Below are 230686 nucleotides of genomic sequence, written 5' to 3' on the forward strand. Positions count from 1 at the left end.
AAAACTGGAGGAGATCCTTCCCGACATCGTTGAGGTTCTCAGGGTGCTGTTCAGAAAGATTCTCGAGAAAGAAATGGACGAGTCCGTGGTGGTGAGAAAACTCAGGTCCGCTCTTTCTAAGGTAGCCGGTATCGAGAATGTGAAGATAAAAATACACCCGGAGGATCTGGATAAAGTCGATTTGAAAGAGCTGAAGGGCAAACAGGTGATACCGGATCCCAACGTCGAAAAGGGCGGAGTGATACTCGAAACGGAGTACGATGTTCTGGACAAGACTTTCTCCTACCAGTGGAAACTGGTCGAGGACATATTCGAAGAGGTGGTGGGTTTTGAAAGACCTTCTCAGAGAATTGAAGAAAAGGCTGACTGAAGAGGACTTCAATCGCTTCAACGGAAGAGTGACACGCGTTGTCGGTCTCACCGTCGAATCACACGGACCCGATGCGTTTCTGGGAGAGATGTGCAAGATCTCCCTGCAGAACGGAAAGAACGCCCTGGCAGAGGTTGTTGGTTTCAAAGAAGGAAATGTCGTTCTGATGCCCTATGAAGACGTTTCCGGACTGAAGATGGGCTGCGAGGTGATAAGAACAAACAGAGTCCTGGAAATCGGTGTGGGCAGAAACATGATAGGCCGAATCTTCGACGGACTGGGCCGACCACTCGATGGAAGATCTTTCGTCCCGGAAGCGCGATACCCCCTGACAAACTCACCACCTCATCCCCTCAAAAGAAAAAGAATAAAAGATCCTCTTTCAGTCGGTGTCAGAGCGATCGATGGCTTCATCACCATAGGGAAAGGGCAGAGAATCGGGATATTCGCAGGTAGTGGAGTTGGAAAGAGCACGCTCCTTGGTATGATCGCACGGAACACAACGGCAGACGTGTGTGTGCTTGCACTGATTGGAGAGAGGGGAAGAGAGGTCAGGGAATTCATAGAAAGAGACCTCGGTGAGGAGGGTTTGAAGCGCTCCATACTCGTGGTTTCCACTTCCGATCAACCGGCCCTCGCCAGGGTGAAATCCCTTCTCACGGCCACCAGCATAGCGGAGTACTACAGGGATCTTGGCTACGACGTACTCTTGATGGTGGATTCACTCACCCGATGGGCCATGGCACAGAGAGAGGTCGGCCTTGCCATAGGAGAGCCCCCGACCACCAGGGGCTATCCTCCCAGTGTGTTTGCTGGACTTCCAAAGATACTCGAAAGAGCGGGAAACTCAGACAGAGGGAGTATAACAGCCGTCTACACGGTCCTCGTTGAGGCAGACGACTTCAACGAACCCATATCCGATACGGTTCGATCCATCGTGGACGGCCACATCGTTCTTTCAAGGAGACTCGCAGAATCGAATCACTATCCGGCAATCGACGTGCTGGCGAGTGTGAGCAGGTTGATGAACGACGTGGTTTCGGAAGAACACAAAGAGGCGGCGAACCGCCTCAGATCTTTGCTTGCCTCTTACGAGTCGGCAAAAGACCTGATAGAGATAGGAGCCTATAAAAAAGGAACCAACCCTCTTGTCGACAAAGCGATTGAAATGCAAGAGGATATCAACGCGTTCTTGAGACAGGGGATCTTCGAGAAATCTTCTTTCGAAGAAACCGTCCAGAGGCTTTTTGAACTTTCTTCACGTTCTCTTGACTAGATGTGACATGTCTCCTATCATCATGAAAAGGTCGTCGATGTTCTTCAGGAATCCCAGTCTGTTCATCCTCAGATCATCCCGGTTTACCATCACGAAGACGTTGTCGAAGTACTCATCGATGTAAGGTTTCAACTCTATCAGGTACTGGAGTGCCTCCTCGTAGTTCAGCCTTTCCAGAGCCTTTAGAACCTTCTCCTTCACCTCGAAAAACTTGTTCATCAGTCTCTTTTCCTCTTCTTTCTCAAAAAGTGCACCATCGAATTCCCTGGAATCGTGTTTCTTCGTTATGTTGTGTACACGCTCGAATCCAACGAACAGATCCTGAAACTCCGGTCTCTCTGATATATTCTGAAGGGCCTCCGCCGCGAGCGTGCCTCTCAGGGGCTTTTTCCACAGATGATTCACTGCCCTTGCGACATCGTAGGATACCCCGATCTCGTTGATGAGGAACTGGTAGAACCTGCTTGAAAAGAATTCTTCCAGGTCATTGGAAAGGTGGAAACCAACCAGGGACGCTGCAAAGTTCAGAAGTTCTTCGAGTGAGACATCCCATTCGTTCTTCCTCACTATCCTGAAAACAGTGTCCGCCTTACCCTTCAATCCGTACGGATCCTTCGAACTTGTGGGGATGTTCCCTATCGCAAAATTGCCCACGATGGTGTCCAGCCTATCCGCCATCCCCAACACTGACCCTATCACGGTTTCTGGGTTCTCAGAGTAATGATCTTCGATGGCAAACGCAAGTTCTTCATCCATTCCCTCCTTCAAAGCATAGATTCTTCCCATGACTCCCTGAAGTTCTGGGAATTCGTACACCACTTTTGAAGCGATGTCTGCTTTGCACAGCGATGCTACCTTCAGCACCTTTTCAGTGAAATCTTCGGGAAATTTCAGCTCCCCACATATCTTTCTGGAGATCTTCACAATCCTCTCCACTTTATCGTACAGTGTGCCGAGTCTTTCCTGAAACACGATGCCCTTCAGCCTTTCATTCATCTCTCCAAGAGACATTTCCAGATCCTTGTGGAAGTAATAACGGGCGTCCTCCAGACGGGCGTTTATCACACGTTCATACCCTTTGACAACGTTCTCAGAAGACTGAGGACCATCCTGAAAGGCCACGAAGAAATTTGTCAATCCGTCTTTATGAGCAACAAAGGCCCTCTGATGATGCTTCACAGCCGTGACGATGATTTCCTCTGGAAGCTCGAGATATTTCTGGTCAAACTGTCCCACGAGAATCCTCGGATACTCTGTCATCGCAACGATTTCAGCGATAAGAGCTTCATCACGTTCGACCTTCATTCCATAGGTTCTTTCAAAATCTTCCAGCTGCTTTAGAACACTTTTCTTTCTTTCCTCGTGAGAAGCCATCACGTATCCCGACTTGAGAACTTCGTAGTACTCCTCCGGAGTGTTTATCTTCAGAGCACCAGAATGGTACCTTTTCCCATAGGAAACATGTGAAGCCCTGAGACCGAAGAGAGTGAGGTTTAAAACCCTGTCGTCAAGCATGGCAACGATCCAGTGAACAGGTCTTACATACTCGTACTCTCCTGTTCCCCATCTCATGGGCTTTTTAAAACTCATTCCCATCACGAGATCTTCAAAGACTTCAGGAAGTACCTCTTCAACAGCCTTTCCCTCTATTTTCCTCGATATGTAGACATAACCATCTTTTTCTATGATATCCTCAAAGGTGGCGTTGTTTTTTCTCAAAAATCCTTCCAGCGCCCTGGTGGGAGCACCCTTTGAGTCATAAGCCACATTCAGCGGAGGTCCTTTCTTCTCTTCCACAAAACCTTCCTGCTTTTCTGGGAGACCACGAAGGAGCACACCAAACCGTCTGCTGCCGACGAACACCTCTATCGAATCGCACTGGATCCTGTTCGCTTTCAACAACTCCCTTGTTCTCGTTTCGAGCTGTTCCAGGATGTTATAAAATTCACTCGCTGGAAGTTCTTCGAGTCCAACCTCAAGCAGGGCTGTTCTCATGTTCTTGCACCTCCAGGAAAACTCTTGCAACCTTTCGCGCCATCGCCTGAATCCTCTTCACGTACGTTTGTCTCTGGGATACACTTATCGCCCCTCGAGCGTCCAGAAGGTTGAAGGTGTGGGAACACTTCAAAACGTAGTCGTAAGCGGGAAGATATAGCTTTTTTTCTATGAGCCTGTAGAACTCACTCTCAAATTCATCGAAGTGTCTGAACAGAAGTTCCACGTTCGCCTCTTCGAAATTGAAGAAGGAAAACTCCCTTTCGTTTTCAAGGAAGACATCTCCATATTTTACGTGCTCGTTCCACTTCACTTCAAAAACGTTGTCGACTCCCTGAAGATACATGGCGATTCTCTCAAGTCCATAGGTGATCTCAAGGGGTATCTCCCTGAGCGAGATTCCACCTATCTGCTGGAAGTAGGTGAACTGCGTGATCTCCATACCATCCAGCCACACTTCCCAGCCAACACCCCAGGCACCAAGCGTAGGAGATTCCCAGTTGTCCTCCACGAACCTGATATCGTGCTCTCTGAGGTTCACTCCCAGGTATTCCAGTGATTCAAGATAGAGTTCCTGGGAGTTCTCGGGGGAAGGCTTTATGATCACCTGGTACTGGAAGTATCTCTGCAATCTGTTCGGGTTTTCCCCATACCTTCCATCGGTCGGTCTTCTGCTGGGCTGAACGTAGGCAACCTTCCATGGACCTTTCCTCAAACTACCGAAGAAGGTTGCAGGATGAAAGGTCCCCGCCCCCACCTCCAGATCGTACGGTTGCTCAAGAAGACACCCTCTGGAAGCCCAGAACTCGTTCAGTTTCATTATCACATCCTGAAGATACATCCCTCACTCCCCTTCCTTCACGGCTATGGCCTCTATTTCTATTTCCACGTTCTTTGGAAGCTGAGCAACCGCCACAAAGGATCTGGCGGGTTTGTGTGAAGAGAAGTAACGCGAGTACACCTCGTTGACCTTCGAGAAGAACTCGATACTGGTGGTGAATATCGTCACCTTCACCACGTCTTCCAGGGAAAATCCTCCGGCCTCAAGGATCGCCTTCAGGTTTTCCAGGACCCTCTCTGTTTTCTTTTCGATCGTACCCTCCACGATCTCGCCCGTTTCGGGATCCACGGGGATCTGTCCGGAGACGAACATCATGTTACCGACAACTATCGCCTGAGAATAGGGACCTATGGCCTTAGGTGCCCTGCTGGTTTCGATCACCCGCTTCATACTTTCCCCTCCATCTGAAAACAGGTTTTCTCGAGGCGAGCACTTCGTTCACCCTTCGAACGGGAGTCCTGTGAGGTGCGTTTTTCAGAACATCCGGATTTTCGAACGCTTCTTTGATCACTTTTTCGAGAATCTCTGCGTACCTATCCAGTGTTTCCTTGCTTTCCGTTTCGGTTGGCTCTATCATGAGGGCTTCTGGTACTATCAGCGGAAAGTACACCGTTGGTGGGTGGACTCCATAGTCCAGAATCCGCTTTGCGATGTCCAAGGTTCTGACTCCTGTTTTTTTGAACACCTCTTCGGCACTGGCTACAAATTCGTGCATGCAAAAGCCATCATAGGGTACCTTCAAGAATCTGGAGATCTTTTTCTTCAAATAGTTTGCGTTCAAAACGGCCATCTCACTGACTTTTTCAAGGCCATCTCTTCCCATCATCAGGATGTAGCTGTAAGCCTTGACGAGAACAGGAAAGTTTCCGAAGAAACTCCTCACACGCCCTATGGTCTTCTTCGGGACGGTGAGTCTGTAAAGATTTCCTTCTTTCTCTACATTTGGAAACGGAAGAAAGTCGACAAGATGGCGTTTCACGCCGACGGGTCCTGAGCCGGGTCCACCCATGCCATGTGGTGTGGAAAACGTCTTGTGAAGGTTCAGATGAACGATATCGAACCCCATGTCACCCGGTTTCACCTTACCCATGATGGCGTTGAGGTTTGCTCCATCGTAGTAAAGAAGTGCCCCACAGTTGTGAGTCAACTCTGCTATCTTCAAAATATCCCTTTCGAAGAGACCGAGCGTGTTGGGATTTGTGAGCATGACGGCTGCTACCTCATCGTCCAGATGCTTTCTCAAATCCTCCACGTCCACCATACCGTTCTTACTCTTTATCTCCACCACCTCAAAACCCACCATTGAGGCAGATGCGGGATTTGTCCCGTGTGCAGAGTCCGGAACCAGTACCTTTTTTCTTTTCGTGTCTTTTCTGTCATCGAAGAACTTTTTCACTATGAGCATTCCCGTGAGTTCACCGTGGGCTCCCGCAGCAGGCTGGAGCGTCATGTCGTCCATTCCGGTGATCTCACAGAGCATTGCTTTCAACTCGTACATCAGTTGCAAACAGCCCTGAAGCGTTTCTTCTGGCTGGAGCGGGTGAACGTTTCTGAAACCCGGTAAATTCGCTGTTCTTTCGTTCAACTTGGGATTGTACTTCATGGTGCACGAACCAAGCGGATATATTCCCACATCCACCGCGTAATTCTTGCGGGCAAGTTCTGTGTAGTGTCTCACAACGTCGGGTTCGCTCACTTCCGGTAACTTAAGAGGTGTTCGACGGGAAAATCGTTCCGAAAGAGGATACTCCGGAACATCCCTTTCCGGAATGGTGAAAGCCCTTCTTCCTCTTTTCGATTTATCGAAAATCGTCATTTCATCGCCTCCAGAAACCTTTCGATGTCATCCCTGGTGGTCATCTCCGTGGCGCACGCAAGGGCAACGTTGCCCAGCTCAGGATACATCCTTTCCAGAGGCAAAGGTCCAAGAATCTTCTTTCCCATCATCTTTTTCCATCTTTCGGGGTAATCTTCGGGAACTTCGAAAACGAACTCGTTGAAGAAATCACCCGAAAATTTCTTTCTGAACCCTCTTTCCTCCAGTTTCTCCTGAAGGTAGTGCGCCGCATCGTAGGAGCGTTTTGCCACTTCTTTCAAGCCTTCCGGTCCCATCACACTGAGATACACAGCCGCGATCAGAGCTGCGTGCGCATGGTTTGAACAGATGTTGGAGGTGGCCTTTGCACGTCTTATGTGTTGTTCTCTTGTTTGAAGAATCATCGTGTAAGAAGCGTTCCCTTCTGCATCAACGGTCTCTCCTATCAACCTTCCGGGCATCTGTCTGACGTATTTTTCCCTTGTGGCGAAGATTCCAAGAGAGTAACCCCCAAGCCACATCGGTATACCAAGAGATTGCCCTTCTCCCACGACAACATCTGCCCCGAAGTTCCCAGGAGGTTCCAGAATCGCCAACGAAACGGGTTCCACAACGACCACCATCATGGTATTCTGCGTTTTTTTCCTCACGTACTCAAGATCCTCTATCACCCCGAAGAAGTTTGGATACTGAACCACCACAGCCGCCGTTTCATCGTCGATGTCTTCGAGAACGACCCTTCCTGTGTCATCGTAACCCATTTCCTCTATCCTGAAACCGCGAGTTTTGAGATAAGTTCCGAGAACTTCTCTGTACTCTGGATGGACAGATCTTGCGACGAGAACTTTCTCTTTTCCCGTGAGGCGAAAACACATCAAAACAGCCTCGGCCAGAGCGGTCGCCCCATCGTACATGGAGGCGTTTGCTACTTCCATCCCTGTCAACTCGCAGACCATGGTCTGGTATTCGAAGAGTGACTGAAGTGTTCCCTGGGAAATCTCCGCCTGATAGGGTGTGTAGGCCGTCAGGAACTCTGGTTTCATGGCAAGATCGTAAACGACCGATGGAACGTATCTTCTGTAGATACCCGCTCCAAGAAGAACGGTGTATTCTTCAAGGTCTGCGTTCTTCCTGGAAATTCCCTTGAGATGAGCGAAAACGGTGAACTCGTCCTGAGATTTTGGAAGATTCAGAGAAGACCTCGTAGAAACTGGAACTTCAGAAAACAGATCGTCTACCGATGAAACCCCTATAAAGTCAAGCATCTCACGTATATCTTCTTCCGTATGAGGAATGTAGGGATGTTTCAACATTTGTGCACCCCCGGAAAACTCACTTCTGCTCACAGAACTCCCTGTACGCCTGTTCATCGAGAAGATCCGACAGCTCACTTTCATCGGCGATTTCCATCTTGAAGATCCATCCTTCTCCCTCAGCATCTTTGTTTATGAGTTCGGGCTCGGACTCAAGCCTTTCGTTTACCTCCGTGATCTTTCCACTGAGCGGTGCGTAAACGTCTGCAGCCGCTTTTACGGATTCTATACTTGCCACAACATCTCCCTTTTTCACTTCTTTTCCCACTTCCGGAAGATCCACATAAACCACGTCTCCCAGCTCTTCCTGTGCGTGGTTTGTGATTCCAACGGTTGCCATTTTCCCTTCAATCTCGACCCACTCGTGAGTTCTGGTGTACTTCTTCATCCTCACGCCTCCCTCCTCACACTTCCTCTGTAGAACGGTTTTTTCACAACATGGGCTTCCACGTTCTTTCCAGGAAACACAACTTCCAGCCGATCGCCGGTCTTCACGCACCTGGATACGAGAGCCAGGGCTATCGATTTTCCGAGGGTAGGTGAAAAGTTCCCACTTGTTATCTTTCCCACCTCTTTTCCTTCTTTCAAAACGGTGTAACCCTTTCTTGCGATTCTTCTTCCCGAAAGTTCCAGTGCTACGAGTTTCCTTTCGACTTTTTCTTTCAGTTTGAGCAGTGCCTCTTTCCCGACGAAGTCTTTGTTCATCTTCACTACCCATGAGAGTCCCACTTCGAACGGATTGGTGCTCTCATCCATATCCTGACCGTAGAGAAGGTAAGATGCTTCAAGACGACACACATCACGGGCTCCCAGACCGGCGGGTTTTCCATCCACGTTACCAGCGATCTCTACGAGAGTATCCCAAATCTTCGCAGCGCTTTCTGCGTTCATCATCAACTCGAAACCATCTTCTCCTGTGTAGCCTGTTCGGGATACAAGAACTCTCTCTCCATCCAACCTTCCCCATTGGAACGAATAGTAACCAATCCCTTCAAGATCGATATCCACAACTCTTTGAAGGGTCTCCTGAGACTTCGGTCCTTGGAAGGCCACAAGCGCCGTTTCATCGGAGACATTCCTCACTTCGACGTTGAAATTTTTCGCATGCACTTTTATCCATTCGTAATCTTTCTCGATGTTCGCCGCATTCACAACCATGATCGCTTTCTCGTGAGATATCCTATAAACCACAAGATCGTCAACGATCCCCCCCGTTTCGTTACACATCACAGTGTACATCGCCTTTCCTTCAGGGATGGCGGAGAAATCGTTCGTGACAAGAAAATTCACAAAGTCCACAGTTTCCTGACCTTCCACGACGATCTCACCCATGTGTGAAACGTCGAACACCCCTACTGACTTTCTGACGGCCATCACTTCCTCGAATATGGACGAGTAATAAAGAGGCATGATCCAGCCTGCAAAATCGACCATTTTTGCCCCCAGAGCAACGTGCCTTTCATAGAGAGGGGTCCTCTTCATCCTGTATTCCCTCCAGAATCTTTTTCGCCTTCTCCAGAAGATCTTTCGGCACTTTTACCTGGACAAGAGCGGATGAACCGAAGATGGCCCGGGGAGTGACGTCATCGCATGTTTCGATCACATACGGTATGTCGTTTTCTTTCAAAAGATCTTCCACCATCCGGATTTCCAGTTCACTTCCCTCGATTAAAACACTCCATTCCAAAGATTGAAACCTCCTTACACTACGATTCACGATGTGTTAACACCCCACAGAAGTGGTAAATTGACATAGGGATCCCAAACAGATTTTATCACCTTCTACCACATATGCTAAACTCTCAATTGAGGTTAATAAATAAACTTTCGAGGGAGGACGATAGTCTTGAAGAAAATAGCAGTGCTCACAAGTGGAGGAGACGCCCCTGGTATGAACGCTGCGGTGCGAGCGGTTGTGAGGTACGGAATCAAAAACGGCCTGGAAGTTATTGGCGTGAGAAGAGGTTACTCTGGTCTCATCGATGGAGATTTTGTGAAGCTCGAGTACAAAGATGTAGCGGGTATCACAGAGAAAGGTGGTACGATCCTGAGAACCTCAAGATGTGAAGAGTTCAAGACGGAAGAAGGCAGAGAAGCAGCGGCAAAGCAATTGAAAAAACACGGAATAGAAGGCCTCGTCGTCATCGGTGGTGAGGGAAGTCTCACAGGAGCACATCTTCTTCACGAAGAACACAACATTCCCGTTGTGGGGATTCCTGCGACCATAGACAACGACATCGGACTCACCGACATGTGTATCGGGGTTGACACGTGTTTGAACACGGTCATGGACGCCATTCAAAAGCTGAAGGATACGGCGAGTTCCCACGAAAGGGCGTTCATCGTTGAAGTCATGGGAAGGCACTCAGGTTACATAGCACTCATGGCGGGATTGGTGACGGGAGCGGAAGCCATCATAATTCCGGAAATCCCCGTGGATTACTCTCAACTCGCGGACAGGATCCTCCAGGAGAGAAGAAGAGGGAAGATAAACAGCATCATCGTTGTTGCAGAGGGTGCAGCGAGCGCGTACACCGTTGCAAGACACCTCGAATACAGGATAGGCTACGAGACGAGGATCACGATACTGGGCCACGTTCAAAGGGGTGGTTCTCCAACGGCGTTCGACAGAAGACTCGCCCTGAGCATGGGAGTAGAAGCCGTTGAAGCCCTTCTGGACGGTGAAGCGGATGTGATGATCGCTCTTCAGGGAAACAAATTCGTCAGGGTTCCCATCATGGAGGCGCTCTCAACCAAGAAGACCATCGACAAGAAACTCTACGAAATAGCACACTTACTCTCATGAAACGAGGTGAAAAAAGTGGTAAGGAGCACCAAGATCGTCTGCACAGTCGGTCCAAGAACGGACAGCTATGAAATGATAGAAAAAATGATCGATCTTGGGGTCAACGTTTTCAGAATCAACACCTCCCATGGAGACTGGAACGAGCAGGAACAGAAGATCTTGAAGATAAAAGACCTGAGGGAGAAGAAGAAAAAGCCTGTGGCGATCATGATCGATCTTGCAGGACCAAAGATCAGAACAGGTTATTTCGAAAAAGAGTTCGTGGAACTGAAGGAAGGTCAGATCTTCACGTTGACCACAAAGGAGATCCTGGGAAACGAGAAAATCGTCTCTGTCAACCTGAGCACTCTTCCAAAGGATGTGAAAAAAGGAGACACCATCCTTCTGAGCGACGGAGAGATCGTTCTTGAAGTACTCGAAACAACGGACACGGATGTGAAAACGGTCGTGAAGGTTGGAGGAAAGATCACACACAGAAGGGGTGTGAACGTTCCAACGGCGGACCTTTCAGTTGAATCCATCACAGACAGAGACAGAGAATTCATCAGACTCGGCACACTCCACGATGTGGAATTCTTCGCACTCTCCTTTGTGAGAAAACCAGAAGACGTTCTCAAAGCAAAGGAAGAGATCAGAAAGCATGGGAAAGATGTCCCCATAATATCGAAGATAGAAACGAGGAAGGCCCTGGAACGCCTGGAAGACATAATAAAGGTGAGCGATGCCGTCATGGTAGCCCGTGGAGACCTGGGTGTAGAGATCCCCATAGAAGAGGTGCCCATCGTCCAGAAAGAGATCGTGAAGATTTCCAAGTACTATTCCAAGCCCGTTGTGGTGGCAACACAGATCCTTGAATCGATGATAGAACACCCGTATCCAACCCGTGCAGAGGTCACTGATATAGCGAACGCCATCTTCGACGGTGCGGATGCCCTGCTTCTGACGGCCGAAACCGCCGTTGGAAAGTATCCCCTGGAAGCGATAAAGGTCCTGAGTAAGGTGGCAGAAGAAGTGGAGAAGAAATCGGAGTTCTTCAGAACGCTGGAATACGATACAAACGACATCTCCGAAGCCATATCTCACGCGTGCTGGCAGCTTTCCAGTTCTTTGAAGGCAAAGCTGATCATCACACCCACCATCTCCGGCAGCACGGCCATCAGAATCTCAAAGTACAACGTGTCACAACCCATCGTGGCTCTGACCCCTGAAGAGAAAACCTATTACAGACTCTCCATCGTCAGAAAGGTGATACCCGTTCTCGCTGAAAGATGCTCACAGGAACTAGAATTCATCGAAAAAGGCCTGAAAAAGGTTGAGGAGATGGGGTTGGTCGAGAAGGGAGACCTTGTGGTCCTAACTTCCGGAGTGCCCGGGAAGGTGGGAACGACGAACACCATAAGGGTGTTGAAGGTGGAGTGAGGGGGGATCGGCATGAAGATCACCTGGTTCGGTCACGCGTGTTTTTCCCTGGAGATCGAAGGGATAACCATCGTCACCGATCCGTTCGATGAAAGTGTGGGCTATCCCATTCCAAACGTGACAGCCAGCGTTGTCACAGAAAGCCATCAGCATTTCGATCACAACGCCCACCACCTCGTTAAAGGGAACTTTCGGTTGATCAACTCTCCTGGAAGTTACACCGTGGACGGTGTGAAGATAAAGGGTGTAGAGACCTTCCACGATTCTTCACACGGAAGAGAGAGAGGAAAGAACATCGCCTTCGTTTTCGAAGGTGAAGGGTTGAGAGTCTGTCATCTGGGCGATCTGGGACACGTGCTCACACCGTCTCAGGTGGAGGAGATTGGAAAGGTCGATGTGCTACTGGTTCCGGTTGGAGGAACGTACACCATAGGTCCGCGTGAAGCAAAGGAAGTTTCAGAGTTGCTGGAGGCAAAACTCATCATTCCTATGCATTACAAGACAAAATACCTGAAGTTCAACCTTTTGCCCGTCGATGAATTTCTGAAACTGTTTGAAAAATACGAGCGCGTCGGGAACATACTGGAGCTCTTCGAAAAACCCACCGAGCGAAAAATTGTCGTCATGGAGGTGCAGTGATGATAAAGGTGCTGATAGACGAAGAGACGCTGAAGAAGAGAGTGAAGGAACTCGCTCAGGAAATAGAGGAATACTACAAAGACAAAACGGACACCATCCACGCCGTGTGCATTCTGAAGGGTTCCATACACTTTTTCAGTGATCTCGTGCTGAACATGAGAAATCTGAACGTCAAATACTCCTTCATCCATGTATCGAGTTACCAGGGAACCTCTTCAACGGGGAGAATCAGGGTGAAATCCTGGATCGATGAATCCATACACGACGAGTACGTGCTCCTGGTGGAAGACATCGTCGACACGGGCCTTACACTCCAGCACATAGTCAGATACCTGAAAAAGTACAATCCCAGGGACTTCAAGATAGTGACTCTCATAGAAAAAACGGTTCATGACCACGGTGTTCCTCTGGACTTTGTTGGTTTCAGAGTGGGTGATAAATTCCTCGTTGGATACGGTCTGGACGTGGATGAAAAATTCAGAAACCTTCCGTACATCGGTTATGTGGAATAAGGGATTTATCCTCATCTTCGCTTTGGTTGTTCTTTCGATAGTTTCTTTCATAATACTTCAAATACTCTACATCCTCTCCTTTCTGGTGGGGTGAATCCTTCTGCCTGTACTTCTGGAGGAATTTCTCGACGAGATCGAACGTATGTTGAAAGATCAAATCGACGAAAAGAAAATCCTCCAGCTCCACAGGGAGCTGGATGATCCTTTACTGGAAAACGAAGATTTAAAAAACAAACTTCGTGCATTTGTAGATTACGTGAGAGAGATTCCCCACCTTCCAGAACCAAGGAAGAGATACAGAGTCGGGAAAACTTTTGAGATGATAGAAAAGCTCAGAAAGTGGTATCTCATAGAGTATCTGAACTGTTCTTCAGCAGAAAAAATAGACCTTTCAACGGACGTTCAGTACGCCAGGGGAGTTGGTCCTGGAAGAAAAAAGAAGCTCAAAAAGCTTGGGATAGAGACATTAAAGGACCTTCTCGAATTCTTTCCCAGAGACTACGAAGACAGAAGAAAGGTCCTGAAACTGAACGAGCTGATACCGGGAAGAAAGGTGACAACGCAGGGAAAAATTTCGAGTGTGGAGAAGAAAAAATTTCAGAACATGAACATACTGGTGGCCGTTCTGTCCGATGGGTTGATGCACGTGCTGCTCAAGTGGTTCAACCAGGACTTTCTCCTCACCCAGCTGAAACAGCTCGTCGGCAAGGAAGTTTTCGTGACAGGGACCGTGAAGTTGAATCCTTACACCGGTCAATACGAAATTCACAACGCCGAAGTCCTTCCAAAGGAAAGGGAGATCATAAGGCGGATATTTCCCATCTACCGCCTGACTTCCGGTATTTCCCAGAAACAGATGAGAAGAATCTTTGAGGAGAACATACCCTCTCTTTGCTGTTCTCTGGAAGAGACCCTCCCGGAAAGGATCATAAAGAAAAGAAATCTTCTCAGCATAAAAGACGCTTACTACGGTATGCACTTTCCGAAGACACTTCATCACCTTGAAAAGGCAAGAGAAAGACTGGCTTACGAAGAACTGTTCACATTGCAGCTTGCCTTTCAGAAAGTGAGGAGGGAAAGAGAAAAACACGGAGGAATCCCAAAGAAAATAGAAGGAAGACTGGCAGAAGAGTTCATAAAGTCTCTGCCCTTTCAACTCACAGGCGCCCAGAAAAGGGCTCACGAAGAAATACGAAAGGACATGATCTCAGAAAAGCCCATGAACCGTCTTCTTCAGGGAGATGTTGGCTCTGGAAAAACGGTGGTGGCCCAACTTGCCATTCTGGACAACTACGAAGCGGGATTTCAGGCTGCTTTCATGGTTCCAACCTCGATACTTGCGATACAGCATTACAGAAGAACCATGGAAAGTTTCTCCAGATTCGATATTCGGGTGGCACTTCTCATCGGGGCAACTTCTCCATCTGAAAAAGAAAAGATAAAATCTGGCCTCAAAAACGGTCAGATAGATCTTGTGATAGGGACACACGCCCTGATACAGGAAGACGTTCATTTTAAGAATCTCGGTCTTGTCATAATCGATGAACAACACCGTTTTGGGGTGAGACAGAGAGAAGCCCTCATGAACAAGGGACGAATGGTGGATACGCTGGTGATGAGTGCCACACCGATTCCTCGAAGTATGGCCCTTGCCTTTTACGGAGATCTGGACGTCACCGTGATAGACGAGATGCCACCAGGACGCAAAGAGGTACAGACCATCCTTGTTTCAATGGACAGAGTAAACGAGGTGTACGAGTTTGTGAGGCAGGAGGTGATGAAAGGAGGCCAGGCTTTCATCGTTTACCCGCTGATCGAAGAATCTGACAAACTGAGTGCAAAATCCGCTGTTGAGATGTACGAGTATCTCTCCAGGGAGGTGTTTCCGGAATTTCGTGTGGGTCTCATGCACGGCAAACTCTCTCAGGAAGAGAAAGACAGGGTGATGATGGAATTTGCAGAGGGAAGATACGACATCCTCGTATCCACAACCGTTATAGAGGTCGGTATAGACGTTCCGAGGGCAAACGTTATGGTGATAGAAAATCCCGAAAGGTTCGGTCTTGCCCAGCTTCACCAGCTTCGTGGAAGGGTCGGAAGGGGAGGCCAGGAGGCCTACTGCTTCCTTGTGGTGGGTGACGTGGGAGAAGAAGCCATGGAAAGGCTCAGATTCTTCACACTAAACACAGATGGATTCAAGATAGCAGAGTACGATCTGAAGACAAGGGGACCAGGAGAGTTCTTCGGACTCAAACAGCACGGCATGAGTGGTTTCAAGGTGGCAAATCTCTACAAAGATCTAAAGCTTCTTGAGTGGGCAAGAGAGGATGTCCGGGAGATCGATGTCGACAAAATCGATCTTCCAGAGGAAATAAAACTCATAGAGGTAGGTTGAGCAGTCTTTCGATCACTCTCTTTTCCATCTCGAACAGTCTTTCATCGGCAAGACTCAACGCCCGTTCGTTCAGCGTCACTTCATCGACGAGCCTGGAAGGCCTTCCAGAAAGAAAAAAGATTCTGTCTGCTATGAAAACGGCCTCTTTCACGTCGTGAGTCACAAAGATAATGGAAAAATTTCTCCCTTCCCACTGTTCCATCAGAAGATTCATCACCCGTATTTTCGTCTTCAAGTCCAGGGCGTCAAAAGGTTCATCGAGAAGGAGAAGATCCGGCTCCACAAGGAAAGCTCTCACGAAGTTCACCCTCTGCTTCATCCCCTCGCTGAGCTGCCAGGGATAGTGTCCTTCAACACCCTCCAAACCCACTTTTTCTAGGAAAAACCTTATCCTTTCTGGATCGTCCCTGATCAGTCTCAGGTTTTCCATGACCGTTTTCCATGGAATCAACCTGGGATCCTGAAACACGTATCCTATCCTTTCTGTGAAAATCTCCACCCTTCCATGGAAACTCTCAAGACCAGCGATTATCCTCAAAAACGTGGTCTTTCCACAGCCAGACGGTCCAAGGAGGGCCACTTTTTCCCCTTTCTTTACTTCAAGGTTCCAGTCTTCTATCACCGTCACACCATCGTAGTCTTTCTTCAGATTCTCAACCCTCAGGAGAGTCTCCACCTTCTCCACATCCTCCCCGTGAGCACTTTCACAAGTCTCTCGAAAGATATTCCAAGAGCCACTGTGAAGATGGTGAGAGCGTACACACGAGGCACATCCACGTACTGCCTTGCCCAGGAGATCAAAACACCGAGTCCCCTGTCACCACAGAGATACTCTGCCATGACGATCGCCTTCCAGACGTTCCCGGAGGAAACCTCAAGAATGGAAAGGACGAACGGCCAGAGCGAGCCAAGGTACACCTCTTTCAAAACCTTTGTCCGGGGTACTCTGTAAACCCTCATCACTTCTACAAGTTTTCTGTCGACACTTCTGACACCCGATACGGTTGTGAAGATGGCAACCGGAAGGAGGGAAAGGATGGATATGACAACGGGCCCCTGCCATCCTATACCCCACAAAAAGATCACAACGGCAAGCCAGGAGATGACCGGTACTGCCTGTATCACCGTGATCACAGGACGCAAAAATTCGTACACCCTATCGCTAGTTCCCATGAGAAATCCCACTGGAAGTCCCACTGCGATAACAACCACTGTGGAAAGTGCTCCTTTCCACAGTGTACTCAGAAAAGCCTCGAGTGTTTCTCTGTTCATCGTTTCAACGAGAACTTTAAAAGTCTCCAGGGGACCGGGCAGAATCAGAGAAGAAGGAAAGAGAAGATGAAGAAGATACCACACAAAGAGAACGAAAACGATTCCAGATAGTGTTTTCATTTCCTGTAGAATCCTTCGTCTGGCACCTTCTGAAGACCTTCCGGATAGAGTTCGTTCAGTTTTTGAAGAAAGAGCGAGACCTCGTCTTTGCATTCTTTCGACGGTACATACTGAAACCCTATCCTCTCGAGTGAGGCCCTGAGAATTTCATACGGAATGCCGAGCTTTTCAGAAGAGAGTTGAACGGTCTCTTCGAGATTCTTCTTCATCCATTCTATCGAAGCCGAAAGAACCTTTTCAACTTTCCTGACCGTTTCTTCATCCACTCCCTCTCTCACAAAAAGCCCCGCAATCGGAATTCTTTCGGGAACTCCCGCCTCTTTTCCCCACTCCTCCTGAAAATCAAGCACCACCCTTCCTCTATCAAGACACATGGAAACGAAAGGCTCAGGTAGGGCCGCATACTTCACTTTCCCAGCCTTGAAAAGGGCCACTATCTCCTGAGGGGGAGCGTAGAGAATCTTCACGTCTTCATCGGGTTTTAAACCCGACTTCGACAGGAAGTACCTCATCAGCACGTCAACGGTCTGCCCTCTTCCATGGGGGGTGTAGACTTCCTTTCCCCGAAGACTCTCCCAACCATCGAAACCAGCATCACTTGCAGCAACAAGGTAGAACACCTTCCACTCGTGCACACCCACAAGTTGAATCCTGACACCTTTTGCGTAGAGATTCGCTCCGACGGTTACAGGAAGCACAGCAAAGTCGACCTTTCCAGAAACGATCTTTGCCACAGCCTCTTCCGGATTCTTCCAGATTTCGATGTTCACATCATCCGACACCTTTCCACTCATTATCGGCACAACCGGTATCAGTGCAGGACCGAAGGGGTTGAGAACGGTGAGTCCAAAAAGGAAAGAAGCCGACAGAAGGACCAGAACAAGGGTTATCCTCTTCATGTGGATCACCCCCAAAAGAGAAAGGGAGGGAACAACCCTCCCGCATCACTTTATCGCAAGCTTTTTCTTCCTCGACCTGTCTTCGTAGTAAGTGTGCAAGAGTTCGTGTGCCCTGTGGCTGAGGGGATGTTCGAGGTATTCCTCGTAGAGCTTCTTGATGGCCGGATTTTCGTGAGATTTCCTAATGGTCATTCTTTCATCGATAGTGTAGATCGCCTCAGCCCTCTTTCTGAGCACCTCAGGATCTCTGCTGTAGGGCTGTCCTCCTCCACCGATACAGCCACCGGGACACGCCATGACCTCGACGAAGTGGTACTTCACTTCCCTCCGGAGAATCTTTTCAACGAGGTTCCTCACGTTGGCCGTGCCATGGACTACCGCTACCCTGATCTTCTGACCATCGAGTTCCACTTCTGCTTCTTTGACGCCCTTCAATCCTCGCACGTCCTCAAATACAAGCTTTGGAAGTGTCTTCCCAGTCTTGAGCTCGTACGCCGTTCTCAGGGCAGCCTCCATCACACCACCGGTAACACCAAACAGGGCAGCAGCACCCGTTGAGATGCCAAGGGGTGCGTCGTACTCCTCTTCGGGCAGGTTCGCAAACGGAATTTTCTTGATCCTGATCAGTTTTCCGAGTTCTCTTGTGGTGAGAACAACGTCCACCGCAGGTACACCGTTCACCATGAGCTGTTTTCTCATCGCCTCATCTTTCTTCGCCGTACACGGCATGATGGATACGTGGAAGATGTCCTCTGGCTTCACCCCGAGTTTTTCTGCAAAGTACGTCTTCACCAGAGCAGAGAGCATTCCCTGAGGAGATTTTGCACTGGAGAGCCTGGTTCTGAGCTCAGGATAGACCTTCTCCACAAGGTTCACCCATCCAGGGCAGCAGGAAGTGAACATGGGAAGGTCTTCGAGATCACCCTTTTCCAGCCTTTCGAGGAACTCGCTTCCTTCCTCCATTATGGTGAGGTCGGCTCCAAAGTTCGTGTCGAAAACGTAATCAAAGCCGAGTCTTCTGAGAGCAGCAACAAGTTGACCAGTGGAGACCGTTCCGGGAGCATAGCCGAACTCCTCACCGATTGCAACCCTCACGGAAGGTGCCGTTTGAACAACCAGGATCTTTTCTTTCTTTTCGAGTTCTTCAAGGACGACCTTCACCGCGGAGTTTTCAACGATGGCACCTGTTGGGCAGAACACAGCACACTGTCCACAACCGATACAGTCTGTCTCGTAAACGGGCATGTCGAAGGGTGTTCCGGGATAGGTCCTGTAACCTCTTTCCACCATAGAGTAGATGTGCATTCCCTGGACCTCAGAACATACTCTGACACACCTCTGGCACTTGATACACTTGGAGATTTCTCTCACGATAGCGGGACTACTTTTGTCGATCAGGCCCTCTTTCGTACCGTAGCCAAAAATGGGTTCCACATCGTACTTGTAGATCAAATCCTGAAACTCACATCTTCCGTTCGCCTCACAGCTCATACAGTCGTTGGGATGCTCGGAGAGGAGCAAAGCGAGATTGAACTTTCTTGCGGTCTTCACTCTGTCAGAGGAGGTCTTTATGACCATGCCATCTCTCACTTTCGTCACACACGCCGGCTGAAGATTCCTGGCTCCCTCCACCTCGACGATACACACTCTGCAGGCACCGATCGACTCACCAAGTCTTGGATGGTGACACAGCGCAGGGATTTCCACTCCTGCCCTTTCACAGGCTTCCAGAACGGTGAGATTGTCCGGCACATTCAAAGTCCTTCCATTTATGACAACCGTCACTTCAGCCAAAGCAAAGCACCTCCCCATAGAATTGGTTTCACGATTTTGTGATAAAATTCTCAAATTGTTTTTAAAAAAACTACTTCATAGAATATATTACCACAATCATTCGGAAGTTCTTCTGTGTTTTAATGAACTGATACTTTCCGATATGGCTTTTGCCCTTTTTTCACCGATTCCTTCCACTTTTTTGAGATCTTCCACGGAGGCTTTACTGATCTGGTCCAAAGTCTTGAACATCTTGACAACGTTGTAGCCAATACTGATGGGTATTCTCGCTGCGGTCTTGAGCAGCCTGTATCCTCTTGCGGAAACGAGTATATCGTCCAGTTGAGAGACCTGCTGAACATCGTACCCAAGCACTCTGGATATTGAGATAGGAGAAGGTTCTCTTCTTGTTACAAAGTCCTGTAAAATAGCCTGTGCCGTTTCTTCATCCACCTCGTCAGAAGAGTAGTCCATTATGAGAAGAACCATCAGGTCATCCACATCCTCTGTCAGTTCTCTGAGTTGCATCCTTGCGAGTCTTCCTTCTTCTCCGAGTTCTACAATGTAAGGACGTGTTTCTTCGGTTATCCTCAAAAGTTCTACACCCTTCATCAGCGTTCTCACCACGTCTGCGAGTGTAACTCTGTTCTCCAGTTCAAGTACTTCAAGATCAGAAAGCAATTTGTCAAAGTTGTCTTTGTACTTTTCAAGAGTGCTGATCGCCTGTGTCACCTTCGAGATCAAAAAGTCCACCTGATTCACAACGTACTTGTAATTCTTGTAGTAGAGAGAGATGATGTTCCTCCTTCTGGAAACCGCTATGACAACCTTTCCTGTCTGTTTTGCCAGCCTTTCGGCGGTTCTGTGCCTCGTTCCAGTCTCTCCTGTTGGTATGGTTGGATCGGGAACAAGGTGAACGTTTGCATAGTAGATTCGTGTGAGGTCCTCAGAGAGCACGATGGCACCATCCATCTTCGAAAGTTCATAAACCTTCTCCGCAGAAAAATCCGTATCTAGCCAGAATCCCCCCTGAATGATGTCATCGTATTTTTTTGGATCATCGACAAGGAAAATGAGGGCTCCGAAATTGGCACTTATGATATCATCAAGCGCTTTTCTCAACTCTGTCCCGGGTGAGATGAGCTTGATCTTTTCAATCAGTTCCTGCGGGACCAAAAGACTCACCCCCGATCAGAGAAACTGCCTCCTTCAGGTCATGAACGATGAAGACCCCCTCTTTCGATCCTTCGAAAGGAGGTGCGATGATTCTGCCAAAACCCTTCAACGAGTTCAATCTTCTATTAATATTGTAAACCTTTTTCACCCTTCCGTCCAAACCTATCTCTCCGATGGCCACCGTATCTCGAAGGGACACTTCCAGATACGAAGAGACGATAGCAAGGGCGATGGCAAGATCTGCGGCGGGATCGGTTATCCTGAGCCCTCCCACCACGTTCACATAAACATCGTGTGTTTCCACTGGAAGTTTCAGAAGTTTGCTGAGCACCGCTATCAAAAGCATAACCCTGTTCACGTCCACTCCCTTGCACACTCTCTTCGGTGAAAAGGTTTTGTTCTTGGAAACGAGCGCCTGTATCTGAACGACAAAGGGTTTTGTCCCTTCGAAGACACAGGTGAGAACGTTCCCTGGAAGGTCGGTATCACCCTCTGTGAAAGAGGGATTTTCAACCTGAACGAATCCTTTTTCATCGAGTTCAAAAACGGCAACCTCGTCTGATGGTCCAAATCTGTTCTTCGTGATCTTCAACAGTCTCAGACCCGTGCGTCTGTCGCCTTCGAAGTAGGCAACAGTGTCCACCATGTGTTCTACGAGTTTCGGACCGGCTATTTCCCCTTCCTTCGTCACGTGTCCTATCAGAAGGACCGGAACGTTCTTTTTCTTCGCAAAGTTGATCATCTTCATTGTCACGTTCTTCACCTGGGAGATACTGCCAGGACTGCTTCCCAGTTCCGAAGAGAAAACCGTCTGGAGTGAATCAACGATCACGAATTTGACCTTTTCCCTTTGAAGTACCGGTATCAACTCTTCCAGATCGTTTTCTACCGCAAGCAAAATGTTCTTCTTTCCCCTGATGGCCAGTCTGTCTGCCCTCATTTTCAACTGCTGTGGAGATTCTTCACCGGAGATGTAAACAACCAGCCCGCTTTGTGCGAATGTCTCTGCGAGTTGGAGGGCAAGGGTGCTTTTTCCTATGCCCGGTTCTCCAGAAAGAAGAATCACCTGCCCCGGTATGAATCCTCCCTTGAACACCCTGTCCATTTCTGAAAATCCAGTGGCAATTCTCTGCAAGGAAACCTCGCCAGCTACCTCCAGATTCAAAAACAGGGAGGGTTTCCCCTCCCTGCCTTTTTTTTCTAGGATCTCTTCAGCCGTATCGTACTCACCACACTGGGGACACTTTCCAAACCATTTCGGAGATACGTAACCACAGCTGGAGCACACGAACTTCTTCACTGGACCACCTTCTCTTTCTTTTCCTTCTTCTTCGTGAATCTCAGACCATCTTTGTGAGCCCTGCAGACGATCGTGTCTCCTTCTTCGAACTTGCTCTTCAGTATCTCCTCGGAGAGAGGATCTTCAACGTATCTCTGAATCGCCCTCTTCAAAGGTCTGGCACCGTACACTGGATCGAATCCTTTTTCAACCAGAAATTCCTTTGCACTCTTGGTCAAAACAAGTTTCATGTTCTTCTCTGCCAATCTCTTTCTGAGATCCCTCAGGAGTATATCGATGATCTGTTCTATGTGTTCCTTCCTGAGTGGATGGAAGATGATGGTCTCATCGATCCTGTTCAGGAACTCTGGTCTGAATGTCCTCTTCACCTCATCGAGCACGAGTTCCTTTATTTTATCGAATTCTTTCTCTTCGTCATCGTCACCGACGAATCCAAGGGTCCTCTTGGACTTGTTGATGTAGGAACTTCCGATGTTGCTTGTCATGATGATTATGGTGTTTCTGAAATCGACCTCGCGACCCTGGGAGTCGGTGAGCCTTCCATCATCCATGATCTGAAGAAGCAAGTTGAAAACATCTGGATGAGCCTTTTCTATTTCGTCGAACAGGATGACGGAGAACGGCCTTCTTCTCACTTTTTCTGTGAGCGTTCCTCCTTCTTCGTAACCCACGTACCCAGGAGGTGCTCCGATGAGCCTGGAGACAGAGAATCTCTCCATGTACTCGCTCATGTCGAATCTTATGAGCGCTCTTTCATCACCAAACAGATACTCTGCGAGAGCCTTTGCAAGTTCTGTTTTTCCAACTCCCGTCGGTCCAAGGAAGAGGAAGACACCAATCGGTCTTCTTGGATCTTTCAAGCCACTTCTTGCTCTCCTTATAGCCCTCGCAACAGCCTTTATTGCCTCGTCCTGGGCGACGATCCTCTGGTGGAGCGCTTCTTCGAGATTGAGGAGTTTCTCCACTTCCGTTTCTTCGATCTTCTTGAGAGGCACTCCTGTCCAGGAGGACACAACCTCTGCTATATCATCGACATCCACTTTCACAACGGCCGTTTCCGCCTTTCTTCTCCACTCGGCATATTTTCTTCTGTACTCTGTCTCAAGCTCCATTTCTTTCTCTTTCAACTTTGCTGCCTTTTCGTAATCCTGATTCAAAACGGCAAGTTCCTTGTCGGTTCTTATCTTTTCCAGTTCGTTTTTGATTGATTTCAACTCAGGAGGAATGATGAAGACCTTGAGCCTTGCCCGGGCTCCCGCTTCATCGATCACATCGATCGCCTTATCCGGGAGGAAATGATCGGTTATGTACCTTTTGGACAGGTAAACTGCTGCCTCCAATGCTTTGTCCGTGTATATCACCCTGTGGTGTGATTCGTATTTCTTCTTCAGACCTTTCAAGATCTCGAGTGTTTCCTCTTCGGTTGGTTCCTTCACATATATCTTCTGAAACCTTCTTTCCAGGGCCGCATCTTTCTCTATGTACTTTCTGTACTCATCCGGTGTGGTTGCACCTATACAGCTTATCTCTCCCCGAGCAAGAGCGGGTTTCAGAATGTTTGCAGCGTCGATGGCACCCTCCGCTGAACCTGCTCCAACGATCGTGTGTATTTCGTCTATGAAGAGTATGATGTTTTTGTCTTTCGTCACTATCTGAAGCAACTTCTTCATTCTCTTTTCAAACTCTCCTCTGTACTTTGTGCCGGCAACCAGAGCGGCGACGTCCAGCGAGAAGATAACCTTGTTTCTCAAAATCTCCGGAACGTCACCCGCCACTATCCTCTGAGCGAGCCCTTCGACGATGGCGGTTTTACCAACTCCTGGATCTCCTATCAAAACTGGATTGTTCTTCTTCCTTCTCACAAGAACCTGCATGACCCTCTCTATTTCCTCTTCTCTTCCTATGACCGGGTCTAACTCTTTCTTTGCGGCAAGTTCCGTGAGGTTGACACCGAATCCCTCGAGTTGTTTCACGGACCTGTAGGTGTAGTCTTCTTCCTCTTCGTATTCCAAACCTTTATTCGAAGAGTAGGAGTACAGGTCTATGATCTCCCTTCTCAAAGCGTTGAGATCCACTCCCAGTTTTCTCAGTATGTGGATCGCTATCCCTTCACCTTCTCTGAGGATGCCAAGGAGAATGTGCTCGGGATTTATCTTGTCACTTCCAAGGATCTTTGCCTCTTCATAGGCGAGCTCAGTTACCCTCTTGGCTCTGGGGGTCATCTGAGGTGAGGGGACAAAACCTCTCATCCCCATGCCAACCATGGAGATGATCTCCGATCTTACCTTCGAGTAAGATGCGCCCATCTCTTCAAGGACTTCTACAGCAGGACCTTTATCTACCTTCAGGATTGCGAGCAGAAGGTGTTCTGTTCCCACGTAAGAATGTCCGAGTTCTTTTGCCTCTTCCTGGGCGGTCACAAAGATCTGAGCCGTTTTTTCCGAGAACTTATCAAACATAGTCTCACCTCCGGGTCTTCCAATTTCATTATATCACCCTTATGGACATGGTACCTTTCAAAAATGTTCAAAATGTGTTTGAAAAGAAAGGAGAAAGTAAAAATTATTCTCACCAAATTCACACTCGATCTTCGCTGAAAAAACAGAAATTTGTACCCAGTGTGGTACAATTTAATCGAACCGAATTTAAACTCCTGCTTCTCAGAAAGGAGGGAAAAAATGAAGTGTACGAAGTGTAAAAGAGACGCCTCGGTGAAACTGAGACACTACAACATCAAGCTCTGCAAAGAACACTTCAACGAGTTCATAGAGGGAAGAGTAGAAAGGGCAATAAAGAAGTTTAAAATGTTCAGAAGAGACTCGAAGATACTGATAGCCGTCTCCGGTGGAAAAGACAGCGTTTCATTGTGGCACATGCTGAAAAAACTCGGATACGAGGTGGATGCCCTGTTCATACGGGCAGGACGAAGCGGAATGGTTCAGAAAGCCCAGGAGATCGTTGAAAAGAACGCAGAACTTCTTGGAACAAAGCTTCACATTGTTGACGCAACAGAGTACTTCGAAGGACTTTCCACTCAGGAAATCTCCATTATGTTGAGAAGACCTGTGTGCTCAATTTGTGGCGTCGTGAGAAGATACCTTATGAACAAATTCGCTTATGAAAACGGATACGACGTGGTGGTAACGGGTCACAACCTGAACGATGAAGCATCCGTCCTTCTGGGAAACATCTTGCACTGGCAAGAGGGATACCTCGAAAGGCAGTGGCCTCTTCTTCCAAAAACACACGAAAAACTCGTTCCAAAAGCCAAACCCCTCGTGCTCAATTACGAGGAGGACATAAAACTGTACGCAACGCTCAACGAGATACCTCACCTTGAAATGGCCTGTCCGTTCTCGGTAGGAGCGACGTCTCTTGTGTACAAAAAAGTTTTAAGAGAACTCGAAGAAGATCAGCCCGGCATCACATTGAACTTCTACCTCGGTTTCCTGAAAAGAAAGAAAGAACCGAAATACGAGGTGGAGAACCTGAGAGAATGTGAAGAGTGCGGATATCCAACAACAGCCCAGGTATGTTCTTTCTGTCGGTTGAGAAAACAGGTGGAAAAGAGAAAAAACAGAACCCCCGCGTGAGCGGGGGATCATTTTTTGTACTTTGTTACCTCCCTGAGGAACGCGTGTCGTTTCTTTTTGTCTTCCTCTCCTTCCACACCCTTCGGTGAGTAACCGTCGACGACTCCCAGAACCGCCCTTCCCTGAGAGGTTATTCCAACGATCACCTGAAGAGGATTGGCGGTTGCAGTGTAGATTCTGCACACTTCCTGAACGTTCTTGATCTGGTTCAGTACGTTGATGGGATATCCTCCCTTTATGTAGATCACAAAGGTGTGGCCGGCTCCTATCTTCTTTGCTGTCTCGATCGCCTGCTTCACCAGTTCCTCGTCGTTTCCTTCGTATCTGACTAGACAGGGTCCACTCGCTTCGTTGAAGGCTATACCGAACTTCAGATTGGGATTGGTCGTCACCATCACCTCGTAAAGATCCTCAACGGTCTTGATAAAATGAGAGTGTCCCAGAATGATGTTCGCTCCTTCGGGAATGATGACATCCACAACTTCGATCTGTACACTCATGTTTTCACCTCCCAGAAATATTCTAACATCAGGGGGGAGTGGCATGATAGCATTGCTCGACATGGGAAGTAACTCCTTCATTCTCCTCATCGTCTCCGAAGAGGGAGAGGTGATCCTCGAAGAAGTACACGAGGTGGGGATCGCATCCGGAAATCTTCAGAGAGCAAAAGAGGTGTTCAGAGAATGCGTGAGAAAGTCGGAAGAGTTGGGAGCAGATCTTCACATATTCGGTACAGCGTTCTTCAGAAAAAACCCCGATGTTTTTTATGAAATAACAGGTGGCAGGGGAAAGATACTGTCAGAGGAAGAGGAAGCACGTTATTCTTATATCTCCGTGGTGAGGGATTTTGGAAAAGAAGACATTCTGGTGGCAGACCTTGGAGGCGGAAGTCTTGAACTTGCATGGAAAGATGGATACACGAGTCTTGAACTCGGAACCCATATTTTGAATCGTATCTTTTCCTTAACACTTCCATTCAGGAAATCCGTGGACGATGTGGTTGAATACGTAATGGATAAATTACCAGACCTGGCCAAAAGCGATCTGTTCGGAGTTGGAGGAAGTTTCGTAGCGTTGGCTGCCCTGATGAAGGGAAAATGGGATCTGAAGTCCATACACGGAAGTACTCTGGAGATAGAGAGAGTACAGAAGATAGTTGATCAGATCAGAAAAATGAGCTTCGAAGATATCAGAAAACTGAAGATACTGCCGGAAGGAAGGGAAAAGACGATACTCGCAGGTGGAATCGTGACGATCGCTCTCTTGAAGAAATACTCGCCGAAGATGACAGTGAGTACGAAAGGATACAGGTATGGCATCGCCTGGGAGATCATGGTACAATAGGGGGGGGACCCGGGGGGATTCGAACCCCCAACCTCCAGATCCGCAGTCTGGCGCTCTATCCAACTGAGCTACGGGCACATATAAAAAACTGGCGGAGAGGGTGGGATTCGAACCCACGGTGGGGAAACCCCCACACTTGCTTAGCAGGCAAGCGCCTTAGGCCGCTCGGCCACCTCTCCACCTGTTCTCTATTATAGCAGCACACACGAATATGTTCAAGGGGAGAAAGAGTATGTTTCTTCTCAGGAACGTGAAGTACAAAAACATTCTTGAAATCGAAGAACTGTACATCCCTGAAAAGATGATCACCGTCATCACGGGTGAAAGTGGTTCCGGAAAAACGACCCTCCTGAAGATGCTGAACAAGATGATCACTCCGGACAGAGGAGAAATCCTCTTCAAAGGACAGCCCCTTGAAAAAATAGACTCTGTTGATCTCAGAAGAAAGGTAGTCATGTTACCGCAGTTTCCCGTGGTTTTTCCGGGTGATGTGAGGGAAAATCTCATTGCGGGCTTGAGGTTTTCAGAAAAGAAAATCCCTTCCGATGAGAGACTCAGAGAAATTCTGGAGTTTGTGATGCTGAAAAAGTCATTGAACGATGACCCGGAAAAATTCTCAGGAGGAGAAAAACAGCGCCTGGCACTCGCGAGGGTTTTGCTCATGGACCCGGACGTGTTTCTTCTGGACGAGCCCACCTCCTCTCTGGACAGGGAAACTGGAATTGAGATCATAAGAAGGGTGGTTGACCTTGTACGAAAGAGGAATAAAACGCTCATCGTGGTCACACACGACCCAGAACTGAGAAGATTCGCAGACCGACTGATAGAAATGAAAGATGGGAGGGTACTGAATGGGGCCAGTGGACATTAGCCTGGTGCAACTTCTGAGTGCCTACGTTTTTGTGGTGATTTTGATGTTGATCCTGAAGGCTCGGAAGATCCCCAGAGAAAAGGATGTTTTGATGGCGTCTCTTCGTATGACGATTCAGCTGGTACTGGCCGGTTTCATCCTGAGCTACATTCTGGAAAATCCCACACCGTTTTACACGATCCTGGCCGTGATCGTTATGGAGGCTTTTGCGATCTACAACGTGTACAGAAGAGCAAAACTCTCGCTCCCAAAGAATGTGAAGATGCGTCTTGAATTTTTCATAGCCATCTCCGTGAGTTCGGGCACTCTCCTGAGCCTTTTTTATTTTCTCTACGTGGTGGTGAGGATCAGTCCATGGTTCGATCCAAGATACGTCGTTCCCCTTGCGGGGATGATCATTGGAAACTCCATGACGGGAGTGTCTCTTGGTGTAAAAAGCCTTTCTGAATCGATTCTCTCTCAAAAACCTCTCGTTGAGGCAGCCCTGATGCTGGGAGCAAGACCAAAGGACGCAACGAAATACTTCAGCGATAAGGCCTTCGATTCTGCCATTCTTCCAACGATAAATTCCATGATCGGAATGGGAATCGTCTTTCTTCCTGGTATGATGACAGGGCAGATTCTCTCTGGAACTTCTCCTATAACCGCTATAAAATACCAGATAGCCATAATGCTCGGAATCCTCGGGGGAGTAACGATCAGTGTCAGTGTGTTTTTGATGCTGGGATATCGGGCCTTCTTCAACAAGGAGGATCAGTTGATCATATGAAAGAACACCACCTCTCTTGACGATCCCGTACGAATATGATAATATTTTTAGTGCCTGGAGGGTCTTTGACGGGCGGGTGTAGCTCAACTGGTAGAGCATCGGCCTTCCAAGCCGAGGGTTGCGGGTTCGAGTCCCGTCGCCCGCTCCAGGTTGGTGGTGCGCCCGTAGCTCAACAGGATAGAGCATCGGATTTCTAATCCGAGGGTTGCAGGTTCGAGTCCTGCCGGGCGCGCCATTTTTTTCGTGGTGACCATAGCTCAGTTGGTAGAGCGCCTGACTGTGGATCAGGTGGTCGCGGGTTCGAGTCCCGCTGGTCACCCCAGTTGCGCGCCCGTAGCTCAATTGGATAGAGCGTCGGACTTCGGATCCGATGGTTGCGGGTTCGAGTCCTGCCGGGCGCGCCATTTTTTTCGTGGTGACCATAGCTCAGTTGGTAGAGCGCCTGACTGTGGATCAGGTGGTCGCGGGTTCGAGTCCCGCTGGTCACCCCAGTTGCGCGCCCGTAGCTCAATTGGATAGAGCGTCGGACTTCGGATCCGATGGTTGCGGGTTCGAGTCCTGCCGGGCGCGCCAGCCGAAGCCAATAAACCAGTGTTCGAGGAAACCAAGAAAAAACACTCACCGTAGAGGAGGTAGAAACCCATGGAAGTACTCAAGGTTGCTTCCAATTCCAACCCCAACAAAGTAGCAGGAGCACTCGCAGGTGTTATCAGAGAGAAAGGAAAAGCGGAACTTCAGGCAATCGGAGCCGGTGCGGTGAACCAGGCTGTGAAGGCCATTGCCATTGCAAGGGGTTATCTCGCTCCGAGTGGAATCAACCTCGTGTGTGTACCCGCTTTCACAGAGGTGCAGATCAACGGCGAAACGAGAACGGCTATCAAGTTCATCGTTTTTCCGAAAGATTGAATCCCAGAGTTGCAAGAAAAAGAAACCCCCGCGAACGCGGGGGTTTTTTCTTTGGTGGAGCCGATGGGACTTGAACCCACGACCTCTACCGTGCGAAGGTAGCGCTCTCCCAGCTGAGCTACGGCCCCACATCCGTGATATATTATACTGAATCTTTTCTTCCTGTTCAAGACCTGCTTCTTTTCAAAACGAAAACGGGAAAACCAGAAACATTCTCGACAGAGCCATCCACGTGATAAACCACACCGAACGTCTCCGGTTTCAGGGTTTCTTTCCCGCCATCTTTCACGATCTTTCCGTCTTTCATGAAAATGAACCTTGTAGCGAATCTGAGTGCCAGGTTTATATCGTGAACCACCATGATGGCTGTTTTTCCCATTTTCACGAAGTCCTCTACGATTTGCATGACCTCCAGTTGGTTTTTCGGATCGAGGTTGCTGGTTGGTTCATCGAGAAGGAGTATTTCAGGATTCTGAGCGAGGGCCCTGGCGATGTTCACCCTTTGCAGTTCGCCGCCACTCAAATTACTGGCATTCTCCAGAGCCAGATGAGATAACCCAAGCCTTTCAAGCAAGGATTCAACCATTTTTATGTCTTCTCTCGAAGGTCCAAACTTCATATAAGGTCGCCTTCCAAGAAGGGCCACATCGAAAACTCTCATCATACCCGGATAAAACTTCTGCGGAACGTATCCAATGACTCTTGCTAGCTCTTCTCTGGTGTAAACACTGATGGGTTTTCCTAAAATCTCCACACCTTCACACTTCAGAATACCGGCCAGGCACTTCAGAAGCGTGCTTTTCCCAGCACCGTTTGGCCCCAGAATAGCAACCAATTCCTTCCTCTTCACTTCGAACGAAATTTCCCTCAGAACCTCTTTTCGTCTGTAACCGAAAGAAAGGTTCTTCACCCTCAGAACGTTCATTTCATGCGATCACTCCGAACCAGAAGATATATGAAAAGAGGTGCCCCAAGAAAGGAAGTCACCACTCCCACGGGTAGAACCATTGGTGAAAACAGGAGACGAGCAAAGGTATCGGCCAGAAGAAGAATCAACCCCCCCAGCAGAGCGGAGAAGGGAACGAGAAACCTGTAATCTTCTCCGATGAAAATCCTGATCATGTGTGGAGAGACCAAGCCCACAAACCCTATCACACCAACAAGTGCTACCCCGACAGCTGTCATCAACGATGAAAGAAGAACCATCACCAGTCTGATCTTCTCTACTCTCACCCCGGAAGATTTCGCAACCTCATCCCCGGCAACCATAGCGTTGATGTCCCAGGCTTTCAGGAAGAAATAAACGAAGATCGCGATCGAAACTGTAAGAAGAAGAACATTCCCTTTCCAGGTTGCCCTTCCAAGATCCCCAAAACTCCAGTAAACCATGGTTGCAAGCTGAAGTTCGTCTGCAAAGTACTGAACCAGCGTTGTGGCAGCGGTGAAAAGCGAACTCATGGCGATTCCCATCAGGATCACCGTCTCCGGTGCTGCCTTCTTCGTCTTTCCCAGGATGAAAATAACAATCGATGGTATCATCGCACCTGCGAAGGCGAAAAGGATAATAACATAAGGGTTGCTCAGAACGATTCTTCCTGTACTCTCCGAATAACCCGCTCCCAGAATTATCGCAAGGGAAGCTCCGAACATCGCTCCATGCGATACACCCATCGTGAAAGGACTGGCAAGAGGATTTCTCAAAGCCCCCTGAACAACTGCACCTGAAACGGCCAAAGAGGCACCGGTGAAAATACCGGCCAGCACTCTGGGAAATCTTATGTTCCAGATGAGAACATGGGTCTTTCTGCCACTTCTTCCAAACAGAGCGCTCAAGACCTCACCAAAAGAAAGATCGTACCCTCCATGAGAGAGTGCGTACACCATCGTGATGAAAAGAAGAACTAACAAAACCACACCGATCAGGATGTTTCTTGAGACGTACCTTCTGTAGTTCATCACTCACCTCGAAGGATTTTCCCCGAAGAAAGATCTATTCTTCCAAATCCTCCGAATTGTTTTGCCATCTCCTCGTATACCGCCTTTCCAAGGAGAAACTCGTATATTTCGTTTGCCTTTTTTTCTGGATCGATGTCTTCAAAACGTTTCGGATAGAGAATCTTCCCGATGAAATACGCGTCAGCAAGGGCCGTTCCGATGTTTGTAGTGTAGTAGTTGTACGGCAAAATACCAAATACCCTCTTTTCCTTCACGGCATCCAGCAGTTCATAGAATTCTCCACGCTTTCTGTAATCCTCAAGAACCATGCTCAAAGCATTTTCATCGATGAAGATGTACTCAGGGTTCCACTCCAGTAACTTTTCAAGATCGATGAATTTGTGACCTTCTCCCAGTTCATCGACCACGTTTCTGGCACGAAGAGCAACGAAAGGTGGATAATGTGCCATCGTGCTTTCGATCCCATGAACTCCCCTGTAGCCGATACCACCAACGTAGACGGTGGGACTTTCGATGTTTTCCGTTCTTCTCGAAAGATCCTCCTGGATCTGTTTTATGAACTCGATCACTTCACGCGCCCTTTCTTCTTTTCCAAGGATCTTACCCAAAAGTTCAATCGAATCAAAAAGTTCTTCATCGTCGAACGTTCCAAGATCTCCATAACTGAGTACAATCACGGGTATTCCAGTCTTTTCCTGAACGTCCTGAGCCGTTTTGACGTCGACATAGGTCATGAACAAAACATCCGGGTTCAACACTACCAGTGCTTCCATATCCGGAAGTTTTCCAGGGCCCCCAGGACCTATTCTGGGAAGTTCTTTGAGTTCTGGATGTGCCAGTATATAGGGCCTGCCAAGAGGCCTCAAACGTTCGAAATCCTCCACACCAACGACCATATCGGTGGCGTTCAAATAGACGATCAACCTGAGGGCACCGGGCCCTGCCGCCACGATCCTCTCAACTTTAGAAGGGATCTCCACCTCTCTTCCCAAAAGATCCATCACAACCTCGGAAAATCCTGAAAGAGAAACAAAGATAAGAAACACCAGCAAAAATCTTTTAAATCTCATCCATTTTCACCCCTTCAAACCATCCTATTCTGGCATTTTCCACACAATCGATCTTTGAGGAATAAGGCTTGATATCAACGACCGGTGTTCCATCCAGGGCATCGAGACCCCTCACAAACAATCTCCTCCCATCCACTTTCAAAAGTTCCACAACGGAAAATCCTATAGGGTTTGGTCTGTGAGGGGAGCGCGTGGCGAACACACCATGTTCTTTTCTATCAAATGGAGGAAGAGCGATCAGTCTTTCCCTGTCTGCTTTGTGGAGCCAGTAGAGAATTATCAGATGAGAGCATGTGTCGATATCCTTCAGCCCCTCTTCGTACTCCGGGTACAGTTCGATGATGAAATCCTCCCTGGAAAACCTTCCCTGAAAGGGACACTCCGCCACGTTTCTGTAGGGAGATCTTATCACACCTATCGGTTTCAGACAGAAATCCACGATGCCACCTCCCGTGATGTTTTCTATATCATGATATCATGAGACAATGGCATTTTATGAGAAATATTGTTAGATTGTTCTATAAAATGATCTTTGGTTTTATAGGGTATTATATCGTAATTTAAAAAACGAAATTTCATAAAATTATTGACGAGAAACCAACTCATATGTTAAATTAATCAGAGGAGGGGATAACATGGACCCTTTATAGTGATCTTACTTTTTGGCATGGTTCTTATGTACTTCACCTTTCCAGCAGCAACGAACGTGGTGATCGTCTCGGTTTTGAATTTTGTTGCCCTCTTTCTTTCCTTCTTCATTCACCACACGAGCCTGAAAAAAGACAGCTCGCAGGAATTCTTTGCCTTTTCCTGTCTTTTTTCTTCCTTTCTTTCCTTCTTCTTCCTTCGGGCCTTTCTCATGAACCCAGAAAAGTCGTGGGTGTTCCTGAGCAGCTCCAAGTTCCTGGTCGCCGAAGGTTTTCTCTTCTTTTTGGTTCAAAAGAGGAAAAATTTATGCAAAATAGCGGTCTTTTCCACATTCGCGTTCCTCTTTGTCCTCTCTGTTTTGAAATTCGATCTGTCGCTTTATCTTGAAACTTTGTCACTCGCTTTTTTCGCTGTGGTTCTGCTCATCAGAAGACTACCTTCCACCTTTCTCACGGTGAGTGTCTTTCTCTACTCTATCTCCTCGCTGTTCTTCTTTTTCTCCAGAGATATCTACCCCTACCACATCACTTCAGGAAGTCTCTTTCTGGCATGGCACTTTGTGAAGAAATACGTGGATATTCCAAAAAAGGAGGCAGAGAAACTTTCAGAGGAAATGAACGTTCCCCCTGAAGAGATCTCCTCCGCCTTCAAAAACGTTCAGGATTTTCTTGCCAAAATCCCCCGGATCATGTCGGATATCCTCCGGGAAACCGATCAAAAAAACGTGAAGGAACTCTTCAACAGGCATTTCCAAGAAGATTCACCTTCCTATCTTCTGGTCTGAAAGACATCTTCTCTGAATTCGTCGAAGAATACATCCTCTTTCTGGAAGAGAGGAGGAAATTCCAGGAGGTGCACCTTGTTCTCACAAAGAACCTCGCACACAACCTGAAAAATCCCGTGAACGCCATCTACGTGAGCGCTCAGCTTTTGAAACTTCGTTATCCTGAAACATCATCCATCGCCGGAAACATAGAGAAAATCTGTCAGGAGATGAACAGGGAGATAGAAAGGATACTGAGGATGTCGATTGGTGAAAAGAAAACGGTCAAAAGGATCGATCTTGAAGAAGCGCTGAATCCTATTCTGGAAATGGCCAGGTTGAAGGGACTCGAAGTGGAACTCATACTGGACTTTGAAGAACTCGAACTCGACAGAGATGCCTTCCTTGCACTGGTCACAAACCTCTTTTCGAACGCCGTGAAATACACTCCCTCCGGAAGGGTAACCCTCAGTGTGGAGAAAAGAAATGATAGAATCTTGTTGATTGTCTCTGACACGGGGCCGGGCCTGAAATCGCCGAACGGGTTTGGGCTCTTCACTGTCAAGAAACTGGTGAACTACCTGAACGGAAGTATGGAGATCTCAAAAGACGGGGGAACTACTTTCAAAATAGTCCTTCCCATCAGGAGGGATAGCGATGACGGTACTGGTCGTAGAGGATGATGAGATCACACGAGAGGCTGTAAGCCAGTACTTGAGGCTCTCTGGTTTCAACGTCCTCGAAGCGGAAAGCGGAGAGAAAGCCCTCGATCTTTCCAGAAAGGTCGATGTTGCACTGGTGGATGTGAAACTTCCTGGAATGAGCGGAATAGAACTGGTGAGTGAGATAAAGTCGAGAAATCTCTCCTGTGTGGTTTTCATTGTAACTGCATACGACGACACGGAAACCGTGAAAAAGAGTGTGGAAGCGGGTGCTGATGACTTCATCAAAAAACCTGTTAATCTGGAACTTTTGAAACTGAAGATAACCCACGCCCTCAGAAACAGGGTGTTTCATCTGTACAGAAACAGTTATCTGAAATCCCTGAAGAAAAAGCTTTCCCTTCTTGAAAAGACCGCAGAAGAGTTCTTCACAGAATACGAAGACTTTCTGTTTGAGGTCCTCGATATACTGAACATGCTCTCCGAGTACAGGGACGCAGAAACCCACAAACACACAGAACGGGTGGGGTGGCTCTCAGGCAGGATAGCAGAGGAGATGGGAATGGATGAGGCCTTCGTTACGGAGATACAGTTTGCGGCGCCTCTTCACGATATCGGAAAGATAGGAATTCCAGACAGAATCCTTTTGAAACCCGGTATTCTCACCCCGGAAGAGTTCGAGATCATGAAACAACACACCACCATTGGATTCAGGATCCTCAGTCGAAGTTCTTCTCCCATCCTTCAACTTGGAGCGGAGATTGCCCTCACGCACCACGAAAGATGGAACGGCTCCGGATATCCGAAAGGTCTCAAGGGAAAGGAAATACCACTTTCTGGTCTCATAGTGGCGGTGGCGGACAGCTTCGATGCGATGGTGTCCAGAAGACCGTACAAAAAACCAAAAACGCTGGAAGAGGCCTTTCAGGAAATAGAAGAACTATCCGGAAAGCTTTACTCTCCCGAAGTTGTGAAAGCCTTTTTGAAACTGGAAAGAGAAATTATGGATGTCTACAGGAGGGAAGAAGATGAAGATTCCTCCAACGACAGCAGGAGTTCACATAAGAGCTCCCCTGGAGAGGGTTTGGAAGGTATTCGTGAATGAAAGAGGCTGGGATGGATGGTTCACAGATGGGATGAAGATGGAACTGAAAGAGGGTGGAAGGATTTTCTTTCGATGGGTGAGAAAGACCTTCGGAGAAGAAGTGACGGACGAAGGGGTGATCCACAGACTCGAACCACCTCATCTTATAGAATTCTCCTGGAACTCCTACGAAGACGGCTACAGATCGAGGGTGAAAATGGAATTTTTCCCATCGAGTTACAACGGAACGTGGGTCCATGTGGAGGACCACACGATTGTGTTTACAGAAGAGGACATGAAGATAAAACTCGAGTGTGCAGTTGGCTGGGGTGAGATGCTCACCCTCGCCAAAGTGTGGATAGAGTACGGAATATCAACCCTCGAGAATCCTTGAAAGTTCTTCCGCAATCTCTTCCACTCTGTTTCTATCTTTTCCCTCGACGGTGATCCTTACGACGGGTTCTGTCCCGGACGGTCTCACCACGATCCTATAACCCTCGGCACTGTACCTTTCGATCAACTCTCTCAATCTTCCATTTTCTAGAGAGGTTTTCTCCGTCCTCCTCACGTTTCTGGTGATCTGTGGAAGATCCGGTATCTCTTTTGCAAGATCTGAGAGATTCTTCTTCAACCTTTCAACGACTCTCATCAGTTCCAGAGCGGTTATGAGACCATCTCCCGTTGTGCTTCTGTCGAGGATTATGATGTGCCCCGATCTTTCACCACCGAGATTTGCCCCTGACTTCAGCATTTCCTCCAGAACGTACTTGTCTCCCACCTTCGTTCGAACAAGTTCTATTCCCCGTTTCCTCAGATACTCCTCGAGCCCCCCGTTGGTCATGATGGTTCCTACAACGACGGATTCCCTCAGTCTTCCTTCCTCCATCATTCCCTCTGCCAGTATTCCTATGATCTTATCGCCGTTCACCACGTTTCTTTCCTCGTCTACAGCGATCACACGATCACCATCACCATCGAAGGAAAAACCTATTCTACCCCTCTTCATCTCCTCTGCGAGAAATTTCGGGTGAGTGGCACCGCAGCCCTGATTTATGAGAAGACCGTCCTGAGAGGAGTTGAAAACCTCAACCTCGGCACCGAGGAACTCGAACACGTCTTTCGCCGTGGTCGTTGTGGCGCCGTTGGCAAGATCAAGGGAAACGCTCTTTCCGGAAAGGTCAAGATCTTTGAACATCTCAAGAACGGCACCGATGTACATATCTTTTCCTTCCCTGAAAGACTTGATCTTTCCCACGACGTACCGTCTCTGAAACTCTCCTTCCATTCTCCTCTCTATCTCTTCCTCCAACTCGTCCGGTATCTTGTAACCGTTTTTCAGGACCTTTATACCGTTGTACTCTGGTGGATTGTGAGAGGCCGAGATAACCACACCGTAGGACCTTGTGATCCTTGTGAGAAGGGCCACAGCAGGTGTGGGAAGGATTCCACAGGAGAGAACATCGACACCCATCGAGGTGAGCCCTGCGGCGAGGGCCGCCTCCAGAGAATCCCCAGAAACCCTTGTGTCCTTTCCTATGAGAACTTTTCCTTCTCCGACGATCTCTCCCAGCGCCTTTCCTACCTTAAACGCCAGTTCATCGGTCAGGGTATCCCCGAAAACACCCCTTATCCCGTCGGTTCCGAAGTACCTCACCTTCACAACCTCCCCTTCTGCAAACTGTACATGTGAGCCCTGTAGTTTTTGAGGTATGCGTGGGAGTCGCCCTCTTCGTCGTACCTGTAATGATAAACGATGTCAGGATCGATGTCCTCGAAGATCACACCCTCACTGGTCTCCAGTTCTCTGAGGACCTTTCCGTTGGGAGCAACTATCCTTGTTCTCCCCACAAACTCCACAAATCCCTTGCCACACATGGACGAGGCCACAAGAAAGACTCCGTTCTCCACTGCCCGCGCCCTTGTTGCGATATCGTAGGTGTGCCCTCTTTCTTTTCCGAAGGCAAAGGAAGAAAGTATCACCTTGCTTCCTTTGAGAGTCAGTATCCGGGAGATCTCTGGAAAACCTATCTCGTAACAGATCAGCGTTCCAAAGATCACTCCTCTGTGAGAGAAAACGAGGAAATACTCTCCCGGTTCGAAGACATCCTTTTCTCCACGAAAAAGATGCGTCTTATCGTAAAAAAGAAGTTCTCTCTTCTTTTTGAAAATCACCAGGGAGTTTCGGAGTTTTCCCAGAACGATCCTGGGAGTGCCGGTGACGATGACGATCTGTCCCTCTCTTGAGAGCCTCAAAAGTTTTTTTCTGACAACTTCCTCAAAGAACCTGGCTCCCCTTTCAAGCGTCTTCTCATCCCATGTGTAACCACTGATCGTAAGCTCAGGGAACACGATCACGTCCACACCGCTTGAAATGGCTTCTTCTACAAAGTGTTCTATTCTACCCAGATTCTCCTCGAACCCCCCGATTGCCGGGAGCATCTGAACCGCCGCCACTCGCAATTTCGTACACCTTCCTTGATAGTGTTTCCTGTTTCAACCAGTATCCATCCAGTATACCCTTTGAGGCAAGCCTTCCAAGGAACCTGTAGTGATCTTTCGTGAGTCTTCCAGGCCCTGCCCTGAAAAGCTCCGTTCCAGGAAGTGGCATGAAGGTGTGGGCGTGTATCTTCGCACCGTATCTTTCTACAATTCTCATGATGAAGTTAAACGTCATCTCTATGTCTTCCTTTGTCTCGAACGGAAACCCGAATATGAAATCAACGTGCGGTGTGAAACCATGAAATGCGATCTTTTCTATTGCCTCCTCCACCTGTTCAACTGTGTGCCCGCGTTTTATGATCTTCAATACTCTGTCGCTTCCACTCTGAGCTCCTATCACTATCGATCGGTTTTTGACATATTTTTTCACCACTTTCAGCACTTCATCGGTTACGGATTCAGGTCTTACCTCGGAGGGGAAGGTACCGAAGTAGATCTCCTCAACACCCACTTTTTTGAGTCCATAAAGGAGTTCTTCGATCTTTTCGACATTCGGTGTTACTCCGTTTCTAGAACCGTATCCGAAGGAGTTCGGAGCTATGAAACGTGCCAGTTTTCTGTTTTTTTCCACACCGAGCTTTGCGTAATGAATGATCACATCCACATCCCGGTGCCTCACCTGTTTTCCTGCAAGACTTGGGGTCTGACAGTACGCACAGGAGAAGGGACATCCCCTTGTGATTTCGATGGGCATGTAGATTCCCTTCGAAGGAAGGAAAGGCGGGTAGTGGTTCAGATTGACTCTCTTTGAAATCCCATCGAAGATCCTTTCTCTTTCTCCCATCAGAAACCTCAGGATGTTCTCTTCACCGTCTCCGATGAAAACATGGTCGAATCCCATTCCCAGGCAGCCTTCAGGATCGGCACTTGCGTGCGGGCCTCCCGCTATGAGCGTGTAGCCCTGTTTTTTCAACTGGACAACTTCCTCTTTCACAACCTCAAGGTCAAAACTCATGAAAGAGTAAGCAACCACGGTTTCATCGGGAGGGAAGTTCTTTATTTCACCGAATTTTACAGGTCTTGCTTCCACGTCGAGATGTCTGCTGTATATCGTAGAAAGCAGAGCAGCGATACTGTACCAGTTATTCTTCGTTTCCCTGAACAGAATATACATCCAGTGCCACCTCTTCGATGAATTCGTGGAAGAAGGGTTTTGGATCTTCTTCGCTTTTAACGGATCTGTCCAGTTCGTAGAGTTTCCTGAGGATCGACTCGAGTTTGGTGGTATCGTAGTAGAGAAGGTGGTTTATCACCTTGAACTTCCAGGCCTTGAACGCAAATCCAAGGAAGCGTGCCACCCTGGGAACCGGCATACCGAGTTCTTTTGAGATCTTCGATATATCCGGCCAGGTGTAGTACCTCTTCCTGGTGACGAGCACGACCAGTTTGAAAAGGTCGAGGAAATGATTCACGAGCACAGCGGAGATCACCACAGGTTCTGTGTTCTTCCACATCTGTGACAAAAGGGCGTGGGCGAGCCTTCTTTTGCCCTCGGAGACGGCAAAGCAGAACTCGTCGTATCCTGGACTCTGGTAGGTGAAGACCACTTCCTCCACGTCCTCTGCAGAGATGTTGCCAGTTTCGGAGTAAGCCTTCAGTTTTTCGATCTCTCTTTCTATGAGAAGATCATTCGTTCCAACCTTGGAAAAGAAGAGTTGCAGCGCATCTTTTGTGATCTTCAATCCACTCTCTCTGAAACGTTTCTCTATCCACTCAAGCCACTTGTCCGTCTCCCAGGGTTTTGGTAGATCCAGGTTCACACCCTTTGCGGTCGACTTCTGGGATCGCACGAAGATGTGGACATCCTCTGGAACGTTTTTTACGAGTTCAAGGAAGCGCTTTTGTTCCTGAGAGCGCCACGAATCGAAATCGATGATGTCCACCACGGTTTTTCCGGAAAATATCGTTCTTGTGTTGATGATGGATCTCAGAAAGTTCAATTTATCGGGATCGTCCGGATGGATCCTTATGTACTCCGCTTTTTCGTCTTTCAAAAGTTTTTTTATCAGCTCTTCCTTTTTGGTCTCCGAGGCACCCGTGAGGAAAGTAACCGGCATTCGATCACCTCTCAAAGGAATTTTAACACGCTTTGGAAAAAAGTTTCAAAATGATACCATTAAAGAAAGGAGGTGAAAGAATGAAGAGAGTACTCTTCTGGTCTGCACTCATAACATCTGGTATTTTGCTGCTTGTTTCCGGCTGTATTCCAGTACCCATTCCTATCGATCTTGGAAACCTCGGTATCGAACCTCAAGTGTTCGGGATTCCACAAGGAAGCTCCACCACCCTGGATGCAACATGGACAAGCTTTATCATCAAAGCGGAAGATGTGAAAAACGCACAGCAAGAGGCTGGTATTCCAGGAACAGTGCACCTTCACAACATCGAGGTGAGTGGAAATGTCACCGTGGAAGGAGATCTTAATCTTGAAGGATTCATAGGTTTTTCTCTCACCGAGCCAACATCAACACCGACTATCGGTGATATTGATATCAAAATTAACGCTCCTCAGCAGACTGAATATTCTCCTTCCATCTCTGCCAGCAACTCACCCGCTCTGAAAGAAGCTCTGAACAGGATAAACAACGGAGAAGACGTTACACTCTGGGTGATCTTTGGGCAGAGAAACTACAGCTCCACAAATGGAGCCACCGTGACCGTTGAGATAGAGAATGTAAAACTCCGGGTCACCTGGACTGCCTGGTGAAAAAAGCCCCTCTTTTCGAGGGGCTTACTTTTCATCGAAGGACAGTTCCATGTAATCGGCCTTCACACCCGGTAGTTTGTTTAGTTTGTCACAGAGTTCTCTGTGCTGCTGCGGACTTCCCACAAGTTCAAGAACGATGAGTCCGGCGTCCGAGCAATTGTCCAGAACACCATCGTGAAGGCCCAGTCTTGTCTTGATCAAACATCCCCAGGCGGTGAGGATTTTCTGAACCTTCTCAGCCGTTTCCTTTCTGTTTTCCACAAGGATAGCCATCACCGTCTTTATGGGAAGTTTTTCCGCCACTGGATCACCCCCTTGATATCATTATAACAAAAAGGGGCTCTTGAAAGAGCCCCTTCATAAAAAACAAATCCCCGGGCGCTACCTACTCTCGCATGGGGCTGCCCCCATACTACCATCGGCCCAGGGCGGCTTAACGGCCGGGTTCGGAATGGAACCGGGTGTTTCCCGCCCCAGTATCGGCACCCGGGGATACTTCGAAGGATCATTGGAAACTGCATAGGGGATTTCGGAGGTCAAGGCCTCGGCCGATTAGTACCGGTGGGCTCAACGCCTTGCGGCGCTTACACCCCCGGCCTATCAAGGTCCTCTTCTCGGACCGGCCTTACTCCCTTAACGGGATGGGAGGCCTAATCTTGGGGCGCGCTTCCCGCTTAGATGCTTTCAGCGGTTATCGCTTAGGGGCATAGCTACCCGGCGTATGCCGCTGGCGCGACAGCCGGTACACCAGAGGCCCCCTCCTCCCGGTCCTCTCGTACAAGGGAGGACCCCCCTCAAGCCTCCTACGCCCGCGGCAGATAGGGACCGACCTGTCTCACGACGGTCTGAACCCAGCTCACGTACCCCTTTAATGGGCGAACAGCCCAACCCTTGGGACCTGCTTCAGCCCCAGGATGGGATGAGCCGACATCGAGGTGCCGAACCCCGCCGTCGATGTGAACTCTCGGGCGGGACCAGCCTGTTATCCCCGGGGTAACTTTTATCCGTTGATCGACGGCCCTTCCACACGGGGCCGCCGGGTCACTAGGGCCGGGTTTCCCCCCTGCTCGGCCTGTCGGCCTCGCAGTCAGGCCGGCTTATGCCCTTGCACTCTACGGTGGATTTCCAACCCACCTGAGCCGACCTTTGCGCACCTCCGTTACTCTTTAGGAGGTGACCGCCCCAGTCAAACTGCCCACCTGGCACTGTCCCCACCCTGCTCTTCACAGGGTCAGGTTAGGACTCCAGTGCACCGAGGGTGGTATTCCACTGGCGGCTCCACCGCCCCTGGCGAGGCGGCTTCACAGCCTCCCACCTATTCTATACACGATGCACCAGAGCCCAATACCAGGCTGCAGTAAAGCTCCACGGGGTCTTTCCGTCTAGCCGCGGGTACTGGGCATCTTCACCCAGACTGAAATTTCGCCGGGCCCCCCGCCGAGACAGTGCCCCAGTCGTTACGCCATTCATGCAGGTCGGAACTTACCCGACAAGGAATTTCGCTCACCCTTATCCCACCCTTTCGGAGTGGGGGTGGACTGTATCTTCATCCAGTCCCCGGATCTCTTCGAGGGTTCGTTTCAACCTTTCGTGGTTTCCTGTGTTCATTTCCATGGCGATTTCCAGTATCTTGATGAGACCTTCTTTTGTGAGATGTTCTCCCCGTTCCATCATTATGAGAATCCTTCTGAATTTTTTGAAGTCAACGTTTTTCTTCGTCTTTAGAGGATGTTTTTCGAAGAATTCTACAACTTTCTTCAAGCACGACCTTTTTCTGATCCTTAGTTCGTATCGATCGTCGTGGTTCTTCCGCACAACACCGCATCCGAAGAACTTCCTCAGTGCGTACAGAACCTGTATGTCACGCTTGTGCTGGACGATCCTGAATTCGGGGAGAACCTGATAACCCGTTTTCATGGTGCGATTTCTGCTGACACCAACGTAGAAACAACCTTCACCATCGACGAACCCAACGACCCAGTCAGGCTTGAGATCCAAGATTTCCACCCCTTCTCACGGGGACTGGATGCCCGGCGTACAGTCTCTGAGGATCCCCCCTCAACGGGGTTTCCTGCGGATTGCCCAATCCCTTCCATTTTTACCTGGGCTGGCCGCAGCCCCCAGGTAGGAAGGGCTCTAAGGGCTTCCCCGCATACAGCCGGGTATTGCCCCACAGGTTTCCCTGTGGGCAGGCAGCGAACGCTACCTTAGGACCGTTATAGTTACGGCCGCCGTTTACCGGGGCTTCGGGTCGGAGCTACGCTCCCACAAGGGGAGCCTCACCCCTCCCCTTAACCTTCCGGCACTGGGCAGGCGTCAGTCCCTATACTTCCTCTTTTCGAGTTAGCAGAGACCTGTGTTTTTGGTAAACAGTCGCCAGGGCCTTGTCACTGCGACCGCCTCGGGCTCCCCCGGTTTCCGGGTTGCCCCTTCCCCCGGGTTCACCCTAACGCGGCACCCCTTCTCCCGAAGTTACGGGGCCAATTTGCCGAGTTCCTTGGCGAGGGTTAACCCGCTCCCCTGAGCCTTCTCAGCCCGCCCACCTGTGTCGGTTTGCGGAACGGGCACCTACGGTCTCAAGCGGTACGCGAGGTTTTTCTCGGCAGTGTGGGGTCGGCGCCGTTGGTCCCCGAAGGGACCTCCCCATCACGGCTCAGGCTCGGGGCGCGGATTTACCTACGCCCGTCATCGCCCTAACCGCTTGGAGGGGCATGCCACTTGCCCCCGGCGCCTACCCTCCTGCGTCACCCCTCGTACCATCGACCGCAGGTGGCGCCGGAATATTAACCGGCTTCCCTTCGGCTACCCCTTTCGGGTTCACCTTAGGGTCCCGGCTAACCCTGGGCGGACGACCCTTCCCCAGGTACCCTTGGGCTTACGGGGGGAGGGATTCTCACCCTCCTCTCGCGTACTCATGCCCGCATTCTCACTTCCGCCTCGTCCAGCGGCCCTCGCGGGTCCGCCTTCACCCTACAGCGGAACGCTCCCCTACCGCCAGTACCTCCAGCGGAGGTACTGACCCGCGGCTTCGGGGGGTGGCTTGAGCCCCGTTACATTTTCGGTGCAGGGCGCCTCGGCTGGTGAGCTGTTACGCACTCTTTAAATGATGGCTGCTTCTAAGCCAACATCCCAGCTGTCTTAGGCGCCCCACATCCTTTACCACTTAGCCACCTCTTCGGGCCCTTAGCCGGCGGTCTGGGTTGTTCCCCTCTCGTCCGCGGAGCTTATCCCCCGCGGGCTCACTCCCGGGCTTTGTGTGCAGGGATTCGGAGTTTGACGGGGTTCGGAGGAAACCCCCCTAGCCCCATCAGTGCTCTACCCCCTGCACAGACCACCCGAGGCTGCACCTCAATGCATTTCGGGGAGAACCAGCTATCACCGGGTTCGGTTAGCTTTTCACTCCTACCCCCAGGTCATCCGAGGACTTTTCACTGTCCACCGGTTCGGGCCTCCAGTGGGTTTTAACCCACCTTCACCCTGCCCAGGGGTAGCTCACCCGGCTTCGGGTCTGCCGCCGGTGACTAGACGCCCTGTTCGGACTCGCTTTCGCTACGGCTACGCCTCAATCGGCTTAACCTCGCCACCGACGGCAACTCGCGGGCTCATTAATCAAAAGGCACGCCGTCACCCCCAAATGGGGGCTCCGACTTCTTGTAGGCACGCGGTTTCAGGTCCTCTTTCACTCCCCTTCCGGGGTGCTTTTCACCTTTCCCTCACGGTACTGGTGCACTATCGGGCGGCGGGTAGTATTTAGCCTTGGAGGGTGGTCCCCCCAGCTTCCCACGGGATTCCACGTGTCCCGTGGTACTCGGGAACACGACCCAGGGAGTCCCTCCCCTTTCGCCTACGGGGCTGTCACCCTCTCCGGCCCACCTTCCCAGGTGGTTCGGCTAGAGGAGGGATTTGTAACTCCCCGGCGAGTCCGTGGCCTCGCCCGGTCGTGTCCCGCAACCCCAGCGTGGCAACGCCCACGGGCTTTGGCACCACGCTGGTTTGGGCTCCTCCCCGTTCGCTCGCCGCTACTAGGGGAATCTCGGTTGATTTCTTTTCCTCGGGGTACTGAGATGTTTCACTTCCCCCGGTGTCGCACCGCCTTTCGGCGGCGAGTGGCCTCAACGGCCACCCAGGTTTCCCCATTCGGGAATCCCGGGATCAACGCCTGCTTGCGGCTCCCCCGGGCTTATCGCAGCTTGCCACGCCCTTCATCGCCTCCCGCCGCCAAGGCATCCACCGCGTGCCCTTAGTACCTTGACCTCCTACTCTCCCCTATGCAGTTTTCAATGACCCTTCACCTTGGTGGAGACGAGGGGATTCGAACCCCTGGCCTCCTGCTTGCAAAGCAGGCGCTCTCCCAGCTGAGCTACGTCCCCACCAATGGTGGGCTCGGGTGGACTCGAACCACCGACCTCACGCTTATCAGGCGTGCGCTCTGACCAGCTGAGCTACGAGCCCCCGAGCCATTGGAATATGGATAGCAGCCCCCGAAAATCTCCTAGAAAGGAGGTGATCCAGCCGCACCTTCCGGTACGGCTACCTTGTTACGACTTCGCCCCCCTCGCCAGGTTCTCCCTCGACACCCCCCCTCCCTTTCGGGTTGGGGCAGGTGTCTTCGGGAGCCCCCGACTCGGGTGGCGTGACGGGCGGTGTGTACAAGGCCCGGGAACGTATTCACCGCGGCATGGCTGATCCGCGATTACTAGCGATTCCGGCTTCACGCAGGCGGGTTGCAGCCTGCGATCCGAACTGAGGGCGGCTTTGGGGATTGGCTCCCCCTCGCGGGGTCGCAACCCATTGTACCGCCCATTGTAGCGCGTGTGTCGCCCAGGGCATAAGGGGCACGAGTACCTGACGTCATCCCCTCCTTCCTCCGGCTCGTCGCCGGCAGTCCCCCTAGAGTGCCCGGCCGAACCGCTGGCAACTAGGGGCAGGGGTTGCGCTCGTTGCGGGACTTAACCCAACACCTCACGGCACGAGCTGACGACGGCCGTGCACCACCTGTGCCGGCTCCCAGTCCCGAAGGACTGGGTCCCTACCCCTTTCGGGGAGGTACCACCGGCATGTCAAGCCCTGGTAAGGTTCTTGGCTTAGCATCCAATTAAACCACACGCTCCACCGCTTGTGCGGGCCCCCGTCAATTCCTTTGAGTTTCACCCTTGCGGGCGTACTCCCCAGGCGGCCCACTTAACGCGTTAGCTTCAGCACGGAGGGATTATCCCCCCACACCTAGTGGGCATCGTTTACAGCCAGGACTACCCGGGTATCTAATCCGGTTTGCTCCCCTGGCTTTCGGGCCTCAGCGTCGGGGTCGGCCCAGGAGACCGGCTTCCCCACCGGCGTTCCTGCCGATATCTACGGATTTCACCCCTACACCGGCAGTTCCGTCTCCCTCTACCGCCCCCAAGCCTGGTAGTTTCGGATGCAGCCCCACGGTTGAGCCGTGGGATTTCACATCCGACACACCAGGCCGCCTACGCCCCCTTTACGCCCAGTAAATCCGGGTAACGCTTGCCCCCTACGTATTACCGCGGCTGCTGGCACGTAGTTAGCCGGGGCTTTCTAGCGGGGTACCGTCATCGGCAGGGCATTTCCTCCCTGCCTTATTCTTCCCCCGCCACAGCGGTTTACACCCCGAAGGGCTTCGTCCCGCACGCGGCGTCGCTGGATCAGGGTTTCCCCCATTGTCCAAGATTCCCCACTGCTGCCTCCCGTAGGAGTGGGGCCCGTGTCTCAGTGCCCCTGTGGCCGACCACCCTCTCAGGCCGGCTACCCGTCGTCGGCTTGGTGGGCCGTTACCCCACCAACTACCTGATGGGCCGCGGGCCCCTCCTCCGGCGGGGCAAACGCCCCTTTCCTCCACCAACTTGCGTTGATGGAGCGTATGGGGTATTAGCCAGGGTTTCCCCTGGTTATCCCCCTCCGGAGGGCAGGTTACCCACGTGTTACTCACCCGTCCGCCGCTGGGTACTCCTCCCCAAAGGGGAGTTTCCCCCGCTCGACTTGCATGTGTTAGGCACGCCGCCAGCGTTCACCCTGAGCCAGGATCAAACCCTCCATATAAGATTCGATCCGGCTCAACAAAATCGGGGGGCTGCTATCCATATTTCAATGACCCGAGGACAAAAACCTTGAAGTTTGCTTCAGCTCCAGAGTGTGTAACTTCTCTTTTCGGGTTCTATTCTCTTTTTCCGCTTTCTGAAGACCCTTTCACTCAACGTCGCCGAGATTAATAATAGCACCCCTTCCACAGCAGTTCAATTAAGGAAAAGATAAGGTAAAGTTACATTAAGGTTAATCCGGTATCTCCAGAGAAGGCGGATCCACCAGTATCAGTGGATCCAAACCCAGCACCTTTGAGTACTTCTCCACCTTTGAAAGGGTTTCTTCCACCTTATCCGTTTTCACCACCAGGTGGTGTCGATAAAAACCTTTCAATTTGAACATCCAGTGCTCTGCAGGTCCAAGAACCTCTTCACCGTCAAGGGAATTTCTCAGTCTCGTCAGAAGCCTTTTTCCCTGGTTCGGATCTTTTGACTTCAGTGCGATGTGAATCAAGTGCTTGTAGGGAGGATAACCCAACGATTTTCTTCTTTCGAGTTCTCTTTCATAGAACCCTTCCACATCTTCTTTTATTGCCCTCATGATCACCTCTTCGTCGGGGTTGTACGTTTGAAGGATAGCCCTTCCCGTACCCTTTCTGGACGCTCTTCCGAACACCTGGACAATCAACTGAAACACCCTCAACGAAGCTGAAAAATCCGGTAGAAAGATGAGTGAGTCCACATCAAGTACACACACAAGACCGATTTCCGGAACATCGAAACTCTTCGTTACCATTCTTGTTCCAACAAGAATGTCTATTTCCCCGGAAATCAACCTGTTTATGTAATCCTCCACCTCCATTACATCCTCGACAACTTCCCGATCTATTCTCATTACTCTCCTTTCCGGAAAATATCTTTGCAGTTCCCTTTCAATCTTTTCCGTGCCAAATCCTTTCCCGGAGAGTTTTCCACCGCAAACAGGACATTCTTCTTCGAATCCGTACTCTCTGCCACACTGATGACATTTCAGTGATCTAGAATCCAGGTGGAAAACGAGAGACACGTCACAGTCTTCGCACTTCAAAACGTGGCCGCAGGTTTCACATTGCACCCTTCCCCAGTATCCTTTTCTTCTCACATAGACGAGCACTCTCCGACCCTCTTTCAGGGTTTCTTCCATCCGATCGAGGGTTTTCCTGGCAAAGCTGCCTACCCTTTCTTCCTTCCTCATATCGACGACCTCTATCGACACGTCTGCGTGTTTTCTTACAAAAGTGAACACCTTGATTTTTCCCTCTTTTGCTTCCACGTAAGTCTTCAAAGCTGGAGTAGCAGAAGACATCACCAGGGGAACTTCAAAGACCCTGGAAATTTCCCTTGCCACTTCAACCGCGTCATAGGAAGGAGGTGAATACTGATAGAAACTCTCATCGTGCTCTTCGTCAACTATGATCAGAGAAAAGTTTTTGACGGGAACAAACACGGCACTTCTTGTACCGAGCAGGATATCGATCTTCCCTTCCACAGCTCTGTACCACTCTAGGTTTTTTCTAGATTTCGATAGGTAACTGTGGTATATGCCCACTCTCATCTGTGGGAACAATCCTTTCAAGCGCGAAAGCAGATGCGTGAGTATGGAAACCTCAGGTACCAGAAAAAGTACTGTTCCCCTTCTAGAATATTCGCCCGCAAGTTGAAGGAGTGCTTCTGTTTTACCACTGCCCGCGGGCCCAAAGAAAAGGTTCACATCAGAGAGTTCCTCTTTGAAAGTGGTTCGATTGGATCTCTTTTTCGGTGGAACGTCCTGATGAAGAACTTCTATTATTCCTTTTTCCCGGAGAGACTCGATCACGCTTCTGGAGACCTCCAGATCCCTCAAAAGGTCCTCCAGGAGTACTCCGCCGTTGAACTGAAGGTACTCAACCACCATCTTCTGCTTCAGAGTCAGCGGTGTTCGTACCAGTTCTGGAATGGACGCTTTCAGAAAAACTCTCTTTTTTAAACGTGGCTTGGGTTCCTTTATATAGAAAGATTTTTCGATTTTCACGAGCCCTTTCTTCAACATCTCTTCCAGGACTTTTTCTCCTTTATCCTTCACAAAATCGGAAAGAAGCATCTCTTCAAAACCGAGGAAAGGACTTTGCGAGATCACCTTCTCCGTTACGTAATCGTCGATTCCCGGCGGGAAGAAAAGATCGAAGACCATACCTATCGGCGAACCGAACCTTCTTGAGATCCACTTTGCTATTTCAACGTGCTTTTCTGTTAGAAAACTCCTCCCATCTCGCTCCTTCACAGTGAAGGAGTCCTTCTGGAAAGAAGGACCTATCACGTAACATTTCGTCCTTTCTCCTTTCCAGCCGACCCATATTCTCTCACCTGGATTCAGCGGTTCCTCTGATCGAACACAGATCGTCCTTCCTGTTCCCGATATCGCTGCCTCGTAGTACATCACAACTCCTCCAGTTCTTTAAAACCCTCTCCCAGAGCCTGTCTTACTTCTTTGATTACGACAAAGGCTTTCGGGTCTACCTTCCTTATGAATCTGATCAGTTCGTTCAACTCTCTTCTTCTTACCACCACAAGGAGTATTTTTCTTTCCTTGCCCGTGTAAGCTCCCTTCGCAGGAACGTAGGTGGCACCCCTGTGAAGTTTGTAAAGAACAAAATCTTTTATCTCCTCAGACCGTTCAGAAATGATGGTTACTTCACTCGATTGCTCTATTCCTCTCAGCATGAAGTCCACCATTATACCGTTCAGTATCACACCGAGAAGAGCGTACATTCCCGTTCTCGCGTTGAATGTGACACCTGCCAGAGCCGCTATGGTGAAGTCCACCATCAGAAGTCCCATTCCCATGGAGATCCAGAAGTATTTGTTCAGGATCCTTGCTATGATGTCTGTTCCTCCGGTGGAAGAATTCTGAGAAAACGTTATGGCAAGTCCCAGGGCAGTGAGTAATGTGCCGAAGGAGACCGCAAGAAACAGATCGTCACCTGTGTACTTCGGTAAAGGAATCAGACGATCGAACAAATCCACAAAGAAGTTGAAAACGAAAGTGCAGTAAATCGTCTTGGCACTGAAATCGAATCCCACGGTGAGGAAGGCGACAAGAAAGAGCAGACCGTTCAGAATGTACATCCAGATTCCCACTGGAAGCGGAAGAAGATGATGAAGTATCATCGAAAGACCACTCACACCGCCGGCAGCTATGTTGTTCGGTATCAGAAAGACCACCACACCAACGGCGGTGACCAGAGTACCAAGAGTACTGAGAACGTACTCCCTGATCTTTTCTATCAACTTTACTCACCTCCTCGGGAAAAGATCAGAGGGAGGAAGAGGAAATGAACACCTTTCCTCCTACGGGAACTTTCAGAACTTCCGCCACAAAATCACACTTGGCGGTCAGGAGGAAGAACAGGTTCTCTCTTTCTTCCTCGTAAAGACCCTCGAAGTTTCCCTGTCCTTTGGAGACGACGAGGTCTGTTTCGAAAAACATCCTTCTGAACTCTGGTGTAGCTTTGTCCAGGACCACACCCGGCTCTTCCACACCGGAGTCGATCAGTGTGGCAACCTCTTCCAGCCTGATTTGCTTCGCATCATCGACTGTGACGTCGTTTATTATCGGCTTTCCACGAACGGCAACCATCACCTCGAGCGATGGATTCTGCATCTTCATGATCTCGATGAAGAACTTATCGAAAACGATCTCTCCGGCGTTATCTGCGATATAAAAGAGTGTGGAAGCACTTTCGAGGGCGTTTCTGAACTCTTCGAAATCCTCCCTGTCGAAAGGCCTTTCGTAGGCTTCGTGAAGTTTTTCAAAGACGTCTTCTGTTTTCCAGCCTGGGATACCAAGATCTATCAAATTTCCTGAAACTGCCAGTTTCGCAGCAGAGTACACAGGATCAGGGGAATTCAGGATCTCTGTTCTGAACATCTCAACGAGTTTCATTGCCATCTCGTTCGATCTTTCCTTTTCTTCTTTGAAGGGATCCTCCTCCTTCACGTACTCCATGATGAACCTGTGGACCTTCCCGTTGACCTCCAGAGGTTTCATTCCCCATTTCATCTCGCTCATAACTCTGAAGATCTCCCGGAATATCACCCATCTTTTTTCAGGGGAGTTGATGGTCTTCTTCAGGAGATTTTCAGCCTGCCTGAGACTGCATATCAGGCACCTTTCATCCGCCCTCAGATACCTCATCGTTGACCTCCTCCAGTTTTCTGCTCACGATATCTATCAGATCTTTTACCCTGCGAAGACTTTCGAGCTCTTCGTCCTCTATCCTTATTGCGAACTCGTCTTCGAAGAACATGACAAGATCTATCACATCTAGCGAATCAAAGCCGAGTTCTCCAAAAGAGACATCTTCATCGATCGTCTCCAGATTCTTTCCCATCTTCTCTGAAACTATTTCCACAAACTTTGCAAGAAGCTTTTCTCTTTCCAAGGTCATCCCCCCTAAGAATCCTACCACAATTTTAAAGGGGGCCGAAGCCCCCTTCTTATCAGAACAGGTGAACGTGTTTGAAGATGGAAACCGCTATCACCGAAACCACCGACATGATCTTTATGAGAATATCCAGAGAGGGACCCACCGTATCCTTGAGGGGATCTCCCACCGTATCTCCTATGACAAGGGCTTTGTGAGGTTCAGATCCCTTACCGTACCCTTCCAAGTTGCCCGCCTCGAGGAACTTCTTGGCGTTGTCCCAGGCTCCTCCGGAATTTGCCGTCAGAATGGCAAGCATGGCACCACTGATGACGGTCCCTATCAGCACACCTCCGACGAACTCCGGTCCAAGCAGAAATCCTGTCACAAGTGGCGTGAGAATCGCTATGAAGGCAGGATATCCCATCTGCTTCAGAGCGTTATCACTGGTGATTTCTATACACTTGTTGTAGTCCGGCTTTGCCTTTCCTTCCAGAAGCCCAGGAATTTCCCTTGCCTGTCTTCTGATCTCATCCACCATCTTCATAGCGGCCTTCGTGACCGCAGAAATTAGGTAACCACTGAAGTAGTAGGTGATCGCCGCTCCAAGGAGTGCGCCCGCTATCACCCTCGCGTCCACCATGTTCAGAAGGAGTATGAGAGAAGGTGGCTTTCCAACGTCCGATGGACTGATCTGCGAGAACATGTAAGAGGCAAAGAGAGAGAGGGCCGCCAGGATAGCCGAACCGATGGCGAATCCCTTTCCTATGGCCGCCGTCGTGTTACCCACAGCATCGAGATGATCCGTTATCTTCCTCACCTCAGGGTCCAGTTCACACATCTCACTGATTCCGCCCGCATTGTCCGCTATCGGTCCGTAACTGTCCACGGAAACGGATGTTGCAACAAAGGAAAGCATTCCAAGAGCAGAGATTGCAACTCCGTAGAGCCCTGCAAAGTAATCTGCGAAGAGAATACCGAGAACGAGCGTTAAAGTGGGAGGAAGCACGCTCTTCATTCCAAGGGAAAGACCGTTCGAGATGACCATTCCTGTGCCTTCGATGGAGGATCTGCTGAGGAACTGTGTTGGTCTGTAGTGATAACTCGTGTAGTACTCAGCCCAGAAACCGACCAAAATTCCCGCAAATATTCCTATGATCGCTGAAAACCACGGAGAGATGGGACCAAACCTGAAGCCAACAACATCCAGACCCTGGGCATCCTTAAGATAAAAGTATGTCAGGAAAGCGGTCAAAACGACCGTGAGAATGGCGGAAGTCCAGAGACTGATGTTGAGTTCCCTCTGAGGATTGTCAGATGGCCTTTTCACGATCACGTAGAGTATTCCAAGCATGGAACATCCAAGACCGACCAGTGCGAAGAGAATCGGATGGGTGATGAGGGACTGTATGGTTTCCTTCGGGATCTGATGAACAAGGTTTTCTCCCACTCTTTGAACGTATATCGGGAACATGTAAGAAGCCAGGATAATGGAAGACACTATGGCACCAACGAAACTTTCCAGAAGGTCAGCTCCCAGACCGGCAACGTCTCCCACGTTGTCTCCCACGTTGTCTGCTATCGTGGCAGGATTCCTTGGATCGTCTTCAGGAAGGTTCAGTTCTGTCTTTCCAACAAGGTCAGCCGCCATATCCGCTGCCTTCGTGTAAACTCCTCCTCCAACCCTGTCAAACATGGCTATGATAGAGCATCCGAGGGCGTAACCAGAGACCGTCATGGCGAAAGGAACAAAGTTTATCCCAAGCCAGTTGGTGTATATATTGAGATTGTCCAGCTGTCCCATCCATTTTCCAAAGATCAGGTAAACCAGAACAAGTCCAAGGAGGGCAAACCCACCGACGGAAAGCCCCATGACACTTCCACCCTGGTAGGCCACCTTCAACGCGGGTCCTATCTTCCTCGTAGTCCTGGCCGCTTCTGCCACTCTGACGTTTGCTCTGGTGGCCATCTTCATCCCCACGATACCGGCGGAGGCGCTCATCACGGCTCCAAGAAGAAACGCCACACCCGTCTGCCAGGTTGTGAAGATCATGAGGAGTATCGCTATGACGATGGCAACTTTGAAGATAGCCCTGGTCTCGTGCGCAAGGAACGAATCCGCCCCACTTCGAATGTAGGAAGATATCTCCTTCATTCGATCTGTACCCTCTGGTTTTTTAACAACAGCGGCGAAGTTTGCAGCGGCAAATCCCAGTGCAACCAGAGGAATGAGAAAGAGCAGCCACATACATTACCCCTCCTCCGTGAGAGATTTTATTTCCTCGTACAAAAGCCTGAGTGTGGATTGATAATCCTCTTCTCCCTTTTCCACCCTGTCCATGATCTCTTCCAGCCTGCGAGTAGTCTCTTCTGTTACGAACCTTTCGTATCTTTCTTTGAGGAACGAATAGACCATCACTCCCAGTTTCGTTGGTCTGATCCTCCTGTATTTATCCTCATACACGTATCCTCTTTTGAAGAGTACCTCTACTATTTTTGCATAAGTTGAGGGTCTGCCAATTCCCCTTTTCTTCATCTCTTCCACTATAGAAGCCTGAGTGAAGAGAGGTACCGTGTGTTTTTTGTAAATCTTTCTTTCAAGAATTCTGTAGCTTCTGTGTTCGAATCGTGGAGAAATTGTTAACGGCATGAAGAGATTCCAGCCGTCCTTCAGAATTTCCACCACGTACTCCTTCTTCAACTCCTTTCCTTCCACATCGAAAAAGACTGACTGCCTCTTCACCTTCACAGGTGAAGACTGACTGGCCAGAAAGCGGTTGAATATGAGCGAGTAAACCCTCAGGTGCTTCTTTGTCAGGTCCGTTATCAGTCCCTCTTCCATCATTTCCTCGATTTCTTTATCGTCGATGGGTTTCACCGGTCTGATGGCCTCGTGTGCCCCCTCGGTTGACCAGCTCCTTCCTGTGAAGAGTTCTTCTTTGCCGATCTTTCTCAGATAGCTGCGTGCTACGTTCTGGCCTTCCAGTGAGACCCTGATCGAGTCGGTCCTGTGGTAGGTGATGAATCCCTTCTCAAAGAGATCCTGGAGAATATCCATCGTCTCCTGAACACCCAGTCTGAGTTTTTGGGATATCTCCGAGAGCGCAGAAGAAGTCGTGTAAGGTGGAGGAGGGGCAATGTCTTCTTCTGTTTCTTCCACTTTCGACACGCTGATGGCATCGACGGACACTTTCCCTTCAACTTCGAGTTGTGCGCCGTTTTCCAGCGTGATGAGTGTGAAGTTTTTTTCGCTTTTTCTATACTCTTCTTCTCGATCTACTATCCATCCCAGAACCGTGGACTGGACCCTGCCCGCCGAGAGGTTTGGTTTGCCGAATTGCTTTTGAAGTTTTCCACTCAATTCAAATCCGATCCATCTGTCCTGGATTCTTCTCACTACCTGTGCCTTCACCAGATTGAAATCGACAAAACGAACACTCTCCCGTGCCTTTTTGAAACCGTATTTTGTGATTTCATGCATTTCAATTCTTTTCAGAGATCCGTTGGCGGGTATCAGATACTGTGTCACGTCCCAGGATATTTTCTCTCCCTCGACATCGGGGTCCGTTGCCACCAGGATCTCATCAACCTCAAGCGATATCTCCCTCAGTGCTCTGAGGGTCTCAGTTTTGTCATCGAGGTCTTTTGAAGAACAGATGGGACATTCTTCTCGATCTTCTGTGAACTGGTATCCACAACTTCTGCATCTTTTCAGAGAGTTGTAAACAGGAACAAAAATACCGTTTTTTTCCTCAACCCCGTGAATTCCTCCTCTGGTGACAAGATCGTAAACGTGTCCTCTCGTTGCCGTGAACAAAATGATTCCTTCATCCGTTACAGCTTCATGGACCAGGATATTTCTTTCTCTTCGGGAAGAGGACTTTCCCAGGAACTTTGAGATCGTATCCGCTTTGGTTGGCGACTCCACAACTATCAGGAGAGAACGGGAAGTGTCGGAAAACTCCTTCTTCAGGCTCTTTCTGCTTTCTTCCACCTCACGAATGAGTTTTTCCCAATCCACCTCTGATTCCTCAAGAATCTCTTCCTCTGCTACGAGGAGAAGACGGGTTCTCAAAGATTCGAAGATTTCCTCATCTTCTTCAAAGATCACGGCTAGACCCTTTACAAGTACACCGTTCAGTATCCTCGATGATCTTCCAGAAGCCTGAATGTAGGTGTAAATATCGGGAATGATGAGCTCTTCTCCTCTCACGGCAGAGCCCCTGAAGATCTCTTTCACTCTCTCTACAAATTCTTCCTGAGAAAAATGTGATTTTGCGAGTTTTCTGAGTTCTTCTTCGTTCACCTCTCTACCTTTTATCAGGCCTGATTCTCTGAGGAGCCTGGTGAGGACAAACTTCGGAGCTCTATCGAGTTCCAAAGGAAACTTCATGGAGGGAACTCCCCAAAAGATCACGTACTTTATCCTCTCTGGAAGATCAACTCCCCTTGTCAGCTTCCCATAATACGCCTGTACACCCACCAGAACATCGATATCGCCGTTTTTGAATGCATCGAAATTTTCCTCGAACCTTTCCCAGGTTCCCTCAACCCTTATTCCCTGACCTTTCAAATAATCGACCAGATTTCTTCCCTCTTCTTCCGTCTGCGTGAAGATCAGGACACCATCTCTGAACACCCTGAGCAGTTCCACCAAGCGTTCTCTGGACTTTCTGGAAATTCTCACGTGCGTGATGTTGCGGGAGACAGAAACCAGTCTTCCCACGGTGAAGTTGAGAAGATCTCTGAACAACAAGGGCCTGATACCGCGTGGTCTGGCCGTGGCGGAGGAAACCACCAGGATTCCTGTTTTCAAGTTGTCTGGTCTTTCATAGATCTTTCCCTGTTTGATGGCAGAGAGTGCCTTCTTTATGACATTTTCCGGGATCCCCACCATCATGAGAAGGGTGTCTATGTTACGGGAGGCCTTGAGGACTGCGTCCACATCGTCCACGAAAACGAAATCGAACTTCTTTCTGGAGAGTTCTTCTCTGTGTCTGGAGACGAACTGTGTGGAAACGACCAGTATGTGGTAGTCATCTTTTTCAAAACTTTCCTCGAATTTCTTTTTCTCTTCCTTTCCCATTGAGGAATAAAATCCTATGATTTTGGCATCTTCTGACATATTCCTCAATCTTTCGAGGGTCTGCTTGACCAGTGTCACTGTAGGGAAGATGAGCGCCGACTTTTTTCCTTTCCTGGCAAGCCACAGAGAGGCAACCATCCCGAACGTCGTTTTCCCCACGCCCGTTGGTGCTACCATCGTGAAACTTTTTCCCAGGATCGTTCTTTTTGCCCACAAACGCTGATACCCCGTCAGATTTTTTCCAAACATTTCCTTGAAAAAATTCCGAAAGTCCTCGTACTCACGCCAGAATCTGTGATAGAAGCGATAATCTTTCAACGTTCTTCTCTCGAGAAGAGCTTCATAAATGTCAGAAGGGGACTCCTCGGGAAGACACACTTCACACGGAAGTCCCCTCTCGTTTCTCTCATCGGTGTTCACTCCTCTGCAGTTTATACAGGAATGGTGGTACTTCAAATTCACTGCCAACTCTCCAGATACCTCCTTTGTTTTTCTGTCAGGCTGTCTATTCTCACGTTCATGGATTTCAGTTTCATCATGGCCACCTTCTCATCCACCTCGGGCGGAAGAGTGTAAACTCTCGGTTCCATGCTGGCGTGATTTTCCAGAAGATACAGTATGGCAAAAGTCTGAAGAGCGAACGAAAGATCCATGATTTCTATGGGATGCCCGTCTCCTGCTGCAAGATTGACCAGTCGACCTTCGGCAAGGAGAAAGACCGTTTTTCCATTCTTCAACACGTAACCCGTCACGTTCGGACGTGCTTCGAATTTCTCAACGGCAAGTCTTTCGAGTGTCTCTACAGGAATTTCAACGTTGAAATGACCCGCATTGGCCAGAACTGCCCCGTCTTTGAGCGACAGAATATCTTCCTCGGTGAGTACATCAGTGTTTCCCGTGGCCGTCACAACAAAATCGGCCAGTTTTACTGCCTCTTTCATCGGCATCACTTCGAAGCCATCCATGATCGCTTCCACCGCTCTGACGGGATCCACTTCCGTTACGATCACTTTTGCACCAAGTCCGGAGGCTCTCAGGGCGATTCCCCTTCCACACCAGCCGTAACCGGCCACCACCACCCTTTTTCCGGCGATCAGAAGATTCGTGTTTCTCATAATGGCATCCCACGTGGATTGTCCCGTTCCATACCTGTTGTCGAAAAGAAACTTCATCTTCGAATCGTTCACAGCCACAACCGGTACTTTCAATTTCCCGGATTTTTCAAGAGCCTTTAAGCGTTTCACGCCGGTCGTGGTTTCTTCAGAGACACCCTTCAGGTTCTCGAGGACATCGGTCCTTTCGGTGTGTGCTATGACCGTGAGATCTCCGCCATCGTCTATTATGAAATCGGGTCTTTCATCGAGCACCTTCATGAGATTCTGCCGGTAGACATCTTCATCGTGAGTTCTCTTTGCATAGACGGTGATCCCTTTTTTCCTGAGGGCCTCCGCCACATCGTCCTGTGTGGAAAGAGGATTGCTTCCTGTGACAACAACTTTCGCTCCAAGTTTTGCGAGTGTGAGCGCAAGATAGGCCGTTTTCGCTTCCAGATGTATGCTCATACCAACAGTCACACCTTCGAGTGGCCTTTTCCCGGAAAATTCCCGTGATATCTCGTTCAGAAGAGGCATGTACCTGGAAACCCAGTTTATCTTCATCTCACCTGTCTTCATCGCATCGTCCCTCCAGCATTTTTTCAAAGAGTCTCAATATCTTCGTCCCAAGGAACTCTTTCTGACTGATCGGTTCCACTTTTATCACATGGAATCCAAATATCTTCCCCATTAGGACATCGGTGAAAAGCTGGTCTCCTATCATCACACAGCGTCTGGGATCTATCTTTTCTTTCTTTAAAAATCTCCATACTTTGAAGCTCAGAGGTTTTCCCGCTCTCCAGATGAACGTCGCTGGAAGATCGACTTTCCTCGGCTTGCCGTTGGAGACGATCACCACCCGTGCTCTGCTCGACAGTTTTTCCAGGATTTTTCTTTTCTCCTCCGGAAGTTCTCTCTCTTTCCAAGGAGCAAGGGTGTTGTCGAAGTCAAACAGAAAATATCTGTACCCCCTTCGAACCAGTTCATCGAAGTTGATGTCTTCCACCTTCTTCACTCGCGTCAGTCTCTTCATGCTTCTCCAGGATTCTCCCTCACATCGATGATTTCAAGGTCGACCATCTCTTTACAGCCTTCCAGAAGTTCTATCGCTTCTTTTGGAAAGGGGGTGATGATCCTCAAAATGCCGTCTTCGTACTTTCTGATGTTGAACATGTGCTCTTCAACTTCCAGAAGGTAGTTCAGAAGATGAACATCCTCTTTGGATACCCTCACGTATATATCGTACTCCATTCATCTGCTCCTCCTTACAATCTCGAAGGTGAGTACCCTCAGAGCTGCCGTTATGTCTATGTTCTCAACGGGAACGGAGACTTTGATCTTGACAGGTGCAAAATTGAGAATACCCAGGATCCCGCATTTTTCCAGTCTTTCCGCCACACCCTGAGCGTGATCAGCAGGGACTGCGATGACGCCTATTTCTGCTCCTTCTTCTCTGACAAACCTTTCCAGATCGCTCACGTCTTTCACGATCAAACCAGGTGCCACTTCTTTTCCAATCTTCGAGGGGTCGTTATCGAATATCCCGACTATCCTGAAACCTTTTTCACGCATAACGGCGTAGTTGGCTATTGCCCGTCCTATGTTTCCGGCTCCCACAACAACGAGTTTCCATTCTTTCTTGACTCCGAGTATTTCTCCTATTGCGTTGTAGAGATGTTCCACGTTGTATCCAACGCCACGTTTTCCAAACTCTCCAAAATAAGAAAGGTCTTTCCTGATCTGGCTTGCCTTGAGGTCAAGTCTTTTTGCAAGTTCTTCCGAGGAGACCACTTCGACCCCCTCATCGATCAGCCTTTCAAGACACATGTAATAACTGACCAGTCTTTTCGAAACGGGCTTTGGAATCTTCTCTGCCATCCTATCACCTCATATCACGATATTTACTATTCTTCCCTTCACGTAGATGAACTTCTTCACGGTCTTTCCATCGATGTATTCTTTGACTCTTTCCCTCTCCATCACCATCTTCTTCAGTTCTTCCTCTGAGATGTCCACCGGAACAAGGATCTTGTCCCTCACTTTTCCGTTTATCTGAATGGCGATCTCCATTTCTTCGACCTCAAGGGCTTTTGGATCGTAGGATGGCCACGATTGCTGAACAACAAGACCCTCCTGTCCCAGCTCGTGCCAGAACTCTTCCGCCAGATGTGGTGCGAACGGTGATAGAACCAGTGTGAGGTTCTCTGCGATCTCCCTCAAAAGCTTTCTGTTCCACTGATCTTCTGGTACACCGCTCAGGTACTGATTCAGATGGTTGATCAGTTCCATGAGACCACTGATGGCCGTGTTGAACTTGAATCCGCCTTCGATATCTTCTGTTATCTTTTTGATGATGCTGTGCAGTTTTCTTCTGAGTTCCTTTTCAACGGGAGTTGTCAACGAAAGCCCTTCGACAGTTTCTTCCTTCACGTGCGGCAAAATTGTGTAGAATGTGTTCCAGAGCCTTCTGATGAATCTGTGCACTCCTTCGATACCTGCATCACTCCACTCGGCATCTTTTTCCGGAGGCGCCATGAAGAGTATGTACATTCTCAGGGTGTCTGCTCCGTACTTTTCTATCATGTCGTCGGGAGATACCACGTTCCCCTTCGACTTCGACATCTTGGCGCCATCTTTGTATATCATTCCCTGAGTGAAAAGATTGGTGAAAGGTTCGTCGAAATTCAAATATCCAAGGTCGTGAAGTACTTTGGTTATGAACCTCGAGTACAACAGATGCAAAATGGCGTGCTCCACACCACCTATGTACTGGTCCACGGGGAGCCAGTAGTTCACATCATCCGGTTCGAAGGGCTTGTCATCCAGATGTGGATTCACATACCTGAGGAAGTACCAGGAGGAATCAACGAACGTGTCCATGGTGTCGGTTTCTCTCTGGGCCTCTCCGCCGCAGATCGGACATTTTGTCTTCTTGAAGCCTTCATGGAAAGAGAGGGGAGACTGTCCGGTTGGGAGAAACTCCACGTCTTTTGGAAGTCTGACCGGAAGATCTTCTTCCGGAACCGGAACGGTTCCGCACTTTTCGCAGTAGATGATGGGAATGGGAGCCCCCCAGTATCTCTGACGGGATATGAGCCAGTCTCTGAGCTTGTACTGAACCGACCGCTTACCGATTCCCTTCTCCTCGAGCCAGTTTATAACCTTTTCAATACCTTCCTTACTTGGAGTTCCTGTGAACGGTCCGGAATTGACCATGATTCCTTCACCTTCGTATGCTTCTTCCATTTTATCCGGGTCGAGTTCTCCATCCACAGGTTTTATTACCACCTTTATGGGTATTCCGTATTTCCTGGCAAAGGCGAAGTCCCTCTGATCGTGAGCCGGCACCCCCATGATGGCACCCGTTCCGTACTCCATGAGTATGTAGTTTGCAACGTAGATGGGTACTCTCTCTCCGTTCACCGGATTCACCGCATACCTTCCCAGGAAGAATCCCTCTTTTTCCGCCTCCACGGACGTTCTCTTGAATCTGTCCTGCTGTTTTACACGTTCCAGAAACGCCTGAAGATCTTCTTTTCTGTCATCAGGCACCAGTTCCTCCACGAGTGGTGACTCCGGTGCCAGCGCCATGAAGGTGACACCCCAGAGCGTGTCGGGTCTTGTCGTGAAGACTCTTATTTTCGTGTCCGATCCCTCGACGGGGAACTCTATCTCTGCACCCGTGCTCTTTCCTATCCAGTTTCTCTGCATCGTCTTGACGTGTTCGGGCCAGCCAGTAAGCTTTTCCAGATCGTTCAGCAGTCTTTCCGCGTAATCGGTTATTTTGAAGAACCACTGTTCAAGGTGCTTTATGGTCACACTCGTTCCACACCTTTCACATTTTCCGTCCTTCACCTGTTCGTTGGCAAGGACGGTCTTGCACTTTGGACACCAGTTGACGGCTGCCTTTTTCTTGTAAGCAAGTCCGTTCTTGTAGAGCTGGAGGAATATCCACTGAGTCCATTTGTAGTACTCCTCGTCACAAGTTGCAATTTCTCTGTTCCAGTCGTAGCTTATACCCAGTCTCTTCACCTGTTTTCTGATGATGGAAATGTTCTTCCTGGTCCACTCCTCAGGGTGTATTCCCTTCTCGATCGCCGCGTTCTCTGCGGGCAATCCGAAGGCATCGTAGCCAAACGGATGGAGAACGTTGTATCCTCTCATCCTCTTGTACCTGGCAACGATGTCTCCTATGACGTAGTTTTTCACATGTCCCACATGGAGTGTTCCGGAGGGATAGGGAAACATCACAAGGGCGTAGTATTTCGGTTTTTCAGAGCGCTGTGGAGTATGAAACACTCCCTTTTCTTCCCAAACTTTCTGCCATTTTTCTTCTATTTCCTGGGGCCTATACTCCTTCATAGACGCACCTCCTGATTTTTCTCTGCTCTCTACTAATAATATCAAATTCTTCCGTGCTTCGTGATAGAATCTTTCAGGAAAAAAGGAGATGAGAGTATGCGAGTGGTTCTGATCGTTCTGGACAGTGTCGGAATCGGTGCGATGCCAGACGCTCATCTGTACGGAGATGAGGGAAGTAACACACTCGTGAACACGGCAAGGGCAGTGGGAGGACTTCACCTGCCGAACATGGAAAGACTTGGACTTGGCAATCTGGACAACATACCAGGAGTCAAACCCGTGAAACCGTCTGAGGGTGTTTACGGAAAGATGATGGAAAAGAGCCCCGGCAAAGATACAACTACAGGCCACTGGGAGATTGCCGGTGTTATCCTGAAAAAACCGTTCGACCTCTTTCCGGAAGGATTTCCAAAGGAACTGATAGAAGAGTTCGAAAGAAGGACAGGAAGAAAAGTGATAGGAAACAAACCCGCATCGGGAACGGAAATAATAAAAGAGCTGGGACCGATACACGAAAAAACGGGAGCATTGATCGTCTATACCTCTGCTGACAGTGTGTTCCAAATAGCCGCCAAGAAAGAAATCGTACCTCTAGAAGAACTCTACAGATACTGTCAAATAGCGAGAGAACTCCTGGACGAGATGGGATACAAAGTGGCCAGGGTCATCGCAAGACCGTTCACTGGAGAGTGGCCCAACTACATCAGAACACCAGAGAGAAAGGATTTTTCACTGGAACCGGAGGGCAGAACTCTTCTTGACGTCCTGACAGAGAACGGCATACCTGTCTATGGTGTGGGGAAGATAGCCGATATATTCGCTGGAAGAGGTGTCACTGAAAATTACAAAACAAAGGACAACAACGATGGAATCGACAAAACGATCCTCCTCATGAAAGAAAAAAGACACAGGTGCCTGGTGTTCACGAACCTGGTGGACTTCGACACCAAATACGGCCACAGAAACAACTATGTCGCCTACGCGAGAGCCCTCGAAGAATTTGATGAAAGACTTCCCGAGATCTTCCAGGCTATGGAAGAGGATGATGTGCTGTTCATAACAGCGGATCACGGATGTGATCCGACGACGCCTTCAACAGACCACTCCAGGGAGATGGTTCCCCTCCTTGGGTACGGCAGGAAATTGAAGAAAGATGTGTACATTGGAGTCAGAGAAACCTTCGCGGATCTTGGACAGACGATCGCCGACATGTTTGGTGTACCTCCTCTGGAAAATGGAACGTCCTTTAAAAATCTGATATGGGGTGAGAGTCGATAAATGGGATACCTGGACATTTTGAGATATCTCTACCACAAGCGCCCTATGAGTAAGATAAAACCGGGTCTTGAGAGGATCTCTCTGCTTCTTTCCCTTCTTGGAAATCCCCACACGAAGTACCGGGTCATTCATGTTGGAGGAACAAATGGCAAAGGTTCCGTCACGAACATGATCAGCAACGTTCTCATAGCACAGGGGTACAGGGTGGGTTCGTATTACTCACCACATCTCAGCACCTTCAGAGAGAGGATCAGGTTGAACGAAGAGTTCATCTCCGAGGAAGATGTAGAAAGGATCTATCAGCAAATGGAACCCGTTTTGAAACGTCTGGATGAGAACGAAGTGTTTTCTCCCAGTTTCTTCGAGACGGTCACGGCGATGGCCTTTCTCTATTTTGCAGAGAAAAATGTTGATGTGGCCGTTGTGGAGGTAGGGCTTGGAGGACGTCTGGACGCCACAAACGTCGTATCCCCACTCTGCTCGATCATCGTAACGGTGGATAGGGATCACGAGAAAGTGCTGGGTACAACCATCGAACAGATCGCCTGGGAAAAATCCGGGATAATAAAAAACTCTGTTCCAGTTGTCACCGGAGAAGAAAAGACAGAAGCACTGAAAGTGATAGAAGAGGTGGCGAGAAAGAAAGGATCGAAAGTGTACGCTCTCAACAGAGATTTCGCCGTGGAGGTTGAATCGTTGAAACTCTTCGAAAACAGGTTCAGCTACCTGGGAGACAAAGTGTTGAAAGACCTTGTTTTGACGATGAACGGACCTCATCAGTTGACAAACGCGGGGGTTGCTTTGAAAGCGCTGGAAGCGATCGATCTTTCGGTGAGCGAGTCGGCGATCCGGGAAGGCTTGAAAAAGGCGAAAAATCTTGGAAGATTCGAAGTGATTGAAAAGGACGGAAAAAGATTCATTCTGGATGGAGCTCACAATCCCCACGGTGCGAGGTCTCTTGTGAAATCGCTGAAACTGTATTTCAAAGAACCTTTGAATCTGATCATCGGTGTGCTGGACGACAAAGATCGAGCTGGCATTTTGAAGGAATACAGGAACGTTTTCGATAGAATCGTCCTCACACGGGTTCCTTCCCCCAGAATGAAAGATTTCGATGGGTTTGTTGCACTTGCAAAGGAGATACTGGGAAACGTCGATGTCATAGAAGATCCCCTCGAAGCGCTGAAGATCGCCGAGGAAAAATCAGTAACTGTCGTCAGCGGGTCTCTCTTTCTTGTGGGTTACGTCAGAGAGTACCTCGAGACAGGAAAGATCGGTGAGGAGTGGTACCTGTGATAGCTGGGATCTACGGAAAAGTGGTGGAAAAGAATGGAAACACCGTTTTTGTCTCAACAAACTCCGGCATAGTCTTCGAAATTGCATGCGATACACAGACATGCGAGGAACTCGAGGAGAATAGGGAGTGTTATCTGTACACGTTCCTGAGCGTCTCTCAGGATGGTGTTGCTCTCTACGGTTTTTCGGATAGGAAAAAGAAGGATCTTTTTCTTTCTCTGATGAAAGTCTCAAGGCTTGGTCCCAAGACAGCCCTGAAGATACTTTCGAGTGAGGACGTGGACACCCTGATATCGATGATCAACTCCCAGGATGTTGAGGGACTTTCAAAGATTCCGGGAATCAGCAGAAAGACCGCCGAGCGAATCGTCATGGAATTGAAGGGAAAGTTCGAAAGCACTGTATTAAAAGACCTGAAGACCTACCATGAATCCCTGGAGGCCCTGGTTTCTCTCGGCTATCCAGAAAAACAGGCAAGAAAGGCCATAAAGGAAGTACTCAAGGACGGCATGTCCACGTCCGAAGTTATCAAAGAAGCATTAAGGATTCTGAGCCGCAGATAATCTCCTTTCCAGTTTCAAAAGCAAAAACCCAAAAACGAGTGACGCAGAAAGGGTCAGAACAGATGGAAAAAGGTCCTCCAGAACGATCTCTTTCGGGAACACCCGGTAGAGAGACGCCAGTATCATCCCCCCTATGAAACTGTAGGTCTCTTCCCTGAACCTTCTCAGGAGAAATCCCATGACCTTTATAGAAACGAAAATCCCGAGGACCACACCCGAACCAAAAACGAGCAATTTATCGATAAGAAGATGGGAAACCATGGAGAGAATGGAATCGTACACACCAAACATCAGAAGAATCAGAGAACCGCTGATACCAGGCACTACCATCGCCGCTGCAGCCACAAAGCCTGCCACAGGAAGAACGAAAAGTCCTTCCCCGCCGCTTTCAGCACCACCTGAAAAAGAAAGCAGAAAGACACACAAAATACCGAAAATGAAAAAAATCAGATTCTTCAGAGAAAGAGAAAAAAACTCCTTTGCCTTCACAAAACTCACGATCACAAGACCAACGAAGAAGAAGTGAGTCGGGACAGGATATCTGATCAGAGAGATCTCAAGGAGTCTGGCAAACCCGAACACTCCAGCAAGCAGCCCAAATCCAGCGGGAAGGAGAATCTTCAAAGATTTGAAATCTCTTGAAAACAGAGAATTTATCGCCTCTATCAACCTGTCGTATATACCCATCAGAACCGCAATGGTTCCCCCACTGACTCCCGGTATGATGTTCGCTGCTCCCATGAGAACACCAGAAAAAAAGTACCACACCTTTATTCCTCCCTTAGTTTCTTTTTCAAGGCCAGAACGAGCTTTCTGGCATCTTCTTCGGTGTACTCTTCTTTGGCTTCAAGTTCTTTGAGAGTTTCCTCTACATCCAGATTCGCCTCTTCAGCCGTCAAATCGTCGGGTACTTCCTCGGATCTTTCGTAGATTTCTCTTGCTTTTTTCAAAGCCTCTTCCACATCGAGGCTTTCCTCTCCAGTATTTTCTTCCTGAATTCTTCCAAGAAGTTCTTCAAGAACGTCGAGCCTCTCGTCTGCCTCTTTTTTCTCTTCCAGAGCGGGAATTTCCTCTGGAATGGCTTCAGGTTCTTCGAGTGTTTTTCCTGCTTCTTTTGCAGTTTCCGGTGTTCTCGTGATACGCTTGATAAGCAACCTTTGCAGGAGAAAGACGGCCAGGAACGTTCCACCTGAAACAACTATCGAAAGCCATGTAGGAAAACCCTTCGATGTCTCGGTGGTTTTCGACTTCCCGGATGGTGCCTTCGATCTCACGTACTTTTCCCACTCTTCCTGTGGAACGTTGAGTCTGTTCAATATCTCTCTGGCTATCACGTTGTCTGGAAAGTTCGACAGATACGCCCTTGCCTTCTCGTAGTCACCTATCGCATAGGCACATATTCCCATTTTCAACTTCACAAGAGGATCTCTTTCCTCGATCGTCGGATCTTTCTGGAGGGATTCTTCGAACAACCTCAACGCCCTTCTGTAGTCTCCTTCGAGATAAGCGTTCAGGGCGTTTGTGTAAAGATCGTTCGAGAAGATCGTCAGAGAAAGCAGTAGAAAAAAAAGGAGCATCAACCTTCTACACGCCATTCTTCCAGAGATACTCCCACCTTCTCCTCAAACACAATGAAAATTCCTTCCTCACCCGCAAATGCGTCAACGATCTTTCTTGTGAAACTCTGCCTGACTCCCTCTGTTACGTCTATTACCTCATTTTCACCGATGGCGAATATCTTTTCCTGAAAGCGCAGAATCTTTACTGGAACGGAGAGTGCCAGATGCCCCATTTCCAATTTCTCTCCTGAGACATAAGCAACAGAACCATCACTCAAAAGTATGTAAAGGGCGTCATCCACGAAAGTTCCATCGACTATGTCTGCACCATCTCCAAATAAAGAACTCAGTACTCTCTCTTTTTCAGCGAAATCTTCATCGAGAACGATGATCTCCTTGCTACTCAAAAGTAGATACCTTCCATTCTCTTCTTTTATGGAAACTCCGATTCCAGGTGAAGTGGCAAGAAGCTTCTCTTTTCCATCTTCGAAAAGGTAGTACCTCACACCACCTGGAACCATCTGTGCATAGAGAATGGCATCTTTTGTTATCAAAGCATCTTCTACATCAACGTTCACAGGGAAGGGTGCGTACCTGCTTATTCCTACTCTGTCTATCAGATATATATCACCTTTACTCAGAAAAGAGATGTAATCGTTCACCTTCTTGAAAAATTTCACGCTTCCCTTGAACATCTCTCTGTCCCACATCAGAACACCCGAGCCGGTGGCGACATACACATCCTTCCCAAGAGTCGATCCCGCTGTGTAGGAAGATAGTGTCAGCGATCGAACCCGCCTCAGGAAATTTTTCGATAGAAACTTTTGAGGGAACACTTTCTTTTCAACTTCTACTTTTTCCTCCTGGGGACTGAGGCTCTCTGAAGAGATCTCTGGATTTTGTACTGGGAGGTACTCTCTGTAACTGTCATCTTTGAACCCGGAGAAAACGGGAGTTTCGTAGCCTAGGAGTTCTTCCACCCGTGACAGGTTCTCTCTCTGCGAGTAAAGATCGTAGAAGCTTCCTTTCAGTTGCAGTGTTTTGCCTATTCTACACGATTGGATGGAAACAAATCCGTCGCCGTTTTCTTTCACAAACTCCGGATAGAACTTCTCCAGTTCGGTTCCCGAAACATCGACACCGTAGGGGGGAGTGTCTCCACAGATGGAAAATATTTCCACATCTTTCCCGTTGAAATTTTCCAGTTGTCTTATCAACGAAGAATCAGGCAGGATTTCCAGTGCCACCTCTCCCAGAGTATCTATGAGGTTTCTGATGTGAAGTGTCATCATCTTCAACTTCGTCCACTCCACTCCAAAGATTCCACTGAGCACCTCTGGATCTTTTTCGAAAAACATCGAGGAAAAATACAGTGGGTTGACCACGTTGGTTCCACGCACTGGAGTGGAAAAAAGAACGACCCTTCTGACGTTCCCCACCTCAGGATGGCGCTGAAGCATCCTCAAAACAATCAAACCACCCGTTCCATGGGCAAGGATGTCGAAATCGTACCTCGAGAGTTCAAGCAGTTCTTTCGAGAGAAAGTCCGCCTCAAAGTCGATGAAACTTCTTCGTCCTTCCTTCCTCACAAATTCCCTGTACGCTTCACTGTAGGAAAGAGATCTCGAATCGTAAAGAGCGTACTCATAGATCATCAGCGTTCGATCGGGAAACACGGCCTCCCATATGTTACCATCACCGACAGAACCTTTGAAGGTGGGATCTTCCCCCGGCACTATCAGGACAGCCGGAGCAGGACTGGTTACCATCTCTCTCAGAAGAGTCACGCCATGCTTCTGAAAACCAGCGGTTTTCATCACCAGACCAAAAACAGAAAGATGATAGGTGAAGGCCTCAACAAAGTATCCCCTTTCGTCTTTTCCTATCATTGAACCAGGGATAACCCGGTATCCTCCATCATCCGTTGCGTAAGCGAGGGCAAGGTTGTTGTAGTTCTCACCCCTGAAGTATTGGGAATCGAAATAATATTTGAGGTGAATGGGCTTTAAAGCGAACTCGTTCACTCCGTCAGCGAATTCCACTCTGTAAAGATCCCCTATGAACGCGTCGGAATACTTTCTTCTCTCGTCACCTGATATTCTGGTTATCTTCAGAACTTTTTGCTTTCCAAAGGCCCCGCTCGGTACCTCCACCTTGAGATTGATGAAACCCGATTCCGCTCCCTCTTTCCCAACCCTGAGGGAAGCCTCTTTCTGAAAAAGAAAGAACAGTATCAAAACTGCTCCCAGAACGACAAGGAACGATATGAGAACGATTTTCCTTCTCAGAAGAATCTCCAGGATCTTTTTCAGCAGGCTCATCTTTCCTCCACCATTTTTTTCAAATTCCTCAAGAAATCGAAGGTTCTGTGAAGTCCCTCTGATTCCAGAGCCTCCAGTACCTCCTCGTAGTATTTATCGGCAAGCTGCTTTGCCTTCTGAACCCCCATCTTTTTGACCAGCGTGACCTTTTTAACATCCTTTCCCACATCTTTTCCTAACTTCTCGAGTGAGCCAAGGACATCCTTTAAATCGTCGTATATCTGAAAAGCAACTCCAAACTTCTCCCCCAGTTTCTTCACGAAGGTATGGTCGAGGCCTTTCAGGAGAAAAGGAGCGGAAAAGCAAAAGGCAAACAGTGCGCCCGTTTTGAAAGAGTACATCTTCTCTACCATTTCTACTGAGATCTCTTTCTCTTGCCTTTCGAATTCAACGTCCATTGCCTCACCCAGAAGAAGTTTGTACGCGGTTTCTGAGAATTCTTCAAAGAGTTTCGGTTCTCTGACTTTTGCTATCTGTGAAAAAGCCAGAAAGAACAGGCCATCGCCCGCAAGGAGTGCAATTCCCTCACCATAGGCCCTGTGGCAGGAGGGCTTCCCTCGACGAAAATCCGCGTTGTCTATAGGGGGCAAATCGTCGTGAACGAGAGAAGCCGTATGGAATAGCTCCACAGCAACTGCGACATCGACGAGACGCTCCTCTTCCACCCCAATATCCTCACCCACGGTGAGCACAAGGAGAGGCCGAATCCTCTTACCCCCAGCCGTGACCGAGTACTGCATCGCGCTTTCGGTGAGAAGGTTGAAGTGCGGCTTCACCAGTTCTTCTATTCTTCTCTCAATCGTTTCCTTCTTCATCTTCTTCCCTCTTCTTCTCTATCATCTGCTTGAACACATCTATGTTGAGATTTTCGATGAACTTTTTGAATTCCTCCTCTTCGTTTCTGTCTTCTCCTATCTCCAGCTCGATAGCGTGCTTTTCCACGAGGTTTTCGGACACAAAAATGGTTGCACCGGTTTTGACGGCCAGTATTATCGCGTCGGATGGTCTGGAGTCGATCTCTATGAGGGCAGCCTCCTCGTCCTCTTCGTCGGTGTAGGTGAGATCACGCAGTATCAGAGAGGCGTAAAACGTGTTGTCCTTCAAAGAGTGTATTACGACTTTCTCCACCCGGGCCTCAAGTGATTCGAGAACACTCAGGAGCAGATCGTGCGTCAGAGGACGGGGAAAGTCCACCTTCTCCAGGGCCAGTGCAAGGGCATGACCTTCGCACGCTCCTATCCAGATGGGAAGTACCTTGCTGGTACCCTCTATGCCCAGTATTACAACGGGTGTGTTGCTCACCCTGTCCAGAACAAGAGCTTTCACCCAGGCCTTCTTCAACACATTTCCCTCCCTCCAGATTTTTCCGCTCCAGAGATATTCTACAACCAAATTTCAGATGGTGGCAAAATTTTTGAATTAGAATGGAGTTGATCAAACTGAAAAAGGGAGGAGTTATGGTGGGTACATTCAGAATCTACGTTGCCACTACGAACCCACATAAAGTCGAAGAGATCAAAGAAATCGCTCCAGAGTGGGCAGAGATTTTACCTTCGCCGGAGAAAATCGAAGTGATCGAAGATGGAGAGACCTTTCTGGAAAACTCCGTGAAAAAGGCGATCGTTTATGGGAAAAAACTCAAATCTCCTGTGATAGCCGATGATTCTGGGCTTGTTATCTACTCTTTGGGAGGGTTTCCGGGAGTTATGTCCGCTCGATTCATGGAAGAATACACCTACGAGGAGAAAATGAAAACAATTTTGAAGATGCTGGAAGGCAAAGACAGAAAAGCCGCTTTTGTTTGCAGTGCCACGTTCTTCGATTTTCAAAGAAATCTCCTCGTTTCCGTAGAGGACAGAGTAGAGGGTTATATAGCTGAAGAAATAAGGGGAACGGGTGGGTTTGGCTACGATCCCTTCTTCGTACCAGAAGGGTACGACAGGACCTTCGGTGAAATGCCTGAACTCAAGAAAAAACTCAGCCACAGGTCCAGGGCTTTCAGAAAACTGTTTTCGATACTCTCGAAGATCTCAGAATCAGAAAGCCTGTGAAACCCAGAAGAATCAAAACAGCGCTCAAAAGTTGAGCAGCCCTTATGTTGCCCATCATCAGACTGTCGACCCTGAGTCTTTCTATCATGATCCTTCCAAGGGAGTATAAAAGAAAATAAAGGCAGGTTATCTCCCCCGGTCTCTTGCGGTATTTTCTGTAATACACGCTCAACATAAAAAACACCAGAAGGTCCCAGACAGATTCGTACAGAAAGGTTGGATGGAAAAAGGAGTAATCCCTGTACAGAACGGGCCTGTAAGGTTCAGGAACGAACATCTTCCAGGGAAGATTCGTTGGCACTCCAAAGGCCTCGTAGTTGAAAAAGTTGCCCCATCTGCCTATCGCCTGTCCCAGTGGAAGAACGGAGGTGAAAAGATCCGTTGCCTGCAAAAATGAAAAGGAAGGCCTCTTAAAAACGATGTAGAGAAAACCCGTTATCAGAGCACCGATTATGGCTCCGTGTATGGCAAGACCACCCTCCCAGATCTTCAAAACGTCCCAGAAACTCCTGTAGTATCTCAGGTTGAAGAGAACGTAATAGAGCCGGGCTCCCACGATGCCAAAAATTGCTCCATAGAAGACCAGTTCGTCGAACTCTTCCACATTGATTCCTTCTTTCTTTGCCCTTTTTCTGGCCAGGAAATAGCTGAGGAGAAATCCTGTCAGGATGAGGGTTGAATACCATCGAAGTTCAAAACCGCCGATTCTGAAGATGTATCTTCTCACAAGAATCTCGCCACTGAACACCTTCACAAGGAAGATCGAAAGAAGAAGAACCCCAAGAACGACCAGTAACGCTGTCAGGGTCCTCTTCATCTTCTCCTCCTTCCCCATATGACACGAACCGCTATCCTGTACCTTGTGGGAATGAGAACCACGTGACCGCTGTCCATGATGACCGCCGTTTTCGCCTGCTTGCCGAAAGTGGCGTTTATTATTTTGTTTGCGTAGAAGTCTATATTTTTCAACTTCTTTTCCATGGCAGTGCTGACGGGCATCACCGCAACGATTCGTTCTCGAGGAAGGAAGACCTTCCTTCCAAAGGAAACAAAGCTCACACTTTCACCTCCATCATGGTGTATGATACCATTTTCTGGGGGGTGAGAATATGGACGCACTGGGAAAACTCTACACTTCCACCGCTATAGTTACGGTGAACGTCGATGGTAAAATGAACGGTATCACCGTGGCGTGGGTGACGAGGGTGTCCTGGCAACCTCCCATGGTGGCGGTTTCCATAGGAAAGACGAGGTACACGAGGGAACTCCTCGACAAGTCGGACTCTTTCGCCGTCTGTATATTGGGAAAGGACGCAAAAGAAATCGCAGAGTACTTCGGAACTGTTTCCGGAAGAACAACCGACAAATTCAAAAAATACTCCTACACAATGAGTGAAGGAAACCTTCCGATTCCAGAGGGAACGATCGCATATCTTGAGTGCGAAAAAGCGGGCAGGTTCGAAGCGGGAGATCACATCGTCTACGTTGGAACGGTGAGAAGGCAAAAGCTGCTGAAAGACGAACAACCACTTCTGTTTGGAGAACACAGGCTGATATAGAAGGCAGGGAACTCCCTGCCTTCATTTTTTTCAACAGTTTTGAAAACATCCTGAACAGAACGCATATACGATAGAGATCGGGAGGTGATTCAGGTGAGAAGACTCATCGTGCTGGTTCTGGCTCTTTTGCTGGTTGCTTTTTCATTTTCACAGGTGAAGAACATCATCTACTTCATCGGAGACGGAATGGGACTTTCACAGGCGTATCTCACGAGTCTGATCGAGGGAAGACCGCTCTCGTTCATGAAAACCCCTTACACAGGTCTTGTGAAGACCCACTCTGTGGACAGCTGGGTGACGGATTCTGCCGCCGCGGGAACTGCTCTGGCAAGCGGTTTTAAGACGAAAAACGGTATGATCAACGTTCTTCCCGACGGCACAAGGGTTCCCACCATCTTTGAGATAGCAAAAGCATATGGAGCCAAAACGGGCATCGTTGTCACCTGCAGAGTGACACATGCGACACCGGCAGCCTTCTATGCGCATGTCAAAAGCAGAAGCGAAGAAAACGAGATAGCAAGGCAACTCGTGGAAAGTGAAACAGTGGATCTGGTCATGGGAGGAGGATGGGCAAACTTTCTTCCTGAAAGCCTTGGTGGTAAAAGATCGGACGGTCTCAATCTCATCGAAATGGCGAAGAAAAAGGGCTACGTCTATGTGACAAAAAAGGAAGATCTGATGAAACTTCCAGAGAACACCGAAAAGGTCCTGGCGCTTTTTGCGCCGAGCCATCTTGACCCAGCAAGCAGTAGAGAGGAACAGCCCATGCTCTACGAAATGGTGAAGAAGGCCCTGGAAATACTCTCAAATGATGAAGAGCCCTTCTTCCTCATGGTGGAAGGTTCTCAGATCGATTGGGAAGCACACGACAACGATATCTACGGTGTTTGGAAAGAAGTCGTGGAGTTCGACAGAGCGGTTCAGGTGGCTCTCGACTTTGCCCTCAAAAGAGGAGATACCCTCGTGATCGTGACAGCAGACCATGAAACAGGAGGTCTTGCACTCTCTTCGGGTGACTACAGGGTTGATGTGGACAGAATCAGAAAGTTCTCAAAGACCACCGACTGGATCTTGGCGAATTACTCTTTGAAAGATCGCGAAAGTTTCAAAAAGGCCATCGAAAAATACTTCGGTCTGACTCTGTCCGACTCGGATCTCGACAGAATCACCTCTTCAAACAATTCCAAAGTAGAACTCGGAAGGGTGTTGAGCGAAAAGGTGAACGTTGGCTGGACCACCACATCACACTCCGGTGTTCCGGTCCCCATCTATGCATTCGGTCCCGGTGCGGAGAACTTCACAGGATTTCTGGACAACACCGATATCCCGAGGATCATGATGAAACTCGCTGGATACTCCCTTCAGTATCCACTCGTGAAAGAACCTGTGAAATGAAATGAGGGGCTCTGTGCCCCTCATTCAAACACGTCCAGTTCTTCGATCTCATCGAACACCCCGATTATCTTGTAGAACGCTGTTACCTTTTCGAGATCTTTCAGGTCTTCCTTGCCAAGAGGTGCCTCCACTTCCACGAAGAACACGTAATCTCCAAGAAACGTTCTGGCTGGTCTTGATTCCAGTTTTCTCAGATTCATTCCCTTGTTTGCAAAGACATCCAAAACCGCTTTCAAAGCCCCGGGTTTGTCCTGAACACCGAAGAACAACGATGTGTACTTTCCCTCCATCTTACCCGTCTTTCGCCTTATGATGTAAAATCTTGTGATGTTCTTTTCTTTTAAATCCTGGATACTCTTTCTCAGAATGAACAGACCGTACATCCTGGCTGCATTTTCTGACATGATGGCAGCAGATTCATCGTCGAGTAGATTCACCGCGTCGCTCGTTGAGGTGGTGTAACGGATCTCCGCGTGGGGCAGATAAGCGTTGATAAAACCAAGGGATTGTGAGATCGCCTGAGGATGAGAGTAAATCCTCTTGATCTCTTTCAGATCGAGCCTTCTTTTTGCAACAAGGCAGTGATGAACCTCCAGTTTTGCCTCACCGAATACTTCCACTTCGTGGTTCAGCAGGGCATCCAGCACAGGAATCACCGTTCCGTGGGTGGAGTTCTCTATTGGAACGATTCCATAATCTGCTTCTCCTTTCTCCACCATCCTTATGATCTCGTCCGTTGAGGCACAGTACTTTATCGGTATCCTCGAGCCGATCAGTTTCAAAGCCATCTCATCACTGAAGCTCCCCATAGGACCGAGGACTGCCACCGTCTTTGAAATACCAAGTAGTCTGTATTCTTCCTCTTTCGCAAGTTTCATGATCTCCTCAAATACACGTCTCACACGCACAGGGTTCAAGCTGGTCCTGTCCAGAATCTCTTTCACTTTCTGCTCTTCAACCTCTCTGAGGTCCACGGGAGAATCTGTCTTTTTCTTCTCCTCTGCGATTCTTTTTGCGACTTTCATTCTTTCATCGATCAAACCTAATGTTACAAAATCTATAAGCCTGATCTTGTGCCTCATCTCGTTCAAACTGACAGGAGGTCTGAAGAGTTTTGAAAACTCACCTATCAACTCGCTGTGTTCGACGGGAAAGTCGTTGTCTTTCAATCGAGGGATGACCTTTTCTGCCAGAGCCAGAAAGTTACCAGTTTCCTCCCTCCAGTTCAGAAGGTGAGAAGCATACCCCATAAGAAAAGAATCTTTCAGTGCGCGAGCAAGGAAAAGAAGAACAGAATACTTCTCCAGAATCTCTTTGTACTCTCCCCAGGAAACGTCCTTCAGGATAATTCCAAGATTCTTCAAAAAGTCCAGAAACGTGGTGATACGTTCATCCTCGCTCTTTTCGAGGACGTAAAACTCTGAGAATGCGAACTCCTTGTAAAAAACGGGAAAGATGCTGACAAAGGGAACAGACCTTTCTCTATAGAACGCTACAGACTTATCTTTGAATGGATAAAGATCCACAACGGCTTTTCCGGAAAGGTCCACATCCAAAAGATCCTCAGATACCACAAGTTCGGCCTGAAGGATCGAATCTGTGAGTTCCCAGACAGTACCTATTAACTCTTTCTTCAGGGATTCTGTCAGGGGACCTTTTCCGCGTATGTGCACTTTCAATCCTCTCAACCTCCACTGAAAATTCTGTTTTTTGGAATCTTTAAGCATTACTTTACTCTAATACATCTTCGTTATATATATTAATCCTCACGAGAACAATCATTAACACACCGCATAAAGTTGCAAAGAGGAGCATGGTATAATTTGGCTTGAAAACTATTCTACAGAGGGGTGATAAAGTGAAAACAGCCGTTCTGAACAGATTCGTGTTTTCCGACGAAGTTAAGGATATCATAGAGAGCGCTTCAGAAATAATAATACCAGAAAGCAGAAAAGAAATTCTTGAACTTGCAACAGGCAATAAAGACGTTTTTGAAGTGGGATACGACGTTCCAGGAAAAGGCTTCGTAGTGGAAGCAACCGTTACACGTTGCAGAAATGGCCTGGTGGTGAATTATCCTGAACCATACATGAGAAGAAGAGATCCAGATGCCCTTGTGGTTGGAGACAATAAGGAAACAGACAAGCCAAGGTTCAAGGACCGATTCGGAAAAGACTTCGAACCTATTCGGCAGGAAACCTTCGACTGGTTGAAAAAACAGGAGTTGATCCTTTTACCCTTCATGGCAGGAGGATACGATTATGGCTATCCGGCCGTTCTGATAGCCCCGAAGAACGCCGGCTTTTTTGTGGGAGGACTGGCAGATCTTCAGTTCTTCGTTCCGGCAAGCAAAATCCCGGAGAATTTCAAGCCGAGGTTGTACATGTTCCTGGCACCCCCCTTCAGACACACCCATTTCAACGGAAAACAGGTGGTGGTCCATTACAGGCACAATTCCCATTACGAGATATTCTCTTACAATCTCTATCCAGGACCAAGTGCGAAGAAAGGAGTCTATGGATTTTTACTCTACATAGGTGAAAAAGAAAAATGGGTCACCGCACACGCTTCTGCGGTGAAGGTGATCACCCCGTACGAAAATGAACTCGTTATCATGCACGAGGGAGCAAGCGGTGGTGGAAAGAGTGAGATACTCGAAGAGATCCACAGAGAACCTGACGGCAGGATAAAACTCGCGGAAAATCTGATAACGGGAGAAAAGTTCTACATAGAACTCAAAGAAACCTGTGCGCTCCAGCCGGTGGCCGACGACATGTTCATGTGCCACCCGAAACTCCAAACGGGGAAAAAACTCGTAGCGAAGGATGCGGAAGCTGGATGGTTTATAAGAGTGGACCACATAACGGAGTACGGAAGTGCTCCAGACTTGGAAAGGCTGACGATACATCCACCTGAACCTTTAATTTTTCTCAACATTCATGCCGTTCCAGATTCAACAGCCCTGATCTGGGAACACATCGAAGATGAACCGGGGAAACCCTGTCCGAACCCGCGTGTCATCATCCCAAAGAGATTCATGAAAAACGCCATCTCCGATCCCGTAGAAGTGGATGTGAGAAGTTTCGGTGTGAGAACACCTCCGTGTACAAAAGAGAAGCCAACGTACGGGATCATCGGCCTTATGCAGGTACTACCCCCCGCAATAGCGTGGCTCTGGAGGCTGGTGGCACCAAGAGGATTCGCCAACCCGAGTATAGTCGGTACGAAGGGAATGACGAGCGAAGGTGTGGGATCTTTCTGGCCGTTCTCTTCCGGAAAGATGGTGAGGCTCGCCAACATTCTTCTTGAGCAGATCATAGACACACCCGGAACCAGGTACATCCTCGTTCCAAACCAACACATAGGAGTCTACAAGGTCGGATTCATGCCGGAGTGGATCGCAAGGGAGTACCTCTCAAGAAGAGGAGGAGTGAAATTCAAACCGAACCAGCTCGTGCCGTCAAAATGTGCTCTGCTTGGATTTTCACTCAAGGAAATGAAGATCGAAGGAATAACGATCCCCAAGGAACTTCTGCAACCACATCTGCAACCGGAATTGGGAGAGGAAGCCTACGAAAAAGGAGCACAGCAACTCAGAGACTTCTTCAAGAGAGAACTCAAAAAATTCCTCACAGAGGATCTGAACCCGGTTGGAAGAGAGATCATCCAGTGCTGCCTCGACGATGGGTCCCTTGAGGATTATCTGAAGATCATTCCCATGAACTTTTAAAGCGGGGGACAACCCCGCTTTTTCAAAGTCCAAGGTCTTCAAGTGTCAAGATCACCTTGAACCTTCCAGGCTGCCTCACACCGGATTCCACTACCAAGAAATAATCGCATATTCTCTGGGGAGAAGAACAGTCAGCGCAGAATCCCGTCTTCGTACATGGGGTTTCCAGATTCAATCGCTTTGAATTCATCGGAGAAATGTACCTCAACCTCTCTCTTGCTTCTTCGACATCTTTTACCACTTTGTTCACGCTTGCGATCACGATCACATTCCTGGGACCGTAGACAACCGCTGCCACCCTGTTCCCGTTTCCATCGAGAAAGACCAGTTTTCCATCCTCCGTTATAGCATTTGCACTGGTGAAGTAGTAATCAGCCCAGAAACTCTTTCTGTATATCTCCTCCACTTCCTCTCTGGTTTTGGCGGAATACCTGTCAAGGAAGTTGTATTTTCCACTGCGCAGAAGATCGAGAACACCAGTATCAGCCAGTGTGAGAGAACCACCAACCGCCACGGTTGCGCCTTCTGGAACGATCTCTTTTACTTTCTCAACGACTTCTCTCCTGTCTTTCACCACCCAGACCTCATGTTTCTTTTTTCTTAAACTGTTAGCCAAATGCTCAGCGATCTTCTCTTTCTTCCACAGCCACAAATCTTCTCTCAGACTCACAGAAAAACACCTCCTTGGATTATGAATTTTGAGACTTAAACACTAAAATATCTTACCTACAACTAAAATGGTAGGTTTAGTGGTAGGTTTCTGAACACTACTTATGGTATCTATTGGTAGAAAACACACAACATGAAGTAGAAAAAGTGATGAAGAATCATTCTTTGCTTCTTTTTTCACAAATAACCTACCACTTCTCTCTGAAATCAGCTTCCAAAGCCGATTTGAAGGTGGTAGGTTTCTGTATGATTCACCAAAAGAGCACTTTAGTTCTCACAAACAATTTTACCGTAAAATCTTCGTTCTTTGAAATCCTCTTCTGAAGAGAGTTTCAGAAAACCTACCACCTGAAATCCTCTTCAAAAGCGACTTATAGAATAACTTACCACTAACCTACCACTAACCTACCACCTGGGTGGTAAGTTGCAGACATGATTCTTTCTTGCATCAGAAAACGGATAGAAATTTTCAACTTGAGAAACCTACCACTTTGCGGTCTGTTTTATTACTACTACTACTAAGAGTATAATAGTCATGAGGTGAGAAGAATGGACTGGAAAGTTGAACTTGCAGAAATTGAAAAGAAAAAACGATTTTTTCTGGAAGGTGAGTACAAAAGTGAAGGAATAGAACTGGATGTGGGTTTTTGTAAGTTCCTGGAGCCGGTTCGGGTGAAGATGGTTGTTGCAAAGACCAAAGATGGATTCACCATCGGTGGGTACGTTCACACAGCGATAGAGCACCCGTGTGCCAGATGTCTGGAACCAACGCGTGTGGAGATAAAAGGTGTGATAGAGGCACTTTATCTTCCAGAGAGCATGCGAAAAAATGTAAAAGAAGAGAAACTTGAATCTTTGAAGAATATCATATACTATCATGAAACGGAATTCGATCTTTCAGAGAGAATCGTTGAAGCGATAGTGGTGAGTGTACCCGAAAAGGTTCTGTGTAAACCGGATTGTAAAGGACTGTGCCCGCACTGCGGAACCAATTTGAACGAAGAACCCGATCACAGGTGTGATAAAATTCCTGTGGTCGACAGTCGATTCGAGATCCTTGCTAAACTGAAGGATAACCTTGAGAACAGGGAGGTATAAAGGTATGGCAGTTCCGAAGCAAAAAAGATCCCGATCGAGAACACATCACAAAAGAGCAAAGATCTACAGGGCGATCAGTGTTCCTCTGGAAAAGTGTCCGAACTGCGGAGAGTACAAAATGCCACACAGAGTCTGCCTGCACTGTGGTTACTACAAAGGAAAACAGGTTCTCGAGATAGCGGAGTGATGCGGTGAAGATAGCAGTCGATGTGATGGGTGGTGACAGAGCGCCCGATGAAATTTTGAAGGGCGCTCTTTTGGCTTCAAAGGAATTGGAGAGTGAGATCGTCCTCGTAGGACCCAGAGAGATCGTTGAAAATGCGGGTCTTTCGTTTGTTGAGACAACAGAAGTTGTGAACATGGATGATCCACCACTCGAGGTTTTGAGAAAAAAGGACTCATCCATGCACGTCGGTTTGAAACTGGTTGCCGAAGGCAAAGTGGACGCATTTGTGAGTGCCGGAGCAACCGGACCCCTTTTTCTCGGTGCCACTTCCATCGTGGGGAAGATAAAAGGAGTGGAAAGACCAGCCCTTGGCGTGGCGGTTCCTTCTCTCAAAGGCTTCACAGTTTTGATCGATGCAGGAGCGAACGCGAAGGTCAGACCAGAACACCTTCTGGACTTCTCGCTCATGGGAATTGCCTACGCAAGAGTGCTGGGTGTGGAGTCACCAAGAGTGGGGCTTTTGAATATCGGCTCGGAAGAAAACAAAGGTCACGAAGATCTGAGAAAGGCCTTTTCCCTTCTGAAAGAACATCTTGGAGATAACTTTTACGGGAACGTGGAAGGACACGACATAAACCTTGGAACGGTTCATGTGGTAGTGACGGATGGGTTCTCAGGGAACGTTGCTTTGAAGACCATGGAGGGAACGGCAAAGTTGATCACATCTGTGATGAAAGAGTCTATAAAAGAAGGCGGACTTTTTTCTTTGATCGGAGCATTTCTCATGAAAAAGAGCTTTGATCGAATGAGAGAGAGACTCGATCCAAGGACTTACGGAGGAACTTTCATACTCGGTATAAGAGGAATCGTTGTGAAGGCTCACGGTTCCTCGGATGCGAAGGCTATAAGACATGCCATCAGAGTGGCTGAAAGAGGAATCAGGATGAACCTCGTTCGTGAAATTGAGAGGGGGATACCACATGTGCGGAATAGTGGGGATGGTCGGTGAGAACCTGAAACTTGAAGATCTTGTCTCCTCCCTTCAGAAGCTCGAATACAGAGGTTATGATTCGGCAGGGATTGCTTACCTGCAGAAAGATCATTTCGATGTATACAAAAGAAGGGGAAAAATAGACGTTCTGAGAAACGGTCTGAAACAGAAACTGAAAGATAGTTTTCTTGTTGGGATCGCTCACACCAGGTGGGCAACGCACGGAGAACCCAACGATGTGAATGCCCATCCTCACATGGACTGTAGAAAAGAAATCGCCGTTGTTCACAACGGAATAATAGAGAACTACAGGGAGTTGAAAGAATTTCTGGAACAGAAAGGTCACACCTTCTCTTCCGAGACTGATACGGAAGTGATCGCTCATCTCATAGAAGAAGAGTTCGAAGGGGATCTACTGGATGCCGTTTTGAAAGCGGTCAGAAAGTTGAAAGGAGCCTACGCCATAGCGGTCGTTCACAGGAGTATTCCGGATACGATCGTTGCTGCACGAAAGGGCAGTCCTCTTGTTGTTGGAACTGGCAAAGGAGTTGGTATCCTCGCCTCGGATGTGACACCTCTTTTGAGGTTCACAAAGGATGTGGTCTTTCTGGAAGATGGTGACGTTATGGTCCTGAGAAAAGATAGGTTTGAGATCTACAACGTGGACGGGGTGAAACAGAGCAGACGAGTCTACCATGTTGATTGGGATGAAAAATCCGCAGAAAAAGGCGGCTACAAACACTTTATGTACAAAGAGATCATGGAAGATCCACAGGCTCTTGTGAACGCCCTTGTTGGCAGGATAAAGAACGATCGACCGTTCTTTGAGGAACTCGAGCACTACGAGGAATTTTTCAAAAACATAGACAGAATTCGCGTTGTATCGTGTGGGACCAGCTATTACGCAGGACTTGTTTTCAAGTACTTCGTGGAAAACAACACAGATATAGACGTCGATGTGGAGGTTTCGTCCGAGTTTAGATACAAAAGACCTCACGTGAAAGAAGGAGACGTTTTACTGGCGATTTCCCAGTCTGGTGAGACGGCGGATACCCTTGAATCTGTTCGACTCGCAAAAAAGCACGGTGCAAGGATAGTCTCCATAGTGAACGTGGTGGGATCCACACTCGACAGAGAATCCGATGTGACACTCTTCATGAACGCGGGACCGGAGATAGGAGTTGCCGCCACGAAAACCTACGTGGCCGAGCTTGCGGTGCTGTACCTTCTCGGTTTGAAAATAATGGAGATAAACGGATACTGGAATAAAGAAGCGGATGAGATTCTGGACAGGCTCGTTCGAATGCCAGAACTTCTCGAGAATGTTCTCAGGAAAGATCCACAGATAAGGGAACTTTCTGAAAAGTACAAGGATTTCAAACATTTCATGTACATTGGAAGGGGATACGGCTATCCAACGGCGCTCGAGGGAGCTTTGAAACTCAAAGAGATCACGTACATTCACGCCACTGCATACCAGGCTGGCGAGTTAAAACACGGTCCCATAGCGCTCCTTGATCCAGAGTTTCCTGTTTTTGCTGTGATGCCGGATGACTCATTGTTCTTCAAAACCAAAAGTAATGTTATAGAGTCAAAATCCAGGAATGCAAGGGTGATAGTTCTGGGAACAGAGGGGAACAGAAGCCTCGAAGAGATTACGAGTGATATCATACACGTTCCTCCAACGCACGAAAGTCTCTACCCGTTGATGATGGCACCTGTGATTCAACTGTTTGCTTATCACATAGCCGATATGAAAGGACTCGATCCTGACAAGCCAAGGAACCTGGCGAAGAGTGTGACCGTTGAGTGATTTCTGGAGGTGAAAATCGGTGGTCGAGATTCTGAGAAGGCTCATCGAAAAGATTTCTGAAAAGGGCGGAGAAAATCCTGTGGTTCTCGACATGAGAAAAACACCCGTTCCAACAGAATATTTCGTGATAGTCACTGCAAACTCTTACACTCATATGAAGGCCCTGAGAGATGAGTTGGTCGACCTGATAAAGGAGATGTCACTTCCTCTGATTTACTACGACAGGGGTGAGCAATACGAATGGTTGATCATAGACGCTGGAAGCGTGGTTATACACATATTCACCGAAAAGGGAAGGGATTTCTACGATCTGGAAGGTCTGTGGATAGACGCGGACAGAATAGAGATCTGAGGAGGATGAGAGAATGCAGGGTAAGTTCTGCAGTTTCTGTGGGCGAGATATGAGTCAGGTGGAAAGACTGATTGCTGGTCCGAACAACGTTTACATCTGTAACGAATGTGTCGACCTGTTTCATGATCTTCTGAAAAGTGACAGGAAGGTGAGGATAAAGGACGAGATAAAAGAAATACCAACTCCGGCCGAAATAAAGGCAGAACTCGATAAATACATCATAGGTCAGGAGAGAGCAAAAAGGATCCTTTCTGTTGCAGTTTACAACCATTACAAGCGTGTTTTTTCCAATCTCAGTTCAAACGATGTAGAAATAGAAAAATCCAACGTTCTGCTCATAGGTCCAACCGGTACGGGAAAGACTTATCTTGCAAGAATACTTGCAAAGATACTGAACGTTCCTTTTGCCATAGCCGATGCCACACCGCTGACGGAAGCGGGCTACGTGGGTGAGGACGTGGAGAACGTCGTTCTCAGACTCCTGGAGGCAGCAAACTTCGATTTGGAAAGAGCCCAGTATGGAATCATCTACATAGACGAGATCGACAAGATAGCCAAAAAATCACCCAATCCTTCTATAACGAGGGACGTCTCCGGTGAGGGGGTTCAGCAAGCCCTCCTTAAGATACTCGAGGGAACGATTGCCAACGTTCCTCCACAGGGTGGCAGAAAACACCCGTATCAGGAGTTCATAAAGGTGGATACGAGAAACATCCTCTTCATCGTTGGTGGAGCTTTCGATGGACTCGAGGAGATCATAAAAAGACGCCTTCAGAGTACAACGATGGGGTTCGGAGCAGAGATAAAGAGCAAGAAGGAAATGAGAATAGGAGAGATATTGAGACACGTGACGCCAGACGATCTGGTCCAGTACGGTCTCATCCCTGAGTTCGTTGGAAGGTTACCTGTGATCGCCACTCTCGATGATTTGACGGAAGAGGATCTCATCAGGATATTGAAAGAACCAAAGAACGCCATTGTGAAACAGTATCAGAAACTGTTCGAGATAGACGGGGTGAAACTGGAAGTGACCGATGAAGCACTGAGAATCATTGCAAGAGAGGCTCTGAAGAGAGGAACCGGAGCACGAGCTTTGAGAAATGTTTTTGAAGAGCTCATGATAGACATGATGTTTGAACTGCCGAGTTTGAAGAACGTGGAAAAAGTTGTTGTCACCGAAGAGGTTGCTCTTGGCAAAGAAAAACCCATCGTCGTTATGAGGGAGTCTGCATGAGAGTTCTCGGCATAGAAACCTCCTGTGATGAAACGGCGGTGGCCGTTCTCGACGACGGAAAGGATGTGATCGTGAACTTCACCGTCTCGCAGGTGGAGGTTCATCGGAAGTTCGGCGGGGTGGTGCCTGAGGTGGCCGCCAGGCACCACCTCAAAAATTTACCATTTCTTCTGAAAGAAACGTTCAAAAAGGTTGATCCACAAACTGTAGACGTTGTGGCGGCTACTTACGGTCCTGGACTTGTGGGAGCTCTTCTTGTGGGACTTTCTGCGGCAAAGGGACTTTCCATTTCTCTGAAAAGGCCCTTCGTTGGAGTAAACCATATCGAGGCACACGTTCACGCTGTATTTCTGGCAAACCCAACCCTGACTCCTCCCTTCGTGGTTCTCATGGTTTCCGGTGGACATACCCAGCTCATGAAGGTGAACGAGGACTACAGTATGGAGATACTCGGAAGAACTCTGGACGACTCGGCTGGAGAGGCCTTCGACAAGGTGGCCAGGCTTCTTGGTTTGGGCTATCCCGGTGGACCCATCATCGATGAAGTGGCGAAGAAGGGTGATCCGAAGAAGTACAGCTTTCCACGTCCCATGATGGATGAACCGAATTACAATTTCAGTTTTGCAGGGTTGAAGACGGCCGTTCTCTATTTTCTGAAGAAAGAAAAAGATTACAGGGTGGAGGATGTAGCCGCGTCTTTTCAGGAGGCGGTCGTTGATATCCTGGTTGAGAAAACGTTCAGACTCGCAAGAAACCTTGGAATAAGAAAGATCGCCTTCGTTGGAGGAGTGGCCGCAAATTCCAGATTGAGGGAGAAGGTGAACGATCGGGCGAAAAGGTGGGGGTACGAGGTCTTCTTTCCTCCTCTTTCTCTCTGCACGGACAACGCCCTGATGGTTGCCAGGGCAGGCTACGAAAAAGCGAAAAGGGGGATCTTTTTCCCCCTGTATTTGAACGCAGATCCAAATTTGAGTGTTTAATCCTTCTTTTCGGAAGAGGTCGCTGTTTCTTTTTTCCTTTCACTTTTCCTCGAGTCTGTGATGTAAAAACCACTTCCCTTGAATATGATGCCCACTCTTCCTATCGTTCTTTTCATCCTGGCACCGCACTCTTCACAGGTAACTTCTGGTGACTCGTTTATTCCGTGCATGACCGTTGTTTCGTACCCACATTCTTCACACACGTATCTGTACATTGGCATGTCTTTCACCTCCTCCGATTGCTTTTGTTCGATAAAAAAATGGTCGGGGCGACTGGACTTGAACCAGCGACCTCCTGCTCCCAAGGCAGGCGCGCTAGCCACCTGCGCTACGCCCCGAACCAATTAAATGATACCATCTAGTTCGCTTCAGTTCAACTGGTTTGCTCCTTTTTCTTCTTGAGATAGAACGAAAGAATCAGATCCAGAACACCGAAGATGATACCGTTTGCGATGGCAGCTCCTCTAGATCCGGTTATACCGGGTATGAAAGCGGAGATAATGAGCCAGATTCCTGTTAACAAAACGATCCACGCCGGTACTCTGGAGTCTTTCAGGCTTGTCAGCCCTGTGATCAGAAAGATGATTCCCACTACGAGAAAGTTCGCCAGGTTCGCTCCTTTGGATCCCGAAATTCCAGGTATCAGAACTGAGACGATCAACCAGATAGCGAAGATGAGGGTGATCCATCCCTTCACGGTCATGGATGATCACCTCCCAGTTTGATATTTTAACACCGTCGATTCGTTTTACAGATTAAAGTTTTGTGAAAAATCAGAAAAATCCCACTGCAAAAAGCGATGTTGTATCATATGTATTAAGAGTGTCCGATGGGGGGATTTGATGAAAACGGTTCTCATAGTCGATGACAGTAAATTCTGGAGACTTGTCGTGTCCGACATTGTGAGAAAGATCGAAAAGGATGCAGAGGTTGTGCTGGCGGAGAACGGAACGGAAGGGCTTCAGAAAGCATTGAGAAACAGACCAGATTATTTCATTATCGACTACAACATGCCTGACTTTTCTGGGATCTATCTTTCCGTTGTTCTGAGAGAATTCGAAATGTTCAAGAATTCCGGAATAGCAATTCTTACGGGTTCTTCCGATACGGTGAACCAGTTCTGGGCCGAAAGAAGTGGTGCTAACGTCTTCATCAACAAGGGAAAAAAGGAGGAGATAGAAGATAATTTGAGGGCTTTCCTGGAGAAACCCTTCAGATCGAACAAAAGCTGTGAGCTGGAAGAGGTTGGAAACGTTTTTCAGATAGTTGAGAACAGGTTGAAGAGAGAAATGCTGGAAAAAGAGATTTTATCGTATCTGAGATTCACCAGAGACGAAAGGTACGTTGTCTCTTTACTGGGAATTCTATTCAGATACTTTTCTGGATTCGGTGCGTTCAGAGTTCTTCTTCTTTCAACGAGTGAGGGAAGGGTTTATTCTCTTGGAAAGCCTGTGAAAAAGGAACTTTTGAGGGATTATCTCCTTTCCAGAATGGAAAGACCTACTTCCCCTTCCTTCTGGTCGTTTCATGGGGTGTTCAGTGAGGAAGGAAAACCCTCCGAGAACAACCTCCATTTTGTTGTGAAGGATGAAAATGAAGAACTTGGCGTTCTTCTCTTTGAGGATGTGGAAAATCGGTATCTTTTGAACATCGCTCTGAGAAATTCGGTTTCCAGCCTGAGCGTTTTGTTCAGGAATCTGAACGACTTCAGAGATTACATGGTCGCTTCGGAGACCGATTCCCTCACCCAGTTGCTGAACAAAAGAGCTATTATGAAGTTTCTCGAGGAAGCACTCAGAAAAAGAGAAGGTGTAGCTGTCGCCATGTTGGACATCGATGATTTCAAAAAAATAAACGACACCTTCGGACATCCCATCGGCGATGAGGTATTGAAGGTCGTTGGTGAAACACTGAAGAGGACTGTTTCAAACGGCAAGGCTGGAAGGTACGGTGGGGAGGAGTTCATGATCGTGTTTGAAACCGGAGATCGCAATCTGGTTGAAAGCACCATGAACGGTATCATGGAAAAAATTCGAAACTTCAACTGGAAGAGTATATTCAACGTGGAGAGGAAAGTCACACTGAGTGGTGGGGTGGCCTTTTCTGATGAAAACTCCTCTCCCGCCGGACTGGTAGAAGAGGCCGACAAGAAACTCTACGAGGCCAAACGCTCCGGAAAGAACCGCTTCGTGATATAATAACTGAAAAACACAGAGGGTGAGCAGCATGCATGTGCTCAAACTTGTGTCGGATCTTGAAACACCCGTTTCGACTTTCATGAAGGTATCTGCAAACGAGGATTTTGCCTTTCTTCTGGAGAGTGCGGAACTCGGTTCTGCCTTCGGTAGGCATTCCTTCATAGGTATCGGAAGAAGAGATGAGCTTGTGTTCGAAAAGGGAGTTTTGAGATCTTCAAGCCAGCGATTTGAATACGCTTCCTCTCCCCTGAAATCGATCAAAGACTGGCTTGAAGTATACAGATACGAGATCAAACACGACGAACTTCCTTCTTTCAGAGGAGGAGCAGTTGGTTTCGTCAGCTACGATTACATCTCTCACATAGAGAAAGTTAAAGTCAAGGAGTCGATCTTTCCCACTTTCTACTTTGTAATACCTGAACATCTCATAATCTTCGACCATCTGAAAAACAACGTCTTCATAATCAGTGAAAACCCAGAAGATCTTGCATCCAAGATTCTGAAACCCCTTGAAAGCCGTCCGGAAAGGAACATCTTTGTGACGGAGCCAGAGTCGAATTTCGAGCGAGAACAGTTCTACAGAGCTGTTGAGAAGGCCAAAAGGTATATTGTAGAGGGTGATATATTCCAGGTGGTACTTTCCCAGTGTTTCACCTTCAAGACGACTCTGGATCCCTTCTACATATACAGAGCCCTGAGAATGATAAATCCTTCTCCTTACATGTTTTACCTGAAGTTTGGTGACATCATCGTTCTTGGGTCATCCCCAGAGACCATGGCGAAGGTGGAAGGAAATAAAGCCACGGTGAAGCCAATAGCAGGAACCAGGCCGCGCGGAAGAACCGTCGAAGAAGACATGAGGCTGGAAGAAGAACTTCTGAACGACGAGAAGGAAATAGCAGAGCACGTGATGCTTGTCGATCTTGGAAGGAACGACCTCGGCAGGGTTTGCAAGGAAGGAACGGTTCGTGTTGAGAAGAAGATGGTCATAGAAAGGTACTCTCACGTTATGCACATAGTTTCACAGGTGAGTGGAGAGGTGAAAGAGGACAAAGACGCTGTCGATGTTTTCGAAGCCACCTTTCCTGCTGGTACCGTTTCCGGTGCCCCAAAGGTAAGAGCCATGGAGATCATAGAGGAACTGGAACCAACTCCAAGGGGGCCGTACGCGGGCGCAGTCGGGTACTTTTCCTTCCCAGACGAGAACGGAAAAATGAACATGGATTCTGCGATCACCATTCGATCCTTTTTCTTCAAAGGGAAACAGGGATGGCTTCAGGCGGGAGCGGGGATCGTGTACGATTCCATCCCGGAGCGTGAGTACCAGGAAACTCTGAACAAACTGAGGGCACTTTTCAGGAGTCTGGAGATCGCCCAGAGGATCCAGGGGGGATTGCCTTGAAAAGGGTGATAGTCATCGATAATTACGACTCTTTCGTCTACAACATCGTGCAGTATATAGGAGAAGTGGAGCCCGAATGCAGGATAGAGATCTTCAGAAACGATGAGATAACGATCGATGAGATAGAGAAAAAGAACCCAAGTCATATCGTCATCTCTCCCGGTCCCGGAAGACCGGAGGATGCGGGTATCTCCGTTGAGGTCGTGAAGCACTTCAGCGGGAAAGTTCCCATACTCGGTGTGTGCCTCGGGCATCAGGTGATAGGATACGCTTTCGGTGGAAAGATCATCCATGCCAGAAGAATTCTTCATGGAAAGACATCCAGGATTCTGCACAACGGCAAAGATATATTCCAGGGTCTTAAAAATCCCATAGTTGCCACGCGGTATCATTCACTCGTTGTGGAGGAGAGATCTCTTCCTGAAGATCTTGAGGTCACAGCCAGGAGTGACGACGGAGAAATCATGGCTTTGAGGCACAGAGAGCATCCAACGTTTGGAGTACAGTTTCACCCGGAGTCCGTCCTGACGGAGGAAGGGAAGAGGATCATAAAGAACTTTCTGAACCTGGGTGAGAAAAAGGAGCAGGTGGAAACGAGTGCTCTGGATATCGTCTCGGCCATCAGGAAACTTGTGGAGTTTCAGGATCTTTCTTTTGAAGAGAGTCGCCTCGTGATGGAGCACATCATGTCGGGAAAGGCAACGGACGCACAGATAGCGGGGTTCCTCGTGGCCTTGAGGATGAAAGGAGAAACCGGAGATGAACTCGGTGGCATGGCAGTGGTCATGCAAGAGAAGGCAGTTCATGTTAAAGCGCCTTCTCCCCTCACCGTCGATACCTGTGGAACCGGTGGGGATGGATTTGGGACCTTCAACATATCGACTGCAACAGCGTTCGTGGTGGCTTCTGCCGGAATACCCGTTGCAAAGCACGGTAACAGATCGGTTTCCAGCAAGGTGGGAAGTGCCGACGTTCTGGAAGCGGGAGGATACAGACTCGAAAAGACACCAGATGAGATAGAAAAAGAACTCAGGGAGACAGGTTTTTCTTTCCTCTTTGCTCCTCTTCTTCATCCAGCCATGAAGCACGTGATGCCGGCAAGAAGACAGCTCAAAATCAGAACGGCTTTCAATCTCCTTGGCCCCATCACGAATCCCGCTCGCGTGAAACATCAGATCGTTGGTGTTTTTGATTTTTCCTTCGCACACAAGCTGGCACAGGCCCTGCAAAGACTTGGTACAGAGCGTTCTGCGGTCGTCTCTGGAGGCTTCACCGACGAACTCACCACGTGCGGTGAAAACGAGGCTCTTTTGGTCACTCAGGAGGAAATCACACCCTTGATCGTAGATCCAGAGGAACTTGGTTTGAAAAAAGGAGATTCAGAAGAGCTGAAAGGTCCCTCCGACCCCAAGGAAGCCTATCGCTTGATGGAGAGTGTTCTGAAGGGAGAGGCCAGCAGAACGCAGGTGGAAACCGTTGCACTGAACGCGGGTGTGCTGTTCTGGCTGGTTGGGGAGAGCGATACGATCAGAGACGGTGTGGAAAAAGCCCTTGATCTGATCACCTCAGGACAGGCTTACAGAAAGTTGAAGGAGGTAATGGACTATCAGAAAACTCTGGGAAATAGTTGAAAGAAAGAAAGAGGATATTTTGAACATAGAAGAGGAAAAGATCTCTTCGCAGAGGAGAAACCACAGTTTCGTGAAGGCCCTTTCTGGAAGAGAAAGGGTGAAGATCATAGCAGAGTTCAAGAAGGCATCCCCCTCTGCGGGAGATATAAATGCTGATGCTTCTCTGGAAGAGTACATAGAGATATACGACGAACTGGCCGACGCGATCAGCATACTCACGGAGAAACACTTCTTCAAAGGAGACATCGAGTTTGTGAGAGTTGCCAGGAAACTTTCAAAAAGGCCAATACTGGCAAAGGATTTTTACCTTGATCCTGTACAGGTGAGACTGGCTTCCAGTGCCGGGGCAGATGCTGTTCTCATCATCGCTCGCATACTGACAGAGGAACAGATAAAGAACATCTATGAGACGGCAGAGGAGCTGGGAATGGACAGTCTTGTGGAAGTCCATTCCAAGGAAGATCTTGAGAAGGTCTTCTCTGTGATCAGGCCAAAGATCGTGGGAATCAACACGAGGGATCTGGATACTTTCGAGATAAAGAAGAACGTACTCTGGGATCTTTTGCCGCTCATACCGGATGACGTGGTGGTGGTTGCAGAAAGTGGCATAAAAGATCCTGTGGAGTTGAGAGACTTGAAAGGTAAGGTGAACGCTGTTCTCGTCGGCACTTCCATCATGAAGGCGAAGAATCCAAGAAGATTCCTCGAAGAGATGAGAGCATGGTCAGAGTGAAAATCTGTGGGATCACGAATCTGGAGGATGCCTTGTTTTCTGTGGAAAGCGGTGCCGATGCAGTAGGATTCGTGTTCTATTCAAAGAGCAAGCGTTATGTTTCTCCCGAAAAGGCTCGTGAAATTTCTCTCAATCTACCTCCCTTCGTGTTCCGGGTGGGGGTCTTTGTGAACGAATCCCTTGAAAGTGTTCTGGACATTGCTTTTCATGCAGGGTTGAACGCTGTCCAGCTCCACGGTGATGAAAGCGTTGAGTTCTGTGAAAGACTCAACGAAAAGATCATGGTGATAAAGGCCGTGGGAATCTCGGAAGAGCAGGATGTCAGGCGAGCACTTGAGTACAGGAAATTTCCCGTTCTTCTTGACACCAAAGTTTCAGGCTACGGGGGTAGCGGGAAGGTTTTCAACTGGTCAGTTGTTTTGCCTTACAGAGACCAGTTTCGCTATCTCATACTTTCCGGAGGATTGAACCCCAGGAACGTGGAGAGGGCAATCGAGATGGTGAGACCGTTCGCTGTCGATGTATCTTCCGGCGTGGAAATTTCCCCGGGGAAGAAGGATCACAATCTGGTCAGAGAATTCATAAAAAAGGCAAAGGGGCTGTGAGAGATGAAAGGTTACTTCGGTCCTTACGGTGGTCAGTACGTTCCGGAGATACTCATGCCAGCTCTTGAGGAACTCGAGGAAGCGTATGAAAGCATCACAAAGGATGAGTCTTTCTGGGAGGAGTTCAATCGACTTTTGATGGACTACGCGGGCCGTCCCACCCCACTTTACTTTGCAGAGAGGTTGAGCAAGAAATACGGTGCGAAGATCTACCTGAAACGGGAGGATCTTCTCCACACCGGTGCCCACAAGATAAACAACGCACTCGGTCAGGTACTTCTTGCAAAAAGGATGGGGAAAACAAGGATAATAGCGGAAACTGGTGCGGGCCAGCACGGAGTGGCAACGGCCACCGCTGCTGCGCTCTTTGGCATGGAGTGTGTCATATACATGGGAGAGGAAGACACGATCAGACAAAAACCTAACGTTGAAAGAATGAAACTCCTCGGTGCGAAGGTGGTTCCCGTAAAAAGCGGTAGCAGAACCCTGAAAGATGCCATAAACGAAGCCCTCAGAGACTGGATAACGAACCTTCAGACCACGTACTACGTCATCGGATCCGTGGTGGGACCACATCCCTACCCGATCATAGTGAGAAATTTTCAAAAGGTGATAGGTGAAGAGACAAAAAGGCAGATCCTTGAAAAAGAGGGGAAACTTCCGGATTACATCCTGGCCTGTGTAGGAGGGGGAAGCAACGCTGCCGGGATATTCTATCCCTTCATAGACAGTGGAGTGAAACTGATAGGGATAGAGGCAGGTGGTGAAGGTCTCAACACGGGAAAACACGCCGCTTCCCTTCTGAAAGGAAAGGTGGGGTACCTTCACGGAAGCAAGACCCTCGTTCTTCAGGATGAATGGGGTCAGGTTCAGATAACACACTCCGTATCGGCTGGTCTGGATTATTCCGGGGTCGGTCCCGAACATGCCTACTGGAAGGAGACCGGAAAAGTCTTCTACGACGCTGTGACCGACGAAGAAGCACTGGACGCCTTCCTTGAACTTTCCAGGCTCGAGGGGATCATTCCCGCTCTCGAGAGTTCCCATGCTCTGGCCTATCTGAGAAAGATAGACATCAGGGGCAAAACCGTCATCGTGAATCTTTCCGGGCGCGGTGATAAGGATCTTGAATCCGTTCTCAACCATCCGTACATCAGGGAGAGGATAGGATGAAGGGATTCATCGCATACATTCCAGCAGGATTTCCCGATCTTGAAACCACCAGGAAAGTCCTGCTCGCTCTCAACGATCTCAGAATAACTGGGGTGGAAGTGGGTGTTCCCTTCTCCGATCCGGTTGCCGATGGGCCGGTCATTCAACTGGCCCACAGTGTAGCCCTCAGGAACGGTGTTACCATGAAGAAGATCCTGGAAATGCTCCGGGAGATCTCCGTTGATTACGAACTCTATCTGATGAGTTACCTCAACCCGATAGTGAACTATCCTGAGGGAAAAGATAGGCTCCTTGACGAGTTGAGAAGGCTCGGTGTGAAGGGGCTTATCATTCCTGATCTTCCCTTAAGAGAAGTGAAAAACATCGAGATATCTTTTCCCATCGTTCCTTTTGTGGCACCGAACACCAGAGATGAAGACCTCGAAGCGATAAACACGATTCGCGCACCCTTCGTTTACTACATCTCCAGATACGGTGTCACAGGAGAAAGGGAAGACCTTCCCTTTGCGGAACACATAAAGAAGGTGAAGAAGAAAATAGCACTTCCGCTTTTTGTAGGATTTGGAATATCAAGACACGAGCAGGTGAGAAAGGTGTGGGAGATAGCCGACGGAGTAATCGTCGGAAGCGCCCTTGTGAGGATCATGGAAGAAAGCAAAAGGCAAGAGATACCACAAAAAGTAGTTGCCAGAGTGAAAGAACTCATTGGAGAAAAATGACCCCGCGGCCGCGGGGTTTTTTAAACGTACTGATACCCTTCTTCTAACTTCTTCTGGCTCATCAGATGTCTTTGAACGTACTGACCGCAGTTGCTACCTATTTTGTTTTCCTCCAGTTCACCGATGCTCAATATCACTTCAAATCCTGCTTCTCTAAGTTTGCTCACAAACTTTTGGTGCTTTATGAGGACGCCTTTTTCAACGTCGACGTCAGACTTGAGGTCGTTTTCTCTTGAACGGTAGGTGGGGTTCACCGGGGTGATCTTCACGAGGAACTTTTTAGGATCGAAAAGGTCGACGATAACATCGGGATCCAGTGAATAGTTTTGGGCTGCGGCAAAGTTCAGTGTGATCTTTCTGTCTCCCTGCTTCACAAACGTTTTGCCGTATTCTGATATTTCTCTGAGAGACCATTTCTTCACAGGCATGATACGGTCTCTTTCTCTTTCGTTCGTCGAGTGAATGGAGAACTGAAGCTGAAACCTTCCTCTGTAGTGTTTCTCTTTTATCTTCAAAAGTTCTTCGAAGAAACTGTCCGTTCCGTGGGGTGCTACTGTAGAGATCGACGGCAGAAGACCGAAGGCGTTGTATCTTTTTGGAAGATCTTCCAGTACATCGAGTACGGCATCGTTCAGAGCGGGTTCTCCCATTCTGGCAAACTGTATCTTGAACTTCTCCACCGGGACTTTTCTGTCCGGATATCTGCTCTCCACAAGAAAGTCTATCTGTTCGAGGATCTCCTCTGAGGAGAGTTTTCCTCTGTAGAATCCACCTGCATCGCACATGAAACATCCAACGGGACATCCGACCAGAGTGGAGACGATGAGTACCCACTTTTTCTCGCGCGGAACGGGAGGCTGGATGGATTCCACAAATTCCACGAGGTTTCCCTTTGAAGTCTCTCCAAGATAGACGTAGGCAACTTCTTCCTTTCCTATCCTTCTGATGATTCTCACGTTACGTTCCTCCTTAAAAATGGATTTCTTCTCAGAAGATCCTTCACGGTGGTCGTCTCACCGTGACCCGGGCACACGATCCACTCCTGTGGAAGGTTCCTGAAGAACTCTTCTATCCGGCTCAGGGTGACCTTCATGTCCTCTTCGGACCCACCGAGGTCTATCCGTCCTATCGTATCCGAGAAGACGGTGTCACCTGTGAACACCACACCATCGAATATGATGAAGCGAGATCCCTTCGTGTGTCCCGGTACTTTTAAAGTCTTGAAACCAGAATCTATGTCTTTCCACTCGAGTTCCACTACCACGGGATGATCCATGAAACTCAGAGAAAGGTTCGCCGCAGGATCCGTCAACATGTGGGCATCCTCCGGTGAGATGAAGAGTTCCTTCACCTGAAGTTCCGGTATTCCCGATATGTGATCACAGTGGCCGTGGGTGATGAGAACAACGACGGGGTCTTTCACAAACTGTGAAATACCCTCTCCCGGATCCACTACGTAGAGTGTTCCGTTCATCTCGAAAACGTAGGTGTTTACATCGAAAGGAGATGACGTGATGTACCTTTTGAAGTTCATATTCTTCCCTCTCTTTTCAGGATTTCCATCGCCGTTTCTACGGCGTTTCCCATGGCAATTGACGCCTGTCTGAAACTTCCCTTTGCGTCTCCAACGATGAAGGTTCTATCATCCTTTTCGACAAAGGAGACGTTTGGAACACGCCCTATGCAGATGAGAAGGGCATCGAATATAAATTCCCCTTTCTCTGTGATCAATTTTAATCGATCTCCTTCAGCCTTCACTCCAAAAACAGGGCAATTCTCATGATATGAAAATCTTCTGAAATTCCTTGCCCTTTTCACCAGAAGAGGAAGTGCCCTGATTCTGGACCCCCGGTTGAACAGATGAACCTCCTTTCCTCCTTCCAGAGCCTTCAGTGCACCATCGAAGGCAGCGTCTCCTGCACCGTATATGGCGAGTTTTTCGAATTCAGGAAGCTCTGAAAACTCGTATACCACCTTATCGGACACTTCAAAGTCCGAGATCCTTTTCGGAACGGTTCCGCTTGCCACAACAACGTAATCGAACAGAAAAGATCCCTTTTTCGTGATGACCCTTCGATTCGAGACCTTTATCACTTCCTCTTTCAGAAAAATTGCTCCGGACTCCATCAGTCTGCTCTCTAAGATCTCACAGACCTTTTCTCCCGGGGCCGGGGGAAATATCGGGAAGTTCTCGACGAGGTAAGCGTTTCTCAGCAGTCCTCCCACTCTGTTCTTTTCAAAGACGACGACTTCAACGTCGTATCTTCTCAAAAAGACGGCAGCGGCTACTCCGGCCGGTCCTGCTCCAACGATTCCAACGCGCACAGTATCTCCTCCGTTTTTGCGATGTACGCCACACCGTGGGCGAGGTTTTTGAGTGAAGAGAAGTGATACCACTCGTTCTTGTCCCAGAGGGCGTCTTCCACCATTATCACTTCGAAACCCCTCACGAAGGCGCTTCGGGCCGTTGTTTCACAACAAAGGTGCGTCATCACTCCTGTTATAACAACTTGCTGAACATCGAGTGATCTGAGTTCTTTTTCGAGATTCGTAGAATAGAACGCATCGTAGGTGTTCTTTTCGAAAGTCGTCACATCCGAGAAGACAGGCACGGCCCACTTTCGTTCCACCTCGTTTCCCCACCATCTTTTCATCATGGGAGAGGCCCCCACGTGTACGGTTGCAAAGATAGGGTGGTTGCTTTTTTCGAAGCCTTCCTTCAACCTCCTGATGTTTTCGACCACAAACTCCACTCCCCAGAGGTACGCTGGGGAGTCAGAGGAGGTGAAATAATTCTGAAGGTCTATTATGAGAAGAGCGGGACGGTTCAGATAAAATCTTTTTCTCTCACGCTCAGGGAAATAGAACATACTCACATCAGAAGGTTCAGTACGTTTCTGCTGTTTTCCATCCTGTAGAGAAGACCCGTTATCGTCACCTGTCTCAACAGTTCGTTTCTGATTTGTTCCATCATGGCTTTTTCAGCTGCTGGTTCGAATACGCTCTCCGATCTGAACAGTTCCGAGTATGCATTCAGCACGTTTCTGGCGGAAGCTTCCAGTCTGTTCATCCAGGCACCGATGTTTCCTCTTGTCTGAGAAACCTCTTCCAGAACCTGATCGATGGTTCTCAGAGCCTGCTGAGAGTCCCTTGAGATGTCCGTTTCGAAAAGTTTCGACAGCGTTTCTCTGAGATCTGGTATGTTCAACGTGATGTTCTGTCCCTCGTTTGGCCCCGTCTGTACCACAAGGTTTTCTCCTTCAAGGATCCTTCTGTTGTTGTACGTGGTCTGCTGGATCGTTCTTCTTATACCCTGAAGTATCCTGCTGTATTCCTCCTGAAGGAGAGATCTCTCGTTCTCTGTGAGGGTTGAACTGGATGCCTGAACGGCGAGTTCCCTGGCTCTTTGAATGGCTGCTGTGATGCTTTCAAGTCCGGCGTCTGCTGTGTTAAGAAGCCCTATACCACTGTAGATCTGCGAAAGGGTCGATCTGTATCCCTCAATCTGACTTCTCAGCCTTTGCTGGATAGAAAGTTCCGAGACAGAGTTGAATCGGTAAACGGTTCTGTTCGTCCTTTCAGGGTACAACTGTTCTATGTATCTCACCAAACTGACGTTGTCGATCCTCATGGAGATCCCCCCTTTCCCTTCTAATTTTTGCACGATCGTAACTCTTTTTCAACCTGCTGTTCTTTTGAACCTGAAAAGAAGAGCGAAGGCTATCAATTGAGAGAAGAGAGAAACAAGAATCAGATAAAGTCGATTGGTATCGTAAAGGATTCCCAGAATCCACGATCCCAGAAACCAGAACACTCCGTACACCGTAAAGAACATTCCGTAAGCAAAGCCACGCTTTTCCTGTGAAACTATCTTCGCAACGGCTGCCCTCATGATCGACTCCTGAGCACCCATGCCTATACCCCACAGAACTGTTCCTGCGAAGATGAGAGGGAAGTATCCGGAAAACGAAAATATCGGAAAGAAGGCAGAAAGAAGAACAGGATAAAGAAGCGCTGGAAAGCCTTTTCTGTCGAAGAGATATCCGAAAACGAGGGCACTCACGGCATCAACTGCCATCGCAAGGGAATACACGGCAGGAACGAGAAAATCTTTTGTGGTTTCAAAGTTCTTCATGTGGTACGCGATCAGAGGAAAATCAGCAAATCCAAACGCTATCATCGAAACAACGAGCAGGTAGAACCAGTATGTACGTCCTAGATTTCGATCGGCGGACCTGACTTTCTTCACCTTTTCGATCCGGGTAGAAGGGAACACAATGCGTGCTGTGAGAAGAAGAGCGAGCGCGACAAGGGCGGGTATGAAGAGTACGAAAAAGCAAAACCTGTAACTTTTTCCAAAGGCAAGAGCAAAGGTGACCGAAAGTGGACCCAGGATGGCTCCCACCTGATCCAGTGCTTCGTGAATTCCAAAACTCTTGCCTGTTCCAATTTCTTCTGCTGCAAAGGAAAGGAGCGTGTCTCTTGCGGGTGTTCTCAATGCCTTTCCAAATCTTTCCATTAGGATCAAAGCGAGTGCCACCTGCCAGTTTCCTGCAAAGGCAAGCATGGGAACGGCCAGAAGGTTCACAGTGTAGCCGAGGATGGTGAAGAGCCAATACTTTTTGGTAACGTCGCTCAAAACACCAGATACAAGCCGAAAGGCGTATCCTATCAGCTCTCCCAATCCTACGGCGAAACCCAGTGTTGCGGCACTCGCTCCGAGAGTTTTCATGAATGGTCCCACGATGCTTCTTGCTCCTTCGTACGTTATGTCCGCAAAGAGACTGACCAGTCCAAGGAGTATGATGAACAGAAAAGCCTGTTTTTTCGACATACAGATCCCTCCATGTAGCAGCGTTCGGTTATAGTATAATGGAGTGGAGGGGAAAAGATGAAATGGATGGAAATCTACGAAAAACTCGTTAACACGGATACTGGTCCCGATCTTTCCATGGAAGAAAAACTGAACAGAACATCGTTTCTGGCGGAGATTCTGGAGAAACTCGGATTCAGGGTAGAGAGAAGAAAAGCCGCTCATGTTGCCTTCCTTGGAGAGCCTCCTTACGTAACCCTAATAGGTCACCTCGATACGGTGTTTCCCGAGGGAGAATCGAGGAAAAGACCTTTCAGTGTGGATGGAAGCATCGCAAGAGGTCCCGGCGTCTGTGATATGAAGGGAGGAGTGGTGATTCTCCTTGAAGCCCTCGAGAGGTTCCTGAAGGAAGACGAAGCGAATCTCTGTGTTGTGTTGAACGTGGACGAAGAACTTGGATCTCCTGTAAGCAGGGACACTTTTGAGGAAATCGCTGCGATGAGTTCTCATTGCCTTTCCTTTGAACCGGGAAGAGAAAACGGAGAACTCATCTCTTCCAGAAAAGGAATCATCTCTCTCTGGTTGTTTGCACACGGAAAGAAGGGACACGCCTCAAGACCAGACGAGGGTGTGAACGCCATAACGGAGATCTCTTTCAAGGTGCTTGAACTTTCTTCTTTGAACGGGAAGTTTCCCAATTTGACGATAAATCCCACCGTTGTTAGAGGAGGCGCCGAAAGCAACGTTACACCAGATAAGGCGGAAGTTTACTTTGACATCAGGTATTACGAGGACAAGGAATTCGAGTTTTTGAAGAAAACTCTGGAGAAGATCTCCACCGTGCACCCTGAGGCAACGGTCTCCTACAGGATGAAGATCAGAAGGTCTCCCATGAAGGAAGATCCGGCCTTTATCAGTACGGTGAAAGAAGCGGCCGAAGAGATCGGGATGAAGCCCGTTTTTGTGAGGGCGACGGGTGGGGGAGATGTGGCGTTTTTCTCGCAGAGGGGAATTCCTTCTGTGGACGGACTCGGAATACCGGGAGGAAGAATGCACTCTGAGGAGGAATACGCAAGAATCAACCTTTTTGAAGAAAGGGTGAACCTTGTCGTTCACCTTCTGAAAAAGATCCGGAGGTGAAAAGAATGTTTGTAGATACAACTCTTCGGGATGGCCATCAATCACTCATTGCTACGAGAATGAAAACAGAAGATATGTTGCCTGCCCTTGAGGCTTTCGACAGGATGAACTTTCACTCCATGGAAGTCTGGGGCGGTGCGACCTTCGACGTTGCGGTCAGGTTTTTGAACGAAGATCCCTGGGAGAGATTGAAGAAGATAAGAAAAGGATTGAAGAACACCAGAATTCAGATGCTTCTGAGGGGGCAGAACCTTGTTGGCTACAGACACTACGCGGACGATGTGGTGGAACTCTTCATAAAGAAGGTGGCCGAGTATGGACTCGATATCATCAGAATCTTCGATGCTCTGAACGACGAAAGAAACCTTCAAAAAGCGATAGAAGAGTCGAAAAAACACGGTCTTCATGTTCAGGGAGCGATCAGTTACACTGTGAGTCCTGTTCACACCCTCGAGTACTACCTTGAATTTGCAAGAAAGCTTGTGGACATGGGTGTGGATTCCATCTGCATAAAGGACATGGCAGGTCTTCTTACACCGAAGAGGGCTTACGAGCTTGTGAAGGCGTTGAAGGAGAAGTTCTCCGTTCCTGTGGAGGTTCACTCTCACTGTACAACCGGCTTTGCACCTCTTGCATACCAGGCGGCCTTTGAGGCAGGTGCAGATTTCTTCGACACGGCCATCTCTCCCTTCTCGATGGGAACGTCTCAACCTGCCTTTGAATCCATGTACTACGCCTTCAAAGGAAACGGAAAAGAGGATTTCGACAGAGAGGCTTTGAAATTCCTGGTGGAACACTTCACCAAAGTGAGGGCCAGGTATGTTGAATACGACGTGGGAATGAAGTATCCTGACTCCAGGATCATATTCTCCCAGATCCCAGGAGGGATGTACTCCAATCTCCTGAAGCAGTTGAAAGAACAGAGAATGGAGCATCTTCTGGACAAGGTGCTGGAGGAGGTTCCCCGGGTTCAGAAGGACCTGGGATATCCCCCACTTGTCACACCGACGAGTCAAATCGTTGGTGTTCAGGCCTTTTTGAACGTCGTCTACGGAAGATACGAGAGGATAACCAACGAGACGAAAAATTATGTGAAAGGGCTCTACGGAAGACCCCCTGCACCGATAGACCCGGAACTGGTGAAAAAGATTCTTGGTGACGAAAAACCCATAGACTGCAGGCCTGCTGACCTACTGGAACCCGAACTGGAAAAGGCAAGAGAAGAACTTGGTGTTCTTGTAGAAACGGATGAAGATCTTCTCATAGCCGTCATTCTTGGAGAAGTTGGAAAGAAATTTCTGAGGAAAAGATACGAGGAAAAGATAGGTGTGGATTTCAACTATCTGGAGTCTCTCTCTGATTTCACCGACGACATGCCCGTGTACCCTATTTGAACTTCGAAGACGTTGCTTTCTCCTTCTCTTCTGTAGGCAATCTTGAAGCCGTGCATTTCGAAGAACTGTCTTGAGAGGTATAGGCCCATGCCTGTGCCTCTGCTTTTTTTCTTCTTTTCGAACAGATTCGCACGGACCTCATAGGGTATCTCTGGTCCGGGGCTTTTTATAACCACCCTGTCCTTTCTCACGTGGACACGGACCGGTCCTGTGGAATATTTCACGGCGTTCTCTATCACGTTGTAGAAGGCTCTGAAGAGCTTTGTGGGATCTGCCTGGATCGTTATTTCTTCTTCGTAATCGAGAAAGACCCTTTCTGGAAATCTTTCCGCAACGTCGTTTACAAGTTCCACCAGGTTCACCGGTTCTTTTCTCAGTCTTTCGATACCGGCCTCGATTTTTGCGAACTCGTAGAATTCCTCCACGATCCTTTGAAGACTCTCGTCTTTGACTTCGTTCCACAGTAGCGATTTCACATCGTGAACAAAGCCGGTTACAACATCTTTCAACCTTTCGGTTTCTTTTTCCTGGATGACAGTGTTCTGAACGAGTGTGTTGATTTCCTCTGAGAGTTTTGTGATCTCGTCGTTCAGGAAGTCGTCGAACGTTTGCTTTCTGGAAATGGATTCTCTGAGTTTCAGGAGGCGTTTGCTCACAAGAACTTGCGTGGCAACACTCACCAGAAGTGCAGAGAAAAAAGAAAAGATTGCAACATCTATGAAGTTCACCTTGGAACCCCAGAAGATGCTGAGAAGAGTGGTGTTCACAAGAAACGTGATGAGAAACGTGCGCAGAGCGATCATCTTTCTCCCCCCACAAAGGTGTATCCTATCCCCCAGACCGTTTTTATGTACCTGGGCCTGTTCGGGTCGTCTTCTATGGCTTTTCTGATCCTTTTTATCACTGTGTCGACGGCCCTCGGTGAAACAGGCTCTTCCCAGAACGTCTCCAGGAGTTTTTCTCTCGTCACGACCTTTCCTGCGTTTTCCACAAGAAAAAGAAGAATCTCGAATTCTCTCCTGGGAAGATGTATCCTCTTCCCTTTCAGATAAACGGTTGCCCCGGTTGCATCCACTTTCAATTCACCGAAATCGTAGAGATTCTTCTTTTGCCTCTCCAGGAATCTTTTCACCCTCGCAAGGAGGATATCCGGGTTGAAGGGCTTTGTTACGTAGTCGTCTGCCCCTGCTTCGAAACCCTTCAGAACGCTCTCGTCGTCCGAAAGCAGTGTGAGGAGTATCACCCAGGTTTCAGGGTGTTCCTCTTTTATCATCCGGCAGAGTTCGTATCCACTGTAATCTGGCAGTTTCACATCGAGGACCACAACGTGGAAAATTTCCTCACTGTTGAGGAAGTCCTCTCCGGTGAGAAAGGTTTCCACGTGTCCCAGTTTTGAAAGTTTTACACTGAGGATCTCCAGAATTTTTCCATCATCATCGACAACGGCAATTTTCCACATCAAGAAAATTTTAACATTGGAATGAAGGAAACGAAAGCAACTATCACGATGACGGGACCGGGTGGCAGGTTGAGGATGTAGGCAACAAGAAACCCAGAGAAGAAGGTGAGTACGTTGAACACAGTAGATATCAAAATCAGCGATTTGAAAGATTTTCCAAATGTTCTGGCAACCAGGCCGGGAAGTATCAAAAGGGCCCCCGTGAGAATGACACCCACCACTTTGACAGTTGCAACCACGGTGATCGCTATGAAAGAGGTGATCAGAAGACGCACAAGGCCTGTCTTTATACCGTAGAACCGGGCCATTTTCTCGTCCACGATGAAATACTTGATTTCCCATCTAAACAGCGATATCAAAACCGTGTTTATCACCAGAATGAGAGATGTCAACATCACATCTGAACGGTTCACAAGCAGAACATCTCCGAACAAAAATCCCATCACATCCGTTTGGTATCTTCCCGAGACGGAAAACAACACAACACCGATGGCCATGAAGAGCGGAAGAAGGATACCTATGGCACTGCTTTCGTGGAGCTTTGAGCGGGAAAAAAGAGTCACGGCGAGGGCAAAAACCAGCGCTGTGGCAAAAGAGATCAGTCTGGGATCACCACCAAGGAGAGCAGATAGCGCAAGACCGGCAAAGACCGCGTGTGCCGTCCCATCCCCTATGAACTCCATTCTCTTGAACACCACAAAGGGGGAGACAATTCCTGCCAGGATGGCAGTGAGCACACCACCGATGAAAGCTGTTCTCAAAAATTCGTACTGGACGAGATCATGGAAGAAGTTCAATTTTTTCCCTCCCTGTGAAATATCTCGTAGTGTCTCGGTCCTCTGATCCAGATGTCGAAATCTGTGAAGATCTTCTTCAAATCATCCGGGCTGATGGTTTCCGTTGGGCCGTGGCAGTGAAGGGTCCTGTTGAGACACATGACCGTGGTACATTCTCTGAAGACCATGCCGATGTCATGGCTGACCATCACAACCGTGATGTTCCTTTCTTTCCTCAATCTGTTCAAGAGTTCGTAGAACGCAGCTTTCCCCATTTCGTCCACACCGGCCTCTGGTTCGTCGAGCACGAGGATGTCCGGTTCAGAGAGCAATGCCCTTGCAAGGGACAATCTCTGGAACTCCCCCCCAGAGAGGTTTCTTATGAGATCGTTTTCTTTGTGGGAGATCCCAACGCCGATCAGAGTGGATCTCACCTTTTCCCAGTCGATTCTTTTTGACCTTCCGTACATTCCCATAGCGGCAAACTCTCTCACAGTCATGGGAAACTCCCTCTGAACCTCTTGAGTCTGTGGAAGGTATCCTATCCTTCCTCTTATCACAACCTTTCCTTCATAGTCTTTTATTTCCCCCACCAGGATTTTCACCAGGGTGGTCTTTCCTGCACCGTTTGGGCCGATTATTCCAACGAATTCTCCTTTTTCGACGGAAAATGTTATGTTCTTCAGTATCTCAAAATTCCTGACTCTGTAGGTGAGGCCTTTCACTTCTATGATCTTCATCTCAGTGCCTCCTCGATCGTTTTCAGGTTCTTCTTCAAAAGTTCCGAGATGGTCCTCTCTCCACCTGTTCCGAGTGGGTCCAGTACGAAACTATTCATCTTCAGTTCCTTTTCGAGGGATGACAACATCTCACCCGGTTGCTGGGGTTCTCTGAACAGTGCCACTATTTGATTTTTCTTTTCGAGGATCTCTCTGATCGTGGAGAAACTCGCTGCGTGTTCGTGCCCGCTGGAAAGAGAAAGAAGTTTCAGTCCGAACTCCTCGAACAGATACAGAAAACTTGGGTGTGACATGACCACGATTTTTCCTCTGTGCGGGGAGAAAATTCTGAAAGACTCCATGATCACCTCGTTCAACTCTTCGATGAGGTTCTTTGTGTTTTGTTCTATTTCTTGACGTTTTTCCGGGAACCTCTCAGAAAGTACTCTGTACAGCCCTGGAACGATGTGGTACTTGAGGAAGAAAGGATCGAGCCATACATGAGGGTTCTCACCTTCCAGGAGTATCTCAGGGATGAAGTCTGAAACATACACGGTCTTTTCACTGTATCTTTTCAGATAAGGTTCAAGGCCCATTCCGTTCGCCACTATCAGATCTGCCTCTTCCAGCGTTCTGGCGTCGGTTGGTTTCAGTGAGAAAAGATGTGGATTCGCATTCGGTGGAACAAGAAGAACCACATTGGAATCGTCTCCCAGAATCTGAGAGACAAGCAAATAGTACGGATTTATCGTGACCACAACCTTTTCAGAAAAAGCGAGCAAACCGAGCGTGAGTATCAGAACGAAGAACAATCTTTTCATGAGGATCACCTCCTGCAGCTTTCACAGATACCGTATATCAAGAACAGGTGACTTTCCTCTGAAAAACGGTACTTTTTCTGGAGCGCATCGATGAGTTCTCTGGCACACTCTTCGAACGGAAAGAGCTTTCCACATCTTTCACATACCATGAAGTGGTAGTGGTTGTCTCTTCTGAAAAAGTACCTCACTCCTCTGTTCACACTGAAAGAGCCGACGAGCTTTCTTTCCTCCAGGAATTTCAACGCCCTGTAGACTGTGGAAAGATTCACCCCAGTCTTCTTGTAGATCTCTTCCGCTGTGAGGGGAATTTTCGACTCTTCGATGATCTTCAGTATTTTCTTTCTGTTCTCTGTCATTCTCATGTTCTCACCTGCAAATGCAAAGCATTTGCAAATATATTATACCACTGAGATCTTCTTTTTTGTCTGTAAAAACAATATTTCTAAAAAGTCAGAATCGATGTTCCAGAATATGCGATCAATCGGTTTTGAACGCTATGCCGAATTATGGTATAATGAACACGAAAAACAACATACCCTCATTCTCCTCGAAGAATTCTTCGATTTTTTAAGTGCACGAATTTTTAATATATAACTTTGTTAAAACAAATGTGGGAGGTGATCCTGTTTGAAGGTCAGATACTATACGAGTGTGACACAGGTAGAACAACTGAGTCCTGAAGAGAAAGAGAAACTGAAGAGAGTGGAAGAGAGATTCAGATTCAGGGCGAATTCCTACTATCTTGGCCTCATCAACTGGTCGGATCCGGATGATCCGATCAGAAAGATCATCATACCTGAAGAGGATGAACTCGAAGAATGGGGATCACTGGACGCATCCAGTGAAAGGTCTTACACGGTTGCCAAGGGGCTTCAGCACAAGTATCCCGACACAGCTCTTTTTCTCGTAAACGATGTGTGTGGAGGATTTTGTAGATTCTGTTTCAGAAAAAGGCTTTTCATAAACGTTGGAGCCGAGGTGATACGGGACATCACGCCCCAGCTCGATTACATCCGCTCACATAAAGAGATAACGAACGTTTTGCTCACGGGTGGTGATCCTCTGCTTCTGTCCACGGAGAAACTGGAGAAGATCATTGGCTCCCTGAGAGAAATTGATCATGTTCATATAATAAGAATTGGAAGCAAGATCCCGGCGTTCAATCCCTACAGGATAATCGATGATCCCGAACTTTTGAGAATGATCAGAAAGTACAGCACGAAGGAGAAGAAAATATATGTGATGACGCAGTTCAACCATTCAAAGGAGTTGACAGAAGAGGCAATAGAAGCGGTGAATCTTTTGAAGGATGCGGGAGCAGTTCTCTGCAATCAGACACCTCTTCTGAGAGGGATAAACGACTCACCGGAAACCCTGGGAGAGCTTCTTGACAGGTTATCCTTTGTTGGAGTGACACCTTACTACGTGTTTCAAAACAGGCCGGTCTCTGGAAACAGAAAGTTTGCTGTGCCAATCGAGAAAGGGTACGAGATCTTCACAAAAGCTATTTCGAACCTCTCCGGTGTTGCCAAGAGGGTAAGGTACGTGATGTCTCACAGAACGGGCAAAATAGAGATAGCGGCTCTGACAAAGAATTTCATCGTTTTCAAGTATCATAGAGCACACGACGAAGAAAACAGAAGAAAGGTGATGGTCTACAGGAGAAACCCGAACGCCCTCTGGTTCGACGATTACACAGAATTGATAGAAGAATACACGGTTTGAAAGAACACCCCTTTCGGGGTGTTTCTTTTAGAACGTGTTGTATCTCACGATCACTTCGTTTCTTGGATACTTTGGTTTTGGATCGTCCGGGTACCCGACGGGAAGGATCACTTCAAGTCTCAACTCAGAGGGAGTGTTCACGAGTTTTTCCACTTCTCTGAAGTCTGGAGGAGTGTAGGGAACACTCCCCAGTCCTTTTTCTTCCAAGGCAAGAAGAAGGTATCCAACGGCAAGCCAGACTGACTCTCTCGAGTATGGTGCGCTCTTTTCCGAAAAGACAAGCAAAAGGTAAGGTGCTTCTTTCAGAAAAGGTTTTCTCCATGTAAATCTTTTTTCATCGAGCCACTCTTTCAATCTTCCCCTCACATTTTCGTAGAAAGTCTTTTCAGATCTTTCACAGACTCTTCTGATCTGTCCTTTCAGTTTTTCATCTTCCACGATGAGGAATCTCCAGGGCTGGGCGTTCATGCCAGAAGGGGCTTCGTTTGCCACTTTTAGCGAGTAAATCAGGTCTTCAAGAGGTGGCTTTTCTTTTTTGAACCTTCGAACGGTCTTTCTCTTCTTTGCAAGATCGTACAGCATTTTCAAACCTCCGAGAAGATGTACTTCGGGATACGTGCCTTCACAGTTTTGCTGGGATTCACCAGCTGGGAAATCCCGATGTCCACACAGAGGCTTGCGATCATGTAGGCGTCCTTGAACGGTATGGTCTTTCTTCTTTGAATGAACCATACTGCTTCTCCTGTTACTTCTTTCAGGGCTTCCTCGATATCTGGTAGTGAAACAACAATGTAATAGGAATCTTTTGTTTCCACCATGGGCCATTTGATTTCTTCTCTGGTGATATCTACCTCCACGACCACTTTCGCAGAGACTTCACACGCAGAAACACAGACTTCACCATCTGCCATCGCTGCGTGAACATCTCCGAGGGCAAGCAGTGCACCCTCGTGGAAAACGGGAAGATAGACTGCGGATCCTTCTGTGATCTCTCTTGTGTCCATGTTTCCTCCATGTCTGTGGGCGGTCCCTGTGGGGTATTCTCCCTCGGCTGGAGCGACACCGATCACTCCGATCATTGGATGAATGGGTATTCTGATGTGATCGAAGAGGACTGCCCACCTTTCTATCTCCAGTTCTTTCGTGTGAAATCCTTCTATCTCATCCCCAAGAACACCGAACCCTTTCCCGGTTACGATCACACCCTTCTTTGGAAGCTCGATCCTCTTGATCCGGACGACCAGTGTGTCACCGGGTTTTGCTCCGTTGACGTAGACAGGTCCTGTGGCGGGATTCACCTTTGAAAAATCGATCTTTTCGTAGTTTCCCCCAAGGGCATCGATCGTTTCGAAAACCACCTGTTCACCTGGCTGCACCTCTTCTGCCGGTGTCATATGTTCTGAAAAAGAATAAACGTGTTTCTGAGATGAAACGATCTTCACGCTTTCATCCCCTCACTCACACTTCGACCATCCACAGTTTTTACAACTCACACAGCCTTCCTGCTTTATCAGAGAATTCTTCGAAAGACACACGGGACAGTAAACGTTTCCCTCGTCGTCAACGTAGTATCCGTTTTGCCATCTCAAGTTGTTTGCCACGATGAACTTTTCTCTTTCTACCGGTTCTTCTTCAGTTTCTGACTCCTCTTTACCAGTTCTGAGCCAGAGCTTTGCGAAGTCATCGAGAGCCTTCTTTATCTCTTCGGCAAGTCCCCGGCAGTATTCTCCCTTCACCTTCGAGAGCTGTTCTATGATTTCGTCCATGGAAACACCCGCTCTGAGGGCTATGGAGGAGAGTCTTCCAATCGCTTCGGCCATTTCGGTGCCATTTGAGATGAATATCTCCACGGCTTCACCAGTGTCGTCGAAGGATATCGTTATGTAGGTGGTCCCGTCCGGTCTTTTGTACTTTCTCGTGACGCTTCTGAGAGTGTCTTTTCTTGGTCTTGGATGGAGTTTCATCTTCTCGTCAACGACGAAGAACTGTACCTTCGGTGCCTCAGGTGTTTTAAGGGCCTTCGTGAGTACCTGTGTTTGTAAGGATCCATCTCTGTAGATGGTGATGCCCCTGACGTTCGTTCTGAGTGCTTCGAGATACACGTTGAGAACGTCGTCCACCGTTGCGCTCTGTGGCATGTTGATCGTTTTGGAGATGTTGTTGTCTACGTATCTCTGGAACGCATCCTGCATGAGAAGGTGATCGATGGGATCTATGTCGAGTGCAACAACAAAGACTCTTTTTATCTTCTCTGGAACGTCGGGAATGTCCTTCAAACTTCCCTTCTCTATGAGATCTTTCTCGATTCTCCTGAGGATCTCCGGATCCAGTTTTTCCCTGAGCACCTGATTCACGTAGAGAAGGGGTTCTTTTGTTCCATCTTCCTTCGTCATGTATCTGGTGTAGGCAAGAAGGAAGTTCGGTTCAAGTCCAGAGGAGGTGTCGGCTATGTTCGAAATCGATCCAGTCGGAGCGATGGTCAAGAGTGCCACGTTTCTTCTGTACTCTCTGGTCATCTTCATGACCTCTCTTATCTCATCGTCGTAGTTACTGGTTCCCATGGCGAAGGGCACGAACCCTTCCTCTGTTCTGTATCTGGAGATTTCAAGCAGCGGGAAATTCCCTTTCTCTTTCCCGAGTTCATAAGAGGCCCTGTGGGCGTGAAGTGCTATGAAGGCCATGAGATTGGAAGCAAAGTCACGTGCTTCCTGTGAATCATATGGGAGTTCCAGTTTGTAGAGAAGATCCGCAAACCCCATTATTCCAAGACCGAGTCTTCTGCTTTCCTTGACTGCCTTTGTGATCTTGTCTATCGGGAATACGTTCACGTCGATGACGTCATCGAGAAAACGAACAGCTATCTGAACGAGTTCCTGAAGGGCTTCAAGATCGACAAAACCGTTGTTGTAGAACTTTGCAACGTCGATCGAACCCAGGTTGCACGCTTCATAATCGGAGAGTCCAATCTCTCCACAGGGGTTGGTGGAGTTGATCTTCCGGTGTGGGTAGAGGGGATAGTACCTGTTCATCTCGCCGAGGAAGGCAAGTCCGGGATCACCACTCTTCCAGGCGTTGCTGGCGATCTTTCTGAAAAGTTCTCTTATCTTCACTCTCTTTCTGATGGTGCTTCTTGGATGGGAGAGTTCCAGTTCACCATCTTCTTCGTAAAGTTTAAGTATTTCCTTTTTGTCCATCGGGATACCAACAGAGAGGTTGAAGAAGTTCAGTACCGCCTCGCCCGTGTTCTCTCTCTTTGCGTCTATGAATTCTTCTATATCAGGGTGGTCTATGTTCAGAATACCCATCAGAGCCCCACGTCTTCTGTATCCCTGTTTCACTACGGAGATGGCAGAGTTGAAAACGTGCATGAACGAGACAGGACCCGATGCCTTTCCGTGTGTGCCCGCAACGAAGCTTCCTTTTGGTCTCAGTTCGGAGAAATTACTTCCCACACCGCCTCCCACTTTTGTAATGAGTGCGTACTCTTTCACCGCTTCGAAAATTTCTTCTATGCTGTCACCCACGGGTACAACAAAACAGGCAGAGAGCATGTGAAGATGATTTCGAGTTCTGTAAATCTCCTCGTAATCTTCCAGGGTCATCTGGTCGATGGGTTTCCAGAGAAGCTCGTACCTCACACCGAGTCCCGCGTTGAAGAGTGTGGGACTGTTGGGAAGGAACAGCCTTGCCTTCAGAATTTTGAAGAAGGTATCCTCCCATTCCTTTATTCTGTCGAGTTTTTCACCTTTTTTGTAAGACGGATTCAAAAGTTCGGCGGTTGCCACCACCCTTGCCACTCTTCTTGCCACGTCTTCCCACCTGGTTTCCAGGTATTTTCCATCCAGATCTCTCATGAAGTATCGATCTTTGAGAATCGTCTGCGCATTCCTGGAAGGTTCAACATCGATCCACTTTTCGATCAGAGTGGACAGTTTCATGATACCCCTCCTAGTTTTTAACAACATATTGTGTGTTCTTTCACAGAAATTCAACATGTGGTGGGATTTCCCGAGAAATTATACTCCATTCTTCTGTGAAAACACTGAAACAATCCTGGGAAATTTCTAAAGATTTTCCGTGGTATCCTTGAGAGGGTGAGAAGTTGAGAGTGAGAGAAATACAGGTAAAAAGCGCTTTGACTTTTTCTGAGGTCAAAAAACGGTACACTCTCAGCCCCTACGTGGGCTGTACCAACTCTTGCGTGTACTGCTACGCCAGAGACTACGCACGACGCTACAAAGAGATGAAGTGGGAATCGGAGATCATCGTGAAGAAGAACATAGACGAGGCCCTGAGAGGTGATATCATCAGAAAGAAACCAGTATACGTCTTCATGAGCACCATGTGTGATCCCTATCAGCCCATCGAGGAAAAGTACAGGCTCATCCGGAAGTGTCTTGAAGTTTTTCTGGAGTTTCCGCTTCTGGAGATCGAGCTGATGGTTCTCACAAAATCCACCCTCGTTCTGAGGGATTTGGATCTGTTCAAAGGGATGAAAAAGATCACCGTTGGACTCACCGTCACAACCGATGACGATGAAATTCGCAGGGTCTTTGAACCCAACGCGGCTTCCATAGAAGAGAGGATCGAAGTTTTGAAAACCCTGAAGGAAAACGGCGTGCGAACCTGTGCTTTCATCAGTCCTATGCTTCCAATGGATCCGGAGAGACTGTCGAAGATGTTGAAACCACACGTGGACTGTGTGTTCATCGATGATATGCACTACAGGTGGCGTGTGAAGGAGTTCTACAAAAAACTGGGCCTCTCCTGGGCCCTTGAGGATGAGTATTTCGAGAAAACCAGAAAGAGATTGCTCGAACTTTTTCAAAAATGAAAGGGGCGACCTGCCCCTTAAGTTCTGAACATCTCTTTGAGTGAGGTGTAGAGTTTTTTGAACTTCTCGTGCAGTTTTTCATAAACTTCTGTGTTCTCAAAGACAGGGTCCGTGTAACTCTTCACACCGAACCACTCTTTTGAGATCTTCGCAGGATCTTCTTTCGTTGCACCGGAGACGGCTAAAATGGCGGCCCCGTAAGAAGCACCTTCATCCACGACGGGCTTTTGTATTCTAAGCCCGGTCATGTCTGCTAGCATTCTGTTCCACACCTTGCTCTTCGATCCGCCACCGGTGATCCTCACGTTGTTGAGTTCCACTCCGAGTTCTTTCAGTATATCGAAAGAATCCTTGATACCGAAGGCAACCCCCTCGAAAATCGCCCTCACCATGTCCCATTTGGTGTTGTAGGAGGAGATCCCGAAGAAGACTCCCCTAGCGAAAGGATCGCGGTGTGGTGTTCTTTCACCGTTCAGATAAGGAAGGAAGACGATTCCGTTTGAACCGATCGGTACTTTTTCCACCTCATCGTTGATCCTATCGTAGTCTTCGCTCAAGAACTTCTCTTTGAACCACTCCAGCGAATACGTGGCAGAGAGCATCACACCCATGTGGTACCTCGTATTTGGAACAGTGTGGGCAAAGAAATGAACCCTGCCTTTTGGATCTGGTTCTTTTCCTTTCGTGGGAGCCAGAACGGTACCGGAGGTACCCAAACTCACCATAACGTCTCCAGGTTCCACAACGGCTATTCCAAGGGCGGCACAGGCGTTGTCTGCTCCTCCTCCTATCACGAGGGTGTCTTCGGAAAGACCAAGAAACTTTGCCACATCAGGTTTTACTCTTCCAACTACACCGTTCGATGGAATTATCTCCGGGAGTATGTGTTCTGGTATTTTGAGTTCTTTCAGAACGTCTTCGTTCCATTCCATCTTGGAGACACTGTACATCACCGTTCCAGAAGCATCGGAGTGTTCTGTTTTCACAGCACCCGTGAGCATGTAATTTATGAAGTCTTTGGGAAGCATAATCTTTGCGATCTTTTCGTAGATCTCTGGTTCGTGTTTTCGAATCCACAGTATCTTGGGAAGTGTGAAACCTGGAAGGATGGGATTTCCGACCAGCTTGAGGACGTTCTCTTCTCCCCCAAGGATCTGTGTGGCCTCTTCACATTCTTCGTATGTTCTCTGATCGCACCAGAGAATGGCGTTTCTCAGGACCTTCCCTGTGTTGTCTATTGCCACAAGGCTGTGCATCTGTCCACTGGTGGAGATCGCTCTTATTTTCCCTCCGATTTCCTCTGATCTTCCGGAAAGTTCCTTCAGTATCTTCCTGACGGCCTCCCACCAGGAGAGAGGGTCCTGCTCAGCCCAGGCAGGCTGAGGAGTGATCATTGAGAGTCTTTCGCTCGACGCAAACAATATCTCTCCCTTTTCGTTCACGAGGATTCCCTTCACACCGGTCGTTCCCACATCGAGTCCCACGTACAGATCCATCACGCAACCCTCCCGTTCTGTCTTCTCTGACCGGATGCATAGTACATGATTTCTTCCTGTGTGACTTTTTTCTCTCTGTTGTCCAGAACGGCCGTGATTTCACCCTCCCACATGACAACTATTCTGTCGCTGAGATTCAATATCTCCGGAAGCTCTGAGGAGATCATGATCACGGCCTTTCCCTGTGCGGCCAGTTCTCTGATCATCCTGTGTATCTCCGCCTTCGCACCGACGTCTATACCACGGGTGGGTTCATCGAAAATCAAAATGTCGGCGTTCGTTGCAAGCCATTTTGCCAGAACCACCTTCTGTTGGTTCCCGCCAGAGAGATTTTCGGTGATCTGGTATATGGATGGTGTTTTTATGGAAAGCCTCTCCACGTACTCTTCGGCCACTTTATCTTCTCTCTTTTCATCGAGCACAAGACCCCATTTGCTGATGTCCTTCAGCGATGGAAGAACGATGTTGTCCTTAACCGTCATTCTCAGAACGAGTCCCTGGAGTTTTCTATCCTCCGGTATGAGTCCTATCCCCAGTTTTATGGCATCCTCTGGATTTTCTATCTCAACCTCTTTTCCGTTCACGTATATCTTTCCGGATTCTTTCCTGTTCACACCGAATATCAGAAGCATCGTTTCTGTTCGTCCGGCTCCTACAAGACCCGCAAATCCTAGAACTTCACCTTTTCTCACTTCGAAGGAGACGTTTTTTACCTTATCTTTCCATTTCAGGTTTTCGACCTTGAGGGCAACTTCCCCGGGTTCTGTTTCTATTCCATGAGGAAAGAACTCCACTTCCCTTCCCACCATGAGTTTTATAATCGTGTCCACATCGAATTCGCCTCTTTTCAACTCACCCACTCTCTTTCCATCTCTCATCACAACGATCCTGTCGCTGATTCTTATGACCTCGTCTAATCTGTGTGAGACGAAGACCACAGAGATACCCCTTTTCTTCAGCATCTCTATGATCTCGAAGAGTCTTTCGGCTTCCTCCACAGTGAGAGATGAGGTGGGCTCGTCCATGAAGATGATCCGGGGTTCCTTCACCAGTGCCTTACATATCTCCACCATCTGCCTCTGTGCGGTGGTCAGTTCTTTTACCAGGACATCTGGAGGAAACTTCGCACCTATGAGATCGAGCAGTTCTTTTGACTTCTCGTACATGAAATCCTCATCCACCCTGCTTGAAAGGTTTCTTTTTCGACCTCTCACCGCCTCGTAGGCGAGAAATATGTTCTCGGCAACCGTCATGTTGTCACACAGGTTCAATTCCTGGTGGATGACGCTGATTCCTTTTCTGAACGCATCAACTGGAGAGTGAAATTCCACCCTTTCACCGTTGATCAGTATCTCACCGGAATCGGGTTTCAGGACACCTGTGAGGATCTTTATCAAAGTTGATTTCCCTGCACCGTTTTCACCGATGAGGGAAACGATCTCGTTTTCATGAACTTCGAAATCGACGTTGTCGACCGCCAAAACTCCCGGAAATCTCTTCACCACACCCTTTGCTTTCAGGATCTCCAATTTTCATCACCTCATAAAAGGGAGGGGGAGAACTCCCCTCCCGTGTCCTCAGAATTTTATCGGGATTCCGAGTTCCTCCATCTTTTTCAGGTATTCATCGAGGTTCTCCGGCGTGACTACATCAACACCCGTGTCGATGACATAGTCCACTTTTCCATCAACAGTGACCTTGGGAAGCATCATAAGGGTGTTCTGGACACCTATCTTGTTCATCAGATAGAGCACCGTGACGGAGAGGTAACCCATCATGTACGGCCTCTGTCCCATCGTTGCCTGGATAACACCTTCCTTCACGTACTGAAGAATGTCCGGGGTTGTGTCGAAACACACTATCTTTACTTTTCCAACCTTTCCAGCGTTCTTCACCACGAGTGCCTGACTGGGTCCGTTGTAGGCGTAAACACCGAAGAAGGCATCAAGATCCGGGTGAGCGTTCAGGGCTGCCTCTGCGAGCGACACGGCCCTTGCCCCATCTTCTTCATCGTTGAGTATGTCGACTATCTCTATCTCCGAATCTGCAATGGCATCTTTGAATCCCTGGATCCTCTGGAGTGAGTTCATCGCCGTGAGAGAACCCGTTCCGATGACGACCTTTCCCTTTCCACCGAGGAGTTCTTTCATGATGAGTCCAGCGGTGTATCCTGCCTGGTAGTTATCCGTTCCAATGTAAACGTACCTTCCACTGTCCGGAGAATCCGTGTCCAGTGTTATCACCGGTATACCCATCTCGAGAGCCTTTTTGATCGTGGGAATGACTGCCGTTGGGTCGGACGGTGCGATAGCGATTCCATCAACTCCTTCGGCTATGAACGACTCGAGCATCTGAAGCTGGGCGTTGATATCTTCCTTTTGTGGGACAAAGAACTTCGTGTCCACTCCGAGAGCCTTTCCAGCAGCCTTGACCCCCTGTTCAACCTGAGACCAGTAAGGATGGACGGATTTTCCGATGACACCGATGGTGAGAGCAAGGGATAAACCTGTGATCAGCACAACCGAAAGAAACACCAGAAGCTTCCTCATAAGAACACTCCCTCTTCAGAGTGATTCACTCCACGTACACCCACATTTTCCCCCTGTACTCTGGATTTTTTGGGTTCACTCCTTTTCGTTTGAAGAGTTCTTCCAGTGTGACGAACCTGTAACCTCGTTCTTTGAGCTCTGGAATGAGTATTCTGAGAACCTCAACGATGGGATGTGGCTCTGGCTGTACGTCGTGAAGGAGGATTATTGCACCATCTTTCACACCATCTAGCACATTTTGCACGATCTTTTCTGGATTCCTATCGCAACCCACCCAGTCATAGCCGAGAACACCACTGATGAAGGGCATGTCTATCACTTCGAACATGACATCACTCACGGCCAGATTTGGCGGCCTGAAAAACCGAGGTTTTTTTCCTGTGTATTTTAGAATCAACTCGTTTGTGCGCTCGATGTACTCTCTGATCGTCTCTGGATCCTTTCTGTCCAGAGGTTCGTAGTTCCACGAGTGATTCTCCACTTCACATCCCATCGATACCATTCTCTCAAGAATTGCTTTTGTGCTTTCATTCAACCTCTGCCCCACGACAAAGAAGGTGGCCACAACATCGTATTCTTCCAGAACGTCAAGAACCTTTGTTGTGAGTATCGTATCCGGACCATCATCGAAGGTCAGGGCCACCAGTTTTTCATCTCCATCCGCGAACATCAACCCTGAGGTGATTAGAAGAAAGACGAAAAGTGCACGAACGCTCACTTACTTGCAAGCCTCCTTCTGAGGATGTCGAGTGTCACCGCCACAACGATGACGATTCCAATGACCACGTTGTGCCAGTATGTCGAAACGTTGAGAAGAACGAGAGCATTCCACAGAAGACTGATGATACTGGCACCTATTATGGCTCCAAGGACGCTTCCTTCTCCTCCTGTAAGACTCGTTCCCCCGATCACGGTGGAGGCTATGGCGTAGAGTTCGTACATGTTTCCAACACCCGGTTGTCCCTGCGAGAGACGGGCCGCCACGATGATTCCCACAAGACCAGCAAGGAAACCAGAAACCATGAAGGCGATCATTCTCACCCTGTCCACGTTGACACCAGAAAATCGCGCCGCGATTTCGTTGCCCCCTGAAGCCCTCAGATGTTTTCCATAGACCGTTTTCCTGAGGAAGAAATCTGCAACGAAAGCCACCACAAGAAGAATCCACACCGGAATTGGTATCTTCAGAACTTCACCCTGTCCGATCTTCAAAAAAGATGAGGGAAGGCCTATGATCGGCCATCCCCTCGTGATCACGGCAGCCATACCGCGAGCGATCGTCAGAGTACCGAGTGTGATGATGAAGGCAGGAACCTTGAGTTTCGTCACGAACAGACCGTGCCATGCACCAACTCCTATAGAAAAGAACAGAATGAGAATCAGAGATAGCCACACAGGAACTCCATGTGTCATGAGCCATGCGACCATGACTCCCGTGAGTGCCACCATGGAGCCGGGGGACAGATCGATGGCCCCTCCACCAGAAATGATCACAAAGGTCTCACCGATTGCCAGAAGGCCGAATATGGCTATCTGCCTTCCAAGGGCCTGAAGGTTGAACGTTGTTAAAAAGCGAGGATTCAAAACAGCAGTGAAGACAGCAAGACTGATGAGGGCAACAAGAGGTCCAAGTTCCCTGAAGGCCTTTTGTCTGAACTTCGACGCCAAGTTATTCCCTCCTCAGTAACACCTTCTGAATATCTCCTCCATGTCCTTTGCCGTCAGGTTCCCGGGTGTTACAACGACAACCCCATTCAATATCCTGTAGCCGGTTTCTGCCATCTTTGGTATGTCCTCTTCTTTCACTCCAAGTTCACTCAGTCTCTTGTTCAACCCGAACATCTCCTGGAAGTCTCTGAGTTTTTTGATGGCGAGTTTTCCGGCTTTTCTGTCGTCTGTTTCGTACACCCCGAACACTTCTCTTCCAACGATGGCGAGTCTTTCATAGGCGTGGTCGAATATGTACTCGAACAGATAAGGTCCCGTGATGCACAGTCCAAGACCGTGCGTGATCTCCGGGTAAAATCCACTGAGACCGTGTTCAAGCGCGTGGTTTGCGATGACACCGGTCAGTGTTTCTGTGATACCTGCTTCGGTGCTTGCCCAGGCAAGGTTCGTTCTGGCTTCCATGTCCTCTCCGTTTTCGTAAGCGACAGGAAGATACGTCACGATCCTCTTCATGGCATCCAGAGCGAGAACGTCCGAGTAAGGATTTGCGTTCACGTTCAAGAAGGCCTCTATGGCGTGGTAGAACGCATCCATAGAAGTGTAAGCGGTCTGATCTTTGGGAAGGGTCTTCATCACCTCAGGATCCACCAGGGAAAGAACGGGGAAGGTGTTTCTGTAGCCGATACCCACCTTTTCTTTCGTTTCGGGGTTTGTGATCACGGCGAATGGGTCGGCTTCCGTTCCCGTTCCATGGGTGGTCGGAATGGCAACAACGGGGATGGACTTTTCAGGGATCTTTCCCCCTCCCACGGGAACGTAGTCCCAGAATTTTCCTTCGTTTGGAGCGGTGATGGAGATCGCCTTTGCACTGTCTATGGGGCTTCCACCACCAAGTCCCACGATGAAATCTATCTTTTCTTTTCTCACGATCTCTGCGGCTTCATCCACATGATCCGATATCGGGTTGGGAACGATCTTGTCGAAAACGATGCTTTCAACGCCTGCTTTTTTGAGAAGATCCTGTACTCTCTGGAGAAGACCCGTTTTTTTCGTGCTGGACCTTCCAGTGACGATCAACGCTTTCTTTCCCAGTTTCTTCGCCCTCTCTTCCAGTTCATCTACTGCACCCACTCTGAAGATTATTTCTGTTGGAAGATAACATGATATTTTGAACATACGTTCACCTCCTTCATCTCACTTTTTCTATGATGTCTTCCACGGCCAGCACAGCCGCACCAACGAGGTTTGAACTGATGTTCCTGAAAGCGGTGGGTCTTATTTTCAAATTCCTCACCGCCGCTTTCAGGGCTCTCTGGCGGACAAAATCCTCTATGATACTGAAGAAACTGTCTCCAAGATCCACAACTTCTCCTCCCAGGATCACCAGTTCCGGGTTCAGGATGTTCACCAGGTTTACGATGCCGACCGCTATGTTCTCGGCGAATCTCATCAAAACTCTCTTTGCGTCGTTCTTTTGCTTGAGTGCCTGAAATTTCTCTATCGAGTTTCTTCCTTCGAGTTCTTTTCCGTACTGTTCAATTGCCCAGTTTATGGAAGAGACCAGTTCCCAGCATCCCCAGTTTGAGCAGTGACACTGTCTATCGGAGTACATGTTTACGGTCATGTGTCCCGCTTCTCCCGCCGTGAAGGAAGGACCCCTGAAGATCTTTCCATCGACCATCAAACCCGTTCCGACACCTTCTCTGATGATTATGAACACGGCTTCTTCGACGTTTCTCAGATCCTCGGAGTGGTACTTCTCAGCGAGCATGGAAAGGTTCGCTTCGTTGTCCGCAAGAACGGGAACATCAACTTCCAGAAGATCCTCTATATTCACGTTCTCCCAACCGAGATTTGGAGCAAGAAGGATCTTTTTCTCTTCCAGATCCACCATCCCAGGAACGGAGAAAGAAATCCTTGTGATACTGTGTTCGCGTGAGATACGCTCGTATATTTCTCTTGCCGTTTTGAAGAACTCTTCCGGATTCTTCGGAGTGTTGAACGTACCACGCAGTTCCACTTCTCCATCGAAAAATCCAATGCCGTAGGTGGTGATGTTCACACCTATATCGAAGACAAGGCTCAAAAAAGCCTCCTTCTTCAAATCAAGAAGCACCCTTCTTCTTCCAGGGGAATTTTTTCCCATGGTTCCAATCTCTCTTATGTAGCCTTCGTCTATGAGTTCTTTGGTCAGTCTTGTTACGCTGCTTGGGGTGAGCCCCGTGATCTCTGAGATGTCGGATCTGGAGAGGGGATGATTTTCATGTATCACCTTTAGGATCGTTTTTTTGTTGAGAATCTTTATTCTTGGGGAGTTGTATTTCAAGTTCGATACCTCCCTGCACGAAGATTTCAAATTATATTCACATTAATTATATGCAGGAATTAATTTAAAATCAAGGTCGAATATCTGTGATAGCAAACCTTTATAGCCGTTTACCGGCGATTATCAGAATTTAGCCGCAAAAATCTCAATTTTTCTGTGATTTCCTTGATACCCCTGGCGGTGACTCTCTCTTTTTCTTCGGACTGGTACCATCCTTCGGTGAATCCAAAACTTTCTGCGAGTTCCAGAATTTTTTCATACTCTTCATGATGAACCCTTCTGTTTATCTCGGGAAATTTTCTGGCATCGAAGTGAGGAAGGTACTGACTCATGATAGAGACGGGAATGCGCGTGGAAAGAGAAGAAAGGAAAGAAAAGATTTCCGAGTAATTCACAACGTTTCCGGGAAGGACGAGAATCCTGACGATGAGGCCCTTCATCTTCTCTTCGTTGAAGGGTCCTACCTGCCTGAACATTTCAATCGTTGCTTTTTGGACCACCGACCAGTAATCCGGTGTTTTTGAATACCTCAGGGATGCTTCGTCGCTTGAATACCTTATATCGGAAAGATAGATGTCCACGATGCCCTCCAGAAGTTTGAGTATCTCTGGATCTTCGTATCCGCTGGTGTTGTAGACCACGGGAAGTTCCAGTCCTCTTTCGATGGCAATCTTCAAGGCCGATACTATGAACGGCAGGTGTGGTGTGGGAGTGACAAGGTTCAACGTTTTTGCACCGTGCCTTTGAAGGACAAGAAAGATCTCCGCGAGGTCTTCCACTTCGATCTCTGTTCCGATGCCGTTCTGACTGAATCCCATGTTCTGGCAGTACACACACTTCATGTTGCACCCGCTGAAGAACACCGTACCAGCACCCGTCTTTCCAGAGATGGGAGGCTCTTCCCCAAAGTGAAGGACAGCGTTCGAGAGTTTTGGGAAAGCGTTGAGCCTGCAAAAGCCGACTTCCCTGTATCTGTTGACTCTGCATTTTCTGGGACAGAGCTGGCATTCTTTCAGGTTTTCCCAGAGGATGTTTTCAATCTTCTCGATCCTTTTCAACTTCTCCCGGAACATATTCGATCTTTGCTCCCAATTTTTTGAATTTCTCCACAACGTTTTCGTAACCCCTGAATATGTGTTCAACGTTGTTTATCTCCGTGGAACCTTCCGCGATGATACCTGCTATGAGAAGGGCGGCTGTTGCCCTCAGATCTGTTCCCTCAACAGGAGCTCCACTGAGTTTTTCCACACCTCTCACTATGGCGACGTTTCCGGATACCTCTATGTCCGCTCCCATTCTTTTCAGTTCATCAACGTGCAGAAATCTTGTTTTGAACACGTTCTCGGTGATGACTGAAACTCCCTTCGCCACAGAAAGGTACACCATCATCTGGGGCTGAAGATCGGTGGGAAAGCCCGGGTAGGGATTCGTTGTGATGTCCACCGGGTCTGGCCTTTCTTTCATCTTTATCTCTATGGAATCCTGGAAGATCTTCAAGGTAGCACCCGTTTGTTCGAGTTTTTCAAGAAAGTTCGTGAGATGCTCGGGTTTCAGGTTTTTTACCAGTCCTTCTCCTTTGCTTGCTGCGATGGCGATCAGGTATGTTCCCGCTTCTATTCTATCCGGGATGATTCTGTATCGTGTTCCTCTCATCTTCCTGACGCCGAATATTTCTACACGACTGGTACCGGCTCCCTTCACGTTTCCTCCCATCGCGTTGAGAAAATTCTGAAGATCGACGATCTCTGGTTCCATGGCGGCGTTCTCGATGACAACGTGCGATCCATTCAGAAGGGATGCGGTTGTCATGAGGTGTTCCGTTGCTCCAACGCTTGGAAACGGAAGTGTGATCGTAACGTCCTTTACCTTTTTCTCGAGAACGGCTTCGACAAAACCGTGCTCCACTTTTATGGAAAAACCAAGTTTTCTAAGACCTTCCAGATGAAAGTCAACGGGCCTCACACCGATGGAACATCCACCGGGCAAAGCAACCCTTGCTCCTCCTGTTCTCGCGGCTATCGGTCCGAGTACGTTGAAAGACGCTCGCATCTTTCTGACCAGTTCATATGGTACCTCCTGAGATATATCTTTAACCCTTTTTATGATGAGATTGTTGCCATTGAACATGACTTCGAAACCTATTGAGGTCAGAATGTCCTTCATGACAAAAACGTCCTGGAGTTTTGGAACGTTTTCAAGAACAATTTCTTCATCGCACAAAATGGATGCCGCCATTATGGGCAAAGCAGCATTCTTGGATCCAGATATCTCCACTTCGCCTCTGAGGACAGTTTCTCCTCGAACCAGAAATTTCCCCAATTACGACACCGCCTTCTCAAGTTCAGAAAGTACTTTTTCCAGATCCATGAAGTCTTCTGGGTAACTCTTAAAAGCGATCTTATGTTCTGCCGGTATACCTTTGATGGAGTTTTCGATTCTTTCTGCTATCTTCGGTGCCACACTCTTTGACACATCGACAACGAAGAGTGCGAAGATATCCTCCGAGTACCTTCCAACGCTGTCGAGCGGCACTCTCACACATTCTTTCAGGACTTTCCCCACTTTCATGAGAGTACTTTCCTTATCTGTGTCAGAAGGTTGCACTTTCACGAAGAAGATCGTGTACGGTGTGTTCTCTTCGAATGATCTCTGGTGCTGGTAGGAAAGGAGTCTCAGGAAGTGATCTTTTGAATAGACCCTTGTCAGAGGATCGATCATCTTCTTGGTTCCAAGTTTCTCGAAGAAGTCATCGAAAACCTGAAACTGTTTCTTCAACACCTCGTTGTACTCCTCGATGAGCGATTCCAGTTCTTTTTCTCTCTCCTGACATTGCCTGAGTTTTTTTTCGAGTTCTTCGATCTTCTTCAAAAGTTCTGCAGTATCACTCACGCTGAACACCCCCAACTGGCTTCTTCAGAGATATTATATACTGTAGATGTTCTTAGCGATATTCTACCATGGAGAGCCGACAAAGAGGTGGGACGATGGTTGTCGATTACAAAGACCTGGAAAACTTTACAACGTGCCCCAGGAAGTTCTATCTGAGCAGAGGGCAAGAACCTTTTTACTCTAGCACGTTTGAGGACCTTCTGTTCGTGGGATTTTCTCTGGAAAATCCCGTTGTCGAAGCTGAGGTTGAAGGCATGAAATTGATCGCAAGGCCTGATCTGGTTGTGAAGGAGCAGGGTGGATGGAAGATCGTGCTGAAGAAACGAGCAAAAAAGTTCAAGGAAAAATATGCTCTGGAAGCCGCTTATCATGCTTTCGTGTTCACAAGAGCCGGTCTTGCTGTCAGCGGGGTTGAGATTCTATCGGATAGTTTCTCACGGAGGATGGAAAACTGGAGAAACCTGGTGCCCGTCGTTGAAAATATCTTACTGGAGATGAGGGAAATTTCGGAAGATCCCGACCCAAAGGTTGGAAGGCACTGCAGGTACTGTGATTTTCTGGAAGATTGTGAGAAAAAGTTGCTCGAAAGAAAAAGCCTGTTGCTCGTGAACGGTATCGGTGAGGAGACAAGAAGGATTCTTTATGAGATGGGAATAGAGACCATTGAAGATCTTTCAAACGCCGATCAGAGGGCTATGGAGAAGATCTTTGGAAAAGAGAAGGGAAGAAGGTTCATACTGGCAGCACGTGCCTTCCTTGAAGATCGGGTCATAGTGATAGAGCCGCCTGAAAGACTTCCGGAGGGAATAGTGGTGGATATAGAGTACTATCCAGCTGAGGAAAGGGATTTTCTGTATGGGTTTTTGATAGATGATGAATACAGATACTTTCTGTTCGATGAGGAGAAGGACAAACTGGTCGAGTTTTTGAATTCTCTGGACAGCAGTTCAAGGTTCTACCATTACCATGGTCCCGAGAAGCGAAAAATCCTGAGAATGGTTAATAAATTCACCTTTCTCGATGTCTTCTCCATTTTGAAGCGCCACTTTGTCTTCCCCGTTATGTCTTACTCTCTCAAGAGAATAGCCAGATATCTCGGCTATGAGTGGAGAGTCCCTCTGAACGGTTATGAAATAATCTCTCTCTACGAAACCTGGCGGAAGACAAGGGATGCGGAAATACTCAAGCAAATGATTCTCTACAACGAGGACGATGTGAGAGCAACGAAAAGAGTTCTGGACTTCATGAGATCTCACTCCTCTTTTTCATAAGGAACACCATCGGCGGCAGGTGGTCTTGTCCTTCCGATCAGTCCCGCCACAACCACGAGGGTGACAACGAATGGAAAGAGGTTGAAGAGGGGTTTTACAGTTGCCGGCACGTTGAGCAAAGGACTGCTTTGAAGCTGATTGGCAAGAGCCTCGGACATACCGAAGAGAAGACATGCCCACATGGCACCGACGGGATTCCAGTTACCGAGTATCATGGCGGCCAGGGCGATGAACCCTCTTCCCCCCGTCATGAGTTCTCTGAAGTTTCCCACTTCGCCTATGGAGAGGAAAGCACCGCCCATGGAGGCCAGGGCACCACTCATGAGTACACCGAAGTACCTGATCTTGAAGACGTCAACACCGAGTGTGTCCGCTGCTTCCGGGTTTTCTCCAACTGCCCTCATTCTCAAGCCAAGGGGTGTCTTGTATATCAGAAACCATGCGAAGGCAACCAGAGCGAAGGCAAGAAGGACAATGGGACTGATCGTGCCGATTGCTTCTCCGAGAAACGGAACGCTCGAAACCCCAGGTATGCTTATTTCGTTGATCCTGCCAACGTAGGGTGTTTGCCCGGGCTGGCCAAAGATCGGCTCCATGAGGAAACCCGTCAATCCCTGTGCCACGAGGATGAGTGCCGTTGCACTCACTATTTGATTCCCTCTCCACTTAATACTGGCCCAGGCATGGAACCAGGAAAAACCAACACCGATTGGAATGGATAGCAAAAAACCCAGCCAGACGTTTCCAGTGTAGTAAGTGATGACCACGGAAGAGAAAGCTCCCAGCAGCATGATACCTTCCAGGGCGATGTTCACAACTCCGGTGATTTCACTGAACACTCCTCCAAGTGAAGCAAAGAGGAGGGGGGTTGATGCGGTGAGTGTGAGTTTGTAGAAGAGAGGGTTTGTGAATATATTCCAGAGAACTTCCAGAATTTTCATCTTCTCACCTTCCTGGCTCTGAGGAGAGTTTTGACGATTCTATCGGCGGCGACAAGGAATATCACGATTCCCTGTATGATCGTTACGATGTGTTTTGGAACGCCCACAAACTGCATGTTGCTGGAACCCGTCCTGAGTGAAGCAATCAGGAAAGAGGCGAAAATGATTCCTATCGGATGATTCTGACCGATCAGGGCGATCGATATACCGTCGAAGCCTTTTCCCCCCGAGAGGGTTCCGAGGAATCGATGATGAAGCCCCATGACCTCAAGGGCTCCTGCAAGTCCGGCCAGTGCACCGCTTATTGCCATGGACATAACGATATTCTTCGAAATGCTTATTCCACCGTATTCAGCAGCGTATGGGTTGAATCCGGTCGCTTTCACTTCGTAACCGGTCCTGGTTTTTTCAAGGACGATGTATATGACAACGGCTGTGATGATCGAAATCACAATACCTGATGTCATCTCGAGTGCCCCAACGGTGACGATGGGAGGAAGTTTTGCAGAAGGAGCGATCTCCGGACTTTTCGGTGTACCGGAACCAACAGCCAGTGGTCCTGTGATGAGATAAGAAGAGATGTAAGTGGCTATCCAGTTCAGCATTATGGTGGTGACAACTTCATGGGCACCCGTCTTTGCCTTCAGATATCCTGCTATGGACGCCCACACTGCTCCGCCCAGCATTCCAGCGATCATCGTCAATGGAATGGCAAGTGATGGTGGAACACCCCTCATGTTCATTCCAACCACCGTAGCAAGGATGGCGCCCATTATCATCTGACCCTCTGCTCCTATGTTGAAGATGCCTGCCCTGAAACCGAATCCAACCGCAAGTCCAGTCAGTATCAGCGGAGTGGTCTTTATGATCGTGTCTGCAAGGGCCTGAAGATTTCCAAAAGCCCCTTCGATCATAGCTTTGTAGGCTATCACAGGATTTTGTCCTATTAAAACGATCACAACGGCCGCAATCAGAAGAGCTATGACAACCGAGAAGAACGGGACAAGAAATGCCCAGATTCTTCCTTTCATTTCCTGATCTCCTCCAGTCTGTGCCCCGCCATCATCAAACCAACTTCTTCTCTGGTCGTTTCCTCCGGCCTTACCTCACCCATTATCTGACCTTCGTACATCACAAGGATTCGGTCACTCAGGGAAAAGATCTCGTCCAGTTCCATGGAGATGAGAAGGATTCCAACGCCTCTGTCCCGCATAGATACGAGTGTTTTATGGATGAACTCTATAGCTCCCACATCGAGTCCCCGTGTCGGCTGAGCCACTACGAGGAGTTCTGGTGAGAAACTCAGTTCACGGGCAACTATTATCTTTTGCTGATTGCCCCCTGAAAAACTTCCGGCGAGAAGTTCGATGTTCCTTGGCCTTATATCGAACTCCTCGAAGAGTTTTCTGGAAAAAGACTTTATTTCTCTGAAGTTGAGGAAACCGTTCTTTACAAAGGGTTCTATCATGTGCCTTCCGAGGATGGTGTTGAAGTAGGCGGGGAAGTCAACTATGAGGCCTCTTTTCAAACGATCTTCGGGAACGTGATAGATACCAAGGTCTCTCAGACGTTTTGGATCGTATCCTGTTATGTCTTTTCCTTTGAAAAGCACCTTTCCCTTTTCCACTCTCCTCAAACCGGTGATTGCTTCTACCAGTTCAGACTGGCCGTTGCCAGCAACACCCGCTATGCCCACTATTTCTCCTTTTTTCACCTCGAGCGAGATACCTTTCACCGCATCAAGACCCCGGTTATCCTTGACCCACAGATCTTTCACTTCAAGGAGGGTCTCTCCAGGCTTTTTCGGTTTTTTCTCAACGGTCAGAACCACATCCCTTCCCACCATGAGTCTTGCTATTTCCTGGGGGGTCGTCTGAGAGGTGATGAGATTTCCGGTTACTTTTCCCTGTCTCATCACGGTGATTCTGTCGGAGATGGCCATGACTTCGTTCAGTTTATGTGAAATGAAGATGATCGTTTTTCCATTTTTCTTCAACCTTCTCAGAATGTCGAACAGTTCTTCTGTTTCCTGTGGCGTCAGGACCGCTGTTGGCTCGTCGAGGATGAGGATGTCCGCACCTCTGTAGAGGGTTTTTATGATCTCCACTCTCTGTTGCAGACCGACAGGCATGTCTTCTATTTTCATGTCGACATCCACCATGAGACCGTACTCTTCTGAAAGTTTCTTCACTTCATTCCTTGCCTTTTTCCTGTCCAGAATCAATCCTTTTTTTGGTTCCATGCCGATTATCACGTTTTCGTAGGCGGTCAGGTTCTCCACCAGCATGAAATGCTGATGCACCATGCCTATTCCGTGTTTTATGGCATCTGCAGGTCCGGAGAACTCCACCTTCGTCCCGTTTATGTATATCTCTCCTTCATCGGGTTTCAAAAGGCCGTAGAGTTGTTTCATCAGAGTGGTCTTTCCCGCCCCGTTTTCACCCACGATGGCATGTATCTCTCCCTTTTCCACGAAGAGATCAACATGGTTGTTCGCCAGAACCCCGGGAAATCTTTTGACGATACCTTTCATCACAACCGCGTATTCCACCGAATCACCCCTGAGAAATGGAGGGGGAACACCCCCTCCTCAGAACGGGAATTCTATCTTTGGTACCTCGAATGCGTCGAGTTCCTCCTGTGTTTCAGGAACCTTGAGCGTACCTTCTTTCATAAGTTTTTCGAGGTACAGAAGCTCCGCTATGACTCTGTTTGGCACGATCCCCTTCGTGTACTTCATCGGACTTATTCCAACTGCGTCCTCAGAGATACCAAGGACCCTGTGTCCACCTTCGAACGTTCCTTCGTAGGCCCAGACAACACCGTAGTAAGCGGCAACATCGACCCTCTTCATCGCACTCGCAAGAACGGCACCGGGGGCCATGTAATCCTGATCCATATCAACACCTATGGCGAAGAAGCCTTTTTTGTTCTCCACGTAGTAATCTATCAGATCGACAAGATCGCTGGATCCAGCAAGAGAAGAAAATTTCTCTCTGGCGGCTTCTATGACGCCGTTTCCACAGGCACCGGAGGCATGGAACACGATGTCAGCACCCTCTGCGAACTGTGACATGGCAAGGTCCTTGCCCTTCTTGGGATCTTCGAAGTCCTGTGTGTAACCTCTCAATATCTTCACGTTTTTCCTGTGGAGGACAGAGTAGGTCTTTATTCCCGCTTCGTACCCGTACCTGAACCTTTCCACGGGTGGGATGGGGATGCCTCCAACGAAGCCAACTGTTCCCGTCTGTGTCATGGCGGCTGCAACGTATCCAACGAGGAAAGCGGCTTCCTGTTCCTTGAACGTGAAGGTGATCACGTTGGGAAGGATCTGTCCCTCAGGTGGTGTGATGTCGATTCCCACAAAGTACGTGTCCGGATACTGCTTTGCAACCTTGAAGAGGGCATCCGTCATCATGAAACCCACCGCGAAGACCAAGTCTGCTTCTTCTGCTGCCTTGCTGAGGTTTGGAACGTAGTCAGATTGTTCGTAGGACTGTATAACCTTTGCTTCGATTCCCAGTTCATCTGCTGCCTTCTTTATACCCGCCCAGGTTCCATCGTTGAAGGACTTGTCGCCGAGGCCACCGACGTCCGTCACCATGACAACTTTGAACCCAAACAACGCGATAGCAAATACCAGAAAAGCCACCATGAAAACCTTCCTCATGGTTTCACCCTCCCTTTAACAAGATTTCTGTACAGTATGATTGTGGAAAAAGCGATCAAAAGTATCTCCATGTGGAAAGTGTGTGCGGCAGAGGTTTCAAAAGATATCGGAAAGATCCCACTTTCCACGAACACTTCCAGGTGTTTCCAGTTGATCGCAGTTGAGAGAGCGGCAAACAGAGTTGCTCCGGCCGGTATCAGAACGTACTTTCCCCCCAAAAGTGCGGAAAAGAACAACAGAAAGAACCAGAAGATTTCCTTCAACCCGGAGATCGTCTGGTAGGGTTTCAGCGAGGGGTTTTTCTTCTCTCCGGTGAAAGAAAAAGTTACGTCGGTTATCAGTGGATACCTGTCTAGAGAGGCTTTCAGATCCTTTTCAAGATCCTCCACGAACCTGTTTGAGGTGTACGCCGAGATTTTCTTCACCAGATGTTCCAGGCTTTCAAGCGCATTTCTGTAACGCCTGTATCTGGACTTTTCCTTTGAGAGGTAGTCCTCCAGACTGGTGTTCATCTCTCTTGCGATTTCCAGGCGCCTTTCGAAATTTGAGGTGGAGAAGAATTGAGATCGTTCGTCGATCAGAAGAAAGATGCCGTTCGGGGTTGGCTCGAATTCCTTTAAAGCACCTTCTTTCAAAAACTTTTCTGGAGCAAGACTAAGGTGTTCCACAAGCTGCTTTGTGTGCTCTTTGCTTGCGAGTGACACCGCTGACATTTCCCTGAGCATCTCCTTCACCCTGGAGTTGCTACCTTCAAAAACTTCCGATTTCAACTGATCGTAGTAGGGAGACCTTTCGAACTCTCTGTCCATTCCAAGTTCACGAACGAAGATGTATGATGGAACAAACAGGAGTATCATGAAAACGATGGTGAACAAGGTGTATCCATACTTTCTCTTTCTGATGAGCAAAAGATTGAAGAAGATGAAAGCAAAGACCAGAACGCTTGAAAAGAGCATATTTTCAATCGTGTTCAGATGAACTGTGTTTGAACCCCATACAAACAGAATCTCGGAGGAGAGAATCAGCTGAAGGATCAGCTGATAATTCCTTCTAAAGGCAATCAAAAGGAAACCATAAATAAGGTATCTGATCCACAGAAGACGAATCTTTTTGGGGGTGGTTTTTTCAAAAAGGTCTGCGATGTTGTTTTGAATGATGGAGATTCTGTTTTCTATCTCTTTCCACAGAAGACTGGCACTTCTGTTCACGTTTCTTCTGTACTCGGATTGATCTTTCGAAATGAGAACAGCATCGATTGCGCTTTTTACCTTCTCTTCGAGATCTTCCGGAAGAAGCGCGAGGATATCCTGTGGTACGTCTTGTTTCACCTCAAAGGAAAATCCCAAGTTTTTGATTTCAAGATCGAGTTTGACGGGGGGAGGAGTGCTTGTGCCACCGGTGTAGTAGGCCAGGATCCATCTCAGCAGGTTCAGAGCGTTTGACCGAACGTACATCTTGTAATCACCGAAAAAGGAATTGAACGAAGGAGAGTTCTTCAAAGTGCTTTTGGAAGGCTCAGATCCGGACATTTCAGACTGAAGGAAAGCGAGAAAAAGAGCGTTTGCCAGTTTTTTCTCCCAGCTCTTTTCCTTCCAGTTCTGGTACATTACGAAGAGGTAATCTCCTGCCGTCTTTGCAAACTCTGTCTTCTCCACACCACCAGCAAGAAGTCTTCGAAAGAACCTGTACTTTTGAAGCTGGAGGAGATTTTCATGGACGAACCTCACAAACGGATCCTGATAGGAACCGCTTCTGTGTTCATCTAGCATCTGTTTGTACATCGAAACAACTTTCTCCACGTCGAGAGAAAAGGCAAGGAGAGGAATGATTATCAAAATCAGAACGATCTTTTTCATCCTCTCAGCTCCCTAATCGGGATTATACCAGACAGGATTATAATGTTTAGAGGGGGTGAAAAAATGAGACAGATTCCAAAAGAGGTAATAGAGGAAGTGGAAAGACTGCGCGAGGAAATAGAATACCACAACTACAGATATTACGTTTTGAACGACCCAGTTATAACCGATGAGGAATACGATAGATTGATGAGAAGACTCATAGAACTGGAAAGAATGTACCCAGAACTGGTTACTCCAGACTCGCCGACTCAGAGGGTCGGGGGGAAGGTTCTCGAGGGATTCAAAACCGTCAAACACTCCGTACCCATGTTGAGTCTGGACAACACCTACAACGAAGAGGAGATCATTGAGTTCGACAAACGTGTCAAGAAGACGCTTCAGGAGTCGGAAGTGGAATACGTTGCCGAACTGAAGATAGACGGTGTTTCGATCGCTCTCAGGTACGAAAACGGTCGCTTCGTTCTGGGAGCAACGCGTGGGGACGGAGTGGAGGGTGAAGACGTTTCCGAGAATGTGAAAACCATTCGAAGTGTTCCACTGAGGTTGAGAAAACCCCTCACCATTGAGGTGAGAGGGGAGATTTACATGCCGGTGGATGAGTTCAAAAGACTGAACGAGGAGAGAGAAGAAGAAGGACTTCCTCCCTTTGCCAACCCAAGAAACGCGGCGGCGGGGACTCTCCGTCAGCTGAACACCGCTCTCGTGGCTTCGAGAAGACTCGATTCTTTCATCTATTACGTTGTTCATCCCGAAAATTACGGCCTCAAAACTCAGTGGGAAGCGCTCCAGTTTTTGAAAGAGATAGGATTTAAAGTGAACCCGCATTCAAGACTGTGCAAGAACATACAGGAGGTGATCGAGTACTGGAGAGAGTGGAAAGAAAGAAAGAGGGAACTGGACTACTGGGTTGATGGAGTTGTGGTGAAGGTGAACAGGTTCGATTTCCAGAAAGTTCTGGGGGAGACTTCCAAGGCACCAAGGTGGGCGATCGCTTTCAAATTCCCTGCGGAGCAGGCCAGAACGAGGATCCTCGATGTCACGATACAGGTTGGTCGAACGGGTGTTCTGACACCGGTGGCAGAACTCGAACCCGTCCAACTTGCAGGAACTATCGTGAAAAGGGCCTCCCTTCACAATTTCGAGTATATAAGAGAAAAGGACATACGAATAGGTGACTACGTATTCGTTGAAAAGGCAGGGGGAATCATTCCCCAAATAGTGAAATCAATACCAGAGTTGCGAACTGGCAGCGAAAAGGAGATAAAGCCTCCCCAGAGTTGTCCGGTTTGTGGTGGAAAAGTGGGAAAACTCTCTCCTGATGAGGTTGCAATCAGATGTCTGAATCCTCACTGCCCGGCGAAGCTGAAGAGGGCACTGAGGACGTTTGTGTCCCGGGAGGCGCTGGATATCGAAGGGCTTGGTGAAAAGATCATAGACAGACTGGTGGATTCAGGTCTGGTTAAGGACATAGCGGACATCTTCTATCTCACACCCTTTGATCTTGCCCAGCTTGGCCCCGGTATTGGCCAGAGAACGATCGCGAAGATTCTGCAGGAGATAGAAGAAGCAAAGAAAAGACCCCTGCACAAGCTCATAACCGGTCTTGGAATACCGATGGTGGGGCAAAAAACGGCGAAGATTCTTGCAGAACACTTCAAATCTCTTGAAGCAATAGCCGAGGCTTCCTACGAAACGTTGAAGGACATTCCAGGAATCGGACCGGAAATAGCAAGGAGCATTGTAGAGTACTTCAGAAATCCGAAGACAAGGGAGATTATAGAAAAACTGAAAAAGGCAGGGGTGAAACTTGAAGAGAAAACCGTAAAGTACGATGTGCTGAAAGGACTGACGTTTGCCGTGACCGGCACGCTGAAAAACTTCACAAGAGAGGAGATCATCGAATTTCTGGAGAGACTGGGAGCCAGAGTGGTCAACTCGGTGAGTAAGAACACCGACTATCTCATCGTTGGGGAAAATCCAGGTTCCAAGTACGAAAAGGCAAAGGCGTTGAAGGTGAAGACGATGAGCGAGGAAGAGTTTCTGAGATTTGTGGAAAATAGAGCAAAACTGAAAGGTTACAACTTCGATGAGATCATGAGGGGATGGAAAGAATGGAGCTGATATTTGAAGGGAAACCCGCAAAAAGCTTCTGTTTCTCCCTGGTTTTTGGTGCTGGGTGGAGAAACGAACCCCCACACCTGAAAAACTCTCTTTCGAGGATGCTGGAAGAGTTGACAAAAACCGTGAAAGAGAAGGTTCCGGAGTACTTCGAGGTGTCCAGGCACATCGATGCGGAATTTTCAGAGCTCAGGATATGGGGAACTTCAGACGATGTGGAGGTCCTGCTGGATGCTGTTCAGAGTGTTCTTCTTCCACATCAGACGCTTCTGGAGCTGGGAGGAGGGGTTTTGTTTGGAGTTGCGGCCGGTGCTATAAAATCGGAAGTGTTGAAAGAAATGGAGAAGATGAAAGTCCCAAAATCGCCGAAGAATCCGAAACTGTACATCAAACCAAGAAACTTCTTCAAAACCTTTGATCTGAGCAGAATTGAAGAGTTGTTTCTCTACAGCCTGCTGAAGGAATCTTCTCAGGAAATTTACCTTGAACTCTCCCCTTTTGGAGACAGAATACACTACGGCAAGAACTTTCGATTACCACCTCTTCATGCGATTCCTGAGAACAGGAAGAAATTCGTGGCTTTGATAGCCAGAAAAGTGGAGACAACCTGTGGAACTGTGGATTTACTCGTCAAACTGAACATATTCAGGAAAGAAAGAGTCTTGATAAGGGAACTTTTCGAGAAGATTCAGGATATGGATCTTCTGAAAAAACTCGATGTGATAGAAAAGATGTTCAGGAGGGTTTTGAGTTGAACATAAAGAGTGCAGAATTTGTTGATCGTGTGAAGATCTTTGTGAAAGCAGGAGACGGCGGAAACGGTTGTGTGAGTTTCAGAAGGGAAAAATATGTCCCAAAGGGCGGGCCCGACGGTGGTGATGGAGGAGACGGAGGATTTGTGTTCCTCAGGGCCAATCCCTCTCTTTCAACGCTGATCGAGTTTGTGAATAAAAGAAAATTTTTTGCAGAAAATGGGAAGCACGGTATGGGAAAGAAGATGAAGGGAAGAAACGGAAGAGATCTTTACATAGATGTTCCGGTTGGAACGGTGGTAAAGGATGCCTCCACCGGTCAGATCATTGCAGACCTGGACGAACCTGGAAAGGTAGTGTGTGTCGCACGCGGAGGCAGAGGAGGAAGGGGAAATGCTCACTTTTCGACTCCCACAAGACAGGCTCCTTTGATCGCAGAAAAGGGTGAAAAGGGTGAAGCCAGGTGGCTGGAACTTGAACTCAAGATCTTGGCGGATGTGGGGCTTGTGGGGTATCCGAACGTTGGAAAATCTTCTCTGATAGCACGCATCAGCAACGCAAGACCGAAGATAGCAAACTACCCCTTCACCACACTTGTTCCCAACCTGGGGGTTGTCAAATACGGTGATTTCAGTTTCGTGGTCGCTGACATTCCCGGCCTCATCGAGGGAGCGAGCGAAGGAGTAGGCCTCGGAAACGTCTTTTTGAGGCATGTTGAAAGGTGTTTTGTGATAGTTCACATGCTCGATGTGAGTGGCTTTGAAAGGGAAGATCCAGCAAGAGACTATTTCATCATAAGAGAGGAGATGAAGAAGTACTCTCCGTTCCTCCTGGAAAAGCCAGAGATAGTGGTCGCAAACAAGATAGATCTTCTGGAAAGAGAAAAACTTCCCCAGAGAATAAAGGAGATCGAAAGTTCAATAGGAAAGGAAGTTATTCCGATTTCTGCCGTAACGGGCGAAGGAGTTGATCTTCTCCTTGACAGGGTGGCTTCCATAGTTCGAAAGGAGAGAATAGAGAGGGAAGAGAGAAAAGAAAAGAAAGATCACCCAATGGAAAAACCTGCTCCCGTTTGGAGAAAACTTCCTGAGAGATTTGAAGTAGAGGTTGTGAAGGAAGAAGACGGACAATGGGTGGTCGAAGGAGAAGGCCTCAGGGTGTGGATGGAAAGGTTTGATCTGAACCAGAGAGATGCAAGGCTTCTGATTCTTCAGATTCTTGAGAAAAACGGCCTGGAAGAGAAACTGAAAGAGGCAGGGGTGAAAGAAGGGGATGTTGTCAGGATCGGAAATTTCGAGTTCGAGTACAGGGAGTAAGGTGGGAATATTCGGTGGAGCCTTCGATCCTGTGCATGTCGGTCATATTATTGTGTGTCTGTACACTCTGGAGATCCTGGAACTGGACAGACTGGTCGTGGTTCCCGCTTACAATCCTCCCCACAAAAAAACGTCCATTCCCTTTGAAAAGAGGTTCGAATGGCTGAAGAAAGTCTTCGGTGGCATCGAAAAGATAGAAGTGAGCGATTATGAAAGGCAGCGGGGAGGTGTTTCGTACTCGATCTTCACCATAGAGCATTTTTCCAATCTGTACAAGACCAAACCATTCTTCATCGTCGGAGAGGACGCTCTGTCTTATTTCGAGAAGTGGTACAGGTACCGCGATATCCTCGAAAAGGCGAACCTGGTTGTTTATCCGCGTTACTGTGGGAAGCCTTATCATGAACATGCCAGAAAAGTGCTGGGGGATCTGAGCAAGATCATCTTCCTGGATATGCCCATAATTCAGATCTCCTCCACTGAGATTCGAAAAAGAGCACTTGCCGGAAAGACTTTGAAGGGATTTGTCCCGGAGGAAATCAGGGAAGAGGTGGAGGCCTTCTATGGTCAAAGTGGGACTTGCACCGATGGCGGGATACACTGACAGGGCTTTCCGTACGGTGTGCTTTAAATGGGGAGCAGATTTTGCGTTCTCTGAAATGGTGAGTGCAAAGGGTTTTCTCATGAATTCGGAGAAAACAAGAGAACTGCTTCCCTCTCCTGAGGAAAAGAACGTGGCCGTTCAGATATTTGGAAGCGATCCTGAGGAGCTTTCCAGAGCAGCCGATGTGCTCTCTGATGAGTACCCATGGATAGATCTGAACGCAGGGTGTCCCGTGAGAAAGGTGGTTAAAAAGGGAGCAGGCGGTGGTCTTTTGAGGGATCTGGATCTTTTCAGGGCAGTTGTGAAAGAACTCAGAAAGCATGTGAAAGGAAAATTCACAGTTAAAACGCGTCTTGGCTGGAATGAAAATCAGATTTCGAAGATATACGAGATCCTTGTGGAAGAAGGTGTTGACGAAGTGTTCATTCACACAAGAACAGTTGCTCAGGCTTTCACTGGAAAAGCCGACTGGAAGAGCCTTTCTGTTCTGGACAAGAAAATTCCCACCTTCGTGAGTGGAGACATATTCTCTCCAGAGGATGCCAAACGGGCCCTCGAAGAAAGTGGTTGTCATGGGGTCCTTGTTGCCCGTGGTGCAATTGGAAGACCCTGGCTGTTCAAACAGATAAAGGACTTCCTAGAACGTGGGAAATATTCTGAACCTTCCACGGACGAGATTTTGAGGTCTTTTGAGATGCACCTGAGTCTTCTGGTGGAAGACAAGGGAGAGGAAAAAGCCATCAAAGAGATCAAAAAATTTGTAGCGGGATACACGAAAAATCTGAAAGGAGCGAGAAGATTCAGGGATGAGATGATGAAAATAAAAAATCTTCAAACTTTGAAAGAGATGTTTTATAATTTTCTCAGGGAGGTGTAAACATGTTCTCGGCAAAGGAGCTGTTGAGCATTGCTGTAAGGGTAGAAAAGGATGGGGAAGAATTCTACAGGAAGTTGGCGGAACGTTTCGAGAAACCAGATATAAAGGAGTTCTTCTCTTACATGGCCCGTCAGGAAGCAGAGCATGCCCGAACGTTTGAGAGCATAGGAGAAGAGCTGGGAGTAGATGAGGAAACGTACCTGAATCTCGAAGACGCAGAGGAGTATCTGAAGAGTTTCGTAGAAGGAAGGTTCTTCCCCGATGCTGCCACGATGGAAAAATATTTGAAAGAAAGATCCGTCGAGGAGGCGATCGATTTTTCCATATCTGTGGAAAAAGAGACCATAATCTTTTACTACGAAATCCTCGAACTTCTGAAAAACGAGAGAGCAAAGGATCTTGTCAGGAGCATAATAAATCAGGAAAAGCAACACGTGGTGAAACTCTTGAGGATAAAGGGGATGATCTCTTAGGATGCCTTTTTACAAATACGTTGCCGTGGAGGGGAGTGGAAAGAAAGTAACGGGGGTTATAGAAGCGGAAAACAAGTTGAAGGCGATCTCACTTCTCGCCGAAAGAGGTTTGATGGTCGTTCGTGTCGAAGAACGCAAGAGTCCTAAAAGGAGCACTCCATTCTTTCAGATCTCCATCAGCGAAATCGCCACCTTCTGTCGTCAGCTTTCCATAATGATATCGGCCGGTATAAGGATAAAAGAGGCGTTGAACATACTCGCTCGTCAGGAGGTCTTCTCGAAACGATTCAGAAAGATCATACTGGAAATAGCCATCAACGTGGAAACCGGTGATACTCTAGCCGATGCCTTTCGAAAGGTGGGGGTTTTCGACAACGTGTTGATCAGCATGTTGGAAGCAGGTGAAGAGGGGGGTGTCCTGGACAGAACCCTGAGGAGGGCAGCGGATTTCTACGAGAGTGTGAAGAGGCTCCAGGATGAAGTTAAATCCGCGATGGCCTATCCTCTTTTTGTCCTCTTCTTTGCCGTTGTGATCGTTCTTGTGATCAGTTTCTACATTCTTCCCAATCTCGTTCGAGCCTTTGGAACTTCTATTCCTTTATCACCCACGATCCAATCCCTTTTGAAGGTGAACGAATTCCTCAGTGAGAACTGGCCATGGTTTTCTGTCGTTATGGCGGGTGCTGTCTTTGGGTTCTTCGTCCTCATGAAATCAAGGTACGGAACTTACATAAAAGAGTACCTTTCTTTCCTGTTTCCTCCAGTCAGAAAGCTCAGACGAAACATGGGACTTGAGCGCTTCGCCAGAACTCTTGGAATCCTCGTGAGCAGTGGTGTGAGGATAACGGACGCGATCAGAATGGCAGCCCAGGCTTCCAACTCACCTTCTATCATAGGAAAGAGTGAGGAAATGGTGCAGAGAGTATCGGAAGGAAAGACGTTAAGAGATACATTTGCAGAGAGTGGTGTGTTTCCTCAACTCATTTACGAGATGATAGGGACAGGCGAAGAAACAGGAAAGGTCGACGAAGTGATGGAAAGGGTGGCAGATTTCTATGAGGACATCGTGCGAAACAGTGTGAAGCAACTGGTTTCACTGGTGGAGCCACTTTTGATAGCTGGAGTTGGCGGATTTGTGGCTTTTCTTGCGTATTCTATCTACACCACCGTCTTCCAGCTTCAAAGGAGCATTGGAGGATGAGTACAGTCGAAATCCTTGTGGTTCTTGCTGTTTCACTTATGATAATGGGCTTTTTCATCCCCATTCTCTGGAAAGAATCAGAAGAGGATGTTCAATCGATCGTTGTCAAGATAAAGGCCATGAAATCTCTAGAATTGGCTTCTAGAAATGGTATCCTAACAATAGTAGACACTGGAAGAATAACAGTTTACGATCCACTCAAAAAGGAAAAGACGGTCTATAGATTCCCGTTTTCTTTTCAATCTGAAGGATCAATCGATGGTGAAGACGTTACTTTCATGAACGGATTTGTATCGACGGCCGGCACGGTCTACGGTGAAGGATGGAGAATAACGGTTGAGCCTGTCACCGGAAGAATGAGGATATACAGGGGGAGATAGCTTGCAGATCTTCTACAACGATATCCTGGCGTTGAATCTGTGCTCTCACTGTGTGGAGATCGTTCGTGCCAGAAAACGGGGTTCAAAACTCAGAGTTCTAAAAAAAGTATCCAGTGTGGGGGACACTCTCGACGATGAAAAAAGAAAAGAAACCATTTCCAGCCTGATGAAAGGTATGGAGAAAGACCTTGAAGACATCGTAGTTGCGAACATGCCCATGGAGAACGTTCTGATCATGAGAATAAAGGTCCCACCATCTCTGAACAGGCAGAACGCTATTGAATATGCCACCATGGAGATATCCAGGAACCTCGGAATAGTTCCCGAACAGCTGATCGTTGCTCCCCTTGAAATACACGAGGGGGAAGGGTTGTTCTTCGTGTCGAAAGTGAATCAGGTGAAAGCGTTCGTTTCGGAGTTGATGGAAGCGGGCTTTCCTGAAACGGATGTGGTGATACCGGATGTTGTGAAGTACCTGGAATTCTTCGATTTTTATTTCAAGAGGCGCTTAAAGGGCATCACCGTTCTCGTTGTGGCTTCGTTTTTCAACGACTACTACTCCATTGTGGTTCTGAAAGACGATCATTATAGATCCTGCAGAATGGTCTTTTCTATCTTCTGGGATTACATGGACGTTGTGGCGGAAAACACAGGTATACAACCGAAAGAACTGTTCGAGGGAATGGTGGAGGTTTCTCTGGACTTTCTCCAGCCATACTTTGGAGATTTTCTTCTGGAGCTGGACAGAGAGGTGAAGATATCACTCGACGAGGTTTCGCTCGATATAGCGGATCAGTTCTTTTACATCATCGATCCACCGGTTTTCTTCCAGTCTTTCATGCAGGCCCTGCAGAAGTTCGAAGGCACGGTCTTGAAAGAAGGACCTGTTCCTTTCGTGAAGTCCAGTGTGTCGATGGGAGGACTGGGGCTGGTGTTGAGAGGGGGAAGGGAAATTGGAAAGGTTAAACATCTATCCGTATAAGAAACGTAAGGTGAAGTTAACCACCTTCGTTGTTCTTCTTGCTGTAATGCTGCTTCCACCTGTTTCGTTCAACGTTTACTTCAGATACGTCAAGGAACAGATGGTGGAAAATCTGGAAAACAGATACGCGGAGATCCTCAACGCGTATTCTGTGAACCTTTCCATCGACTCGTCCAAAAACCTGGAAGAGGTGTCCCGAATCGAGGACGTGCTGTTGAATCAGATAAGAACCCTGGAGTCTAAGGTGAATTCTTTGAATTCATATCTTGAAAAGAGAAAGAAATGGGAGGATTTTTCTGATTTGTTCACGGAGATTTTCAAAAAGCAAGGCAGGACGTTGAGTTATCTGAGCTTTTCTCCGGAGAGCGTGATCCTGGAGTTTTATGAGGTTTCCAGAGAAACTCAGGAGGTTTTGCCAGAGAGTTTTCTGAAGGACGGGAGAATAAATCTGAAACTTCTGTTCGAAGAGCATCTTCCAGAAGGATACACCATGAAAAAATACAGGCTGGAGTATGGGGTGGCGAAAAAATGAGAGGAATCAGCCGGAAGTTTGCCATCTGGTTTTCTGTTCTGACTCTCCTGGTACTGGTTTTTGGCCTGGTTGTTCCGGACTTTGTGATCTTCATGTCCAACACCAGAAAGGTTGAAAAAAGACTGGCAAACCTTGCACCCGCATACAGAATATTCCGTGAAAAACAAAAGGAGTACATGGAGGTTCTGAAAGCTATAGAGAGTACTCCTGATTTCGATGGCATGGTGGGAAACGGAGAGATCAGCGTGATAGAAGTAGAAACCCTTCTCAGAAACCTCATATCGACAAGGAAGGTGACGGTGAAACAGATGGTGATCGATGCAAATGAAGTGATACCTGTTGACTTTCTGGGACTGTCAATATCTCAGCCGAAGGTAAAGATCTCTCTGGATGTGGAAGAGGTGAAACGGTGAGTCGGCGAACGATTGTTTTACTGGTAGTGATGGGTGCAGTCTGGGTGGTGGCGTTCTTCTATCTCTTCAGAGGAAGTTCAGGTGTGACGACTATTCAGCAGGAAAATACGGTGGACTTTGTTTCTCTTGTGAGCAGGATACACATCGATCCAGATTTGAAAAAAATGGTGATTGAAAACACCCCTGAAGATCTGCCGAGGGTCTTCAGTCCTGTCAAACTTGCTTTTGGAAAAGAAGCGGCCGATACCCTCATAGTGACTCTTCCAGCGCTGAACTACAGTTTCCTTGGTTTCATCAAAACGGATGATGGTGTGAGGATCTTTCTTTCCGACGGCAAAAAGCGCTTTGAGATATCAGGAGAAAATCCTGTTTTTGAAAAGTACGTTGTCACCTACGTTTCCAGTTTAGGAGTACTGGTACTGGATGTTGAAAATGGAAGATTTTTTTCAATAAGGTGAAAAGGGGTGTTGACCATGAAAAAAGCTCTTCTTATACTTTTCTTTCTAATCGTCGGGACGCTGTTTTCCGTTGAACTTGTGGGAGTGCTGCCGCGGATAGAGGAGGATCAGGTGCTCATAGAGGTCCAGACTTCCTCCCCCGTGGAGGATGTCTCAGCAGAGATGAATTCTTCCAGGACCGTGTTCTCTGTGTTTCTGAAAGGAGTCCAAATGAAGATAAGCAGGTTCATGGTTCCAGTTGGCGTCGGTCCCGTCGAAGGTGTCCGTGTTGTGAATGTTGGAAACGGTGTTATGGTATCTGCGAGTTTATTGGTTCCTTTCCCGGGAAATTATGAAGTAGAGGGAAACAAAGTGATCATGAAATTTCCAAGAAGCAAAGAAAGAATAGACGTGTCCTTTGAGAACATGCCCTTTGAAGACATGGTGAAGTATCTTGCTGAAAGGTTGGACCTCAACGTGATAGTTTCGGAAAGCGTGAAAAACGCAACGACGAGTCTGAAACTGAACAACGTAACACCGGAGGATGCCTTGAGAGATCTTCTTGTGACCTTTGGGGAAGTTGCCTACGCTTACTTCCCCGATGGAACGATGTTCATAGGAAAGTACGAAGAGGTTTCTGGAAGGTTTCAGAGGTTTTGGGGGATATACAGAGTGGAAAACCAGAGCGTGGCAGACAGAATAAAGAGCCTAATTTCACAGGAGGCCATGATAGACTACCTTCCATCGAAATCAGTACTCTTTGTCTACGGAACATCAGAAGAGCACGATCTTGTGGCGAGTCTTCTTTCCGTCTCTCCTCCTCTTCAGCAGAAAGAAGTCTCCTTCTCGGTGGAGGTAAATAAGGTAGAAGAACTCCTGTCTGCACTGAAAAACGTCTATCAATTCGAATATCATCTTCTGAAACCTGTGTCCAGAGTGATTCTTGTGGGAGATTCGGAGACCATCGCGAAGGTTGAAAGGTACCTGAAGATCCTGGAAACTGGCGTGGAACAGAACGAGCCTCAAACCGTTCCCACGAAGAAATTCGTTTTTTACGCTTATGATCCAGAGACTGCAGCCAGTTTGATCAGGTTGATTCTTGGAATAGATGCTCAGGCCTACGAAGAGATGAACCTTGTCATCTGTCAGGTGCCTGTGGATAGAGAAAAAGATCTGGTGGACTTTATAGCACAGAACAACCTGGAACTTGGCACCACGTACTACTTCGATGTGAAAAAGAGCGAAGAGAGTTTCTTGAAAGAAGCGCTTCAGTTTCTCGGCGTTCCCGATTCTAGAATGAAACTTCTCAACATCGATGGAGAGAATGTGAAGGTGTCTCTTTCTGTTCCCAAAAGTGTGTATGAGAAGATCTCTCCTGTTCTGGAAAAACTCCTGAAACTCAGAAGGAAAAACTTCACCGCGAGAACTTTTGAGTTGAAGCAAGATGTTCAATCGGAACTGCTCGAGGCTGTCTCAAGAATGTACGGTGTCTCGGTGAACAAAGTGGGAAGGTTCGTCTTCATCGAAGGACCTCTGGGTTCTGTCGATAGCGCTGTGGAGTATCTGAACAAACTTCAGACCAGACACACTCAATTTTTGAGGATTTCTTTGAAGGAAGAAAGTCTGGAGGATTTGAAAAAGTTTGTCTCGGCAAAGTACAATGTGGAGATCGACTACTTCTCTGCATTGAAAATGCTCATGCTCAGCGGTTCGGATGAAAAGAAGCTTCAGGAAGCAGCCGAAGAACTGAAAGCCATCGTTTCGGAAGAGAAAACGGTGCGGTTTGTGAAAAAAGTTGAAACCGTTCCTCTCGACAGGTTAAAGGCGGTGCTCAGTCAACTCTACGATGTCTCTGTGGAAGAGCTGGGAAATGAGATAGCTGTTATCGGAAGCGAACTTGAAGTCAAAAGTGCCATGGATCTTCTTCAAAAGATACTGAGTTCAAAAGAGACAGTCCAGGTGTTCGTTGAACTTCCAAAATGGCTGGAAAATCCCGCAAAAGTGCTCGATGTGGTTGGAAGAAACACAGGAGTTGTTTATGAGGTGATGGATGGTGTTGTTTTGCTCGAAGGACCAGAAGAAAGTGTGAAAAAGGCCCAGGAGCAGTTCAAGGCGGTTCTGGAAAAACTGGGAGAAGTTCGGGCAGAAGAGACAGTGAAATTTCTTGAAATAGATTCTTCTTTCCCAGTCGATGAGTTTGTGGCTTTTTCAGAGAAATTGTATCCGGATGTTCTGTGTATTACCCTCAACGAGTTGAAACTTCTTGTTCTCAAAGGACCTTCAGAGTCTGTGGAGAAACTCTCAGACATATATCGTTCCTTCTATGAAAGACATCAGAAGGTGCTGGAGGAAAACGTTTTAGACCGTCTCACGTTCGAGGTACCCACCGGTTTTCCGTTCGACCAGTTCAAAACGTTCCTTGAAGTGCTCATACCGGAGGTCAAGCAGGTTGTTTACCTTGACAGGCTCAATCTGGTGCTGGTGGAAGTTCCGGTTTCTCAATCTGAGAAAGTGAAAAAGCTCCTCGATTCGTTCCTAGAAAAAGAGCAGGAAGCATCGAAAAAGAAAGCAAAAAGAAATGTGTCCATACCCTCCGATGTCGATCCCGCAGAACTCTCCGCTTATCTGAAAAGACTCTTCGATGGTCTCGAAATCACGGTCTTTCCGAAGATGGGCCAGATGGTCATTGAAGGTCCAGAAGACATCGTTGAAAAGGCAGCAGAACTCATCGAGGAAGAGAGAGAAAAATCTCTGGCAAGGACAAAGAAAGATTATGTGACCGTATCAGATGGAAAACTGAGCATAAGAGCAGAGAACGTCTCGCTTTACGATCTCATCAAAGAAGCCGCTTCTGAAATCGGTGTTTCGATGATGTTCGTGGATTCTCCTTCAGAGACGGTCACCATGAGAGTGGATGGAATCACGTGGGAGAAGTTTCTTGATCTTGTTTCTCAGAACTATGGGTATCTGTTCGACTTGAAAAACGGTGTGTACGTCGTTTCCAGGCCCAAACAGGACCTTGCAAAGCGCTACTTCTACGATATCCCTCACAACTTTGATCAGATAAAGGCACTCATAGAGTTCTACGGTGGAACAGTCTACGTGGATTCTCTAAACAACTTCATGGTGGTGACGGGAATCTCTGAGACAATAAAGAAAGAACTGGATAGGATTGTAGAAAATCTGAAGAAACCAACAAAACAGGTGGAAATTTCTGCAAAGATAGTGGACAAGTCGCTCATAGATATGGTGACCAAAGAAATGGGGCTGCAACTGAGCGGTACGGGGGTGGACCTGAGTTCTTCTGGAGCGAGTATATCTTTCTCTGTGACAGATTATCTTGATTTTGAGAAAGTCATTAATGAAATTCTGAATTCCCCTCTGTCTCTTCAGTTTTCAGATCAGAAGAGCAACACCCTGGATGACATCCTTGCAAGCCCCAGGATCGTCACCACCAGCGGAAAAGAGGCAAAGATCCTCATAGGAGACAGAATACCGTACGTTACAGACACAAACGGTGATGGAACACCGGAAGTGCAATTCCTTGAGACCGGAATAGAACTCTCAATAACTCCGTTTGTGAGAAGCGACGATACGATAGAACTGGATCTCTTCGTCAAGGCGAGCGAACCTGGAAACTACATAAACGAGGTTCCGGGAGAAAGAACAAGAGAGGCAACGACGCACCTCATCGTAAAGAACAACAGTACCATCGTGATAGGGGGCCTCATCAGAGAGGTGACGAACATGAGCGAGAGTAAGCTACCCTTCTTTGGAGATCTTCCAGTGATAGGTCAGTTCTTCAGGACAAAATCTGAAAGCAAAGAAAAACGTGATCTCATGATATTCGTCACCGTCAGGGTGGTGGAACCATGATCAGAGAGCCTGTTGTGGCGGGTCTCTTTTATCCATCCCGCAAAGATGAGTTGATCGAGCAGATAAGAATATGCTTTCTCGACAGGAGAATAGGACCAGGTGAGTTGCCCGGTCCTGTTGAAAAGAATCTCCAGAATCCTGTTGGTCTTGTCTCTCCCCACGCAGGTTACATCTACAGCGGGCCGGTTGCAGCCTGGGGATTTCTCGAAGTGGCGAGGATTGGGAAGCCCTCACTTGTCGTCATCATCGGTCCGAACCACACAGGTCTTGGAAAGCCTGTTGGGATCTGGCCGGAAGGGTTCTGGGAGACTCCGCTTGGAAGAGTTCCTGTGAACGAAGAAGCGGTAGAGATCCTGCTGAACAGTTCCAGATACGCTGAAGAGGATACCCTTTCGCACCTGAAGGAGCATTCCATTGAAGTCCAGCTTCCCTTTCTGCAGTTTGTCTTCGGTGATTTTTCCATAGTTCCAGTATGTTTGATGGATCAGAGTCCAACGGTTGCTGAAGATCTTGCCTTCGCCGTTCGTGAGTTGATGAAAAGTTTCAGAAACGTCCTGATAATAGCCTCCACCGATCTGAACCATTACGAGGATCAGAAGACCACCTTGAAGAAAGACTACCTCGTTGTAGAGGCGATAGAAAAACGTGATTCCAGGTTGCTGTACGAATACCTTGTGAAAGAGGACATAAGCATGTGCGGTTATGGAGGAGTTGCGGTTCTTCTGAACCTTGGCTTTTCCAGTGTCAGAATTTTGAAGCATGCTACAAGTGGAGATGTGTCAGGAGACACGCTCGAGGTAGTGGGTTATCTCAGTGCGATCCTGTCGTGAAAATTTCCTTTATTTCCTTTATTCTCAGTATTTTTCCGGTGACAAAATATACTGCTATTCCAAGCAGCACAAGTACGATGGTTCCCACTTTACCTGGAAGAAAGTCTTTTGCAAGGAAGACAGTTATTCCCATTACAGTCGACGCAGCGATTATTTTGAGGATCTGCACATCGAAAGACAACCTGGTTTTGAAAAACAAAAAGAAAAACCCTGTCATATAGGAAAGACTGGTGGCAAGTGCGATACCCTTTGCCCCCATGGTGAAACCGAGTACGATGTCCAGTACAATGTTCATGAAAGAGACAAGCAGGGTGGCTTTGAAAGGAAGTTTGACTTTTTTCTGGGCGTGGTGGGCACGTGAGAGAAGTTGAAACATTGAAACAAAGCACAGTCCCACAGCGTACATCGAGAGGATTTCGGCCGCCCTTTTTGCAGCTTCTGTGGTGAATGCTCCGTATCCGAACAGAAGAGAGATGAGTCTTTCAGAAAGTACGAAGAGACCTATAGACGATGGAAGGGTGAGAAACAGGTTCTTCAAGACGAAGTCTTTCAGGTCTTTCTCGTAATCCTCTGTCTGACTGAGTGTCGAGAGGGCAACGGTGGAGACGGCCACACCGAAGATACCCAACGGAAGCTGATAAAGACGGCTGGAAAGCTGTATCAGAGAAAGAGAACCCGGATCCAGAAAAGAGGCCACATTCACATCCACTATCGTTGTGATCTGAGAGACCGCCATGGTCAGAAAGGTGGCAAAGAAGAGCTTGTAAAAGTACGACAGACCTTTGAAACTCGGTCTGTACCTGAATCCTTCTTTCCACGGCAGAAGAACGATCAATCCTGTAAGACCGCCAAGCGTGAAACCAGCGGCTGCCCATTTTACACTGCCGGTGAGACCGCCCAGGATCACACCGAGGTTTGAGAACATCGGTGTCAAAGCGGGCAGAAAGTATCTGTGTGAAGAGTTGTGAATCGAATAAAAAACTGCCCAGACGAAAACGATGGTGATGAAGGGGGATGTTATTCGAAGAAGGCTTGCTGCGAGTGTCTTCGTGTTCTCTTCTGCTCCTGTTGCAAAAAGAGTCACCATGAGATGGGGAAACACTTCGGAAAAGACGACTATTGCGACGGTAAAAAGTCCCAGGGATGTGAGAACGGCAGATGCGAAGTTTTCTTTTTCTTCTCTGGTTTTCAGCTGATTGTATATCGGAAGAAAAGCGGAGCTCATGGCTCCCTCAGCGAAGGTCCTTCTCAGAAAAAAGGGAAAGATGATGGCGATGTAGTAGGCATCGAGGACGGATGAAGCACCAAAGGTTCCCGCGAGTATCATATCTCGAAACAAGCCCGTGATCCTGGATAAGAAGGTTCCCAATGAAAAAGAAAGAGTTTTTTTCAGATTGGACACTTCGATTCCTCCCGGTTCAAATCTGAAGAGAATCAACCGATAATATTATACGGAAGGGGGTGAAGATGGTGATAGATGGCGTGAACGGGCCAAGGGAAGTGAATCCTCTCGAAGGAATAAAGGGACCTTCCGTAGAAAAATCAAAGGAGAAGAAAAAGAGCGAGCAGGGAGACAGAATCGAACTTCGCCACACCTGGAGTGTGGAAGAACTTACCAAAGAAGCAAAGAACATTTCTTCCATTAGAGAAGAACTCGTAGAAGAGCTGAGAAAAGCCATAGAGAGTGGAAATTACTTCGTTGATACGGAAAGGCTTGCACGGAAGATACTGGAGGAACTGTCCGAATGAAAAGGGAGAAATTGAAGAACGTTCTGACAGAAAAAATCGACCTTATGGAAAAACTGAGAGAGCTTCTTCAGGAAAAACTCGAAGCTATTGTGATGAAGGATTTCAAAAAACTGGAAGATGTTATCGGACGCGTTGAGGAAATGTCCTTTCAGATGGAGGCGGTTAACAAAGAGCTGAGAGCCGCTCTGGACTTGCATGGTCAAGGATTGAAACTAGTTGATCTTCTAGAGATTTACAGAGATGACGAGGAAATGATGCTGATCTTGAAGGATTTCTTCGAATCTCTGAACAGGATTACGTTCGAGGTGGAAAAACTGAAGCAGACCATAGATTTTCATTTGAAATACATAGACCTCGTTTTCGGACTTCAAAGGTACAGCGTCACGTACAGAAAGGATGGCTCTTTCGATGAGGCTGGGCCGTCCACTTTCCTTGGGAGGTCTTGAACATGCCTGATATGTCCATGTTCGGCATTCTCAACACGGCACTCACTGGAATATACACTCACAAACTGGCGATGAACGTGGTCGGCCACAATATAGCAAACGCCAACACACCGGGATATTCCAGGCAAAGACCCGTTATAGAGGCCACTCCTCCCATTCCACTGACCACTCTGACCCAGCCCTCCATTCCTCTCCAGATGGGGACTGGCTCCAGGGTCAGAACGATAGTGAGATTGAGAGATGCATTTCTCGATATTCAGTACAGACAGGTGAACAACAGGTACAACTACTGGGACACCATCCTGTCCAATCTCCACTTTATAGAACAGCTCCTCTCGGAACCGGGCGAGAACGGCATCAGAAGTCTTGTGGACAACTTCTGGAACGCTTTTCAGGAGGTTATTTCGGACCCCACCAACACTGCCTCTAAGGCAGAAGTCGTTTCAAGGGCGCAGCAGATGGTATCCCAGATGAAAGATCTCTACGGGAGGCTGGAACAGCTCAGGGAAGACATAGACAACGAGATCGTGCAGAGGGTTTCTGAGATAAACCAGATGATAAAAAGACTCGCTGATCTGAACAACAAGATTCGAATAGGAATGACGTTGAAATCTCCTCCCAACGATCTTCTCGACGAAAGGGACAGGATCCTGGACGAACTGTCGGACCTTGTGAACATAAATTACACGGAAGCAGAGGACGGACAGATCACACTGAGAATAGGAAATCAAATCGTTCTGAACGGTTCCACCTACAACGAAGTTCGGGCCCTGGAAAGACCGTACGGGAGAGGCTACCATGAGCTCTTCGTGGGTAACGCAAAGTTGATTCTCAGCGATGGAAAATTGAAAGCGCTTTTAGATCTGAGGGACTCAACCATTGTGAAGTATATGAGAAAGCTCGATGAATTCGTTCTTTTCACAACGGATGCGATCAACCTCATTCACAGAGACGGGTTCGAGTCAGGTGGTGTGACAACAAATCTAGATTTTTTCAAAAAGATCGAGTCTTTCTCGGATGATCCTGCGATATTCAGGATCAAGGGAAACAGAAAACTTGAGATGGGACCTTACCATACGGTCACGGGAATTCATTCCGCAACCAGCGTTTCAGAAATAACTGGAAAAACATTCACTTCCGATGACCTGATCCTCTCTTTTGGAGGAGGAACATCATCAGCTCTGGCCGTTTCTTCCGGATCAACCATAAATGACCTCATTTCCTCCTGGAACTTGCTTGGGACAACCCTGAGCACAGGACAGCACGCAGGAGGGTACAGGCTGTATCTGGAGGACACTTCTGGAGATCTCAGAAACAAGATTTTCTTTTCTCTGGGAGATTCACTTTCGAAGATGGGTTTTGAGACAGAAACAAGAGGTTTTCTCACCATAAAAGAGTCCGATTTTTCTTCACTTTCTCCTGGTATCTACAAAGTGAGTGTTGAGTACACTCTCAAAGATGGATCGAAACAGAGTGAGACGATCCCTATCGATCTTTCATCCGGTGTGAGTCTGTCGAACATTGCATCTTCCATAAATTCCTCCTTACATCTGAGGGCACAGGTCTACACCGATCCAGCTACGGGAGAGAACATGTTGGTGATCGTTCCCGACGAGTTTCTGAACTTCGATCCATCGGCGGTGAACGTTCTGAGCGATGACAGTTTCTTCACAGAGGCGAACGCTTTTGTTAGGAACTACGAGGTTTTGAAGTACAGGGACACACTGGAGAACGTTTTCTATGGACAGACGGGATTCGATCCCACCAGGGCTTTCACGATCACGATAAACTCTACCGACATAGAGATCGATCCGGTTGTGGATACTCTGGAGACACTCGTTGAAAAGATCAACGAGAAGGGCACAGGGGTTCTTGCCGATCTCACACCTCACAACTCTTTTGTTCTCAGGGCCACTTCACTCTACGATTTCGATCTCAGAATGATGGAAATAAAAGGTCCACAGGGATTCTTCGAAGCTCTGGGACTCATCGATCCAGACAACGATCCAACCACGTTCGACTGGACAAATTCCTATACGCTGGTATCGAAAAATGACGATTTTGATACACTGAGAGACAGGTTCAGGGTGTCGGACATTCTGACCTTCGACAGAGCACCACACGACGAACCTCTGAACATAGTCAACCAGTTTGAAGTGAGTTCTTCTTTGGCGTCTAATCCGAACAACCTTGCTGTTGACATTGGGTACGCTCTTGAGAACTCCGACTGGAACGCTGTGGATATAAGGCCTACCGGAGCTGCCAACCCGAAGCTTCTCGAGATGGTCCAGAATCTCTACACCAGAAAGATGCTGTCGAATGGAAAGGAGAGTTTCTACGAATTCTTCGGAGGTGTTGTTGCAGAACTTGGTGTCGAAGCGGAAACTGCCAGCAGTTTGAAGACCAACACAGAAATCCTCAGGCAGGAGATAGACAACGAGCGTGAAAGAGTGAAGGGTGTCTCTCTAGACGAGGAGATGGCGAACATGATAGAGTATCAGCACGCGTTCAGCGCTGCCGCCAAGGTCATCAGCACAGTGGATGAGATGATACAGACCGTGATAAACATGGTGAGGTGATAGAATGCGTGTAACGAACAAAATGATAAGCGACAGAGTACTGTTCAATATACAGACAAGCCTGAAAAGAATTGCAAAACTCCACGATCAGCTTTCTTCGGGTTACAGAGTAAGGTACCCGAGTGATGACGCAGTCGTTGCCAAAAGGGCGAGCGATATCATGACGAGAAGAAGGGAACTCAAGCAATTCCAGAGGAACATAGATCATGTTCAGACTTATGTGAACGCGTACGACAGTGCTTTACAGACCGTTTCTGCGATTTCTCAGAGACTGAGAGAGTTGCTTGTGAGGGCCGCAAACGGAACGCTCTCGAAGGCAGAGCGAGAGGCGATAGCGGAGGAGATCGACAGGATAAGGGACAACCTGGTTGAGATAGCAAACACCAGGATTGGAAACGAATACATCTTCTCCGGCTACGATGTTTTCAGTGAGCCTGTAAAGTACGAAAACAACGCCTGGAAGATAGTAACCTCCCCTTCTGCGAACAGAAGCCGTTCTGTGTCGGTTCTGGGACGTTCCATAGAATACGGTGTCACGGCGGGTGAGATTTTCAAACTGGGCGATGGAAGAAATGTATTCCAGGTGCTGGACGAGGTGTCTGGCCTTCTGCGCTCAAACCTCGATGACAGTGCGATATCTTCTCACATATCGAACATCTCTCTGAAGGATCTTTCCTTCTTCGAAGAGAACATCACGAAAGTGACAGGAAAGGTAGGGGGAGTGAGCAGGTTCATAGAAATGGTCGAGAAGAGGATCGAAGATCTCGATTATTTCTTTACCGAGTACCTTTCCAAGGAAAGAGATGCCGATATAACAGAACTTGTGACAGATCTTGCGATGCAGCAATCTGTTCTGGAAGCCGCTTTGAAATCGGCAAGCAGGGTTCTTCAGGCTACTCTGGTGGATTTTGTGAGGTGATATCGTGGTTTACAGCACAAAACTCGGAGAGATAGAAATAACCGATGATCAGATCTTTGTATTCGAGGAAGGAATACCAGGATTTGAGCATCTGAAAAAGTTCGCACTGATCTTTCCAGAAGAGACCTTTCCCATAGGGTGGTTGCTTTCCCTGGAAGACAGCCATGTTGGCCTTCCTGTTGTGGATCCAAAGCTTGTAAGACCCGATTACGACCCCGTGGTACCGTCTGAAGACCTTGAAAAACTCGGGGTATCGAATCAAGATGAACTGCTCTTTTTCTGCGTCCTGACAATACCTCCTGGAAAACCAGAAGAGGCAACGATAAATCTCCGTGCCCCGATCATCATCAGGCAAAACACGAAGAAAGGAATGCAGGTGATACTGGAGAATGCAGATTATCACTTGAAGCACCTTCTCTCCGAAGAGATGGAACGGGCAAAATCTATGGTATGATTCTTTGAGAAAACCTCCCTCACCGTGAGGTACCCTTTTGGGTTCAAAGGGGAAGCCGGTGAGAATCCGGCGCGGGGCCGCCACCGTGACCGGGGACGAACCCCGCACGATGCCACTGGGGCTTTTGCCCTGGGAAGGCGCGGGGAGTAGGATGATCCGGAAGCCGGGAAACCCGCCCGCGGTGAAGGGAACCACCTTCCTCGAAGCCAGGAAGGTGGGAATATTTCGTTTTGGGAGGGATAGCCGTGTTCAGGAAACTGGGAGTTCTTCTGTTCGTTCTGATGTCCACCCTCACACTCGCCGTGGTCGTTGTTGACGATGCAGGAAGGGTGGTTGAGTTTTCGGCCGTTCCAGAGAGGGTGGTCAGCCTCTCTCCTGCCGCGACAAGGTTTCTGATCTTTCTGGGGCTGGAAGATAGGATCGTCGGTGTGACGGATTACGACAGTTACGAAGCAGAAAGAGTCGGTGCGATGGTTCCGGTGAACGTCGAAAAAGTGGTGGCACTGAATCCGGATCTTGTTCTGATGTTCGGTGGGTTTCAGCTTCCTGAGGTTGCAAAACTTGAGAGGGTTGGACTGAAGGTTCTGGTGATCAACCCCACTTCTCTCGATGACATCATAAGGGACGTGGTGCTTCTTGGAACGATCTTTGGTGAAAGGAAGCTTGCAGTTGAAAAGGCAGAGGAACTGAAGAATAAGATGCTGGAGATAGGAAAAAAAGCCTACAACATTCCTCCCTCGAAGCGTCCGAAGGTTCTGTATCTGATCTCCGCTCCGGGACCCGACGTGAAGGAAATATGGACCTGTGGAGAAGGATCTTATCTGGATGAGATCATCTCCCTCGCCGGTGGAATAAACATCGCTTCGGGTATTGCAGGTCCAAACGGCTGGCCACAGCTGTCTCTCGAGTACATTGTGGCACAGAATCCCGACGTGATCATCGTGGGAGTTTACGTTCCGGGAACGGAGGACGAGGAGGTAAAGAAGATCCTCGATTTTGACCCCTTCAGAGAGATAAACGCCGTGAAAAACAAAAGAGTCTTCACTGTGGACGGCAACCTTGCTTCTCAACCATCTCCAGATGTCTTCAAACTCCTCGACATTCTGTACGACTACTTCTACGGAGGAAATAACAGGTGAAGAAATTTATTCTTCCGATTCTGATGATCAGTTTTCTTTTTGGAATACTCTTTGGTGGTGTGTCACTGGACCCCCTCGAGATACTGGGGGTCCTCTTCGGTTTAAAAGAAAACCCGCTTGTTGAGAGAATACTGGCCTTAAGAATACCCAGGGTCTTTGCGAGTTTCGTTGTGGGAGCAGGACTTTCTCTGGTGGGGAACGCCTTTCAGAATCTTCTGAAAAACCCCCTCGTTGATCCGTATCTTCTTGGAATTTCCTCGGGGGCTTCCTTCGGAACTGTTCTTTCGCTCTACCTTGCGGAAGTCATCGGTGTTTCCTGGATATACCGTATTCCGCTTCTCAGTTTTGGCTTCTCAGTGATTGCATCAATTCTCACCCTTTTCATCGCAAGGAGGGAAGGTCGCTTTCCTGTGACTTCCATCATCCTCGCGGGAGTTGTGATCAGCACCCTTTTCAGCTCCCTCACTTATATGACGATCGTTCTTCTCAAAAGAAACGTGACCACCATATCTCTCTGGCTCTTCGGGAGTTTTTCAGGAACTGTTTGGAAAGACGTTGCCTTCTACTCCGCGGTTGTTGCTCCTTTTCTCCTCTATTCTGTGATCTTTTCAAAGTATCTCAACGCCATGGCGCTCGGTGAGGAAGAGGCCTTCGTTCTGGGAATCAACGTGGAGGCCCTGAAAGTGATCACGTTTCTTTTTGGAAATCTCACCACCGCTTTCCTCGTTTCCAGAAGCGGTGTGATAGGTTTCGTCGGCCTCATCGTTCCCCATATCGCCAGGTACCTTGTGGGTCCTGGTTTTTTAAGGTCCGCACTGGCAAGTTCGATCGTGGGAGGCGTTCTTCTCACCCTGTGCGACACGGTATCGAGATCTTTATTTTCCCCAACGGAACTTCCCGTTGGGATTGTGACCGCGCTGTTGGGCGCTCCTTTTCTCGCCTTTCTCATGAAAAGGGGTGTGTGAGTTGAAGGCGGTGAAGGTAGAGAATCTGTATTTTCGATACAGGACGGGTTTTTCTCTGGAGAATATTGAATTCTCTGTAGAAGAAGGAGAGTTTTTTGGGATAATAGGTCCCAACGGATCCGGTAAGACCACCCTTTTGAAGATACTATCAGGACTTCTGAAGCCTCAGAAAGGAACAGTGCTTCTCTTTGGGAAGGTTCCCTGGGAAGTTTCCAGAAAAGAGATGGCAAAGACCGTAACCCTCGTTTCTCAGGATTTCTTTCCCTCGTACGATTTCACCGTGAAAGAGATCGTTGAAATGGGGAGACTTCCACATCAGCGTCTTCTGAATGGAGCGAGCAAAAGAGACGAGGAGATCGTTCTTAAGAGTCTGGAACTGACCGACACCTTGAAATTTTCCTCCAGAACTTTCTGGACGCTGAGTGCCGGTGAACGAAGAAAGGTTGTGCTTTCAAAGGCAATCGCCCAGGATACGAAGATCCTCCTTGTGGACGAACTGACCGCTCATCTTGATTACAGTAACGTGAGTCTTGTGGGCAACGTGATGAGAAAGTTGAAAGAGTCCGGAAAGACCATCGTGGCGGTTTTTCACGATATAAACGTGGCATCGCTTCTGTGTGACAGACTGGCTGTGATGAAAAACGGCAGGATCATAAAAATCGGAGCACCCACCGAGGTCCTCGACGAAGGGGTGCTCCGAAGTGTTTTTGAAACGGAATTTGTCGTACTAACACATCCTGTGACAAAAAAGCCTCTAGCCTTCCTCAAATAGTCTCTTCAAGAATTTCACCTGCTCAATTGCCTGGAAAGAACCTCCACCTTCGTGGTTGTTGTACGGATAGATTCTGATCTCCTTTGGACCGGCGTAGTGGTTGTAAGCGGCGAAGACCGTCGAGGGAGGACAGATGGTGTCCATGAGCCCAACGGAAAACAGGGCGGGCACCTTTGCCCTTGCTGCAAAGTTCACACCATCGAAGTAGGAAAGTGTTCTGAAAACAATCTCCTCTTTGTCCCTGTGGGTTTTGAGGAAGTTGGTGATCTCCACGTATGGGTGTGTGTCGACAAGTTGCACGGCCCTTCTGAAGTGGCACAGAAACGGCACATCGCAGAGCAGAGCCTTCACCCTGTTCGACAGGGCACTCACCGCAAGGGCGATTCCCCCACCCTGACTGCCTCCGGCCACCACCACCTTCCTGGAATCCACTCTCGGGAAGGAAATGGCTGCTTCCACCGCCCTGACCGCATCCACGAAGACTCGCCTGTAGTAATAGGTTCCCGGATCCAGAATGCCCCTCGTCATGAATCCGGGGTACTGTGGATCGACTGGACCCTCAGGGTAATCCGGTGTGTCTCCCTTCATCCAGCCGCTTCCCTGCCCCCTGGTGTCCATGACAAAACAGATGTAACCCATTGACGGCCAGAACAGCCAGTCGTGTGGAAAACCCCTTCCACCATTGTAACCTATGTACTGCACGACGCATGGAAGCTTTTCTTCCGCCAACTTCGGAACAAGAAGCCAGCCCTTTATTCTCTGCCCCCTGTATCCAGAGAAAGTAACATCGTACGTTTCAACCGTTTTGAGATGAAAGTCCACCTTTTCAAAGACGGGATCCAGAGGGAATCCTTCGCTTTCTTTAAGTGTTTCCCTCCAGAACTCATCGAAATCTTTCTCCTCGTACCTTTCAGGCCGGTACTTTTTCAGTTCCTCAAGGGGCATATCGAAGAAGGCCACTTTTCATCACTCCTCGTAGACCTCTGTGAAAAACTTTCTCTTTCCTACGACTTCTCTTTTGCTTCCGGTGACGGAGAAAGAACCGGTGAGTCTGATGTCCTCAGAGGAACTACCCACCATCACCCTGAACTCACCGGGTTCCACAACAAGCTTCATGTCCCTGTCGTAATATGCGAGAACATCCGTGTGAAGTCTGAACACAACCGTCTTCTTCTCTTTTGCCTTCAAAGAAACCCTCTTGAACCCCTTCAACTCCTTCACAGGCCTTGTGACACTTGCAAACTCACGACCGATGTAAAGCTGAACCACCTCGTCACCATCCATATCTCCCACGTTTTCTACATCGACCTTTATCACAACCTCTCCTGCAGATGGTACCTCCTTCGGCTCTATCCTCAGGTTGCTGTACTCAAACCTCGTGTAGGACAGGCCGTGTCCGAAGGGAAAGAGGGGCTTTGTGCTCTCGTCCACATAGTCTCCATGCCAGTGAGACCTTCCTCCAGAGGGTTTGACGTAGTGAAAGACGGGGATCTGGCCTGCACTCCTTGGGAAACTGATCGGGAGCTTTCCAGAGGGATTCACCTTTCCGTAGATGACATCGACGATCGCTCTTCCACCTGCCTCTCCAGGGAGCCACACCTGAAGAATAGCGTTCACCCTGTCGACCAGGTTTTTGAGTGAGTAGGGTCTTCCTGTGATGAGGACAAGAACGACAGGTTTTCCTGTTTTTGCAATTTCGAGGACGAGTTCTTCCTGTACGCCGGGGAGTTTCAGGTTTGCCATGTCTCTGGATTCACCCGTTGTGCAGTCGAGGGTGAGGCCGGATCTGTCTCCGACCACAACGATGGCAACGTCTGATCTTTTTGCAACTTCGATCGCTTCTTTGAACCCGCTTCTGTCTTCTCCTGTCACTTCGCATCCCTTCGCATACTCGAAATCAATACCCTCTTCTTTGAAGGCATCGAGAACGCTTGGAATGCTCTTCATGTGCTCTTCTATACTCTTTTTCAATCTTTCGTAGTTTTCCCTTGGAATCTGCGGATTTCCAAAGACATCGTCTATGTTGTCGAGGAGTGCCCTTATGTGGGCAAGGTACATGTAGTCGCCAAGAAGGTTCCTCACCTCACCCGCGTTCGGTCCTATCAGAGCGACTTTTTTGTTTTTCTGGAGGGGCAGCGTTCCGTCGTTTTTGAGGAGGATGATGGATTTTCTTGCGATTTCGAGGGCAAGGTCTCTGTGGCTTTCTATCTTTGCCTTTTCCACATCGACGTACGGATTCTCGAAGAGACCGAGCATGAACTTGAGTTTCAGTACCCTGGAAACGGCCTCGTCGATCAGCGATTCGGGCACAATTCCCTTTTCGACGAGATCCTTAAGGTGCTGATAACAGTCTGTCTTTGGAAGTTCAACGTCTATTCCCGCTTCGAGGGCGAGTCTTGCAGATTCAGATTTGTCTTTCGCTATCCTGTGGTATTCTCCGAGCATGTTCACCGCAAAGTAGTCGGAAACAACGATACCCTCGAATCCCCAGTCTTTTCTCAGAATATCGGTGAGAAGCCTTCTGTTTGCTGCACAGGGCACACCGTCTATTTCACTGTAGGAGTTCATCACAGAAAGCACTCTTGCTTCTTTGACCGCAGCTTCAAATGGGAAAAGAAAGACTTCTCTGAACTCTCTTTCAGGAATGTTCGTCGGTGCCCAGTTCTTTCCGCCTTCAGAAGCGCTGTATCCTGCAAAGTGTTTCACCGTAGCGACAACGCCTTCTTTTATGTTTTCACCCTGGAGTCCTTTCACGTAGGAAACACCCATCCTTGCGACAAGGTAAGGAGACTCCCCGAACGTTTCCTCCGTTCTTCCCCACCTTGGATCTCTTGCCACGTCCAGAACAGGAGCGAGTCCCTGGTGCGCTCCTAACTTCCTCATGTCCTCTCTGATGGCCGCTGTCATTTTCTCTATGAGATCTGGATCCCAGGTGCTCGCCATCGCTATTGCCTGTGGGAAGTTGGTTCCACCAAGACCCATGTATCCGGTGAGACACTCTTCGTGTATCATCGCAGGTATTCCAAGACGTGTTTCCTCCACAAGAAAGCGCTGTATTTCGTTCACAAGTTCTGCAGCTTCTTGTGGCTCAAGGTTCGTGGAGCCTCCAGGACGCGTGATCTGGCCGATGCCGTTTTTTAGAAGATCTTTTGCCTTTTCTCTTTTGAACTTTCCTCTCTCATCTATCAACTCGTATCCCCAGACAGAACCGAGTTGAGCAATTTTCTCTTCCAGAGTCATCCTCGAAAGAAGATCTTTCACCCTCACCTCGACTGGTTGTGATGGGTCCCTGTACAGTTCCATAACTTTCCCTCCTCATTCGCCGTGTTCCCATATGGATTTTTTGATTTCCTTCAGCCACAGGTTTCTGATGATGGGATTGACCTGAACCCTGCTGTCTCCCCAGTATCCGTTCGCATAAGGCGGCCCCCACATGGGCTGTGAATCCCAGTCGGCGTTTATGTATGCCACCACCCTTATTACGTCTGAATTTTCATACACGAACTCAAAAAAAGGCTTGAACCACTCGTTCCAGATCTCTTCTGGTGTCTTTTTTACTCTATTCTTTCCAGAAGGACCGTCAAGAACGGGACTGATGTTTGCCTTTGTGAGTTCTGAAAGATCATACCCCTGTGGACTGGCTTCTGATATCATCACGGGTTTGTTGTGAAGCCTTGCAAAAGCCAACACCTCTTCTGCCAGCTCTTTCTGAGTGGGTGTCTTTCCATGGTATTTCATGTTCGCAGGTAAGAACCACGACAGCCCTACGAAATCCACATAATCATCACCTGGATACCAGAGTGAAATGTCCGGTTTTTGATAGTTCCGAAGTATGACGTTCAGGGGAGAAGAACACGACTGCCACACTGTGAAGAGAAGTTTTTTTCTCTCTCCCAGCAGATTTCTGAGTTTTTCGGTTATGTACCTGAAGGCGACTCTGTACTTTTCTGGATCGTAGCTGTTCCATATTCCATCGAATTCGTATCCGATTCTGAGATACACCGGTCTGTTTGCTTCTTTGATGAATTCAGCAAGAATCTCTATCTGACGATCATACTCCCCAGAAATCACACCATCCACCATATTTACCATGTACAGTCCTATCACAAGCGCAGAGTTTGGGAACTCTTCCAGGCATTTCTTCGCGTTTATCAAGCCCGCTCCCCAGTCAGCGTCGTTGCAGAGACCGTTGAGAGTTGCTATATCGGTGTACGTTGTCACTCCCCCAGGTTCTGGGAAGTACCCTGATTTTGCGTACTCTCTGACCGAGTTCAGATCCTGTCCGATGACAAGAAGTATTTTCCCTTCCAGAACTGTAAAGATCATTGCAATTGCCAGAAAAATGAATCTTTTCATGTTTTCACCCTATCTGTAAAGGAAACACTTCACCTGGACACCATCGACTTCGAAGTATGGAGGTGGTTCTTTTTTGCAGATGTCCATCACCTTCGGACATCTTCCGGCGAACTTGCAGCCCTGCCTGAGGTATTCTGTTTGTTCTGTCTCAGACAACTTTATTCTGATGTTCCATTTCTTCTTCGGATCAGGCTCAGGAACGGACTCTCTCAGAAGCTGGGTGTAAGGGTGTTTTGGCTCCATGAGAACCTTCTCTGCCGGTCCCAGTTCCACTATGTTCCCTCTGAACATGACAGCGATTCTGTCTGAGACATAATACGCTGTTGTGAGGTCGTGTGTGATGTACAGAACACTCACACCGTACTGTTCTTTGAGGTCCTTGAATAGGTTCACGATGGACATCCTCAGGGATGCGTCCACCATGGAAACGGGTTCGTCTGCCACAAGAAGCGATGGATTTGTAAGAAGCGCCCTTGCTATGGAGATCCTCTGAAGCTGCCCACCCGAGAACTCACTCGGATACTTTTCTGAGAACTCCTCAAAGGAGATTCCAACGGCGGAGAGTTTTTCCCTGATGATCTCTTCTGCCTTCTCTTTTGTATCTGCTATTCCCAGATTGAAAAGTGTCTCGTAGAAGTACCTGTCCACCTTCCTGAGGGGGTTGAACGTGGAAAACGGATTCTGGAAGACCGCCTGTATCTCCCTCAAGAGTTCTTTCCTCTCTTTTTCATGCACCCTTTCTATCCTCTTTCCTTTGTAGACGATCTCTCCGGAGGTGGGCTCTTCGAATCCAAGGATGATCTTTGCCGTGGTGGTCTTTCCACAGCCACTCTCTCCAGCCAGTGTGAAGATCTCCGCCTCTTTTATGTCGAAGTTCACCCTGTCCACGGCCACTATCTTCGTTCTGGAAAAGATGCTCCCTATGGTGAAGATCTTCGTCAGGTTTTTTATCTCAAGAAGTGGCATTCTTTCCCTCCTCTACCAGCCAGCATGCGACTTTGTGTCCTGGCAGGTACTCTTTGAGAGGTGGTATCTCCTTTTTGCACCTGTCGAACGCATGAGGACATCTTGGATGGAAACTGCATCCTGGTGGAAGGTCTGCAAGGGAAGGAGGACTTCCAGGGGCACTCTCTCTTCTTCCCTTGTCTCCGAACTTCGGAAGTGAGAATATCAGGTATTTCGTGTAGGGATGCATGGGGTTTTCAAAGATCTCTTCGGTCTTTGCTTCCTCTATGATCTTTCCAGCGTACATGATCGCTATCCTGTCTGCCACGTTTGCATGAACTCCCATGTCGTGTGTGACCAGAATGATGGTGTTCTGTCTTGAGGACTGTACCTCTTTGAGAAGCTGTATTACACCTCTCTGTGTCACAACGTCGAGGGCCGTTGTGGGCTCGTCTGCGATGATCACCTTCGGTGATAGAACGGTCGCAAGGGCGATCGTCACCCTCTGTCTCATTCCACCGGACAGCTGGTGTGGATAGGCGTTGAGAATCTCTATCGGAAGGCCAAGTTCTTTTATGTGTTCTTTTGCCATCTCGTAGGCCTCTTCCTTTGTCTTTCCAGTTGTGTGACTCTCTATGAAGTCCTTGAAGGTCTCTTTTATCTTCACCACAGGATTCAACACGCTCATCGATCCCTGTGGAACGTAAGAGATGAAACTCCACCTAAGTTTCCTTCGTTCTTCTTCACTGAGAGAGTAAACATCTATTTCTCTTCCGTTCTCTCTGTACAGTACCTTTCCTCCCACGATCCTCTGAGGTGGCTCTATCGCAGCAAAGAGTGCTTTAAGAAGCGTGCTCTTTCCACAGCCGCTCTCTCCTGCTATGCCGTATATCTCGTTCTCTCTTATCGAGATGTTCACATCGTCCACCGCTTTTACCACTCTCTTTTTGCCGAATATGTCCAGAATGTAGTAAGATTTGAGATTCTCTGTCCTCAACACTTCCACCGCTATCACCTCATGCCTGTCCTATTCTCTGTATCCTCATCCTCGGATCAAGATACTCACTGATGCTGACCGAGATGAGATACAGCGCTATGAACAGAAAGATTGATGTTATGACCGGTGTCAATACCCACCACCAGTATCCCAGAAGAAGTGCCTGGTAGTTTATCGACCACTGGAGCATGGTGCCAAGGGTTGGAATATCGAGGTTGGAAACACCCAGGATTGCGAGTGTGATCTCCATTCCGATCGCCCAGGACATGTTACCGATGAGCGTTGCGAAGATGAGAGGGATCAAAAACGGCAGATACTCTTTGAAGACGATGGCCAGCGCCTTCGAACCTGAAAGGAGGGCGGTGTAGGTGAAATCCCTCTCTCTCAGACTCAAAACCTGGGATCTTATGACCCTCGCGTCCCATGCCCAGCCGAAGACGCCAAGAAGAAGTCCCAGCATAGGTAGACTGAGTCGAGCCTTCACCATCGTGGCGATGAGAACGATTATGATGAAAAGGGGTATCACAAGGAAAGAGTCACTCAGAAACATGAGAACCCTGTCAGCAGCTCCTCCCTTGTATCCGGCGATCATTCCCACGATCATCGCTATGACCCTTGAGACAAGGCCTGCTATGAGCGACATGATGAGTGAGTTCCTCACGGCAAAGGTGAGTTTCCAGAAGATATCCTGTCCCATGGAGTTTGTACCCAGTATGTGAGGCCACTGGGGAGGAAGGTCCCTTGGAACCTGGTTCCACAGGTAAGGGTTGTAGGGCGAAAAGAAAGATAGAACAGAAAGTCCCGCAAGAACCAGAAATACTATAAAGCCAAATCTGAAGCGTGTATCTCTCAACAGATCCTTCAGCACCTGCATTCTTTCCACTCCCTTTTCATCTGTATCTCACCCTCGGATCGAACAGAGGATAAAGCAGATCTATCAAAAGAATACTCGTTGTAATCAGAAGGATGGAAAGTGTGCTGACACCCATCAAGAGGTTGTAGTCACCTGTGAATATGGCGTTGTAAAGGAGTGTTCCAATGCCTGGGTAGGAGAACACGATCTCCGTGATCAGGGCACCTCCAAAGATCTGACCTAAAGATAGAGCAAGTCCTGTTATCTGTGGCAACATGGCGTTCCTTATAACGTATCTTCGAACGATTCTTTTCTCTTCTATTCCACCCATCTTGGCGTACTTCACGTAGTCCTCTGACTTCACACTCTGAACGACGAGCTTCATCGCCTGGAACCAGATGAATACACCGATCAATATCAGAGACAGAGCCGGCAGGAACGCGTGTTTCAATAGGATCAGAAGGTTTTCCCAGCTGAAGGTGAACTGCATTCCTATTGCAAAGCCGCCCCCAATTGGGAAGATGGGAATGATGTATGCGAGAAGAATCAGAAGCCCAAGGGCAAGGATGTAGTACGGCATCGGTCTTATCACCATCGCGATGGCGTCAAGTATCTTCACCCATCTTCTGTTCGAAAAGTACCCCGCAAGACCTCCAAGGATGTTTCCTATGATCCAGGAAAGAACAGTTGTCACCAGAAGAAGCCATGCGGTCCAGGGCAAAGACTGTTTTATCAGTTTTATCACGGGTGTTGGAAACTGATAGTAGGAGGGACCGAAGTCTCCCTTTAAAAAGCGTTTCCAGAAGTTTATGTACTGTTCCCACAAACTTCCCTTCAGTCCGTAAAGTTCTTTTAGGGTTTCTGTCATCTCTTCTATCGCCTTCGGGTCCATGTACGTTCCTTGTGCCACAAGACGATTTATGAACTGCTGTACCGGATCTGTTGGCAGAAACCTTGGTATGAAAAAGATCATCGTGATTCCTACCCAGATAACAAGAAAGTACGTTACCAGTCTTGGGAGGAGATACCTTCTCACGAAGTTCAAGATCTCTGACCTCCTTTCCTCTTTAAAGGACCGGGGGTTATCCCCCCGGCCCCCGTTTGAAAGATATTTTACATCATTTTCTACCGGTTGGTTTCAAGAACGGGAGCATGTACTTGAAGTTGGGCCAGTGATGGTACGGCTGTGCATACATGTTCTCCGCACCAGGATAGTTCGTCCAGTAGTATTCATCCCATGCGATGACACCCGGGTAGTTGAACGTTGGTATCGTCGGCATCTCTTTGACAAGAAGCTTCAAACCTTCAACTCCAAGTTCGATGAGCCTCTTTGTGTCTCCCCAGGCTGTCTTCTGTATCTCGTCTATGATCTTGTCCATCTCAGGATTGCTCCATCTTGCGTAGTTGCCCCATGGGGCGTTTTCTCCAATGGGTCTGATGTATTTGGAGTGGAACGGCTCGAGTGTTCTGAACAGATCTGGATGTCCTCCCCATGGCTCCGCCGCTGGCCAGTCTGTTGAGACTTCGAATTCTCCTCTCTGATCAAGAGTTGCCGCTGCATCCGTTGTCTGGACCGTTACATCGATACCGAATTTCTTCCACGCCTGAGCGGCTGCAAAGGCGTTTCTGTAACCCGGGTGAGCCGGATTGGTTCCCGTGGTGATGGTAATTTTCCAGAGTTCACCGTTGGGCAGGTGCCATTTTCCATCTTTGTCTCTGTAGAATCCGTTCTTTTCAAGAAGTTTTGCTGCAACATCGGGTGCGTACTTCCACCATCCGGGTCCAAAGATCCTCTTGATCAGTTCTGGATTGTCAGGCACAGGATATCCTCTCTTCTTTGCGTATTCGGCCAGTCTGAATCCTGCTGTTGGATCATAAGGTTTGAACTTTTCTCCGTTTCCAAGGTCGAGTTCGAAGTTCTTCAGCCAGTCTTCGAGTTTTGTGAAGTACCAGTTGTAGTATGCGGTTGTGAGAGGAATGTGAATGGGACTCAGGGTGACCGCTCCATCGAACGCGTTGGCGGCATATTCAACGATGTCGATCGCAAGTGTGAGTGCCCATCTCACATCAGGATTGTTGAAGGGTTCTCTGGCTGTGTTGAAGTGAAGCCCTGTCACACATGGGTCGATGTTGACGGTCCACGGGAAGTTTCTTCTCCAGGCCCTTGCAGTTTTGACTCTGCTGAGAACGGCTTTGAGGGCTTCAAGTGTGAGGTCAGCTGCATCGAGCTGGTGCTGTGCCATGGCGAGAACCTGCTTTTCGGGACCACCATACGTGATGAAGAGCACGTATTTTGGTTGTGGCATGCCATATAGCATTCCTGTTGGTGTTCTGTCCCAGTCTTCTCTTCTTTCCCAGAGCGTCCAGTATCCTCCGGGATCGTATCCTTTGAGAACGTAAGGTCCTGTTCCAACGGGCGGATTGAAATCGAACGTGAGAGGATCTTCCACTTTCTCAAATATGTGCTTTGGAAGAGGTCTCAGAGCGCCCCATCTGTCGAGGAAGTAGGTGTGGAATCTGGAATTAGGCTCTTTAAGCTTGATCACGACCGTGTAATCGTCCACCTTCACGATCTCTTTTACCTGCTGCATCTGGGAGTTGTACCCCATTCCCGGTGTGTTTTTGACGAGCTCGATGGTATAAATTAGGTCATCTGCTGTAAACGGTACACCATCACTCCAGTAGACACCTTTTCTGAGTTTTATGGTGAGTTCTGTGAAGTCGGAGTTGTACTTTGGAGGTTCAGCGGCAAGAGCGTTGATGATCTCTCCGGTGGCGTACTCAACGCACCAGAGTGGTTCCAGAAGGAGATTCTGGATACCCCTGTCGTTCCAGACCCAAGTAGCCCAGATGTTGAAGTTACCGGGGTTGGCAGCTCTACCCGTTAGGTTGTCGGCTATGAACGTCTCATTTCTGGGAATCCCTGGTGGAAGTTGCTGTGCAAAGAACAGGGTGAAGATGGAAACAACGAACAGGATCACAAGAAACTTCCTCATGAAAACTCACCTCCCTTGATTGTATGTATATTTTTTCCTTTCGGGAAATATTTTAATGTAAATCTCCCTGAAAAATCAAGATCCATTTTTCATAAATATTGAAGATTATTCCGGACTACAGGAGATTATTTCAGAATATTGTCGTTTTTCTTCTTTTTTCTCTTTTTTTCTTTATGGTATCATATTTCCGTACACAAATGAAAAAGGAGGTTTCATGTTATGAAAGGGTTGCCTGCTCTGCTGTTACTTCTGATCGGGTGTGTTTCGTCCTTCGGTTCACAGGATGTTCCCTTGAGAGTGCTCGCAGAGAAGTTGAACATTCACATCGGATTTGCAGCAGGGAACAACTTCTGGTCTCTTCCCGACGCAGAAAAGTACATGGAAGTTGCAAAAAGAGAGTTCAACATCCTCACGCCCGGAAACCAGATGAAGTGGGACACCATCCATCCGGAAAGAAACAGATACAACTTTGAACCTGCCGAAAAACATGTTGAATTTGCCCTGAAAAACGATATGATTGTGCACGGTCACACCCTCGTCTGGCACAACCAGCTTCCTGGATGGCTCACAGGCCAGGAGTGGTCGAAAGAAGAACTCCTGAACATTCTTGAAGATCACGTAAAGACGGTGGTATCTCACTTCAGGGGCAGAGTGAAGATCTGGGATGTTGTGAACGAAGCGGTGAGTGACTCTGGAACCTACAGAGAAAGCATATGGTACAGAACGATCGGTCCTGAGTACATTGAAAAGGCCCTCATCTGGGCAAAGGAAGCAGATCCGGATGCGATTCTCATCTACAACGATTACAACATCGAAGAGATCAACGCCAAGTCCAACTTCGTCTACAACATGATAAAGAACCTGAGGGAAAAAGGAGTTCCCATAGATGGAATAGGGTTTCAGATGCATATAGATTACAGGGGAATCAACTACGAGAGTTTCAAGAAAAACCTGGAAAGATTCGCAGAGCTTGGGCTTCAGATCTACATCACGGAGATGGACGTGAGGATTCCCCTTGGTGGATCGGTAGAGTACTATCTGAAAAAACAGGCGGAAGTCTACAGGAGGATCTTCGAGATCTGTCTGGACAACCCCGCTGTCAGGGCGATCCAGTTCTGGGGATTCACAGACAAATACTCCTGGGTGCCGGGTTTCTTCAAAGGTTACGGCAAGGCGTTGATCTTCGATGAAAACTACAACCCAAAACCGTGCTATTTTGCAATAAGGGAACTCATGGAGGAAAAACTGAAGGAAAGATAAAAGGGGGCGATGCCCCCTTTCTTCTCAGCAGTACCTCTCTTTCATCTTGCTAATCGCTTCCCAGAGACCGAGGATGTAGGTGGCACCGAGTGCTCTGTCGTAGAGACCGTAGCCAGGCCGTGCTTTTTCTCCCCAGATCAGTCTTCCATGGTCCGGACGGATGTACCCTTCGTAGCCTATATCATGAAACGCCTTCATCACCTCAAATAGATCGTGCGAGCCACAGAAAGATGGATGGGCCGTTTCGTAGAAGCTTTTTTCGCCGGTGAACTTCAGGTTTCTCACGTGTGCAAAGTGAATCCTTCCCATCTTTCCGAAATACCTGATCATCTCAGGGATGTTGTTTTCCGGGTTCGCACCGAGTGAGCCCATGCACAGCGTGATACCGTTGTATGGACTGTCGACTGCTTTGAGGAGTCTTTCAATGTTCTCTTTGTTGGTGATGATCCTTGGAAGGCCGAAGATGCTCCATGGTGGATCGTCCGGGTGTATGGCGAGTTTCACGTCGCATTCTTCACAGACGGGAATGACCCTCTCGAGGAAATAAACGAGGTTTTCAAAAAGCTTTTCTTCATCAACGTTTTTGTAGAGTTCAAACGTTTCTCTCAATTTTTCCAGTCTGTCCCACTCCCATCCAGGAAGGACGAATCCCTCAGATCCTTCCTTCACACGTTCTATCAGTTCGTCTGGAGTGACTCCCTCGATGAGACTGTGGTCGTATTCCATCGTTTCAGAGCCGTCCGGGAGTTTTTTGTGAAGATCCGTTCTCATCCAGTCAAAGACAGGCATGAAGTTGTAGCAAACTACCTTTACACCAGCCTTTGCCAGATTTCTGATCGTTTCCTTGTAGTTCTCTATATACCTGTCTCTTGTTGGAAGTCCCAGTTTTATGTCTTCGTGGACATTCACACTCTCGATAACCTCCAGCTTAAGGCCAGCCCTTTCAACGGTTTCCTTGAGTTTCATGATCTCTTCAAGGGGCCAGACTTCTCCCACAGGGATGTCAAAGAGTGCACCGACCACTCCCTCCACACCCGGGATCTGGCGTATCTGTTCCAGGGTTACTGTGTCGTGTTTTTCTCCGAACCATCTGAAGACAAGTTTCATTCATCTTCCCTCCCGATGACTTCTTCGAGTGTTTTTCTCACCGCGCCAGGTCCTGTGATCATCTTTTTGAACAGTCCTTCCACCTTTTCTCCAAGTCCAACTTCGTACAGGTTCACTCTGAAAAGCTGCTGGCTGGAAAGGATCGGTTTCAGATGATCATTCACAGAGTCGGGATCACCGAACTTTATCTTCGAAACGTAAGATCTGAGGTTTTCGAGCAGAGGGTCTGGGCTCAACTGCATCTCTTTTCCTTCATCGTCGATTCCCATGAGATATCTGCACCATCCCGCTATCACAAGGGGAATGTACTTCAAATTCCTCGGATCCAAATCGGGCCTTTCGTGGTATGCCTTTATGGTTTCGCCGAATCTGATCGGCATCTTCTGAGAGGTGTCCGTCGCTATTCTCTGAGGCGTGTCTGGCAGGTAAGGATTGGGCAGTCGGATGTTTATTACCTCGTTCAGAAACTCCCTCGGGTTGATGATACCGGGATCCACCACGACCTTTATACCTTCTTCTCCCACACCTTCTACGAGTCTTCTCAGAAGAGGATCTTTCATCTCATCTGCTATCTTTTTGTAGCCCAGAAGACATCCAAACACCGCCAGTGCGGTGTGGAGTGGATTGAGACAGGTTGTCACCTTCATTCTTTCTGCCTTTTCAACGGTCTCTCTGTCTGTCAGGAAGACGTTTCTGTCTGCACCTTCGAGTTTTGGCCTGCCGTTCGGGAAGGTGTCCTCTATCACCAGATACTGTGCCCACTCCATGTTCACAAACGGTGCGATGTGTGTCTTTTTAGATGTCACAAAGATCTCCATTCCTTCGATGCCGAGTTCTTCCAGGTGCTTCTTGATGAACTCGGATGGTCCCGGAACGATCTTGTCTATCATACTCCAGGGGAAGGCAACATCTTTTTCCAGATAATCCAGAAACTCTCTCTCCACAAGATCGTTCTTCACCCACTCTTGTGAGATCTTCTTCACAGAACTGTAGAGTTTTTCACCGTTTCTGGAGAAGTTGTCAAGACTGAGAAGTGCGATGGGGAGTCTTCCTGCTTTGAACCTTTCATAGAGCAGCGCAGCGACTTTTCCCATCGATGTCTGGGGTGAGGCTGGTCCGTTTTTCATGTCTTCTATCACCTGGGGAAAGAGGTTTCCGGCCTGATCTTCGATGTTGTATCCCTTTTCGGTGATGGTGAAAGATGCAAGCTGAAGTGAAGGACTCCTGAAGATCTCTTTTGCTCTCTCCCAGTCAGAATGTGCGGGATCTCCTTTGAGGGCTTCCATTACACTCGCTATGATTCTTTTTTCAAAGTTTCCGTCCGGTTTTATGGTGACCGCTATGGAGAGGTTGTCGTAGGGTGTGTAGACCCTGTCAATGACTTCGTAGTCGAAGAGTTCTATCACGTTTATGCCGGTGTCTTCCTTTCCCTCTTCCAGGAGGTTTTGAAGAACGGCGGCAACGAACCCTCTGAAGATGTTCCCCCCACCGAAATGAACCCATTTCGGTCGCTCTTTCGTGTTCTTCTCCACGCTATCAAGGTCGAAGTATGGAGGCCTGACACCTATTCTTTCCCAGGCCTGTTTTTCATTCACCGTTTCTCTACTGAGACGCACATTTTCACCTCCTCATCTTTCTACCCGGCCGGAGGTGGCTCCAGAGGCGAGTTTTTCAATCTCTTCCACACTTAGGACTGCAAAGTCACCGGGTATCGTGTGTTTGAGGCAGGATGCGGCGGCTGCAAACTCTGCCTTCTTCTGTGGCTCAAATCCCATCAGACTTCCGTAGATGAGAGCACCGGCGAAGCTGTCTCCTGCACCGACCCTGTCGACTATGTGTATCTCATACCTTGTTGAGAAGTGTGGCTTTCCGTTTTCGTAAACCATGACAGACCAGTAGTTTACAGTAGCAGAGACGCTCTCTCTCAATGTGATTCCTATCGTTTTGAAGCCATACTTCTTCGAAATCTCCTCGGCAACCTTTGTGTAGGCTTCCCTGTTGAGTTTCCCCGTCTTCAGATCGAGTCCTTCAACGGGTATTCCCAGAACCTTCTCTATGTCCTCTTCGTTTGCTATCAGAACGTCCACGTACTCCATGAACGGGATCATCACCTTCTGGGCTTCCTCTTTCGACCAGAGCCTTGCCCTGTAGTTCAGATCACAGCTCACGGTCACATTTTTCTCCTTGGCAACCTTCAGAGCATCTTCGAGGATGAGAGGGAGCTCCTTTCCAAGGGGAGGGGTGATTCCGGAAAAGTGAAACCATCTGGCACCGTCCAGTATTTTCTCCCAGTCAAAATCCTCTCTTCCAGCTTCTGAAATGGCAGAGTGAGCCCTGTCATAGACGACTTTACTGGGCCTCTGGGAAGCTCCTATTTCTAGAAAGTATATACCAATTCTGTTTCCGCCCCTTGCTATGTAATCCGTTTTCACACCGAACTTTCTCAAGTGACCAATTGCAGCGTCTCCCAGCGGGTTATTTGGAAGTTTCGTTACAAAGTACGCATCAACTCCCATCTGTGCAAGAAAGGCAGCCACGTTCGCTTCAGCACCGCCGTAGGTAACATCGAAGCTTTCCGCCTGAAAGATCCTCCTGTGATTTGGTGGAGAGAGTCTCAGCATGATCTCTCCGAACGTCACTACCTTCATTCTGTGCACCCCCTGATCTTCTCAACAAACGCTCTTGCCTTTTCTTTTACCTCGTCCGGGGTTCCTTTCACAAGGGCGCTTCCAACCCCCACAGCGAGAACTCCCGCCTTGAACCACTCGCACACGTTGTCCAGATTCACTCCTCCCGTCGGGACGAACTTCACATTCGGGAAGGGTCCTTTCATCGCTTTTACAAAGGTGGGGCCCAGCACTTCTCCAGGGAAGAGCTTCAAAATCGTGTGTCCAAGCTTCATGGCCCCTCACGAGTTCGGTTGGTGTCATGACACCTGGCATGTAAAAAACTCCCTTTTCCCTGCAGAATCTGGAGATCTCTTCATCCAGGTGAGGACTGACTATGAACTCTGCTCCGCTTTCTATGGCTTTTTTACACTGTTCTACGCTTGTGACGGTGCCTGCTCCCACAACAGCTCCTTTTTCTTTCAGGAAGGAGATCTCCCTGATGACCTTGTCCGCATCCGGAACCGTGAAGGTGATTTCGATCATGCGGACTCCGCCCTCAAAAACGGCCAGTGCTTTCTCTTTTGCTTCTTCCACGCTACTTGCTCTCATCACGGCCACGATCTGGTGTTTCTTGAAGAGTTCTTCCATCTTCATCCCTCCTGATATTTGATGTTTAATTGATGGTCATAGAAAAAGATACCAGAAAAACTTCACGCTTCAATATCCAAGTTTTTTCGAGATTTTTTCTGCGATTTCCACAAGAAGATTCGCGTACTCCTCTATCTTTTCTTTTGTGAACTTCCGCGCTGCTCCTGAGATGCTCATGGCGGCGATGGGATACTCTCTGTGGTCGAAGATGGGGACACCCACACACATGATGCCTATCTCGTTCTCTTCGTTGTCCACCGCGTATCCTCTCCTTCTGATCTTTTCGAGTTCTCTTTTCAACATCCTGGGATCTGTTATGGTGTTTGGGGTTTTTGGTTTCATCTCAACGAGTTTGAGATACTCTTCGAGTTCTTCACTCGGCAGAAAGGCAAGTATCGCTTTCCCAGAGGCTGTGGAATAAAGATCTATCTTCATTCCCACCCTCGAGACCATAGGAAGACTGTGTTCTCCCTCCACCTTGTCGATGTACACTCCTTCGAAGCCATCTTTCAGGATGAGGTGAACGGTCTCTCCACTTTTCTTCATCACCTCAACCAGGTGATCGTGTGCAATATCCCTCAGATCGATCCTCCTTAAAACAAGAGAACCATACTCCACCAGCTTGTATCCCGGGATGTATCTTTTGTCCCTCTTTCTGAGAACAAGACCTTTTTCTTCAAGAACGACGAGATACTTGTACGCGTTCGAAACGCTCATGCCGAATCTATCCGCCACTTCTGTGACACTCACATCACCGGGATTTTTCACGATGAAATCGAGTATTTCCAGGGCTTTCCTGAGAGTGTTCAACTTTTCGCCTCCCTGGTTTCGTTCACACAGCACAATCAATTATAATAATACCATGAAGATTTTCTTTTTGAGAAAATCATTTTCACAGTGGAGGTGGATCTATGTTCCTTGGAGAGGACTACCTTTTGACGAACAGGGCAGCGGTGAGGCTTTTCAGCGAGGTGAAAGATCTTCCCATCGTGGATCCGCACAACCATCTGGATGCAAAGGACATCGTCGAAAACAAACCCTGGAACGACATCTGGGAGGTTGAGGGTGCAACGGATCACTACGTCTGGGAGCTCATGAGAAGGTGCGGGGTTCCAGAAGAGTACATAACGGGATCCAGAAGCAACAGAGAAAAGTGGCTTGCGCTTGCGAAGGTGTTTCCAAAATTTGTGGGGAATCCAACTTACGAGTGGATTCACCTCGATCTGTGGAGAAGGTTCAACGTAAAGAAGGTGATCTCAGAAGAGACGGCAGAAGAGATCTGGGAAGAAACAAAGAGAATGCTCCCCGAAATGACCCCCCAGAAACTTCTCAAGGATATGAAGGTGGAGATCCTCTGCACAACGGATGATCCCATCTCGACTCTGGAGTATCACAGAAAGGCCAGAGAGACGATAAAGGACGTGACGATACTTCCCACCTGGCGTCCCGACAGGGCGATGAACGTGGAAAAGAGCGACTGGAAAGATTACGTGAAGAAGATCGGTGAAATATACAACGAAGACACCTCCACACTCGAAGGTTTCCTGAGTGCTCTCTGGAAGTCGCACGAACATTTCAAAGAGCACGGATGTGTGGCGAGTGACCACGCCCTTCTGGAACCATCGATACATTTTGTTGGCGAAAAGACCGCCAGAAAAATCCACGAAAAGGTGTTCAGAGGAAAAGAACTCGATCCTGAGGAAATCAGAGACTACAAGGCGTTCATGATGGTTCAGTTCGGGAAGATGAACCAGGAGACCGGCTGGGTGACACAGCTTCACATCGGTGCACTGAGAGATTACAGGGACAGTCTCCTCAAAACGCTCGGGCCGGATTCAGGCGGAGATATCTCAACGAACTTTCTGAAGATCGCAGAAGGACTGAGGTACTTCCTGAACGAGTTCGATGGAAAACTCAAGATCGTCCTCTACGTACTTGATCCCACGCATCTTCCAACGATAGCGACCATCGCCCGTGCCTTTCCGAACGTCTACATAGGGGCTCCCTGGTGGTTCAACGACAGCCCGTTCGGTATGGAGATGCACCTGAAGTACGTTGCCTCGGTTGATCTTCTGTACAACCTGGCGGGAATGGTGACAGATTCGAGAAAACTTCTCTCTTTCGGCTCCAGAACGGAGATGTTCAGGAGGGTTCTTTCGAGTGTTGTCGGTGAGATGGTCGAAAGGGGCCAGATTCCCATCAGGGAAGCGAAGGAACTGGTGAAACACGTCTGTTACGACGGTCCGAAGGCTCTCTTCTTCGGATGAGGAGGGAAAACATGAGAAAGATCCTTAATTACGTTTTCGCCTATCTCTTCCTCGCGGTGACGGGGGCTTTTGGATTCTATGTGATCTTCCTGGAGGGAAGGAGGTTCTTCTTCACAGTTCTTGGGCTCACAAACGCTCGTGTTCAGACCATAAATGCCGTGGACAAATTCGTGGTGATCGTTCTGGGGATTGTCTTTCTGGGGGTTTTCATGTTCAGTGAGGATTATTTCAGAAAGAAGGCGAAAGACGGTGTAAGAGATCTTCTGAGGGCGTTTCTCATGGTCTCCGGGATGCTCATGCTCGTCTGGTCTGGTTTTCAGTCACCGTTCTTCTTCTCCGTTGGCTACAGACTGGGAGCATCGGAAATCATAGGTTACTTCTCAAAGCTCATTACAGGTGGTCTTCTTCTTGTCTCCTCCAGGTATCTGAGAAGTGAGCGTCTCCATACCATATAAAAACCCCCGCAGAGCGGGGGTTTTGTTCACAATCGCACACAACTAGGGGATATCACTTGATGAGCCTGAGATTTCCGAACTTTGAAGGATCTCTCCAGCTGTTGTTCGTTGGATCACTCCAGGAGATGATACCAACCCTCTGACCCTTCTCGTTCGCATCGTTCACCTGCACGTTGAAGCCTATCACCGTGTTCGGACTCGGCTTGATCGTCTTCCACTTGATGGCCGCCTCTACTATGTAGCCTCCTTCGATCAACTTCACCGCCGTCTTGAACCTTGCCGCACTCGCTCCCGTCCCAAACGACTGCTCGTTCATGTAGTTCACCCTGAACTGCGCATCATCGTCTTCGTAGTAACCTGTCTTGTGGTTGTTCTCGTCTATGAAGATCTCCACCGAATCCTGCTCCCAAGGATTGCTGTTGTCTTTGTTCAAAACCGGATCCTTCACTATCGCAAGAACGTACAGATTCTCCTCGTCCCACAGCACCCTCACCTTCGCCGTTGCGTTCTTCTCCAGTGATCCCATCGCAACCGATTTCGTCTCTATCTCCTCCGTCGTGTTCCAGATATCGTCGATCTCTCCATCGATGACCGGTGTTCCGTATTTCGCCGTCGCCACCATCACTCCCTCAAGTTTCAGCGTTCCGTAGTTCATCGTGTTCGTCTTCTGGCTGTTCGTCGTGTCGCTCCAGCTGTACCATTTCCCGTCGTCTATCACCGCTACATCGAACCCTATGTAACTGTCTTTCTTGAACTCCACACCAGGTATCGTGATCGACATCTCAAAACTGTACCTCCTGAATCCAGGCCCAACGAATTTCTTCACCTCTACGTCTTCCCTGTTGACCTCACTCTTCCAGTTCGTCCACAGCACAACGTAGGTGTCATCCGGCTGCAGGTATGGTGTTCTTTCGTTGTTCGGGTTGATGAAGATCGCTACTCCATCTTCCGCTGGCTTCTTCGTCGCGTCCTGAACCTCTCCGTATACGTAGATCGTGCTGTCTTTCCATATCGCCCTGATCGTTGCCTTCACGTTCCCTTCTTCATCGTAGATCTCTATCGGCTTCGACATCATGTAGGAATCGTCCATCATTCCCACCACCACTGCTTCTCCTTCGGAGATCTTGCTCTCTTTTGGAAGGGGTGGAAGTACTTCGGGAGCCACAATCGCCCAGTAAGCGAGTTTTGCCTGATAATCTTTGTCAAAGATCAGTGGCCAGTCGTTTCTTCTTGTTGCCCTCCAGGAGTAGTCGTCTTTGAGACCCCAGAACGTGACGTTCGTGATCACGTTGCTGTACTTCTTGAAGATCTTGAAAAGTTGTGCCATCTTGTGGGCCTGCTCGATGAGAGCTGTCCTTGGTGCTTCTGAGTAGTTGGAAGTGGAATCTCTGTAGACGCTTATATCGAGTTCGGTTATGTGAATTTCTATACCGGGGATAGTGCTGAACTTTTTGATGGCCTCTTCGATCTGCCTGATGTCCGTTGCAAGACTGATGTGACACTGCATGCCTATTCCATCGATGAGTCCTTTCTCCTTGAGACTCTTCACAAGGTTGTAGATGATGTCTCTCTTTTTGGGTTCGAAGGTGTTGTAGTCGTTGTAGAAGAGTTTCGCATTGGGATCTGCTTCCCTTGCAAACTTGAACGCAAGTTCTATGTAGTCAGGCCCCATGATCTGATACCACGTCGATCTTCTCAGTCCATCCGGCTGGTTTGGATCGACCGCTTCGTTCACAACGTCCCATGCGTAGACCTTCCCCTTGAAGTGTCCAACAACGGTGTGTATGTATTCTCTGAGCCTTTCTGTCATCTCTTCTTTGCTCAGAAGGTTTCCATTTTCGTCTTTGAAGAACCACTCGGGTGTCTGATTGTGCCATACCAGTGTGTGGCCCCTCACAACCATGCCGTTTTGCTGTGCGAATTCGATGTACTTGTCGGCTGTCTCAAACCTGAATTTGAGTTTGCCGTTTTCGATACCTGCAAGCAAACTGTCTGGTTTCATTTCGTTCTCGGCGGTGATGCTGTTGAAGTGTTTGGAGATGAGCGCTATGTCCTTCTGGTTGATGAAGACCTTGGACGGAAGTGCAACACCCACTCTGAAGTAATCCTTGAGAACGTCCTTGAGAGCGGGTATCTCTTCTTCCGGATTCATCTCGAGCTTTATCTCGGCAGAAGTGGTGTCCACTACTTTCACATCGTCCACGTAGAACTCAAGGGTCGGATTCTGAGACTCAAAGTAGAGCGTGAGGTCTTCCACGGTCACACCGGCAGGGATTGTGTACGTTCCAGACAGTTGAACCCACTGTCCTGAAGGAACAGTTGCCGCTTTGATCCACTCATATTTTGTGCTTGAATCGGACGAGTACTTTCTCTGCATCGTCATGATGATCGTCTGATCCTGACCGGATTCCTGATAGACCCATGCTTCGAAGGCGTAAGTCTTTCCGGTTTTCAGGATTCCCTTCAAACTGATTTGAGCTCCGTGCCAGCCTTTTTGTCTGTTGGAAACGAAGAGTGATTTCTTTCCAGAGTGTGCCACTTTTGGAGAAATGGAAATCTTCACGTCACTGCCTCTTGGCTGCCAGTCTCCAATGCCCTTTTCAAAGGAGGTTTCGTAAACAACCTTCGGGCCTGCTTCCTTTGGCGTGAGGACCTGGACGTTGTCCACGTAGAAGACGAAATCTGTCTTCTTGGGTGAGGTGATGATCAGAGAGAACTTCGCTGGAGTACCTTCGAAGGTTGGCGAGAATGGAACAAGGATCTCCTTCCAGTAATTCGGTACCACGACCTTGTCGGCCAGTATCTTGTACCTTTCACCCTTTTCGTCTTCCGTTCTTGCAAGAACGCTGAAAAGTTGCGGAGAATCGGAAGTCTGATAGACATGGAAGGAAAGCAGATAATCGGTTCCTGTGTTGACCTTTCCGGTCAAATCGATCTCTACTCCATCCCATACGGAAGTTCTGTTTTCCACTTTCAGTGAGTATTCTCCATCTGCTGCAACATCCTGTGAAGCGGTGACAACCACGTCTTTTCCAAAGGGGGAAGCACCGTCTGTGTTCCCTTCAAAACTCAGGACAAGAACTGTTTCAAAAGGAGAGACTCCCTTACCGCCGAATCCCAGAGCTCCTGTGGCTGCAAGGACCACTCCGAGAAAACCTGCAAGGATACCTACCAGCACTGCGGTTGAAGCATTCAAAAATCCCCGTCTTTTCTTTCGCATGAACCCACACACCTCCTTCTTAATTGTTAAGTTATTTCTTACGGAGAAAAAATAACGTTCTCCGATGAAGAATTATACCATAATTGTGAAAAAGGCTTTCAAATTAGAAAAGCGATGATATTTTCAAATAATTGGTATTTTTCGCTGATAATCATAGATAATCGATGATAATCGCACTTGAAATTTTTGGACGACATGATATAGAATTTATTCAGAAAAAAATCTATTACAGAAAACTTGCCAGAAAGCACATCCCATTTATGGGATCGTGATGAATGGCAAGAAGTGTTAATATAGCACCAGAGGTGCAGAACATGGCAAAACATATGAAAACATACAAATTCCCTGCACCACCTGAGTACTACCAAAAATGTAAAGAACTATCAAAACTTGCTGGACGAGTATACAGCAAGACAGTTTCTCTTGTCAGAAAAATCCACAGGAAAAAAGGCTTCTGGCTTTCTATGAACACAGTACAAAAGTACATCCTTCGATGGGCACAAAACATTCCCCTTCACTCTCAGACCAAACAGGCCCTGGTGGAAAGATACTTCAAAGCCCTCAAGAGTTACTTCAAGGCAAGTAAAACAAACCAAGGGCTCAGACCACCCTTTAGAACACCAAAGTACACAAACGTTGTCTGGAAAAACCAGGCAGTAAAACTTCTTGAAGATGGAACTTTGAGACTTTCGATGGCAAACGGCAGTAACCCTCTGTACATTCCAACAACCCTTCCAAAGGAAGTGGACATAAGACGTGTCGAACTTGTCTACGACAAAAGACAAGACAAATATTTCTTCCATGTGACAGTCTCATTCGAAAGCCAGACGAACATCTCTGGTAGTAAGATAGTTGGTGTCGACCTTGGAGTTGTTCATCCAATAACTGCCTCAACAGAAGACAGAGCAGTTCTCTACAACGGAGGAGTATTGAATTCAAAACTTCAATATCGAAACAAAAAACTTGCTGATCTTCAAAAGAAACTGTCCAGGAAAAAGGTTGGTTCAAGACGATACAGAAAACTTGTGAGGGCAAAAAGAAGGCTTCTTGGAAAGATTCAAAACCAGATCAAAGACATCCTCCACAAGTACACAACGCACTTTGCTGGATGGTGTCTGTCACTTGGAGTAGGCACCATCGTAATCGGAGACCTTCGAGGTATACGAGACAGGGTTGATTACAGTACCAAAGTGAATCAAAAGATCCATCAATGGCTGTTCAGAAAGATTTCTGATCTCATCAAGACCAAAGCAGAAGCACTCGGTATCGAAGTGGTCTTTGTTGACGAGTCCTACACATCACAGACGTGTCCTGTCTGTGGCAAAAGACACAAAACATCGACGAGGAACTTCAGGTGCACAGATTGTGGTTTTGAATGGCACAGGGATGCGGTAGGGGCATTGAACATCAGGAAAAAGTATACAGGCGAGGGCCTGGTAGTAGGGGCATTGGCGTCCCCCGTTGGTGTGAGGTACAACTCACACCTTCGTTGCCCGGTGGCCATGTGGTCACCGTGGAAGCCCACCTTCGAGTGGGTAAAAACCTCCTGACCCCTTCAGGGGATTGGGAGGACGTCAAAAGAAAGAAAGGATGATGTTTGCGCCTGTAATTTTTCAGTCCTGATCTTCCCCTGAGGAGGTGTACTGGGTGCTTACCTACATAGTCAAGCGAGTTCTCTACGCCATTCCGCTACTGTTCATCATCTCAATCGTTTCGTTCATCATCATCGAACTTCCTCCAGGAGACTATCTCACCACCTACGTCATGACACTCAGGCAAAGTGGAGAAACGATCGACCAGGCGGCTCTGGAAGTTCTGAAGAAAAGGTATGGTCTGGACAAACCGGTGATAGTTCGTTACTTTTACTGGATCGGTGGTATCCTGAGAGGAGATTTCGGCTATTCCTTCATGTGGGAAAAACCCGTCAGCGAACTTCTGAATCAGAGGGTCTGGTGGACAATACTGATCTCCATCCTCTCAACCGCCTTCGCCTGGGTCTTTGGATTTCTCATAGGTGTCTACTCTGGAACACATCAGTACTCCATGGGTGATTACATCTTCACGGTGTTGGGTTACATAGGGCTTGCCACACCGAACTTCCTGCTCGCTTTGATCCTCCTGTGGGTGGTGTTCGTGACAACAGGTGTGAGCCTGGGAGGTTTGTTCTCTGCTGAGTTCGCACATGCTCCCTGGTCCTGGGCAAAGTTCGTTGATCTTTTGAAGCACATATGGATCCCTGTTGTTGTCATAGGTACAGGAAGTATGGCGGGTCTCATAAGGGTTCTGAGGGCAAATCTTTTAGATGAGATAAACAAGCCCTATGTGGTTGCTGCGAGGGCCAGGGGTGTTCCTGAGAGGGAACTCGTCTGGAAGTATCCTCTGAGGGTGGCGGTTATTCCATTTGCTTCCACCGCAGGTTGGGCGCTTCCACAGATAGTCTCGGGAGCGGTGGTGACCGGTATTGTGCTGAACCTTCCCACTGTGGGGACGCTCCTTCTCGATGCGCTCACGTCCCAGGACATGTACCTTGCCGGTAGTCTCGTTCTGATTTTGAGTGTGTTCACGATCATAGGTACTCTCATATCCGACATCCTGCTTGCCTGGCTCGATCCCAGAATAAGATTCGAATGAGGTGATAGGTGTGTGGAAGAAGCGGAAGAACAAGGAAAAGGTGGAGGAGTTGTATCTTGCGTCCGAGTGGAAGTTGATGTGGTGGAGGTTCAAGAAAAATAAACTCGCGATCATTGGTCTGATCATCTTAGGGATTCTCTACGTGCTGGGAATTTTCTGTGAGTTCTTCTCCCCATACGACCCGAACAGAATCTTCGCAAGATACGTGTACGCTCCTCCTCAGAGGATACACTTTTTCCACGAGGGAAAATTCATAGGCCCGTTCGTTTATGGTTACAAGATGGAAAGAGATCCGGAGACTTTCAGAAGGATCTACAAAGAAGACAGAACGAAGATATATAGAATTAAATTCTTCGTCCATGGTGACAAGTACAAACTCTGGAACGTCTGGGAGTCAAATATTCATTTCTTCGGAGTGGAAGATGGTGTGGTCTTTCTCTTTGGAACGGACAGACTCGGAAGGGATGTTTTCTCCAGAATCCTGTACGGTGCGAGAATCTCCACCACGATCGGGCTGGTCGGGGTGTTCATCAGCATGGTTCTGGGGATCGTCATAGGGGGCATCTCCGGATACTACGGAGGCAAGGTTGACAACTTCATACAGAGGGTAATAGAGTTCATCATCAGTATTCCGACCATTCCTCTCTGGATGGCGCTCGCTGCTGCTCTTCCAAGGTACTGGTCTCAGATAAAGGTTTACTTCGCTATCACGGTGATTCTCTCGCTGATAGGCTGGACTGGACTTGCAAGGGTTGTGAGGAGTAAGTTTCTCTCTCTCAAAGAAGAGGATTTCGTTGTTGCGGCAAGACTCGCTGGAGCCTCCGAATGGAGAATCATATTCAAACACATGCTGCCATCTCTGACCAGTCATCTCATAGCATCTGCCACGCTCGCTGTTCCTGGAATGATACTGGGTGAGACGGGGCTCAGTTTCCTTGGTCTGGGGTTGAGGCCACCTGCTATTAGCTGGGGAGTTCTCCTTCAGGAAGCTCAGAACATCAGGACCGTTGCACTCTACCCGTGGCTTTTGATACCCGGTCTGTTTGTGATCGTCACCGTTTTGTGCTTCAACTTCGTCGGAGACGGGCTGAGGGACGCCGCCGATCCATACAAGACGTGAAGGGAGGAGAGTCATGGAAAAGGTTCTTGAAATAAGAAACCTGAGGGTCTACTTCTACTTGACAGAAGGAACGGTGAAGGCCGTCGATGGTGTATCGCTCGATATTCGGAGAGGAGAGATCCTGGGGTTGGTTGGAGAGAGTGGTTGTGGAAAGAGTGTCACCGCTCAGTCCATTCTGAGGATTCTTCCGGAGAGCGCTCGAATAGTATCCGGTGAAATCGTGTTCTCCAGGAATGGAAAAGCGATAGATCTGGCAAAACTGGATCCTGAGGGTGAAGAAATAAGAGACATTAGGGGAAAGAATATATCCATGATCTTTCAGGAACCAATGGCGTCCTTTTCACCGGTTTACACGGTCGGTGCTCAGATGATGGAAGCAATCCTGCTGCACGAAAACGTTTCAAAGGAAGAGGCCCGACGACGGGTTGTTGAGATGCTCAAAAAGGTGAAGATTCCAAACGCTGAAAAGGTGGTGGACATGTATCCCTTTGAACTCTCCGGTGGAATGCTCCAGCGCTGTATGATAGCGATGGCCATGTCTTTGAATCCTACTTTGCTTCTAGCTGACGAACCCACAACCGCTTTGGACGTGACCATACAGGCTCAGATACTGTATCTCATGAAAGAACTGCAGAAAGAATACAAATCCTCCATCCTTCTGATCACCCACGACATGGGTGTTGTGGCTCAGATGGCGGACAGAGTAGCTGTGATGTACCTTGGAAACATCGTGGAGACAGCTGAAGTCTTCGAACTCTTCAAAAATCCGCTCCATCCCTACACTCAGGCTCTGCTGAGATCCATTCCGAAGATCGGAGTGAGAAAGACCAGGCTCGAAACCATAAGAGGTATGGTGCCAGATCCGTATAATCTTCCAACTGGTTGTAAGTTCCACAACAGATGTGAAAGGTTCATGAAGGGTCTGTGTGATGTGAAAGAACCTCCTGAGGTAGAAGTAATGCCTGGACACAAAGTCAAGTGTTTCCTTTATGGAGGGGAAAAAGAATGAAACTACTCGAAGTGAAAGGACTGAAGAAATACTTTCCGTTGACAAAGGGGTTTTTCAAGAAGGTCGTGGGATACGTCAAAGCGGTCGATGATATCAGTTTCGATATAAAAGAGGGTGAGACCCTGGCACTCGTTGGTGAGAGTGGATGTGGAAAAACAACTACCGCCAAAAGCATACTCAGGGCGATAGATCCCACGGATGGAGATGTCATCCTCCACGTGGATGGAAAATCTGTGAACCTTGCAAAACTTCACAAGGATGAGCTGAAGCCCTACAGAAGGTACATGCAGATGATTTTCCAGAACCCGTACACTTCACTGAATCCCAGGATGAAGGTCAAAGAGATCATCGGAGAGCCACTTCTGGTGAACGGGATCGCGAAGGGAAAAGAACTGGAAGATCGGGTAGCGGAACTTCTGAAGGCAGTTGGTTTGAGACCAGAGTACATGATAAGGTACCCACACGCCTTCTCTGGTGGACAGAGACAGAGAATCGTCATAGCAAGAGCCATCGCACTGAGACCGAAACTGGTCGTCTGTGACGAGCCGACCTCTGCTCTGGACGTCTCTATCAGAGCGCAGATACTGAACCTTCTGATGGATCTTCAGGAGCAGTTCAGTCTCACCTATCTTTTCATTACACACGACCTGAGTGTGGTGGAACACATTTCCGACAGGGTGGCCGTGATGTACCTGGGAAAGATCGTGGAACTCTCGAGTACAGAAGAGGTCTTCGAAAATCCCAAACATCCTTACACGGAAACCCTTCTGAGATCTGTGCCAAAGCCCGATCCAGATTTCAGGGAAGAACTCGTACCGATAGAAGGAGAAGTACCTAATCCAGCAAATCCACCATCCGGCTGCTACTTCCATCCAAGGTGTCCTTACGCTAAGAGCATCTGCAAAGAAGAATACCCGGAGTTCAGAAATCTTGGAACCGAGGAAACCCCGCATTACGTGGCGTGTCATTTTGCCGAGAGTCTGAAATTGAGAGGTGTGAAAATCACTCTGTGAGGGGGTGCTAGCTGTGAGAAGGTTTTCTGTCTTGTTGTCGCTTGTGTTCCTTGTTGTCTTCGCTCTTGCTGCCAACGACACCTGGGTTTTCTACGCAACACCGGAGGACTACTACAAGGCCACGGGAAAGAGGATCACGGAGTATCACGAAGCACCCATGTTGGCAAAACTCGTTGAGGAAGGGAAGCTCCCACCCGTTGAGCAGAGACTCCCGGAGGAACCGCTCGTGGTTCAGCCAGTGGAAAAGATCGGACAGTACGGCGGAACATGGAGAAGAGTCTGGAAAGGGCCGTCCGACAGGTGGGGTATCTCGAAACTCATCGAGGTGAAACTCGCATTCTGGGACAAAGAAGGAGGAAAACTCGTACCGGGTCTTGCGAAAAGCTGGGAGGTTCTTGAAAACGGAAGAGTCTACATCTTCCACCTGAGAAAAGGTGTGAAGTGGTCAGATGGTCAACCCTACACAGCCCACGATATCGTGTTCTGGGTAGAGGACATAATAGGAAACGACGATATCACACCTTCAAAGCCCGACTGGTACAACGTGGGTGTGAAGGTTGAAGCCCTCGACGACTACACGGTGAAGTTCGAGTTCAGCAAACCTTATGGACTCTTCCTTCTGAAGGTTCCGTACGGTGGCTTCACCGGAGCTCCCGCACACTACCTGAAACAGTTCCATCCGAAGTACACACCGATGGAAGAGATAGAAAAGAAGATGGTACCCGGTGTGCACAACACATGGGTAGATCTCTTCGACGACAAGAACGATTTCCTTGAAAACCTCGAACTTCCAACACTTTCACCGTGGAAACCGATCACCGATCCAACGAGCCAGTTCTACGTTCTCGAGAGAAATCCGTACTTCTGGGCAGTTGACACCGAAGGAAACCAGCTTCCGTACATAGACTACGTGAGGCACGAGTACGTCAAAAACGACGAGGTTATACTCCTGAAGGCAATCTCCGGTGAAATCGACATGCAGTGGAGGCACATCGGAGGACTTGCAGGTGGTGCAGGAAACTTCACACTGCTCATGGAAAATGCTCAGAGTGGAGGCTACAGAGTGCTGAAATGGATCGCTGCAAACGGTTCAGTAAGCAGAATCTCTCTGAACTACGCACACTCCGATGAGGTTCTGAGGAAAGTCTTCAACGATGTGAGATTCAGGCAGGCCCTATCGCTTGCCATCAACAGAGAAGAGATCAACGAGATACTCTTCAACGGTCTTGCAGAACCAAGACAGGCCGCTCTTGTGAGTGGATCTCCATACTTCGATCCTGAGTGGGAAAAGGCTTATGCCGAGTACGATCCAGACAGGGCGAACAAACTGCTTGATGAAATGGGACTGAAGTGGGACGACAAGCACGAATACAGACTCCTTCCAGATGGAAGACCTCTGAGATTCACTGTGACAGTGTGTAGACAAATCGATGTTGACGTCTGGACAATGGTGAAGGAGTACTGGAAGCAGATAGGAGTCTGGATAGAAATTGAAAACGTCGAGAGGTCCCTATTCTATGAAAGAGCGGATGCTGGTGACTTCGATGCGATGGTCTGGAACATGGACAGGGCAGCCCAGCCGCTGTCCTCACCGATGGTCATCTTCCCGGGTTCTGAAAACATCGCAGACTTCTGGTACATCGGATGGAGCGGATGGATCTCCTACTACATCGAAAAGAACATAAGAGGAGAAGAGCCCGAAGAGATCCCCGAGGGACCCGAACCACCCGAGATCGTCTACAAACTCGTCGATCTATACTACCAGATAGCCGCTACACCCGATCCTGATAAGATCAAAGAACTCATGAAAGAGGCAACGAGGATCCACAGAGAGAACCTCTGGATGATAGGAACTGTCGGAGAAAATCTCTCACCTGCCATTGTGAAGAACAACTTCAGAAACGTACCGGAGTTCCTTGTCACAGACGACGTGCTGAGAACACCACTGAACGCCATGCCGATGCAGTTCTTCATCGAGCAGAAATAAGACCAGCCCCCGGCACCCGCCGGGGGTTTTCAAAACTTCCAGGGAGGGAAAGAACGTGAATTACACGATGTGCTGGCTGGAGTACAGAAAACTTCCAGAGAACACCATTTCGAATTTGAAGGACTGGTTTTCGAGTGTTTCCATCCTGGAGTCCGACGCTTCTGCCCTGAAAAACGAGATCAGAGAATTCTCTGAAAAATCACTCGACATCACTCCAAGGTTTCACTCCAGACCTCTGAAAAAGAAAAAGTACATCATGATAGGATCTTTGGACTCTCTACCCTTCGGGATCGAAGAAGATCCCGGCGAAGAAGGGTTCATTTTGAGAACACAGAACTGGAACGGATCGAAGATTCTTGTTGTGACCGGAAAGACGAAGAGATCTCTCGTGTACGCTGTTTTCGATCTGATAAGAAGGATAAGACTCGGTGAGGATATAGAGAAAATGAATGTTCTGGAAAAGCCAAAGGCAAAGTTTCGTATGCTGAATCACTGGGACAATCTCGATGGATCGGTTGAAAGAGGATATGCGGGCAACTCCATCTTCTTCAAAGACAACAGGATCATCGTAAATCAGAGAACAAGGGATTACGCGAGGCTTCTTGCATCGATCGGCATAAACGGCGTGGTCATAAACAACGTGAACGTCAAGAAACAGGAAGTTTTGCTGATAGAGCCCGTTTACTTAAAGAAGTTGAAAAGACTGGCAGACCTTTTCAGAGAGTATGGGATCAGGCTGTACCTGAGTATAAATTTTGCTTCTCCCATGTACCTGGGAGGACTGGACACGGCCGATCCTCTCGATGAACGTGTGGCTCGCTGGTGGAGAGAAAAGGCAAGAGAAATATACGACTATATCCCGGATTTCGGAGGGTTCCTCGTGAAGGCCGATTCTGAGTTCAATCCTGGCCCACACATGTTTGGAAGAGATCACGCAGAGGGAGCGAACATGCTTGCAAGAGCACTTGCTCCGTTCGGAGGTGTTGTGATATGGAGGGCGTTCGTCTACAACTGTCTTCAGGACTGGAGAGATTACAAAACAGACAGGGCCAGGGCGGCTTACGACAATTTCAAACCTCTCGATGGTAAGTTCGACGACAACGTGATCGTTCAGATAAAGTACGGGCCGATGGACTTTCAGGTGAGAGAGCCCGTCAACCCTCTTTTTGGTGGTCTGGAAAAGACGAATCAGATTCTGGAGCTTCAGATCACTCAGGAGTACACGGGTCAGCAGATCCATCTGTGTTTTCTTGGTACCCTCTGGAAGGAAATACTGGAGTTCGATACGTTCGCAAAGGGGAAGGGTTCCTATGTGAAAAGGATCGTGGATGGAACCCTCTTTGGTCGAGAGAACAACGGTTTTGCCGGTGTTTCCAACGTCGGAGACAGTGTGAACTGGACGGGTCACGATCTGGCACAGGCCAATCTCTACGCCTTTGGAAAACTCGCGTGGAACCCAGACGAAGACATAGAAAAGATCGTTGAAGACTGGATAAGGCTCACCTTTGGAGACGACAGGAAAGTTCTGGAAAACGTCTCTTACATGCTTTTGAAATCACACAGAACTTACGAGAAGTACACCACTCCCTTTGGGCTTGGCTGGATGGTGAATCCGGGGCACCACTATGGACCAAATCCGGAAGGTTACGAATACTCGAAGTGGGGTACCTATCACAGGGCGAATTGGGAGGCGATCGGTGTCGACAGAACTTCCAGGGGAACTGGTTACACCCTCCAGTACCACTCTCCCTGGAGGGAAATATTCGACGACATCAACACATGCCCCGAGGATCTTCTTCTCTTCTTCCACAGGGTGAGGTACGACCACCGGTTGAAATCGGGAAAGACGTTGATTCAGGCGATGTACGATCTCCACTTCGAAGGTGTGGAAGAAGTGGAGAAGTTCATAAGAAAGTGGGAAGAATTAAAAGATAGGGTCCCGTACGATGTTTTTGAAAGGGTACGAGAGCGTCTACACACACAACTTGAACACGCAAAAGAGTGGCGCGATGTGATCAACACGTACTTCTACAGAAGAACTGGTATTCCCGATGAGAAGGGAAGAAAGATATACCCGTGATCAGATCGCTCCGCCTTCTTGGTTGTGTACAACTTCCAATTTGAGATTGTCTATGTAAAAATCAAGTGTTGCGGGCTCGCTGGCTTTGATGCCAAGAAGGTAGCTCTGAAGCTGAAGACTATTAAGATTGGGGACGGTCGTGGACCCTTCCACGGTCGTCCATGTGTTTTTGCTCAGCAGCTCCGTTGCTATTGGTGTGAGAGAGGTGCTACCAGAAGTTTCCTCGTAGATGTTCATGGTGATGGTTGCCTGGTCTTCTTTGATCTGAAGAACATCGATGGAGAAATGTACAGTATCACCTCCAAAGGCTTTTTCACCCAGTAACTCTTTGAGATCGAACCACACGCTGATGAAACCAGTGACGTCTGTTGAGGCGGGAGAGACATAAAGGACCGTTCCGTGGATGTCTGCTTCAGGGAGATTTTCTTCTTCTGCGGAGATGGTGCTGATTGTTGATTCCGGTGATTGATTTTCCACCACACTATCCAGCAGCTCCTCTTCCTGAACTGGGCTGAAGTCAGGTGGTGTTTGAAAAACAGAGGTTAGCATACAACCCGTTAACAAAATCCCGAATAAAAAAATGGAAATCAAAGTTGTTTTCATGATGATCCCCCCTTTCGTTCAAGAAATATTTTATCACTTTTCAATGATTCTCAAAAGCAGGTAAGACAGTCCTTCAAAAATTATATCTTTCTTTTTATACAGATCCTCGTGATCGGCGTTGAAAACAAGAGTGTTTCCACCGTAGGATGCGCTGACATAAGGAACCATCCCATCCGTCTTTTTAAATTCGTCTTTCAAAACGGATACGCTATCTGCCAGCAGTTTCAAACCAACGAGTCCCAGTGTGTCCCATGCGGATGTTGTGATCATGTTCATCAGGATTTCTGGAACGCTTTCGATACTGTCGAGAGGAATGATTCCCACAAGATTCACGAATGGCACTTTTGTGAAATCTTCCGGTTTTCTTCCCCAGAGGAGGAACTTGTATCCGGGTGCGTAAGTCACACTGAATCCTGCGTAGGAAACGAGTAAAGCTGCTCTGAGATTTTCTGCTTCTTTTCTGGAGACGAAGAGTTCCTCTTCGTATCGATCTGGATCGATGAACAGGATATCGGCCAGTGGGCTTCCAAGGTGTGGGGTGCCGGAAAAGACGATTCCTTTCACATTATCAGGCTTTTTACTTGCTATGTGCTCTGCCACCAGACCTCCCATACTGTGGGCGAAAATGATGATGTTTTGCATGTTCCTGGTCAGTTCGAGAAACCTCTCGGCCGATCTTTCAGGATCCGCCACCAGGGTTGGGTACACAAAGAGAAAAACGTTCACTTTCAGCCTTTCGCCTATCTCCTTGAAGACTTTCACGATCTCCTTTTTGTACGGTGTCATCTCCCCTGTGTACTCTCTGGCATCCATTCCGTGTATCACCACAAGGTTCATTGAAGAGTCAGCTTCGTAGACTTCCAACAATTTCTCCTCAGGTATTTTCCACTTTATCACCTTTCCAACGACCGTTGCGTTCGTCTCAAGAAGTGGTGGATTGTGTGGATCTATCGTTCCATCGTAGACCATCCTGAATATACACCAGTTTCCTGCGTAGTATTCCACCACATCGTACAGAGTGGGAGTGGATTCCAGAATCAGTTCAAAACCAAGTACCGACACACCGATCAATACGATCACGACGAAAAGAGGTTTCATCTTGACTTCACCTTTCCTCTCATCACCGTGAAAAGGGCCATCGCGCCGGTGAGAAAGAGAACGTAGTTTCCAGGTGTCAGTGTGATTTTTTCCTCACCGAGGAGTGGTCTCAAAAATCCCGTCAGATACTCAAGAAGACTGACTCCGGCAAAAAATAAAACTATGAGACTTCCAACGAACAGATGTGCTCGATATTTTTCTCTGGAGGTTTCGAACGTTCCATAGAGAAAAACCATCGAGACCACTCCCAGAAAAACGCCGAATAGGATGTCACTCTTCAAGTAAAGGATACCTGAAATCAATGTCAGAATGAACATCAGAATGTTCATGCCAGCATCACCACCATCTTTCCAGCGTAGAGCACGATCAGAGACAGCACGTACGCAACCGTCAGGGAGTATCCGATCGAAAAGAGTGTCCACTTCAGACTGCCCGTCTCGGAGTATATGGTTGCGATCGTTGCAAGGCAGGGAATGTACGCCATCACAAAGACAAGAAAGGCAATGGAGGTGACGGGATCCATCTCCAGAGAAAGTGCCTCTTTCGCCCCAAGGAGCGTTTCTTCTTCAAAACCGTAAAGCATCGCCATCGTAGAGACGATCACCTCTTTGGCCACAGCACCATAGAAGAGGGAGGTCACCACCTTCCAGGAGTATCCAAAGGGTTTGAAAATCCACTCCAGAGACTTCCCTATCATTGCGGAGAAACTCTTCTCAACGTCCCCACCTGCCGGGAAATAACTCAGAACCCATATGAGGACTGCCGAAACAAAGATGATCGTTCCGGCTTTTCTCAGAAAATGCTTCCCCCTGTTCCAGGTGTATATGTAGAGATTTCTGAAGGTGGGCATTCTGTACCTTGGAAGTTCCATTATCAGTGGAGAGGTTCTTCCTCTATAGAACAGCCAGTTTATGAAGACAGACGAAAGGAGTGTGACGAGGATACTCAGAGAGTAGATCAAAAACAGCATGGCAGCGGAAGATTTGGGGAAGAAAATTCTCAGGATGAGAAGGTACACGGGAAGTCTTGCACTGCAGCTCATGAACGGAGCGATGAGGATCGTAACGAGCCTTTCTTTCGGGTCGTCTATGGATCTGGTGGCCATGATGGAAGGCACGTTGCAGCCAAACCCAAGAATGAGTGACATGAATGCCCTCCCGCTCAGTTTGAACTTCTCCATGATCCTGTCCATCACGAAGGCCGCTCTCGGGAGGTACCCGCTCTCTTCCAGAAAGCCGAGTGCAAGAAACATCGCAAAGATGTTCGGAACAAACACCAGGACACTTCCCACCCCACCCACAATGCCGTCGGCGATGAGAGAGGTTATAGCGTTTTCTCCAAAAGTTGCTATCACGAAAGATCCGAGGTGTGAGAAGGCAAGGTCGAGAAGGTCTGCAAAAACCTGTGCTATATCGAAGGTGAATTTGAACACAAGATACATCAGGGCAAAGAAGAGGGGAAAGGCCAGGAATTTGTGTGTCAGAACGTGGTCTATCGCTTCCGACAGAGACAAAGGCTTTCCTTTCGCGTTGGAATACGCTTCTTTCACAATACTTTCGATGTACTCTCGCTTTTTCTTTGAGATGAGAAGACGGTAGGCTATTCTCTCTTCCTCACTCAATTCTGGAAGTCCAAGTTTCACTCCTTCATTGTAGAACTCCGGATCGCCCGAAAGGTATTTCAAAGCGAAGTACCTTGGGTTCACTCCAATCTTTTTCCCTCTCAGAACACTTTCGATCTGCGATATTTTCGATTCTACTTTTTCCTCGTACTTTATCACTATCCTGTGAAAAACATCGTTTTCCTCGTGGTACTCAACGATCCTATCTTTGAGTTTTTCGATTCCCTCACCGGTGACGGCGGAGGTGAAAACCACAGGTACTCCAAGGTGTTTTTGAAGTTCGTACCGATCGATTTTGATACCAAGTTTTCTGGCTTCATCTATGGCGGTAAGGACAAGGATCACCTTTTTTTCCATCTCGAGGATCTCAAGCAACAGATAGAGACTCTGCTCCGGGTTGACGGAGTCTGCAACGACCACAACAAGATCCGCGTCGCCTTTCAGGATGTAATCCCGTGCTATCTTCTCATCTATCGAGGAATATCCAAGGGAATAGGTTCCGGGAAGGTCAACCAGGTTTATTCTATAACCCCTGTGGGTGAAAGAGCCTTCTTTTTTCTCTACAGTCACTCCGGGCCAGTTCGCAACGTACTGTTTTGTGCCCGTTAGTGCATTGAACAAACTCGTCTTTCCAACGTTTGGACAGCCAGCGAGTGCAACCTTTACGGTGGCAGTTTCACTTTTGCGGGTCAGACTCTTCACCGGCATCATCGACCCTCCTCACCCAGATCTTCATGGCCTCTCCTCGCCCCAGTGGTATCTCTTTTCCTTCCATGTTGTACCTTCCCCTCAAAACCGATATCTTCTTTCCCTTTTCCACTCCAAGGGCTTTCATTCTGGTCAGAAACCTTCTTCCACCTTTCAAATCTGTGATTTCATAGATTCCATCTTCTGCAAGAAGAAGCGGCAATTCCTCAGACAGCACTTCCACTTCTATGAAATCCGCCTCTTTCTTTCTCAGGGTGATGTTCCTTTCTCCAATTCTGCAAACTATGGGATCACCGAAGGGTGCCACTCGAACGATCTCTATCTCTTCTTCCGGGATAAAACCCATACCCACGAGTTTCTCATTGAGTTCTCCAGGAATTTCCAGGCGTTTGATCCTTGCTCGAACACCCGGGATGAGTTTGGAAAGTCTCATCGACCTTCCTCCTTTTTGAGAATCATTCTCAACAATCTCGGAATAATTATATCATCAAATTTCCAGTATCTTCAATATATGCGTTTCTTATATAATGCCTATCGCAGGAAATTTCTGACAAGTTTTATGGCATCGTGGGGACACACTTCGTGACAGACGTAGCACCTTATGCATTTTTGATAATCAATCCTCTGGGAGGAGATGTCTATCGCCGAGGCGGGGCATCTCTCTTCGCACAGGCGACACTTCACACATTTTCCTGTGTCTATTCTGGGATACTTTACAAAGAATCTCGAAAAAGTTCTTGAAAGTCTGTCGAGCGTGGAAACGGTGGAAGGAAGTTCTATGGAAGCCTGAAAGTGGCCGACTGTTTCGTAATCAGGCACCAGTTTCCTCTTTCTTGAGTGTTTCACCGTGTAAACGAAGTGATCTACTCCCAGTGCCCTACAAACAGCCTCATCGAGTGCAAAGGCATTTCTTGAGACACCTACAACACCGAAGAATCTCTTTTTTCCGTTTGTGGGCCCGTTTCCTTCCATACCTTCAACCCCATCGAGGATCGTAAGAATCGGTGAAACGATGCGGTGAATGTCTATCAGAAGGTTTGCAAAGTCGTCGTAGTTCTTTGCCCTCATATGCCAGGAAGACTTCTCAAGTCCCACCACGCATCCGAAGGTGTTTTTCACACCAAGCGTCATCACCATCTGGGAATGGGTCTTAAGCTTTGGAAGGTTGACAACTTTGTCCGCTTCCAGCACTTTTCTTGAGATCTTTATCTTCTGGAATATCTCACCGTTCACTTCCACAGGATCGTCCAGAGGAACGCATGGAACCTTCAGTTCTGTGCAGACATCCTCAACACCTGTGACCCTGACCACCCTTTTGAAACTGCTGAAGGCGGGGCTGTCTCCCACGAAGGGCTTTGTTCCAAGATCGATCAGAAACTCAAGCACACCTTTTAGAATGAGAGGATGTGTTGTGACGGCTTCTTCTGGTCTTCTTGCAGAGATGAGATTCGGCTTGACAAGCACGCGATCTCCTGGAGAAAAAAGGTCTGAGAAGTGCTCGCTCAGAAATTTTTTGAGTTTCGAGTATGCATCTTCGTAGTTTTCTGCTCTCAGGAACCAGACCTTTTCCAGAGAATTTCCCTCCCGTCTCTTATGCTCTCAATTCCCGGTGGAATATTCAGACTTTCTTCCTTCAAGATCTCTTTAATGAGATCCCTGGGCAGAGCCGTCTCTATCCATATCTCGGAGATGTCCACATCCTTCAAATCCCGAACGGCTATTCTCTGTAGAGCCTTTTCAATACCTTTTATATATTTTTCTTTGTCCAAACCCCATCACCTGCCCAAAACAAAGGGGGCAAACGCCCCCATATTTTCTCCGTGTTGAATGTGTATCAGAAGTTGATCTCGAAGTTGGCTCCCACAGGAACGGCTATGACACTGTTTTTACCATAGATCCTCATCTCAACACCGGCACCGAACCCTACAATGAAGTCCTCAAAGTACCTTGTGTAGTTCGCTCCTGCTCCAAAAACCCATCCGACTCTGTCAAAGGCAATTTTTTCCATTGGCCAGCTGGCACCACCGAATCCTCTTATGACGATCTTGGACTCCCTGTCGAGTTCAACGGAGTACTTTAAGACAGCGAAGAGATCAAGGGCGTTTTGGCTGGGTGTACCATCTGTCGAAATAAGAGGAGATGCTTCAGAGTTAAGAAGCCAGGCAAAGCCAAGGCCAAGCCCCAGATCCAGATTTTCTGCTACAGGATAAGTGAGGTCCAATCCAAAGTCCAGATAATTAGCGGCTGTAGCCTCAACGGTCGTTGGTGTGGAAGAAACGTTAACAGCGAAGTTATAATTTCCAAAAACCGTGACCTTCAGGTCCTCCATTGAGAAGGCGAACAACCCTGCTGCAACCACTGCCAGAAGAAACACAAGAAACTTTTTCATGCTGTCTCCCTCCCTGTAATAGATTTTTCACGTTCAATTATAGCACACGAAAGTGGTAAAATATCAAGTCAGAGGTGGTGAGTTTGAGTCCGGAGAAATTTCTGCTGAGATACGCAGGAAAATACTGGTACCTTTTTCTTGTGGGAACCGTTCTGTCGCTTGCCCTCACAGTACTGGAGATTCTTCCACCCCGTCTCATGAAAACGGCGATCGACACCTTCCTGACTGGAAAGGGTCTGACGATCACCGAGCGTTTCCAGGGAATTGTTACGACCGCTTTCATCATACTGGGAATAAGAGGGCTTTCCTTTCTCTTTGGCTTCGCCAGCACTTACGTAACAGGATACGCCGGAGCAAAGATCGTACTTCTTATGAGAAGGGATGTATTTTCCCACGTTGTTTCTCTTCCCTACTCTTTCTTCACGAAGATACCTTCCGGTGTAGTCACCACCAGAATCGTCAACGACACTCAGAACATCCAGGAGTTTTTCTCCTCTGTCGTCACGAGCGTGATCATGGATGTTCTTCTACTCGGGGCTGTGGTTTTTTCTCTCGTTCAGATCAGCAAGGAGCTTTTTGGTCACGTTTACTACCTTCTTCCGATTATAGCCATCTCGATACTACTTTTCAGATACTTCGATAGAAGGGCTTACAGAAAAGTCAGAACCAACCTTGCCCGTCTCAACGCCTTTCTGGCAGAACACATAGCGGGTGTGAACATCATAAAGATCCTGAATCTCGAAAAACACAAAGAAGAAGAGTTCTCTCACGTTTCGGAGGCTTATTACAGGTCCCTGATGGAGCAGCTCTATGTCTTTGGAATCTTCAGGCCTCTCATGGACTTCCTCTATTTTCTAGGAGTCAGTCTGGTCATATGGTACGGTGCCAGATACATCGCAGATCGCACCCTGGGTTTTGGGGCCCTTTATGCTTTCGTTTCTTACCTTGACATGTTCTTCAGGCCGCTCAGGGATCTCTCTGAAAAGTACGATATAATACAGAATTCCATGGCATCCTCTGAAAAGATTCTGAACCTTCTAAAAGAGGAGAAGGAAACGGTGGGAGATCCGAATGGTCCCGGCCAGATTTCAAAAGGACTTCTTCGTTTTGAAAAGGTCTGGTTCTCCTACGATGGTGAAAACTGGGTCTTGAAAGACGTTGATCTGGAGTTCCATCCTGGAAAGCTCTACGCCATTGTTGGAGAAACGGGTGCAGGAAAGTCCACTCTGATGAGTTTGATAAACGGCCTCTACATTCCTCAGAAGGGAAGGATACTCATCGATGAAATACCCTTGCTTGCGTACAATCTGAAAGTTGCCAGAAGGCAAATTGCTGCAGTTCCTCAGGATGTGATGCTTTTCAGTGGAACGATACTGGATAACATCAGGCTTTTCGACGAGAGAATACCGGAAAAAGAGGTCCTAAGAGCCCTGGAAAGGGTGCACGCAATGGATATAATCGAAAGGCTACCGGGAGGAATTCACTACGAGATCGTGGAGAGGGGAACCACTCTATCGGCTGGAGAAAGACAGCTCATAGCTCTCGCACGGGCGGTGCTGTTCGACGCGAAGATCTTCATCCTGGACGAAGCCACAAGCAACGTGGACGTGATAACGGAGATGAAGATACAGGAATCCCTGAGAGAACTCTCAAAAGAAAGAACGGTGATAATGATAGCCCACAGGCTTTCAACTGTAAGGGACGCAGACGAGATAGTGGTGATTCATAATGGCAGAGTAGTGGAAAAAGGAACTCACTCCGAACTGCTCGGAAGAAAAGGTGTGTATTACAGGCTCTATCGGATCCAGTTTGAAAACGTCTGAGGAGGGAAACAAAATGGAAAGAGCAGACAGGGCGATGGAACTGGCTATGAAAAAAGGAGCGGATGCCTTTCTGATCGTGAACGTCGAAAACTCCTCGAGGGCTTCTTCAATATACTTTTCTGGTTTCACAGGGTCCTTCTCTATCATCCTGATCTCTGAAAGCGCAAGACTCCTCATCACCGATCCGAGGTACACCAGCCAGGCCAAGCAGGAAACTGATTTTGAAGTCCGGGAGGTAAAAGACGGTGATTTCATCGGAGTTTTGAAAAACGTGGTGAAGGATCTCAACATAAAGGTGATCGCCCTTGAGGAAGAAAGGCTTTCTCTTTCCATGTTCAGAAAGATCTCAACCGCTCTCGGAAAGAGAAAGTTCATTGGTTTTGATGACGAGGTGAAGAGCCTGAGAATGATCAAAGACGAAAAAGAGATCGAAAAAATCAAGCAAGCGATAGAGATATCTGAGAGGGCCTTCCTTGAGACGATCCAGCAGATAAGAGCAGGAACGACGGAAAAGGAAATAGCCGCTCTTCTTGAGTACACGATGAAGAAAGAAGGGGCGGAGAAAACGGCGTTTGACTCCATCGTGGCTTCCGGGTGGCGTTCCGCTCTGCCTCACGGAAAACCAACTGAAAAGGTCGTTGAAAGAGGAGACGTGATCGTCATCGACTTTGGAGCAGTTTACGAGAACTACTGTGCTGATATCACGCGTGTCGTCTGCATAGGCGAACCTTCTGATCGAGTGAAAGAGATACACGGAATCGTTCTCGAGGCTCAGGAAAGAGCACTGAAGAACGCAAAGGCAGGACTGACGGGAAAACAGCTCGACTCGTTCGCAAGAGAGTTTATCGTTGAGAAAGGATATGGGGAGTTCTTTGGACACAGTCTGGGACATGGAATAGGTCTGGAGGTCCATGAAGGACCGGCGGTGAGTTTTAGAAACGAGTCTTCCCTTCCCGAAAATGCGGTCGTCACCATAGAGCCCGGAATCTATCTGGAAGGAGAGTTCGGCATAAGGATAGAGGAGGATGTGGTTCTGAAAGAACAGGGGTGCGAAATCCTCACCACTCTGCCGAGATCTATATTCGTTGTTTGAGTTCTATCAGCAGTTCTTGCACGGTCTTTTTCAAAACAGGATGAACGAGGTCCGGAGCTATTTCGCTCAGGGGTTCCAGAACGAAGAGTCTGTTGTGAGCGTCAGGATGTGGTATGATCAATCCTTCCTCGTTCACGATGAGATCTTCATAGAACACGATATCGAGATCTATCACCCTGGGGCCCCATTTGACCGTTCTGACCCTTCCCATTTCTCTTTCTATCTCAAGAAGAGTGTTAAGAAGGGTTCGGGGTGAAAGATCTGTTTCCACAAGGCACACAGCGTTCAGAAACTTTGGCTGATCGGTGTATCCATAGGGTTCCGTTTCAACGAACGAGGAGAGTTTTTCGATATACATACAGCGTCCTTTCATCTTCACAATGGCTGTTTTCAGGTTCATCTCTCTGTCTCCCAGGTTGCTTCCGAGTGCTATCACCACTTTCGCCAGAGTATCGCCTCCATCATTTTTACGACTCTTTTGTTCGGTAGCACATCGTGTACTCTGAGGATATCAACACCTTTCATCGTGCAGTAAGCAGTGACGGCAAGGGTGCCTTCCAGTCTTTCTTCCGGTGGAACGTTCCCCATCGTGATGCCTATAAAAGATTTTCTCGAGGCACCAACGAGCAGAGGAAAATCGAATTCTTTGAATTCGTCTATCCTGCGCAGAATTTCCAGGTTGTCCTCGTATCTTTTGCCAAATCCGATGCCAGGATCCAGCACGATCTGATCCACACCATTTTCCTTGAGGTAGTCTATCTTTTCCTGGAAGTATCCTTTTATTTCCTCCACGACATCTTCGTAGAAGGGATTTTCCTGCATCGTTTTCGGCGTTCCCTTGATGTGCATGAGAACGTACGGTACCCTGTTGTTCGATGCAACCTCCACTATCTCGGGTTCGAACTGGAAACCACTGATGTCGTTGATGATGTCGGCTCCTGAATCTATGGCTTTCAAAGCGATCCTCCATCTGTAGGTGTCCACGGATATCGGTACATCCGTTACGGATCTGATCGCTTTTATCACGGGGATGACCCTGTTCATTTCCTCTTCTTCGTCGACGGGATCCGAGCCAGGTCTGGTGGACATTCCGCCAACATCTATTATGTCGACTCCTTCTTTCACCATCTTCTTTGCCGCTTCAACGGCCTCCAACACACTCTGTTTCCTTGAACCTGCGTAGAAAGAATCCGGTGTAACGTTTATTATGCCCATGATCAGCGTTCTGTCGAATACAAGTTTTCTCTCCCATGGAGTCGTGTAAATCATGCCCATCAACCCTCCAGAACAAAATCTCCTTTCTCCACACATGCGAACGCGTTGTGATTGTGTATACTCTCCATGCTCTCCACGTAGACTCTGTACCAGGTGATTCTTGGATCCTTCTCCAGATCGAGGGCAACGTCCCTTGCCACGTCTTCCACGAACTTTGGATTCTCGTAGGCTCTCTCTGTGACGAATTTCTCATCGGGCCTTTTGAGAAGGGTGTAAAGGGGAACGCTCGCGTTCCTTTCGGCTATCTCAACCAGATCTTCGAACCATATGAACTTTCTCGTTCTCACGTGTATCTCAACGAACGCCCTCTGATTGTGGGCACCATAGTCGCTGATTTCCTTCGAACAGGGACATAGATTGTGCACCGGAACCCTGACTCCTATTTTAAAAGAGAAGTTCTTTTCCTTTTCGGCTTCAACAAAACAGTCCACTTTCAGAGGGGAAACTTTCCGTGTGACGGGAGACTCCTTCCACACGAAATAGGGAAAGCGGATCTCAAGATGTGCTCTCTTTGCTTCCATGGTGACGATGAGATCGTCCAGAACCTTTTCGAAAATGTGAGGCGTGATTTCTTCCAGTCCGTTCAGCACCTCTATGAAACGGCTCATGTGAATACCCCTTTTTTCTCTGTGAAGATCCACCGAACAACTTATCTGTGCGACGGTTGGCTGGTATCCGTCTCCTTTCAGCAATATCTTCAAAGGCCAGCTGAGATCTTTTATTCCCACCTTCTTCAGTGGCACCATCCTCGTGTCTTTCTCGTTCTGAACGTCTTTCAAACCTTCTCACCTCTGTACACAACACCGCTCGTTTCGGTCTCCCACAGTTCTATCTCCACAAGGCGAACACCACACTCTCTGAGGGGACCTGAGAGTTGTTCCCAGATCCAGATGGCGACTCTTTCAGTGGTCGGCTGCTCGAACAACTCGTTCAGATAACTGTGGTCCAGTTTCTTTATCACCCGATCTTCCACCATTTTCTTCAGTTCTGCAAAGTCCATGACCATGTCTTCCTCGTTCAGAGGGCCTTCCACCTTCACGGTGAGTCTGTAGGTGTGACCGTGCAATCTTTCGCACTTTCCGTGGTACTTCACCAGGTTGTGTGCAGCCTCGAAGGAAAACTTCTTCACCAGAACCATGTTTTCACCCCTGCTAGAGGACATAATCTCCAAACCTTTCGACGACTCTGTCCAGAAAGGACTTCATTTCTTGCCTCAACTCTTTTCCCACTTCCAATTCTTCAAAATTCAACTCCCTCACTGTTGATCCGAGTATTTCGAAGGCCTCCTTGTCCAGTTTTCCCTCCTTTACCTCGTCTCTGATGATATTCATGGCTTTCTCCACATCCATCTTAGGACGATAGGGTCGCTTTTCCATGAGAGCGCTGAACACGTCTGCCACCTGCAAGATTTTATCTTCAGGGCTCATTTCCTCTCCTTTCAACTTGAAGGGATATCCAGAACCGTCGATCCTTTCGTGGTGCCTTACAGCAGGCAGAAACCATTCTTCCTTGTTCATCGGAAGAAGTATGAGATAAGAAAAGTACACGTGTTTTCTCATCACCCGAAACTCTTCCTCATCTAGCTTTGCTGGTTTTTCCCAGTATCCTGTAGTTCACACTGATTTTTCCTATGTCATGGTACAGTCCCGCTCTGAAGAGGCTTTCAGCATCCTTTCCAGATGCTTTTCCCATTTCCTTTGCGATGTTTGCAACCCTCCAGGTGTGCTCACTGGTGAACTCGCTCTTGGCGTCTATTATGAAAGAAACGATCTTTCCAAACTGAGTAACATCTTCCGCTGTGCATTCCGGACAGTTCGTCACGTATTCTTGAAGGAAATCAATTGTGGATTCGGTGAGGATGTGTTCAAGTTGCCACTGGGTGAACTCTTTCAGAAGGATTTCCCGGCATGCTTCGAAGACTTCCGGGAAGAAAAAACTCTTCATTTCTTCAAGAGGAACCAGTATCTCTTTTGGTTCGGTATCATGGTTGATCATCACGTATCTTGAGACCTGATCCGATATGAACACCACGTTTGCGTACATGTCCTCGTTCCTGGATGGGTCCAGATGAAACGCAGGAAAGTGGTGCTTCAAAACGATAGGAGACAGAAACTTGAGTCTTTCCACATAGTCCGTTATGAAACTGCCCAGTATGGAGTGAAGGTGCAGAGGTTTTCCAGGGGTGTCCTTTATGATGATGAAAGCGTTGTCCATGTCGTCCAGGATGGTCTTTTCACCATCGTATGGGAGGATCAAACCAAGATCGTGAAGCAAGCCTGAGAGGAGGGCAGTTGAGGTGTCCAGATTCAGTTTTTCGGCGATTTGAAAGGCAAGAAAAGCGACCTGAAAAGTATGTTTTCCCAGGGGTGGTATGGTCTTGAGTAAATTGAAAAGAACCCTTATCATTCTCCGACACCTCGGTTAGATTTTAACATGTCCAGTATCCTCTTCAGGAGAAGGTCTCTGTTTCTTTCGTTCAACTCAAAGATGATAACATCTTTTTTGTTTTTGATCTTCTCCACGAACGGGTCACTTGATTTTTTGATCGTTGCAATGAGATCTTTTTCGCTGTTGAAGGCCTTCTCAACAACCCTTTTGAATCTTTCGGAGAGAAGTTCCATTTTACCTATCTCGTCTATGATCACAACACTCTTTTCTTCAAGTGCTCTTTCCACCGAATCGACTCCCAGTTCTTCCAGATCTTTCAGGTTCACTCCGTACTTTCCCACCCGGTGCTGAGAGGGAAATCCCACCTTCGCGAGGATTCCCTCTCTTCCATCAAGGGTGACTATTTTGAAACCAACCCTCTTTCCCTTCTCTCTCATTTCTTCAGTGTAGAAGCCTCCTGCATTCTGCAGGAGGCTTGAGATCTTTTTGATGAGTGTGGTCTTTCCAACACCCGGCCTTCCGGTGATCAGGATTTTCATTTCAGTTCCAGACTGTTCAGGATCTTCTCAAACACACTCTCCAGTCTCTTGAAATCCTCTTCGAGGGCGTAAAAACTCATGTAGAGATACTGTCCCTCTTTCTCTGGAAACTGAACAATCCAGAAGAGAAAATTCTGCCCCGTTTCGTAATCGGGCATGGAGCTTTCTATGAAGTTGACCTCGTAATTTGGTGTTTTGACGGTTTCTCCGTTTTCAAGAGGCTCGGTTTCATAGTGGATTTCCGCGAAGGTCAGATCAGCGATGTCGAATATGAAGTAGTGAATACCTTCGGAGAGTTCGTAGTAGGTGTAACTGGGAACATCCACCCTGAAGGTGTCCGTTTCAACGGTTTTCATCGAAATCTCCCTGGAGAACTTGAAAGTCCCTTCAGCGGTTCTTTCACCGTCGATGTAGAAAGACACCTTCCAGTTTCCAAGGTCCTTTTCACCCAGGCCATCTGACGGTATCCAGCCCCACACGCTGTCGTAGTAATCGTATCCTGTCTCAACCACCGGGGCAACGATGTAGTAAACGGTTTCTCTCAGATTTCCACTGGGATCGTACCATTCCCATTTGAATATGTGGGAGTTTTCAAAGGGATCCGTATTGCTCCACATGACGATTCTTTTGTCAAAGAGGTTGAACGTGTCGTCGGTGGCGAAGGGAGTGTTTTCGTATACGCTTCTGCAGAAAAGAGACTCGGTGATGGATACTGACTCTTTTGGAAGATGTTTTATCTCACCTGAGACGTTCTCAAACACAACGGAAGTACCATCTGATATGGAGAATGGGTCTTCCACATCGGAGAACAAAAGATTTAGCCTTCCATCTTCGACTCTACCACTGAAGGCACCATCCCAGAATTTTGAAGGTCCCAGTGTTCCTGGCGAATCCACCCTCTTCCACCAGCCGAAGATGTTGTTTTCGATCATGACCCCTTCTATCATTCTTTCTCCGAGTGACCCTTCGATGTGATTTCCACTCTGAAAAATCTCAAGGATATCGTTCGATGATTTCCAGTTACTGAGACTGACGTGTTCGCTCACATTGACGGAAGAAAGAATCCTTTCCAGGCTCTGTAGATCTTCTTCTGGAGGATTTCCAGCCACGAAACTCCAGATGGCAAGATCCTTCATTCCCATTGGAAACACCCTGACGTCGAAGACAAGATCTGTTCCTTCAAACCTGTAGTAACGACCTTTGAAACCGTTCCAGGTGATCTCTTTCTGATCGACAAGGGATGCATCCTGAGACAGTCCCGAAACCAGCGACTCTTCGACACCAGCATCGTAGATGAAAAACACACCAACACCCTGCGTGAGAGTCTGTCCGTCGCTCATTCCCTTGAAGACGCCCGTCGAGTTCAAACCCAGCGAAGGGGTCTTCTGCCAGTCTGATGGTTGCTGCCACGTGATTGGCCCGAAACTTTCCGTGACCCATTCTTCCTGGGACAACCCAAAAGCTGCTAGAAGAACCATACCGATCAAAAGAAATCTTCGCACGATAAAACCTCCTTATGTGAGTTGACAACACTATTAAATCACTTTTTATTTCAAATTACAAGCCACCTTCACCAGTTCGTATTCTCTTGTCCCAAGACCTATCTCTTCTGCGTATTCAAGCTGGGTTTTCCAGGTGACGTTTGGATGAACCTCAAGGAAGGGATCCTTTCCAGTTTTCTGAAGCACAAGATCGATGCACGCTTGATCCAGGGCAACTGGATCGGTACTCACGGCAATCCCGATGTCTGGTGCCACAGGAGGTTTGTTCATGTTCCAGCAGTCACAGTCCGGAGAGACGTTCATGATGAAGGAAATGAAAACCGCTTTTTTGTCTTTCAGAACGGCTTTTGCGTATTCGGCCATCTTCTTGCTGAGAGAGTCCGTTGAACTGTCCCACTTCGGTGACATCGCACCGTAAGAACACATCGCAATGCATTGTCCACATCCGATACATTTGTCGTAGTCTATCCTTGCAACTTTCGTAACTGTGATGGCTCCGACCGGACAGAATTTCGCACATGTTCCACAGGCAACGCACTTTTCTTCCACAACGTACGGTTTCGAATCGGAGTGTTGTTCCATCTTTCCTGCCCTTGAGGCACTTCCCATTCCGACGTTCTTTATCGTGCCTCCAAATCCGGTTGCCTCGTGTCCTTTGAAGTGTGTCACCGCAACGATGACATCAGCCAGAGCGATTGCAGCACCTATCTTCGCTTCTTTCACGTATTTTCCATCGATTCGAACCTTCACCTCATCGCTTCCCCTCAGGCCATCGGCTATGATCACAGGAGCTCCCGTCACTTCGTAAGTGAAACCGTTCAAATATGCGTTTATCAGATGATCGACGGCGTTCGATCTGTGACCTGTGTAAAGTGTGTTCGCATCGGTGAGAAAGGGTTTTCCACCGAGATTTCTTATCTGGTCAACGATCACCTTCACGTACTGAGGTCTGATGAAGGCAAGGTTCCCGTACTCACCAAAATGGAGTTTCACAGCCACGAACTTTCCCTTTTCGATGATCTTCTCGAGTTCCACCTTCTTCAGGAGAAGTTCCAGTTTCTGAAGCATGTTCATGTTCGGGTTTGTCGTCATGTCGGTGAAGTACACCTTTGCCGGCATGTTCATCCCTCCTTCTTCAGGAATCAAAAAGAGAGCCCAGATGGGCTCTCTCGATGTTGAGTTTTCACTTAAATTCTACCACAACTATCTACTTTGTTCAAACAACCACTCTATAACTTGCTGGTTTTCATAAGTTGGTGCCCACGACCAGTGAGGATCCCAGTTGTGAGATTCCATGAATCCTTTTTCGTACTCGGTGTACCTGACTTTTCCACCTATCTCTGAAAGTTTTTTCACCAGTGTGCGTGAATTTTCCACCGGAACAATCGGATCGTCTTCCGCATGGAACACCCAGACGGGAATATCTTTTATCCTCTCAACCTTACTGACATCTCCTCCCCCGCATATCGGTATTGCGGCTGCAAAGAGATCAGGAAAATTCATAATAGCGCTCCAGGTGCCGTATCCTCCCATAGAAAGGCCCGTGATGTAGATTCGATCCTCGTCTATGTTGTATTCATCGAGGAGTTTCCTGATGATCTTTATGACAGCAAGAAGAGGTTTCTCTGGATTGAAAGGATTTGCCCTGTCGGTGAACAGGGTGGACCAGCTGCTGTTTGGAGGACACTGCGGAGCAAGGACAAAACACGGATGTGTTACCTGGTACCTTGGCTGTGCCCAGACGATGGCACCACGATTTCCGGCGAGTTGCAGGTAGTTATCCGTTCCTCTCTCACCTGCTCCGTGCAAGAAAACCACAAGCGGGTATTTCCTGTCTGTTGTTCCCTCTGGAACGAAGAGTCTGTAAGGGATTTCTATCCCCGTTTCTGGATCTTTAAAGGTGAAAGAGAGAAAGTCATCGATGATGAGGTGTTTTTCGCCTGTCTGCTCTGCTGTAAATGGTTCCACAGTGTTTCCATTCACATCCACAACGGGAACAAGCTGTGAAACGATGTAGTTCAGTTTCACACGGGTGTTGAGGAATGTTTCTGGAATGGACACCAGAGTACCTGCATTTGGATCCTTGGGTGAGAGTTCCAGAATCACAAATTTTCCACGATTGCTGAAAATGCTGAAGGAGATATCACCGCTGTTGTTTGCGTACACCTTCGTGATCGTTCTTGAAGAGTACGTGTCACCCGTTTTTACCTTCACCGAGAACTGATCCGTTGAGAGTTTCCACCCATCGATTTCAACGGGATACTCGATTACAGCTGCACAGACTTTTTCACCTTCCGGGAAAACTTTGGTGATGAGAGAAACCTTCATAATCATCCCTCCTTTGTCTCAAAAATGATATCATCCATCGAATAGCCTCTGAAGATGAATTCAGTTGTAACTTAAAGAAAACATGAGAATTCAAACGATAATTCTAAATAATTCTACATATTTGTCTGTAAATTCTGAAAATGCCCATTAATCGTGTTTGTATTTTCTGAGACCAATCGCTATAATTCCTTTCTGAGGAAGATAATTCATCCTCGAATTTCATTTACAGGGGGTGTTCTTCATGAGACGCTTTGTGGGTTTATTCTTGATGGTAGTTCTTCTCTCAGCCGTTGTAACAGCATCACAACTTGAAATTTTCAGTTGGTGGACGGCTGGTGGGGAAGCCGAGGCATTGGAAGCACTCATAAAGGTTTTCAACAAGTACTATCCGGATGTTGAAGTTATAAACGCAACCGTTGCGGGTGGAGCCGGAACAAATGCCAAAGCAGTATTGAAGACCAGAATACTTGGTGGCAATCCTCCTGATTCCTTCCAGGTCCATGCAGGGATGGAGCTTATCGACACATACGTCATACCAGGATACATGACTCCTATAACAAATCTCCTCGAACAGTGGGGTGTCATGGACAAATTCCCGAAAGGAATACTTGAAATGTGTAGTTACGAAGGAGAAATTTACTCTATTCCGGTCAACGTTCACAGAGGAAATGTCGTATTCTATAACAAAAAAATAGCAGAAGAAATCGGTATGAATGAACCACCAAAAACATGGGATGAGTTCATCATGTACCTCCAGAAAGCAAAAGAAAAAGGATATGTGGGACTTGCACTTGGTGATAAGAACAAATGGACTGCTCTGCATCTGTTTGAGACCATCCTTCTTGGTGTTCTCGGTCCAAACGATTACAATGGTCTGTGGAAAGGTGAAGTTTCTTTCAACGATCCTCGCATAAGAAGAGCCTTTGAAATAATGAACAAACTCCTTGATTATGTGAACGAAGATCATGCAGCTCTTGCATGGCAGGATGCTACGAGACTCGTATACGAAGGAAAGGCCCTCGCAAACGTTATGGGAGACTGGGCAGAAGGTTATTTGAAATCTGTTGGTTGGGAACCAGGAAAAGATTTTGGATGGTTTGCAGTTCCCGAAACTCAAAATGCTTTCATGGTTGTTTCTGACACCTTTGGACTTCCAAAGAACGCACCTCACAAGGAAAACGCTGTGAAATGGCTCAAAGTGGTTGCTTCTGTTGAGGGGCAGGATGCTTTCAACCCCATTAAGGGTTCCATACCGGCGCGGCTGGATGCTGACAGGAGTAAGTACGATATCTACCTCCAGTGGTCCATGGAAGACTTTGCTACAAAAGCACTGACTCCTTCAATAGCCCACGGTTCTGCTGCTCCAGAAGGATTTGTTACTACTCTCAACGACATCATCAACAGATTTGTCACAACAAGAGACATTGACAGTGCTCTCGAAGAACTTCTTATGGCTGCGGAAGATGAAGGATATCTTGTTGAGTGAAAAACAGGGGCTGCACTCTGCAGCCCCTTTATCCACATCCACAGTTAAAACGATACAACAAGGAGGATAGAGTCTTGAGAAAGAAGACGAAAATACTGGGAATTTTGATACTTGTTCCTTCTATTGTAGCAATAGCAATTTTTGTGTATGGTTTTATTTCCTGGACTTTCAAGGTGTCTACTTCCGATTGGAACAGTTTCTCCAAATTGGCACGTGGGGTGTACAGGTTCGTCGGATTCAGAAATTATGAAAGGCTTTTCATGGATAAAAGATTTATTACAGATCTTTGGAATCTTCTCTTTTTTACCGTCATGTTCATGTTTGGAAGTATCGCTCTTGGTTTGATATTGGCACTCCTGGTTGACAGAGGAGTAAAAGGATCCAGAATTTTTCAAACCATATTTCTCTATCCTATGGCTGTGGCTTTTGTCGTAACTGGAACAGTTTGGGGATGGATCTTCAACCCTGGAATAATACCCGATAGTCCTGCTGGCATAAATCTCCTTCTGAAAAGTATAGGTTTAGAAAATCTCATGTGGAAGTGGTACATTTCAACAGAACATATAGGACCTTTCAACCTGGCTTTGATACCTGTGGCCATAGCTGCTATCTGGCAGATGTCAGGATACGTTATGGCACTTTATCTGGCGGGACTTAGAGGAATTCCCCAATCCATAATCGAGGCAGCAAAAGTGGATGGTGCTTCCTCCTGGAAAATGTTCTGGAAAGTGAAGATTCCTATGCTCAAACCCATAACTTTGAGTGCAATGATAATCCTTGGACATATATCTTTAAAGGTCTTTGACCTTGTATACGCCATGACCGGGAGTGGCCCAAACAACGTTACTGATATGCCTTCAATATACATGTTCGAATTAACTTTCAGATCGAATCGATACGCTTTAGGATCGGCCATTTCCATTCTTATGTTGCTTGCTGTTGCGGTTGTCATCATTCCGTATCTAGTTTCGGCTTTTAGAAAGGAGTGAAGAAGCAAGATGAAGAGGAGAGTTGATATAATAATCACTTACATCCTGCTCGTTTTATTTGCAATATTCTTTTTGACACCTATCTATGTCTTGCTCGCGACTTCTCTGAAAAATTTCGAAGAGGTTTCCATTTCAACAATGTGGAAACTTCCAACCAGGATTTCTTTTGATGGTTTCATCGAAGCCTTCCAAAAACTCAAGATGAACTTGAAGAACAGCTTTTTGTTGGTGATACCAGCCACTTTGATTTCTTCTTTTTTAGGATCTATCAATGGATATGTTTTTTCTAAGGTCAGATTCAAATGGGCAAACCTCATTTTTGCCATCATTCTTTTTGGAATGTTCATACCATATCAGAGTATTCTTTTTCCATTGATAAGGTTTCTTCAGAGTATAAAACTCTATGGAACTATTCCTGGGCTTGTTCTCACACACGTTATATACGGTATCCCCATCACCACTTTGATCTTCAGAAATTACTACATGGAAGTTCCCGATGAACTTGTTGAGGCAGCACATATAGACGGTGCAGGCTTTTTCAAAACGTACTGGCGGATATTGTTGCCAATTTCTATTCCTGCTTTTGTGGTTGTTGTTATCTGGCAATTTACAAACATATGGAATGAGTTTCTCTTCGCAGTGACCATAACAAACGATCCTACAAAGCAGCCGGTTACCGTGGCTTTGGTTAATCTGGCTGGAAGCCAGGTAGTCCAGTGGAACGTTCAAATGGCAGGGGCTATCCTGACAGCTTTACCAACTCTCATGGTCTACATTTTCCTCGGTAAATACTTCATAAGAGGACTACTTGCCGGTTCAGTTAAGGGATGAATGAAAGGAGGAAACTTGCTTTGCACAAAAAACTCAATCCCAGATCCATGAAACAGGAAAACAAAAGAATGATCTTGAGATACCTGATAGAAAGTGGTCCACACAGTAGAGTTGAGATTGCAAAAAAGACGGGTCTTGCTCAGAGTGCGATCTGGAGAATCGTTGAGGAGTTGATTAACGAAGGTTTAATAGAAGAAAAAGGGATGGCAACGGGCCGAAGAAGACGGGCTGTGACATATGGGCCTACAAGATCGTTTGTCACAGCGATCATATACAACGTGGAAGTTCTTGAAACACTTGTGGCCGTAGGTTTCCTGGATGGAACCTGGAGAATTGTGGAAAGGTTTCCCACTCCAAGGGTATTTGAAGAATTCAAAGAAAAAGTGAAGGAATCTTACGAGAACATCCTCAGAACCCATACACTGAACGAGAGCATCTCAAAGCTGGTGTTTTCGCTTCCAGGAATAGTGAACACTGAAAAGAGACTGTTGATCCATGCACCGAACCTTGGCTGGAGAGATGTTGATTTTCAAAAGGAGTTCGAAGGTTTGGGGTTCGATGTGATGGTAGAAAACGATTCAAATCTTTCCCTTCTTGCTGAGGAGTTCTTCTCTCAGGATGTGAAAAGCTCCAGTGTTTCATTCTTTCTCTATTTTGGTGAAGGTATCGGCGGTGCGATTTCGGTGAATGGAAGTATCGTCAGAGGAAAGAACTTCGCCGCTGGGGAAATAGGGCACGTCGTTCTGGATATCTCCAGTAACAGGGAGGTGGAGGATTTTCTCTCCATATCGAAACTCATCGCCGAGGTGGAAAAAAAGGTAAATCTGCAAGGTGAGTTTCTCGAAGAGAAATTTCGCTACCTCAAAAGGTTGTGGTTTTCTGGAGAAGAACGCGCGAGAAAGATCATGGATAATTACCTTCGCTGTGTGGCAGTTGTTTTGAAGAACGTGATCTACTTTTTGAACCCGGGTGTTATTGTTCTCGGAGGCATAGTGAACGACCTCTGGGAAACGTTTGGCTCTTTCATAAAGAAAGAGCTTGAGAAGATAACAGACAGAGAGATCGCCGACGTTCTCATAAGAGACACGATCTTCAAGGAAGTAGCACCATCTCTTGTTGGCGGAAATGTACTGGTGATAGAGGAATTTTTGAAAAGTGTGGGTTAACTCACTTCATCATAAGGGAGGTGTTTTTATGAAGAAGTTTCTGGTTTTTCTCCTGGTCCTCGTGGCTTTGTCCAGTTTGATGGCACAGGTTTCTCTGCCTCGTGAAGACACAGTTTACATCGGTGGAGCCATCTGGGGACCTGCCACAACCTGGAATCTCTACGCACCGCAGTCCACATGGGGTACAGATCAGTTCATGTACCTTCCAGCTTTTCAGTACGATCTTGGAAGGGACGCCTGGATTCCTGTCATCGCAGAAAGGTACGAATTTGTGGATGACAAAACACTGAGGATCTACATCAGACCTGAGGCAAGATGGAGCGACGGAGTGCCGATCACGGCGCAAGATTTTGTCTATGCACTGGAGCTGACAAAGGAACTCGGCATAGGACCTGGTGGTGGATGGGACACCTACATTGAGTACGTAAAAGCCGTTGACACCAAAGTAGTCGAGTTCAAAGCAAAAGAAGAAAACCTCAACTACTTCCAGTTCCTCTCCTACTCCCTCGGAGCCCAGCCGATGCCCAAACATGTTTACGAAAGAGTCAGAGCACAGATGAACATAAAAGACTGGATCAACGACAAACCTGAAGAGCAGGTTGTATCCGGTCCGTACAAACTCTACTACTACGATCCCAACATTCTTGTGTATCAGAGAATCGATGACTGGTGGGGCAAGGACATATTCGGACTTCCAAGACCCAAGTACCTGGCCCACGTCATCTACAAGGACAACCCGAGTGCAAGTCTTGCCTTCGAAAGAGGTGACATCGACTGGAACGGACTCTTCATTCCGAGTGTCTGGGAACTGTGGGAGAAGAAAGGCCTTCCGGTTGGAACGTGGTACAAAAAGGAACCTTACTTCATTCCCGACGGTGTGGGATTCGTGTACGTAAACAATACCAAACCGGGTCTGAACGACCCTGCTGTGAGAAAGGCGATCGCTTACGCAATTCCATACAACGAAATGCTCAAGAAAGCATACTTCGGATATGGAAGCCAGGCTCATCCGTCGATGGTGATCGATCTGTTCGAACCGTACAAACAGTACATAGACTACGATCTTGCCAGGAAGACCTTCGGAACGGAAGATGGCAGGATACCGACCAACCTTGAGATGGCAAGCAAGATCCTGGACGAAGCGGGGTACAAAAAAGGCCCGGATGGTGTGAGAGTAGGACCGAATGGAACAAAACTTGGCCCCTACACGATCTCCGTCCCGTACGGCTGGACCGACTGGATGATGATGTGCGAGATGATCGCAAAGAACCTGAGAAGCATCGGAATCGATGTGAAAACAGAGTTCCCGGACTACTCCGTCTGGGCGGACAGGATGACCAAGGGAACGTTTGATCTCATCATATCCTGGAGTGTTGGGCCCAGCTTTGATCATCCGTTCAACATCTACAGGTTTGTGCTCGACAAGAGGCTTTCCGCTCCCGTCGGAGAGGTCACATGGGCTGGAGACTGGGAAAGGTACGACAACGATGAGGTGCTGAAACTTCTTGACACAGCAGTTTCTACACTCGATCCTGAGGTGAGAAAACAGGCTTACTTCAAGATCCAGCAGATCATCTACAGAGACATGCCGAGCATACCAGCGTTCTACACAGCTCACTGGTATGAATACTCAACGAAGTACTGGATCAACTGGCCAAACGAGGACAACCCAGCATGGTTCAGGCCATCTCCGTGGCACGCAGACACCTGGCCGACTCTGTTCATAATCTCCAAGAAGAGCGATCCACAGCCTATTCCATCCTGGCTCGGAACGGTCGATGAAGGAGGAATAGAAATACCCACAGCAAAGATCTTCGAAGACCTTCAGAAAGCTACCATGTGATCTTTTCCCCGGCCCTTCGGGGCCGGGTTTCATAAAAATCGAGCGGGGAGTGAGAATTGAATGGGATCTAAGTCTATGCTCAAGTACCTTTTAAGGCGTTTCATATTCCTTCTGATCACTTACATAGTCGCAACGACAATCGTTTTCATCCTTCCAAGGGTCATACCTGGAAATCCTCTTTCCCAGATTCTTTCCAACCTCTCAAGGGTGGCTCAGGCAAATCCAGAGGCCATAAGGGCAGCCGAAAAGACGTTGATGGAAGAGTTTGGGTTCGGAAAACCCTGGTATGTCCAATACTTTGAATTCATCACTAAGGCACTTCGAGGAGATCTCGGAACATCCATAACTTTCTACCCCAGGAAAGTGATCGATCTGATCATACCGGTTATTCCATGGACACTTGCTCTTCTTCTTCCGGCGACGGTTGTCGCGTGGATTCTGGGAAACAGTCTAGGTGCTCTGGCGGCTTATAAGAGAAACACATGGATAGACAAAGGAGTGCTCACCACGTCTCTCATCGTCTCTCAGATTCCGTACTACTGGCTTGGAATGATTTTCATCTTCTTTTTCGGTGTAAAGCTTGGATGGCTTCCTGTTCAGGGTGCTTATTCTCAAGGAACGATACCAAATCTCAGCTGGTCGTTCTTCATAGATGTTTTGAAGCATTACATCATGCCCTTTGCGTCCATCGTTGTTTCTGCCATGGGTGGATGGGCGATAGGTATGAGACTCATGGTTATCTACGAATTGGGAAGCGATTATGCGATGTTTTCCGAGTATCTTGGTATGAAGGATAAAAGAATATTCAGGTACGTTTTCAGAAATTCACTTCTTCCGCAAGTTACAGGACTCGCTTTGAGTTTAGGAGGAGTTCTCGGTGGTTCTTTGATCACAGAAATAGTTTTCAATTACCCCGGAACGGGGTATCTTTTGTTCAGAGCGTTGACCACCCTCGATTATCCTCTGATACAGGGAATCTTCGTGATTTTGATAGCGTCCATTTACCTTGCCAACTTTGTGGTCGATTTTGTTTATGCCTTGATAGATCCAAGAATAAGACTGGGACAGGAGGCATGAGATATGTTTTTGACGATGGTCAAGCCGCTTTTTAAGAACAAAAAATTCATAATAGGTCTGTCTGTTTTTCTGTTTTTCTTGCTTCTTGGAATACTGGGACCGGTGTTTTACAGAGTGGACCCCACCGAGATGACATGGGACTATGAGCAACCTCCTTCCGCAACTCATCCGCTTGGAACGGACACATATGGAAGAGATGTCCTTGCTCAGTTGCTCCATGGAATTCGGTCTTCTCTTTACATCGGTTTCCTTGCGGCGATCATCTCACTCGTGATAGGAACGGTCATAGGCAGTCTCTCGGCGGTGAAGAGAGGTATAGTGGATGACACTCTGATGGCGATAACCAACATCGTGCTCACAACACCGTCTATCCTGATAGCCATTCTGATAGCCAGTTACTTGAAGGTAAGAAGTGTGGAGATGGTTGCGATCATACTGGGGCTTTTCCAGTGGCCATGGTTTGCAAGGGCCATAAGAGCACAACTCATGAGTGTGATGTCGAGAGAGTACGTTTACCTCTCCATAATGGCAGGCTACTCTGACCTCAGACTCGTGATAGAAGACCTCATACCCACCATAGCAACGTACGCTTTCATGTCGTTTGTTCTGTTCATAAACGGAGGAATCATGGGAGAGGCTGGTCTGAGTTTGATCGGGCTTGGTCCAACTCAGGGAATTTCCCTTGGCATCATGCTTCAGTGGGCGGTTCTCATGGAGGCGGTGAGAAGGGGTCTCTGGTGGTGGTTTGTTCCACCTGGATTGGCCATCGTGGCAGTCACCGCTTCTTTGCTCGTGATCAGTACTGCAATGGATGAAGTCTTCAACCCACGTTTGAGGGAGGAATGAGGATGAAGGAAGTGCTTTTAAAAGCGGAAAATGTGAGGGCTTACTATAAATTGGAGAAGGCTTCTGTCAAGGCCGTAGATGGGGTTTCCTTCGAGATACTGGAAGACGAGGTCATAGGAGTTGTCGGAGAGTCAGGATGCGGTAAGACGACCCTTTCGAACGTGATCTTCATGAACATGGTGAAACCCTTGACGCTAGTTGATGGAAAGATATTTTTGAAGGTGAACGGAAAATTCGAAGAAATCTCATCGATGACAAGGGACGAGGTGAAAAAGAGATTCTGGGGAAAAGAGATCACGATAATTCCCCAGGCTGCCATGAACGCGCTGATGCCGACGATCAAAATGGAAAAGTACGTAAGACACCTTGCCGAATCTCACGGTATAGACGAGCACGAACTTCTTGAGAAGGCGAAGAGAAGGTTCGAAGAAGTAGGATTGAAACCCATGTGGCTCAAAAGGTACCCGTTTGAACTCAGTGGAGGAATGAGGCAAAGGGCCGTGATAGCGATCGCAACAATTTTGAATCCCAGCCTACTCATAGCGGACGAACCAACTTCTGCTCTGGACGTGGTCAACCAGAAGGTCCTTCTGAAAGTCCTGATGCAGATGAAGCGACAGGGAATTGTGAAGAGCATCATATTCATCACACACGACATAGCAACTGTAAGACAGATTGCAGACAGGATGATCATCATGTACGCTGGAAAGATCGTGGAGTTTTCCCCGGTGGAGTCCATACTGGAAAAACCGCTTCACCCCTACACTCAGGGGCTCTTCAACTCCGTCTTGACACCGGAACCAGAGGTCAAAAAGAGAGGAATCACTACCATTCCTGGAGCACCTCCGAACCTTATAAACCCACCTTCTGGATGCAGGTTCCATCCAAGGTGTCCACATGTGATGGATATATGTAAGGAGAAGGAACCACCACTGACAGAAATAGAACCTTCACGGAGAGTGGCATGTTGGCTTTACACGGAGGAGAGAGCATGAGCAGATTAGAGGTGAAGAATCTCACGAAGATCTTTTCCCTTGGGTTTTTTTTCAAAACGTCGTGTAGAAGCGGTGAAAAACGTCTCCTTCGAGGTGAAAGAAAAGGAAATAGTGTCCCTTGTTGGAGAAAGTGGATCCGGAAAGACAACAACTGCGAAGATGATTTTGAGGCTCCTTCCTCCCACATCTGGAGAAATACGGTTCGAGGGAAAAGACATCTGGAGGGATCTCAAAGATAAAGAATCGCTCGTTGAGTTCAGAAGAAAGGTCCATGCTGTGTTTCAGGATCCGTTTGCAAGTTACAATCCTTTCTACCCGGTCGAGAGAACCCTCTGGCAGGCGATAAACCTTCTGGAAAACAAACCTTCCAATAAAAAAGAAGCCCTTGAACTCATCAAGGAGTCTCTGTTCAGAGTGGGAATCGATCCAAAGGATGTCCTTGGAAAATATCCTCATCAGATCTCAGGTGGGCAGAAGCAGAGAATAATGATCGCAAGATGCTGGATCTTGAGGCCTCTCCTGATTGTCGCAGACGAACCCACATCCATGATAGACGCGTCTTCCAGAGGAGGTATCATAAAACTCCTCGAAGAACTCAGAGAGGAACAGGGAACTTCTATAATATTCATCACTCACGATCTCGGGCTTGCTTACTACGTTTCTGACAACATATTCGTTATGAAAGACGGCGAAATCGTTGAAAGAGGTCATCCAGACAAAGTGGTGCTGGAACCTTCTCACGAATACACAAAAGTACTCGTGGGTAGTATACCGAAACTCTACAGGAAACTGGAGGACCTGTGATGTTCACCCGGGCTATAATGACACTTTTTTCCTGGGCTCTTGTTCTCGAAATCATCGTTCTTGTGTACTACCTCTGGCGTGGTCTCAGGCCTGTGGAGTTCTATCTTAACCTTGGACTTCTTGCTTTCACGATGTTTTTTCTGATATTCCTTGCAGTCAGGGAGAAAAAGAGGAGGGATGAAGATGGAAAAGGTGAATGAAATCCTGTCTCAACTCACTCTGGAAGAAAAAGTGAAACTTGTAGTGGGGGTAGGACTTCCGGGGTTGTTTGGAAATCCCCATTCCCGGGTGGCGGGTGCCGCTGGAGAGACGCATCCTGTCCCAAGAGTGGGTCTTCCTGCTTTCGTTCTGGCGGATGGCCCAGCAGGACTTAGAATAAATCCTACGAGAGAAAACGATGAGAACACCTATTACACCACCGCTTTTCCTGTTGAGATCATGCTTGCTTCCACCTGGAACAGAGAGCTCCTCGAAGAAGTGGGAAAGGCAATGGGTGAAGAGGTGAGAGAGTACGGTGTGGATGTGCTCCTTGCTCCTGCGATGAACATACACAGAAATCCACTTTGTGGAAGAAACTTTGAATACTACTCGGAAGATCCTGTCCTCTCCGGTGAGATGGCCTCTTCCTTTGTGAAGGGAGTCCAGTCACAGGGAGTTGGTGCGTGTATAAAGCACTTCGTGGCGAACAACCAGGAGACGAACAGAATGGTCGTGGACACGATCGTGTCCGAACGTGCTCTCAGAGAGATATATCTCAGGGGATTCGAGATCGCTGTGAAGAAATCAAAACCGTGGAGCGTGATGAGTGCTTACAACAAACTCAATGGGAAGTACTGCTCGCAGAACGAGTGGCTCCTGAAGAAGGTTCTCAGGGAAGAATGGGGTTTCGAAGGTTTCGTTATGAGCGACTGGTACGCTGGAGACAATCCGGTAGAACAGCTCAAAGCAGGTAACGATCTCATCATGCCTGGAAAGGCCTACCAGGTGAACACAGAACGAAGAGACGAAATAGAAGAGATCATGGAGGCCCTGAAAGAAGGAAAACTCAGCGAAGAAGTTCTCGATGAATGTGTAAGAAACATCTTGAAAGTCCTTGTGAACGCACCTTCTTTCAAAAACTACAGATACTCCAACAAACCCGATCTTGAGAAGCACGCAAAGGTTGCTTATGAAGCAGGAGCAGAAGGTGTTGTCCTTTTGAGGAACGAAGAGGCTCTTCCTCTTTCTGAAAACTCGAAAATAGCCCTCTTTGGAACGGGCCAGATCGAAACGATAAAAGGTGGAACAGGAAGCGGCGACACCCATCCAAGGTACGCTATTTCCATCCTTGAGGGGATAAAAGAAAGGGGTCTGAATTTCGACGAAGAACTCGCAAAAACCTACGAAGACTACATCAAGAAGATGAGAGAAACAGAAGAGTACAAACCAAGAAGGGATTCCTGGGGAACGATCATAAAACCAAAACTTCCAGAAAACTTCCTTTCGGAGAAGGAAATACACAAACTGGCGAAAAAGAACGACGTGGCGGTCATCGTGATCAGCAGGATTTCCGGAGAAGGCTATGACAGAAAGCCGGTGAAGGGAGACTTTTACCTTTCTGACGATGAGACTGATCTCATAAAGACTGTCTCCAGAGAGTTCCATGAACAGGGCAAGAAAGTGATCGTTCTTCTCAACATAGGAAGTCCTGTTGAGGTTGTTAGCTGGAGAGATCTGGTGGATGGGATTCTCCTTGTGTGGCAGGCAGGGCAGGAAACCGGCAGGATCGTTGCCGATGTTCTCACTGGAAGGATCAATCCATCTGGAAAACTTCCAACCACCTTTCCGAGAGACTACTCTGATGTACCCTCCTGGACCTTTCCTGGAGAGCCAAAGGACAATCCACAGAAGGTGGTCTACGAAGAGGACATCTACGTGGGATACAGGTACTACGACACCTTCGGTGTGGAGCCGGCGTACGAGTTCGGATACGGCCTTTCTTACACGACCTTTGAGTACAGTGACCTGAACGTTTCGTTCGACGGTGAAACACTCAGAGTTCAGTACAGAATAGAAAACACGGGCGGTCGTGCAGGAAAGGAAGTCTCGCAGGTTTACATCAAGGCACCGAAAGGAAAAATCGACAAACCCTTCCAGGAACTCAAGGCGTTTCACAAAACCAGACTTTTGAATCCTGGAGAGTCTGAAGAAGTGGTGCTTGAGATACCTGTCAGAGATCTTGCAAGTTTCAACGGTGAAGAATGGGTTGTCGAAGCGGGTGAATACGAAGTAAGGGTTGGTGCGTCTTCGAGGAACATAAAACTTAAAGGAACGTTTTCCGTCGGTGAGGAGAGAAGATTCAAACCGTGAAGGAGGAGGGGGTATCATGAAAAAACTGGTTCTTGTTCTTTTGCTATTTCCTGTTTTCATCCTGGCTCAGAATATTTTACACAATGGCTCCTTCGACGCTCCCATTCTCATCGCTGGTGTCGATATCGAACCACCTGCAGCAGACGGTTCTATAAACACGCAGAACAACTGGGTGTTTTTCACCAATTCGAACGGTGAGGGCGAAGCAAGGGTGGAAAATGGCGTTCTCGTGGTTGAAATAACAAACGGAGGAGACCACACCTGGTCTGTTCAGATAATCCAGTCCCCCATACGTGTTGAGAAACTCCACAAGTACAGAGTTTTTTTCAAGGCAAAGGCCTCCGTTCAGAGAAACATAGGAGTGAAAATAGGAGGAACGGCAGGAAGGGGCTGGGCAGCTTACAATCCCGGAACGGATGAGTCGGGAGGTATGGTTTTTGAACTTGGAACAGACTGGAAGACGTACGAGTTCGAATTTGTCATGAGACAGGAAACGGATGAAAACGCACGCTTTGAGTTCCAGCTTGGAAAGTCAACGGGGACGGTCTGGATAGACACGGTCTGGATAGACGACGTAGTGATGGAAGATGTGGGAACGCTGGAAGTCAGTGGTGAGGAAAACGAGATCTACACCGAGGAGGATGAGGACAAGGTGGAAGACTGGCAACTTGTCTGGAGTCAGGAGTTCGATGATGGAGTTATCGATCCAAACGTATGGAACTTTGAGATAGGAAACGGCCATGCAAAGGGCATACCTGGCTGGGGAAACGCAGAACTCGAGTATTACACCGACAAAAACGCATTCGTTGAAAACGGCTGCCTCGTGATAGAAGCAAGGAAAGAACAGGTATCCGATGAGTACGGAACCTACGACTACACATCCGCAAGGATGACCACTGAAGGTAAATTCGAAATAAAGTACGGAAAGATCGAGATAAGGGCGAAGCTTCCCAAAGGAAAGGGCATCTGGCCGGCTCTCTGGATGCTTGGAAACAACATCGGTGAAGTTGGATGGCCCACCTGTGGTGAGATCGACATCATGGAGATGCTGGGGCACGACACAAGAACCGTTTACGGAACAGCGCACGGTCCAGGGTATTCTGGCGGTGCAAGTATAGGTGTGGCTTATCATCTTCCCGAAGGAGTTCCTGACTTCTCAGAAGACTTCCACGTCTTCTCCATCGAGTGGGACGAAGACGAAGTGGAATGGTATGTAGATGGCCAGCTGTATCACGTTCTCAGCAAGGACGAACTTGCCGAACTTGGACTCGAATGGGTCTTCGATCACCCGTTCTTCCTCATACTGAACGTTGCGGTGGGAGGTTACTGGCCGGGCTATCCTGACGAAACAACGCAGTTTCCACAGAGAATGTACATCGATTACATCAGAGTTTACAAAGATATGAATCCAGAAACTATCACAGGAGAAGTGGACGATTGTGAGTACGAACAGTCTCAGCAGCAAACAGGGCCCGAAGTGACCTATGAACAGATAAACAACGGCACATTCGATGAACCGATAGTGAACGATCAGGCCAACAACCCGGATGAGTGGTTCATATGGCAGGCCGGTGACTATGGAATCAGCGGTGCCAGAGTTTCTGACTACGGTGTCACAGATGGCTACGCGTACATCACGATAGAGGACTCCGGAACAGATACCTGGCACATACAGTTCAACCAGTGGATAGGCCTCTACAAAGGAAAGACCTACACCATTTCTTTCAGGGCTAAAGCAGATACACCAAGACCGATAAACGTGAAGATCCTTCAGAATCACGATCCATGGATCAACTACTTTGCGCAGACAGTCAATCTCACAACAGAATGGCAGACGTTTACGTTCACCTACACACATCCAGACGATGCGGACGAGGTTGTTCAGATCAGTTTCGAACTTGGAAAAGAGGCTCCAACCACGATTTACTTCGACGATGTTTCGGTGAGCCCTCAATGATTTCTCCCCGGCGGTAATGCCGGGGTTTTCAAACTGAACCGAAGAGGGGAGATCGAGAGTGAACATAAGAGCAAGGATTGTCTTCATAATGATCGTAGTTCTTTTGTCTTTTGTGTTGAGTGCTCTTTTGATCCAGAGGAACACCTCGAATCTTCTTGTAAACAGTGCAAAGGAGTACATGGAGAAGTCCGTGGTGTCTCTTTCAAAGTATGTTTCTCAAAGGTTGAATGAGGTTCAGAAGAATTTGAAAACCCTTCTTGGAAGTTCCCTCATAGGTGGTTATACGATCGCGTCGAACCTTCAAACCGTTCTTCAGGGGGCTACTGATACAGCTTCTTTGGGTCTTGTGATCGATGAAATGAGTGAATCTGCCTATCTCGTCTTGCCCGAGAAGATAGAAGAGAAGAACTATTCAGAATACGAGAAATATCTGAAACTTCTGAAAGAGAGCAACCGAACATCGCTTGTTCTGGCAGAGAAAATCGGGGAAAGTCCGATGCTGCTGTTCATGGAGGGTATCACCACTTTTGGAACGGAGCCATCGGGAGCACTCGCTCTTGGAGTATCCCTTTCTGAAAATTCAAATCTCTGGAAAACCGTAGTAGAAGAGGGGAAAGCGAGCAAAAGCGGCTACGGCATACTGGTATCCGGTGATGGGAAAGTATTGATACACAAAGACATGAAAAACTTCATGAAAGACGTGAAAGAACTTGGTGGATTTGAGAAAGCTTTCAGTGAAGCAAAGAGTGGAGGAGAAAGGTACGTGGAGTACGAAGAAAACGGAGAAAAGAAATACACCGTATGGGCGAAAGTGCCAGGATACGACTTTTACATCTTCTCGACAGGATACCTCAACGAACTTCTTTCAGAAGGAAGGAAAGCGACCTTTGGAACGATAGTGACGTACGTGGTATTTGGAGGCGTGATCTTTGGGGTGTTGTTCTTCTCGATGATGCCTGTAGTGAGAAGGATGAAACAGCAGGTAGAGAGAGTGAAGAGATTTGGAGAAGGGGACCTGACGGTAGAATTTGAAGCGAAAGGAAAAGACGAACTGACACAGGTAGAACAGAGCCTGAAAGAAGCAGTATCCTCACTGAAAGAGATGATCAAAAACATCATAGAGGCATCAAACGAGTTGAGCAGGGCATCAGAAGAGATAAAGGCCCTCTCAGAAGAGAGCCACAGATCGGCAGAGAACCTCCACGAAGAGGCAAAGAGGATACTGGATGAGGCGAACAACATGAGCAGTGCACTCACAGAAGTGACAAGTGGAGTAGAAGAAGTAGCGGCGAGTGCACAGAACATCTCGAAGATCACCCAGGATCTGACGGAAAGGTCAGAGGCGGTGACGAAAGCGGCAAGAGAAGGAACAGAGAGCGTAGAAGGGGTAAGCCGTGTCATAGAGAAACTGAAAGGGTCAACAGAGAAACAGAGAAACTACCTGAAGGAACTTGTGGAGTCAGCCAAGACCATAGGGGAGATAGTGAACACGATCAGCTCGATAGCAGAGCAGACGAATCTACTTGCACTGAACGCAGCGATAGAGGCGGCAAGGGCAGGAGAGGCAGGAAGGGGCTTTGCGGTGGTTGCGGATGAGATCAGAAAACTTGCAGAAGAGAGCCAGAAAGCGACAGAAGACATAGCGAAGATGCTGAGCAGTCTGAGGGGGACGATAGGGCACGTGGAAGAAGGGTCGAAAGAGGTCTTTGAGAGTGTGGACGAGATAGCGGTGAAGGGAGAAGAGATCACAAAGAGGTTCAAAGAGATCCTTGGAAGGATAGAAGAGATCAACAGCATGATAGAGAACACGGCAGCAACAGCTCAGGAGCAGGGGGCTGCAGCAGAGGAGATGGCAAGTGCGATGGACAACGTCACCAAGGTGGTGGAAGGTGTCGTGGAGAGTCTCTCAAGAATGGAGTCCCTCATAGAAAACCAGACCACCTCCTCTGCTAGGGTGAGTGAGGCGGCAGAGAGACTTTTGAAAATATCCGGGGCACTTTCTGGACTGGTATCAAGATTCAGAGTGGGGTGAATCCCCCACTCTTTTTATCCCAGAAATTTTTCTCCGATTTCTTCAGCTTTTTTGAGAAGGTCTGTTCTTTTCAAAACAGCACCGGGTTCGTTCAGACCGTTTCCACCGATGATTCCCACCTTTTCCATTCTAAGAATTCAAAAAACCTCGAGATCTCCTTCATAATACTCTCACCGGTATTACCACCGCCCTGGGAGTGGCTTCATCAATGCGAACAACCGGTCCATGAGGATTTTTGTTTGACAGAAAAACCAGCCCCACAAGTTCTTCTTCTTGCACCTTCCAGTACCTTCTCAACCAGAATTTTCGTGTTTCCGTTCTTTCTAGGACTACCAACTATCCCCGTGACTTTCAGCATGATCTCATCCCCACGACATTCTACTGTTTCGATGTTAAAATCATCACTGGATCAAAAAAATTAGGGAGTGACACCTTGAGAATAAGAAGGCTTCCTGAAAGTCTGATCAGAAAGATAGCTGCAGGTGAGGTAATACACAATCCCTCCTTTGTTGTGAAAGAACTCGTTGAAAACAGCCTGGATGCACAGGCAAACAGGGTGGTTGTTGAGGTCGAAAACGGCGGGAAGAATCTCGTGAGAGTATCAGACAACGGAACGGGAATGACAAAGGAAGAGGTCCTTGTCGCTATAGAACCTCACACAACGAGTAAAATAGAAAGCGAAGAGGACCTTCGCAGGATCAGAACGTACGGTTTCAGAGGAGAGGCACTCGCTTCGATCGTTCAGGTGAGCAGGACCAGAATCGTGACTAAAACGAAGGAAGATGCCCTTGCAACTCAGGTTCTGATAACCGGAGGAAAGGTGGAAGAAATTTCTGAAACCCACAGAGACACCGGTACAACAGTTGAGGTGAAGGATCTTTTCTTCAATCTACCCGTTCGAAGAAAATCCCTGAAATCTTCCTCAATAGAACTCAGAATGTGTCGTGAGATGTTCGAACGGTTCGCCCTTGTGAAAAACAACGTGGACTTCACCTTCATCTCAGATGGAAAGATAATTCATTCTTTCCCAGCAACAAGCGACCTTTTCGAAAGGGCTCTTTTGATACTCGAGGATCTGAGAAAGGGATATATAACGTTCGAAGAGGAACTTTCGGATCTGAAGATAAAAGGAATCGTTTCAGCGCGTGAAATCACAAGACCGAACAGAACAGGAGAGTACTTCTATGTGAACGAACGCTTTGTCATCTCTGAGGAGCTCCACGAGGTTCTCATGAAGGTCTACGATCTTCCAAAAAGAAGGTATCCGATCGCTGTTTTATTCATAGAAACAGATCCGGAAAAACTCGATATCAACATACACCCCTCGAAGATCGTGGTGAGGTTTCTGGAGGAAGAAAAGGTCAAAGAGGCCCTGGAGGAAGTTTTGACGAAAAATCTTGCAAGGAAGTGGTACAGATCGGTTACGTACGAAGAAATCTCCTCCCGTGCGCTCAGTGTGGCAGAACCTTCTTCCTACAGGTGGTTTCTTGTGAAGAAAAAGTACGCGGTTGTGGAGACTGAAGATGCCCTTTTTTTCATCGATCTTCACGCACTTCATGAGCGGGTCATATACGAGGAAATCCTGGCAAAAAGGGTATGGAGATCGAAGAACCTGAAGAGAAGGGTCATCACCAGCCTGCCTGATGAAAAGCTGGAAAAACTGGAAAAACTGGGCTTTTCCTTCCAGTTTGAAGGTGAATCCCTGGTGGTTCGGAAGGTTCCAGAGTTTCTCACAGAAGATGCCGTGGAAGAATTCTTCAAAGAGATCATCCACGGCAGCACGGAGATGTTGAGGGAAAAAATTGCCCTTGCCGCGTGTAAACTTGCCACAAGATCCGGTGAATTCGACGAAAAGACGGCTTCAAAACTCGTGGATCTTTACTTCCAGAAAAAATACGAAAGGTGTCCACACGGAAGGCCTGTTTCTTTCAGGATCAGTTACGAAGATCTGGACAGGTTCTTCGAACGCTAACCCATTTTTACAACTTCGACATCGATTAAGAGAACAAGACCATCGAAATCTATGCCATCGAGTTCTCTCAAAAACTCATTTATCCTTCCTTCTTCATCTACGATCTCCAGGACGATGGGAAGATCCGGTGAGAGACTGAAGAAGTCACTCCTGTGTATGTGCCTTTTGTGACCAAATCCCATTATTCCTCTGTAAACGGTTACTCCTTTCATTCCAAGTTCATAGGCTTGCTTCACAAGGTACTCGAAGAGGGGCTTTCCTCCATGTCTGTCCTTCTCCCCAAGGTAGATTCTCAAAAGTTTCATACCTTTCCTCTCCCCAGAATCATTCCAAAATAAGCACCTGTGAAGGAAAGGATCAGACTGGTCAGCATGTACACCACACCCCTTGCCGGGCTTTCTTCTATGAGGGAAAGCGTCTCGTACGTGAAGGTAGAAAAAGTGGTGAAGGCACCGAGAAGTCCTGTTCCAAAAAAGAGGATCGCTTCCTTCGACAGGGGAACCTTTTCAAGAGAGGCGAACATCATAAGAGAGAGAAAAAAAGATCCAGTGGTGTTCACAACGATCGTTCCAAGAGGAAGATAGGAGAATGGAAAAAGGGAGTTGACCACTCTGGAAACGAAATACCTGAAAATGGCTCCGATCGATCCGCCGATTGCCACAAGGAGGTATTCCAACCTGTCTTCACTCCTCATAGATCATTTTTATAGTCATTCCTCCATCGACGGTGAAATTCACTCCCGTTATGAAACCAGCCTTTTCATCGTCCGCAAGGAAAACACACAGGTGAGCTATATCCAGCGGGTTTCCCACTCTTCCTGCGGGGTGCTGTTCATGATCGATGGGTCTCAAGTCTGGTTTTTTTCTCAGAGATTTTTTCTTCCACTCCGATGTCTCTATCCATCCCGGACTGATACACACCACTCTTATTCTGTACTTTGAAAGACTCACAGCCAGAGAATGGGTGAGGGCAACAAGACCCCCTTTTGAGGCTGAATAAGGCTCCGTATCTGGTTCCGACTGGAAAGCTCTTGTGCTTGCAATGTTTATGATCACTCCACCGCCACGTTTTATCATCTCTTCTGCACAGTATCTGGAACAGATGTAGGGACCTGTGAGGTTCACTCTGATCACTCTTTCCCACTCTTCGAGAGATCTTTCGAATATGCTTTTCACAGAAGTGATGGCGGCGTTGTTCACAAGAACGTCTATTCCACCGTAGAGTTCCACGGTTTTCTTCACCATGTTCTTCACGGATTCTTCGTCAGAAACGTCCGTCTTCACGAAGGTGACATCCAGACCCTTCGATCTCAGAATCTCTTCTCTTTCAAAGCCGGCCTCTTCATCTATTTCCGCTTTCCGTTTTCTGCAAAAAGTTGAGCGATCGCAGCGCCTATTCCTTGTCCTCCACCCGTGACAACAGCAACTTTACCAGAAAGCATGATACTCCCTCCAAAAAAGGGCGGGAGAACCCGCCCTTTCATCTGATCGGTTTGTCTTTTGTGGCCTCTTCCAGCGCAAGGAGCCTTTCCCATCTTCTGTCGACGTATTCCTGAAGTTCATCTATGATCTCTTTCGCGTCGGGTCTTGAAAGCAGTTTTCTGAACCTTCCTTGGGCCCTCAGAAATTCCTCCACGGGTTTGAACTGTCTTGGCTTTCTTGTGACTCTGTAAACTCCCCTTTCCACTTCGTACAGGGGCCAGTACTTTGTTTCCACTGCGAGTTTTGAGATCTCAACCGTTTTGTCGTCGTTCACCCTCCAGAACCTGACACAGGGGGAGAGCACTGCAAGGAAAGAAGGTCCGTCGAAGTTCAGTGCCTTTTCCACCTTGGCGAAGAAGTCCATTGGCTCGGACAGGGCGGCAGTTGCGGCGTAGACGTTCTCATGGGCTGCCACGATCTCGACGATGTTCTTTTTCAACTGGACTTTTCCGGGGAGTTTCTTTCCAACGGGAGCCGTTGTGGTGTCAGAACCCGGTGGTGTGGAACCGGATCTCTGGTTTCCTGTGTTCATGTAACCTTCGTTGTCGTAGAGGACATAAAGCACCTTGTGGCCTCTTTCAAGCATACCGGAGAGTGACTGAAGTCCTATATCGTACGTTCCTCCGTCTCCTCCGAACGCGATGAAAGCGTACTTTTTGTCTTCTGGAATCTTTCCTTTGTTCTTAAGAGCCCTGTAAGCGGTTTCTACACCGCTCATCGTTGCTGCTACGTTTTCGAAGGCGTTGTGGATGTAGGGAACGCTCCAGGCGGTGTAGGGATAGATGGTGGTGGAAACCTCCAGACAACCTGTCGCTAGTCCAACAACGGGTTCGTATCCAAGGTGTCTTGCGATCATCATAACGAATTTGACCGTGATTGGAGCACCACATCCGGGACAGAGTCTGTGACCCTGTGTGATACCTATTTCCTTCTTGTCGAACTCCTGTGCCAGTTGTTTTATGTTAACGGGCATTCTTCACACCTCCTTCATTCTCTGAGACCAAGGTATCTCTGTTCGTCGGCGATCAGATTTCCGTTTATGGCGTCCTCGAAGGCCTTTCTGATGTGCTCCGGTTTTATATCCCTTCCACCAAGACCGTAAACGTAGGATCCAAGGCTTGGTCTTGCGGCCACTTCGTACAGGGAGGATTTAACAGCCTCATACAGGGGGGCTTCCGCTCCAAAAGAGACTGCCCTGTCAAGGACGATGACGCTCTTTCTACCGTTGAGAAGCTCCTGAAGTTGTTCCTTCGGGAACGGTCTGAACATCCATATCTTCAATGCGCCAACTTTGTGGCCTTCTTCCCTGAGTTCGTCGACGACGTATTTTATCGTGCTGTTCGTGGAACCGAGGGCCACCATCACGTGTTCTGCATCGTCCAGTTTGTAGGGTTCGACGAACCAGTACTTTCTGCCGAACGTCTCTTCGAACTCTTTTGCGATCTCCGGAAACACTTTCTTCACGTTTTCCATGGCTTCTATTTGCTGTCTTTTGTGTTCGAAGTAGTAATCGTAGAGATCGAGGGGTCCCCACGTTACCGGGTGTTCTGTGCCCAGGAGAGGATACATGGGTTTCAGTTCACCGACGAACTTCTTCACAAGGTCGTCAGGATAAAACTCAACGGGTTCCACCCCGTGGGAGAGGATGAATCCATCGAGGTTCACCATGACGGGAAGTCTCACATCGGAGTGTTCTGCGAGTCTCACGGCAAGGATGGTGAAATCGTAAGCCTCCTGGTTTGTCTCTGCAAAGAGCTGTATCCAGCCTGAGTCTCTTTCTGCCATCGCATCACTGTGATCACAATGTATGTTTATCGGACCACTCAGGGCCCTGTTCACAACGGGCATCACTATGGGAAGTCTGTAGGACGCGGCAATGTAAACGATCTCATGCATCAGAGCAAGACCGTTCGCACTGGTTGCCGTCATCGCCCTTGCGCCTGCGGCGGCAGCTCCCACAACGGCACTCATTGCACTGTGTTCGCTCTCAACGGGTATCATCTCTGTTTTGACGATGCCGTCTGCGACGAATCTAGCAAAGTACTCCACGATGGGAGTTTGCGGAGTTATGGGGTATGCCGCGACGACGTCGGGTTCTATCTGTCTCATCGCATTGGCAACGGCTTCGGCACCGGTGACGGCCACTCTCTCAACGACCCTTTCCATCTTCATCCCTCCTCACCCAGAAACTCCGTCTCAGGTCTCATCTCTATAGCCTGCTTTGGACAGACGTTTGCACAGAGTCCGCAACCCTTGCAGTAGTCGTAGTTGAATCCCTTCATGATTCCGCCTTCCTGAACGATTGCCTGATCAGGACAGTACAGCCAGCAGAACATACAATCTATACATTTTTCTTTGTGAAGTATGGGCCTCATAACACGCCATGTTCCCGTTTTGTATTCTCTTGCCGTTCCCGGTTTGTCGATGACACCACCGATGGGGATTTCTTTCCAGCTTTTAAGGGACATTTTTACACCTCCTCACTCTGAGCATTTCACTTCTTCGTATCCACGCCTGAGGGCCCTCTTGTTTGCTTCCACCACTTCCTGAGGGAATTTCTTTCCGAACATCTTTTCAATTCTTTTCTCTATCACTTCAAGTGGCACAACTCCTGTTACTCTGACCAGTGCTCCTAGCATGGGTGTGTTCGGTATACCACGTTTTATTTCCTGAAGGGCAATGTCTGTAGCATCGACCACGCAGATCTTTCCGTTGAAGCCTGTTTTCTGTCGGACGAACTCGAAGTCTTTCACCGTGTTCACAAGGAGGATTCCGTCTTCCGAAAGACCCTCTACAATGGCAGGAGAAAGTAGCGTTTCATCGATTACCACGACAACATCTGGATTCTCTATGGCGGATCTTACTCTGATGTACTCATCGCCTATTCTGTTGAACGCCCTCATGGGAGCACCCGTTCTTTCTGCACCGTATTCTGGAAACGCCTGAACGAATTTTCCTGCTTCTAGTGCCGCCTCTGCCAGCATCTGAGAAGCGCTCTTTGCGCCCTGCCCGGCTCTACCGTGCCAGCGAATCTCAAAGTATTTCTTTGCAACGGGCATCGATTGCACCTCCTTACACAATGTGATTTAACCCACGTAATTGTATCAAATACATAGTTCATTTCATAAACGGAATACTTGAACAGATTATTAAATTTTCAGGTCCTTCAGCTTCCTCTGGGCAGAGACCACAGAGTTTATCACCCTGGCTATCGTTGTGAATCCCCTGGTTGTCTCTTCCAGCACTTTCGTGGCCGAGTTGATCTCCTCGCTTTCTTCGAACAACGTTTTACTCGAGTTGTCAAGGGTGTTTTTCACTTCTTGGAGGAGAGCCACGTTTTTTTCCATGAACTGGATCATGTTCTGAAGGGTCCTTCCCACCGTTTCGAAAAGGTTTGCCATGAACTCTAGATTTTCGAGAGAGCGCTGGGTGGATTCTATTATCTCCCTTGTTTTGGCTTCGATCTGTTTTGTCACCCTGTTCGTCTCGCTGGAGAGGTTCTGAACCTCGCTTGCAACCACTGCAAAACCTTTACCGGCTTCTCCCGCACGAGCTGCCTCTATGGTGGCGTTCAGAGCGAGTATATTTGTTTCCCTTGCTATCTTCATGATGTTTCGAACGAGTTCTTCTATGGATTTTATGTTCTCCAGTGTTTCTGCTATCTGTGAGGATGCTTCGTTCACCCTGTCGACAACCTGGTCAACACTTGTACCCGATTTTTTTAGATCCTCGATGATCTGGCTGTTCATGTTCTCCATTTCCTGAACAGCTTCGATCAGTTTCTCACTGTTTTTCTGAAATTCCTGGGAGATCTTTTGAAACACCCCGTTGAGCTCTATGAATCTATCTTTGATGTTCTCCACTTTCCGCTGGACCCTCTGGAGTTTTCTGGTCAGGGCTTCGTCGAGCTGGCTGGTGAACGATATGATGGTATTTTCTGCAAAGAAGGCGGAAGTCAGTTTGTCCACGATTTCCCTCATGGGATCACCTCACACAGAATAGAGAGTGTCAACAAGGTCGACTCCACACTTGAGATTTCTGAACCATTCCAGGAACTTCTTCACGGACTCTCCTCTGAAAACAGCACCATGCTGTGGGGCTATCATCTCTATGGGCCTCTTTGATACCATGTCCACCCATTTTTTACAGACTGCGTTGGAAGCCATGTATCTTTTGTGAAATGCCTCCATCAACGGAACGTGATGTTCAAAGTTGTCGACGTATCTGTACCTCTTTCCGCGCTCGAACACTGCCGCTCCGATGTCACCAGAGAACAGTATCTTCGCAACAGGATCGTAAACGACGAAGTTTCCGGTTGAGTGGAGAAAGTGAGCGGGCAGTATCTCGAGTTCTTTTCCGCTTGAAAGTTTTATCTTCGATCCTTTGTCCGGGATGGGAACGATTCTTTTCTGATCGAAAATTCCAAAGTGAGGGAGGAATCTGACCCAGAGAGAGGAAATGTATATCTTCGCGTTCTCGCATATGGAAAGCCACAAGAGAATTCCGGAGGTGACATCAGGGTCCTGATGCGTGTAAAATATGTGTTTTATACTGGAAAGTTCCGTTATCTCAGCGATGTTGGACATGACACGTGGAAAGACGTGTGCTCCTCCGGGATCTAGAAGGACTCCCTCGTTACCGTCCATTATCAGGTACTGGTTCGTCTGAACAATCTCTTCCTCCTTTTCTTCCCATCCCAGGAAGAAGAACCTGTGCTGTCCATCATCGTAGAGAACCTCGTTATCGAACATCGATTGATCACCTCCTCAGCCAATGTCTTCCCCTTTGATTCTATCACTTCACAAATTTTTCTTTTCTTTTCGGTGTACAGTACTCTGGGATGATATAATTGGTGTGATGAATGTGAAAAAAATATCAGATGAAAATTGTGAAAAAATTCTCGATTTAATATCAGTTAGGAGGTGGCCGTGTTGGTTAAATCAAAGGAAGAACTTTTCAAGGAACTGGATGAGTTCATAGAGAAAAACAACTACGAAGGGAAAAAGGATGTGTTGATACAGGTGCTCCACAAGGCGCAAGAGTTGTTCGGATACCTTCCTGCGGACGTTCTCGAGTTCATCTCCGACAAACTCAATGTGCCACTCTCCAAGGTCTACGGTGTGGTCACTTTTTACAACTTCTTCTCCACGAAGCCAAAAGGAAAACATCAGATCAAAGTTTGTCTTGGTACCGCATGTTATGTGAAAGGGGCGGACAGGATCTTCGAAAGATTTCTTGAGGAACTCAAGGTGAGTCCGGACGAGCCCACCAGTGACGGACTCTTCTCCGTTCATGGAGTGAGATGCCTCGGAGCGTGCAGCATGGCTCCCGTTGTCATGGTGGACGACAGCGACTTCTACGGTAGAGTGACGCCCGATATGGTACCTCAGATCATAAACAAGTACAGGCGGGAGGGATGAGGAATGGGTAAGGTGAAAAGCCTGGAAGAACTCATGAAGATAAAAGAGCAGGCTCTCAAAGATCTGCAACTGAGGGGTGAAACGGGTAAAAGAGGGAAGATAACGGTTGCCATGGGAACGTGCGGGATCGCCGCCGGTGCGAAAGAGACCCTGAAGGCGATCGTTGAGGCACTCAACGAACACGGTGTGAATGATGTGGCCGTGGTTCAGTCCGGTTGCATGGGTCTCTGTGAGGTTGAACCGACGGTGGAAGTGAGACTCGAAGGGCAGGAACCCGTTGTGTACGGCAGGGTGACACCTGAGAATGCAAGGAGAATAGTGAAGATGCACATACTGGAAGGTAGAGTGGTAGAAGATCTGGTTGTCAAAAGAGGAGAAGTCTGACACTGGAGGTGAATGAAGTGCCACTCACAACGAACACGATCCTCATCTGTGCAGGAGGAGCCTGTATCTCTGCGGGTGAAAAGAGTGTCAAGGATGCCTTCGAGGAAGAACTGAAAAAGTACGGTCTTGATGAAGTCGTCAGGGTGATAGAGACAGGCTGTATGGGTGCGTGTACGCTGGGTCCGATCGCTGTGATCTACCCGGAAGGAGTGTTCTATCAGAAACTCACCCCTGACGCGGCAAAAGAAATAGTCGAGGAACACATCCTCAAGGGAAGGATCGTCGAAAAGCATCTCTACAGAGCACCGGAAGGAAAGCCCGTTCCCAGAGTTCACGAAGAGGTGCCTTTCTTCAAAAAACAGGTGAAGATCGTCACGAGAAACCTCGGAGTCATAGATCCAACGAAGATAGAAGAGTACATAGCAAGGGACGGATACTTTGCCCTTGCAAAGGCCCTTCAGATGAAGCCAGAGGATGTGATAAAAGAGATCAAAGACAGTGGTCTCAGAGGAAGAGGAGGGGCAGGTTTTCCAACGGGGCTCAAATGGGAACTCGCTGCAAAACAGAAGGCCGAGAAGAAGTTCGTTGTCTGTAACGCAGACGAAGGAGATCCAGGAGCGTTCATGGACAGGTCTGTTCTCGAAGGAGATCCCCATGCTGTCATAGAAGGTATGGCGATCGCTGCCTACGCGATAGGTGCCCAGAAGGGCTTTGTCTACGTCAGGGCTGAATATCCCCTTGCCATAGAAAGGCTCAGCATCGCTCTTGAACAGGCAAGAGAGTACGGCTTTCTTGGAGAAAACATCATGGGAACGGATTTTTCCTTCGACATAGAGATCAGAATCGGTGCGGGAGCATTCGTCTGCGGTGAGGAGACGGCACTCATGGCTTCCATAGAGGGAGAAAGGGGCCAGCCTAGGGTGAAACCCCCGTATCCCGTTGAAAAAGGTCTGTGGGGATATCCAACGGTGATCAACAACGTGGAGACACTTGCGAACGTACCCTGGATAATAAGAAACGGTGCGAAGGAATTCAGAAAGTATGGAACAGAAACCTCTCCAGGTACGAAGGTATTCGCACTCGCCGGTAAAGTGAAGAACACAGGTCTTGTGGAAGTTCCGATGGGAATCACCCTCAGAGAACTCATCTATGAGATCGGCGGAGGAATAGTGGGAGACAAGAAACTGAAAGCCGTACAGACAGGAGGACCCAGCGGGGGATGTATTCCCGCCGAGTACATAGACACTCCCGTTGACTTCGAGTCTCTACAGAAACTGGGAGCCATCATGGGTTCTGGTGGAATGATCGTGATGGACGAGGACGACTGTATGGTCGACGTTGCAAGGTTCTTCCTTGAGTTCACCGTGGAAGAGTCCTGCGGAAAGTGTACTCCCTGCAGAGAAGGAACGAAGAAAATGCTCGAAATCCTGGAAAAGATCACATCGGGAGAGGGAACCGAGGAAGACATAGAAGAACTAGAAAAACTCGCGAACGTGATAAAGGATACTTCCCTCTGTGGACTCGGCCAGACCGCACCGAACCCCGTTCTTTCAACCCTGAGGTACTTCAGGGACGAGTATCTTGCACACGTCAGGGAGAAGAAGTGCCCTGCCAAAAAGTGTAAGGCACTCATCAGTTACGTGATAGATCCAGAAAAGTGTGTCGGCTGTACCGCCTGTGCGAGGGTGTGTCCTGTTCAGTGTATAAGTGGTCAGGTGAGACAGCCACACGTGATAGATCAGGCAGAGTGTGTCAGGTGCGGTAGCTGTATCGAGGTCTGCAGGTTCGGTGCCATCAGTAAAGTCACACCGGCTCTGCCCGTGGAGGAGGCGGTAGAATGATAGGGCCAAGGGATCTTTTGAACATCGCTTTGAAGATCGAATCAACCGGGTACTCATACTACAAAAACCTGGCGGAGAAAACTGAAGGAGAAACAAAAGCACTCTTTGAAAGGCTTGCAGAACAGGAAAGAGACCATTCAAGAAGGTTCAGAGAAATTCTCGACAAGTACGAACAGGACCTCAACCCTTCCGATGAGGTACTCGGATACCTTGAATCCCTTGCTGAAATCTCCATCTTTCCAAAACTGGAAGACACTCCACCCGATGATCTGAGAGAGGCAGTGAGAAGGGCTATAGAGGTCGAAAAAGATTCCATCGTGTTCTACAGTGAGATACTGGCCTTTGTTCCTGAGAAAGAACCGATCCAGTTGATCATTGACGAAGAAAAGAAACATCTGAGGGACCTTTTGAGGCTTGATGTGTGAAACTGCCCCGCCGACCGGCGGGGTTTTTTCGAGGTGAGTGAAAATAGTTCTTTCACTTCTGATCGGATATCTTCTTGGAAGTATTCTGCCCGCTTATTTTCTTGTGAAGGCATTTGTCGGAGTGGACGTGAGGAATGTGGGAACAAAGCACGCTGGAACCACAAACGTCTACAGAATTGCCGGATTGTGGCCGGCTGTTGTGACGGCTTTTTACGATACAACGAAAGGTGTTCTTGCTGTTCAAATTTCAAAGGCGATGGGCCAGTCAGATTTTATAGCACTTCTGTCTGGCTATTTTGCTGTGATCGGACACATCTTTCCCTTCTATCTGCAGTTCAGGGGAGGAAAAGGAGCGGCAACGAGTGTAGGACT

Annotated in this window: 216 protein-coding genes, 12 tRNA genes, 3 rRNA genes, 1 pseudogene and 1 riboswitch (2 of these 233 running past the window's edge); of the genes and pseudogenes, 102 read left to right on the forward strand and 130 right to left on the reverse strand. The window is 48.0% G+C overall.

The window, feature by feature from the left end; genetic code table 11:
- Both CTN_RS02295 and fliI read left to right on the forward strand, forming a co-directional pair.
- A protein-coding gene (locus CTN_RS02295; protein WP_015918961.1) for a FliH/SctL family protein crosses the window boundary here: on the forward strand, positions 1 to 370 show its 3' portion. The gene continues 338 nt to the left of window position 1, outside the view; only the last 370 of its 708 coding nucleotides appear in the window; its start codon lies off the left edge, out of view; the stop codon is at positions 368 to 370.
- Positions 330 to 1646: a flagellar protein export ATPase FliI gene (gene fliI / locus CTN_RS02300; protein ID WP_038066659.1), complete on the forward strand. Its 1317-nt coding sequence runs from the start codon at positions 330 to 332 to the stop codon at positions 1644 to 1646. Before CTN_RS02295 ends, fliI begins: the two co-directional genes overlap by 41 nt.
- Here fliI and glyS read toward each other — a convergent pair.
- Genes glyS through CTN_RS02340 form a run of 8 tightly spaced genes read right to left on the reverse strand, consistent with a single transcriptional unit; the run spans position 1629 to position 9298 of the window.
- Entirely contained in the window at positions 1629 to 3641 is a 2013-nt protein-coding gene (gene glyS / locus CTN_RS02305; protein WP_015918963.1) for a glycine--tRNA ligase subunit beta, read from the reverse strand. The genes fliI and glyS overlap by 18 nt on opposite strands.
- Positions 3622 to 4482, reverse strand: coding sequence for a glycine--tRNA ligase subunit alpha (locus tag CTN_RS02310; RefSeq protein WP_015918964.1), 861 nt, complete (start codon positions 4480 to 4482; stop codon positions 3622 to 3624). Before CTN_RS02310 ends, glyS begins: the two co-directional genes overlap by 20 nt.
- A 3-nt stretch (positions 4483 to 4485) precedes the next feature.
- A complete protein-coding gene (locus CTN_RS02315) occupies positions 4486 to 4872 on the reverse strand; it encodes a RidA family protein (RefSeq protein ID WP_038066661.1) in 387 nt (128 codons plus the stop codon).
- The gene (gcvPB, locus tag CTN_RS02320) at positions 4838 to 6298 is read right to left on the reverse strand and encodes an aminomethyl-transferring glycine dehydrogenase subunit GcvPB (RefSeq protein ID WP_015918966.1); all 1461 of its coding nucleotides are present in this window, start codon (positions 6296 to 6298) and stop codon (positions 4838 to 4840) included. Before gcvPB ends, CTN_RS02315 begins: the two co-directional genes overlap by 35 nt.
- Complete coding sequence (gene gcvPA, locus CTN_RS02325; RefSeq protein ID WP_038066868.1) at positions 6295 to 7608, reverse strand: aminomethyl-transferring glycine dehydrogenase subunit GcvPA; 1314 nt, start codon at positions 7606 to 7608, stop codon at positions 6295 to 6297. The genes gcvPB and gcvPA overlap by 4 nt, the downstream gene beginning before the upstream one ends.
- Positions 7609 to 7630: 22 nt before the next feature.
- Complete coding sequence (gene gcvH / locus CTN_RS02330) at positions 7631 to 8005, reverse strand: glycine cleavage system protein GcvH (RefSeq protein WP_015918968.1); 375 nt, start codon at positions 8003 to 8005, stop codon at positions 7631 to 7633.
- The gene (gcvT, locus tag CTN_RS02335; RefSeq protein ID WP_015918969.1) at positions 8002 to 9093 is read right to left on the reverse strand and encodes a glycine cleavage system aminomethyltransferase GcvT; all 1092 of its coding nucleotides are present in this window, start codon (positions 9091 to 9093) and stop codon (positions 8002 to 8004) included. Before gcvT ends, gcvH begins: the two co-directional genes overlap by 4 nt.
- Positions 9071 to 9298, reverse strand: coding sequence for a putative signal transducing protein (locus CTN_RS02340; RefSeq protein WP_038066664.1), 228 nt, complete (start codon positions 9296 to 9298; stop codon positions 9071 to 9073). Before CTN_RS02340 ends, gcvT begins: the two co-directional genes overlap by 23 nt.
- Positions 9299 to 9457: 159 nt before the next feature.
- Between CTN_RS02340 and pfkA the strand changes: the two genes are divergently transcribed.
- The 5 genes from pfkA (at position 9458) to recG (ending at position 15382) form a co-directional block, all read left to right on the forward strand.
- On the forward strand, positions 9458 to 10417 hold the full coding sequence (gene pfkA, locus CTN_RS02345; RefSeq protein WP_015918971.1) for a 6-phosphofructokinase: 960 nt from the start codon (positions 9458 to 9460) through the stop codon (positions 10415 to 10417).
- 15 nt (positions 10418 to 10432) lie between these two features.
- The gene (pyk, locus tag CTN_RS02350; RefSeq protein WP_038066666.1) at positions 10433 to 11836 is read left to right on the forward strand and encodes a pyruvate kinase; all 1404 of its coding nucleotides are present in this window, start codon (positions 10433 to 10435) and stop codon (positions 11834 to 11836) included.
- 12 nt (positions 11837 to 11848) lie between these two features.
- The gene (locus CTN_RS02355; RefSeq protein WP_015918973.1) at positions 11849 to 12475 is read left to right on the forward strand and encodes an MBL fold metallo-hydrolase; all 627 of its coding nucleotides are present in this window, start codon (positions 11849 to 11851) and stop codon (positions 12473 to 12475) included.
- A complete protein-coding gene (hpt, locus tag CTN_RS02360) occupies positions 12475 to 12987 on the forward strand; it encodes a hypoxanthine phosphoribosyltransferase (protein ID WP_038066669.1) in 513 nt (170 codons plus the stop codon). The genes CTN_RS02355 and hpt overlap by 1 nt, the downstream gene beginning before the upstream one ends.
- A 142-nt stretch (positions 12988 to 13129) precedes the next feature.
- Positions 13130 to 15382 (forward strand): ATP-dependent DNA helicase RecG, encoded by a 2253-nt coding sequence (gene recG / locus CTN_RS02365; RefSeq protein WP_015918976.1) that lies wholly within the window; start codon positions 13130 to 13132, stop codon positions 15380 to 15382.
- Here the strand turns inward: recG and CTN_RS02370 are convergent.
- From CTN_RS02370 to CTN_RS02400, 7 genes are all read right to left on the reverse strand, one after another.
- Positions 15366 to 16058: an ABC transporter ATP-binding protein gene (locus CTN_RS02370; RefSeq protein ID WP_081434633.1), complete on the reverse strand. Its 693-nt coding sequence runs from the start codon at positions 16056 to 16058 to the stop codon at positions 15366 to 15368. The two genes, recG and CTN_RS02370, sit on opposite strands and share 17 nt — an antisense overlap.
- Complete coding sequence (locus tag CTN_RS02375; RefSeq protein ID WP_015918978.1) at positions 16043 to 16774, reverse strand: ABC transporter permease; 732 nt, start codon at positions 16772 to 16774, stop codon at positions 16043 to 16045. The genes CTN_RS02370 and CTN_RS02375 overlap by 16 nt, the downstream gene beginning before the upstream one ends.
- A complete protein-coding gene (locus tag CTN_RS02380) occupies positions 16771 to 17673 on the reverse strand; it encodes an ABC transporter substrate-binding protein (protein WP_038066675.1) in 903 nt (300 codons plus the stop codon). The genes CTN_RS02375 and CTN_RS02380 overlap by 4 nt, the downstream gene beginning before the upstream one ends.
- A 45-nt stretch (positions 17674 to 17718) precedes the next feature.
- Positions 17719 to 19467 (reverse strand): NADH-dependent [FeFe] hydrogenase, group A6, encoded by a 1749-nt coding sequence (locus CTN_RS02385; RefSeq protein ID WP_038066678.1) that lies wholly within the window; start codon positions 19465 to 19467, stop codon positions 17719 to 17721.
- Positions 19468 to 19563: 96 nt separating this feature from the next.
- Complete coding sequence (gene disA / locus CTN_RS02390) at positions 19564 to 20622, reverse strand: DNA integrity scanning diadenylate cyclase DisA (protein ID WP_015918981.1); 1059 nt, start codon at positions 20620 to 20622, stop codon at positions 19564 to 19566.
- Positions 20600 to 21922 (reverse strand): DNA repair protein RadA, encoded by a 1323-nt coding sequence (gene radA, locus CTN_RS02395; protein ID WP_015918982.1) that lies wholly within the window; start codon positions 21920 to 21922, stop codon positions 20600 to 20602. Before radA ends, disA begins: the two co-directional genes overlap by 23 nt.
- On the reverse strand, positions 21919 to 24381 hold the full coding sequence (locus CTN_RS02400; RefSeq protein ID WP_015918983.1) for an ATP-dependent Clp protease ATP-binding subunit: 2463 nt from the start codon (positions 24379 to 24381) through the stop codon (positions 21919 to 21921). Before CTN_RS02400 ends, radA begins: the two co-directional genes overlap by 4 nt.
- Before the next feature lie 219 nt (positions 24382 to 24600).
- Here CTN_RS02400 and ttuA point away from each other — a divergent pair, with 219 nt between their 5' ends.
- Positions 24601 to 25515, forward strand: coding sequence for a tRNA-5-methyluridine(54) 2-sulfurtransferase (ttuA, locus tag CTN_RS02405; RefSeq protein ID WP_038066681.1), 915 nt, complete (start codon positions 24601 to 24603; stop codon positions 25513 to 25515).
- Positions 25516 to 25523: 8 nt separating this feature from the next.
- Here the strand turns inward: ttuA and CTN_RS02410 are convergent, their stop codons facing one another.
- The gene (locus CTN_RS02410; RefSeq protein WP_038066685.1) at positions 25524 to 26015 is read right to left on the reverse strand and encodes an adenosine-specific kinase; all 492 of its coding nucleotides are present in this window, start codon (positions 26013 to 26015) and stop codon (positions 25524 to 25526) included.
- A gap of 43 nt (positions 26016 to 26058) precedes the next feature.
- Here CTN_RS02410 and CTN_RS02415 point away from each other — a divergent pair, with 43 nt between their 5' ends.
- Positions 26059 to 26859, forward strand: a complete 801-nt coding sequence (locus tag CTN_RS02415) for a Ppx/GppA phosphatase family protein (protein WP_015918985.1) — start codon at positions 26059 to 26061, stop codon at positions 26857 to 26859.
- Positions 26860 to 26863: 4 nt separating this feature from the next.
- On the opposite strand, the gene CTN_RS02420 is transcribed toward CTN_RS02415, so the two are convergent.
- Together CTN_RS02420 and CTN_RS02425 are read right to left on the reverse strand one after the other, a co-directional pair.
- Positions 26864 to 26937 (reverse strand) — tRNA-Arg (locus CTN_RS02420).
- 11 nt (positions 26938 to 26948) lie between these two features.
- Positions 26949 to 27038 (reverse strand) — tRNA-Ser (locus CTN_RS02425).
- Between the two features lie 71 nt (positions 27039 to 27109).
- Here CTN_RS02425 and CTN_RS02430 point away from each other — a divergent pair.
- The 9 genes from CTN_RS02430 to CTN_RS02470 all read left to right on the forward strand — a co-directional run bounded on the left by CTN_RS02430 (position 27110) and on the right by CTN_RS02470 (position 29405).
- A complete protein-coding gene (locus CTN_RS02430) occupies positions 27110 to 27730 on the forward strand; it encodes an ABC transporter ATP-binding protein (RefSeq protein WP_244857374.1) in 621 nt (206 codons plus the stop codon).
- The gene (locus tag CTN_RS02435; RefSeq protein ID WP_041437497.1) at positions 27711 to 28499 is read left to right on the forward strand and encodes an ABC transporter permease; all 789 of its coding nucleotides are present in this window, start codon (positions 27711 to 27713) and stop codon (positions 28497 to 28499) included. Before CTN_RS02430 ends, CTN_RS02435 begins: the two co-directional genes overlap by 20 nt.
- A 72-nt stretch (positions 28500 to 28571) precedes the next feature.
- Positions 28572 to 28647, forward strand: a tRNA-Gly gene (locus tag CTN_RS02440).
- A 10-nt stretch (positions 28648 to 28657) separates the two neighbouring features.
- Positions 28658 to 28734: transfer RNA gene (locus CTN_RS02445), tRNA-Arg, on the forward strand.
- An 11-nt stretch (positions 28735 to 28745) separates the two neighbouring features.
- Positions 28746 to 28821, forward strand: a tRNA-His gene (locus CTN_RS02450).
- A gap of 5 nt (positions 28822 to 28826) precedes the next feature.
- Positions 28827 to 28903: transfer RNA gene (locus CTN_RS02455), tRNA-Arg, on the forward strand.
- Between the two features lie 11 nt (positions 28904 to 28914).
- Positions 28915 to 28990: transfer RNA gene (locus CTN_RS02460), tRNA-His, on the forward strand.
- Between the two features lie 5 nt (positions 28991 to 28995).
- Positions 28996 to 29072, forward strand: a tRNA-Arg gene (locus tag CTN_RS02465).
- Positions 29073 to 29141: 69 nt separating this feature from the next.
- Positions 29142 to 29405: a stage V sporulation protein S gene (locus CTN_RS02470; RefSeq protein ID WP_015918989.1), complete on the forward strand. Its 264-nt coding sequence runs from the start codon at positions 29142 to 29144 to the stop codon at positions 29403 to 29405.
- Positions 29406 to 29457: 52 nt separating this feature from the next.
- Here CTN_RS02470 and CTN_RS02475 read toward each other — a convergent pair.
- From CTN_RS02475 to tsaA, 5 genes are all read right to left on the reverse strand, one after another.
- A tRNA-Ala gene (locus tag CTN_RS02475) sits at positions 29458 to 29533 on the reverse strand.
- 38 nt (positions 29534 to 29571) lie between these two features.
- Positions 29572 to 30330: an ABC transporter ATP-binding protein gene (locus tag CTN_RS02480; RefSeq protein WP_015918990.1), complete on the reverse strand. Its 759-nt coding sequence runs from the start codon at positions 30328 to 30330 to the stop codon at positions 29572 to 29574.
- On the reverse strand, positions 30327 to 31361 hold the full coding sequence (locus CTN_RS02485) for a FecCD family ABC transporter permease (RefSeq protein WP_145971568.1): 1035 nt from the start codon (positions 31359 to 31361) through the stop codon (positions 30327 to 30329). Before CTN_RS02485 ends, CTN_RS02480 begins: the two co-directional genes overlap by 4 nt.
- The gene (locus CTN_RS02490) at positions 31361 to 32407 is read right to left on the reverse strand and encodes an iron ABC transporter substrate-binding protein (RefSeq protein ID WP_244857410.1); all 1047 of its coding nucleotides are present in this window, start codon (positions 32405 to 32407) and stop codon (positions 31361 to 31363) included. Before CTN_RS02490 ends, CTN_RS02485 begins: the two co-directional genes overlap by 1 nt.
- 13 nt (positions 32408 to 32420) lie before the next feature.
- Positions 32421 to 32870 (reverse strand): tRNA (N6-threonylcarbamoyladenosine(37)-N6)-methyltransferase TrmO, encoded by a 450-nt coding sequence (tsaA, locus tag CTN_RS02495; RefSeq protein ID WP_015918993.1) that lies wholly within the window; start codon positions 32868 to 32870, stop codon positions 32421 to 32423.
- A gap of 210 nt (positions 32871 to 33080) precedes the next feature.
- Here tsaA and CTN_RS10045 point away from each other — a divergent pair, with 210 nt between their 5' ends.
- The 4 genes from CTN_RS10045 (at position 33081) to CTN_RS02510 (ending at position 35982) form a co-directional block, all read left to right on the forward strand.
- Positions 33081 to 33863: a hypothetical protein gene (locus CTN_RS10045; protein WP_244857376.1), complete on the forward strand. Its 783-nt coding sequence runs from the start codon at positions 33081 to 33083 to the stop codon at positions 33861 to 33863.
- A 68-nt stretch (positions 33864 to 33931) separates the two neighbouring features.
- Positions 33932 to 34525: a sensor histidine kinase gene (locus tag CTN_RS10050; RefSeq protein ID WP_015918995.1), complete on the forward strand. Its 594-nt coding sequence runs from the start codon at positions 33932 to 33934 to the stop codon at positions 34523 to 34525.
- Positions 34500 to 35609 carry a cyclic di-GMP phosphodiesterase gene (locus tag CTN_RS02505; protein ID WP_015918996.1) on the forward strand — a complete coding sequence of 370 codons (1110 nt, stop codon included), beginning with the start codon at positions 34500 to 34502 and terminating at the stop codon, positions 35607 to 35609. Before CTN_RS10050 ends, CTN_RS02505 begins: the two co-directional genes overlap by 26 nt.
- A complete protein-coding gene (locus CTN_RS02510; protein WP_038066695.1) occupies positions 35533 to 35982 on the forward strand; it encodes an SRPBCC family protein in 450 nt (149 codons plus the stop codon). The genes CTN_RS02505 and CTN_RS02510 overlap by 77 nt, the downstream gene beginning before the upstream one ends.
- Here the strand turns inward: CTN_RS02510 and glmM are convergent.
- Genes glmM through holA form a run of 4 tightly spaced genes read right to left on the reverse strand, consistent with a single transcriptional unit; the run spans position 35962 to position 40144 of the window.
- Positions 35962 to 37248 (reverse strand): phosphoglucosamine mutase, encoded by a 1287-nt coding sequence (gene glmM, locus CTN_RS02515; protein WP_015918998.1) that lies wholly within the window; start codon positions 37246 to 37248, stop codon positions 35962 to 35964. The genes CTN_RS02510 and glmM overlap by 21 nt on opposite strands.
- Positions 37245 to 38027 (reverse strand): carbon-nitrogen hydrolase family protein, encoded by a 783-nt coding sequence (locus CTN_RS02520; protein WP_414625525.1) that lies wholly within the window; start codon positions 38025 to 38027, stop codon positions 37245 to 37247. Before CTN_RS02520 ends, glmM begins: the two co-directional genes overlap by 4 nt.
- Positions 37987 to 39201 carry a TIGR04013 family B12-binding domain/radical SAM domain-containing protein gene (locus CTN_RS02525; RefSeq protein ID WP_038066702.1) on the reverse strand — a complete coding sequence of 405 codons (1215 nt, stop codon included), beginning with the start codon at positions 39199 to 39201 and terminating at the stop codon, positions 37987 to 37989. Before CTN_RS02525 ends, CTN_RS02520 begins: the two co-directional genes overlap by 41 nt.
- Positions 39170 to 40144, reverse strand: coding sequence for a DNA polymerase III subunit delta (holA, locus tag CTN_RS02530; protein ID WP_015919001.1), 975 nt, complete (start codon positions 40142 to 40144; stop codon positions 39170 to 39172). The genes CTN_RS02525 and holA overlap by 32 nt, the downstream gene beginning before the upstream one ends.
- Before the next feature lie 80 nt (positions 40145 to 40224).
- Here holA and CTN_RS02535 point away from each other — a divergent pair, with 80 nt between their 5' ends.
- Positions 40225 to 40794, forward strand: a complete 570-nt coding sequence (locus tag CTN_RS02535; RefSeq protein ID WP_038066705.1) for a hypothetical protein — start codon at positions 40225 to 40227, stop codon at positions 40792 to 40794.
- 24 nt (positions 40795 to 40818) lie between these two features.
- Here the strand turns inward: CTN_RS02535 and CTN_RS02540 are convergent, their stop codons facing one another.
- The 17 genes from CTN_RS02540 to leuS all read right to left on the reverse strand — a co-directional run bounded on the left by CTN_RS02540 (position 40819) and on the right by leuS (position 61816).
- Positions 40819 to 41097: a CPF_0552 family protein gene (locus CTN_RS02540; RefSeq protein ID WP_015919003.1), complete on the reverse strand. Its 279-nt coding sequence runs from the start codon at positions 41095 to 41097 to the stop codon at positions 40819 to 40821.
- A gap of 70 nt (positions 41098 to 41167) precedes the next feature.
- A 5S ribosomal RNA gene (rrf, locus tag CTN_RS02545) occupies positions 41168 to 41284 on the reverse strand.
- Between the two features lie 42 nt (positions 41285 to 41326).
- Positions 41327 to 45048 (reverse strand): 23S ribosomal RNA (locus tag CTN_RS02550).
- Between the two features lie 40 nt (positions 45049 to 45088).
- Positions 45089 to 45164 (reverse strand) — tRNA-Ala (locus CTN_RS02555).
- Between the two features lie 5 nt (positions 45165 to 45169).
- Positions 45170 to 45246, reverse strand: a tRNA-Ile gene (locus CTN_RS02560).
- Between the two features lie 44 nt (positions 45247 to 45290).
- Positions 45291 to 46851 (reverse strand): 16S ribosomal RNA (locus CTN_RS02565).
- Together the 16S, 23S and 5S rRNA genes with 2 tRNA genes alongside form the textbook arrangement of a ribosomal RNA operon.
- Before the next feature lie 231 nt (positions 46852 to 47082).
- Positions 47083 to 49287, reverse strand: coding sequence for a replication restart helicase PriA (priA, locus tag CTN_RS02570; RefSeq protein WP_038066709.1), 2205 nt, complete (start codon positions 49285 to 49287; stop codon positions 47083 to 47085).
- Positions 49287 to 50138 (reverse strand): YitT family protein, encoded by an 852-nt coding sequence (locus tag CTN_RS02575; protein ID WP_015919005.1) that lies wholly within the window; start codon positions 50136 to 50138, stop codon positions 49287 to 49289. Before CTN_RS02575 ends, priA begins: the two co-directional genes overlap by 1 nt.
- Positions 50139 to 50163: 25 nt before the next feature.
- Complete coding sequence (locus CTN_RS02580) at positions 50164 to 51045, reverse strand: damage-control phosphatase ARMT1 family protein (RefSeq protein WP_015919006.1); 882 nt, start codon at positions 51043 to 51045, stop codon at positions 50164 to 50166.
- Positions 51023 to 51292: an acyl carrier protein gene (locus CTN_RS02585; protein ID WP_038066713.1), complete on the reverse strand. Its 270-nt coding sequence runs from the start codon at positions 51290 to 51292 to the stop codon at positions 51023 to 51025. Before CTN_RS02585 ends, CTN_RS02580 begins: the two co-directional genes overlap by 23 nt.
- 58 nt (positions 51293 to 51350) lie before the next feature.
- On the reverse strand, positions 51351 to 53522 hold the full coding sequence (locus CTN_RS02590; RefSeq protein ID WP_015919008.1) for a sodium-translocating pyrophosphatase: 2172 nt from the start codon (positions 53520 to 53522) through the stop codon (positions 51351 to 51353).
- Between the two features lie 3 nt (positions 53523 to 53525).
- Positions 53526 to 56822 (reverse strand): reverse gyrase, encoded by a 3297-nt coding sequence (gene rgy, locus CTN_RS02595; protein ID WP_244857411.1) that lies wholly within the window; start codon positions 56820 to 56822, stop codon positions 53526 to 53528.
- Positions 56819 to 58033 carry an adenosylhomocysteinase gene (locus tag CTN_RS02600; protein WP_015919010.1) on the reverse strand — a complete coding sequence of 405 codons (1215 nt, stop codon included), beginning with the start codon at positions 58031 to 58033 and terminating at the stop codon, positions 56819 to 56821. Before CTN_RS02600 ends, rgy begins: the two co-directional genes overlap by 4 nt.
- A complete protein-coding gene (locus CTN_RS02605) occupies positions 58020 to 58487 on the reverse strand; it encodes a YqeG family HAD IIIA-type phosphatase (RefSeq protein WP_015919011.1) in 468 nt (155 codons plus the stop codon). The genes CTN_RS02600 and CTN_RS02605 overlap by 14 nt, the downstream gene beginning before the upstream one ends.
- A complete protein-coding gene (locus tag CTN_RS02610) occupies positions 58484 to 58705 on the reverse strand; it encodes a DUF4911 domain-containing protein (protein WP_015919012.1) in 222 nt (73 codons plus the stop codon). Before CTN_RS02610 ends, CTN_RS02605 begins: the two co-directional genes overlap by 4 nt.
- Entirely contained in the window at positions 58706 to 59332 is a 627-nt protein-coding gene (locus CTN_RS02615) for a redox-sensing transcriptional repressor Rex (protein WP_015919013.1), read from the reverse strand.
- A gap of 9 nt (positions 59333 to 59341) precedes the next feature.
- Positions 59342 to 61816, reverse strand: coding sequence for a leucine--tRNA ligase (gene leuS, locus CTN_RS02620; RefSeq protein WP_038066718.1), 2475 nt, complete (start codon positions 61814 to 61816; stop codon positions 59342 to 59344).
- A gap of 96 nt (positions 61817 to 61912) precedes the next feature.
- On the opposite strand from leuS, the gene CTN_RS02625 reads away from it, so the two are divergent.
- From CTN_RS02625 to ruvA, 3 genes are read left to right on the forward strand one after another with little or no spacing between them, the layout of a single operon-like run.
- Positions 61913 to 63094 (forward strand): phosphopentomutase, encoded by a 1182-nt coding sequence (locus CTN_RS02625; protein ID WP_038066721.1) that lies wholly within the window; start codon positions 61913 to 61915, stop codon positions 63092 to 63094.
- Positions 63095 to 64390 (forward strand): bifunctional folylpolyglutamate synthase/dihydrofolate synthase, encoded by a 1296-nt coding sequence (locus CTN_RS02630; RefSeq protein WP_015919016.1) that lies wholly within the window; start codon positions 63095 to 63097, stop codon positions 64388 to 64390.
- Complete coding sequence (ruvA, locus tag CTN_RS02635; RefSeq protein WP_038066724.1) at positions 64387 to 64953, forward strand: Holliday junction branch migration protein RuvA; 567 nt, start codon at positions 64387 to 64389, stop codon at positions 64951 to 64953. Before CTN_RS02630 ends, ruvA begins: the two co-directional genes overlap by 4 nt.
- On the opposite strand, the gene CTN_RS02640 is transcribed toward ruvA, so the two are convergent.
- From CTN_RS02640 to CTN_RS02660, 5 genes are read right to left on the reverse strand one after another with little or no spacing between them, the layout of a single operon-like run.
- A complete protein-coding gene (locus tag CTN_RS02640; protein ID WP_015919018.1) occupies positions 64930 to 65721 on the reverse strand; it encodes a DUF368 domain-containing protein in 792 nt (263 codons plus the stop codon). The two genes, ruvA and CTN_RS02640, sit on opposite strands and share 24 nt — an antisense overlap.
- A gap of 2 nt (positions 65722 to 65723) precedes the next feature.
- Positions 65724 to 66530 (reverse strand): tetratricopeptide repeat protein, encoded by an 807-nt coding sequence (locus CTN_RS02645; protein WP_244857378.1) that lies wholly within the window; start codon positions 66528 to 66530, stop codon positions 65724 to 65726.
- Positions 66530 to 68833: an alpha/beta hydrolase family protein gene (locus CTN_RS02650; RefSeq protein WP_015919020.1), complete on the reverse strand. Its 2304-nt coding sequence runs from the start codon at positions 68831 to 68833 to the stop codon at positions 66530 to 66532. Before CTN_RS02650 ends, CTN_RS02645 begins: the two co-directional genes overlap by 1 nt.
- Positions 68830 to 69648, reverse strand: a complete 819-nt coding sequence (locus tag CTN_RS02655) for a polyprenyl synthetase family protein (protein ID WP_015919021.1) — start codon at positions 69646 to 69648, stop codon at positions 68830 to 68832. The genes CTN_RS02650 and CTN_RS02655 overlap by 4 nt, the downstream gene beginning before the upstream one ends.
- A complete protein-coding gene (locus CTN_RS02660; protein WP_038066870.1) occupies positions 69629 to 70174 on the reverse strand; it encodes a bifunctional nuclease family protein in 546 nt (181 codons plus the stop codon). The genes CTN_RS02655 and CTN_RS02660 overlap by 20 nt, the downstream gene beginning before the upstream one ends.
- A 116-nt stretch (positions 70175 to 70290) precedes the next feature.
- Here CTN_RS02660 and rdgB point away from each other — a divergent pair, with 116 nt between their 5' ends.
- Positions 70291 to 70884 (forward strand): RdgB/HAM1 family non-canonical purine NTP pyrophosphatase, encoded by a 594-nt coding sequence (gene rdgB, locus CTN_RS02665; RefSeq protein WP_038066873.1) that lies wholly within the window; start codon positions 70291 to 70293, stop codon positions 70882 to 70884.
- Here the strand turns inward: rdgB and lgt are convergent.
- Entirely contained in the window at positions 70832 to 71701 is an 870-nt protein-coding gene (gene lgt, locus CTN_RS02670; RefSeq protein WP_038066731.1) for a prolipoprotein diacylglyceryl transferase, read from the reverse strand. The genes rdgB and lgt overlap by 53 nt on opposite strands.
- Complete coding sequence (locus CTN_RS02675; protein WP_038066734.1) at positions 71698 to 71943, reverse strand: DUF370 domain-containing protein; 246 nt, start codon at positions 71941 to 71943, stop codon at positions 71698 to 71700. Before CTN_RS02675 ends, lgt begins: the two co-directional genes overlap by 4 nt.
- A gap of 50 nt (positions 71944 to 71993) precedes the next feature.
- Between CTN_RS02675 and CTN_RS02680 the strand changes: the two genes are divergently transcribed.
- Both CTN_RS02680 and CTN_RS02685 read left to right on the forward strand, forming a co-directional pair.
- Positions 71994 to 72443, forward strand: coding sequence for a flavin reductase family protein (locus CTN_RS02680; RefSeq protein ID WP_015919025.1), 450 nt, complete (start codon positions 71994 to 71996; stop codon positions 72441 to 72443).
- A gap of 93 nt (positions 72444 to 72536) precedes the next feature.
- Positions 72537 to 73838 (forward strand): alkaline phosphatase, encoded by a 1302-nt coding sequence (locus CTN_RS02685; RefSeq protein ID WP_038066740.1) that lies wholly within the window; start codon positions 72537 to 72539, stop codon positions 73836 to 73838.
- Between the two features lie 20 nt (positions 73839 to 73858).
- On the opposite strand, the gene pheA is transcribed toward CTN_RS02685, so the two are convergent.
- Entirely contained in the window at positions 73859 to 75511 is a 1653-nt protein-coding gene (gene pheA, locus CTN_RS02690) for a prephenate dehydratase (RefSeq protein WP_231555983.1), read from the reverse strand.
- Positions 75512 to 75696: 185 nt separating this feature from the next.
- Here pheA and CTN_RS02695 point away from each other — a divergent pair, with 185 nt between their 5' ends.
- Positions 75697 to 77568: a DUF4914 family protein gene (locus CTN_RS02695; protein WP_038066746.1), complete on the forward strand. Its 1872-nt coding sequence runs from the start codon at positions 75697 to 75699 to the stop codon at positions 77566 to 77568.
- A gap of 22 nt (positions 77569 to 77590) precedes the next feature.
- Here CTN_RS02695 and CTN_RS02700 read toward each other — a convergent pair whose 3' ends face one another.
- The gene (locus tag CTN_RS02700) at positions 77591 to 78238 is read right to left on the reverse strand and encodes a lactate utilization protein (RefSeq protein ID WP_015919030.1); all 648 of its coding nucleotides are present in this window, start codon (positions 78236 to 78238) and stop codon (positions 77591 to 77593) included.
- Positions 78239 to 78786: 548 nt separating this feature from the next.
- On the opposite strand from CTN_RS02700, the gene CTN_RS02705 reads away from it, so the two are divergent.
- The 7 genes from CTN_RS02705 to tsaD are packed head-to-tail and all read left to right on the forward strand — an operon-like array spanning position 78787 to position 84871.
- The gene (locus tag CTN_RS02705) at positions 78787 to 79335 is read left to right on the forward strand and encodes a YceD family protein (protein WP_038066750.1); all 549 of its coding nucleotides are present in this window, start codon (positions 78787 to 78789) and stop codon (positions 79333 to 79335) included.
- A gap of 4 nt (positions 79336 to 79339) precedes the next feature.
- Positions 79340 to 79522 (forward strand): 50S ribosomal protein L32, encoded by a 183-nt coding sequence (rpmF, locus tag CTN_RS02710; RefSeq protein WP_038066753.1) that lies wholly within the window; start codon positions 79340 to 79342, stop codon positions 79520 to 79522.
- A gap of 4 nt (positions 79523 to 79526) precedes the next feature.
- The gene (gene plsX, locus CTN_RS02715) at positions 79527 to 80510 is read left to right on the forward strand and encodes a phosphate acyltransferase PlsX (protein ID WP_015919034.1); all 984 of its coding nucleotides are present in this window, start codon (positions 79527 to 79529) and stop codon (positions 80508 to 80510) included.
- Positions 80482 to 82305: a glutamine--fructose-6-phosphate transaminase (isomerizing) gene (gene glmS, locus CTN_RS02720; RefSeq protein ID WP_041437512.1), complete on the forward strand. Its 1824-nt coding sequence runs from the start codon at positions 80482 to 80484 to the stop codon at positions 82303 to 82305. Before plsX ends, glmS begins: the two co-directional genes overlap by 29 nt.
- Positions 82306 to 82324: 19 nt before the next feature.
- Complete coding sequence (rsfS, locus tag CTN_RS02725; RefSeq protein WP_015919036.1) at positions 82325 to 82657, forward strand: ribosome silencing factor; 333 nt, start codon at positions 82325 to 82327, stop codon at positions 82655 to 82657.
- A 13-nt stretch (positions 82658 to 82670) separates the two neighbouring features.
- The gene (clpX, locus tag CTN_RS02730; RefSeq protein ID WP_015919037.1) at positions 82671 to 83891 is read left to right on the forward strand and encodes an ATP-dependent Clp protease ATP-binding subunit ClpX; all 1221 of its coding nucleotides are present in this window, start codon (positions 82671 to 82673) and stop codon (positions 83889 to 83891) included.
- Positions 83888 to 84871 carry a tRNA (adenosine(37)-N6)-threonylcarbamoyltransferase complex transferase subunit TsaD gene (gene tsaD / locus CTN_RS02735; RefSeq protein WP_015919038.1) on the forward strand — a complete coding sequence of 328 codons (984 nt, stop codon included), beginning with the start codon at positions 83888 to 83890 and terminating at the stop codon, positions 84869 to 84871. The genes clpX and tsaD overlap by 4 nt, the downstream gene beginning before the upstream one ends.
- Here tsaD and CTN_RS02740 read toward each other — a convergent pair.
- From CTN_RS02740 to CTN_RS02750, 3 genes are all read right to left on the reverse strand, one after another.
- Entirely contained in the window at positions 84868 to 85092 is a 225-nt protein-coding gene (locus CTN_RS02740; RefSeq protein ID WP_038066756.1) for an FmdB family zinc ribbon protein, read from the reverse strand. The two genes, tsaD and CTN_RS02740, sit on opposite strands and share 4 nt — an antisense overlap.
- 40 nt (positions 85093 to 85132) lie before the next feature.
- Positions 85133 to 85209: transfer RNA gene (locus CTN_RS02745), tRNA-Pro, on the reverse strand.
- A gap of 35 nt (positions 85210 to 85244) precedes the next feature.
- The gene (locus CTN_RS02750; protein ID WP_038066760.1) at positions 85245 to 85574 is read right to left on the reverse strand and encodes an SPW repeat domain-containing protein; all 330 of its coding nucleotides are present in this window, start codon (positions 85572 to 85574) and stop codon (positions 85245 to 85247) included.
- 139 nt (positions 85575 to 85713) lie between these two features.
- Here CTN_RS02750 and CTN_RS02755 point away from each other — a divergent pair, with 139 nt between their 5' ends.
- From CTN_RS02755 to trpA, 7 genes are read left to right on the forward strand one after another with little or no spacing between them, the layout of a single operon-like run.
- A complete protein-coding gene (locus CTN_RS02755; protein WP_038066763.1) occupies positions 85714 to 87069 on the forward strand; it encodes a GGDEF domain-containing response regulator in 1356 nt (451 codons plus the stop codon).
- A 28-nt stretch (positions 87070 to 87097) separates the two neighbouring features.
- The gene (locus tag CTN_RS02760) at positions 87098 to 88471 is read left to right on the forward strand and encodes an anthranilate synthase component I family protein (RefSeq protein ID WP_038066766.1); all 1374 of its coding nucleotides are present in this window, start codon (positions 87098 to 87100) and stop codon (positions 88469 to 88471) included.
- A 5-nt stretch (positions 88472 to 88476) separates the two neighbouring features.
- Positions 88477 to 90102 (forward strand): bifunctional anthranilate synthase component II/anthranilate phosphoribosyltransferase, encoded by a 1626-nt coding sequence (locus CTN_RS02765; RefSeq protein WP_236681755.1) that lies wholly within the window; start codon positions 88477 to 88479, stop codon positions 90100 to 90102.
- Entirely contained in the window at positions 90077 to 90835 is a 759-nt protein-coding gene (locus CTN_RS02770) for an indole-3-glycerol-phosphate synthase (protein WP_081434634.1), read from the forward strand. Before CTN_RS02765 ends, CTN_RS02770 begins: the two co-directional genes overlap by 26 nt.
- Positions 90823 to 91440: a phosphoribosylanthranilate isomerase gene (locus CTN_RS02775; protein WP_015919045.1), complete on the forward strand. Its 618-nt coding sequence runs from the start codon at positions 90823 to 90825 to the stop codon at positions 91438 to 91440. The genes CTN_RS02770 and CTN_RS02775 overlap by 13 nt, the downstream gene beginning before the upstream one ends.
- Before the next feature lie 3 nt (positions 91441 to 91443).
- A complete protein-coding gene (gene trpB / locus CTN_RS02780; RefSeq protein WP_015919046.1) occupies positions 91444 to 92613 on the forward strand; it encodes a tryptophan synthase subunit beta in 1170 nt (389 codons plus the stop codon).
- Positions 92610 to 93332, forward strand: coding sequence for a tryptophan synthase subunit alpha (gene trpA, locus CTN_RS02785; protein ID WP_015919048.1), 723 nt, complete (start codon positions 92610 to 92612; stop codon positions 93330 to 93332). The genes trpB and trpA overlap by 4 nt, the downstream gene beginning before the upstream one ends.
- Before the next feature lie 20 nt (positions 93333 to 93352).
- On the opposite strand, the gene CTN_RS02790 is transcribed toward trpA, so the two are convergent.
- Genes CTN_RS02790 through CTN_RS02815 form a run of 6 tightly spaced genes read right to left on the reverse strand, consistent with a single transcriptional unit; the run spans position 93353 to position 98166 of the window.
- Positions 93353 to 94288, reverse strand: coding sequence for a radical SAM protein (locus CTN_RS02790; protein ID WP_015919049.1), 936 nt, complete (start codon positions 94286 to 94288; stop codon positions 93353 to 93355).
- Positions 94285 to 94866 carry an MBL fold metallo-hydrolase gene (locus CTN_RS02795; protein ID WP_015919050.1) on the reverse strand — a complete coding sequence of 194 codons (582 nt, stop codon included), beginning with the start codon at positions 94864 to 94866 and terminating at the stop codon, positions 94285 to 94287. Before CTN_RS02795 ends, CTN_RS02790 begins: the two co-directional genes overlap by 4 nt.
- The gene (locus CTN_RS02800; protein ID WP_038066771.1) at positions 94863 to 95657 is read right to left on the reverse strand and encodes an FAD-dependent oxidoreductase; all 795 of its coding nucleotides are present in this window, start codon (positions 95655 to 95657) and stop codon (positions 94863 to 94865) included. Before CTN_RS02800 ends, CTN_RS02795 begins: the two co-directional genes overlap by 4 nt.
- The gene (locus tag CTN_RS02805; protein WP_015919052.1) at positions 95618 to 96202 is read right to left on the reverse strand and encodes an isochorismatase family protein; all 585 of its coding nucleotides are present in this window, start codon (positions 96200 to 96202) and stop codon (positions 95618 to 95620) included. Before CTN_RS02805 ends, CTN_RS02800 begins: the two co-directional genes overlap by 40 nt.
- A 2-nt stretch (positions 96203 to 96204) precedes the next feature.
- Positions 96205 to 96963: a flagellin gene (locus tag CTN_RS02810; protein ID WP_041437519.1), complete on the reverse strand. Its 759-nt coding sequence runs from the start codon at positions 96961 to 96963 to the stop codon at positions 96205 to 96207.
- Between the two features lie 48 nt (positions 96964 to 97011).
- Complete coding sequence (locus CTN_RS02815; RefSeq protein ID WP_015919054.1) at positions 97012 to 98166, reverse strand: MFS transporter; 1155 nt, start codon at positions 98164 to 98166, stop codon at positions 97012 to 97014.
- A 57-nt stretch (positions 98167 to 98223) separates the two neighbouring features.
- Here CTN_RS02815 and CTN_RS02820 point away from each other — a divergent pair, with 57 nt between their 5' ends.
- Entirely contained in the window at positions 98224 to 99285 is a 1062-nt protein-coding gene (locus CTN_RS02820; RefSeq protein ID WP_015919055.1) for a M20 family metallopeptidase, read from the forward strand.
- A 5-nt stretch (positions 99286 to 99290) separates the two neighbouring features.
- On the forward strand, positions 99291 to 100679 hold the full coding sequence (locus CTN_RS02825; RefSeq protein ID WP_038066775.1) for a pyruvate carboxylase subunit B: 1389 nt from the start codon (positions 99291 to 99293) through the stop codon (positions 100677 to 100679).
- Here CTN_RS02825 and CTN_RS02830 read toward each other — a convergent pair.
- The 6 genes from CTN_RS02830 to CTN_RS02855 are packed head-to-tail and all read right to left on the reverse strand — an operon-like array spanning position 100625 to position 104816.
- Positions 100625 to 101482: a sensor histidine kinase gene (locus CTN_RS02830; RefSeq protein ID WP_015919057.1), complete on the reverse strand. Its 858-nt coding sequence runs from the start codon at positions 101480 to 101482 to the stop codon at positions 100625 to 100627. The genes CTN_RS02825 and CTN_RS02830 overlap by 55 nt on opposite strands.
- Positions 101479 to 102138 carry a response regulator transcription factor gene (locus tag CTN_RS02835; protein WP_231555986.1) on the reverse strand — a complete coding sequence of 220 codons (660 nt, stop codon included), beginning with the start codon at positions 102136 to 102138 and terminating at the stop codon, positions 101479 to 101481. The genes CTN_RS02830 and CTN_RS02835 overlap by 4 nt, the downstream gene beginning before the upstream one ends.
- Positions 102138 to 102935 (reverse strand): metal ABC transporter permease, encoded by a 798-nt coding sequence (locus tag CTN_RS02840; protein ID WP_015919059.1) that lies wholly within the window; start codon positions 102933 to 102935, stop codon positions 102138 to 102140. The genes CTN_RS02835 and CTN_RS02840 overlap by 1 nt, the downstream gene beginning before the upstream one ends.
- Positions 102932 to 103654, reverse strand: a complete 723-nt coding sequence (locus CTN_RS02845) for a metal ABC transporter ATP-binding protein (RefSeq protein WP_015919060.1) — start codon at positions 103652 to 103654, stop codon at positions 102932 to 102934. Before CTN_RS02845 ends, CTN_RS02840 begins: the two co-directional genes overlap by 4 nt.
- Positions 103651 to 104463: a metal ABC transporter substrate-binding protein gene (locus tag CTN_RS02850; RefSeq protein WP_015919061.1), complete on the reverse strand. Its 813-nt coding sequence runs from the start codon at positions 104461 to 104463 to the stop codon at positions 103651 to 103653. The genes CTN_RS02845 and CTN_RS02850 overlap by 4 nt, the downstream gene beginning before the upstream one ends.
- Positions 104460 to 104816: a Fur family transcriptional regulator gene (locus CTN_RS02855; RefSeq protein WP_015919062.1), complete on the reverse strand. Its 357-nt coding sequence runs from the start codon at positions 104814 to 104816 to the stop codon at positions 104460 to 104462. The genes CTN_RS02850 and CTN_RS02855 overlap by 4 nt, the downstream gene beginning before the upstream one ends.
- 265 nt (positions 104817 to 105081) lie before the next feature.
- Here CTN_RS02855 and CTN_RS02860 point away from each other — a divergent pair, with 265 nt between their 5' ends.
- Positions 105082 to 106179: a KamA family radical SAM protein gene (locus CTN_RS02860; protein WP_015919063.1), complete on the forward strand. Its 1098-nt coding sequence runs from the start codon at positions 105082 to 105084 to the stop codon at positions 106177 to 106179.
- Positions 106180 to 106206: 27 nt separating this feature from the next.
- Here the strand turns inward: CTN_RS02860 and CTN_RS02865 are convergent, their stop codons facing one another.
- The 3 genes from CTN_RS02865 to CTN_RS02875 are packed head-to-tail and all read right to left on the reverse strand — an operon-like array spanning position 106207 to position 110117.
- Positions 106207 to 106767 (reverse strand): iodotyrosine deiodinase, encoded by a 561-nt coding sequence (locus CTN_RS02865; protein WP_015919064.1) that lies wholly within the window; start codon positions 106765 to 106767, stop codon positions 106207 to 106209.
- Entirely contained in the window at positions 106764 to 107621 is an 858-nt protein-coding gene (locus CTN_RS02870) for an acetamidase/formamidase family protein (protein WP_015919065.1), read from the reverse strand. The genes CTN_RS02865 and CTN_RS02870 overlap by 4 nt, the downstream gene beginning before the upstream one ends.
- 12 nt (positions 107622 to 107633) lie before the next feature.
- The gene (locus CTN_RS02875; protein ID WP_038066787.1) at positions 107634 to 110117 is read right to left on the reverse strand and encodes an adenosylcobalamin-dependent ribonucleoside-diphosphate reductase; all 2484 of its coding nucleotides are present in this window, start codon (positions 110115 to 110117) and stop codon (positions 107634 to 107636) included.
- A gap of 170 nt (positions 110118 to 110287) precedes the next feature.
- Between CTN_RS02875 and CTN_RS02880 the strand changes: the two genes are divergently transcribed.
- Complete coding sequence (locus CTN_RS02880) at positions 110288 to 111013, forward strand: SPL family radical SAM protein (protein ID WP_244857412.1); 726 nt, start codon at positions 110288 to 110290, stop codon at positions 111011 to 111013.
- Between the two features lie 17 nt (positions 111014 to 111030).
- Here the strand turns inward: CTN_RS02880 and xylB are convergent, their stop codons facing one another.
- The 10 genes from xylB to CTN_RS02930 all read right to left on the reverse strand — a co-directional run bounded on the left by xylB (position 111031) and on the right by CTN_RS02930 (position 121941).
- Positions 111031 to 112509 carry a xylulokinase gene (gene xylB / locus CTN_RS02885; protein ID WP_038066794.1) on the reverse strand — a complete coding sequence of 493 codons (1479 nt, stop codon included), beginning with the start codon at positions 112507 to 112509 and terminating at the stop codon, positions 111031 to 111033.
- Positions 112509 to 114038 carry a sugar ABC transporter ATP-binding protein gene (locus tag CTN_RS02890; protein WP_015919070.1) on the reverse strand — a complete coding sequence of 510 codons (1530 nt, stop codon included), beginning with the start codon at positions 114036 to 114038 and terminating at the stop codon, positions 112509 to 112511. Before CTN_RS02890 ends, xylB begins: the two co-directional genes overlap by 1 nt.
- 48 nt (positions 114039 to 114086) lie before the next feature.
- Positions 114087 to 115058 carry a sugar-binding protein gene (locus CTN_RS02895; protein WP_015919071.1) on the reverse strand — a complete coding sequence of 324 codons (972 nt, stop codon included), beginning with the start codon at positions 115056 to 115058 and terminating at the stop codon, positions 114087 to 114089.
- 25 nt (positions 115059 to 115083) lie between these two features.
- Entirely contained in the window at positions 115084 to 115776 is a 693-nt protein-coding gene (locus CTN_RS02900; protein WP_015919072.1) for a polysaccharide deacetylase family protein, read from the reverse strand.
- Complete coding sequence (locus CTN_RS02905) at positions 115773 to 116726, reverse strand: ABC transporter permease (RefSeq protein ID WP_015919074.1); 954 nt, start codon at positions 116724 to 116726, stop codon at positions 115773 to 115775. The genes CTN_RS02900 and CTN_RS02905 overlap by 4 nt, the downstream gene beginning before the upstream one ends.
- A 12-nt stretch (positions 116727 to 116738) precedes the next feature.
- Positions 116739 to 117902 carry an iron-containing alcohol dehydrogenase gene (locus tag CTN_RS02910; protein ID WP_015919075.1) on the reverse strand — a complete coding sequence of 388 codons (1164 nt, stop codon included), beginning with the start codon at positions 117900 to 117902 and terminating at the stop codon, positions 116739 to 116741.
- A gap of 13 nt (positions 117903 to 117915) precedes the next feature.
- Positions 117916 to 119052 carry an ROK family transcriptional regulator gene (locus tag CTN_RS02915; protein WP_041437524.1) on the reverse strand — a complete coding sequence of 379 codons (1137 nt, stop codon included), beginning with the start codon at positions 119050 to 119052 and terminating at the stop codon, positions 117916 to 117918.
- Between the two features lie 110 nt (positions 119053 to 119162).
- Positions 119163 to 120125, reverse strand: coding sequence for a radical SAM protein (locus tag CTN_RS02920; RefSeq protein WP_038066799.1), 963 nt, complete (start codon positions 120123 to 120125; stop codon positions 119163 to 119165).
- Positions 120088 to 121371, reverse strand: a complete 1284-nt coding sequence (gene murA / locus CTN_RS02925; RefSeq protein ID WP_038066802.1) for a UDP-N-acetylglucosamine 1-carboxyvinyltransferase — start codon at positions 121369 to 121371, stop codon at positions 120088 to 120090. The genes CTN_RS02920 and murA overlap by 38 nt, the downstream gene beginning before the upstream one ends.
- A complete protein-coding gene (locus CTN_RS02930) occupies positions 121372 to 121941 on the reverse strand; it encodes a diguanylate cyclase domain-containing protein (RefSeq protein WP_038066804.1) in 570 nt (189 codons plus the stop codon).
- A 95-nt stretch (positions 121942 to 122036) separates the two neighbouring features.
- Here CTN_RS02930 and CTN_RS02935 point away from each other — a divergent pair, with 95 nt between their 5' ends.
- Positions 122037 to 123212: a TM0106 family RecB-like putative nuclease gene (locus tag CTN_RS02935; protein ID WP_038066807.1), complete on the forward strand. Its 1176-nt coding sequence runs from the start codon at positions 122037 to 122039 to the stop codon at positions 123210 to 123212.
- Here the strand turns inward: CTN_RS02935 and CTN_RS02940 are convergent.
- The 5 genes from CTN_RS02940 to CTN_RS02960 are packed head-to-tail and all read right to left on the reverse strand — an operon-like array spanning position 123194 to position 129679.
- Positions 123194 to 124153 (reverse strand): ABC transporter permease, encoded by a 960-nt coding sequence (locus CTN_RS02940; protein WP_015919081.1) that lies wholly within the window; start codon positions 124151 to 124153, stop codon positions 123194 to 123196. The two genes, CTN_RS02935 and CTN_RS02940, sit on opposite strands and share 19 nt — an antisense overlap.
- Positions 124150 to 125184 carry an ABC transporter permease gene (locus CTN_RS02945; protein ID WP_015919082.1) on the reverse strand — a complete coding sequence of 345 codons (1035 nt, stop codon included), beginning with the start codon at positions 125182 to 125184 and terminating at the stop codon, positions 124150 to 124152. The genes CTN_RS02940 and CTN_RS02945 overlap by 4 nt, the downstream gene beginning before the upstream one ends.
- Positions 125181 to 126704, reverse strand: coding sequence for an ABC transporter ATP-binding protein (locus CTN_RS02950; RefSeq protein ID WP_015919083.1), 1524 nt, complete (start codon positions 126702 to 126704; stop codon positions 125181 to 125183). The genes CTN_RS02945 and CTN_RS02950 overlap by 4 nt, the downstream gene beginning before the upstream one ends.
- A 39-nt stretch (positions 126705 to 126743) precedes the next feature.
- Entirely contained in the window at positions 126744 to 127823 is a 1080-nt protein-coding gene (locus CTN_RS02955; protein WP_015919084.1) for a BMP family lipoprotein, read from the reverse strand.
- On the reverse strand, positions 127820 to 129679 hold the full coding sequence (locus CTN_RS02960; RefSeq protein ID WP_015919085.1) for a hypothetical protein: 1860 nt from the start codon (positions 129677 to 129679) through the stop codon (positions 127820 to 127822). Before CTN_RS02960 ends, CTN_RS02955 begins: the two co-directional genes overlap by 4 nt.
- A 63-nt stretch (positions 129680 to 129742) precedes the next feature.
- Between CTN_RS02960 and ligA the strand changes: the two genes are divergently transcribed.
- From ligA to amrB, 14 genes are read left to right on the forward strand one after another with little or no spacing between them, the layout of a single operon-like run.
- Entirely contained in the window at positions 129743 to 131803 is a 2061-nt protein-coding gene (gene ligA / locus CTN_RS02965; RefSeq protein ID WP_038066811.1) for an NAD-dependent DNA ligase LigA, read from the forward strand.
- Entirely contained in the window at positions 131794 to 132555 is a 762-nt protein-coding gene (locus tag CTN_RS02970) for a hypothetical protein (protein ID WP_038066815.1), read from the forward strand. The genes ligA and CTN_RS02970 overlap by 10 nt, the downstream gene beginning before the upstream one ends.
- Complete coding sequence (gene obgE / locus CTN_RS02975) at positions 132552 to 133868, forward strand: GTPase ObgE (protein WP_015919088.1); 1317 nt, start codon at positions 132552 to 132554, stop codon at positions 133866 to 133868. The genes CTN_RS02970 and obgE overlap by 4 nt, the downstream gene beginning before the upstream one ends.
- Positions 133825 to 134472, forward strand: coding sequence for a nicotinate (nicotinamide) nucleotide adenylyltransferase (nadD, locus tag CTN_RS02980; protein WP_038066819.1), 648 nt, complete (start codon positions 133825 to 133827; stop codon positions 134470 to 134472). Before obgE ends, nadD begins: the two co-directional genes overlap by 44 nt.
- The gene (locus CTN_RS02985) at positions 134432 to 135349 is read left to right on the forward strand and encodes a tRNA dihydrouridine synthase (RefSeq protein ID WP_038066822.1); all 918 of its coding nucleotides are present in this window, start codon (positions 134432 to 134434) and stop codon (positions 135347 to 135349) included. The genes nadD and CTN_RS02985 overlap by 41 nt, the downstream gene beginning before the upstream one ends.
- Positions 135350 to 135351: 2 nt before the next feature.
- A complete protein-coding gene (locus CTN_RS02990) occupies positions 135352 to 135822 on the forward strand; it encodes a ferritin-like domain-containing protein (RefSeq protein ID WP_015919091.1) in 471 nt (156 codons plus the stop codon).
- 1 nt (position 135823) lies between these two features.
- Positions 135824 to 137023: a type II secretion system F family protein gene (locus tag CTN_RS02995; RefSeq protein WP_015919093.1), complete on the forward strand. Its 1200-nt coding sequence runs from the start codon at positions 135824 to 135826 to the stop codon at positions 137021 to 137023.
- Complete coding sequence (locus tag CTN_RS03000; protein ID WP_015919094.1) at positions 137020 to 137403, forward strand: hypothetical protein; 384 nt, start codon at positions 137020 to 137022, stop codon at positions 137401 to 137403. The genes CTN_RS02995 and CTN_RS03000 overlap by 4 nt, the downstream gene beginning before the upstream one ends.
- Before the next feature lies 1 nt (position 137404).
- On the forward strand, positions 137405 to 138385 hold the full coding sequence (locus CTN_RS03005; protein ID WP_015919095.1) for a hypothetical protein: 981 nt from the start codon (positions 137405 to 137407) through the stop codon (positions 138383 to 138385).
- A gap of 10 nt (positions 138386 to 138395) precedes the next feature.
- Positions 138396 to 138917 (forward strand): hypothetical protein, encoded by a 522-nt coding sequence (locus CTN_RS03010; protein WP_244857380.1) that lies wholly within the window; start codon positions 138396 to 138398, stop codon positions 138915 to 138917.
- Positions 138914 to 139330 (forward strand): hypothetical protein, encoded by a 417-nt coding sequence (locus CTN_RS03015; protein WP_015919097.1) that lies wholly within the window; start codon positions 138914 to 138916, stop codon positions 139328 to 139330. The genes CTN_RS03010 and CTN_RS03015 overlap by 4 nt, the downstream gene beginning before the upstream one ends.
- Entirely contained in the window at positions 139327 to 139788 is a 462-nt protein-coding gene (locus CTN_RS03020) for a hypothetical protein (RefSeq protein WP_015919098.1), read from the forward strand. Before CTN_RS03015 ends, CTN_RS03020 begins: the two co-directional genes overlap by 4 nt.
- A gap of 15 nt (positions 139789 to 139803) precedes the next feature.
- Positions 139804 to 143643: a type II secretion system protein GspD gene (locus CTN_RS03025; protein ID WP_038066826.1), complete on the forward strand. Its 3840-nt coding sequence runs from the start codon at positions 139804 to 139806 to the stop codon at positions 143641 to 143643.
- Entirely contained in the window at positions 143640 to 144473 is an 834-nt protein-coding gene (gene amrB / locus CTN_RS03030; RefSeq protein WP_015919100.1) for an AmmeMemoRadiSam system protein B, read from the forward strand. The genes CTN_RS03025 and amrB overlap by 4 nt, the downstream gene beginning before the upstream one ends.
- On the opposite strand, the gene murJ is transcribed toward amrB, so the two are convergent.
- Positions 144454 to 145875: a murein biosynthesis integral membrane protein MurJ gene (gene murJ, locus CTN_RS03035; RefSeq protein WP_038066829.1), complete on the reverse strand. Its 1422-nt coding sequence runs from the start codon at positions 145873 to 145875 to the stop codon at positions 144454 to 144456. The genes amrB and murJ overlap by 20 nt on opposite strands.
- A 65-nt stretch (positions 145876 to 145940) precedes the next feature.
- Between murJ and flgM the strand changes: the two genes are divergently transcribed.
- The 8 genes from flgM to CTN_RS03075 all read left to right on the forward strand — a co-directional run bounded on the left by flgM (position 145941) and on the right by CTN_RS03075 (position 153496).
- Positions 145941 to 146222 (forward strand): flagellar biosynthesis anti-sigma factor FlgM, encoded by a 282-nt coding sequence (gene flgM / locus CTN_RS03040; protein ID WP_144399083.1) that lies wholly within the window; start codon positions 145941 to 145943, stop codon positions 146220 to 146222.
- A complete protein-coding gene (gene flgN / locus CTN_RS03045; RefSeq protein WP_015919103.1) occupies positions 146219 to 146668 on the forward strand; it encodes a flagellar export chaperone FlgN in 450 nt (149 codons plus the stop codon). The genes flgM and flgN overlap by 4 nt, the downstream gene beginning before the upstream one ends.
- Positions 146669 to 146670: 2 nt before the next feature.
- Entirely contained in the window at positions 146671 to 149247 is a 2577-nt protein-coding gene (flgK, locus tag CTN_RS03050; protein ID WP_041437533.1) for a flagellar hook-associated protein FlgK, read from the forward strand.
- Between the two features lie 4 nt (positions 149248 to 149251).
- Positions 149252 to 150166 carry a flagellar hook-associated protein FlgL gene (gene flgL, locus CTN_RS03055; protein ID WP_015919105.1) on the forward strand — a complete coding sequence of 305 codons (915 nt, stop codon included), beginning with the start codon at positions 149252 to 149254 and terminating at the stop codon, positions 150164 to 150166.
- Positions 150167 to 150170: 4 nt separating this feature from the next.
- Positions 150171 to 150620: a flagellar assembly protein FliW gene (gene fliW, locus CTN_RS03060; RefSeq protein ID WP_015919106.1), complete on the forward strand. Its 450-nt coding sequence runs from the start codon at positions 150171 to 150173 to the stop codon at positions 150618 to 150620.
- 9 nt (positions 150621 to 150629) lie between these two features.
- A riboswitch (cobalamin riboswitch) is annotated at positions 150630 to 150814 on the forward strand.
- Between the two features lie 51 nt (positions 150815 to 150865).
- Entirely contained in the window at positions 150866 to 151759 is an 894-nt protein-coding gene (locus CTN_RS03065; RefSeq protein ID WP_038066833.1) for a cobalamin-binding protein, read from the forward strand.
- On the forward strand, positions 151756 to 152724 hold the full coding sequence (locus CTN_RS03070; RefSeq protein ID WP_015919108.1) for a FecCD family ABC transporter permease: 969 nt from the start codon (positions 151756 to 151758) through the stop codon (positions 152722 to 152724). Before CTN_RS03065 ends, CTN_RS03070 begins: the two co-directional genes overlap by 4 nt.
- 10 nt (positions 152725 to 152734) lie before the next feature.
- Complete coding sequence (locus CTN_RS03075) at positions 152735 to 153496, forward strand: ABC transporter ATP-binding protein (RefSeq protein WP_231555989.1); 762 nt, start codon at positions 152735 to 152737, stop codon at positions 153494 to 153496.
- Here the strand turns inward: CTN_RS03075 and CTN_RS03080 are convergent.
- From CTN_RS03080 to CTN_RS03115, 8 genes are all read right to left on the reverse strand, one after another.
- Positions 153479 to 154456, reverse strand: a complete 978-nt coding sequence (locus tag CTN_RS03080; RefSeq protein ID WP_015919110.1) for an acetylxylan esterase — start codon at positions 154454 to 154456, stop codon at positions 153479 to 153481. The genes CTN_RS03075 and CTN_RS03080 overlap by 18 nt on opposite strands.
- 6 nt (positions 154457 to 154462) lie before the next feature.
- The gene (locus CTN_RS03085) at positions 154463 to 156799 is read right to left on the reverse strand and encodes a glycoside hydrolase family 3 N-terminal domain-containing protein (protein ID WP_015919111.1); all 2337 of its coding nucleotides are present in this window, start codon (positions 156797 to 156799) and stop codon (positions 154463 to 154465) included.
- A gap of 12 nt (positions 156800 to 156811) precedes the next feature.
- Complete coding sequence (locus tag CTN_RS03090) at positions 156812 to 157852, reverse strand: glycosyl hydrolase (RefSeq protein ID WP_015919112.1); 1041 nt, start codon at positions 157850 to 157852, stop codon at positions 156812 to 156814.
- A 9-nt stretch (positions 157853 to 157861) separates the two neighbouring features.
- Positions 157862 to 158818, reverse strand: coding sequence for an ABC transporter ATP-binding protein (locus tag CTN_RS03095; RefSeq protein ID WP_015919113.1), 957 nt, complete (start codon positions 158816 to 158818; stop codon positions 157862 to 157864).
- Positions 158805 to 159812, reverse strand: coding sequence for an ABC transporter ATP-binding protein (locus CTN_RS03100; protein WP_015919114.1), 1008 nt, complete (start codon positions 159810 to 159812; stop codon positions 158805 to 158807). The genes CTN_RS03095 and CTN_RS03100 overlap by 14 nt, the downstream gene beginning before the upstream one ends.
- Position 159813: 1 nt before the next feature.
- On the reverse strand, positions 159814 to 160668 hold the full coding sequence (locus CTN_RS03105) for an ABC transporter permease (RefSeq protein WP_038066842.1): 855 nt from the start codon (positions 160666 to 160668) through the stop codon (positions 159814 to 159816).
- Positions 160669 to 160684: 16 nt separating this feature from the next.
- A complete protein-coding gene (locus CTN_RS03110) occupies positions 160685 to 161692 on the reverse strand; it encodes an ABC transporter permease (RefSeq protein ID WP_015919116.1) in 1008 nt (335 codons plus the stop codon).
- Positions 161693 to 161765: 73 nt separating this feature from the next.
- Positions 161766 to 163643 carry an ABC transporter substrate-binding protein gene (locus CTN_RS03115; protein ID WP_015919117.1) on the reverse strand — a complete coding sequence of 626 codons (1878 nt, stop codon included), beginning with the start codon at positions 163641 to 163643 and terminating at the stop codon, positions 161766 to 161768.
- Positions 163644 to 163862: 219 nt separating this feature from the next.
- Here CTN_RS03115 and xynB point away from each other — a divergent pair, with 219 nt between their 5' ends.
- Positions 163863 to 164903: a xyanlase XynB gene (gene xynB, locus CTN_RS03120; RefSeq protein ID WP_015919118.1), complete on the forward strand. Its 1041-nt coding sequence runs from the start codon at positions 163863 to 163865 to the stop codon at positions 164901 to 164903.
- 24 nt (positions 164904 to 164927) lie between these two features.
- On the opposite strand, the gene uxuA is transcribed toward xynB, so the two are convergent.
- The 6 genes and pseudogenes from uxuA to CTN_RS03145 all read right to left on the reverse strand — a co-directional run bounded on the left by uxuA (position 164928) and on the right by CTN_RS03145 (position 170077).
- Entirely contained in the window at positions 164928 to 166010 is a 1083-nt protein-coding gene (uxuA, locus tag CTN_RS03125; RefSeq protein ID WP_015919119.1) for a mannonate dehydratase, read from the reverse strand.
- Entirely contained in the window at positions 166007 to 167626 is a 1620-nt protein-coding gene (gene uxuB, locus CTN_RS03130) for a D-mannonate dehydrogenase UxuB (protein ID WP_015919120.1), read from the reverse strand. Before uxuB ends, uxuA begins: the two co-directional genes overlap by 4 nt.
- 12 nt (positions 167627 to 167638) lie before the next feature.
- The gene (locus CTN_RS03135; RefSeq protein ID WP_038066847.1) at positions 167639 to 168658 is read right to left on the reverse strand and encodes a sugar kinase; all 1020 of its coding nucleotides are present in this window, start codon (positions 168656 to 168658) and stop codon (positions 167639 to 167641) included.
- A complete protein-coding gene (locus tag CTN_RS10055; RefSeq protein WP_015919123.1) occupies positions 168655 to 168912 on the reverse strand; it encodes a bifunctional 4-hydroxy-2-oxoglutarate aldolase/2-dehydro-3-deoxy-phosphogluconate aldolase in 258 nt (85 codons plus the stop codon). Before CTN_RS10055 ends, CTN_RS03135 begins: the two co-directional genes overlap by 4 nt.
- A gap of 16 nt (positions 168913 to 168928) precedes the next feature.
- Positions 168929 to 169273, reverse strand: a pseudogene (locus tag CTN_RS10060) (2-dehydro-3-deoxyphosphogluconate aldolase); the annotation flags it as partial.
- Positions 169274 to 169336: 63 nt separating this feature from the next.
- The gene (locus CTN_RS03145; protein WP_038066853.1) at positions 169337 to 170077 is read right to left on the reverse strand and encodes an IclR family transcriptional regulator; all 741 of its coding nucleotides are present in this window, start codon (positions 170075 to 170077) and stop codon (positions 169337 to 169339) included.
- Positions 170078 to 170178: 101 nt separating this feature from the next.
- Here CTN_RS03145 and uxaC point away from each other — a divergent pair, with 101 nt between their 5' ends.
- Both uxaC and CTN_RS03155 read left to right on the forward strand, forming a co-directional pair.
- A complete protein-coding gene (uxaC, locus tag CTN_RS03150; RefSeq protein WP_015919125.1) occupies positions 170179 to 171534 on the forward strand; it encodes a glucuronate isomerase in 1356 nt (451 codons plus the stop codon).
- 11 nt (positions 171535 to 171545) lie between these two features.
- On the forward strand, positions 171546 to 171989 hold the full coding sequence (locus CTN_RS03155) for a hypothetical protein (protein WP_038066855.1): 444 nt from the start codon (positions 171546 to 171548) through the stop codon (positions 171987 to 171989).
- Between the two features lie 52 nt (positions 171990 to 172041).
- On the opposite strand, the gene CTN_RS03160 is transcribed toward CTN_RS03155, so the two are convergent.
- Complete coding sequence (locus tag CTN_RS03160) at positions 172042 to 175209, reverse strand: endo-1,4-beta-xylanase (RefSeq protein WP_041437546.1); 3168 nt, start codon at positions 175207 to 175209, stop codon at positions 172042 to 172044.
- A 275-nt stretch (positions 175210 to 175484) separates the two neighbouring features.
- Here CTN_RS03160 and CTN_RS03165 point away from each other — a divergent pair, with 275 nt between their 5' ends.
- The 7 genes from CTN_RS03165 (at position 175485) to aguA (ending at position 185049) form a co-directional block, all read left to right on the forward strand.
- Positions 175485 to 176759 carry an RNA-guided endonuclease InsQ/TnpB family protein gene (locus CTN_RS03165; RefSeq protein WP_015919128.1) on the forward strand — a complete coding sequence of 425 codons (1275 nt, stop codon included), beginning with the start codon at positions 175485 to 175487 and terminating at the stop codon, positions 176757 to 176759.
- A gap of 97 nt (positions 176760 to 176856) precedes the next feature.
- Positions 176857 to 177840: an ABC transporter permease gene (locus CTN_RS03170; protein WP_038066901.1), complete on the forward strand. Its 984-nt coding sequence runs from the start codon at positions 176857 to 176859 to the stop codon at positions 177838 to 177840.
- Position 177841: 1 nt separating this feature from the next.
- Positions 177842 to 178960 carry an ABC transporter permease gene (locus CTN_RS03175; protein ID WP_015919130.1) on the forward strand — a complete coding sequence of 373 codons (1119 nt, stop codon included), beginning with the start codon at positions 177842 to 177844 and terminating at the stop codon, positions 178958 to 178960.
- A 13-nt stretch (positions 178961 to 178973) separates the two neighbouring features.
- Positions 178974 to 179969, forward strand: a complete 996-nt coding sequence (locus tag CTN_RS03180; RefSeq protein WP_015919131.1) for an ABC transporter ATP-binding protein — start codon at positions 178974 to 178976, stop codon at positions 179967 to 179969.
- Complete coding sequence (locus tag CTN_RS03185; RefSeq protein WP_015919132.1) at positions 179966 to 180982, forward strand: ABC transporter ATP-binding protein; 1017 nt, start codon at positions 179966 to 179968, stop codon at positions 180980 to 180982. Before CTN_RS03180 ends, CTN_RS03185 begins: the two co-directional genes overlap by 4 nt.
- 13 nt (positions 180983 to 180995) lie before the next feature.
- On the forward strand, positions 180996 to 182969 hold the full coding sequence (locus tag CTN_RS03190; protein ID WP_041437552.1) for an ABC transporter substrate-binding protein: 1974 nt from the start codon (positions 180996 to 180998) through the stop codon (positions 182967 to 182969).
- 55 nt (positions 182970 to 183024) lie between these two features.
- Entirely contained in the window at positions 183025 to 185049 is a 2025-nt protein-coding gene (gene aguA, locus CTN_RS03195) for a xylan alpha-(1->2)-glucuronosidase (protein ID WP_015919134.1), read from the forward strand.
- Here aguA and CTN_RS03200 read toward each other — a convergent pair whose 3' ends face one another.
- From CTN_RS03200 to CTN_RS03235, 8 genes are all read right to left on the reverse strand, one after another.
- A complete protein-coding gene (locus CTN_RS03200; RefSeq protein ID WP_015919135.1) occupies positions 185050 to 185652 on the reverse strand; it encodes a hypothetical protein in 603 nt (200 codons plus the stop codon). It lies immediately after the preceding gene.
- Between the two features lie 33 nt (positions 185653 to 185685).
- Entirely contained in the window at positions 185686 to 186750 is a 1065-nt protein-coding gene (locus CTN_RS03205; RefSeq protein WP_015919136.1) for an alpha/beta fold hydrolase, read from the reverse strand.
- On the reverse strand, positions 186747 to 187079 hold the full coding sequence (locus tag CTN_RS03210; protein ID WP_015919137.1) for a hypothetical protein: 333 nt from the start codon (positions 187077 to 187079) through the stop codon (positions 186747 to 186749). The genes CTN_RS03205 and CTN_RS03210 overlap by 4 nt, the downstream gene beginning before the upstream one ends.
- Positions 187076 to 189079: a ferrous iron transport protein B gene (gene feoB / locus CTN_RS03215; protein ID WP_038066907.1), complete on the reverse strand. Its 2004-nt coding sequence runs from the start codon at positions 189077 to 189079 to the stop codon at positions 187076 to 187078. Before feoB ends, CTN_RS03210 begins: the two co-directional genes overlap by 4 nt.
- The gene (locus CTN_RS03220; RefSeq protein ID WP_015919139.1) at positions 189048 to 189512 is read right to left on the reverse strand and encodes a FeoA domain-containing protein; all 465 of its coding nucleotides are present in this window, start codon (positions 189510 to 189512) and stop codon (positions 189048 to 189050) included. Before CTN_RS03220 ends, feoB begins: the two co-directional genes overlap by 32 nt.
- 98 nt (positions 189513 to 189610) lie before the next feature.
- Positions 189611 to 190543: a DUF362 domain-containing protein gene (locus CTN_RS03225; RefSeq protein WP_015919140.1), complete on the reverse strand. Its 933-nt coding sequence runs from the start codon at positions 190541 to 190543 to the stop codon at positions 189611 to 189613.
- Positions 190544 to 190629: 86 nt separating this feature from the next.
- Positions 190630 to 190848: a hypothetical protein gene (locus tag CTN_RS03230; RefSeq protein ID WP_015919141.1), complete on the reverse strand. Its 219-nt coding sequence runs from the start codon at positions 190846 to 190848 to the stop codon at positions 190630 to 190632.
- 65 nt (positions 190849 to 190913) lie between these two features.
- Complete coding sequence (locus tag CTN_RS03235) at positions 190914 to 191468, reverse strand: hypothetical protein (RefSeq protein WP_015919142.1); 555 nt, start codon at positions 191466 to 191468, stop codon at positions 190914 to 190916.
- Positions 191469 to 191551: 83 nt separating this feature from the next.
- Here CTN_RS03235 and CTN_RS03240 point away from each other — a divergent pair, with 83 nt between their 5' ends.
- Positions 191552 to 193291, forward strand: coding sequence for an ABC transporter ATP-binding protein (locus CTN_RS03240; protein ID WP_038066910.1), 1740 nt, complete (start codon positions 191552 to 191554; stop codon positions 193289 to 193291).
- Positions 193292 to 193304: 13 nt separating this feature from the next.
- A complete protein-coding gene (locus CTN_RS03245) occupies positions 193305 to 194384 on the forward strand; it encodes an aminopeptidase P family protein (RefSeq protein WP_015919144.1) in 1080 nt (359 codons plus the stop codon).
- Here CTN_RS03245 and folK read toward each other — a convergent pair.
- From folK to CTN_RS03290, 10 genes are all read right to left on the reverse strand, one after another.
- Positions 194368 to 194820, reverse strand: a complete 453-nt coding sequence (gene folK, locus CTN_RS03250; RefSeq protein WP_244857381.1) for a 2-amino-4-hydroxy-6-hydroxymethyldihydropteridine diphosphokinase — start codon at positions 194818 to 194820, stop codon at positions 194368 to 194370. The genes CTN_RS03245 and folK overlap by 17 nt on opposite strands.
- A complete protein-coding gene (gene folP / locus CTN_RS03255) occupies positions 194817 to 195653 on the reverse strand; it encodes a dihydropteroate synthase (protein WP_038066952.1) in 837 nt (278 codons plus the stop codon). Before folP ends, folK begins: the two co-directional genes overlap by 4 nt.
- A gap of 5 nt (positions 195654 to 195658) precedes the next feature.
- Entirely contained in the window at positions 195659 to 196438 is a 780-nt protein-coding gene (folE2, locus tag CTN_RS03260) for a GTP cyclohydrolase FolE2 (RefSeq protein ID WP_015919147.1), read from the reverse strand.
- Positions 196435 to 196797, reverse strand: coding sequence for a 6-carboxytetrahydropterin synthase QueD (gene queD, locus CTN_RS03265; protein WP_038066914.1), 363 nt, complete (start codon positions 196795 to 196797; stop codon positions 196435 to 196437). The genes folE2 and queD overlap by 4 nt, the downstream gene beginning before the upstream one ends.
- 13 nt (positions 196798 to 196810) lie before the next feature.
- Positions 196811 to 197218, reverse strand: coding sequence for an HD-GYP domain-containing protein (locus tag CTN_RS10185; RefSeq protein ID WP_280381584.1), 408 nt, complete (start codon positions 197216 to 197218; stop codon positions 196811 to 196813).
- Positions 197219 to 197234: 16 nt separating this feature from the next.
- A complete protein-coding gene (locus CTN_RS03270; RefSeq protein ID WP_015919150.1) occupies positions 197235 to 198065 on the reverse strand; it encodes an HD domain-containing protein in 831 nt (276 codons plus the stop codon).
- Complete coding sequence (locus CTN_RS03275) at positions 198062 to 198586, reverse strand: NTPase (protein ID WP_015919151.1); 525 nt, start codon at positions 198584 to 198586, stop codon at positions 198062 to 198064. Before CTN_RS03275 ends, CTN_RS03270 begins: the two co-directional genes overlap by 4 nt.
- Positions 198583 to 200088 carry a hypothetical protein gene (locus CTN_RS03280; protein ID WP_015919152.1) on the reverse strand — a complete coding sequence of 502 codons (1506 nt, stop codon included), beginning with the start codon at positions 200086 to 200088 and terminating at the stop codon, positions 198583 to 198585. Before CTN_RS03280 ends, CTN_RS03275 begins: the two co-directional genes overlap by 4 nt.
- A gap of 45 nt (positions 200089 to 200133) precedes the next feature.
- Positions 200134 to 201207, reverse strand: a complete 1074-nt coding sequence (locus CTN_RS03285) for a DUF362 domain-containing protein (RefSeq protein WP_038066919.1) — start codon at positions 201205 to 201207, stop codon at positions 200134 to 200136.
- 84 nt (positions 201208 to 201291) lie between these two features.
- Complete coding sequence (locus tag CTN_RS03290) at positions 201292 to 202416, reverse strand: carboxylesterase family protein (RefSeq protein ID WP_231555994.1); 1125 nt, start codon at positions 202414 to 202416, stop codon at positions 201292 to 201294.
- 241 nt (positions 202417 to 202657) lie between these two features.
- On the opposite strand from CTN_RS03290, the gene CTN_RS03295 reads away from it, so the two are divergent.
- From CTN_RS03295 to CTN_RS03355, 13 genes are all read left to right on the forward strand, one after another.
- Positions 202658 to 203902 (forward strand): ABC transporter substrate-binding protein, encoded by a 1245-nt coding sequence (locus tag CTN_RS03295; RefSeq protein ID WP_038066922.1) that lies wholly within the window; start codon positions 202658 to 202660, stop codon positions 203900 to 203902.
- Positions 203903 to 203976: 74 nt separating this feature from the next.
- Complete coding sequence (locus CTN_RS03300; RefSeq protein WP_038066925.1) at positions 203977 to 204891, forward strand: carbohydrate ABC transporter permease; 915 nt, start codon at positions 203977 to 203979, stop codon at positions 204889 to 204891.
- Between the two features lie 9 nt (positions 204892 to 204900).
- On the forward strand, positions 204901 to 205722 hold the full coding sequence (locus CTN_RS03305; protein WP_015919157.1) for a carbohydrate ABC transporter permease: 822 nt from the start codon (positions 204901 to 204903) through the stop codon (positions 205720 to 205722).
- A gap of 20 nt (positions 205723 to 205742) precedes the next feature.
- Complete coding sequence (locus CTN_RS03310; protein ID WP_038066958.1) at positions 205743 to 206888, forward strand: ROK family transcriptional regulator; 1146 nt, start codon at positions 205743 to 205745, stop codon at positions 206886 to 206888.
- Positions 206889 to 206916: 28 nt separating this feature from the next.
- Positions 206917 to 208731, forward strand: coding sequence for an ABC transporter substrate-binding protein (locus tag CTN_RS03315; RefSeq protein WP_038066929.1), 1815 nt, complete (start codon positions 206917 to 206919; stop codon positions 208729 to 208731).
- Positions 208732 to 208791: 60 nt separating this feature from the next.
- Positions 208792 to 209808, forward strand: a complete 1017-nt coding sequence (locus CTN_RS03320; RefSeq protein ID WP_015919160.1) for an ABC transporter permease — start codon at positions 208792 to 208794, stop codon at positions 209806 to 209808.
- Between the two features lie 3 nt (positions 209809 to 209811).
- A complete protein-coding gene (locus CTN_RS03325; RefSeq protein ID WP_015919161.1) occupies positions 209812 to 210654 on the forward strand; it encodes an ABC transporter permease in 843 nt (280 codons plus the stop codon).
- 2 nt (positions 210655 to 210656) lie between these two features.
- A complete protein-coding gene (locus CTN_RS03330; protein ID WP_038066933.1) occupies positions 210657 to 211649 on the forward strand; it encodes an ABC transporter ATP-binding protein in 993 nt (330 codons plus the stop codon).
- Between the two features lie 39 nt (positions 211650 to 211688).
- On the forward strand, positions 211689 to 212453 hold the full coding sequence (locus CTN_RS03335) for an ABC transporter ATP-binding protein (RefSeq protein ID WP_015919163.1): 765 nt from the start codon (positions 211689 to 211691) through the stop codon (positions 212451 to 212453).
- Entirely contained in the window at positions 212453 to 212653 is a 201-nt protein-coding gene (locus CTN_RS03340; protein ID WP_038066936.1) for a TM0026 family membrane protein, read from the forward strand. Before CTN_RS03335 ends, CTN_RS03340 begins: the two co-directional genes overlap by 1 nt.
- The gene (locus tag CTN_RS03345) at positions 212637 to 214802 is read left to right on the forward strand and encodes a beta-glucosidase (RefSeq protein ID WP_038066943.1); all 2166 of its coding nucleotides are present in this window, start codon (positions 212637 to 212639) and stop codon (positions 214800 to 214802) included. The genes CTN_RS03340 and CTN_RS03345 overlap by 17 nt, the downstream gene beginning before the upstream one ends.
- Positions 214803 to 214818: 16 nt before the next feature.
- Positions 214819 to 216759 carry a carbohydrate binding domain-containing protein gene (locus tag CTN_RS03350; RefSeq protein ID WP_174872577.1) on the forward strand — a complete coding sequence of 647 codons (1941 nt, stop codon included), beginning with the start codon at positions 214819 to 214821 and terminating at the stop codon, positions 216757 to 216759.
- Between the two features lie 58 nt (positions 216760 to 216817).
- Complete coding sequence (locus CTN_RS03355) at positions 216818 to 218791, forward strand: methyl-accepting chemotaxis protein (protein WP_015919167.1); 1974 nt, start codon at positions 216818 to 216820, stop codon at positions 218789 to 218791.
- A 159-nt stretch (positions 218792 to 218950) separates the two neighbouring features.
- Here CTN_RS03355 and CTN_RS10005 read toward each other — a convergent pair whose 3' ends face one another.
- Positions 218951 to 219127, reverse strand: coding sequence for a hypothetical protein (locus tag CTN_RS10005; protein ID WP_015919169.1), 177 nt, complete (start codon positions 219125 to 219127; stop codon positions 218951 to 218953).
- A gap of 97 nt (positions 219128 to 219224) precedes the next feature.
- On the opposite strand from CTN_RS10005, the gene mutL reads away from it, so the two are divergent.
- Positions 219225 to 220763, forward strand: a complete 1539-nt coding sequence (gene mutL, locus CTN_RS03360) for a DNA mismatch repair endonuclease MutL (protein WP_015919170.1) — start codon at positions 219225 to 219227, stop codon at positions 220761 to 220763.
- On the opposite strand, the gene CTN_RS03365 is transcribed toward mutL, so the two are convergent.
- The 9 genes from CTN_RS03365 to CTN_RS03405 all read right to left on the reverse strand — a co-directional run bounded on the left by CTN_RS03365 (position 220760) and on the right by CTN_RS03405 (position 226995).
- On the reverse strand, positions 220760 to 221068 hold the full coding sequence (locus CTN_RS03365; RefSeq protein ID WP_015919171.1) for a DUF190 domain-containing protein: 309 nt from the start codon (positions 221066 to 221068) through the stop codon (positions 220760 to 220762). The genes mutL and CTN_RS03365 overlap by 4 nt on opposite strands.
- The gene (crcB, locus tag CTN_RS03370; protein WP_015919172.1) at positions 221065 to 221457 is read right to left on the reverse strand and encodes a fluoride efflux transporter CrcB; all 393 of its coding nucleotides are present in this window, start codon (positions 221455 to 221457) and stop codon (positions 221065 to 221067) included. The genes CTN_RS03365 and crcB overlap by 4 nt, the downstream gene beginning before the upstream one ends.
- Positions 221447 to 222046, reverse strand: a complete 600-nt coding sequence (locus tag CTN_RS03375) for an SDR family oxidoreductase (RefSeq protein ID WP_015919173.1) — start codon at positions 222044 to 222046, stop codon at positions 221447 to 221449. Before CTN_RS03375 ends, crcB begins: the two co-directional genes overlap by 11 nt.
- 196 nt (positions 222047 to 222242) lie before the next feature.
- Positions 222243 to 223217: a thiamine pyrophosphate-dependent enzyme gene (locus tag CTN_RS03380; RefSeq protein ID WP_015919175.1), complete on the reverse strand. Its 975-nt coding sequence runs from the start codon at positions 223215 to 223217 to the stop codon at positions 222243 to 222245.
- A 14-nt stretch (positions 223218 to 223231) separates the two neighbouring features.
- Entirely contained in the window at positions 223232 to 224410 is a 1179-nt protein-coding gene (gene porA / locus CTN_RS03385; RefSeq protein ID WP_038066974.1) for a pyruvate synthase subunit PorA, read from the reverse strand.
- A 2-nt stretch (positions 224411 to 224412) separates the two neighbouring features.
- On the reverse strand, positions 224413 to 224712 hold the full coding sequence (gene porD / locus CTN_RS03390) for a pyruvate synthase subunit PorD (protein ID WP_015919177.1): 300 nt from the start codon (positions 224710 to 224712) through the stop codon (positions 224413 to 224415).
- A gap of 12 nt (positions 224713 to 224724) precedes the next feature.
- Positions 224725 to 225303 (reverse strand): pyruvate synthase subunit PorC, encoded by a 579-nt coding sequence (gene porC / locus CTN_RS03395; RefSeq protein WP_038066977.1) that lies wholly within the window; start codon positions 225301 to 225303, stop codon positions 224725 to 224727.
- Between the two features lie 90 nt (positions 225304 to 225393).
- Positions 225394 to 226224 (reverse strand): methyl-accepting chemotaxis protein, encoded by an 831-nt coding sequence (locus CTN_RS03400; protein ID WP_015919179.1) that lies wholly within the window; start codon positions 226222 to 226224, stop codon positions 225394 to 225396.
- A 9-nt stretch (positions 226225 to 226233) separates the two neighbouring features.
- Positions 226234 to 226995, reverse strand: a complete 762-nt coding sequence (locus CTN_RS03405; RefSeq protein ID WP_015919180.1) for an oxygen-binding di-iron domain-containing protein — start codon at positions 226993 to 226995, stop codon at positions 226234 to 226236.
- A 180-nt stretch (positions 226996 to 227175) separates the two neighbouring features.
- Between CTN_RS03405 and CTN_RS03410 the strand changes: the two genes are divergently transcribed.
- The 5 genes in view from CTN_RS03410 to CTN_RS09655 are tightly spaced (at most 37 nt apart) and all read left to right on the forward strand, a layout consistent with a single transcriptional unit that may run on beyond the window.
- The gene (locus CTN_RS03410) at positions 227176 to 227664 is read left to right on the forward strand and encodes an NADH-quinone oxidoreductase subunit NuoE family protein (protein ID WP_038066981.1); all 489 of its coding nucleotides are present in this window, start codon (positions 227176 to 227178) and stop codon (positions 227662 to 227664) included.
- Between the two features lie 3 nt (positions 227665 to 227667).
- Positions 227668 to 228048, forward strand: coding sequence for a (2Fe-2S) ferredoxin domain-containing protein (locus tag CTN_RS03415; protein WP_015919182.1), 381 nt, complete (start codon positions 227668 to 227670; stop codon positions 228046 to 228048).
- Between the two features lie 17 nt (positions 228049 to 228065).
- On the forward strand, positions 228066 to 229889 hold the full coding sequence (gene nuoF / locus CTN_RS03420; protein WP_038066984.1) for an NADH-quinone oxidoreductase subunit NuoF: 1824 nt from the start codon (positions 228066 to 228068) through the stop codon (positions 229887 to 229889).
- Positions 229886 to 230314, forward strand: coding sequence for a ferritin-like domain-containing protein (locus CTN_RS03425; protein ID WP_015919184.1), 429 nt, complete (start codon positions 229886 to 229888; stop codon positions 230312 to 230314). The genes nuoF and CTN_RS03425 overlap by 4 nt, the downstream gene beginning before the upstream one ends.
- Before the next feature lie 37 nt (positions 230315 to 230351).
- Positions 230352 to 230686, forward strand: the 5' portion of a protein-coding gene (locus tag CTN_RS09655) for a glycerol-3-phosphate acyltransferase (protein ID WP_015919185.1). It continues 829 nt past the right edge of the window; only the first 335 of its 1164 coding nucleotides appear in the window; its start codon is at positions 230352 to 230354; its stop codon lies off the right edge, out of view.

Origin of the sequence: Thermotoga neapolitana DSM 4359, from assembly GCF_000018945.1 — a bacterium.
Lineage (GTDB): Bacteria > Thermotogota > Thermotogae > Thermotogales > Thermotogaceae > Thermotoga > Thermotoga neapolitana.

Bases quoted from the DNA above. Each gene is read 5' to 3' on its own strand.
- porC (WP_038066977.1), bottom strand. From the start codon at position 225,303: ATGCCCGTTGCAAAGAAATACTTTGAGATTCGCTGGCACGGTAGAGCC.
- amrB (WP_015919100.1), top strand. From the start codon at position 143,640: ATGATCAGAGAGCCTGTTGTGGCGGGTCTCTTTTATCCATCCCGCAAA.
- porA (WP_038066974.1), bottom strand. From the start codon at position 224,410: ATGGAAAGGGTCGTTGAGAGAGTGGCCGTCACCGGTGCCGAAGCCGTT.
- CTN_RS02415 (WP_015918985.1), top strand. From the start codon at position 26,059: ATGATAGCATTGCTCGACATGGGAAGTAACTCCTTCATTCTCCTCATC.
- CTN_RS02810 (WP_041437519.1), bottom strand. From the start codon at position 96,963: ATGAGGATCGACAACGTCAGTTTGGTGAGATACATAGAACAGTTGTAC.
- crcB (WP_015919172.1), bottom strand. From the start codon at position 221,457: ATGAGGAGTGAAGACAGGTTGGAATACCTCCTTGTGGCAATCGGCGGA.
- CTN_RS02820 (WP_015919055.1), top strand. From the start codon at position 98,224: ATGAAATGGATGGAAATCTACGAAAAACTCGTTAACACGGATACTGGT.
- tsaD (WP_015919038.1), top strand. From the start codon at position 83,888: ATGAGAGTTCTCGGCATAGAAACCTCCTGTGATGAAACGGCGGTGGCC.
- CTN_RS02535 (WP_038066705.1), top strand. From the start codon at position 40,225: ATGAAGAGAGTACTCTTCTGGTCTGCACTCATAACATCTGGTATTTTG.
- CTN_RS03180 (WP_015919131.1), top strand. From the start codon at position 178,974: ATGGAAAAGGTTCTTGAAATAAGAAACCTGAGGGTCTACTTCTACTTG.
- priA (WP_038066709.1), bottom strand. From the start codon at position 49,287: ATGTACTACGAGGCAGCGATATCGGGAACAGGAAGGACGATCTGTGTT.
- CTN_RS03210 (WP_015919137.1), bottom strand. From the start codon at position 187,079: ATGAACATTCTGATGTTCATTCTGACATTGATTTCAGGTATCCTTTAC.
- flgL (WP_015919105.1), top strand. From the start codon at position 149,252: ATGCGTGTAACGAACAAAATGATAAGCGACAGAGTACTGTTCAATATA.
- CTN_RS03365 (WP_015919171.1), bottom strand. From the start codon at position 221,068: ATGAAACTTTTGAGAATCTACCTTGGGGAGAAGGACAGACATGGAGGA.
- CTN_RS02895 (WP_015919071.1), bottom strand. From the start codon at position 115,058: ATGAGGAAGCTTCTGGTGTTTCTTTCGGTTGTGCTGATCACAGGTTTA.
- CTN_RS02400 (WP_015918983.1), bottom strand. From the start codon at position 24,381: ATGTTTGATAAGTTCTCGGAAAAAACGGCTCAGATCTTTGTGACCGCC.
- trpB (WP_015919046.1), top strand. From the start codon at position 91,444: ATGAAAGGTTACTTCGGTCCTTACGGTGGTCAGTACGTTCCGGAGATA.
- ttuA (WP_038066681.1), top strand. From the start codon at position 24,601: ATGAAGTGTACGAAGTGTAAAAGAGACGCCTCGGTGAAACTGAGACAC.
- CTN_RS03320 (WP_015919160.1), top strand. From the start codon at position 208,792: ATGGGATCTAAGTCTATGCTCAAGTACCTTTTAAGGCGTTTCATATTC.
- CTN_RS03325 (WP_015919161.1), top strand. From the start codon at position 209,812: ATGTTTTTGACGATGGTCAAGCCGCTTTTTAAGAACAAAAAATTCATA.
- feoB (WP_038066907.1), bottom strand. From the start codon at position 189,079: ATGCCGGTGAAGAGTCTGACCCGCAAAAGTGAAACTGCCACCGTAAAG.
- CTN_RS03380 (WP_015919175.1), bottom strand. From the start codon at position 223,217: ATGCCCGTTAACATAAAACAACTGGCACAGGAGTTCGACAAGAAGGAA.
- CTN_RS02505 (WP_015918996.1), top strand. From the start codon at position 34,500: ATGACGGTACTGGTCGTAGAGGATGATGAGATCACACGAGAGGCTGTA.
- CTN_RS02805 (WP_015919052.1), bottom strand. From the start codon at position 96,202: ATGTTCTATTTCCCTGAGCGTGAGAGAAAAAGATTTTATCTGAACCGT.
- CTN_RS02740 (WP_038066756.1), bottom strand. From the start codon at position 85,092: ATGCCAATGTACAGATACGTGTGTGAAGAATGTGGGTACGAAACAACG.
- CTN_RS02910 (WP_015919075.1), bottom strand. From the start codon at position 117,902: ATGTTCAAAATATCATGTTATCTTCCAACAGAAATAATCTTCAGAGTG.
- CTN_RS03115 (WP_015919117.1), bottom strand. From the start codon at position 163,643: ATGAGGAAGTTTCTTGTGATCCTGTTCGTTGTTTCCATCTTCACCCTG.
- glyS (WP_015918963.1), bottom strand. From the start codon at position 3,641: ATGAGAACAGCCCTGCTTGAGGTTGGACTCGAAGAACTTCCAGCGAGT.
- CTN_RS02435 (WP_041437497.1), top strand. From the start codon at position 27,711: ATGGGGCCAGTGGACATTAGCCTGGTGCAACTTCTGAGTGCCTACGTT.
- CTN_RS02920 (WP_038066799.1), bottom strand. From the start codon at position 120,125: ATGTTCCGGGAGAAGTTGAAAAGGATCGAGAAGATTGAAAACATCCTC.
- holA (WP_015919001.1), bottom strand. From the start codon at position 40,144: ATGCCGGTTACTTTCCTCACGGGTGCCTCGGAGACCAAAAAGGAAGAG.
- CTN_RS10055 (WP_015919123.1), bottom strand. From the start codon at position 168,912: ATGAAGCTTGGACACACGATTTTGAAGCTCTTCCCTGGAGAAGTGCTG.
- xynB (WP_015919118.1), top strand. From the start codon at position 163,863: ATGAAAGGGTTGCCTGCTCTGCTGTTACTTCTGATCGGGTGTGTTTCG.
- recG (WP_015918976.1), top strand. From the start codon at position 13,130: ATGTTGAAAGATCAAATCGACGAAAAGAAAATCCTCCAGCTCCACAGG.
- CTN_RS02630 (WP_015919016.1), top strand. From the start codon at position 63,095: ATGGGATACCTGGACATTTTGAGATATCTCTACCACAAGCGCCCTATG.
- CTN_RS02355 (WP_015918973.1), top strand. From the start codon at position 11,849: ATGAAGATCACCTGGTTCGGTCACGCGTGTTTTTCCCTGGAGATCGAA.
- CTN_RS03235 (WP_015919142.1), bottom strand. From the start codon at position 191,468: ATGAAAAAGTTTCTTGTGTTTCTTCTGGCAGTGGTTGCAGCAGGGTTG.
- CTN_RS03285 (WP_038066919.1), bottom strand. From the start codon at position 201,207: ATGCCGGCAAAGGTGTACTTCACCGACATGACGACAAACCCGAACATG.
- gcvPB (WP_015918966.1), bottom strand. From the start codon at position 6,298: ATGACGATTTTCGATAAATCGAAAAGAGGAAGAAGGGCTTTCACCATT.
- CTN_RS03160 (WP_041437546.1), bottom strand. From the start codon at position 175,209: ATGCGAAAGAAAAGACGGGGATTTTTGAATGCTTCAACCGCAGTGCTG.
- CTN_RS02970 (WP_038066815.1), top strand. From the start codon at position 131,794: ATGGAGCTGATATTTGAAGGGAAACCCGCAAAAAGCTTCTGTTTCTCC.
- uxaC (WP_015919125.1), top strand. From the start codon at position 170,179: ATGTTCCTTGGAGAGGACTACCTTTTGACGAACAGGGCAGCGGTGAGG.
- CTN_RS03105 (WP_038066842.1), bottom strand. From the start codon at position 160,668: ATGCAGGTGCTGAAGGATCTGTTGAGAGATACACGCTTCAGATTTGGC.
- CTN_RS03205 (WP_015919136.1), bottom strand. From the start codon at position 186,750: ATGAAACCTCTTTTCGTCGTGATCGTATTGATCGGTGTGTCGGTACTT.
- CTN_RS03400 (WP_015919179.1), bottom strand. From the start codon at position 226,224: ATGAGGGAAATCGTGGACAAACTGACTTCCGCCTTCTTTGCAGAAAAT.
- CTN_RS02590 (WP_015919008.1), bottom strand. From the start codon at position 53,522: ATGTGGCTGCTCTTTCTCATTCCTCTGGTTGCACTGGGATTTGCCGCT.
- clpX (WP_015919037.1), top strand. From the start codon at position 82,671: ATGCAGGGTAAGTTCTGCAGTTTCTGTGGGCGAGATATGAGTCAGGTG.
- CTN_RS02825 (WP_038066775.1), top strand. From the start codon at position 99,291: ATGTTTGTAGATACAACTCTTCGGGATGGCCATCAATCACTCATTGCT.
- CTN_RS02310 (WP_015918964.1), bottom strand. From the start codon at position 4,482: ATGTATCTTCAGGATGTGATAATGAAACTGAACGAGTTCTGGGCTTCC.
- CTN_RS02705 (WP_038066750.1), top strand. From the start codon at position 78,787: ATGGACTGGAAAGTTGAACTTGCAGAAATTGAAAAGAAAAAACGATTT.
- leuS (WP_038066718.1), bottom strand. From the start codon at position 61,816: ATGAAGGAGTATAGGCCCCAGGAAATAGAAGAAAAATGGCAGAAAGTT.
- lgt (WP_038066731.1), bottom strand. From the start codon at position 71,701: ATGAAGAGGACCCTGACAGCGTTACTGGTCGTTCTTGGGGTTCTTCTT.
- CTN_RS02525 (WP_038066702.1), bottom strand. From the start codon at position 39,201: ATGTATATTCTGTTCAGGGAAACGAAGAATAACTGGTACAGTATCGCT.
- CTN_RS02600 (WP_015919010.1), bottom strand. From the start codon at position 58,033: ATGAAGACAGGTGAGATGAAGATAAACTGGGTTTCCAGGTACATGCCT.
- CTN_RS02610 (WP_015919012.1), bottom strand. From the start codon at position 58,705: ATGGAGTACGATATATACGTGAGGGTATCCAAAGAGGATGTTCATCTT.
- rdgB (WP_038066873.1), top strand. From the start codon at position 70,291: ATGGTGGGTACATTCAGAATCTACGTTGCCACTACGAACCCACATAAA.
- CTN_RS02520 (WP_414625525.1), bottom strand. From the start codon at position 38,027: ATGCTCCCGGCAATCGGGGGGTTCGAGGAGAATCTGGGTAGAATAGAA.
- CTN_RS02750 (WP_038066760.1), bottom strand. From the start codon at position 85,574: ATGACCGTGAAGGGATGGATCACCCTCATCTTCGCTATCTGGTTGATC.
- CTN_RS02380 (WP_038066675.1), bottom strand. From the start codon at position 17,673: ATGAAGAGGATAACCCTTGTTCTGGTCCTTCTGTCGGCTTCTTTCCTT.
- porD (WP_015919177.1), bottom strand. From the start codon at position 224,712: ATGTCCCTTAAAAGCTGGAAAGAAATCCCCATCGGTGGTGTCATCGAC.
- CTN_RS02645 (WP_244857378.1), bottom strand. From the start codon at position 66,530: ATGCTCCTTTTTTTTCTACTGCTTTCTCTGACGATCTTCTCGAACGAT.
- CTN_RS03015 (WP_015919097.1), top strand. From the start codon at position 138,914: ATGAGAGGAATCAGCCGGAAGTTTGCCATCTGGTTTTCTGTTCTGACT.
- flgM (WP_144399083.1), top strand. From the start codon at position 145,941: ATGGTGATAGATGGCGTGAACGGGCCAAGGGAAGTGAATCCTCTCGAA.
- ligA (WP_038066811.1), top strand. From the start codon at position 129,743: ATGAGACAGATTCCAAAAGAGGTAATAGAGGAAGTGGAAAGACTGCGC.
- CTN_RS03340 (WP_038066936.1), top strand. From the start codon at position 212,453: ATGTTCACCCGGGCTATAATGACACTTTTTTCCTGGGCTCTTGTTCTC.
- CTN_RS03275 (WP_015919151.1), bottom strand. From the start codon at position 198,586: ATGAAAATCCTGATCACCGGAAGGCCGGGTGTTGGAAAGACCACACTC.
- CTN_RS03085 (WP_015919111.1), bottom strand. From the start codon at position 156,799: ATGGAACTGTACAGGGACCCATCACAACCAGTCGAGGTGAGGGTGAAA.
- CTN_RS02835 (WP_231555986.1), bottom strand. From the start codon at position 102,138: ATGTGGAAAATTGCCGTTGTCGATGATGATGGAAAAATTCTGGAGATC.
- CTN_RS03295 (WP_038066922.1), top strand. From the start codon at position 202,658: ATGAGACGCTTTGTGGGTTTATTCTTGATGGTAGTTCTTCTCTCAGCC.
- CTN_RS02650 (WP_015919020.1), bottom strand. From the start codon at position 68,833: ATGAGCCTGCTGAAAAAGATCCTGGAGATTCTTCTGAGAAGGAAAATC.
- CTN_RS03185 (WP_015919132.1), top strand. From the start codon at position 179,966: ATGAAACTACTCGAAGTGAAAGGACTGAAGAAATACTTTCCGTTGACA.
- CTN_RS02985 (WP_038066822.1), top strand. From the start codon at position 134,432: ATGGTCAAAGTGGGACTTGCACCGATGGCGGGATACACTGACAGGGCT.
- CTN_RS03405 (WP_015919180.1), bottom strand. From the start codon at position 226,995: ATGTTCGATAACGAGGTTCTCTACGATGATGGACAGCACAGGTTCTTC.
- queD (WP_038066914.1), bottom strand. From the start codon at position 196,797: ATGGTTCTGGTGAAGAAGTTTTCCTTCGAGGCTGCACACAACCTGGTG.
- CTN_RS03425 (WP_015919184.1), top strand. From the start codon at position 229,886: ATGATAGGGCCAAGGGATCTTTTGAACATCGCTTTGAAGATCGAATCA.
- CTN_RS03090 (WP_015919112.1), bottom strand. From the start codon at position 157,852: ATGAAAAGATTCATTTTTCTGGCAATTGCAATGATCTTTACAGTTCTG.
- CTN_RS03155 (WP_038066855.1), top strand. From the start codon at position 171,546: ATGAGAAAGATCCTTAATTACGTTTTCGCCTATCTCTTCCTCGCGGTG.
- CTN_RS02795 (WP_015919050.1), bottom strand. From the start codon at position 94,866: ATGAACTTCAAAAGGTACATCACGTCATCTCCTTTCGATGTAAACACC.
- uxuA (WP_015919119.1), bottom strand. From the start codon at position 166,010: ATGAAACTTGTCTTCAGATGGTTCGGAGAAAAACACGACACAGTAACC.
- CTN_RS02615 (WP_015919013.1), bottom strand. From the start codon at position 59,332: ATGGCAGAGAAGATTCCAAAGCCCGTTTCGAAAAGACTGGTCAGTTAT.
- CTN_RS03315 (WP_038066929.1), top strand. From the start codon at position 206,917: ATGAAGAAGTTTCTGGTTTTTCTCCTGGTCCTCGTGGCTTTGTCCAGT.
- CTN_RS02830 (WP_015919057.1), bottom strand. From the start codon at position 101,482: ATGATCGCTCTGCGCACGTTTCTCATCACGTTTCTTGTGAACACCACT.
- CTN_RS03245 (WP_015919144.1), top strand. From the start codon at position 193,305: ATGGAAAGAGCAGACAGGGCGATGGAACTGGCTATGAAAAAAGGAGCG.
- CTN_RS03200 (WP_015919135.1), bottom strand. From the start codon at position 185,652: ATGAAAACAACTTTGATTTCCATTTTTTTATTCGGGATTTTGTTAACG.
- CTN_RS02815 (WP_015919054.1), bottom strand. From the start codon at position 98,166: ATGTCGAAAAAACAGGCTTTTCTGTTCATCATACTCCTTGGACTGGTC.
- xylB (WP_038066794.1), bottom strand. From the start codon at position 112,509: ATGGATCTGTACGTGGGACTCGATGTGGGAACGACCGGTGTGAAGGGA.
- CTN_RS03330 (WP_038066933.1), top strand. From the start codon at position 210,657: ATGAAGGAAGTGCTTTTAAAAGCGGAAAATGTGAGGGCTTACTATAAA.
- CTN_RS02755 (WP_038066763.1), top strand. From the start codon at position 85,714: ATGAAAACGGTTCTCATAGTCGATGACAGTAAATTCTGGAGACTTGTC.
- CTN_RS02485 (WP_145971568.1), bottom strand. From the start codon at position 31,361: ATGAACTACAGAAGGTACGTCTCAAGAAACATCCTGATCGGTGTGGTT.
- CTN_RS03135 (WP_038066847.1), bottom strand. From the start codon at position 168,658: ATGAAGGTAGTGACGTTCGGAGAGATCATGCTGAGACTCTCTCCACCA.
- folP (WP_038066952.1), bottom strand. From the start codon at position 195,653: ATGATTTACACGACTCCATGGGAGAGAAAACTTGTATTCGACAGAACG.
- CTN_RS02855 (WP_015919062.1), bottom strand. From the start codon at position 104,816: ATGAGAATGACAGAGAACAGAAAGAAAATACTGAAGATCATCGAAGAG.
- CTN_RS03350 (WP_174872577.1), top strand. From the start codon at position 214,819: ATGAAAAAACTGGTTCTTGTTCTTTTGCTATTTCCTGTTTTCATCCTG.
- CTN_RS10185 (WP_280381584.1), bottom strand. From the start codon at position 197,218: ATGAGAAAACACGTGTACTTTTCTTATCTCATACTTCTTCCGATGAAC.
- CTN_RS02995 (WP_015919093.1), top strand. From the start codon at position 135,824: ATGCCTTTTTACAAATACGTTGCCGTGGAGGGGAGTGGAAAGAAAGTA.
- CTN_RS02990 (WP_015919091.1), top strand. From the start codon at position 135,352: ATGTTCTCGGCAAAGGAGCTGTTGAGCATTGCTGTAAGGGTAGAAAAG.
- CTN_RS02760 (WP_038066766.1), top strand. From the start codon at position 87,098: ATGCATGTGCTCAAACTTGTGTCGGATCTTGAAACACCCGTTTCGACT.
- CTN_RS03000 (WP_015919094.1), top strand. From the start codon at position 137,020: ATGAGTACAGTCGAAATCCTTGTGGTTCTTGCTGTTTCACTTATGATA.
- CTN_RS03095 (WP_015919113.1), bottom strand. From the start codon at position 158,818: ATGCCACTTCTTGAGATAAAAAACCTGACGAAGATCTTCACCATAGGG.
- CTN_RS02940 (WP_015919081.1), bottom strand. From the start codon at position 124,153: ATGAAAATTCTGGAAGTTCTCTGGAATATATTCACAAACCCTCTCTTC.
- CTN_RS02510 (WP_038066695.1), top strand. From the start codon at position 35,533: ATGAAGATTCCTCCAACGACAGCAGGAGTTCACATAAGAGCTCCCCTG.
- CTN_RS02315 (WP_038066661.1), bottom strand. From the start codon at position 4,872: ATGAAGCGGGTGATCGAAACCAGCAGGGCACCTAAGGCCATAGGTCCC.
- CTN_RS02625 (WP_038066721.1), top strand. From the start codon at position 61,913: ATGCGAGTGGTTCTGATCGTTCTGGACAGTGTCGGAATCGGTGCGATG.
- nadD (WP_038066819.1), top strand. From the start codon at position 133,825: ATGTTGTCAGGATCGGAAATTTCGAGTTCGAGTACAGGGAGTAAGGTG.
- CTN_RS03415 (WP_015919182.1), top strand. From the start codon at position 227,668: ATGGGTAAGGTGAAAAGCCTGGAAGAACTCATGAAGATAAAAGAGCAG.
- glmS (WP_041437512.1), top strand. From the start codon at position 80,482: ATGTGCGGAATAGTGGGGATGGTCGGTGAGAACCTGAAACTTGAAGAT.
- rpmF (WP_038066753.1), top strand. From the start codon at position 79,340: ATGGCAGTTCCGAAGCAAAAAAGATCCCGATCGAGAACACATCACAAA.
- CTN_RS03025 (WP_038066826.1), top strand. From the start codon at position 139,804: ATGAAAAAAGCTCTTCTTATACTTTTCTTTCTAATCGTCGGGACGCTG.
- flgK (WP_041437533.1), top strand. From the start codon at position 146,671: ATGCCTGATATGTCCATGTTCGGCATTCTCAACACGGCACTCACTGGA.
- CTN_RS02680 (WP_015919025.1), top strand. From the start codon at position 71,994: ATGGACGCACTGGGAAAACTCTACACTTCCACCGCTATAGTTACGGTG.
- CTN_RS03220 (WP_015919139.1), bottom strand. From the start codon at position 189,512: ATGAGACTTTCCAAACTCATCCCGGGTGTTCGAGCAAGGATCAAACGC.
- CTN_RS02960 (WP_015919085.1), bottom strand. From the start codon at position 129,679: ATGAAAAAGATCGTTCTGATTTTGATAATCATTCCTCTCCTTGCCTTT.
- CTN_RS02845 (WP_015919060.1), bottom strand. From the start codon at position 103,654: ATGAAGATCATAGAAGTGAAAGGCCTCACCTACAGAGTCAGGAATTTT.
- CTN_RS02410 (WP_038066685.1), bottom strand. From the start codon at position 26,015: ATGAGTGTACAGATCGAAGTTGTGGATGTCATCATTCCCGAAGGAGCG.
- CTN_RS03165 (WP_015919128.1), top strand. From the start codon at position 175,485: ATGGCAAGAAGTGTTAATATAGCACCAGAGGTGCAGAACATGGCAAAA.
- CTN_RS03345 (WP_038066943.1), top strand. From the start codon at position 212,637: ATGGAAAAGGTGAATGAAATCCTGTCTCAACTCACTCTGGAAGAAAAA.
- gcvT (WP_015918969.1), bottom strand. From the start codon at position 9,093: ATGAAGAGGACCCCTCTCTATGAAAGGCACGTTGCTCTGGGGGCAAAA.
- hpt (WP_038066669.1), top strand. From the start codon at position 12,475: ATGATAAAGGTGCTGATAGACGAAGAGACGCTGAAGAAGAGAGTGAAG.
- flgN (WP_015919103.1), top strand. From the start codon at position 146,219: ATGAAAAGGGAGAAATTGAAGAACGTTCTGACAGAAAAAATCGACCTT.
- CTN_RS02945 (WP_015919082.1), bottom strand. From the start codon at position 125,184: ATGAAAGGAAGAATCTGGGCATTTCTTGTCCCGTTCTTCTCGGTTGTC.
- CTN_RS02480 (WP_015918990.1), bottom strand. From the start codon at position 30,330: ATGAACGTTCTGAGGGTGAAGAACCTTTCTTTCGGTTACAGACGAAAA.
- CTN_RS03270 (WP_015919150.1), bottom strand. From the start codon at position 198,065: ATGATAAGGGTTCTTTTCAATTTACTCAAGACCATACCACCCCTGGGA.
- CTN_RS03305 (WP_015919157.1), top strand. From the start codon at position 204,901: ATGAAGAGGAGAGTTGATATAATAATCACTTACATCCTGCTCGTTTTA.
- trpA (WP_015919048.1), top strand. From the start codon at position 92,610: ATGAAGGGATTCATCGCATACATTCCAGCAGGATTTCCCGATCTTGAA.
- CTN_RS03290 (WP_231555994.1), bottom strand. From the start codon at position 202,416: ATGAAGGTTTCTCTCATCACCAAAGTTTTCCCGGAAGGTGAAAAAGTC.
- CTN_RS02605 (WP_015919011.1), bottom strand. From the start codon at position 58,487: ATGAAGAGACTGACGCGAGTGAAGAAGGTGGAAGACATCAACTTCGAT.
- CTN_RS02470 (WP_015918989.1), top strand. From the start codon at position 29,142: ATGGAAGTACTCAAGGTTGCTTCCAATTCCAACCCCAACAAAGTAGCA.
- CTN_RS02655 (WP_015919021.1), bottom strand. From the start codon at position 69,648: ATGAAGAAGGAAACGATTGAGAGAAGAATAGAAGAACTGGTGAAGCCG.
- CTN_RS02955 (WP_015919084.1), bottom strand. From the start codon at position 127,823: ATGAGGAAGGTTTTCATGGTGGCTTTTCTGGTATTTGCTATCGCGTTG.
- CTN_RS02580 (WP_015919006.1), bottom strand. From the start codon at position 51,045: ATGAGGTATCTGAGGGCGGATGAAAGGTGCCTGATATGCAGTCTCAGG.
- CTN_RS02775 (WP_015919045.1), top strand. From the start codon at position 90,823: ATGGTCAGAGTGAAAATCTGTGGGATCACGAATCTGGAGGATGCCTTG.
- CTN_RS02375 (WP_015918978.1), bottom strand. From the start codon at position 16,774: ATGAAAACACTATCTGGAATCGTTTTCGTTCTCTTTGTGTGGTATCTT.
- CTN_RS02875 (WP_038066787.1), bottom strand. From the start codon at position 110,117: ATGAAACTGTCCACTCTGATCGAAAAGTGGATCGATGTTGAACCTTCC.
- CTN_RS02935 (WP_038066807.1), top strand. From the start codon at position 122,037: ATGGTTGTCGATTACAAAGACCTGGAAAACTTTACAACGTGCCCCAGG.